General features: G+C 64.4%; 208 protein-coding genes, 13 tRNA genes, 1 other RNA gene and 1 pseudogene (2 of these 223 cut by a window edge). 83 read left to right on the forward strand and 140 right to left on the reverse strand.

Translation table 11 applies throughout. The annotated features are described in order from the left end of the window. The 5 genes in view from ACT7DK_RS16485 to pilM are tightly spaced (at most 20 nt apart) and all read right to left on the reverse strand, a layout consistent with a single transcriptional unit that may run on beyond the window. A protein-coding gene (locus ACT7DK_RS16485) for a type IV pilus secretin PilQ (protein ID WP_445401061.1) crosses the window boundary here: on the reverse strand, positions 1-421 show its 5' portion. Its footprint begins 1,598 nt before the window's first position; 421 of the gene's 2,019 nt are visible here — the first part of the coding sequence; the start codon lies at positions 419-421; its stop codon lies beyond the left edge, outside the window. A 20-nt stretch (positions 422-441) separates the two neighbouring features. Continuing rightward, positions 442-954 carry a pilus assembly protein PilP gene (locus ACT7DK_RS16490; protein WP_445401063.1) on the reverse strand — a complete coding sequence of 171 codons (513 nt, stop codon included), beginning with the start codon at positions 952-954 and terminating at the stop codon, positions 442-444. Further along, the gene (locus tag ACT7DK_RS16495) at positions 951-1,535 is read right to left on the reverse strand and encodes a type 4a pilus biogenesis protein PilO (RefSeq protein ID WP_445401065.1); all 585 of its coding nucleotides are present in this window, start codon (positions 1,533-1,535) and stop codon (positions 951-953) included. The genes ACT7DK_RS16490 and ACT7DK_RS16495 overlap by 4 nt, the downstream gene beginning before the upstream one ends. Next, positions 1,532-2,092: a PilN domain-containing protein gene (locus ACT7DK_RS16500; RefSeq protein WP_445401067.1), complete on the reverse strand. Its 561-nt coding sequence runs from the start codon at positions 2,090-2,092 to the stop codon at positions 1,532-1,534. The genes ACT7DK_RS16495 and ACT7DK_RS16500 overlap by 4 nt, the downstream gene beginning before the upstream one ends. Beyond that, positions 2,080-3,138, reverse strand: coding sequence for a type IV pilus assembly protein PilM (pilM, locus tag ACT7DK_RS16505; protein ID WP_445401069.1), 1,059 nt, complete (start codon positions 3,136-3,138; stop codon positions 2,080-2,082). Before pilM ends, ACT7DK_RS16500 begins: the two co-directional genes overlap by 13 nt. 164 nt (positions 3,139-3,302) lie before the next feature. Here pilM and ACT7DK_RS16510 point away from each other — a divergent pair, with 164 nt between their 5' ends. After that, complete coding sequence (locus ACT7DK_RS16510; RefSeq protein ID WP_445401071.1) at positions 3,303-5,681, forward strand: penicillin-binding protein 1A; 2,379 nt, start codon at positions 3,303-3,305, stop codon at positions 5,679-5,681. 61 nt (positions 5,682-5,742) lie between these two features. Here the strand turns inward: ACT7DK_RS16510 and oxyR are convergent, their stop codons facing one another. The 7 genes from oxyR to ACT7DK_RS16545 all read right to left on the reverse strand — a co-directional run bounded on the left by oxyR (position 5,743) and on the right by ACT7DK_RS16545 (position 13,031). After that, entirely contained in the window at positions 5,743-6,636 is an 894-nt protein-coding gene (oxyR, locus tag ACT7DK_RS16515) for a DNA-binding transcriptional regulator OxyR (RefSeq protein ID WP_445401073.1), read from the reverse strand. 70 nt (positions 6,637-6,706) lie between these two features. After that, positions 6,707-8,155, reverse strand: coding sequence for a dihydrolipoyl dehydrogenase (locus ACT7DK_RS16520; protein ID WP_445401075.1), 1,449 nt, complete (start codon positions 8,153-8,155; stop codon positions 6,707-6,709). Positions 8,156-8,209: 54 nt separating this feature from the next. Beyond that, positions 8,210-8,938, reverse strand: coding sequence for a glutathione peroxidase (locus tag ACT7DK_RS16525; protein WP_445401077.1), 729 nt, complete (start codon positions 8,936-8,938; stop codon positions 8,210-8,212). A 150-nt stretch (positions 8,939-9,088) separates the two neighbouring features. Continuing rightward, positions 9,089-9,328, reverse strand: a complete 240-nt coding sequence (locus tag ACT7DK_RS16530; RefSeq protein ID WP_094040112.1) for a YdcH family protein — start codon at positions 9,326-9,328, stop codon at positions 9,089-9,091. Positions 9,329-9,359: 31 nt separating this feature from the next. Then, entirely contained in the window at positions 9,360-10,373 is a 1,014-nt protein-coding gene (gene dusA, locus ACT7DK_RS16535) for a tRNA dihydrouridine(20/20a) synthase DusA (RefSeq protein ID WP_445401079.1), read from the reverse strand. Between the two features lie 68 nt (positions 10,374-10,441). After that, entirely contained in the window at positions 10,442-11,935 is a 1,494-nt protein-coding gene (locus ACT7DK_RS16540) for a GTPase family protein (protein WP_445401081.1), read from the reverse strand. Then, the gene (locus ACT7DK_RS16545) at positions 11,916-13,031 is read right to left on the reverse strand and encodes a YcjF family protein (protein ID WP_445401083.1); all 1,116 of its coding nucleotides are present in this window, start codon (positions 13,029-13,031) and stop codon (positions 11,916-11,918) included. Before ACT7DK_RS16545 ends, ACT7DK_RS16540 begins: the two co-directional genes overlap by 20 nt. Before the next feature lie 92 nt (positions 13,032-13,123). On the opposite strand from ACT7DK_RS16545, the gene zur reads away from it, so the two are divergent. Beyond that, positions 13,124-13,573, forward strand: a complete 450-nt coding sequence (gene zur / locus ACT7DK_RS16550; protein WP_445401085.1) for a zinc uptake transcriptional repressor Zur — start codon at positions 13,124-13,126, stop codon at positions 13,571-13,573. Positions 13,574-13,841: 268 nt separating this feature from the next. Then, positions 13,842-14,720, forward strand: coding sequence for a bile acid:sodium symporter family protein (locus tag ACT7DK_RS16555; RefSeq protein ID WP_445401087.1), 879 nt, complete (start codon positions 13,842-13,844; stop codon positions 14,718-14,720). 89 nt (positions 14,721-14,809) lie between these two features. Here ACT7DK_RS16555 and alr read toward each other — a convergent pair whose 3' ends face one another. Both alr and dnaB read right to left on the reverse strand, forming a co-directional pair. Next, complete coding sequence (gene alr, locus ACT7DK_RS16560; RefSeq protein WP_445401089.1) at positions 14,810-15,898, reverse strand: alanine racemase; 1,089 nt, start codon at positions 15,896-15,898, stop codon at positions 14,810-14,812. 9 nt (positions 15,899-15,907) lie between these two features. Next, a complete protein-coding gene (dnaB, locus tag ACT7DK_RS16565; protein WP_445401091.1) occupies positions 15,908-17,302 on the reverse strand; it encodes a replicative DNA helicase in 1,395 nt (464 codons plus the stop codon). Positions 17,303-17,591: 289 nt separating this feature from the next. Here dnaB and ACT7DK_RS16570 point away from each other — a divergent pair, with 289 nt between their 5' ends. Both ACT7DK_RS16570 and ACT7DK_RS16575 read left to right on the forward strand, forming a co-directional pair. Next, complete coding sequence (locus ACT7DK_RS16570; protein WP_445401093.1) at positions 17,592-18,440, forward strand: Tim44 domain-containing protein; 849 nt, start codon at positions 17,592-17,594, stop codon at positions 18,438-18,440. Positions 18,441-18,595: 155 nt separating this feature from the next. After that, positions 18,596-21,553 (forward strand): EAL domain-containing protein, encoded by a 2,958-nt coding sequence (locus ACT7DK_RS16575; RefSeq protein ID WP_445401095.1) that lies wholly within the window; start codon positions 18,596-18,598, stop codon positions 21,551-21,553. A 49-nt stretch (positions 21,554-21,602) separates the two neighbouring features. On the opposite strand, the gene ACT7DK_RS16580 is transcribed toward ACT7DK_RS16575, so the two are convergent. The 12 genes from ACT7DK_RS16580 to ACT7DK_RS16635 form a co-directional block, all read right to left on the reverse strand. Then, positions 21,603-22,733: a sodium ion-translocating decarboxylase subunit beta gene (locus ACT7DK_RS16580; protein WP_445401097.1), complete on the reverse strand. Its 1,131-nt coding sequence runs from the start codon at positions 22,731-22,733 to the stop codon at positions 21,603-21,605. 9 nt (positions 22,734-22,742) lie between these two features. After that, positions 22,743-24,530, reverse strand: a complete 1,788-nt coding sequence (oadA, locus tag ACT7DK_RS16585) for a sodium-extruding oxaloacetate decarboxylase subunit alpha (protein ID WP_445401099.1) — start codon at positions 24,528-24,530, stop codon at positions 22,743-22,745. A 53-nt stretch (positions 24,531-24,583) separates the two neighbouring features. Beyond that, positions 24,584-24,832 carry an OadG family transporter subunit gene (locus ACT7DK_RS16590; RefSeq protein ID WP_094040500.1) on the reverse strand — a complete coding sequence of 83 codons (249 nt, stop codon included), beginning with the start codon at positions 24,830-24,832 and terminating at the stop codon, positions 24,584-24,586. A gap of 279 nt (positions 24,833-25,111) precedes the next feature. Continuing rightward, positions 25,112-25,188 (reverse strand) — tRNA-Arg (locus ACT7DK_RS16595). A gap of 20 nt (positions 25,189-25,208) precedes the next feature. After that, a tRNA-Arg gene (locus ACT7DK_RS16600) sits at positions 25,209-25,285 on the reverse strand. 29 nt (positions 25,286-25,314) lie between these two features. After that, a tRNA-Arg gene (locus ACT7DK_RS16605) sits at positions 25,315-25,391 on the reverse strand. Positions 25,392-25,396: 5 nt separating this feature from the next. After that, a tRNA-Ser gene (locus ACT7DK_RS16610) sits at positions 25,397-25,489 on the reverse strand. A gap of 134 nt (positions 25,490-25,623) precedes the next feature. After that, a complete protein-coding gene (csrA, locus tag ACT7DK_RS16615) occupies positions 25,624-25,815 on the reverse strand; it encodes a carbon storage regulator CsrA (RefSeq protein ID WP_445401102.1) in 192 nt (63 codons plus the stop codon). A gap of 178 nt (positions 25,816-25,993) precedes the next feature. Next, positions 25,994-28,618: an alanine--tRNA ligase gene (alaS, locus tag ACT7DK_RS16620; RefSeq protein ID WP_445401104.1), complete on the reverse strand. Its 2,625-nt coding sequence runs from the start codon at positions 28,616-28,618 to the stop codon at positions 25,994-25,996. 104 nt (positions 28,619-28,722) lie between these two features. Then, the gene (locus ACT7DK_RS16625) at positions 28,723-29,181 is read right to left on the reverse strand and encodes a regulatory protein RecX (RefSeq protein WP_445401106.1); all 459 of its coding nucleotides are present in this window, start codon (positions 29,179-29,181) and stop codon (positions 28,723-28,725) included. 45 nt (positions 29,182-29,226) lie between these two features. After that, on the reverse strand, positions 29,227-30,300 hold the full coding sequence (gene recA / locus ACT7DK_RS16630) for a recombinase RecA (protein WP_445401108.1): 1,074 nt from the start codon (positions 30,298-30,300) through the stop codon (positions 29,227-29,229). Positions 30,301-30,387: 87 nt separating this feature from the next. Further along, positions 30,388-30,861 (reverse strand): CinA family protein, encoded by a 474-nt coding sequence (locus tag ACT7DK_RS16635; RefSeq protein WP_445402384.1) that lies wholly within the window; start codon positions 30,859-30,861, stop codon positions 30,388-30,390. Positions 30,862-31,004: 143 nt separating this feature from the next. Here ACT7DK_RS16635 and mutS point away from each other — a divergent pair, with 143 nt between their 5' ends. Next, positions 31,005-33,590 (forward strand): DNA mismatch repair protein MutS, encoded by a 2,586-nt coding sequence (gene mutS / locus ACT7DK_RS16640; RefSeq protein WP_445401110.1) that lies wholly within the window; start codon positions 31,005-31,007, stop codon positions 33,588-33,590. A gap of 63 nt (positions 33,591-33,653) precedes the next feature. On the opposite strand, the gene rpoS is transcribed toward mutS, so the two are convergent. From rpoS to ACT7DK_RS16705, 13 genes are all read right to left on the reverse strand, one after another. Beyond that, positions 33,654-34,628 carry an RNA polymerase sigma factor RpoS gene (gene rpoS, locus ACT7DK_RS16645; protein ID WP_445401112.1) on the reverse strand — a complete coding sequence of 325 codons (975 nt, stop codon included), beginning with the start codon at positions 34,626-34,628 and terminating at the stop codon, positions 33,654-33,656. 42 nt (positions 34,629-34,670) lie between these two features. Then, positions 34,671-35,630, reverse strand: a complete 960-nt coding sequence (locus ACT7DK_RS16650) for a LysM peptidoglycan-binding domain-containing protein (RefSeq protein WP_445401114.1) — start codon at positions 35,628-35,630, stop codon at positions 34,671-34,673. A 38-nt stretch (positions 35,631-35,668) separates the two neighbouring features. Beyond that, the gene (locus ACT7DK_RS16655) at positions 35,669-36,250 is read right to left on the reverse strand and encodes a YqaA family protein (protein ID WP_445401116.1); all 582 of its coding nucleotides are present in this window, start codon (positions 36,248-36,250) and stop codon (positions 35,669-35,671) included. Further along, the gene (locus ACT7DK_RS16660) at positions 36,247-36,867 is read right to left on the reverse strand and encodes a protein-L-isoaspartate(D-aspartate) O-methyltransferase (protein ID WP_445402386.1); all 621 of its coding nucleotides are present in this window, start codon (positions 36,865-36,867) and stop codon (positions 36,247-36,249) included. The genes ACT7DK_RS16655 and ACT7DK_RS16660 overlap by 4 nt, the downstream gene beginning before the upstream one ends. 13 nt (positions 36,868-36,880) lie before the next feature. After that, positions 36,881-37,627: a 5'/3'-nucleotidase SurE gene (surE, locus tag ACT7DK_RS16665; protein WP_445401118.1), complete on the reverse strand. Its 747-nt coding sequence runs from the start codon at positions 37,625-37,627 to the stop codon at positions 36,881-36,883. Further along, positions 37,608-38,651, reverse strand: coding sequence for a tRNA pseudouridine(13) synthase TruD (gene truD / locus ACT7DK_RS16670; RefSeq protein ID WP_445401120.1), 1,044 nt, complete (start codon positions 38,649-38,651; stop codon positions 37,608-37,610). The genes surE and truD overlap by 20 nt, the downstream gene beginning before the upstream one ends. After that, a complete protein-coding gene (ispF, locus tag ACT7DK_RS16675; protein ID WP_445401122.1) occupies positions 38,648-39,124 on the reverse strand; it encodes a 2-C-methyl-D-erythritol 2,4-cyclodiphosphate synthase in 477 nt (158 codons plus the stop codon). The genes truD and ispF overlap by 4 nt, the downstream gene beginning before the upstream one ends. Then, a complete protein-coding gene (gene ispD / locus ACT7DK_RS16680) occupies positions 39,121-39,810 on the reverse strand; it encodes a 2-C-methyl-D-erythritol 4-phosphate cytidylyltransferase (RefSeq protein ID WP_445402388.1) in 690 nt (229 codons plus the stop codon). The genes ispF and ispD overlap by 4 nt, the downstream gene beginning before the upstream one ends. A gap of 2 nt (positions 39,811-39,812) precedes the next feature. Further along, on the reverse strand, positions 39,813-40,103 hold the full coding sequence (gene ftsB / locus ACT7DK_RS16685) for a cell division protein FtsB (protein ID WP_445401124.1): 291 nt from the start codon (positions 40,101-40,103) through the stop codon (positions 39,813-39,815). Between the two features lie 104 nt (positions 40,104-40,207). After that, entirely contained in the window at positions 40,208-41,509 is a 1,302-nt protein-coding gene (gene eno, locus ACT7DK_RS16690; RefSeq protein ID WP_094040399.1) for a phosphopyruvate hydratase, read from the reverse strand. 76 nt (positions 41,510-41,585) lie between these two features. Continuing rightward, positions 41,586-43,223 carry a glutamine hydrolyzing CTP synthase gene (gene pyrG, locus ACT7DK_RS16695; protein ID WP_445401127.1) on the reverse strand — a complete coding sequence of 546 codons (1,638 nt, stop codon included), beginning with the start codon at positions 43,221-43,223 and terminating at the stop codon, positions 41,586-41,588. A 232-nt stretch (positions 43,224-43,455) separates the two neighbouring features. After that, a complete protein-coding gene (locus ACT7DK_RS16700; RefSeq protein WP_445401129.1) occupies positions 43,456-44,388 on the reverse strand; it encodes an electron transfer flavoprotein subunit alpha/FixB family protein in 933 nt (310 codons plus the stop codon). Next, the gene (locus ACT7DK_RS16705; protein ID WP_445401131.1) at positions 44,388-45,137 is read right to left on the reverse strand and encodes an electron transfer flavoprotein subunit beta/FixA family protein; all 750 of its coding nucleotides are present in this window, start codon (positions 45,135-45,137) and stop codon (positions 44,388-44,390) included. The genes ACT7DK_RS16700 and ACT7DK_RS16705 overlap by 1 nt, the downstream gene beginning before the upstream one ends. A gap of 279 nt (positions 45,138-45,416) precedes the next feature. Here ACT7DK_RS16705 and ACT7DK_RS16710 point away from each other — a divergent pair, with 279 nt between their 5' ends. Then, positions 45,417-47,066, forward strand: coding sequence for an electron transfer flavoprotein-ubiquinone oxidoreductase (locus ACT7DK_RS16710; RefSeq protein ID WP_445401133.1), 1,650 nt, complete (start codon positions 45,417-45,419; stop codon positions 47,064-47,066). Between the two features lie 184 nt (positions 47,067-47,250). Here the strand turns inward: ACT7DK_RS16710 and ACT7DK_RS16715 are convergent, their stop codons facing one another. From ACT7DK_RS16715 to ACT7DK_RS16745, 7 genes are all read right to left on the reverse strand, one after another. Continuing rightward, entirely contained in the window at positions 47,251-48,012 is a 762-nt protein-coding gene (locus tag ACT7DK_RS16715; RefSeq protein ID WP_445402390.1) for an SDR family NAD(P)-dependent oxidoreductase, read from the reverse strand. Positions 48,013-48,014: 2 nt separating this feature from the next. Further along, entirely contained in the window at positions 48,015-48,917 is a 903-nt protein-coding gene (gene mmsB, locus ACT7DK_RS16720; RefSeq protein WP_445401135.1) for a 3-hydroxyisobutyrate dehydrogenase, read from the reverse strand. Between the two features lie 14 nt (positions 48,918-48,931). Beyond that, complete coding sequence (locus ACT7DK_RS16725) at positions 48,932-50,065, reverse strand: enoyl-CoA hydratase/isomerase family protein (protein ID WP_445401137.1); 1,134 nt, start codon at positions 50,063-50,065, stop codon at positions 48,932-48,934. Positions 50,066-50,074: 9 nt separating this feature from the next. After that, complete coding sequence (locus ACT7DK_RS16730) at positions 50,075-50,851, reverse strand: enoyl-CoA hydratase (RefSeq protein WP_445401139.1); 777 nt, start codon at positions 50,849-50,851, stop codon at positions 50,075-50,077. A 266-nt stretch (positions 50,852-51,117) separates the two neighbouring features. Then, entirely contained in the window at positions 51,118-52,272 is a 1,155-nt protein-coding gene (locus tag ACT7DK_RS16735; protein WP_445401141.1) for an acyl-CoA dehydrogenase family protein, read from the reverse strand. A 162-nt stretch (positions 52,273-52,434) separates the two neighbouring features. Beyond that, a complete protein-coding gene (locus ACT7DK_RS16740; protein ID WP_445401143.1) occupies positions 52,435-53,928 on the reverse strand; it encodes a CoA-acylating methylmalonate-semialdehyde dehydrogenase in 1,494 nt (497 codons plus the stop codon). A 12-nt stretch (positions 53,929-53,940) separates the two neighbouring features. Further along, complete coding sequence (locus tag ACT7DK_RS16745; protein WP_445401145.1) at positions 53,941-55,122, reverse strand: acetyl-CoA C-acyltransferase; 1,182 nt, start codon at positions 55,120-55,122, stop codon at positions 53,941-53,943. A 503-nt stretch (positions 55,123-55,625) separates the two neighbouring features. On the opposite strand from ACT7DK_RS16745, the gene ACT7DK_RS16750 reads away from it, so the two are divergent. From ACT7DK_RS16750 to ACT7DK_RS16775, 6 genes are all read left to right on the forward strand, one after another. Next, positions 55,626-56,789 carry an isovaleryl-CoA dehydrogenase gene (locus ACT7DK_RS16750; RefSeq protein ID WP_445401147.1) on the forward strand — a complete coding sequence of 388 codons (1,164 nt, stop codon included), beginning with the start codon at positions 55,626-55,628 and terminating at the stop codon, positions 56,787-56,789. Positions 56,790-57,045: 256 nt separating this feature from the next. Continuing rightward, positions 57,046-58,650, forward strand: coding sequence for a carboxyl transferase domain-containing protein (locus ACT7DK_RS16755; RefSeq protein ID WP_445401149.1), 1,605 nt, complete (start codon positions 57,046-57,048; stop codon positions 58,648-58,650). Between the two features lie 9 nt (positions 58,651-58,659). Next, on the forward strand, positions 58,660-59,460 hold the full coding sequence (locus ACT7DK_RS16760; protein ID WP_445401151.1) for an enoyl-CoA hydratase-related protein: 801 nt from the start codon (positions 58,660-58,662) through the stop codon (positions 59,458-59,460). Continuing rightward, positions 59,450-61,417, forward strand: coding sequence for an ATP-binding protein (locus ACT7DK_RS16765; RefSeq protein ID WP_445401153.1), 1,968 nt, complete (start codon positions 59,450-59,452; stop codon positions 61,415-61,417). Before ACT7DK_RS16760 ends, ACT7DK_RS16765 begins: the two co-directional genes overlap by 11 nt. After that, positions 61,410-62,303 carry a hydroxymethylglutaryl-CoA lyase gene (locus tag ACT7DK_RS16770; protein ID WP_445401155.1) on the forward strand — a complete coding sequence of 298 codons (894 nt, stop codon included), beginning with the start codon at positions 61,410-61,412 and terminating at the stop codon, positions 62,301-62,303. The genes ACT7DK_RS16765 and ACT7DK_RS16770 overlap by 8 nt, the downstream gene beginning before the upstream one ends. A 69-nt stretch (positions 62,304-62,372) precedes the next feature. Next, entirely contained in the window at positions 62,373-63,107 is a 735-nt protein-coding gene (locus ACT7DK_RS16775; protein WP_445401157.1) for an EAL domain-containing protein, read from the forward strand. Positions 63,108-63,159: 52 nt separating this feature from the next. On the opposite strand, the gene ACT7DK_RS16780 is transcribed toward ACT7DK_RS16775, so the two are convergent. The 3 genes from ACT7DK_RS16780 to ACT7DK_RS16790 are packed head-to-tail and all read right to left on the reverse strand — an operon-like array spanning position 63,160 to position 66,003. Beyond that, positions 63,160-64,161, reverse strand: a complete 1,002-nt coding sequence (locus tag ACT7DK_RS16780; RefSeq protein WP_445401159.1) for a TRAP transporter substrate-binding protein — start codon at positions 64,159-64,161, stop codon at positions 63,160-63,162. 34 nt (positions 64,162-64,195) lie between these two features. Next, positions 64,196-65,473 carry a TRAP transporter large permease gene (locus ACT7DK_RS16785; protein WP_445401161.1) on the reverse strand — a complete coding sequence of 426 codons (1,278 nt, stop codon included), beginning with the start codon at positions 65,471-65,473 and terminating at the stop codon, positions 64,196-64,198. Positions 65,474-65,484: 11 nt separating this feature from the next. Then, positions 65,485-66,003: a TRAP transporter small permease gene (locus ACT7DK_RS16790; protein WP_445401163.1), complete on the reverse strand. Its 519-nt coding sequence runs from the start codon at positions 66,001-66,003 to the stop codon at positions 65,485-65,487. 355 nt (positions 66,004-66,358) lie between these two features. Between ACT7DK_RS16790 and ACT7DK_RS16795 the strand changes: the two genes are divergently transcribed. Genes ACT7DK_RS16795 through ACT7DK_RS16805 form a run of 3 tightly spaced genes read left to right on the forward strand, consistent with a single transcriptional unit; the run spans position 66,359 to position 69,323 of the window. Further along, positions 66,359-66,880: a gluconokinase gene (locus tag ACT7DK_RS16795; protein WP_445401165.1), complete on the forward strand. Its 522-nt coding sequence runs from the start codon at positions 66,359-66,361 to the stop codon at positions 66,878-66,880. After that, positions 66,870-68,681, forward strand: a complete 1,812-nt coding sequence (gene edd / locus ACT7DK_RS16800; protein WP_445401167.1) for a phosphogluconate dehydratase — start codon at positions 66,870-66,872, stop codon at positions 68,679-68,681. The genes ACT7DK_RS16795 and edd overlap by 11 nt, the downstream gene beginning before the upstream one ends. A gap of 3 nt (positions 68,682-68,684) precedes the next feature. Continuing rightward, entirely contained in the window at positions 68,685-69,323 is a 639-nt protein-coding gene (locus ACT7DK_RS16805; protein ID WP_445401169.1) for a bifunctional 4-hydroxy-2-oxoglutarate aldolase/2-dehydro-3-deoxy-phosphogluconate aldolase, read from the forward strand. A 96-nt stretch (positions 69,324-69,419) separates the two neighbouring features. Here ACT7DK_RS16805 and glnE read toward each other — a convergent pair whose 3' ends face one another. Beyond that, on the reverse strand, positions 69,420-72,287 hold the full coding sequence (gene glnE / locus ACT7DK_RS16810; protein WP_445401171.1) for a bifunctional [glutamate--ammonia ligase]-adenylyl-L-tyrosine phosphorylase/[glutamate--ammonia-ligase] adenylyltransferase: 2,868 nt from the start codon (positions 72,285-72,287) through the stop codon (positions 69,420-69,422). 167 nt (positions 72,288-72,454) lie between these two features. Between glnE and ACT7DK_RS16815 the strand changes: the two genes are divergently transcribed. The 3 genes from ACT7DK_RS16815 to ACT7DK_RS16825 are packed head-to-tail and all read left to right on the forward strand — an operon-like array spanning position 72,455 to position 73,840. Continuing rightward, positions 72,455-72,868 carry a YjfI family protein gene (locus tag ACT7DK_RS16815; RefSeq protein ID WP_445401173.1) on the forward strand — a complete coding sequence of 138 codons (414 nt, stop codon included), beginning with the start codon at positions 72,455-72,457 and terminating at the stop codon, positions 72,866-72,868. A 10-nt stretch (positions 72,869-72,878) separates the two neighbouring features. Continuing rightward, positions 72,879-73,508 (forward strand): hypothetical protein, encoded by a 630-nt coding sequence (locus ACT7DK_RS16820; RefSeq protein ID WP_445401175.1) that lies wholly within the window; start codon positions 72,879-72,881, stop codon positions 73,506-73,508. After that, positions 73,505-73,840: a hypothetical protein gene (locus ACT7DK_RS16825; RefSeq protein ID WP_094038897.1), complete on the forward strand. Its 336-nt coding sequence runs from the start codon at positions 73,505-73,507 to the stop codon at positions 73,838-73,840. The genes ACT7DK_RS16820 and ACT7DK_RS16825 overlap by 4 nt, the downstream gene beginning before the upstream one ends. A gap of 3 nt (positions 73,841-73,843) precedes the next feature. Here ACT7DK_RS16825 and ACT7DK_RS16830 read toward each other — a convergent pair whose 3' ends face one another. After that, positions 73,844-75,355 (reverse strand): CYTH and CHAD domain-containing protein, encoded by a 1,512-nt coding sequence (locus tag ACT7DK_RS16830; protein ID WP_445401177.1) that lies wholly within the window; start codon positions 75,353-75,355, stop codon positions 73,844-73,846. 167 nt (positions 75,356-75,522) lie between these two features. Between ACT7DK_RS16830 and ACT7DK_RS16835 the strand changes: the two genes are divergently transcribed. The 4 genes from ACT7DK_RS16835 to putA all read left to right on the forward strand — a co-directional run bounded on the left by ACT7DK_RS16835 (position 75,523) and on the right by putA (position 81,551). Further along, the gene (locus tag ACT7DK_RS16835) at positions 75,523-76,203 is read left to right on the forward strand and encodes a TIGR00153 family protein (RefSeq protein WP_445401179.1); all 681 of its coding nucleotides are present in this window, start codon (positions 75,523-75,525) and stop codon (positions 76,201-76,203) included. A gap of 21 nt (positions 76,204-76,224) precedes the next feature. Continuing rightward, entirely contained in the window at positions 76,225-77,490 is a 1,266-nt protein-coding gene (locus ACT7DK_RS16840; RefSeq protein ID WP_445401181.1) for an inorganic phosphate transporter, read from the forward strand. Positions 77,491-77,578: 88 nt separating this feature from the next. Then, complete coding sequence (locus tag ACT7DK_RS16845; RefSeq protein ID WP_445401183.1) at positions 77,579-78,196, forward strand: TIGR04211 family SH3 domain-containing protein; 618 nt, start codon at positions 77,579-77,581, stop codon at positions 78,194-78,196. Between the two features lie 184 nt (positions 78,197-78,380). Then, positions 78,381-81,551: a bifunctional proline dehydrogenase/L-glutamate gamma-semialdehyde dehydrogenase PutA gene (gene putA, locus ACT7DK_RS16850; RefSeq protein ID WP_445401185.1), complete on the forward strand. Its 3,171-nt coding sequence runs from the start codon at positions 78,381-78,383 to the stop codon at positions 81,549-81,551. A 304-nt stretch (positions 81,552-81,855) separates the two neighbouring features. Here putA and ACT7DK_RS16855 read toward each other — a convergent pair whose 3' ends face one another. The 3 genes from ACT7DK_RS16855 to ACT7DK_RS16865 form a co-directional block, all read right to left on the reverse strand. Continuing rightward, the gene (locus ACT7DK_RS16855) at positions 81,856-83,433 is read right to left on the reverse strand and encodes a copper resistance CopC/CopD family protein (protein ID WP_445401187.1); all 1,578 of its coding nucleotides are present in this window, start codon (positions 83,431-83,433) and stop codon (positions 81,856-81,858) included. Between the two features lie 75 nt (positions 83,434-83,508). After that, positions 83,509-84,030, reverse strand: a complete 522-nt coding sequence (locus tag ACT7DK_RS16860; RefSeq protein ID WP_445401189.1) for a YcnI family copper-binding membrane protein — start codon at positions 84,028-84,030, stop codon at positions 83,509-83,511. A gap of 59 nt (positions 84,031-84,089) precedes the next feature. Then, positions 84,090-84,482, reverse strand: coding sequence for a DUF2946 family protein (locus ACT7DK_RS16865; protein WP_445401191.1), 393 nt, complete (start codon positions 84,480-84,482; stop codon positions 84,090-84,092). Positions 84,483-84,582: 100 nt separating this feature from the next. Between ACT7DK_RS16865 and ACT7DK_RS16870 the strand changes: the two genes are divergently transcribed. After that, complete coding sequence (locus ACT7DK_RS16870; protein WP_445401193.1) at positions 84,583-85,815, forward strand: multifunctional CCA addition/repair protein; 1,233 nt, start codon at positions 84,583-84,585, stop codon at positions 85,813-85,815. Here the strand turns inward: ACT7DK_RS16870 and ACT7DK_RS16875 are convergent. Together ACT7DK_RS16875 and folB are read right to left on the reverse strand one after the other, a co-directional pair. Then, on the reverse strand, positions 85,806-86,609 hold the full coding sequence (locus tag ACT7DK_RS16875; RefSeq protein WP_445401195.1) for an undecaprenyl-diphosphate phosphatase: 804 nt from the start codon (positions 86,607-86,609) through the stop codon (positions 85,806-85,808). The genes ACT7DK_RS16870 and ACT7DK_RS16875 overlap by 10 nt on opposite strands. 65 nt (positions 86,610-86,674) lie before the next feature. Beyond that, positions 86,675-87,043, reverse strand: a complete 369-nt coding sequence (gene folB, locus ACT7DK_RS16880) for a dihydroneopterin aldolase (RefSeq protein ID WP_445401197.1) — start codon at positions 87,041-87,043, stop codon at positions 86,675-86,677. A gap of 109 nt (positions 87,044-87,152) precedes the next feature. On the opposite strand from folB, the gene plsY reads away from it, so the two are divergent. Beyond that, positions 87,153-87,761, forward strand: a complete 609-nt coding sequence (gene plsY, locus ACT7DK_RS16885; RefSeq protein WP_445401199.1) for a glycerol-3-phosphate 1-O-acyltransferase PlsY — start codon at positions 87,153-87,155, stop codon at positions 87,759-87,761. Positions 87,762-87,819: 58 nt separating this feature from the next. Here plsY and tsaD read toward each other — a convergent pair whose 3' ends face one another. Further along, a complete protein-coding gene (tsaD, locus tag ACT7DK_RS16890; RefSeq protein WP_445401201.1) occupies positions 87,820-88,836 on the reverse strand; it encodes a tRNA (adenosine(37)-N6)-threonylcarbamoyltransferase complex transferase subunit TsaD in 1,017 nt (338 codons plus the stop codon). 172 nt (positions 88,837-89,008) lie between these two features. Here tsaD and rpsU point away from each other — a divergent pair, with 172 nt between their 5' ends. The 5 genes and pseudogenes from rpsU to ACT7DK_RS16915 all read left to right on the forward strand — a co-directional run bounded on the left by rpsU (position 89,009) and on the right by ACT7DK_RS16915 (position 93,831). Beyond that, positions 89,009-89,224 (forward strand): 30S ribosomal protein S21, encoded by a 216-nt coding sequence (rpsU, locus tag ACT7DK_RS16895; RefSeq protein WP_014293599.1) that lies wholly within the window; start codon positions 89,009-89,011, stop codon positions 89,222-89,224. Between the two features lie 15 nt (positions 89,225-89,239). After that, positions 89,240-89,683 carry a GatB/YqeY domain-containing protein gene (locus ACT7DK_RS16900; RefSeq protein ID WP_445401204.1) on the forward strand — a complete coding sequence of 148 codons (444 nt, stop codon included), beginning with the start codon at positions 89,240-89,242 and terminating at the stop codon, positions 89,681-89,683. A gap of 74 nt (positions 89,684-89,757) precedes the next feature. Beyond that, positions 89,758-91,545, forward strand: a complete 1,788-nt coding sequence (gene dnaG, locus ACT7DK_RS16905; RefSeq protein WP_445401206.1) for a DNA primase — start codon at positions 89,758-89,760, stop codon at positions 91,543-91,545. A gap of 218 nt (positions 91,546-91,763) precedes the next feature. Then, positions 91,764-93,611, forward strand: a pseudogene (rpoD, locus tag ACT7DK_RS16910) (RNA polymerase sigma factor RpoD); the annotation flags it as partial. 143 nt (positions 93,612-93,754) lie between these two features. Beyond that, positions 93,755-93,831, forward strand: a tRNA-Ile gene (locus ACT7DK_RS16915). Between the two features lie 73 nt (positions 93,832-93,904). Here the strand turns inward: ACT7DK_RS16915 and ACT7DK_RS16920 are convergent. Continuing rightward, positions 93,905-94,777: a LysR family transcriptional regulator gene (locus ACT7DK_RS16920; protein ID WP_445401208.1), complete on the reverse strand. Its 873-nt coding sequence runs from the start codon at positions 94,775-94,777 to the stop codon at positions 93,905-93,907. 120 nt (positions 94,778-94,897) lie between these two features. On the opposite strand from ACT7DK_RS16920, the gene ACT7DK_RS16925 reads away from it, so the two are divergent. Next, positions 94,898-96,091, forward strand: coding sequence for an MFS transporter (locus ACT7DK_RS16925; protein ID WP_445401210.1), 1,194 nt, complete (start codon positions 94,898-94,900; stop codon positions 96,089-96,091). Between the two features lie 22 nt (positions 96,092-96,113). Here the strand turns inward: ACT7DK_RS16925 and ACT7DK_RS16930 are convergent, their stop codons facing one another. Continuing rightward, on the reverse strand, positions 96,114-96,932 hold the full coding sequence (locus ACT7DK_RS16930) for a DUF2797 domain-containing protein (RefSeq protein ID WP_445401212.1): 819 nt from the start codon (positions 96,930-96,932) through the stop codon (positions 96,114-96,116). A 142-nt stretch (positions 96,933-97,074) separates the two neighbouring features. On the opposite strand from ACT7DK_RS16930, the gene ACT7DK_RS16935 reads away from it, so the two are divergent. After that, the gene (locus tag ACT7DK_RS16935) at positions 97,075-97,491 is read left to right on the forward strand and encodes a VOC family protein (protein ID WP_094038916.1); all 417 of its coding nucleotides are present in this window, start codon (positions 97,075-97,077) and stop codon (positions 97,489-97,491) included. Positions 97,492-97,526: 35 nt separating this feature from the next. Here the strand turns inward: ACT7DK_RS16935 and ACT7DK_RS16940 are convergent, their stop codons facing one another. Beyond that, the gene (locus ACT7DK_RS16940) at positions 97,527-99,449 is read right to left on the reverse strand and encodes an alkaline phosphatase D family protein (protein WP_445401215.1); all 1,923 of its coding nucleotides are present in this window, start codon (positions 99,447-99,449) and stop codon (positions 97,527-97,529) included. 195 nt (positions 99,450-99,644) lie between these two features. Between ACT7DK_RS16940 and ACT7DK_RS16945 the strand changes: the two genes are divergently transcribed. Beyond that, a complete protein-coding gene (locus tag ACT7DK_RS16945; protein WP_445401217.1) occupies positions 99,645-101,315 on the forward strand; it encodes a methyl-accepting chemotaxis protein in 1,671 nt (556 codons plus the stop codon). Here ACT7DK_RS16945 and ACT7DK_RS16950 read toward each other — a convergent pair. Next, on the reverse strand, positions 101,300-102,307 hold the full coding sequence (locus ACT7DK_RS16950; RefSeq protein WP_445401219.1) for a hypothetical protein: 1,008 nt from the start codon (positions 102,305-102,307) through the stop codon (positions 101,300-101,302). The genes ACT7DK_RS16945 and ACT7DK_RS16950 overlap by 16 nt on opposite strands. Positions 102,308-102,456: 149 nt before the next feature. Here ACT7DK_RS16950 and ACT7DK_RS16955 point away from each other — a divergent pair, with 149 nt between their 5' ends. Next, a complete protein-coding gene (locus ACT7DK_RS16955; RefSeq protein WP_445401221.1) occupies positions 102,457-103,506 on the forward strand; it encodes an AI-2E family transporter in 1,050 nt (349 codons plus the stop codon). A gap of 6 nt (positions 103,507-103,512) precedes the next feature. Here ACT7DK_RS16955 and ACT7DK_RS16960 read toward each other — a convergent pair whose 3' ends face one another. Together ACT7DK_RS16960 and ACT7DK_RS16965 are read right to left on the reverse strand one after the other, a co-directional pair. Further along, positions 103,513-103,815 (reverse strand): metal-sulfur cluster assembly factor, encoded by a 303-nt coding sequence (locus ACT7DK_RS16960; RefSeq protein ID WP_445401223.1) that lies wholly within the window; start codon positions 103,813-103,815, stop codon positions 103,513-103,515. 65 nt (positions 103,816-103,880) lie between these two features. Next, positions 103,881-105,113 (reverse strand): methyl-accepting chemotaxis protein, encoded by a 1,233-nt coding sequence (locus ACT7DK_RS16965; protein WP_445401225.1) that lies wholly within the window; start codon positions 105,111-105,113, stop codon positions 103,881-103,883. A 141-nt stretch (positions 105,114-105,254) separates the two neighbouring features. Between ACT7DK_RS16965 and ACT7DK_RS16970 the strand changes: the two genes are divergently transcribed. Beyond that, the gene (locus ACT7DK_RS16970; protein WP_445401227.1) at positions 105,255-105,998 is read left to right on the forward strand and encodes a phosphatase; all 744 of its coding nucleotides are present in this window, start codon (positions 105,255-105,257) and stop codon (positions 105,996-105,998) included. A gap of 57 nt (positions 105,999-106,055) precedes the next feature. Here ACT7DK_RS16970 and ACT7DK_RS16975 read toward each other — a convergent pair whose 3' ends face one another. The 3 genes from ACT7DK_RS16975 to puuE are packed head-to-tail and all read right to left on the reverse strand — an operon-like array spanning position 106,056 to position 108,058. Beyond that, complete coding sequence (locus ACT7DK_RS16975; protein ID WP_445401229.1) at positions 106,056-106,565, reverse strand: ureidoglycolate lyase; 510 nt, start codon at positions 106,563-106,565, stop codon at positions 106,056-106,058. Positions 106,566-106,619: 54 nt separating this feature from the next. Then, positions 106,620-107,135: a 2-oxo-4-hydroxy-4-carboxy-5-ureidoimidazoline decarboxylase gene (uraD, locus tag ACT7DK_RS16980; protein WP_445401231.1), complete on the reverse strand. Its 516-nt coding sequence runs from the start codon at positions 107,133-107,135 to the stop codon at positions 106,620-106,622. Next, entirely contained in the window at positions 107,135-108,058 is a 924-nt protein-coding gene (gene puuE, locus ACT7DK_RS16985; RefSeq protein WP_445401233.1) for an allantoinase PuuE, read from the reverse strand. The genes uraD and puuE overlap by 1 nt, the downstream gene beginning before the upstream one ends. A 360-nt stretch (positions 108,059-108,418) precedes the next feature. Here puuE and uraH point away from each other — a divergent pair, with 360 nt between their 5' ends. Further along, the gene (uraH, locus tag ACT7DK_RS16990; RefSeq protein WP_445401235.1) at positions 108,419-108,772 is read left to right on the forward strand and encodes a hydroxyisourate hydrolase; all 354 of its coding nucleotides are present in this window, start codon (positions 108,419-108,421) and stop codon (positions 108,770-108,772) included. A gap of 93 nt (positions 108,773-108,865) precedes the next feature. Beyond that, the gene (locus tag ACT7DK_RS16995; protein WP_445401237.1) at positions 108,866-110,209 is read left to right on the forward strand and encodes an NCS2 family permease; all 1,344 of its coding nucleotides are present in this window, start codon (positions 108,866-108,868) and stop codon (positions 110,207-110,209) included. Between the two features lie 72 nt (positions 110,210-110,281). On the opposite strand, the gene ACT7DK_RS17000 is transcribed toward ACT7DK_RS16995, so the two are convergent. Then, a complete protein-coding gene (locus ACT7DK_RS17000; protein ID WP_445401239.1) occupies positions 110,282-110,623 on the reverse strand; it encodes a DUF3461 family protein in 342 nt (113 codons plus the stop codon). A 230-nt stretch (positions 110,624-110,853) separates the two neighbouring features. Here ACT7DK_RS17000 and ACT7DK_RS17005 point away from each other — a divergent pair, with 230 nt between their 5' ends. Further along, positions 110,854-111,153 carry a hypothetical protein gene (locus ACT7DK_RS17005; protein WP_445401241.1) on the forward strand — a complete coding sequence of 100 codons (300 nt, stop codon included), beginning with the start codon at positions 110,854-110,856 and terminating at the stop codon, positions 111,151-111,153. 118 nt (positions 111,154-111,271) lie between these two features. On the opposite strand, the gene trmB is transcribed toward ACT7DK_RS17005, so the two are convergent. Further along, a complete protein-coding gene (gene trmB, locus ACT7DK_RS17010) occupies positions 111,272-111,988 on the reverse strand; it encodes a tRNA (guanosine(46)-N7)-methyltransferase TrmB (RefSeq protein WP_445401243.1) in 717 nt (238 codons plus the stop codon). Positions 111,989-112,141: 153 nt separating this feature from the next. Continuing rightward, complete coding sequence (locus tag ACT7DK_RS17015; protein ID WP_445401245.1) at positions 112,142-113,320, reverse strand: aminotransferase-like domain-containing protein; 1,179 nt, start codon at positions 113,318-113,320, stop codon at positions 112,142-112,144. Between the two features lie 164 nt (positions 113,321-113,484). Between ACT7DK_RS17015 and mutY the strand changes: the two genes are divergently transcribed. From mutY to ACT7DK_RS17060, 9 genes are all read left to right on the forward strand, one after another. Further along, positions 113,485-114,543, forward strand: a complete 1,059-nt coding sequence (mutY, locus tag ACT7DK_RS17020) for an A/G-specific adenine glycosylase (RefSeq protein WP_445401247.1) — start codon at positions 113,485-113,487, stop codon at positions 114,541-114,543. Beyond that, positions 114,540-114,815: an oxidative damage protection protein gene (locus ACT7DK_RS17025; protein WP_094040171.1), complete on the forward strand. Its 276-nt coding sequence runs from the start codon at positions 114,540-114,542 to the stop codon at positions 114,813-114,815. Before mutY ends, ACT7DK_RS17025 begins: the two co-directional genes overlap by 4 nt. A gap of 94 nt (positions 114,816-114,909) precedes the next feature. Further along, positions 114,910-114,985, forward strand: a tRNA-Phe gene (locus tag ACT7DK_RS17030). Between the two features lie 31 nt (positions 114,986-115,016). Continuing rightward, positions 115,017-115,092, forward strand: a tRNA-Phe gene (locus tag ACT7DK_RS17035). A 31-nt stretch (positions 115,093-115,123) separates the two neighbouring features. Next, positions 115,124-115,199: transfer RNA gene (locus ACT7DK_RS17040), tRNA-Phe, on the forward strand. A gap of 8 nt (positions 115,200-115,207) precedes the next feature. Beyond that, positions 115,208-115,283, forward strand: a tRNA-Thr gene (locus tag ACT7DK_RS17045). 136 nt (positions 115,284-115,419) lie between these two features. Continuing rightward, complete coding sequence (locus ACT7DK_RS17050; RefSeq protein ID WP_445401250.1) at positions 115,420-117,060, forward strand: diguanylate cyclase domain-containing protein; 1,641 nt, start codon at positions 115,420-115,422, stop codon at positions 117,058-117,060. A 424-nt stretch (positions 117,061-117,484) separates the two neighbouring features. Next, the gene (locus tag ACT7DK_RS17055) at positions 117,485-117,694 is read left to right on the forward strand and encodes a cold-shock protein (RefSeq protein ID WP_094040169.1); all 210 of its coding nucleotides are present in this window, start codon (positions 117,485-117,487) and stop codon (positions 117,692-117,694) included. A gap of 123 nt (positions 117,695-117,817) precedes the next feature. Then, positions 117,818-119,014, forward strand: a complete 1,197-nt coding sequence (locus ACT7DK_RS17060) for a multidrug effflux MFS transporter (RefSeq protein ID WP_445401252.1) — start codon at positions 117,818-117,820, stop codon at positions 119,012-119,014. Here ACT7DK_RS17060 and ACT7DK_RS17065 read toward each other — a convergent pair. Next, entirely contained in the window at positions 119,011-120,183 is a 1,173-nt protein-coding gene (locus ACT7DK_RS17065) for an MFS transporter (protein ID WP_445401254.1), read from the reverse strand. The genes ACT7DK_RS17060 and ACT7DK_RS17065 overlap by 4 nt on opposite strands. Before the next feature lie 101 nt (positions 120,184-120,284). Between ACT7DK_RS17065 and hfq the strand changes: the two genes are divergently transcribed. After that, a complete protein-coding gene (gene hfq, locus ACT7DK_RS17070) occupies positions 120,285-120,659 on the forward strand; it encodes an RNA chaperone Hfq (protein WP_445401256.1) in 375 nt (124 codons plus the stop codon). A gap of 18 nt (positions 120,660-120,677) precedes the next feature. On the opposite strand, the gene ACT7DK_RS17075 is transcribed toward hfq, so the two are convergent. After that, entirely contained in the window at positions 120,678-121,259 is a 582-nt protein-coding gene (locus tag ACT7DK_RS17075; RefSeq protein WP_445401258.1) for an HAD family hydrolase, read from the reverse strand. Between the two features lie 48 nt (positions 121,260-121,307). Next, positions 121,308-122,180 (reverse strand): 4-hydroxy-tetrahydrodipicolinate synthase, encoded by an 873-nt coding sequence (gene dapA, locus ACT7DK_RS17080; RefSeq protein ID WP_445401260.1) that lies wholly within the window; start codon positions 122,178-122,180, stop codon positions 121,308-121,310. A 293-nt stretch (positions 122,181-122,473) separates the two neighbouring features. Between dapA and rsmC the strand changes: the two genes are divergently transcribed. The 7 genes from rsmC (at position 122,474) to ACT7DK_RS17115 (ending at position 126,123) form a co-directional block, all read left to right on the forward strand. After that, complete coding sequence (gene rsmC / locus ACT7DK_RS17085) at positions 122,474-123,493, forward strand: 16S rRNA (guanine(1207)-N(2))-methyltransferase RsmC (RefSeq protein WP_445401262.1); 1,020 nt, start codon at positions 122,474-122,476, stop codon at positions 123,491-123,493. Positions 123,494-123,617: 124 nt separating this feature from the next. After that, positions 123,618-123,703, forward strand: a tRNA-Leu gene (locus ACT7DK_RS17090). Positions 123,704-123,758: 55 nt separating this feature from the next. Continuing rightward, positions 123,759-123,844: transfer RNA gene (locus tag ACT7DK_RS17095), tRNA-Leu, on the forward strand. A gap of 74 nt (positions 123,845-123,918) precedes the next feature. Beyond that, positions 123,919-124,004, forward strand: a tRNA-Leu gene (locus ACT7DK_RS17100). Positions 124,005-124,160: 156 nt separating this feature from the next. After that, the gene (locus ACT7DK_RS17105; protein ID WP_445401264.1) at positions 124,161-124,496 is read left to right on the forward strand and encodes a hypothetical protein; all 336 of its coding nucleotides are present in this window, start codon (positions 124,161-124,163) and stop codon (positions 124,494-124,496) included. Between the two features lie 59 nt (positions 124,497-124,555). Further along, on the forward strand, positions 124,556-125,116 hold the full coding sequence (locus tag ACT7DK_RS17110) for a CBS domain-containing protein (RefSeq protein WP_445401266.1): 561 nt from the start codon (positions 124,556-124,558) through the stop codon (positions 125,114-125,116). A gap of 173 nt (positions 125,117-125,289) precedes the next feature. After that, positions 125,290-126,123 (forward strand): ion transporter, encoded by an 834-nt coding sequence (locus tag ACT7DK_RS17115; protein WP_445401268.1) that lies wholly within the window; start codon positions 125,290-125,292, stop codon positions 126,121-126,123. A gap of 32 nt (positions 126,124-126,155) precedes the next feature. Here the strand turns inward: ACT7DK_RS17115 and ACT7DK_RS17120 are convergent, their stop codons facing one another. From ACT7DK_RS17120 to ACT7DK_RS17130, 3 genes are all read right to left on the reverse strand, one after another. Then, on the reverse strand, positions 126,156-126,356 hold the full coding sequence (locus ACT7DK_RS17120; protein ID WP_445401270.1) for a hypothetical protein: 201 nt from the start codon (positions 126,354-126,356) through the stop codon (positions 126,156-126,158). A 61-nt stretch (positions 126,357-126,417) separates the two neighbouring features. After that, positions 126,418-127,755 (reverse strand): 23S rRNA (uracil(1939)-C(5))-methyltransferase RlmD, encoded by a 1,338-nt coding sequence (rlmD, locus tag ACT7DK_RS17125; protein WP_445401272.1) that lies wholly within the window; start codon positions 127,753-127,755, stop codon positions 126,418-126,420. Between the two features lie 76 nt (positions 127,756-127,831). Next, positions 127,832-127,916: transfer RNA gene (locus ACT7DK_RS17130), tRNA-Leu, on the reverse strand. Between the two features lie 216 nt (positions 127,917-128,132). Between ACT7DK_RS17130 and ACT7DK_RS17135 the strand changes: the two genes are divergently transcribed. Then, entirely contained in the window at positions 128,133-128,588 is a 456-nt protein-coding gene (locus ACT7DK_RS17135; RefSeq protein WP_445401274.1) for an RDD family protein, read from the forward strand. 48 nt (positions 128,589-128,636) lie between these two features. Here the strand turns inward: ACT7DK_RS17135 and lptG are convergent, their stop codons facing one another. Both lptG and lptF read right to left on the reverse strand, forming a co-directional pair. Next, positions 128,637-129,707: an LPS export ABC transporter permease LptG gene (lptG, locus tag ACT7DK_RS17140; protein ID WP_445401276.1), complete on the reverse strand. Its 1,071-nt coding sequence runs from the start codon at positions 129,705-129,707 to the stop codon at positions 128,637-128,639. After that, positions 129,707-130,816 carry an LPS export ABC transporter permease LptF gene (gene lptF, locus ACT7DK_RS17145; protein WP_445401278.1) on the reverse strand — a complete coding sequence of 370 codons (1,110 nt, stop codon included), beginning with the start codon at positions 130,814-130,816 and terminating at the stop codon, positions 129,707-129,709. Before lptF ends, lptG begins: the two co-directional genes overlap by 1 nt. A gap of 160 nt (positions 130,817-130,976) precedes the next feature. Between lptF and pepA the strand changes: the two genes are divergently transcribed. The 4 genes from pepA (at position 130,977) to ACT7DK_RS17165 (ending at position 136,671) form a co-directional block, all read left to right on the forward strand. Further along, positions 130,977-132,488 (forward strand): leucyl aminopeptidase, encoded by a 1,512-nt coding sequence (pepA, locus tag ACT7DK_RS17150; RefSeq protein WP_445401280.1) that lies wholly within the window; start codon positions 130,977-130,979, stop codon positions 132,486-132,488. A gap of 2 nt (positions 132,489-132,490) precedes the next feature. Beyond that, a complete protein-coding gene (locus ACT7DK_RS17155) occupies positions 132,491-132,937 on the forward strand; it encodes a DNA polymerase III subunit chi (protein ID WP_445401282.1) in 447 nt (148 codons plus the stop codon). Between the two features lie 4 nt (positions 132,938-132,941). Next, positions 132,942-135,794 carry a valine--tRNA ligase gene (locus ACT7DK_RS17160; RefSeq protein WP_445401286.1) on the forward strand — a complete coding sequence of 951 codons (2,853 nt, stop codon included), beginning with the start codon at positions 132,942-132,944 and terminating at the stop codon, positions 135,792-135,794. A 316-nt stretch (positions 135,795-136,110) separates the two neighbouring features. After that, positions 136,111-136,671 (forward strand): CAP domain-containing protein, encoded by a 561-nt coding sequence (locus tag ACT7DK_RS17165; RefSeq protein ID WP_445401288.1) that lies wholly within the window; start codon positions 136,111-136,113, stop codon positions 136,669-136,671. Positions 136,672-136,675: 4 nt separating this feature from the next. Here ACT7DK_RS17165 and ada read toward each other — a convergent pair whose 3' ends face one another. From ada to ACT7DK_RS17185, 4 genes are all read right to left on the reverse strand, one after another. Next, on the reverse strand, positions 136,676-137,758 hold the full coding sequence (gene ada, locus ACT7DK_RS17170) for a bifunctional DNA-binding transcriptional regulator/O6-methylguanine-DNA methyltransferase Ada (protein WP_445401290.1): 1,083 nt from the start codon (positions 137,756-137,758) through the stop codon (positions 136,676-136,678). A 145-nt stretch (positions 137,759-137,903) separates the two neighbouring features. Then, positions 137,904-138,119 carry a glycine zipper 2TM domain-containing protein gene (locus ACT7DK_RS17175; RefSeq protein ID WP_445401292.1) on the reverse strand — a complete coding sequence of 72 codons (216 nt, stop codon included), beginning with the start codon at positions 138,117-138,119 and terminating at the stop codon, positions 137,904-137,906. Between the two features lie 126 nt (positions 138,120-138,245). Continuing rightward, entirely contained in the window at positions 138,246-139,256 is a 1,011-nt protein-coding gene (locus tag ACT7DK_RS17180; RefSeq protein WP_445401294.1) for an asparaginase domain-containing protein, read from the reverse strand. Between the two features lies 1 nt (position 139,257). Next, a complete protein-coding gene (locus tag ACT7DK_RS17185) occupies positions 139,258-140,655 on the reverse strand; it encodes an aspartate ammonia-lyase (protein WP_445401296.1) in 1,398 nt (465 codons plus the stop codon). Positions 140,656-141,001: 346 nt separating this feature from the next. Between ACT7DK_RS17185 and ACT7DK_RS17190 the strand changes: the two genes are divergently transcribed. Further along, the gene (locus ACT7DK_RS17190; RefSeq protein ID WP_445401298.1) at positions 141,002-141,814 is read left to right on the forward strand and encodes a helix-turn-helix domain-containing protein; all 813 of its coding nucleotides are present in this window, start codon (positions 141,002-141,004) and stop codon (positions 141,812-141,814) included. A gap of 1 nt (position 141,815) precedes the next feature. Here ACT7DK_RS17190 and ACT7DK_RS17195 read toward each other — a convergent pair whose 3' ends face one another. From ACT7DK_RS17195 to rsmI, 25 genes are all read right to left on the reverse strand, one after another. Further along, a complete protein-coding gene (locus ACT7DK_RS17195) occupies positions 141,816-142,223 on the reverse strand; it encodes a hypothetical protein (protein ID WP_445401300.1) in 408 nt (135 codons plus the stop codon). 32 nt (positions 142,224-142,255) lie between these two features. Further along, positions 142,256-144,523, reverse strand: coding sequence for a DUF6351 family protein (locus ACT7DK_RS17200; RefSeq protein WP_445401302.1), 2,268 nt, complete (start codon positions 144,521-144,523; stop codon positions 142,256-142,258). A 240-nt stretch (positions 144,524-144,763) separates the two neighbouring features. Then, positions 144,764-145,108, reverse strand: a complete 345-nt coding sequence (rraB, locus tag ACT7DK_RS17205) for a ribonuclease E inhibitor RraB (RefSeq protein WP_445401304.1) — start codon at positions 145,106-145,108, stop codon at positions 144,764-144,766. A gap of 36 nt (positions 145,109-145,144) precedes the next feature. Next, positions 145,145-145,864: a 1-acylglycerol-3-phosphate O-acyltransferase gene (locus tag ACT7DK_RS17210; RefSeq protein ID WP_445401306.1), complete on the reverse strand. Its 720-nt coding sequence runs from the start codon at positions 145,862-145,864 to the stop codon at positions 145,145-145,147. Between the two features lie 116 nt (positions 145,865-145,980). Then, positions 145,981-147,648 (reverse strand): methyl-accepting chemotaxis protein, encoded by a 1,668-nt coding sequence (locus tag ACT7DK_RS17215; RefSeq protein WP_445401308.1) that lies wholly within the window; start codon positions 147,646-147,648, stop codon positions 145,981-145,983. Between the two features lie 164 nt (positions 147,649-147,812). Then, positions 147,813-150,554 (reverse strand): preprotein translocase subunit SecA, encoded by a 2,742-nt coding sequence (gene secA, locus ACT7DK_RS17220; protein WP_445401310.1) that lies wholly within the window; start codon positions 150,552-150,554, stop codon positions 147,813-147,815. Between the two features lie 54 nt (positions 150,555-150,608). Then, the gene (locus ACT7DK_RS17225; protein ID WP_445401312.1) at positions 150,609-151,457 is read right to left on the reverse strand and encodes a M23 family metallopeptidase; all 849 of its coding nucleotides are present in this window, start codon (positions 151,455-151,457) and stop codon (positions 150,609-150,611) included. Positions 151,458-151,520: 63 nt separating this feature from the next. Next, positions 151,521-152,444, reverse strand: a complete 924-nt coding sequence (lpxC, locus tag ACT7DK_RS17230; protein ID WP_445401314.1) for a UDP-3-O-acyl-N-acetylglucosamine deacetylase — start codon at positions 152,442-152,444, stop codon at positions 151,521-151,523. Between the two features lie 97 nt (positions 152,445-152,541). Further along, a complete protein-coding gene (gene ftsZ / locus ACT7DK_RS17235) occupies positions 152,542-153,681 on the reverse strand; it encodes a cell division protein FtsZ (RefSeq protein ID WP_445401316.1) in 1,140 nt (379 codons plus the stop codon). Between the two features lie 41 nt (positions 153,682-153,722). Continuing rightward, positions 153,723-154,979, reverse strand: a complete 1,257-nt coding sequence (gene ftsA / locus ACT7DK_RS17240; RefSeq protein ID WP_445401318.1) for a cell division protein FtsA — start codon at positions 154,977-154,979, stop codon at positions 153,723-153,725. Beyond that, positions 154,939-155,706, reverse strand: a complete 768-nt coding sequence (locus ACT7DK_RS17245) for a cell division protein FtsQ/DivIB (RefSeq protein ID WP_445401320.1) — start codon at positions 155,704-155,706, stop codon at positions 154,939-154,941. Before ACT7DK_RS17245 ends, ftsA begins: the two co-directional genes overlap by 41 nt. 1 nt (position 155,707) lies before the next feature. Then, entirely contained in the window at positions 155,708-156,625 is a 918-nt protein-coding gene (locus tag ACT7DK_RS17250; RefSeq protein WP_445401322.1) for a D-alanine--D-alanine ligase, read from the reverse strand. Next, entirely contained in the window at positions 156,622-158,085 is a 1,464-nt protein-coding gene (gene murC / locus ACT7DK_RS17255) for a UDP-N-acetylmuramate--L-alanine ligase (protein WP_445401324.1), read from the reverse strand. Before murC ends, ACT7DK_RS17250 begins: the two co-directional genes overlap by 4 nt. A 13-nt stretch (positions 158,086-158,098) precedes the next feature. Beyond that, complete coding sequence (gene murG / locus ACT7DK_RS17260; protein ID WP_445401326.1) at positions 158,099-159,172, reverse strand: undecaprenyldiphospho-muramoylpentapeptide beta-N-acetylglucosaminyltransferase; 1,074 nt, start codon at positions 159,170-159,172, stop codon at positions 158,099-158,101. Beyond that, positions 159,169-160,344 carry a cell division protein FtsW gene (gene ftsW / locus ACT7DK_RS17265; protein WP_445401328.1) on the reverse strand — a complete coding sequence of 392 codons (1,176 nt, stop codon included), beginning with the start codon at positions 160,342-160,344 and terminating at the stop codon, positions 159,169-159,171. Before ftsW ends, murG begins: the two co-directional genes overlap by 4 nt. Continuing rightward, entirely contained in the window at positions 160,341-161,639 is a 1,299-nt protein-coding gene (gene murD / locus ACT7DK_RS17270) for a UDP-N-acetylmuramoyl-L-alanine--D-glutamate ligase (protein ID WP_445402392.1), read from the reverse strand. The genes ftsW and murD overlap by 4 nt, the downstream gene beginning before the upstream one ends. Before the next feature lie 3 nt (positions 161,640-161,642). After that, positions 161,643-162,725 carry a phospho-N-acetylmuramoyl-pentapeptide-transferase gene (gene mraY / locus ACT7DK_RS17275; RefSeq protein WP_445401330.1) on the reverse strand — a complete coding sequence of 361 codons (1,083 nt, stop codon included), beginning with the start codon at positions 162,723-162,725 and terminating at the stop codon, positions 161,643-161,645. Next, positions 162,719-164,059 carry a UDP-N-acetylmuramoyl-tripeptide--D-alanyl-D-alanine ligase gene (locus ACT7DK_RS17280; protein ID WP_445401332.1) on the reverse strand — a complete coding sequence of 447 codons (1,341 nt, stop codon included), beginning with the start codon at positions 164,057-164,059 and terminating at the stop codon, positions 162,719-162,721. Before ACT7DK_RS17280 ends, mraY begins: the two co-directional genes overlap by 7 nt. Then, the gene (gene murE / locus ACT7DK_RS17285) at positions 164,056-165,528 is read right to left on the reverse strand and encodes a UDP-N-acetylmuramoyl-L-alanyl-D-glutamate--2,6-diaminopimelate ligase (RefSeq protein ID WP_445401334.1); all 1,473 of its coding nucleotides are present in this window, start codon (positions 165,526-165,528) and stop codon (positions 164,056-164,058) included. Before murE ends, ACT7DK_RS17280 begins: the two co-directional genes overlap by 4 nt. After that, positions 165,512-167,257, reverse strand: a complete 1,746-nt coding sequence (locus ACT7DK_RS17290) for a penicillin-binding transpeptidase domain-containing protein (protein ID WP_445401336.1) — start codon at positions 167,255-167,257, stop codon at positions 165,512-165,514. Before ACT7DK_RS17290 ends, murE begins: the two co-directional genes overlap by 17 nt. Beyond that, positions 167,254-167,568, reverse strand: coding sequence for a cell division protein FtsL (gene ftsL, locus ACT7DK_RS17295; RefSeq protein ID WP_445401338.1), 315 nt, complete (start codon positions 167,566-167,568; stop codon positions 167,254-167,256). Before ftsL ends, ACT7DK_RS17290 begins: the two co-directional genes overlap by 4 nt. Next, the gene (rsmH, locus tag ACT7DK_RS17300) at positions 167,565-168,509 is read right to left on the reverse strand and encodes a 16S rRNA (cytosine(1402)-N(4))-methyltransferase RsmH (RefSeq protein WP_445401340.1); all 945 of its coding nucleotides are present in this window, start codon (positions 168,507-168,509) and stop codon (positions 167,565-167,567) included. The genes ftsL and rsmH overlap by 4 nt, the downstream gene beginning before the upstream one ends. Position 168,510: 1 nt before the next feature. Then, positions 168,511-168,969, reverse strand: coding sequence for a division/cell wall cluster transcriptional repressor MraZ (mraZ, locus tag ACT7DK_RS17305; protein ID WP_445401342.1), 459 nt, complete (start codon positions 168,967-168,969; stop codon positions 168,511-168,513). Between the two features lie 358 nt (positions 168,970-169,327). Further along, an RNA gene (rnpB, locus tag ACT7DK_RS17310) (RNase P RNA component class A) lies at positions 169,328-169,713 on the reverse strand. 42 nt (positions 169,714-169,755) lie between these two features. Beyond that, positions 169,756-170,595, reverse strand: a complete 840-nt coding sequence (gene rsmI / locus ACT7DK_RS17315; RefSeq protein WP_445401344.1) for a 16S rRNA (cytidine(1402)-2'-O)-methyltransferase — start codon at positions 170,593-170,595, stop codon at positions 169,756-169,758. A 78-nt stretch (positions 170,596-170,673) separates the two neighbouring features. On the opposite strand from rsmI, the gene ACT7DK_RS17320 reads away from it, so the two are divergent. Genes ACT7DK_RS17320 through dolP form a run of 4 tightly spaced genes read left to right on the forward strand, consistent with a single transcriptional unit; the run spans position 170,674 to position 174,005 of the window. Next, on the forward strand, positions 170,674-172,488 hold the full coding sequence (locus tag ACT7DK_RS17320) for a penicillin-binding protein activator (RefSeq protein WP_445401346.1): 1,815 nt from the start codon (positions 170,674-170,676) through the stop codon (positions 172,486-172,488). Beyond that, positions 172,460-172,825: a YraN family protein gene (locus ACT7DK_RS17325; protein ID WP_445401348.1), complete on the forward strand. Its 366-nt coding sequence runs from the start codon at positions 172,460-172,462 to the stop codon at positions 172,823-172,825. Before ACT7DK_RS17320 ends, ACT7DK_RS17325 begins: the two co-directional genes overlap by 29 nt. 8 nt (positions 172,826-172,833) lie before the next feature. Beyond that, positions 172,834-173,424, forward strand: a complete 591-nt coding sequence (locus ACT7DK_RS17330; protein WP_445401350.1) for a D-sedoheptulose-7-phosphate isomerase — start codon at positions 172,834-172,836, stop codon at positions 173,422-173,424. Positions 173,425-173,426: 2 nt separating this feature from the next. Further along, positions 173,427-174,005 carry a division/outer membrane stress-associated lipid-binding lipoprotein gene (gene dolP / locus ACT7DK_RS17335; RefSeq protein WP_445401352.1) on the forward strand — a complete coding sequence of 193 codons (579 nt, stop codon included), beginning with the start codon at positions 173,427-173,429 and terminating at the stop codon, positions 174,003-174,005. A 41-nt stretch (positions 174,006-174,046) separates the two neighbouring features. Here dolP and ACT7DK_RS17340 read toward each other — a convergent pair whose 3' ends face one another. From ACT7DK_RS17340 to zapE, 8 genes are all read right to left on the reverse strand, one after another. Then, positions 174,047-174,487 (reverse strand): ClpXP protease specificity-enhancing factor, encoded by a 441-nt coding sequence (locus tag ACT7DK_RS17340; RefSeq protein WP_445402394.1) that lies wholly within the window; start codon positions 174,485-174,487, stop codon positions 174,047-174,049. A gap of 11 nt (positions 174,488-174,498) precedes the next feature. Then, positions 174,499-175,128 carry a stringent starvation protein SspA gene (sspA, locus tag ACT7DK_RS17345; RefSeq protein WP_445401354.1) on the reverse strand — a complete coding sequence of 210 codons (630 nt, stop codon included), beginning with the start codon at positions 175,126-175,128 and terminating at the stop codon, positions 174,499-174,501. An 88-nt stretch (positions 175,129-175,216) separates the two neighbouring features. Beyond that, positions 175,217-175,951, reverse strand: coding sequence for a cytochrome c1 (locus ACT7DK_RS17350; protein ID WP_445401356.1), 735 nt, complete (start codon positions 175,949-175,951; stop codon positions 175,217-175,219). Continuing rightward, positions 175,948-177,165 carry a cytochrome b gene (locus ACT7DK_RS17355; protein ID WP_445401358.1) on the reverse strand — a complete coding sequence of 406 codons (1,218 nt, stop codon included), beginning with the start codon at positions 177,163-177,165 and terminating at the stop codon, positions 175,948-175,950. Before ACT7DK_RS17355 ends, ACT7DK_RS17350 begins: the two co-directional genes overlap by 4 nt. Before the next feature lie 2 nt (positions 177,166-177,167). Further along, positions 177,168-177,758, reverse strand: coding sequence for a ubiquinol-cytochrome c reductase iron-sulfur subunit (gene petA / locus ACT7DK_RS17360; protein WP_445402396.1), 591 nt, complete (start codon positions 177,756-177,758; stop codon positions 177,168-177,170). Between the two features lie 286 nt (positions 177,759-178,044). Next, complete coding sequence (gene rpsI / locus ACT7DK_RS17365; RefSeq protein WP_445401360.1) at positions 178,045-178,437, reverse strand: 30S ribosomal protein S9; 393 nt, start codon at positions 178,435-178,437, stop codon at positions 178,045-178,047. Positions 178,438-178,452: 15 nt separating this feature from the next. Next, positions 178,453-178,881, reverse strand: a complete 429-nt coding sequence (gene rplM / locus ACT7DK_RS17370; RefSeq protein WP_094039193.1) for a 50S ribosomal protein L13 — start codon at positions 178,879-178,881, stop codon at positions 178,453-178,455. A 254-nt stretch (positions 178,882-179,135) separates the two neighbouring features. Beyond that, positions 179,136-180,230, reverse strand: coding sequence for a cell division protein ZapE (gene zapE / locus ACT7DK_RS17375; RefSeq protein WP_445401363.1), 1,095 nt, complete (start codon positions 180,228-180,230; stop codon positions 179,136-179,138). Between the two features lie 213 nt (positions 180,231-180,443). Here zapE and ACT7DK_RS17380 point away from each other — a divergent pair, with 213 nt between their 5' ends. Together ACT7DK_RS17380 and degS are read left to right on the forward strand one after the other, a co-directional pair. Continuing rightward, positions 180,444-181,802: a Do family serine endopeptidase gene (locus ACT7DK_RS17380; protein WP_445401365.1), complete on the forward strand. Its 1,359-nt coding sequence runs from the start codon at positions 180,444-180,446 to the stop codon at positions 181,800-181,802. Between the two features lie 96 nt (positions 181,803-181,898). After that, positions 181,899-182,996 carry an outer membrane-stress sensor serine endopeptidase DegS gene (gene degS / locus ACT7DK_RS17385; RefSeq protein WP_445401367.1) on the forward strand — a complete coding sequence of 366 codons (1,098 nt, stop codon included), beginning with the start codon at positions 181,899-181,901 and terminating at the stop codon, positions 182,994-182,996. A gap of 136 nt (positions 182,997-183,132) precedes the next feature. On the opposite strand, the gene murA is transcribed toward degS, so the two are convergent. Genes murA through mlaF form a run of 7 tightly spaced genes read right to left on the reverse strand, consistent with a single transcriptional unit; the run spans position 183,133 to position 187,650 of the window. Further along, positions 183,133-184,392, reverse strand: coding sequence for a UDP-N-acetylglucosamine 1-carboxyvinyltransferase (murA, locus tag ACT7DK_RS17390; RefSeq protein WP_445401369.1), 1,260 nt, complete (start codon positions 184,390-184,392; stop codon positions 183,133-183,135). Between the two features lie 13 nt (positions 184,393-184,405). After that, on the reverse strand, positions 184,406-184,666 hold the full coding sequence (locus ACT7DK_RS17395; protein ID WP_445401371.1) for a BolA family protein: 261 nt from the start codon (positions 184,664-184,666) through the stop codon (positions 184,406-184,408). Then, positions 184,653-184,937 carry an STAS domain-containing protein gene (locus ACT7DK_RS17400; protein WP_445401373.1) on the reverse strand — a complete coding sequence of 95 codons (285 nt, stop codon included), beginning with the start codon at positions 184,935-184,937 and terminating at the stop codon, positions 184,653-184,655. Before ACT7DK_RS17400 ends, ACT7DK_RS17395 begins: the two co-directional genes overlap by 14 nt. Next, positions 184,934-185,575, reverse strand: coding sequence for a phospholipid-binding protein MlaC (gene mlaC / locus ACT7DK_RS17405; RefSeq protein ID WP_445401375.1), 642 nt, complete (start codon positions 185,573-185,575; stop codon positions 184,934-184,936). The genes ACT7DK_RS17400 and mlaC overlap by 4 nt, the downstream gene beginning before the upstream one ends. A gap of 24 nt (positions 185,576-185,599) precedes the next feature. Continuing rightward, a complete protein-coding gene (mlaD, locus tag ACT7DK_RS17410) occupies positions 185,600-186,073 on the reverse strand; it encodes an outer membrane lipid asymmetry maintenance protein MlaD (protein WP_445401377.1) in 474 nt (157 codons plus the stop codon). A gap of 6 nt (positions 186,074-186,079) precedes the next feature. Beyond that, positions 186,080-186,859 (reverse strand): lipid asymmetry maintenance ABC transporter permease subunit MlaE, encoded by a 780-nt coding sequence (mlaE, locus tag ACT7DK_RS17415; protein ID WP_445401379.1) that lies wholly within the window; start codon positions 186,857-186,859, stop codon positions 186,080-186,082. Continuing rightward, entirely contained in the window at positions 186,853-187,650 is a 798-nt protein-coding gene (gene mlaF, locus ACT7DK_RS17420) for a phospholipid ABC transporter ATP-binding protein MlaF (RefSeq protein WP_445401381.1), read from the reverse strand. The genes mlaE and mlaF overlap by 7 nt, the downstream gene beginning before the upstream one ends. Positions 187,651-187,850: 200 nt before the next feature. On the opposite strand from mlaF, the gene ACT7DK_RS17425 reads away from it, so the two are divergent. Genes ACT7DK_RS17425 through mgtE form a run of 11 tightly spaced genes read left to right on the forward strand, consistent with a single transcriptional unit; the run spans position 187,851 to position 195,932 of the window. Continuing rightward, positions 187,851-188,825: a KpsF/GutQ family sugar-phosphate isomerase gene (locus ACT7DK_RS17425; protein ID WP_445401383.1), complete on the forward strand. Its 975-nt coding sequence runs from the start codon at positions 187,851-187,853 to the stop codon at positions 188,823-188,825. After that, complete coding sequence (gene kdsC, locus ACT7DK_RS17430) at positions 188,822-189,376, forward strand: 3-deoxy-manno-octulosonate-8-phosphatase KdsC (RefSeq protein ID WP_445402398.1); 555 nt, start codon at positions 188,822-188,824, stop codon at positions 189,374-189,376. Before ACT7DK_RS17425 ends, kdsC begins: the two co-directional genes overlap by 4 nt. Continuing rightward, a complete protein-coding gene (gene lptC / locus ACT7DK_RS17435; protein ID WP_445401385.1) occupies positions 189,373-189,921 on the forward strand; it encodes an LPS export ABC transporter periplasmic protein LptC in 549 nt (182 codons plus the stop codon). Before kdsC ends, lptC begins: the two co-directional genes overlap by 4 nt. Further along, positions 189,890-190,423, forward strand: a complete 534-nt coding sequence (lptA, locus tag ACT7DK_RS17440; RefSeq protein WP_445401387.1) for a lipopolysaccharide transport periplasmic protein LptA — start codon at positions 189,890-189,892, stop codon at positions 190,421-190,423. The genes lptC and lptA overlap by 32 nt, the downstream gene beginning before the upstream one ends. 2 nt (positions 190,424-190,425) lie before the next feature. Further along, on the forward strand, positions 190,426-191,151 hold the full coding sequence (lptB, locus tag ACT7DK_RS17445; protein ID WP_445401389.1) for an LPS export ABC transporter ATP-binding protein: 726 nt from the start codon (positions 190,426-190,428) through the stop codon (positions 191,149-191,151). 52 nt (positions 191,152-191,203) lie between these two features. Next, positions 191,204-192,637, forward strand: a complete 1,434-nt coding sequence (locus ACT7DK_RS17450; protein WP_445401391.1) for an RNA polymerase factor sigma-54 — start codon at positions 191,204-191,206, stop codon at positions 192,635-192,637. 24 nt (positions 192,638-192,661) lie between these two features. After that, positions 192,662-192,949, forward strand: coding sequence for a ribosome hibernation promoting factor (hpf, locus tag ACT7DK_RS17455; protein WP_094039210.1), 288 nt, complete (start codon positions 192,662-192,664; stop codon positions 192,947-192,949). Between the two features lie 2 nt (positions 192,950-192,951). Beyond that, a complete protein-coding gene (gene ptsN, locus ACT7DK_RS17460) occupies positions 192,952-193,398 on the forward strand; it encodes a PTS IIA-like nitrogen regulatory protein PtsN (RefSeq protein ID WP_094039211.1) in 447 nt (148 codons plus the stop codon). 10 nt (positions 193,399-193,408) lie between these two features. Further along, entirely contained in the window at positions 193,409-194,275 is an 867-nt protein-coding gene (gene rapZ, locus ACT7DK_RS17465) for an RNase adapter RapZ (RefSeq protein ID WP_445401393.1), read from the forward strand. Then, positions 194,262-194,537 carry an HPr family phosphocarrier protein gene (locus tag ACT7DK_RS17470; protein ID WP_445401395.1) on the forward strand — a complete coding sequence of 92 codons (276 nt, stop codon included), beginning with the start codon at positions 194,262-194,264 and terminating at the stop codon, positions 194,535-194,537. Before rapZ ends, ACT7DK_RS17470 begins: the two co-directional genes overlap by 14 nt. 33 nt (positions 194,538-194,570) lie before the next feature. Continuing rightward, positions 194,571-195,932: a magnesium transporter gene (gene mgtE, locus ACT7DK_RS17475; RefSeq protein WP_445401397.1), complete on the forward strand. Its 1,362-nt coding sequence runs from the start codon at positions 194,571-194,573 to the stop codon at positions 195,930-195,932. A gap of 119 nt (positions 195,933-196,051) precedes the next feature. On the opposite strand, the gene pmbA is transcribed toward mgtE, so the two are convergent. Beyond that, on the reverse strand, positions 196,052-197,392 hold the full coding sequence (gene pmbA, locus ACT7DK_RS17480; RefSeq protein ID WP_445401399.1) for a metalloprotease PmbA: 1,341 nt from the start codon (positions 197,390-197,392) through the stop codon (positions 196,052-196,054). 102 nt (positions 197,393-197,494) lie between these two features. Here pmbA and yjgA point away from each other — a divergent pair, with 102 nt between their 5' ends. Then, the gene (gene yjgA / locus ACT7DK_RS17485; RefSeq protein WP_445401401.1) at positions 197,495-198,016 is read left to right on the forward strand and encodes a ribosome biogenesis factor YjgA; all 522 of its coding nucleotides are present in this window, start codon (positions 197,495-197,497) and stop codon (positions 198,014-198,016) included. A gap of 58 nt (positions 198,017-198,074) precedes the next feature. Here yjgA and ACT7DK_RS17490 read toward each other — a convergent pair whose 3' ends face one another. The 9 genes from ACT7DK_RS17490 to ACT7DK_RS17530 form a co-directional block, all read right to left on the reverse strand. After that, the gene (locus ACT7DK_RS17490; protein WP_445401403.1) at positions 198,075-198,263 is read right to left on the reverse strand and encodes a hypothetical protein; all 189 of its coding nucleotides are present in this window, start codon (positions 198,261-198,263) and stop codon (positions 198,075-198,077) included. A 114-nt stretch (positions 198,264-198,377) separates the two neighbouring features. Continuing rightward, a complete protein-coding gene (gene tldD / locus ACT7DK_RS17495) occupies positions 198,378-199,823 on the reverse strand; it encodes a metalloprotease TldD (protein WP_445401405.1) in 1,446 nt (481 codons plus the stop codon). Next, positions 199,820-200,647, reverse strand: a complete 828-nt coding sequence (locus ACT7DK_RS17500; protein ID WP_445401407.1) for a carbon-nitrogen hydrolase family protein — start codon at positions 200,645-200,647, stop codon at positions 199,820-199,822. The genes tldD and ACT7DK_RS17500 overlap by 4 nt, the downstream gene beginning before the upstream one ends. Positions 200,648-200,657: 10 nt before the next feature. Next, on the reverse strand, positions 200,658-204,416 hold the full coding sequence (locus ACT7DK_RS17505; protein ID WP_445401409.1) for a YhdP family protein: 3,759 nt from the start codon (positions 204,414-204,416) through the stop codon (positions 200,658-200,660). After that, positions 204,416-205,885, reverse strand: coding sequence for a ribonuclease G (rng, locus tag ACT7DK_RS17510; RefSeq protein WP_445401411.1), 1,470 nt, complete (start codon positions 205,883-205,885; stop codon positions 204,416-204,418). Before rng ends, ACT7DK_RS17505 begins: the two co-directional genes overlap by 1 nt. A 69-nt stretch (positions 205,886-205,954) precedes the next feature. After that, positions 205,955-206,530, reverse strand: coding sequence for a Maf family protein (locus ACT7DK_RS17515; protein ID WP_445401413.1), 576 nt, complete (start codon positions 206,528-206,530; stop codon positions 205,955-205,957). Between the two features lie 8 nt (positions 206,531-206,538). Then, positions 206,539-207,027 (reverse strand): rod shape-determining protein MreD, encoded by a 489-nt coding sequence (gene mreD / locus ACT7DK_RS17520; RefSeq protein WP_445401415.1) that lies wholly within the window; start codon positions 207,025-207,027, stop codon positions 206,539-206,541. Further along, positions 207,024-207,896 carry a rod shape-determining protein MreC gene (gene mreC / locus ACT7DK_RS17525; RefSeq protein WP_445401417.1) on the reverse strand — a complete coding sequence of 291 codons (873 nt, stop codon included), beginning with the start codon at positions 207,894-207,896 and terminating at the stop codon, positions 207,024-207,026. The genes mreD and mreC overlap by 4 nt, the downstream gene beginning before the upstream one ends. Before the next feature lie 36 nt (positions 207,897-207,932). Continuing rightward, positions 207,933-208,976 (reverse strand): rod shape-determining protein, encoded by a 1,044-nt coding sequence (locus tag ACT7DK_RS17530; protein WP_094040630.1) that lies wholly within the window; start codon positions 208,974-208,976, stop codon positions 207,933-207,935. Between the two features lie 173 nt (positions 208,977-209,149). Here ACT7DK_RS17530 and ACT7DK_RS17535 point away from each other — a divergent pair, with 173 nt between their 5' ends. Then, the gene (locus ACT7DK_RS17535) at positions 209,150-210,061 is read left to right on the forward strand and encodes a 1-aminocyclopropane-1-carboxylate deaminase/D-cysteine desulfhydrase (protein WP_445401419.1); all 912 of its coding nucleotides are present in this window, start codon (positions 209,150-209,152) and stop codon (positions 210,059-210,061) included. Here the strand turns inward: ACT7DK_RS17535 and ACT7DK_RS17540 are convergent. From ACT7DK_RS17540 to ACT7DK_RS17550, 3 genes are all read right to left on the reverse strand, one after another. Beyond that, entirely contained in the window at positions 210,056-211,969 is a 1,914-nt protein-coding gene (locus ACT7DK_RS17540) for an EAL domain-containing protein (protein ID WP_445401422.1), read from the reverse strand. The genes ACT7DK_RS17535 and ACT7DK_RS17540 overlap by 6 nt on opposite strands. Before the next feature lie 223 nt (positions 211,970-212,192). Beyond that, entirely contained in the window at positions 212,193-212,777 is a 585-nt protein-coding gene (gene ssb / locus ACT7DK_RS17545; protein ID WP_445401424.1) for a single-stranded DNA-binding protein, read from the reverse strand. 14 nt (positions 212,778-212,791) lie between these two features. Next, positions 212,792-214,165 carry an MFS transporter gene (locus ACT7DK_RS17550; protein WP_445401426.1) on the reverse strand — a complete coding sequence of 458 codons (1,374 nt, stop codon included), beginning with the start codon at positions 214,163-214,165 and terminating at the stop codon, positions 212,792-212,794. A 144-nt stretch (positions 214,166-214,309) separates the two neighbouring features. Between ACT7DK_RS17550 and uvrA the strand changes: the two genes are divergently transcribed. Beyond that, positions 214,310-217,138, forward strand: coding sequence for an excinuclease ABC subunit UvrA (gene uvrA / locus ACT7DK_RS17555; protein WP_445401428.1), 2,829 nt, complete (start codon positions 214,310-214,312; stop codon positions 217,136-217,138). A 39-nt stretch (positions 217,139-217,177) separates the two neighbouring features. Here uvrA and ACT7DK_RS17560 read toward each other — a convergent pair whose 3' ends face one another. Genes ACT7DK_RS17560 through ACT7DK_RS17570 form a run of 3 tightly spaced genes read right to left on the reverse strand, consistent with a single transcriptional unit; the run spans position 217,178 to position 219,460 of the window. After that, complete coding sequence (locus tag ACT7DK_RS17560) at positions 217,178-217,993, reverse strand: glutaminyl-peptide cyclotransferase (RefSeq protein WP_445401430.1); 816 nt, start codon at positions 217,991-217,993, stop codon at positions 217,178-217,180. Positions 217,994-218,001: 8 nt separating this feature from the next. Continuing rightward, on the reverse strand, positions 218,002-218,805 hold the full coding sequence (locus ACT7DK_RS17565; protein ID WP_445401432.1) for an ABC transporter permease: 804 nt from the start codon (positions 218,803-218,805) through the stop codon (positions 218,002-218,004). Further along, complete coding sequence (locus tag ACT7DK_RS17570) at positions 218,792-219,460, reverse strand: ABC transporter ATP-binding protein (protein WP_445401434.1); 669 nt, start codon at positions 219,458-219,460, stop codon at positions 218,792-218,794. The genes ACT7DK_RS17565 and ACT7DK_RS17570 overlap by 14 nt, the downstream gene beginning before the upstream one ends. A gap of 295 nt (positions 219,461-219,755) precedes the next feature. On the opposite strand from ACT7DK_RS17570, the gene ACT7DK_RS17575 reads away from it, so the two are divergent. Both ACT7DK_RS17575 and ACT7DK_RS17580 read left to right on the forward strand, forming a co-directional pair. After that, entirely contained in the window at positions 219,756-220,151 is a 396-nt protein-coding gene (locus tag ACT7DK_RS17575) for a PA2779 family protein (protein WP_445401436.1), read from the forward strand. Continuing rightward, positions 220,151-221,089, forward strand: coding sequence for a PA2778 family cysteine peptidase (locus ACT7DK_RS17580; RefSeq protein WP_445401438.1), 939 nt, complete (start codon positions 220,151-220,153; stop codon positions 221,087-221,089). The genes ACT7DK_RS17575 and ACT7DK_RS17580 overlap by 1 nt, the downstream gene beginning before the upstream one ends. 7 nt (positions 221,090-221,096) lie before the next feature. Here ACT7DK_RS17580 and ACT7DK_RS17585 read toward each other — a convergent pair whose 3' ends face one another. The 3 genes in view from ACT7DK_RS17585 to ACT7DK_RS17595 are tightly spaced (at most 2 nt apart) and all read right to left on the reverse strand, a layout consistent with a single transcriptional unit that may run on beyond the window. Next, positions 221,097-221,699 (reverse strand): ABC-type transport auxiliary lipoprotein family protein, encoded by a 603-nt coding sequence (locus ACT7DK_RS17585; protein WP_445401440.1) that lies wholly within the window; start codon positions 221,697-221,699, stop codon positions 221,097-221,099. Next, entirely contained in the window at positions 221,696-222,610 is a 915-nt protein-coding gene (locus ACT7DK_RS17590) for an MlaD family protein (RefSeq protein ID WP_445401442.1), read from the reverse strand. The genes ACT7DK_RS17585 and ACT7DK_RS17590 overlap by 4 nt, the downstream gene beginning before the upstream one ends. A 2-nt stretch (positions 222,611-222,612) precedes the next feature. Beyond that, positions 222,613-223,171: the 3' portion of an ABC transporter ATP-binding protein gene (locus ACT7DK_RS17595; protein ID WP_445401444.1), read on the reverse strand. The gene runs 218 nt beyond the window's last position; the window shows 559 of its 777 coding nt (coding positions 219-777); the start codon falls outside the window, past its right edge; the stop codon is at positions 222,613-222,615.

The following is a 223,171-nucleotide window of genomic DNA, read 5'->3' on the forward strand; positions in this document are numbered from 1 at the left end:
TGGTGGCACCCGGTGGCAACAGAGCGGCGTCGCTTTCCGCGCCAAACAGCAGCCGCAGACGCCTGCCCTCGGTTTGCAGCCGGTAGGGCTGGGGCCGGTCAAATCCGAAGGCCACTTCCAGGTTGGTGCCGACTCGGCGCACATCCACCACATTGATCCCCTGCCGTTCGATGGGAATCAGATTTTCCCGTAATGCCGAATCCGCACCGGGGATCTGGAGCACCAGCCGCTCCGGCTGATGGCGCATCATGTCGACGACAGCGGGCGGGGGCGCATCGAACTCCAGCTCCACGGCCAGCCCGTCATCCGCCAGCGGACGGACCCTGAGGTGCTCCAGGCCGACGCCAGCCCAGCTCCGTCCACACAAGGCCAGGCCGAATACCAGCCAGGCCAGCAGCTTCCCTGCCCTCTGCCTTGTCATAGCCCATACTCCCGCCGTTCTTATTGTTCTGCCCGATCCAGCATCAACCTGGCTTCCCGACTGATCCAACAGCCAGCACCGTCGGAGACCTGTTCTTTTAAGATGATGTCATGGTCGGTGATACCGATAATCTCGCCATGGTTCAGCCCCAGTTTCTGCCCTACCCCGATCCTGTGGGTGATACCGTCCCGGGTGTGGAGCAATGCCCACAGCTGCTGTCCGTCGCCCAGTGTTCCGCGGAATGAGAGATTATCGAGCGAATGCCGCTCCAGCTCGCTGCCGTCCGGCTCCGGTTGAGTGCAGGCACTGGCTGCCGGTGCGGGGACCTGGACGCTCTCCGGTTGCGGGGAGACAAAAGGGCTGCGTTCCGAGCCGGGCCGGTAGGCTTGCGGCTCATATTTATCCACGATGGGCAGGGGGGCCGGCGGTGTTGCCGGGCGCGCCTTCACCTCCGCCACATAATGACCCAGGTCGTCGTCGTCGCTGCAGGCGCTCAGGGCCAGCAGCACAGACGGCCAGAAGAGACCTCTCATGGCGCCTCCGTACCGTGATACTGGTAGGTTTTGGCCACCATGCTCAGGCTCAGGGGGGCCGCTTCGGTACGGGACAGGCTGAAACTGTCGATGATGACGATGCGGGGCAAGGCCGCCATGTCGGCGACGAAGTGACCCAGCCGGTGGTAATCACCACGGACAATGATGCGCATCGGCAACTCGGTGGCGAACTCGCCCGGCCTTTCCGCCTCCCAGTGGATACGCTCCAGACGCAGTCCATTATCGGTGGCGATGAAACTGATATCGTCGAGCAGGCCAGCTATTTCCAAACTGGTTGGCAAGCTGCGCAACTGGGCTGCCAGCTGGGCTTGCAGCGCCACCAATTGCGCCCGGTGAGCGCCCAGCCCCGCCGCCAGACGGGCTTTTTCCTCGAAGGCAGTACTCAGCTGCAGTTCCTCAGCCCGGCTCTGCTCCAGCCGGGACAGGCTGCCCCCGATGACGGCATAACCGAGCCCCCCGGCCAACAGGGCGCACACCAATGCGAGCATGGCGATCTTAGCGACACCGGGCCATTGGCCGATGTTGTCCAGATCCAGGTCATTGAGTCGTTGCCAGTTCATCGCGTCGCGTCCGGTGTCGCCTCGATGATCCGGAACAACATGGAAAATTGGCTCAGGGCGACGGGCTGGGTATCGCTGGCAAAAATGGCGCTGATCCTGGGCTCCGTCAGCCAGCCGCTGCCTTCGATCTGGCGAATCATGCGGGCCACCCGGCCATAGGCTTCGGTCTTGCCGACCAGCTCTATCTGGTGACGGGTCATGTCGACCGAGCTCAGGTAGACACCGGGCGGCACCAGCTCGGGCAACTGGTTGAATACCCTGACCGAAAGGTTGCGCCTTTGCTGCACGCTGTCGAACAGCTGCACTCGTTCCAGCAGTTGGGCCTTTTGCTCCTTAAGCCGAGCGATCTCACCCAGTTCCCTGTCCAGCCGGGATATTTCGACCTGCAGCAGCCGGTTGCGCTCCTGCTGTCGCGCGACTTGCCGGTGCACCCAGATGTTGATCGCCAGTATCACCACCACCGTCAGCACAGACGCCAGCACCAGCAGAAACAGGAAGTGCTTTTTCTGTCTGTCCCGAGCCATGTCCCGCCAGGGCAGCAGGTTTATGTTGGACATGAAGTCAGGCTCCTCAACGCCAATCCCAGTGCCGTCATGTAGATGGCGGCATCGGGGCAAGACGGTAACCGGCCTTCGCACAACCGGCCGAAATCTGGTTGCAACACCGGCATGTTCAGCTCCAGCTCCAAGATTCCGGCCAGATCCGGCAACCGGCTACCGCCACCGCTAAGAAACAGGGCCGCCGGCGACTTGTCGCCGGAACTGCTGCAGAACAACTGGACATTACGACGGATATGCTGCAACAGGGCGGTGACATGTTGCTGCTCGATATCATGGCGCAGCGCCTCGGGCAAAAGGCCATCTATCTTGGCCTGCTCGGCACTGTCTTCCGCCATGTCGGCACACTTGCATAACTCCCGGGTGAAATGGGCGCCGCCGAAGTTTTGCAGCCGGCTGTGGATCACCTCCCCGTCTTCCATGATCGCAAAGGTCAGATTTTCGGCTCCGATGTCCACCAGCGCCAGTGTCTTGGTGTGGGCCTTGATCGCGGCCAGACAGGCGTTGACCGACCGGGCCAGGGCATGCACCCCGATATCCACCACCCTGGTATGCCAGCCCACTTGCTGCAGGGCGCTCACCCGGGTGCTGATGGTCTCGGTGCGGGCGGCGCTGAGCAGAATGTTTTCCCGTTCGGGATGCTGGGCGTTCGGCCCCAGGCTCTCGTAGTCCAGGCTGATTTCATCCAGCGGGAAGGGGAAGTGCTGCTCGGCATCGAGCAACACCTGATTTTCCAGCTCTTCCGGCGAGAGGTTGCGCGGCACCGCTATCAGCCTGGTGGTCACACCACCACCGGCAACGGCGGTAGCCACCTGGTTGCAACGGCAGTTGAGCTGGCGCCGCAACTGACGCAGTGCCATCGCCACCCTGGCCACATCCAGTAGCTGGTGGTCGACAATACTGTTCCGGGGGGTGGGAATACTGGCCACGGCCTCGAGCGAATAGTGGTCCGGGGTTCCTCTTAAGGCCACGGCCTTAATACTGCTGGCTCCGAAATCTATTCCTACCAACCATCGAAAACGCCTGCCCCTGCTAAAGCTCAGCATAGGTATCCGTGCTCTTGTTTTTATTGGTTTTGGTAAGGATAGACGGACTCCGTCGGGGCGATGAAATTATTGCGGTACAAAAATAAAGCGCTCGAACAACACCGCCGACACAGGATATACTTGAGCGCTGTTGGTTAAAAAATGATTTATCGGATCCTCACTCAATGCTCAAGTGGCTCTCTCGCCTGTTTTTGTTCGGCCTCTTTCTGATGATCGGTGGCCTGGTTGCCATCTTCGTGCTGTATCAGCAGATCAGAACGGAACTACCGGATGTTTCCACCCTCAAGGATGTACGCCTGGAAACGCCCATGCGTGTCTTCAGCCAGGACGGCGAACTGATTTCCCAGTACGGGGAACAGCGACGCACCCCCATTGCCGTGGCCGAGATGCCACCGCTGTTGATCGACGCCTTCATCGCCACCGAGGACGCCCGCTTTTACGAACATCCGGGTATAGACCCCATCGGTATCAGCCGGGCGGCGGTGGTCTGGCTGAGCACCGGCGAAAAGCGCCAGGGCGCCAGTACCATCACCCAGCAGGTGGCCAGAAATTTCTTCCTCAGCCGGGAAAAAACGGTGATCCGCAAGGTGAAGGAAATCTTTCTCGCCCTGCATATCGAGACCCTGCTGACCAAGGACGAGATCCTCGAGCTCTACCTCAACAAAATCCCCCTGGGCCACCGCTCCCACGGGGTGGCCGCCGCCGCCCAGGTATACTACGGCAAGAGCGTGCATGACCTGACCCTGGCGGAGATGGCCATGATCGCCGGTTTGCCTCAGGCACCCTCTGTGCTCAACCCGATCAGCAACCCTCGCCGGGCCGGCGAACGCCGGGCCGTGGTGCTGGGACGAATGCTGGATACCGGCAAGATCAGCCGCCCCCAGTATGAAGAAGCCATGGCCGCGCCGGTGGCAGCCCGCTATCACGGCGCCGAAATCACCCTCAGCGCGCCCTATCTGGCGGAGATGGCGCATCAGTTCGCGCTCTCGATGTTCGGCGAGGATGCCTACACCCAGGGGTTGAACGTCTACACCACCGTGCTATCCGGCGAGCAGCGTGCCGCCAATGAAGCGCTGATCAAGGGACTCCTGGCCTACGACCTGCGCCACGGCTACCGCGGCCCCGAAACCAGCCTGTGGCAGGGCAGTTCCTGGAATGCCGACCAGATCCGGCAGCACCTCGATGAGCAACCCTCCTACTGGCCGCTGGAGCCCGCCGTGGTCACCGCCGTGGCCGAACGCAGTGCCACCGTCACCATCAAGGGCAAGGGGGAGATCCGGCTCGACTGGGATGGCATCAAATGGGCCCGACGCTATATTTCGGACAGCCGCCAGGGCAACGCCCCGCGTCAGGCCGGGGAGGTCCTCAAGGCCGGCGAACAGATATGGGTCCGTCCCCAGGGCGAGGGCTGGATGCTGGCCCAGTTGCCGCAGATCAACGGCGCCCTGGTGGCGCTGGAGCCCGCCAGCGGTGCCGTTACCGCCCTGGTCGGCGGCTTCAACTTTAGCCTCAACAAGTTCAATCGCTCCGAGCAGGCGGCACGGCAGATGGGCTCCAACATCAAGCCCTTCATCTACTCCGCCGCTCTGGACAACGGCTTCACCCTGGCCAGCATGGTCAACGATGCTCCCATCAATCATTGGGACGCCGGCAGCGGCAGCTCCTGGCGGCCGCGCAACTCTCCCAACGTCTATGACGGCCCAATACGGGTACGAGAAGCCCTGGCCCGGTCCAAGAACGTGGTTTCCATCCGCCTGCTGCGCGATACCGGTATTCCGGTGGCCATGCAGCGATTGAATGACTTCGGCTTCGACACCGCCAGTATTCCGGCCACCGAGAGCCTGGCACTGGGTTCGCCTTCCGCCACCCCGCTGGAGATGGTGACCGGTTACGCCACCTTCGCCAACGGCGGCCTCAAGGTCACCCCTTTCGTGGTGCAGCGTATCGAGGACGCCCAGGGCCAGGTGCTGTACCAGGCCCAGCCCGACAGCCAACGGGTGATCAGCGAAGAGAACGCCTTCCTGATCACCGAGGCCCTGAGCTCCGCCATCTGGGGCGGCAACAGTGCCGGGCGCCGCTGGAACGGCACCGGCTGGCGCGCCGGCCGGGCACTGGAGCGCAAGGATATCGCCGGCAAGACCGGCACCACCAACGATTCCCGTGATGCCTGGTTTTCCGGATATGCCCCCGCCCGGGTGGCCACCGCCTGGGTCGGCTTCGACGACTTCGGCCGTCCCCTGGGCCGCACCGCCCACCACCCCAACCTGGGCGCGGATCAGGTGACCGGGGGCGAGTTCGGCGGCAGCGCCGCCCTGCCCATCTGGATAGACTATATGAAAGTCGCGCTCCAGGAACATCCGGAACAACAGCGGCGGGTACCGGAAAACCTGGTGACCGTGACCATAGACAGCGGCAGCGGCCTGCGTACCGATGGCCAGGGCCTGGCGGAATACTTCGTGCCGGGCACAGAGCCCAGGCGCTACGGCCGGGCCGGCAACAGCCAGCAATTCGGCGGCACCAGCATTACCGACGAGCTGTTCTGAGCAGCGCGGGCCAGAAAGCAAAGGGGCCGGAGTATGACTCCGGCCCCTTTTTGATGCCCGCCTACAGCAGCTCCTTGACCAGCTTGCCGATGACCTTGGCCATCTCGTTGAAGCAGGGCCGGCGCACCGAATGGATGCGGTACAGCAGGGCGATGGTACGGCTGGGCTCGGGATCCGTCACCGGCAGGTAGCTGATGCCCAGGCTGCCGTTATGGGAGCCGATGGCGAGCCGGGGGATCAGGGTCAGTCCCGAGCCCGCCGCCACCATGTTGCGCAGGGTTTCCAGGCTGGTGGCCTGGAAGTGGGTATCCTCGCCGATGCCGGCCGCGAAGCAGAAGCCCAGGGCCTGATCCCGCAGGCAGTGGCCGTCTTCCAGCATCAGCAGTTTTTCACCTTTCAGCTCCCCCAGGCTGATCCGCGCCCGCCCGGCCCAGGGATGCTCCGCCGGCAGGGCCAGCCTCATCGGCTCCTCGTACAGCGGCAGGGCACCGAAGCTGTCCATGTTGTCGAGTTGGGCCAGGATCAGGCAGTCCAGCTCACCGTCCGCCAGCTGTTTCAGCAGCGTCTGGGTCTGGGCCTCGTACAGGTAGATATGCAGCTCGGGAAAGTGCCGCTTGAGGGCGGGAATGATATGGGGCAGCAGATAGGGGCCCACCGTCGGGATCAGCCCGATATGCAGCTCCCCCGACATGGGTTCGGTGAAGGTGCGGGCGATATCCCTGAGCTCCTTGGTGGCCGCCAGCACCCGCCGGGCCTGGGCGGTAATGGCCTCCCCCGCCGGGGTGAACAACACCTTGCGGGAGGTTCGCTCCATCAGCAGCACCCCCAGTTCGTCCTCCAGCTTGCGCAACTGGCCGCTCAGGGTGGGCTGGCTGACGAAGCATTTTTCCGCCGCCTTGCGGAAATGGCGCTCCTCGGCCAGGGCCACCAGGTATTCGAGATCCCTTAAATTCACGCTTTCACCGTTATTCGTCACTTTTGGGGAGCAATAGTCACCCATCCGGCGGCAAATAGGAAGGTCCGGCTCAGTCCCCTACCCCGCACTCCATGCAGCGATCGCCGAGGGCTGGCCCCAGATGCAAGCGGGCATGGAGATCGCGCAGGGCGGTTCTCAGCCCTTCCTCCACCACCGGATGATAGAAGGGCATGGCGAGCATCTGGGCCACCGTCATCCGGCTCTGGTGCGCCCAGGCCAGCAGATGTGCCAGGTGCTCGGCCTCCGGGGCCATCATCTCGGCGCCGAGGAAGAGGCCGCTGCCCTGTTCGCCATAGACGCGCAACAGCCCCTGGTGACGCAGCATGACCCGGCTGCGGCCCTGATCCTCGAAGGAGGCCCGGCCGATGGCGAAGCAGTCACAGCCGCCGTAACGCCGTTCCAGCTCGCGGTAGTCGGCGCCCACCATGGCCAGCTGGGGATCGGTAAACACCACCGACAACCGGCTGTGCCGCAGGCCGGCCCGCACCTCGGGAAAGCGGCCGGCATTGTCACCGGCGATGCGCCCCTGATCGTTGGCCTCATGCAGCAGCGGCAACTGGTTGCTGGCATCGCCGGCCACGAAGATGTGGGGTAGGCTGGTCTGCAGGGTATAGGGATCGGCTACCGGCACGCCCCTGTCGTCCAACACCATGCCGAGCCGCTCCAGTCCCAGGCCGTCCACATTGGGCCGGCGACCGGTGGCGGCGAGCACATAATCTACCCGGATCCGCTGGTTCACTCCCTCGGTATCGAGAAAGTCGATCTCCACCCCCTGCCCCTGCCGCTCCATGCGGCCGACCCGGGCATCCGCATCCAGAAAGAACGCTTTCCGCAAACACCCGGCGGCGTAGTCCCTCACTTCGGGATCGGTCAGGGGGCCGACCTGGCCGCCCGTGCCGAACATCCAGGTTTTCACCCCCAGCCGGTGCAGGGCCTGGCCCAGCTCCAGGCCGATGACGCCCGGACCGAACACCGCCACCGAGCCGGGCAGTTGTTGCCACTCGAACAATTCGTCGCTGACCACCAGGCGGTCGCCAAGCCGGCGCCAGTCGGCGGGAAAGACCGGACGGGAGCCGGTGGCGATCACCAGGGTATCTGCCTCGATACGGGTGTGATCGTCCACCATCAGGCTGTGCTTGTCCACGAAGCGGGCCTGTCCTCTCAGCCGGAGTTCGGCGGGAATCGTTTCGATCGAGTCATTCACCAGCCCCACGAAGCGATCCCGTTCGCCCCTGACCCTGGCCATCACCTCCCGGCCGTGGATCTGGACCTGCCCCGGGTGGATGCCGAAGGCCGGGGCCCGCTCCAGCTGATGAGCACAGTCGGCGGCGGCAATCAGCAGCTTGGAGGGCATGCAGCCGACCCGGGCGCAGGTGGTGCCGTAAGCCCCCCCCTCGATCAGCACCACCTCCTGCCGGTGGGCACGGGCAGCGCGCCAGGCGGCGAGGCCGGCGGTGCCGGCGCCGATGATGGCGACCCGGGTCTTGATCACTTTCATGGCGGCTCTCCATGGGGCTGGATAAGAAAAGGGACCTGCGCCCATTATATTAGCTTATGCTAAATACTCTGCCAGTTCATCGCTGCCGCCGATATGGCGGCCGTCGATAAAGATCTGCGGCACCGTGGCCCGGCCCGACACCGCCTTCAGGCTGATGCTGGTGGCGTTCTGGCCCAGGATCACCTCTTCGTAGCGCAAGCCCTGGTCGAACAGCATCTGCTTGGCCCGGGCGCAGAAGGGGCAGCCCGGCTTGCTGAACACAGTGATGGCCGAGGGCTTGACCGCCCGGGGATTGATATGGGCCAGCATGGTGTCGGCGTCGGATACCTCGAAGGGGTCACCCGGCTTGTTCGGCTCGATGAACATCTGATCGATGATGCCGTCCTTCACCAGCATGGAATAGCGCCAGGAGCGCTTGCCGAAGCCCAGATCCTGCTTGTCCACCAGCATGCCCATGCCCTCGGTGAACTCGCCGTTGCCGTCCGGGATCACCCGGATATGCTCGGCCTCCTGCTCCTTGAGCCAGGCATTCATCACGAAGGTATCGTTGACGCTGATGCAGACGATGTCGTCCACCCCATTCTCGAACAACACCGGCGCCAGCTCGTTGTAGCGCGGCAGGTGAGTGGAGGAGCAGGTCGGGGTAAAAGCGCCGGGCAGGGAAAACACCACCACAGTCCTGCCCTTGAAGATGTCGTCCGTAGTTACATCCTGCCACTGCTCGTGCTGGCGGGTGCGAAAGGTTACCCGGGGTACGGCCTGGCCGGTCTTGTCTTGCAACATGCTGTCGTCCTCATCAGGAATTGTGTCTTGTTTGAGACCCAGTATGCCGACAGGAAATTGCTGATTGAAACTGTTTTAGAAAATGGAATTGATAGGCAGAGACGATTAAAAAGCGGAAAGGAGCCCACACCGACACCTTTCCGCTCTCGCTTACCCCTGGCCGTTGAGCAGCCGCTTGTAGATTTGATCCTTCAGCCGCAGTCGCTGCATCTTCAGCTCTTCGAAGTGTTCGTCCGCCACCGGCATGTTCCGGGACTCCAGCCCCGCTATCTGGTGGTCCAGCTTGTGATACTCGTTCGCCATCCGGGCAAACTCCGCATCCTGCTGTTTCAGCTCGTCTATCTTGTCCACGTATTCCGGAAATTCGATGGTCAAGGCGTGGTTTCCCATGGGCTTGGCTCCTTTGTTGGCTGAGGATGCCTTAACTATAGTCGACCACGGCCTCCGGTACCTTGGCCAGGGCCGCCTCCACCACCTCGGTGCCGGCGCCGGGCTTGTGGGCATTCTCGCTCAGGTGGCGGCGCCAGGCCCGGGCCCCCGGCAGCCCTTGGAAAATGCCCAGGGTATGGCGGGTGATGTTGCCGAGATAGGTGCCCCGGCCCAGTTCCCGCTCGATGTAGGGCAGCAGGTTGCGGATCACCTGGTGGCGGCTGGGTACCTCGCGGCCGTCGTTGAACAGGGCCGCATCCACCTGCGCCAGCAGGTAGGGATTCTGGTACACCTCGCGGCCGAGCATGACGCCGTCCAGGTGTTCGAGGTGCCCCCGGGCCTCGTCCAGGCTCTTGATGCCGCCGTTGATGGCGATGGTCAGGCCGGGGTAGTCCCGCTTTAGCCGGTAGACCCGCTCGTAGTCGAGGGGGGGGATCTCCCGGTTTTCCCGCGGGCTCAACCCCTTCAGCCAGGCCTTGCGCGCGTGCACTATCAGGCTGTCGGTGCCCGCCTCGATCAGCTGCTCCACCAGGGTGCAGAGAAAGGCGTAGCTGTCCTGCTCGTCGATGCCGATGCGGGTCTTTACCGTGACCGGAATGGCCACCTCGGCCTTCATCGCCGCCACGCAGTCGGCCACCAGGGCCGGCTCGGCCATCAGGCAGGCGCCGAACATGCCGTTTTGCACCCGATCCGAAGGGCAGCCCACGTTGAGGTTGAGTTCGTCGTAGCCGCGCTGCTCGGCCAACACAGCGCACCGGGCCAGGGCCGCCGGATCGCTGCCGCCCAGCTGCAGCACCAGGGGATGCTCCTCGGGGCTGAACGCCAGGTAGTCACCCTTGCCGTGCAGTATGGCGCCGGTGGTGACCATCTCGGTATAGAGCTGGGCATGCCGGCTCATCAGCCGGTGGAAATAGCGGCAGTGGCGGTCGGTCCAGTCCAGCATGGGGGCGACGGAGAAGCGGCCGCTGGCGAAGGGGAAGGTTCGGGTCGGGAAGTCTTGCGTCATGGGCACCGGTCATCAGTACAAAAATTAAGCGGCGAAGTATAGCGCAAAACCGCGCCCGTGGGGAGGCCTCAGCCGTCCCGGTACAGGCCCCACATCTGCCGGCCCAGGCGGCGCAAGCGGGCCAGCTGCTCGTTGAGGGCAGGGTTTGAAGCCCCCTGCCGGCGTCGGCCAAGCTGGGTCTGGATGGCGTCGTCGTGGGCGGCGACCAGCCGATCAAGCAGCGCTTCCAGTCCTTGCGGCGGCCGGCCCGGCGCCAGGCTCAGGGCCAGGGCCGCGTCCGCGCCCAGCAACTCGCGGTTGTAGTCCAGCGCTTCCCGAATGGCGGTGCCCTTGGCCGGATCCTCGGGCGGGGCCGGGACCGGGGGCAGCAGATCCACCTGGTTGACCAGGGCCAGCAGGGCCGGCGCCCGGCGGCCACGCTGCTCGGGTCGGGCGAGATGGGCCTCGAATGCCTGCTTCAGGGCCAGATCCGCCTGCCGGGCCGGCTGGTTGGCCTTCAGCAGCCAGAGCACCAGATCGCTGTCCGCCATCTGCCGCACCAGCCAGTCCTCGCTCGCCTCCGGGGTGGCGATGCCGGGGGTGTCGACCAGGTGCAGCAGCGGGATCCCCTCGAATTGGTAGTGGTAGACCTGCTTGCGCGCGGTGCTGGGCAGGGCGCTCACCTCCGCCACCGTGCGCCCGAGCAGGGCGTTGACCAGGGATGACTTGCCCGCGTTGGGCTGGCCCACCAGCAACACCCTGAGCGGGGCCGGGGCGTCGGCCAGATCCCGCTCGTCTTCCGCCAGGCGGGGATCCGGCGGCAGCTCCCGCTCGGCAAGCCGGAAGCGGCCGCCGTAGAGATCGATGGCCACCGCCGCCACCTCCGCCAGCAGGGCCTGCTTGAGCTGCAGTTGCAATTGCTCGCTCATGCCCTCGAACAGCTCGCCCAGTATCCGATCCCGGCCCGCCGCCACCCAGCCCTCGGGGGTCAGCAACCGCAACCAGCGGTAGGCGTCGTACCAGCGCCTGGCGGCGCGCAGCCGGCCCCGCTGCCGGTAGAGACCATGCAGCCGGTCCAGCCGCAGTTGCTCCACATAGGGCACATGATCCAGCAGGAAGCGACGATAGCGCCGGCTCACCTCCTCGGTCAGCAGCAGCAGCTCGGGCAGGGTAAAGGCCAGCTCGGCCTCTCTGCCCCCGGGGTGGTAATCGGCCGCCACCTGGCGGAACAGGGCCAGGCCGTGTTCCCGCAGCCTCGCCCATTCCGGCTCCTGGGCCAGCCGCTCCCGCCCCGTCACCAGCGCCCGCTGCCAGATTTCCCGCTCGAAGGCCGACCACTGGCCATCCGGCTCGGGCTGCCAGTCCGCCAGGGCCGGCAGCGGTTTCCGGCGTAGCAAAAGTAAAGGCAGGCAGGCCAGCAGCAGCAACAGCAAAAACCAGCCCCAGGCGCCGCGTTCGAACAGGTAGAGCGCGCCCAGCAGGCTGAGCACTACTACCGGCAGGGCGCCGCCCAGCAGCAGCCACCAGGGCAGGCCGGGCAGACGCCGGCGCAGCAGCCGGAAACTAGTGACGATGGGTTTCATGTTCGGCCGTGCTCCTGATGTCCTGCATCGCTTGATCAAAGCTGGCCCTGATGTCGCCGGCCACCACATCCTCGCCCCGGCTCAGGTGATACAGGTACTTGCAGGCGGCTCGCCCCAGGGCATAGGTGGTGGCGAAACTGATGGCGGCGGCGGTGGTGGCCCCCAGGGTCTGGCCGTAAACGGGAATGAACTTGATCAGCTGGCGCGCACCCAGGCGGGACAGGTAGTGGAGCGCGAAGCCGCCGCCCAGGGCGGCGGCGAACTCGGCGAAGCGCCGCCGGTCCCACTCCAGGCCGTAGTGGGCCGCCAGGCTGTGCAGCAGCTTGCCCTGGATGCCGGGCACCGCCACCAGGCCCACCGCCGGTAGGGCGTCGCAGGCGCCGGCGGCGCCCGCGTACCAGAGCAGTTCCCGGCGCAACAGGGCGAAGTTGTGCTGCTCCCGATCCCGGTGTTGGCGGTGCTCGAGCAGCTGCCGCGCTATCGGCAGCACGTCGGCCAGTTGCGCCAGCAAGGCCTCGAGGCCGAGCGCCTCCCCTGCCGACGCCAGATCCAGCTCGACCCGGGCCAGGGGCTGTCCCCAGGCCTGCTCCAGCAACTGCTGATGCCGGGCCACCGCCTGCCCGCGCTGGCGGGGATCGCCCACCAGCCCAAGGCCGGTGTGCACCGCCAGCAACTGGCCGATGCCCCCCTGGCGACGGATGTCCGCCAGGGCCTTGAGCAGGGCGCCCTGCTCGGGGTCGTCGGCACGCACCAGCGCCAGCAGCGCATGGCTGCGGCCCTGGCAGGCACGGATGTCCTCCGCCGGATCGTAACCCGCCTCGCCCAGGCCACGGGTGTCGAGAAAACGCAGCACAGGCCGGGCGGCGGGGAAATCGTAGCCGGCGGCGGTACGGGTACAGGGACGAAAGCCGTTGCCGACCTCGACCGCGCTGTCGCCGGTCAGGGCCCGGATCAGGGAAGACTTGCCCGCCCCCGTCTTGCCCAGCAGCCAGAGGGTGGGCAACTGCGTCTGGCGGGCCTGAAAGGCCGGGCTCAGCGCCGGATTGGGCTCCGGCGAGAGGGCGGCGTAGAGGCGTTTGAACAGATCCCCGGTCATATGGCTCCTCGCTGACTTTGCGTCCGGTCGCAGCCAAGGCGGCTGCGCCTGTGCTAAGATGCCCGCAAAGAACTTCAGGATATCCGTTTTCTATGACCGTGCAACGCCAGTTGGAGCAAGCCGAACGTTTATGCGCGCAGCGCGGGGTGCGCTTTACCCCCACCCGCCGCCATGTGTTTACCCTGATGGCCGAACACAAGGGCGCGGTCAGCGCCTATGAACTGCTGGACCGGCTCAAGGAGCTGGAGCCCAGCGCCAAGCCCCCCACCGTCTACCGGGCCCTGGACTTTCTGTTGTCCCAGGGCTTTGTGCACAAGGTGGAATCCCTCAACGCCTTCCTGTTCTGCGATCACTTCGCCGAACACCATCCCATGCAGCTGCTGATCTGCGATCGGTGCGGCCTGGTAATCGAGCTGCATGACGAGGCCATCAACCAGGCCTTCCGCCAGCAGGCCGAGCTGCATGGCTTCGCCATCACCAGCCAGTCCATCGAGGCCCACGGCCGCTGCCGTTCATGCCGGGCGGAAACCGCCGCCGGCTGATATGGTTGAGGCATCCGAAACCATAGAGGGGGTGAGCCGGCCTCAAAGCTGCGCGAGGTAAAACTGCGCTCTTCGCGGTACAAATACGAAGACAGCCAGGCTGACATCACCTTGCCCGCCTGGCAGGCCGCCTTCAGGTATTACCTGACATGGGATCCGGCCAAGGAGGAATTTATCCACCGCCGCGGCCCGGGAAGCTGATCGGGATCAGCGTGGCGGAATACCACCATGGTAGTATTCCCCCATTCTTTCTTTCCGGTACTCCACCATGGCCGAGCTGCTGACCACCCTGTTTCTGCCCCTGATGCTGGCGCTGATGACGCTGGTAATGGGCATGACCCTGGAACCCCGCCACTTCGCTCGCCTGTTGCGAATGCCGACCCCGCTGCTGCTGGGCCTGGGGATGCAATGGCTATTGCTGCCGCTGCTGGCCTGGCTGCTGATCTGGGCCCTGGCGCTGCCGCCACTGATCGCCGCCGCCGTCATCCTGGTGGCCGCCGCCCCCGGCGGGGCCACCTCCAACCTGTTCAGCTTCCTGGCCGAGGGCGACACCGCCCTGTCGGTCAGCCTGACCGCCTTCGTCGGCCTGCTGGCGCCTTTCTGGATGCCGCTGGCGGTGGCCACCCAGTTGCACTGGCTGGGCCAGGGCGGCACCGAACTGGCCCTGCCCCTGGGCAGCACCATGGCCCAGCTGGCGCTGATCTGCATACTGCCGGTGCTGGTCGGCATGGCCATTCGGGGACAATACCGGCGCTGGGTCGAGTGCCACCAGCCGAGGCTGAAGCAGGGGGTGAGCTTTTTATTTATGTTGGTGCTGCTGGCGCTGGTAGCGCGTAACCTCAAGCAACTGCCTTCCCTGTTCAGCACCGCGGCCCTGGCCATGCTGCTGCTGTGCAGCCTGGCCCTGGCCTGCGGCTACCTGGTCGCCCGCCTGGCCCAGTGTCCGGAAACGAGCTGCCGCAGCCTGGCCTTCGAGGTGGGCATCCAGAACGGCGCCACCGCCATACTGGTGGCCTACACCCAGCTCGGCTCGGACGCCCTGGCGATGCTGGCCCTGCTCTACGGCATCCTGATGAACATCCCCGCCCTGGCGCTGCTGGCCTGGTTCCGCCGCCGGGGAAGGATGGCGGTGCTGAGCGCACGATAAACGACAAGGCCGGCCCCTTCCGGGACCGGCCTTGTCTCAGCTTGATGACAACGTCGTCTGTGCCACAGGTATGGGCTGGCCGTCCATTATCAACCGATATATTCCAGCCTGGGCCGGGCGGTCATGCGGGTGACCAGTTCGTAGGCGATAGTGCCCACATGGCGGGCCACCTCTTCCGCCGCCAGGCCCTGGCCCCACAGCAGCACTTCGTCGCCTACCTTGTCGGTGGCGTCCGGCCCCAGATCGATGGTGGCCATGTCCATGGACACCCGGCCCGCCAGGGGCACCCGCCGGCCGTTCACCAGCACCGGGGTGCCGGGAGGCGCCATGCGCGGGTAGCCGTCGCCGTAGCCCACTGCTATCACCCCGATGCGGGTATCCCGCGGGCTGACCCAGGAGCCGGCATAGCCCACCGGCTCGCCGGCCTTGTGCTCGCGCACCGCGATCAGGGTGGTGGTGAAGTCCATCGCCGGACGCAGGCCGAAGTCGCTGCCCTGCCGGTCGCCGAAGGGGGTAATGCCGTACAGCATGATGCCCGGGCGGATATAGTCGGCATGGGCCTCGGGAAAGGCGATGACGCCGGCGGAGTTGCACAGGGCGGTGGCCTTCACCCGGCCCTTGGTTACCTGCTGGAAGCGGGCGATCTGGGACTCGGTCACAGCACGCTGCTCCGGCTCGTCGGCCCGGGCGAAGTGGGTCATGGCGTTGACCGGCTGCAGCACGGCGGCCACCTGCGCCAGGCGGGCGAATACCTCGTCGGCCTGCTCGGGGGCGAAGCCCACCCGGTGCATGCCCGAGTCGATCTTCACCCAGACGGTGACCGGCCTGGCCAGGGGCGTGCGCTCCAGGGTCTCGAGCTGGGCGAACTGGTGAATGCAGATATGGAAGTCGTGCCGGGCCGCGTATTCCAGCTGGGCGACGTTGAAAAAGCCCTCCAGCAACAGTATCGGCTGACGGATACCGCCGGCCCGCAGCTTTTGCGCTTCCTCGAACCGAGCCACCGCGAACAGCTCGGCCTCGTCCTTGAGGGCGGCGGCCACCGTCAGGTCGCCATGGCCGTAGGCATTGGCCTTGACCACGGCGATGGCCCTGGCACCCGGGGCCAGCTCTTTGGCTACCCGCAGATTGTGCCTGACCGCCTCCAGATTGATGCGGGCCACAGCCCCTCTTGCATCCATCTTTGCTCCTTAATAATCATCATCGAAATCCGGTCCGGCGTAGTTGTCAAAGCGGGAAAACTGCCCCTGGAACGTCAGCCGCACCTTGCCTATGGGTCCGTTACGCTGCTTGCCGATGATGATTTCCGCGATGCCCTTGTCCGGGCTGTCGTCGTGGTAGACCTCGTCCCGGTAGATAAACATGATGAGGTCGGCGTCCTGCTCGATGGAGCCCGACTCCCGCAGGTCCGAGTTCACCGGCCGCTTGTCGGCGCGCTGCTCCAGGCTGCGGTTGAGCTGGGACAGGGCCACCACCGGCACCTGCAGCTCCTTGGCCAGGGCCTTGAGCGAGCGGGAGATCTCGGCGATTTCGAGGGTTCGGTTGTCGGACAGGCTGGGGACCGTCATCAACTGCAGATAGTCCACCATGATCATGCTGATGCCACCGTGCTCGCGCGCCACGCGCCGGGCGCGGGAACGGACTTCGGTCGGCGTCAGGCCGGAGGAGTCGTCGATATAGAGCTGACCCTTTTCCAGCAGCATGCCCATGGTCGAGGACAATCTGGCCCAGTCTTCATCATCCAGCTGCCCGGTGCGTATGCGGGTCTGATCGATACGCCCCAGGGAAGCAAGCATCCGCATAATAATCTGCTCAGATGGCATTTCCAAGGAGAAGATGAGCGCAGGTTTGTCATTTGTCAGTGCAGCGTGCTCGCAAAGATTCATTGCAAAAGTGGTTTTACCCATGGAAGGTCGAGCCGCCACTATAATCAGGTCCGAAGACTGCAGTCCGGCAGTTTTTTTATCTAGATCCGTGTATCCGGTGGACACTCCGGTAATGCCCTGGTGGGGATTCTTGAACAGATCTTCTATGCGATCTATGGTCTTTTCGAGCAGCACCCTGAGCGGTTGTGGTCCCTCGTTGGCGCTGGTGCGACTCTCGGCGATCTTGAACACCTTGGTCTCGGCCAGATCCAGCAGATCGGCGGAGCTGCGCCCCTGGGGGTCGAAGCCGGCCTCGGCGATCTCGTTGGCCACGGCGATCATCTCCCGTACCACGGCCCGCTCGCGCACTATGTCCGCATAGGCGCCGATATTGGCGGCGCTGGGGGTGTTCTTGGCGATCTCCACCAGGTAGGAGAAACCGCCCACCGCGTCCAGCGCCTCGTGCCGCTCCAATTCTTCCTGCACCGTGATCAGATCGATGGGCTGGCCGGCCTGGCTCAGCCGCTGCATGGCCTGGAAGATCAGCCGGTGCGGCCGGCTGTAGAAGTCCGGCTCCGACACCTTCTCCGCCACCCTGTCCCAGGCGTTGTTGTCCAGCAGCAGGCCGCCCAGCACGGATTGTTCCGCTTCGAAGGAATGAGGCGGCATCTTGAGCTGGGCCACGGCCTGGTCGGTCTTGGCGGCGGTCTTTTCGGTCATCGGTGTTCTCTCGGTTTGCCAAAAGGCCATTATCGGGATTTTCGGTGGGCTCCGAAAGCCCCTTGGTGCCGGGCCGCGGCCACGCCGCCCGAAAGCAGCCTCGGGCGAGACCAGAATCGGGCAGGACATGTCAGGCGGCGGACAGCGCCCGATGGCCGGGCTTACCCGTGCTGCCCGGGAGTGTCAGGGCGTACCGCCCTGCAAAGCCGGGCTGCTGCCATAATCATCAGTTGACATAACATGTCCCTGCTTTAGGATGTTGCTTGTCTGTAACCCAAGGAAACCCTGTATGCGTAAACTTCTTGCCCTGTTTACCCTGATTTTCGCGGTCGGCCTCACCGCCACCGCCTTCGACGCCGAAGCCCGCAAGCTCGGCGGCGGCAGCCGTTCCGTCGGCAAGTCCTACCAGACCGCCCCCAGCCAGCCGGCCCAGCAGAATGTCAACCGTAACGCCACCAACCAGCCCCAGCAGCAACAGCCCAAGAAATCCGGCCTGATGGGCGGCCTGCTCGGCGGCCTGCTGGCCGGCGGCCTGTTCGCCTGGCTGCTCGGCTCCGGCGCCTTCGAAGGTTTCCAGTTCATGGACTTCCTGCTGTTCGCGGGCCTGGCCTTCGGCGCCATCATGCTGTTCCGTGCCCTGCGTGGCAGCAAGGCCCAGCCGCGCCAGCCGGCCTATAACGGTCCCCAGCGGTTCGAGGCGCCACAGCCGGCCCCCGTCGCCGGTGCCGCTTCCGGCTTTGCCGCCAGCGAGGTGCCCTTCAGCCTGCCTCCCGGCTTCGACATGCAGGCCTTCCTGCAGGGCGCCCGCGAGCACTACCGTACCCTGCAGCAGGCCTGGAACCAGAACGATCTGGAGAAGATCCGCGAGTACGTGTCGCCCGAACTGTTCGCCGAGCTGAGCCAGGAACGCGCCAGACTGGACGGTGAGCAACACACCGAAGTGATGTTCGTGGACGCCGAGCTGGTGCGCGCCGATCACACCTCCTATCAGGCCCAGGTCAGCATCAAGTTCAGCGGCCGCTACCGGGACAGCCACGAAGGCGTGGAGCAGGACATCCGCGAAGTCTGGCACCTGGAGCGTGACCTGACCCAGGCCAATGCCCCCTGGCTGGTCGTGGGTCTGGAAAACCAGGACTGAGTGACCAGATAACTCCCCCCACGAGGGCCGCCAAAAGCGGCCCTTTTCGATCTCCTTTCACCTTCCTTGCCGACGCCGAATAAATCACCGTTTATCTTTATGTAAAAATAAATTACTGTGTAGCCAGACTGTAAACATCATGTTGTGGTTATTCCGTGTCTGCATCCCGCTCTTCGCTCACCCCCGGCCAAACGGCCATTCATAACCTGCTGCTGGCCGGCGGCTATGCCGGCCTCGGCTTCCTCTGCCTCAGCCATCCCTTTGCCGGCACCCACATCAGTCTGATCTGGGCACCGGCGGGGCTGGCCTTCGCCGCGTTGCTGCGCTGGGGACCATGGCTCTGCCCCGGACTCTGGCTGGGCGCCTTCGCCGTCAATTTTCTGGCCGACCTGTCTGCCCCCATGGCCTTTGGCATCGCCTGCGGCAACACCTTCTTCCCCTGGCTGGGAAGCCGGCTGCTGCACCGCTGCGGGATGCACTGCCGCCTGGACCGGCGTCAGGATCTGCTGGCCTTCCTGGCGATCGCCGTGGTGGCGACCAGCTCGCTGACCGCCCTGAACGGGGCCGGCCATCTCTGGCTGGCCGGCAAGCTCCCCGCCGAGCGCTGGCTCAATGGCTGGCTGTACTGGTGGCTGGGCGATGCCATCGGCACCCTGATCGTCGCCGTGCCCCTGCTCACCTTCTCCTGGCGCCGCGACCTACCGGCCCTGAAAGGCTGGCGCCTGCTGGAAACCGGCGTCCTGCTGTCCCTACTGCTGGCCCTGGCCTTCCTGCTGTTCTTTTCCGAGCGCCGGATAGCACTGCCCCTGACCGCATCTCCCCTGCTGTTCCTCCCTTTCCTGCTGCTCAGCTGGATCGCCATTCGCGCCGGCCTGGGCCCCGCCTCCCTGGCGGCCCTCCTGGTCTCGATCATCGCCGCCATCGGCACTCTGGATGGACTGGGTGGCTTCAGCCTGGGCAGCCCCCACCAGAATCTGCTGATGTTGTGGAGCTACATGGCGACCCTGTCGGTGATCACCATGGTGATCACCGTGCTGCTCAACGAACTGACCACCAGTCGTCAACATCTGCAGCTGGCGGTCAGCGGCGCCGATCAAGGCACCTGGGAATGGGATCTGCTGCAGGATCGCCTGCAGGTTCGGCCGCCCTGGCAGGAGCGTCGCCGGGTCCTCAGCCTCGGCCAGTTGCACCACTTGGTCCATCCGGATGACAGGAGCCGGCTGACGAGTGCCCTGGAGCAGCATCTGGCCGCCGGCCACCCCGCCTTCTACTGCGAGTTCCGCCTGCGCCGGCCGCCCCGGCAATGGCGCTGGATCATGGCCAAGGGCAGCCTGTTCAGCCGTGACAACCGGCAACGACCGACCCGCATGGCCGGTATGCTGGCCGACATCACTCCTCGCAAGCAGGATGAAGAACGCCTGCGGCTCTCGGCCAGTGTCTTCGCCCACGCCCGGGAAGCCATCATGATCACCGATGCCGATTTCCGCATCCTGGATACCAACGACGCCTTCACCCGCCTGACCGGCTACCCCAAGCAGGAGGTGCTGGGGCGCAGCCCCGACAGCCTGCAGCCGGAAGCGGCGAATCTTTATACGGCTCTCTGGCCACAGCTGAAGATGAACGGCTACTGGCGAGGGGAACTCAGCAGCCTGCGCAAAGACGGCAGCCGCTACACCGAACAGCTTACCGTCTCCGCCGTGCTGTCGGCCGCCGGTACCGCGACCCATTACGTCGCCATCTCTTCCGATGTGACCCAGTTGCGGGAGCAACAGCAGGCCTTGGAGCACCTGGCCCACTACGACAGCCTGACCGGCCTGCCCAACCGTACCCTGCTGAGCAGGCTCATGAGCCAGGCGATGGCCGGCATTCATCAACGCGATCGGTGGCTGGCCATCTGCTATCTGGATCTGGACGGCTTCAAACCGATCAACGACAAATTCGGCCACGCCGCCGGCGATCGCCTGCTGGTGATGGTGGCCGACCGGCTCCGACAGCACTTGTGCGCGGCAGACACCCTGGCACGCCTCGGGGGCGACGAATTCATCCTGCTGCTCGGGCTGGGTGACAGCCGCAGCTGGCGTCCGGCCATCGAACGGCTGCTGCAACTGCTCGCGTCCCCTTTCCCGCTGGCAGAGCAATGGGTCCACCTTTCCGCCAGTGTCGGCGTCGTGCTGTATCCGGAAGACGGCGAGGACGTCGACGGCCTGATCCGCCAGGCCGATCAGGCCATGTACCGGGCCAAGCAGGCCGGTCGCAACCGCTACTGTCGCTTCGACAGCGAACTCGAACGCCAGGGCCAGGCACGCCGGCAGAGGCAAGAAGAAGTAACACAGTCCTTGGCCGAAGGTCGCTTCCTGCTCCATTACCAGCCCAAGATCGAGCTCCGCAGCGGCCACCTCGTCGGCGCCGAAGCCTTGCTGCGCTGGCGGCATCCCGACGGTCGCCTGCTCGCGCCGCCCTGCTTCCTGCCCCAGATCGAGAATTCGCCGCTCGACATTCAGATGGGCAACTGGGTCCTGGCGGAAGCCATCGGCCAGCTTCGCCGCTGGCAGCGACAGGGTGCCGACTTCAGCCTCAGCGTCAACATTTCCCCCTGCCAGTTGCAGGATCCCGATTTCGTGCCTTACCTGGAACGGCTGCTGGAGGGCGATAACGGAGCAGTGGCGGCCCGCCTGGAGCTGGAAATCCTCGAAACGGCGGCGATCAGCAACCTGGAGCAGATCACCGCCATCATCCACCGCTGTCACCGGCTGGGGCTTCGCATCGCCCTGGACGACTTCGGCACCGGCTATTCCTCCCTGACCTACCTGAAGCAGCTGCCGGCCGACGTGCTGAAGATAGACAAGAGTTTCGTCATCGACATGCTGGACAACCCCGAAGACAGGGCCATAGTGCAGGGCATCATCAGCCTGGCCCGGGCCTTCGAGCGCGAAGTGGTAGCGGAAGGCGTGGAATCGATCGAGCACGGCGACATGCTGCTCGCCCTGGGCTGTGGCCAAGGCCAGGGCTTCGGCATCGCCCGTCCCATGGCCGCCGCGGCATTCGAGCACTGGCTGCAACAATACCGCCCCCGACCCTACCGCCGGCAGCCGGCCCCGTCGCCAGGCCCATAATGCAAAAGGCGCCCGCAGGCGCCTTGTCTATTCAGGATAAGCGTTCGGCTCAGCCAACCAGTGCCAGCAGCACACCGGCCGCCACCGCCGAGCCCAGCACCCCGGCCACGTTGGGTCCCATGGCGTGCATCAGCAGGAAGTTCTGGTTGTTGGCCTCCAGGCCGAGCTTGTTGACCACCCGGGCCGCCATCGGCACCGCCGACACCCCGGCCGCGCCGATCAGCGGGTTGACCTTGCCGCCGGAGAGCTTGCACATCAGCTTGGCCATCAGCACGCCGCCGGCGGTACCGATGGAGAAGGCCACGGCACCCAGTGCCAGGATCCCCAGGGTATCCAGGGTCAGGAACTTGTCGGCGGACAGCTTGGAGCCCACCGCCAGCCCCAGGAAGATGGTGACGACGTTGATCAGCTCATTCTGAGCGGTCTTCGACAACCGGTCCACCACCCCGGATTCCTTCATCAGGTTACCCAGGCAGAACATGCCGATCAGCGGTGCCGCCGATGGCAGGAAGAGGATGGTCAGGGCCAGCACCATCAGCGGGAAGAACACTTTCTCCCGCTTGCTGACGTGGCGCAGTTGATCCATCCTGATCGCCCGCTCTTCCTTGGTGGTGAGCAGCCGCATGATCGGCGGCTGGATGATGGGCACCAGCGCCATGTAGGAGTAGGCCGCCACGGCGATGGCCCCCAGCAGATCCGGCGCCAGCTTGGACGCCAGGAAGATGGCGGTCGGGCCGTCCGCCCCCCCGATGATGGCGATGGCCGAAGCATCCGCCAGGGTGAAGTTGAATCCGGGCAGGAAGTTCAGGGCAATGGCGCCGAACAGGGTGGCGAAGATGCCGAACTGGGCCGCCGCCCCCAGCAACAGGGTCTTGGGGTTGGCGATCAGGGCACCGAAGTCGGTCATGGCGCCGACGCCCATGAAGATCAGCAACGGAAACACGCCACTGCCGATGCCGACTTCGTACACGTAGTACAGCAGGCCGCCGGGGTCGGCCATGCCCGCATTGGGGATGTTGGCCAGTACGCCACCAAAGCCGATGGGCAGCAACAGCAGGGGCTCGAAGCCCCTGGCGATGGCGAGATAGAGAAGGCCCAGGCCCACCACTATCATCACCAGCTGTTTCCAGTGGAAGTTGGCCAGGCCGGTTTCCAGCCACAGGGTCAGTAAAGAATCCATCACCGCTCCTCAGGCCAGGCTGACCAGGGGGTCGCCCACGGATACCGCGTCGCCTTCCTTGACCAGCACATCGGCGATCTGGCCGGCCCGGGCGGCACGCACCTCGGTTTCCATCTTCATGGCTTCCATGATCAGCAGCACGTCACCCGCGGCGACCTGGCTGCCTTTCTTGGCCACCACCTTGAAGATGTTGCCCGCCAGCGGTGCCGGCACGGCCTCGGCCGCGCCCGCCGGGGCGGCGGGGGCCACTGCCGCAACGGGCGCCACCGCACCGCTTTCCCGCACGGCGCTGATGCTGCCGGCGGGGCCCACTTCCACCTCGAACACCTGGCCGTCGACCTTGACCGCATAGACTTCGGGCGCGCCATTGGCGCTCCTGGCCGCGGCAGGTGCTGCCGGCTCGGGTTCGCTGCCCGGGGCCGGCTCGAAAGCGGCGGGATTGTCGCGGTTACGGATAAACTTGAGACCGATCTGCGGGAACAGGGCATAGGTCAGCACGTCGTCCACCTCGTCGGTGGCGACCCGCAGTTTTTCCTCTTTGGCCAGGCCCTGGAATTCGGCGGTCAGCTTGTCCAGCTCGTCGCTCAGCAGATCCGCCGGGCGGCAGCTGATGGGCTCGGCGCCATCCAGCACCCGTTTTTGCAGCTCGGCATTGACCGGGGCCGGGGCGGCGCCGTATTCGCCTTTGAGCACGCCGGCGGTTTCCTTGGTGATGCTCTTGTAACGCTCGCCGGTGAGCACGTTGATCACCGCCTGGGTGCCCACAATCTGGGAGGTGGGGGTGACCAGCGGGATAAAACCCAGGTCTTCCCGTACCCGCGGGATTTCCTGCAGCACTTCGTCCATCCTGTCGGCCGCCCCCTGCTCCTTGAGCTGGCTTTCCATGTTGGTGAGCATGCCGCCGGGCACCTGGGCCAGCAGGATGCGGGAGTCCACGCCCTTGAGGCTGCCTTCGAATTTGGCGTATTTCTTGCGGACTTCACGGAAATAGGCGGCAATCTCTTCCAGCTTGACCAGATCCAGGCCGGTATCCCGCTCGGTGCCTTCCACCATGGCCACCAGGGTCTCGGTGGGCGAATGGCCGTAGGTCATGCTCATGGAGGATATAGCGGCATCCAGCATGTCGATGCCGGCGTCGATGGCCTTCATATGGGTGGGCAGACTCAGGCCGGTGGTGGCGTGGCAGTGCAGCGCCAGGGGCAGCTTGACCGCCGCCTTGATGCTCTTGATCAGTTTCTCGGCTTCATAGGGCTTGAGCAGGCCGGACATGTCCTTGATACAGATGGAGTGGCAGCCCATGTCTTCCAGCTTCTTCGCCATCTCGACCCACATCTCCAGGGTGTGCACCGGTGACGTGGTGTAGGAGATGGTGCCCTGGGCGTGGCCGTCAACGGCAATGGTGGCCTTGATGGCGGTTTCCAGGTTGCGCACGTCGTTCATGGCATCGAAGATGCGGAACACGTCCATGCCGTTGGTGCGTGCTCGCTCGACGAACTTGTACACCAAGTCATCGGCATAGTGGCGGTAGCCCAGCAGGTTCTGGCCACGCAGCAGCATCTGCTGCTTGGTCTTGGGCATGGCCTTCTTCAGGGCGCGCAGGCGCTCCCAGGGATCCTCCCCCAGGTAGCGGATACAGGCGTCGAAGGTGGCGCCGCCCCAGGTTTCCAGGGACCAGTAGCCGATGTCGTCCAGCTTCTCGGCGATCGGCAGCATGTCTTCCAGGCGCAGGCGGGTGGCCAGGATGGATTGGTGGGCATCGCGCAGCACCACGTCGGTGATGGCAAGAGGTTTGGTCATATGACGAAGCTCCGTTAAGTTCCGTTTCCAGTTAGTCCATGTCTGAGCAGGGCTCAGCCTTTCTTATTGTTTTTGTATTGCTTGATGGCGGCGCTGATCGCGGCCAGTTTCTGCGGGCTCAGGCCCTGGGATGGGGTGGCCGGCATGGCGGCTGCGGCGGCCGGTCTGGGGGCCGGTTCGGCCGCCACCAGCGACAATAGCTTGACCGCGACTATGGTCAGCGAGAGGAAGGCGAATACGAACGCCATCCCCAAGCCCATCAGGCTGGCGGCATCAAGCAGTTGGGAAGAGACATTATCCATCAGCAGGCTCCTTGCTGTTTACTATCCGGCCAAGAGCATACCCAGCTTGAGGATACCTTGGCAATGTTACATCTTGAAAAATGTTGTAAAGATTACAAAAAAAACATGAGTCAAGCCACAAAACTCACATTTAAAGCCATAAATTAAGAATAAATATTCATAAATTGCCTGAGCAACGTGATTTGTATACAATAAAACAACAAGATGGCCACGTTATGGATACAAGAAAGGAAAATCGCGGGCGTAAAAAAACCGGCCTGAAGCCGGTTCTTTCCAAGGTGGCGCATCCGGGAGGATTCGAACCTCCGACCGCTCGGTTCGTAGCCGAGTACTCTATCCAGCTGAGCTACGGATGCAGATTGGTTTTAGTCTTAGATGGCGCATCCGGGAGGATTCGAACCTCCGACCGCTCGGTTCGTAGCCGAGTACTCTATCCAGCTGAGCTACGGATGCTTCTCTAAAAACTGACTTGCTTTTTAATATGGCGCATCCGGGAGGATTCGAACCTCCGACCGCTCGGTTCGTAGCCGAGTACTCTATCCAGCTGAGCTACGGATGCGTAAATGGCGGTGAAGGAGGGATTCGAACCCTCGATGCGGGTATAAGCCGCATACTCCCTTAGCAGGGGAGCGCCTTCAGCCTCTCGGCCACCTCACCGTGTTTGCGGGGCGTATATTACTGTGCGGCCAAAATAAGTCAAACACTTTTTCCAGACCTGACTTTTGTTCGAACACTCTTTAAACACAATGAGTTAAAAGCAGGCGATGCGAACAAAAAACGCCCCGATACGCTTAGTACTGGCCTTCCTGACCGGTGCCCTTCTCGGCCTGTATGCGCATGTAAATCTCTTCTCGGTGCACAGACACTTCCTTCGGTGCATTGACGCCGATACGTACCTGGTTGCCTTTCACGCCCAGCACGGTCACGGTGACTTCGTCACCAATCATCAGGGTTTCCCCTACTCTACGAGTCAAAATCAGCATCTGGCTGCTCCTGTCTAATCTATGTAATAGTCGAAAATGTTATTTATTATCCGATAAAGGTACTAAAAAACCTAGCTTTTCCCCTTCATACAGATGGGGTGGCCGGGCCACTAAATCAAGAGGCCTGTCATAGACAGGCCTCTTTTTATTTCGGTCAGGGCATCTCCGCTGAATGATATTATAGCCGCTCTGTCAACCAGGGCGTGACCGAGGCCAAGGCAGCCGGCAGCTGTGCCGGCTCGGTTCCCCCCGCCTGGGCCATGTCGGGACGCCCCCCCCCCTTGCCGCCCACCTGCTGGGCCACCAGGTTGACCAGCTCGCCGGCCTTGACCTTGCCGGTCAGATCCTTGGTCACCCCGGCGATCAGGCTGACCTTGCCGTCGGCCACGGTTGCGAGCACCACCACGCCGGACTGCAGCTTGGCTTTAAGGTCGTCCAGGGAGCCACGCAGAGACTTGGCATCCACCCCTTCCAGGTTGGCCACCAGCACCTTGGTGCCGTTCACCTCTGTGACCTGTTCCAGCAGGGAAGCGCCCGCATGGGCGGTGAGCTTGGCCTTCAGCTGTTCGATCTCCTTCTCGAGCTGCCGGCTGCGATCCAGCACCTGCCGGACCTTGGCGGACACCGAAAACAGGTCTCCCTTGACCAGGCCGGCGGCCTGGGCCAGCTCGTGGTCCAGCTGATGCAGGTAGGCCAGGGCGGCGTCGCCGGTCACCGCCTCGATGCGACGGACACCGGCGGCGATACCGCTTTCGGACAGGATCTTGAACAGGCCGATGTCACCGGTGCGCCGCACATGGGTACCGCCACACAACTCGGTGGATGCTTCACCCATGATCACCACCCGCACCTCGTCGTCGTATTTCTCGCCGAACAGCGCCATGGCGCCGGCCCCCTTGGCGGCGTCCAGGTCCATCAGTTCGGTGGACACCGCGTGGTTGGCCCGGATTTCCTTGTTGACCATGTCCTCGACTTCCCGGATTTCCTGGGCGCTCATCGCCTCCAGGTGGGAAAAGTCGAAGCGCAGCCGATCCGGGCCGACCAGGGAGCCTTTCTGGATGACGTGATCACCCAGCAGCCTGCGCAGGCAGGCGTGCAGCAGGTGGGTCACCGAGTGGTTCAGGGCCGTGGCCTGGCGACGTTGGCTGTCGACGGCGGCGGTGACTTCCTCGCCCACTTCCAGGGTGCCCAGCTCCAGATAGCCCAGATGCAGTATGCCGTTACCGGCCTTCTGGGTGTCCTTGACCACGAACAGGCCGTCGTCCATCTTGATGACGCCGATATCCCCCACCTGGCCGCCGGATTCGGCGTAGAAGGGGGTCTTGTCCAGCACCACGGCGGCTTCCTCACCGGCGATCAGGGCAGGTACCGGTTCCCCGTCCTTGAACAAGGCGGTCACCCGGGCCGGCTCGGCCAGGTGCTGGTAACCGGTGAAGTCGGTCTGGCCGTCCACCTTGATCACCCTGGAATAATCCACCCCGAAGTTGGAGGCTTCCTTGGCCCGCTCCCGCTGCTGCTGCATCAGGGTTTCGAAGCCGGCTTCGTCGATGCTGATGTCCCGATCGCGCAGCACGTCTGCGGTCAGGTCCGCCGGGAAGCCGTAGGTGTCGTACAGCTTGAATACCACCTCGCCCGGCAGTACCTTGGCGTCACCCAGGGTATCGAGAGCTTCCTCCAGCAGTTGCAGACCCCGATCCAGGGTGCGGGCGAACTGCTCTTCTTCCAGGCGCAGCACCTTCTCGATGATGGCCCGCTGGCTGTTCAGCTCCGGGTAGGCGTCGGACATCTGCTCGCACAGGGCCCCGACCAGGGTATAGAAGAAGGCTTGTTCGGCACCCAGCTTGCGGCCATGACGCACGGCGCGACGGATGATACGGCGCAGCACATAACCCCGGCCCTCGTTGGATGGCATAACACCGTCGGCGATCAGGAAGGAGCAGGAGCGAATATGGTCGGCGATCACCCGCAGGGACTTGTTGTCCAGATCCTGGGTACCCACCGCCTTGGCGGCCGCCTGGATCAAGGCCTGGAACAGGTCGATCTCGTAGTTGGAGTGCACCCCCTGCAGTATGGTGGCGATCCGCTCCAGGCCCATGCCGGTATCCACCGACGGCTTGGGCAGCGGCTCCATGGTGCCGTCCGCATGGCGGTTGAACTGCATGAACACCAGGTTCCAGATCTCGATGTAGCGGTCGCCGTCCTCTTCCGGGCTGCCGGGAGGGCCACCCCAGATCTCAGGGCCGTGATCGTAGAAGATCTCGGTGCAAGGACCGCAGGGACCGGTGTCCCCCATGGTCCAGAAGTTGTCGGAAGCATACTTGGCCCCCTTGTTGTCGCCGATGCGCACTATGCGCTCGGCGGGCACCCCTATCTCCTTGGCCCAGATATCGAAGGCTTCGTCGTCGGTGGCGTAGACGGTGACCCAGAGCTTGTCCTTGGGCAGCTTGACCACCCCGGTCAGGAATTCCCAGGCGAAGCGGATGGCGTCCCGCTTGAAATAGTCGCCAAAACTGAAATTGCCCAGCATTTCGAAAAAGGTATGGTGACGCGCGGTATAACCCACGTTCTCCAGATCGTTGTGCTTGCCGCCGGCACGCACGCAACGCTGGGAGCTGACCGCCCTGTTATAGGCCCGCTGCTCCAGCCCCAGGAACAGGTCCTTGAACTGGTTCATGCCGGCGTTGGTGAACAGCAGGGTGGGATCATTGTGGGGCACCAACGAGCTGGATGCTACCACCTGGTGGCCCTGCTGGCGGAAATACTCGAGAAACGCGCTGCGTAACTCAGATGTGGTCATCTGCATGGATAATCCTGTTTATTGCTGGGGTTCATAGGCGTTGACCCGGATAATTTAAAAGGTATCCGGGCCAATGTAAAACGCGCCTTGCGGTGGCAGCGGAGAAAGCGTTACTCCGAGTCGGCTTCCAGGGCGTGACGGATATGTTCGGGGCCGAACCCCCTCGCCTGCAGGTACCGTATGCGCCTGGCCTTTTCCTTGATATCCAGCCGGCCGGCCGGCATGAATCTGGCGCGGTAGCAGAGTTCGGCCAGTTCGAACCAGTCGGCTGCGGCTTCTGCCAGGGCTCGCTCGATATCGGACGGGCCGATGCCCTTGCGTTGCAACTCGGCGCGGATGCGCAGGGGGCCGTGCTTCTTCAGGATATGCTGGCGTACCTGCACCGTTGCGAAGCGTTGCTCTTCCAACCAGTGCTGCTGCTCCAGCCGGTTCAGCGCCTGCTCTATGAGGGCTGGCTCAAAACCGCGCTGGCGCAGCTTTTGGGCCAGCTCCCGCCGGCTATGATCCCGGCGAGACAGGAGTCGCAGGGCGCAATCCCACAGTTGTTGTGGGCCAAGACTGGGTTCCATGCTGACCTTGCCAAAACAAAGGCCGGGATTGTCCCGGCCTGAGGGTTAAAAATCGTCGCTGTTGCCGTCCGGTCCGTCCAGCTCGGCCACGGTTTCATAATCCCGCTCACCGTTGTCTTCTTTGGCGGCCGCGGGCGTCAGCAGCAGCTGGCGCAGTTGTTGCTCGATTTCACCGGCAATATTCTTGTTCTCCAGCAAAAACTTGATGGAATTGGCCTTGCCCTGGCCGATTTTGTCGCCCTTGTAGCTGTACCAGGCTCCCGCCTTCTCAACAATCTTGTGCTTGACGCCCAGTTCTATCAGCTCCCCTTCCTTGGAAATACCGGCGCCGTACATGATCTGGAACTCGGCCTGCTTGAAGGGGGGTGCCACCTTGTTCTTGACCACCTTGACCCGGGTTTCGTTGCCCACCACCTCGTCTCCTTCCTTGATCGCGCCGATACGGCGGATATCGAGGCGCACCGAGGCGTAGAACTTGAGGGCGTTACCACCGGTGGTGGTTTCCGGACTGCCGAACATGACGCCTATCTTCATGCGGATCTGGTTGATGAAGATACAGAGACAGTTGGCACTCTTGATATTCGCGGTCAGTTTGCGCAGCGCCTGGGACATCAGCCGGGCCTGCAGGCCGACATGGGAGTCTCCCATTTCGCCTTCGATTTCGGCACGGGGGGTCAGCGCCGCTACCGAGTCGACGATGATGACGTCGACGGCACCGGAACGCACCAGCATGTCGCAGATCTCCAGCGCCTGCTCCCCGGTATCCGGCTGGGACACCAGCAGATCGTCCACGTTCACCCCCAGCTTGCCGGCATAAACCGGGTCCAGCGCATGCTCGGCATCGACGAAGGCGCAGACCTTGCCCTGACGCTGGGCTTCGGCGATCACCTGCAGGGTGAGGGTAGTCTTGCCGGAGGACTCGGGACCATAGATTTCGACGATACGGCCGGTGGGCAGGCCACCGATGCCCAGGGCGATGTCCAGGGACAGGGAACCGGTGGAAATGGCTTCGACATTCAAAGCTTTGTTGTCACCCAACCGCATGATGGAGCCTTTGCCAAACTGCTTTTCAATCTGGCCCAGGGCGGCGGCCAAGGCTTTTTCTTTGTTCTGATCCATGAGGTGCTCCCCTGAATGAATGCTGATTCGTCGTCGATAATGTTAAGGATGAGTATACTGGTTATTCGTACAGTATCAAGTGCGGTTTCACGCCAGCAGCGCCAGGCAGTCTTCCAGGGCGGCGATGACGGTCTGCCGGCGCACGGCGAGGCGATCACCGCCAAGCCGCAGCAGACGGCAACCCAGGCGGTCGGCAGGCGCCAGGTAACAGGCCAACCAGACGGTACCCACCGGCTTGTCCGGGCTGCCGCCACCAGGGCCGGCCACACCGCTGACCGCCACCGCAAGGCCGGCGCCGGAATGCGCACAGGCCCCCCTGGCCATGGCCGTCACCACCTCCTGGCTCACGGCCCCGTGGCGTTCGATAAGTTCGGGGGCCACTCCCAACATCTCGCTCTTGGCGGCGTTGGAGTAGGTGACGAAGCCCCGGTCGAACCAGGACGAACTACCGGCGATGTCGGTAACGGCACTGGCGATACCGCCCCCGGTGCAGGATTCGGCGGTCGCCATCATCAGCTTGTGGTGCAACAGGGCATCGCCCAGTTGCCGTGCCAGTATCATGCTGTCCAAGGCCCTCTCCCCGGGTCATGTGCTCAAGCCAATATGCTGGTATTATGCCGACCCGGGCCGGCTGCGCCAACGCCTATCGCCCGCCCGGGGCACCAGAGCACTCCTCATAAAAAGATAAGGCATTGATTTAGGTTATGAATCAAGACAGAACCCAACACACGCCCATGATGCAGCAATATCTCGCCCTCAAGGCCCAGCATCCGGACATACTGCTGTTCTACCGCATGGGGGATTTTTATGAGCTGTTCTACGACGATGCCAAGAAGGCGTCCCGGCTGCTGGATATCTCCCTCACCAAGCGCGGTCAGTCGGCCGGCACCCCCATCCCCATGGCGGGTGTGCCCTACCACGCGGTGGAAAACTACCTGGCCCGGCTGGTCCAGCTGGGAGAATCGGTGGCCATCTGCGAACAGATAGGCGACCCGGCCACCAGCAAGGGGCCGGTGGAGCGGCAGGTGGTGCGCATCGTCACCCCCGGCACCCTGTCCGACGAGGCCTTGCTGAGTGAACGCCAGGACAACTGCCTGGCGGCCATCTACCACGACGGCCAGCAGTTCGGTTATGGCATTATCGACGTCAGTACCGGCCGCTTCGTGGTCAACCAATTCCGTGAAGAAGAGGATCTGCTCGCCGAGCTGCAGCGCACCCAGCCCGCCGAGCTGCTGTATCCGGAAGGCTTCGGCTGGTTCCATCTTATCGAACAGCGCAGGGGACTGCGCCGCCGTCCCGAATGGGAGTTCGATCTGGGCACAGCCCGCCACCTGCTGTGCCAGCAGTTCGGCACCCGGGATCTGGTCGGCTTCGGGGTAGAGCAGTCCGCCACCGCCCTCTGCGCCGCCGGCTGCCTGCTGCAATATGTCAAGGACACCCAGCGCACCGCTCTGCCCCATATCAACGGCATTCGCCTGGAACGCAGCCAGGACATGGTGATCATGGACGCGGCCACCCGCCGCAACCTGGAGCTGACCCTCAACCTGTCCGGCACCCAGGAAAATACCCTGGCGGAGGTGCTGGACTACACCGCCACCCCCATGGGCAGCCGCCTGCTGAAACGCTGGATCCACCAGCCCAGCCGTGATCTCCGGGAGCTGCACCGGCGCCAGGACATCATCGCCACCCTGATGGAGCAGGGCCGCCATGAGGAGCTGCGTCCCCTGCTGCGCCAGGTGGGCGACATGGAGCGGGTGTTGGCTCGGCTGGCGCTGCGCTCGGCCCGCCCCCGGGATCTGAGCCGGCTGCGCGCCGCCCTGCAGGCATTACCTGAGCTCCAATTGGTACTTGCCGAGGCCTCACCCTCCTGCCTGGATCCCCTGGCCGAAGGCATCGGTCTGTTTCCGGAACTGGCGGATCTGCTGGAACGGGCCATCATCGACAACCCGCCGGTGGTGATCCGCGATGGCGGCGTGATCCGCGACGGTTTCAGCCCCGAGCTGGACGAGCTGCGCGAGCTGGCCGCCGGCGCCCACCGTTACCTGGAAGAGCTGGAGGCCCGGGAAAAGGCCGCCACCGGTATCCATACCCTCAAGGTGGCCTACAACAGGGTGCACGGCTTCTATATCGAGGTGAGCCGGGCCAGCGCCCACCAGGTGCCGGTGCACTACGTGCGCCGCCAGACCCTGAAGAACAACGAACGCTACATCATCCCCGAGCTGAAAGAGTACGAAGACAAGGTACTTAACGCCCAAAGCAAGGGACTGGCGCTGGAGAAGAAGCTCTACGACAGTCTGCTCGACCGGCTGCTGAAACATTTGGGGCCCCTGCAACAGAGCGCGGCGGCGCTGGCCCGGGCCGATGTATTCGCCAACCTGGCCGAGCGGGCCGAAAGCCTGAACTATTGCCGGCCGGAGCTGATCGACGATGACATCATCGAGATCGAGGAAGGACGCCACCCGGTGGTGGAGCAGGTCATGAGCGAGCCCTTTATCGCCAACCCCCTCGGCCTGTCGGAAAATCGCAAGATGCTGGTGATCACCGGGCCAAACATGGGGGGAAAATCCACCTATATGCGGCAGACGGCGTTGATCGTGCTGATGGCCTATATCGGCTCCTTCGTGCCGGCGCAACGGGCCAGGATCGGCCGGGTGGACCGCATCTTCACCCGTATCGGCGCCTCCGACGACCTGGCCTCGGGCCGCTCCACCTTTATGGTGGAGATGACCGAAACCGCCAACATCCTCAACAACGCCAGCCGCCACAGCCTGGTGCTGATGGACGAGGTCGGCCGCGGCACCAGCACCTACGACGGCCTGGCCCTGGCCTGGGCCTGCGCCGACGCCCTGGCCAACCGGCTGCACGCCTATACCCTGTTCGCCACCCATTATTTCGAGCTGACCGAGCTGGCCGGGCTCTGGCCCGGGGTCGCCAATGTGCATCTGGATGCGGTCGAGCACCAGGACGGTATCGCCTTTATGCACGCGGTGCAGGAAGGCGCGGCCAGCCGCTCCTACGGCCTGCAGGTGGCCGCCCTGGCGGGGGTACCCAGGCCGGTGCTGGCACTGGCCAGGCAGAAGCTGGCCGAACTGGAGCAGGACCATCAGCCGCCGGCCGCCCAGCCCCGGGCACAGCGGGATATCCAGCCCTCGCTGCCCCTGTTCGATGCCGAGCCGGATCCGGCCCTGCTGCTGCTCGACGAACTCCAGCCGGACGAGCTGAGCCCGCGCCAGGCCCTGGAGCTGCTGTACCAGTTGAAGCAGGCGCGGCGTGAGGCGTCAAAAGCATAAAGAAACGGCGGCAGAAACAAGGTTTCCGCCACCGTTTCTTTGAGGTCGTGCCTTGGTGGTTTATCAGTCGCTATGGAACAGGGTATCGATGGACAACCCCTGCTGGGTCAGGATTTCCTTCAGCCGGCGCAGGGCCTCCACCTGGATCTGCCGTACCCGCTCTCGGGTCAGGCCGATTTCCCGGCCCACGTCTTCCAGGGTCGAAGCCTCATAGCCGAGCAGGCCGAAGCGCCGGGCCAACACTTCCCGTTGCTTGGGATTGAGCTCTTCCAGCCAGTGCACCAAGCTCAGGCGCATGTCGTCTTCCTGGGTCTCGGTTTCCGGATCCGTGTCGCGCTCGTCGGTGATCACATCGAGCAACGCCTTGTCGCCGTCGCCACCGATGGGGGTATCCACCGAGCTGATCTTCTCGTTCAGCTTGAGCATACGGGACACATCGTCGACCGGTTTGTCGAGGGCCTCGGCAATTTCTTCGGCAGTGGGCTCGTGATCCAGCCGGTGAGCCAGTTCACGAGCGGTGCGCAGGTAAACGTTGAGCTCTTTCACCACGTGGATGGGCAGGCGGATGGTGCGGGTCTGGTTCATGATGGCCCGCTCTATGGTCTGGCGGATCCACCAGGTGGCATAGGTGGAAAAACGGAAACCACGCTCGGGGTCGAACTTCTCCACCGCCCGGATAAGCCCGAGGTTGCCCTCTTCGATCAGATCCAGCAGGGCCAGGCCCCTGTTGTTGTAACGACGGGAAATCTTGACCACCAACCGCAGGTTGGATTCGATCATCCGTTTACGGGCGGCGAGATCGCCGCGCAGGGCACGGCGGGCATAGTGGACTTCCTCCTCTGCGGTCAGCAGCGGAGAAAACCCGATTTCACCCAGGTACAACTGGGTAACGTCCAGGGTACGTTGACTGGGGGCGCTGAGGATTTCTTCTTCCTGAATACTTTCCTGCTCGTCGCTGTCGGCCGCGATCGCCTCCAGTTCAACATCAGCATCAAAATCCACGTCATCATCGTGGACGATGTCTTTGCTATGACTCATGGCAGTTCTCCCTAAATCCGGGTACTACCTGACTCCCGGTGTCTATCGCTTTGGCAGATATCGCATCGGATCAACCGATGTCCCCTGATACCGGATCTCGAAATGCAACCGGACATCAGAAGTGTCACTGCTACCCATATCCGCTATGTGCTGACCCGCACTCACCGCTTCCTGCTCCTTGACCCGGAGCACTTCGTTGTGAGCGTAGGCGGACAAGTAATCATCATTGTGTTTGATGATGATCAGATTGCCGTAACCACGTAGCGCATTCCCTGCGTAAACTACCTTACCTGCAGAAGCTGCCTTGATGGCCTGACCCCTGCTCCCCCTGATATCAATCCCTTTATTGCCGGTTTCGGCCAACGAGAACCCGGAGATAATGGGTCCCTGGGTCGGCCATTGCCAGACGATAGCGGTATTGACAGCGGCGTTTTTTTGTACTTTGGAACCAGCGTATGCTTTTCCTTGAGCGGGTGCAAGAGGCTTCTCCACTTTTGGCGGCGTGCTCGTACCAGCCGGTTTGGCTCCCGTCGCAACCGCAGACGGCCGGGCGGCTGGCGCCCGTGAAGAAGGCGTCGCGGGTACCGGCTTGGGCGGCGCCGATGGCTCGGTGCGCAGGGTCAGCGGTTGCCCCACATAGATGCGATAAGGTGGCGTCAGGCTGTTCAGGGTGGCCAGGTCCGCCACCGAATGACCAGTCTTGCGGGAGATGGCGCTCAAGGTATCCCCCCGTTGCACCCGGTAGAAGGTACGCCTGCCGCCGGGTACATCCAGGCGCAGTACCTGTCCGACATAGATGTTGTAAGGCGGCCGGATATTGTTATGGCGGGCCAGGGTGGGTACATCGGTCCCGGCCTGCCAGGCGATGGAATAGAGGGTGTCTCCCCGCACCACGGTATGGGTACGGCCGTCGGCCTGCGCCGGGGGACGGGGGCCCACCCCCGAGACGGGGGCCGGACGGGAGGCGGAGCAGGCGGTCAACAGGGCGAGCAACGCCAGCATGACGCCTAACAGCCCGATGCTTCCGCCCCGCCTCCGCATCAGTTTCTCAGCAACAGGTAGGCCACCACGGCCGCCGCCACGCACAACCAGCCGAGCAGATCGATGTACTGGATGAGTTTGCGCTCCATGCGCACCCCTCCCCATACCATCAACCCCGCCACCAGGAAGAAGCGTAACCCTCGCCCCACAATGGAAATCATCACGAAGGGCAGAAAGGCCATCTGCAACAGGCCGGCGGTCACCGTAAACACCTTGTAGGGAATGGGAGTAAAGCTGGCGATAAAGATGACCCAGACGCCCCACTCACTGAACCACTGCTGGGCCACCTGCATCTTGTCCTGGTAACCCATGGTGTTGATGAAAGGCTCGACCAGGGGTTCCCACAGGGCATAACCCAGCAGGTAGCCGAAGGCCGCACCCAATACCGAGAACACCGTGGCCATGGCGGCATAACGCCAGGCCCGTTCCGGTTTGGCCAGGGCCATAGGGGCCAGCATCACGTCCACCGGCACCGGCCAGAAAATAGACTCGACGAAACTGGTCATGGACAAATACACAGGCGCATGGCGGTGGACCGCCCACATCATCACCTGCCGGTACAACCGCGAAAATATCTTCACTCAAGCTCACCCTTCACTAAAGGTACGAAGCGCACCGGCTCCAGCTCGGTACGCGAGAAGTTGTTGCCCTGGCGCTCGTAACGCCACAGGGACTGGCGCAGCTCCCCGACCGGGATCACCATACGGCCACCGTCCGCCAGCTGGGACAGCAATGCCTCCGGGGTTTCCCTGGCCGCTGCCGTCACCAGGATGGCGTCGAAGGGCGCCTTGCTGGCCCAGCCCTGCCAGCCATCCCCGTGCTTGGTCGACACATTGTGCAGATCGAGCCGCTGCAGCCGGCGTCGGGCCTGGTACTGCAGCGCCTTGATCCGCTCGATGGTGAATACCTGCTCCACCAGTTGCGCCAGCACCGCAGTCTGGAAGCCGGAGCCGGTGCCGATTTCCAGCACCCGCCGGGGCAGGTGGCCGGTCAGCAGCTCTTCCGTCATCCGCGCCACTATGTAGGGCTGGGAGATGGTCTGGCCAAAACCGATGGGCAGGGCGCTGTTGTCCCAGGCCTTGTGGGCCATGGCCTCGTCGACGAACTGGGCCCGGGGCAAGCAGGCCAAGGCCCGCAGTACCCGGTCATCCCTGATACCCTGCTGCTGCAGCAAGCGATAGAGTTGCTGTCCCGCTATCGTCAGCACGCCGTTACTCCACTTCTTTAATCCAACTGGTCAATGCCGCCATCTGGCCGTAGGCCGTCATGTCGATGGTCAGCGGAGTGATGGACACGAAGCCCCGCTCCACCGCATCGAAATCGGTCCCCTCGCCCGCGTCCTGCTTGGCCCCCGGCGGGCCTATCCAGTAGATGGGCCGGCCGCGGGGATCGAATTCCTTCAGCACCGCCTCGGATCTGTGTCGGTTACCCAGACGAGTCACTTTGATACCCTGAATATCGGCCAGGGGCAAGTCGGGCACATTGACGTTGAGGATCTGGTTGGACGACAGCGGCGCCCGCAGCAGCCCCTGCACCAGCAGGCTGGCGTAGTGGGCCGCGGTGTCGAAGTGACGCTCGCCACACAGGGAGACGGCCACCGCCGGCAGCCCCAGGTGGCGGCCCTCGGTGGCCGCCGCCACGGTACCGGAATAGAGCACGTCGTCGCCCAGATTAGCGCCGTGGTTGATGCCGGCCACCACCATGTCCGGATCCGGATCCAGCAGGCTGTTCACCGCCCAGTGCACACAGTCGGTAGGGGTGCCCTTGACCGAATAGAAGCCGGTATCGTCGAGCTGATCGGCCCGCAGCGGGACTTCCAGCGTCAGGGAGTGACTGGCGCCGCTGCGGTTGCGATCCGGGGCCACCGTCACCACTTCGGCAAATTCCGCCAGTACCCGGCTCAGGGTCCGGATGCCCAGGGCATTGACCCCGTCATCATTACTCACCAGTATCTTCATGGTTTTCCTTATCCTTGAATAGTTCCCGCACCAGGCTGGTGGCATAGCTGCCCGCCGGCAGCCAGAACGACAGCCGCAGGCGGTCGCCCTCCCGCTGCCAGGCCAGTTGCTCGGGCCTGAGCAGCAGGGCCCGCCGCTCCTGCTTGAGGCCGTTGGCCTCGAGCCCGGCGCACAGCGCCTCCTGTCCCGCCAGGGAGGCCTGCTCCAAGTCGGCTGCCTCATCCTGACTCGGCAGCCGTCCCCGTCCCCACAGGGGCGCGCTCAGGCGGATATCGCCGGAGGCAAAGCGTGCCCGCATGGCCTCGTCGAGGGGGTTGTCCTCACCCAGGGTGAAGAAGGACTGACTGCCGGCCAGCATCACACAGTCGCCGTCCAGCAACTGCTCGCCCAAGGCCATGGCCAGCCGGTGGCTGGCCGCCAGGTTGAACAGGTAGCTGCGCGCCGCGGACAGAAACAGAGAACGTTTGTTGCGATCCTTGATGCGCCGGCCGGCGAACATGGCTTTCGCCTGCTCCAGGTTGCCGTAATCCCGGCCGAAGCGCTGGTCACCGTAGTAGTTGGGCACGCCCCGGGCGGCGATGGCGGCCAGGCGGGCATCCAGATCGCCTTCGCCTTCCAGTTCGGTGATGGTCAGTTCGAACCAGTTGCCCCTGAGGGCACCGGTCTTCAGTTTCTTGTGATGGCGGGCGATAGCCAGGATCTGCACCTCCTCGTTTTCCAGCGGCGAGAAGTCGGGCATCTCCTTGCCCGGCAGATGTACCCCGAACCACTGCTCGGTGACCGCGTGCCTGTCCTTGAGCCCGGCCCAGGTGACGTCGCGCTGAGCCACTCCCGCCAGCCGGGCCAGTTCCCGGGCCACCCACTGGGTGTTCTGGCCGCGCTTGCGCACGTGCAGCAGTATGTGCTCGCCCTCGCCGCTGGGGGAAAAACCCAGATCCTCCCGCACCACGAAGTCTTCGGGCGCCGCTTTCAGGCGACCCTGGTATTGGGGTTGTCCGTGCAGATAATGCCAGTCGTTGCTCATTGTTTTACCAATAACACCACGGCTTCCGCCGCTATGCCCTCTTTGCGGCCGACAAAGCCGAGTTGTTCGGTGGTGGTGGCCTTGACGTTGACCCGGCCGACCTCCGTTTCCAGATCGGCGGCGATATTGGCCACCATGGCCTCGATATGGGGCGCCAGCTTGGGTGCCTGGGCCAGCACGGTGACATCGGCGTTGCCGAGCACAAAGCCGGCCTGCTTGACCCGGTTGAACACGTCGCGCAGCAGGATACGGCTGTCGATGCCGGCGAAGGCGGCGTCGGTATCCGGAAAGTGCCGGCCGATGTCACCGGCGCCGATGGCACCGAGCAGGGCATCGCAGAGGGCGTGCAGGACCACATCGCCGTCCGAATGGGCCAGCAGACCCTGCGGATAGGGCACCGCCACCCCGGCCAGGATACAGGGTCCCTCGCCGCCGAATTTATGCACGTCGAAACCGTGCCCGATTCGCATCATTGTTCGCTCTCTATCATCTGCTGCAGAAAAAATCCCGCCAGGCTCAGGTCTTCCGGGCGGGTGATCTTGATATTGTCGGCCCGCCCTTCCACCAGGCGGGGATGAACGCCGGCCCACTCCATCGCCGACGCCTCGTCGGTGACCTCGCAACCGGCGGCCAGGGCACCGGCCAGGGCCTGCCGCAGGGCCCGGGTGGCGAAGCACTGGGGCGTGAGCGCATGCCAGAGCTCCTCCCGCGACACGCTTTCCATGATGGCGCCCCGGCCGTCGCCCCGTTTCATGCTGTCCCGCACCCGACAAGCGAGAATGGCGCCACCCTCCCCTTGTCCCGCCGCCAGCAGCGCATCCAGATCGCCCCGGTGCAGGCAGGGGCGGGCGGCGTCGTGTACCAGTACCCACTCGGTCTCGACCCGGGTCAGGGCATTGAGCACCGAATCGGCCCGCTCCCGGCCACCCACCACCCGCAGCACCCGGGGATCCCGGGCGATGGCCAGGGCCGGGAACCAGGGGTCGTGCTCCGCCGTGGCCACGATGATGCGTCCAATGGCCGGATGTCCCAGCAGCCGGTCCAGGGTGTGCTCGAGCACGGTGCGTCCGCCCAGGGACAGATACTGCTTGGGCAGGCTCGCGCCCATGCGCTTGCCGACCCCGGCCGCCGGTACGACCGCGGTAAAGAACGAAGTCATTGTCATGGTTGTGGTTTGTCTTGTGCGGGTAACAGCCGGTAGAAGGTTTCACCGGGCTTGATCATACCCAGATCGTTGCGCGCCAGTTCCTCCACCGCGGCCAGACCGTTGTTGAGATCCTCGATCTCCCGGTAAAGCAGGGCGTTGCGCTCCACCAGCAATTGGTTGTCTTGCTGCTGGCGAAGCACATTGGATCGGGCTTCGTTGTATTCGGCCAGGCCGTTCTTCCCCCACCACAGGTGGTGCTGCAGGGCGCCCAGCAGGGCGAGCAGTATCAGCGTCAGGGTGCGCATCCATCCTCCTAAGTTGCGCGCTAGTTTCCCATATTCGGGCGGCGAACAAAAGAAACCCCGCGCGAGGCGGGGCTTCGAGTTCAGGACGGAAGGGAAGGCAGGGCTCAGGCCTGGCCTTTCACCTCGGCCAGACCGCGGTAGGGAGCCTTGGCACCCAGCTCTTCCTCGATGCGGATCAGCTGGTTGTACTTGGCGATACGGTCGGAACGGCTCATGGAGCCGGTCTTGATCTGGCCGGCGCAGGTGCCCACGGCCAGGTCGGCGATGGTGGCGTCTTCGGTCTCACCGGAACGGTGGGAGATGACGGCGGTGTAGCCGGCGTCCTTGGCCATCTTGATGGCGTTCAGGGTCTCGGTCAGGGAGCCGATCTGGTTGAACTTGATCAGTATGCTGTTGGCGATGCCCTTGTCGATACCTTCTTTCAGGATCTTGGTGTTGGTCACGAACAGATCGTCACCCACCAGCTGGATCTTGTCGCCCAGCACCTTGGTCTGATAGGCGAAGCCGTCCCAGTCGGACTCGTCCAGGCCGTCTTCGATGGAGACGATCGGATACTGCTTGGTCAGCTCTTCCAGGTAGTGGGTGAATTCCTGGGAGGAGAAGACCTTGCCTTCGCCTTTCAGGTTGTAGTTGCCCTTTTCCTTGTCGAAGAACTCGGAGGCGGCACAGTCCATGGCCAGGGTCACGTCCTTGCCCAGCACGTAGCCGGCTTTCTCCACGGCTTCCTTGATGGCGGCCAGGGCGGCGGCGTTGGACTCCAGGTCGGGGGCGAAACCACCCTCGTCACCCACGGCGGTGGACAGGCCCTTGGCCTTCAGCACCTTGGCCAGGTTGTGGAACACCTCGGCGCCGATGCGCAGGGCTTCCTTGATGTTCTTGGCGCCGACCGGCTGGATCATGAACTCCTGGATGTCGACGTTGTTGTCGGCGTGCTCACCGCCGTTGATGATGTTCATCATCGGCAGCGGCATGGAGAACTGGCCGGGAGTGCCGTTCAGCTCGGCGATCCAGGCGTACAGGGGCAGGCCCTTGGCGGCGGCGGCGGCCTTGGCGGTGGCCAGGGACACGGCCAGGATGGCGTTGGCGCCCAGGCTGGCCTTGTTGTCGGTGCCGTCCAGGTCGATCATGATCTGGTCGATCTCGGCCTGCTGGGTGGCGTCCTTGCCGGCGAGGGCGGCGGCGATCTTGTCGTTGATGTTGGCCACGGCGGTCTGTACGCCCTTGCCCAGGAAGCGGGACTTGTCGCCGTCACGCAGTTCCAGCGCTTCGCGGGAGCCGGTGGAGGCACCGGACGGCGCCGCGGCGCGGCCCATGAAGCCGCCTTCCAGGTAGACGTCGGCTTCAACGGTGGGGTTGCCGCGGGAGTCGATGATTTCGCGACCGATCACTTTAACGATCTTTGCCATTCTCTCTTTCCTCTTGAGTTAAAAACAAAGCACTAAAAAATACGGCCAAGCCAGGTGGCTCAGCCGTAGGATCAGGTTATTCCAGTTCACCCTGCTGGTATTGACCGGCCGCCTTCACGAAGCCGGCGAACAGGCCGTGGCCGTCGCGGGGCGTGGAGGTGAATTCCGGGTGGAACTGGGCCGCCACGAACCAGGGATGATCCGGGTTCTCGATGATCTCCACCAGCTTCTTGTCGGCGGAGCGGCCGGTCACCTTCAGGCCCGCCGCTTCGATCTTGGGCAGCAACCGGTTGTTCACTTCGTAACGGTGGCGGTGACGCTCGTAGATGGTATCGGAGCCGTACAGGGCATGTACCCTGGAGCCCGGCTCCAGGTGGCACAGCTGGGCCCCCAGGCGCATGGTGCCGCCCAGATCCGACTGCTCGTCGCGCACTTCCACCTTGCCTTCTTCGTCCACCCATTCGGTGATCAGGCCCACCACCGGGTAGGGGCTGTTCTTGTCGAACTCGGTGGAGTGGGCGCCTTCCAGGCCGGCCACGTTGCGGGCGTATTCAATCAGCGCCACCTGCATGCCCAGACAGATGCCGAGGTAGGGCACGCGGTGTTCCCGGGCGTAGCGGGCCGCCATGATCTTGCCCTCGACCCCGCGCTCGCCGAAGCCGCCGGGCACCAGGATGGCGTCCAGGCCCTCGAGCAGGCCCAGGCCCTTGCTTTCCAGATCCTGGGAATCGATGTACTTGATGTTGACGGTGAGCCGGTTCTTCAGGCCGCCGTGCTTGAGCGCCTCGTTCACCGACTTGTAGGCGTCGGGCAGCTCGACATACTTGCCCACCATGCCGATGGTCACTTCCCCCACCGGGTTGGCCTCTTCGTAGATCACCTGTTCCCACTCGGACAGATCGGCGGGCGGGCAATCCAGGGCGAAGCGACGCACCACCAGCTCGTCCAGCCCCTGGGAGCGCAGCAGCGCCGGGATCTTGTAGATGGAGTCCACGTCTTTCAGGGAGATAACGGCCTTTTCGGACACGTTGCAGAACAGGGCAATCTTGGCGCGCTCGTTGGGCGGAATGGCCCGGTCGCTGCGGCAAATAAGGATATCGGGCTGGATACCGATGGACAGCAGCTCCTTCACCGAGTGCTGGGTCGGCTTGGTCTTCACCTCGCCGGCGGCCGCCATGTAGGGCACCAGGGTCAGGTGCATGAACAGGGTGTGCTCCCGGCCCACTTCCACCGCCAGCTGGCGCAGCGCCTCGAGGAAAGGCAGGGACTCGATGTCGCCCACTGTACCGCCGACTTCCACGATGGCCACCTGATGCCCTTCGGCACCGGCGATCACCCTGTCCTTGATGGCGTTGGTGATATGGGGGATCACCTGGATGGTCGCGCCCAGGTAGTCGCCGCGCCGTTCCTTACGCAGCACGTCCGCATAGATACGACCGGTGGTGAAGTTGTTGCGGCGAGTCATCTTGGTGCGGATGAACCGCTCGTAGTGGCCCAGGTCCAGATCGGTTTCGGCACCGTCGTCCGTCACGAAGACTTCACCGTGCTGGGTGGGGCTCATGGTGCCCGGATCCACGTTGATGTAGGGATCCAGTTTCATGATGGTCACGTTGAGGCCACGGGCTTCGAGGATAGCGGCCAGAGAGGCGGCTGCAATGCCTTTGCCCAGGGAGGAGACCACCCCGCCAGTAACAAATATATATTTAGTCGTCATGCTGAACCTGAAGAAAGCTAGGGAACGAATGAAATGTGGAATTCAAGACGGGGTCATAGTATACGCAAGATGCCCGATAACGACAATGAAACAATGTCCGGGCAAGGCCGTCCCCTATCCGCATTCGAACCTGCTGCCAGCGGCAGACTGGACGGCACTATAACGCCTTTTGTAGTTTTATTACAACAAAATGTAACAACCAAAACTTGATGCAGGTCAGACAACGGCGCTTCTATGGCGCCAGTTGTCTTTCCAGCTCGGGCAGCACATCGAACAAGTCCGCCACCAGGCCGTAATCCGCCACCTGGAAGATGGGCGCCTCCGCGTCCTTGTTGATGGCCACTATCACCCTGGAGTCCTTCATCCCCGCCAGGTGCTGGATGGCGCCGGACAGGCCCACGGCGATATAGAGCTCGGGCGCCACTATCTTGCCGGTCTGGCCCACCTGCATGTCGTTGGCGGCAAAGCCCGCGTCCACCGCCGCCCGGCTGGCGCCGACGGCGGCGCCAAGCCGATCCGCCAGCCGTTCCAGCAAGGCGAAGTTGTCCTTCGAGCCCAGGCCCCGGCCGCCGGAGATCACCACCCGCGCCGAGGTGAGTTCGGGCCGCTCATTCGGGCTCAGCTCCTCGCCCACGAACCGGCTGCCAGCCGGGCCGGCGACGGGCGCCAGCGACTCGATGGGGGCGGCCTGCCCCCCCGGCACCATCGCCTCGAAGGCGGTGGTGCGCACCGTCAGCACCTTGATCGCATCGAGGGACTGCACCGTGGCGATGGCGTTGCCTGCATAGATGGGGCGGACGAAGGTATCCGGCGCCTCGATGGCGATCACCTCGGACACCATGCCCAGGTCGAGCAGGGCCGCCAGCCGCGGCATCAGGTTCTTGCCGAAGGTGGTGGCCGGCGCCAGCAGGTGGCTGTAGCCGCCCGCCAGGGCCGCCACCTGGGCCGCGCCCGCTTCCGCCAGCTGGTGCTCATGGCCGGCGTGATCCGCCAGCAGCACCTTGTGCACCCCGAGCCGGGCGGCTGCCTCGGCTACCGCCCGGCAGCCCTGGCCCATCACCAGCAGCTCGATGTCCGCCCCCAGCCGGGCGGCGGCCCCCAGCACATGCAGGGTGGCCGGTTTCAGGGATTCATTGTCGTGTTCCGCTATCACCAGGGTCGTCATCAGATCACCTTCGCCTCGTGCTTGAGCTTGTCCACCAACTCGGCCACGTCGGCCACCTTGATGCCGGCCTTGCGCACCGGCGGCGGCGTCACCCTGAGCACCCGGGAATGGGTCCTGGGCGTGACGCCGAGTTCATCCGGAGTCAGGGTCTCCAGGGGTTTCTGTTTGGCTTTCATGATATTGGGCAGGGAGGCATAGCGCGGCTCGTTGAGCCGGAGATCCGTGGTCACCACCGCCGGCAGGGCCAGCGCCAGGGTCTGCAGGCCGCCGTCCACCTCCCGGGTGACCAGGAGTTCATCGCCTTCGAGCTCGATGCGCGAGGCGAAGGTCCCTTGGGGCCAGCCCTTGAGCGCCGCCAGCATCTGCCCCACCTGGTTGTTGTCGGTGTCGATGGACTGCTTGCCGAGCAGCACCAGCCCGGGCTGCTCCCGCTCACACAAGGCGGCCAGCAGCCTGGCCACGGTGAGCGGCTCGGCGACCGCGGCGCTTTGCACCAGCACCGCCCGGTCCGCCCCCAGCGCCAGCGCCGCCCGCAGTTGCTCCTGGGCCGCGGCGGGGCCGACGGAAACGGCGACGATTTCCGACACCCAGCCCTTCTCCTTCATGCGCACCGCTTCTTCCACCGCGATATCGCAGAAGGGGTTGGCCGCCATCTTGACGTTGGCCAGATCCACGTCGCTCTGATCCGCCTTGACCCTGACCTTGACGTGGTAGTCAATCACCCGCTTTATCGTGACCAGTACCTTCATGCCTGCCCCCGGCTCTGTGGGATATGAATTGGATAACCAGTGGTTGTTCCGGGCTGCGACCGGGTATAGGTAAGCAGACCCTCCGCGCCAGGGATGGCGCGGCGGAGCCCCCAGGGATGGGTTTACGGCGTGTCTGCGTCCGGTACCCGGTCGATGCTGCGCTATTGGGAACAATGACTTAATACTAATCCATCCCCGCCGATCCTGCCGCCCGGGGGTTTGTTAAATACCGCAACCAATACAATACTTTAGCCATGTGCCCAGGTTCGGAGCCGGAACATGGAAAGGGAGTCGATGGAATTTGACGTGGTCATAGTGGGCGCCGGCCCGGCTGGCCTGAGCGCCGCCTGCCGGCTGATGCAGGAGGCCGCAGCCCGGGATCTCGCCCTGAACGTCTGCCTGGTGGAGAAGGGCGCCGAGGTGGGCGCCCATATCCTCTCCGGCGCCCTGCTGGAGACCCGCGCCCTGGACGAACTCTTTCCCGACTGGCGGGAGCGGGGCGCCCCGGTGCACACCCGGGTCACCGACGACCGGCTCTACATGCTGAGCAGCGAGCGGGGCGGCATCGAGCTGCCCCCCGCCCTGGTGCCCGCCCCCCTGCACAACGAGGGCAACTTTATCGTGAGCCTCGGCAACCTGTGCCGCTGGCTGGCGACCCAGGCCGAACAGCTGGGCGTGGCCGTCTTTCCCGGTTTCGCCGCCCAGGCGCCGCTCTACGACGAGCAGGGCCGGGTGACGGGGGTGCTCACCGGCGACATGGGGTTGGCGGCGGACGGCAGCCCCAAGGCCAGTCACGTGCCGGGCATGGCGCTGCGCGCCAGGTATACCCTGTTCGCCGAGGGTTGCCGCGGCCATATCGGCAAGGAGCTGATCGCCCGTTTCGGCCTGGATCAGGGTCGGGATCCCCAGCACTACGCCATCGGCATCAAGGAGTTGTGGCAGCTAGCCCCCGAGCGCTACCGGCCGGGCCTGGTGGTGCACGGCAGCGGCTGGCCGCTTGAGGAAGACAGCGGCGGCGGCTTCTTCCTCTACCACGGAGACGACGGCCAGGCGGCGGTGGGGCTTATCGTGGATCTCAACTACCGCAATCCCCACCTCAGCCCTTTCGACGAGTTCCAGCGGCTCAAACACCACCCGCTGCTGGCCCGCCATCTGTACGATGGCAAGCGGCTGGCCTACGGCGCCCGGGCCATCACCAAGGGCGGCCTCAACTCGCTGCCGCGCCTGGTGATGCCCGGCGCCCTGCTGCTGGGCTGCGACGCCGGCACTCTGAACGGGGCCAAGATCAAGGGTATCCACACCGCCATGAAGTCCGGCATGCTGGCCGCCGAGGCGGTGGTGCGGGCCCTGGCGGCAGGGGATCCGGGGGGCCAGATGCTCACCGCCTTCGACTCCGCCTTCAGGGACTCCTGGCTATATCGGGAACTGGAGCAGGGCCGCAATTTCATTCCCGCCCTGCACCGGCTGGGGCCCTGGCTGGGCGGCGCTTTCAACTACCTCAACCACAACTGGCTGGGGGGCAGGCTGCCCCTCACCCTACACGACAAGACGCCGGATCACGCCACCCTGCGCCCGGCGGCGAAGAGCCGCAAACCGGATTATCCGAAGCCGGACGGCCAGCTCTCCTTCGACAAGCTGTCGTCGGTCTATCTGGCCAACACCGGCCACGACGAGGATCAGCCCTGCCACCTGCAGCTGCTGGATCCGGAGGTCCCCCTGCGGGACAACCTGCCCCGCTACGATGAACCGGCCCAGCGCTATTGCCCGGCGGGGGTCTACGAGGTGGTGGAGCAGGAAGAGACGCCCCGCTTTCAGATCAACGCCGCCAATTGTGTGCACTGCAAAACCTGCGACATCAAGGATCCGGCCCAGAATATCCGCTGGGTGCCGCCGGAAGGGGGCTGTGGCCCCAACTATCCCAATATGTAGCCCCCCAAAAAAAAACCCTGAAGGCAGTGATTCCATGACCGAAGAGAATCAATGCCTGCAGGGATATAGCTGTGGTTGATATCGTTTTGTTGTTTGCTCTGTCAACGCAGACAGCACGTCCGTTACTGTGCGTTGCAAAAAACCTTACTACCACCGGGTCATTCAGACAAGCTAGACTTTAGTCCTACAACCGCAGGCCGCCGTCCATTTCCAGCACGCGGCCATGGAAGTAGTCGTTCTCGATGATGTACTGCAGGCTGTGCACCAGCTCCTCCACGGTGGCCAGGCGCCCCAGGGGAATGTTGCGGGTGATGCGTGACATCGCCTCTGGCTTCATCTGGGCAGTCATGGCGGTGGCGATCACCCCGGGGGCGATGCCCGCCACCCGGATGCCGTAGCGGCTGAGTTCGCCGGCCCAGCATACCACCAGGGCCGCCACCCCGGCCTTGGTGGCCGAGTAGTTGCTCTGGCCCCGGTTGCCGGCCCGGGCCACCGAGGAAATGTTGACGATAAGGCCGCCCTGGCCCCGCTCGGCCATGATGGCCGCCGCCTCCCGGCCGCACAGGAAGGTACCGGTGAGGTTGACGTCCACCACCTGCTGCCACTGCTGCAGGCTCATCCTGCCGGCAGGCTTGCCCTCCTCCAGCTTGATCAGCAGGGCGTCGCGCATCAGGCCGGCGTTGTTGACCAGCACGTCCAGCCCGCCCAGCTCCCGTACTATGTGGCCGAAGCTGTCCGCCACCTGCCGCTCGTCGGCGATATCACACAGGTGCACCGCCACCCTGGCCCCGGTGGCGGCCACCATTTCGCCGCTTTTGGCCAGATCCTGCTCGTTGTTGTCGATCAGCGCCAGACTGGCGCCCTGACGCGCCAGCTGCCGGGCCATGGCCTGTCCCAGACCCCGGCCGGCACCGGTGATCACCACCACCTTGCCCCTGATATCCATGTTCATTCACCTCCTTCCTGGTGTTGGAACAGCCGGAGCAAGCTGGAAAAGTCGAGCTCACCCTGGCCCGCCACCTGATGCAGGTTGAACAGGGCCTTGGCGGCGGCACCCATGGGTACCGGCGAGCCGCTGTCCCGGCTGAGTTCCATGGCGATGTTCAGATCCTTGCACATCAGGTTGACCTGAAAGCCGCCCTGATAGCCACGGGCCGCCGGCACGTTTTCCATCACCCCCGGCACCGGGTTGTAGAGCTGCAACACCCAGTTGCTGCCCGAGCTCTGCTTGATGATCTCCGACAGCACCTTGGGATCGAGGCCGCTGTTGATACCCATATTGAGCGCCTCACAGGTGCCGGCCATCAGCACCGCCAGCAGCATGTTGTTGCAGGCCTTGGCCATCTGGCCGGCGCCGTGGGGACCGGCGTGGAACACGTTCTTGCCCATCTGGCACAGCACCGGCTTTGCCCGGGCGAACTGATCCTCGCTACCGCCGACGATAAAGGTGAGGGTGCCGGCCTGGGCCCCGGCCACGCCACCGGACACGGGGGCATCGATAAAGTCCAGGCCATGGGCCGTGGCCCGCTGGGCCGTGGCCCTGGCGGTGGCCGCGTCGATGGTGGAGCAGTCGATCACCAGGGTGCCCGGCGCCATCCGCTCGAACAGGGGATCCGGCCCCGTCACATAGAGTCCGTTCACCTGACGGCCACTTTGCAACATGGAAATCACCAGCTGCGCGTGTTTCACCACCTCGGTGGCGCTGGTTTCCGGGATGCAGCCGGTACCGGCGGCCCGGCTGACGGCTTCGGGTTGCAGATCGAATACCTGCACCCGGTGCCCGGCCTTGACCAGGTTGGCGGCCATGGGACCGCCCATATTGCCCAATCCGATAAATGCGATGGTTGCCATGGTGCTTGCCTCCGTTACAGATCCTGCAGTGGACTCCGGGGCCAGGGCGAAGTGAACAGGACAGCCAGCAGCGCCTCGTCCACCTCGCCCAGGGTCCCGAAACTCCAGTCGGGGTGATTGTCCTTGTCGATAAGCCGGGCCCGTACCCCCTCGGCGAACTCCCGATACCGACAGAGCTGCACCGACAGCGCCAGTTCCCGGCGGAACACCTCGGCCAGGGAGCTGTGCCGGCAACGGTGCAGTTGTTCCGCTATCACCCGGATGGCCAGCGGACTGCCCGCCGCCAGGCCCTGCCGTGCCCGCTCGAACCAGGGGAAATCGATGTCCGCATCCAGAATGGCCGCCACCTGGTCCGCCAGGCGATCCCGGTCCATCAGCCGGCGGATGGCATCCTGATGCTCCCGCAGGGGCGAGGGCTGGTCGGCAAAGACCTCGAGCGAGGCCGCCTCCAATTGCCGCAGCACCAGCCCCACCGCCACGGCGGGATCCCGCCAGTCGGCCACTTCCTGCAGGCGGGGCAGCAACTCGGCCCGCAGGCTTGCGGCGATGGCCCTGTTGGCCAGCCCCAGCCAGTGGCTGTCGTTGGCATTGAGCTGGCAACCGGTGAGGGCGATGAACTCCCCCAGTCCCGGCGGCAGGCGGTTGAGGAACCAGCTGCCGCCCACGTCCGGGTAGAGGGCGATGGTCACCTCCGGCATCGCCAGCCGGCTGCTTTCGGTGACGATGCGCTGCCGGCTGGCGCCGAACAGCCCCAGGCCGCCGCCCATGACGATGCCGCCGCCCCAGCAGATCACCGGCTTGGGGTAGCTGTGCAGCAGATAATCCAGCCGGTATTCCCGCTCGAAAAAGCGCGCCGCCGGCTCGGGGATAGGCCCCAGGCCCAGTTCGTCGAGGGGGCCTGCCCTATGGGCCGAGGTGATGGCCCGGTACAGCCCCACCACATCGCCGCCGGCGCAGAAGGCCCGGTCACCGGTGCCTTCGAGCAGCACCGCCACCAGCCCCTCATCCTGCCGCCAGGCGGCCAGCTGGGGCAGCATCCGCTCTATCATCTCCAGGCTCAGGGCATTGAGGCTGCGCTCATTGTCGAGCACCAGCCGGCCGATACGCCGGCCGCCGCCCGTGGCATGCTCTTCGACTATCAGGCTCATGAGGACTCCTTAGCGGTTGCGCCATTGGGGCGGACGTTTTTCCAGGAAGGCGTTGACCCCTTCCCGCTGATCCTCGGTGTCGAACAAATCCACGAACTCCTCCCGCTCCCGGATATAGCCCTGCTCCAGAGGCCGGCGGCGGGCAGACTGGATCAGCCGCTTACAGGCGGCCAGCGACGAGGGGCTCTGCTGCTCCGCCTGGCGGGCCAGCGCCAGGGCCCGCTCGAGGGCCTGCCCCTGCGGCACCACCTCCTCCACCAGGCCGATGGCCAGGGCCCGCTCGGCATTCAGCCGCTCGCCGCAGAGGATAAGCCGCTTGGCCCAGCCCTCGCCCACCAGCCAGGTCAGGTTCTGGGTACCGCCGGCGCAGGGCAGCAGCCCCACCTTGGCCTCGGGCAGGGCCATCACCGCCTGCCGGCCGGCCACGCGCAGATCGCAGGCCAGGGCCGCTTCCAGGCCGCCGCCCATGGCGTAGCCGTCGATGGCGGCGATGGACAGGCCGCGAAACCGGCTCAGGGCCTCGAAGGCCTCGCCGAAGCGCCGCGCCATCTCCCGCGCCACCGCCCGGTCGCCGTCGGCGAACAGTTTGAGATCGGCCCCGGCGGAAAAGAACCTGTCCCCCGCCCCGGTCAGCACCAGGCTCCAGATCTCCCGGTCGGCGTTCAGTTGCGCGACTCGCTCGGTCAGGGCCGAGAGGCTCTGTGCCGTCCAGGTATTGGCGGGCGGGTTGTCCATGGTCAGGATGGCGGTATGGCCTTGTTGTTCAAAACGGATGGTGGTGGTCATGGGTGCACCTCTCTATGACTATGGCCAGTGGCGATAGAACGCCGGGAACAGCTATGACGCAGACGCCGCTCATGCTCAAAAGGAGACCAAAGGGGGCCGAGGAGCCGACCGTGACATGCCAGGGATGGCATGTCCGAGCCCACATGGACGTGCTTGTAGCGTGTCGGCGAGCGGCCCCCTTTGGTCTCCTCCGCCCATCTCACGGACGGCATCACCGAACTGGCACACAGGTACTGACCTCAACTCAAGAGCCCTCTGCGAACCCATCACAGCTCCCCGCTGCTTTCCGCCAGTACCCGGCGGGCGATCAGCAGCCGCATGATCTCGTTGGTGCCCTCCAGGATGCGGTGCACCCGGGTATCCCTCAGGTAACGCTCGAGCGGGTATTCGCGGATATAGCCGTAGCCGCCGTACAGCTGCAGCGCCTGATCGCACACCTGGAAGCCGGCATCGGTGGCGAAACGCTTGGCCATGGCGCAGTAGGTGGTGGCGTCCGGGTGGCCCGCATCGAGTCGGCTTGCCGCCAGCCGCACCAGCTGACGCGCCGCCACCAGCTCGGTGGCCATGTCGGCAATGCTGAACTGCAGCGCCTGGAACTCGGCCAATTTGCGGCCGAACTGGCTGCGCTCCTGCAGGTACTGCCGCGCCTTGTTGAGGGCCTGCTGGGCGGTGCCCACCGAGCAGCTGGCGATGTTGATGCGGCCCCCGTCCAGCCCCTTCATCGCCAGCTTGAAGCCCTCGCCTTCCCGGCCCAGCAGCTGATTGGCGGGCACCCGCACCCGCTCGAAGGTGACGGCGCGGGTGGGCTGGCTGTTCCAGCCCATCTTGTCCTCGGGGCGGCCGTAGACGATGCCGGGGCTGTCGGCGTCCAGGGCGAAGGCGGAGATGCCGCCCGCGCCCTCGCCGCCGGTGCGGGCCATCACCACCAGCACCTGGGTGCTGCCGGCGCCGGAGATGAACATCTTGCTGCCGTTGAGCTCATACTGATCGCCGTCGCGGCGGGCGCTGGTCCTGAGGGCGGCGGCGTCCGAGCCGGCATTGGGCTCGGTCAGGCAATAGGAGCCGAGCAGCCGCCCACTGACCAGCCCCTCGCCCCAGCGTGCCCAGGTCTCTTCACTGCCGGCGCTCGCCACCATCCAGGTCACCATGTTGTGGATGGTGAGGAAGGCGGTGGTGGAGGTGCAGCCCATGGCCAGGCGCTCGAAGATGATGCTGGCGTCGAGCCGGCTCAGCCCCAGGCCGCCGGCGGACTCGGGGGTATAGAGGGCGCAGAGGCCCAGCCCGCCCGCCTTGTGCAGGGTCTCGACCGGGAAGTGGTGGTCCCGGTCCCAGTCGGCGGCGTGGGGCTCCAGCTCGTTGCGGGCGAAGTCGTCGGCCAGGGCCGCAAAGGCCCGCTGTTCGTCGCTCAGTTCAAAGTCCATGCAAGCTCCCTCCGGTCGCGGCTAAAAGCTGGAAGCTGGAAGCTGGAAGCTGGAAGCTGGAAGCTGGAAGCTGCCAGAGATTAACGGTTTTCGCTCACTCCCTACTTCCACCGCTTCCGAGCCAGCCCTCTCACTGCTCTGACAGCCGATAGCTGACAGCCTTCATTTCAGATGAATCGACATATTGGGTCCGGCCACCGCCTCGTCTTCGAACCAGCGGGCGGTGACGGTCTTGGTTTCGGTGTAGAACCGCACCGCCTGCTTGCCGTAGGCATGCAGATCGCCGTAGAAGGAACGACGCCAGCCGGTGAAGGAGAAAAAGGGCAGCGGCACCGGTATGGGCACGTTGATGCCCACCTGGCCCACCTTGATCTCGTGCTGGTATTTGCGTGCCGCCGCGCCCGAGGCGGTGAAGATGGAAGTGCCGTTGCCATAGGGGTTGGCGTTGACCAAGGCGATGGCCTCGTCCAGGCTGTCCGCCTCCATCAGCAACAGCACGGGGCCGAAGATCTCCTCCCGGTAGAGGGCCATCTCGGGGGTCACGCCACGGAACAGGGTGGGCCCTACCCAGTTGCCGTGGGGGTAGTCGTCCACCGTGCAGTGGCTGCCGTCGAGCAGGCACTCGGCGCCCTCGGCCCTGCCCCCGGCGATCAGCCGCAGCACCCGCTCCCGGGCCGCTTTGCTGATCAGCGGGCCGTAGCCGGCGTCGGGGTCGTCCCAGGCACCGGGCCGCACCCGGGCCATGGCGTCTTTCAGCTCCGGAATCCATTTCCTGGCCTCGCCCACCAGCACCGCCACCGATATCGCCATGCAGCGCTGGCCGGCGGCGCCCACCGAGGAGCCCACCAGGTTGTTGATCACCTGCTGCTTGTTGGCGTCGGGCAGCACCACCATGTGGTTCTTGGCGCCGGCGAAGGCCTGCACCCGTTTCAGGTGGGCGGTGCCGGTCTGGTAGATATGCTGGCCGGCGGCCACCGAGCCGACGAAGGAGATGGCGCACACCTCAGGGTGCACCAGCAACCGGTCCACCACCTCCTTGCCGCCGTGCACCACCTGCAGCAGGCCGTCGGGGGCGCCGGCCTGTTTGAACAGCTCGGCCAGCCGCATGGACGCCAGGGGATCCTGCTCCGACGGCTTGAGCACGAAGGTATTGCCACAGGCGATGGCGAGCGGAAACATCCACAGCGGGATCATGGCCGGAAAGTTGAACGGGGTGATGCCCACGCAGACCCCCAGCGGCTGGGTGAAGCTGTAGCAGTCCACGCCCCGGGCCACGTTTTCCTGGGTCTCGCCCATGCTGAGGGAGGCGATGTTGGCGGCCTGCTCCACCACCTCTATGCCCCGCCACACGTCGCCCCTGGCGTCCTCGAAGGTCTTGCCTGTGTCCTCGCTGAGCAGGCGGGCGATGTCGTCGTGGTATTCCTTCAGCAGCGCCTGGTAGCGCAGCATCAAGCGGGCCCGCTCCGGCACCGGCACTTCCCGCCATTCGACGAAGGCCCGGCTTGCCGCCGCCACCGCCGCCTCCACCTCCTCGGCCGTGGCGCAGGGCAGGCGGGCAATGATCTCCTGGGTGGCCGGGTTGTTCACCTCCAGCCACTCGTGAGTGCGGCTTTGCACCATATTGCCGCCGATCAGCAGTGGTACCTGGTATGTCATTTTCCTGTCCTCCTAGAGCAATTCCACCGCCACCGCCGTGGCCTCGCCGCCGCCGATGCACAGGGCCGCCACCCCCCGCCTGAGCCCGCGCCGGCGCAGGGCATGCAGCAGGGTAACCACGATGCGGGCGCCGCTGGCACCGATGGGGTGGCCCAGGGCGCAGGCTCCGCCGTTGACGTTGACCCGCGCCGGATCCAGCCCCAGCTCGCGGATGGCCAGCAGGGCGACCACCGCGAAGGCCTCGTTGATCTCGAACAGATCCACCTCGCTCGCCTGCCAGCCGAGCCGGTCCAGCAGCTTGTCGATGGCGCCGATGGGCGCCAGGGTAAACTCGGCGGGCAACTGGGCATGGGTGGCGTGGGCCAGCACCCGGGCCAGGGGCCTGAGACCAAGCGCCGCCGCCTGCTCGGCGGTGGTCACCACCAGGGCGGCCGCGCCGTCGGAGATGGAGCTGGAATTGGCGGCGGTGATGGTGCCGTCCTGGGCGAAGGCGGGCTTGAGGGTACGGATTTTGTCGGGCCTGGCCTTGCCCGGCTGTTCATCGGTATCCACCCGCCGGCTGCCCTGGCGCTCCGCCACCTCGACCGGCACGATTTCCTCGGCAAAGTCCCCTTCGGCGATAGCCAGTTGGGCCCGGGTCAGGGACCTGATCGCGAAGTCGTCCATCGCCTCCCGACCGATGCCGAATTCATCCGCCGTCCGCTGGGCGAAACTGCCCATCAGTCCGCCCTCGTAGGCGTCCTCCAGGCCGTCGAAAAACATGTGATCCAGCAACTGGCCGTGGCCCATGCGCAGCCCCGCCCGCGCCTTGGGCAACAGGTAGGGCGCCAGGCTCATGCTCTCCATGCCGCCCGCCACCATCAGCCGGGCAGAGCCCGCCAGCAGTTGATCGTGGGCCAGCATCAGCGCCTTCATGCCCGAGCCGCACATCTTGTTGACCGTGGTGCAACCGACGGACACCGGCAGCCCGGCCCCCAGCGCCGCCTGCCGGGCCGGCGCCTGGCCCTGGCCGGCGGGCAGTACGCAACCCATCACCACCTCATCCACCCGTTCGGTCGCCACCCCGGCCCGGCTCAGGGCGGCCCCGATGGCCGCGGCCCCCAGCCCGGGCGCCGGCACGGCGCCGAAATCGCCCAGCAGGGCCCCCATGGGGGTCCGGGCCGCACTCACTATCACTATCTCGCTCTTTGCCATGGTGGCTCCATCTGCTCCGAAAACGGAGTAAAACGCGTCTGTCTGACCTGGTTCAATCGGACAAAGGGCCGACTCACCGTGAAATCTGGTGTACTCGGCCAAAGCGCACTGCTCCGCCGACACGCCGTAAACCCATCCCTGGGGGCTCCGCCGCGCCATCTCTGGCGCGAAGGGTCGGCAAAGCAGCACCCTTTGTCCTCCCCAAAACTCAGCGCCGCCTGTTGGCGATCCCCTCAGACAACAGCGAAGCAAGAAAGAAGCAACAGAGATTGCTTTCACCGACCGTCACATGCCAGGGATGGCATGTGACGGTCGGTGAAGGTGACCCTGTTGCCTCTTTAGCTGGGCCGTAACAGACAAGCTTCGTAAAGTTCGCTCGCAGGCTCTAAAAATCCTTTATCTATTCAAGCTTAGCCAACCCTAACAGTCCCATAACAACTATAGTTAATTCAGCAATATTGGTAGCAAACGAGCCCAATCTTTTCATCAGCAAGGAGGTTTTCATGGCCCCCTATCCGCAACTGGACTTCGGCCTGGGCGAGACCCTGGATCTGCTGCGCGACCAGATCGCCGCCTTCGCCAGCCGGGAAATCGCCCCCCTGGCCGAGACCATCGACCGGGACAACCGCTTTCCCGCCGAACTCTGGCCCAAACTCGGCGCCATGGGGCTGTTCGGCATCACCGTAGCCGAACGCCACGGCGGCGTGGACATGGGCTACCTGGCCCAGGTGCTGGCGATGGAGGAAATCAGCCGGGCCTCGGCGGCGGTGGGCCTGTCCTACGGCGCCCACGCCAACCTCTGCGTCAACCAGATCCACCGCCACGGCAGTGAGGCGCAGAAAGCCCGTTACCTGCCCAAACTGCTGAGCGGTGAGCACATCGGCGCCCTGGCCATGTCCGAGCCCAATGCCGGCTCCGACGTGGTGTCCATGCGCCTGTCCGCACAAGCCGACGGCGACCACTTCGTGCTGAACGGCACCAAGATGTGGATCACCAACGGCCCCGACGCCCAGGTGTTCGTGGTGTACGCCAAGACGGTGCCCGACGCCGGCGCCCGGGGCATCACCGCCTTTATCGTCGAACGCGACACCCCCGGCTTCGGCCAGGCCCAGAAGCTCGACAAGCTCGGCATGCGCGGCTCCAACACCTGCGAGCTGGTGTTCGAGGACTGCCGGGTGCCGGCGGACAATGTACTCGGCGCCCTGAACGGCGGGGGCGGGGTGCTGATGAGCGGGCTCGACTACGAGCGGCTGGTGCTGGCCGGCGGGCCGCTCGGCATCATGCAGGCGGCCATGGATCTGGTGGTGCCCTATGTGCGGGAACGCAAACAGTTCGGCCAGGCCATCGGCGACTTCCAGCTGGTGCAGGGCAAGCTCGCCGACATGTACACCCGCATGAACGCCGCCCGCAGCTACACCTATATGGTGGCCATGGCCGCGGACCGGGGCGCGCTCGGCCGCAAGGACGCCGCCGGGGTGATACTGCTGGCGGCGGAAACCGCCACCCGGCTGGCGCTGGACGCCATCCAGCTGTTGGGCGGCAACGGCTATATCAACGAGTTCCCCGCCGGCCGGCTGCTGCGGGACGCCAAGCTGTACGAAATCGGCGCCGGCACCTCGGAGATCCGCCGCATGCTGATCGGCCGGGAACTGGTGCAGAACCGGTGAGGTGGCTTATGACACCCGGAGCCTACAAGGCGGACAAAGGGAACGGCTCCACCGACCGTCATATGCCAGGGATGGCATGTGCGAGCGTACATGGGGCGAGCGTGTTTCGCCGTAACGAGTCGTTTCAGCCTGACCGAACATCCGGTGAATGTTCGCAACAGGCTGAAACGGCGAGTGTCAACTTTTGAAGCGTGTCGGCGGAGTTGGCCCTTTGGCCGACTCGCCTCGAGCTCAACAACCACTGTTGGAGCCAGCCATGACCATACTGACCAGCCAGATCAGGCCCGAGTCGGAGGAGTTCAGGGCCAATCATAATGCCATGGCCGCCGAGGTGGCGGCGCTGCGCGAGCTGGTGGCCAGCATCGGAGCAGGTGGCGACGAGACCAGCCGCCAGCGCCACCAACAGCGGGGCAAGCTGCTGGCGCGGGAACGCATCCGCCGCTTGCTGGATCCGGGCGCGCCCTTCCTCGAGCTGTCCCAGCTCGCCGCCCACCGGGTCTACGACGAAGCAGTGCCGGCGGCGGGGCTGGTGGCCGGCATCGGCCGGGTGTGCGGGGTGGAGTGCATGCTGGTGGCCAACGACGCCACCGTCAAGGGCGGCACCTACTACCCGCTCACGGTCAAGAAGCACCTGCGCGCCCAGACTATCGCCGAACGCTGCCGGCTGCCCTGCCTCTACCTGGTGGACTCCGGCGGCGCCCACCTGCCCAGCCAGGACGAGGTGTTCCCGGACCGGGACCACTTCGGTCGTATCTTCTTCAACCAGGCGCGGATGTCCGCCGCCGGCATCCCCCAGCTGGCGGTGGTGATGGGGCTGTGCACCGCCGGCGGCGCCTATGTGCCGGCCATGGCGGACGAGTCCATCATAGTGCGCAGCCAGGGCACTATCTTCCTCGGCGGTCCGCCCCTGGTGCGAGCCGCCACCGGCGAGGTGGTCAGCGCCGAGGAGCTGGGCGGCGCCGAGGTGCACACCCGCGTCTCGGGGGTGGCGGATCATGTCGCCGAGGACGACGCCCACGCCCTGCACCTGGCCCGCCGGCTGGTGGCCAACCTCAACCGGCCGTCGCTGCCGGCCCCGCCCCACCCGCCGCGGCCGCCCCGCTACCCGGCCGAGCAGCTGTACGGCATCGTCGGCACCGATCTGCGCAAGTCCTTCGAGGTGCGCGAGGTGATCGCCCGGCTGGTGGACGACTCGGCCTTCGACGAGTTCAAGCGCGACTTCGGCTCCACCCTGGTCACCGGCTTCGCCCGGCTGCACGGCTACCCGGTGGGCATACTGGCCAACAACGGCGTGCTGTTCAGCGAATCGGCCCAGAAGGGCGCCCACTTTATCGAGCTGTGCTGCCAGCGCCGCATTCCCCTGCTGTTCCTGCAGAACATCACCGGTTTTATGGTGGGTCGGAAATACGAGGCCGAGGGCATCGCCAAGCACGGCGCCAAGCTGGTGATGGCGGTGGCCTGCGCCAACGTACCCAAGGTGACCCTGATCATCGGCGGCAGTTTCGGCGCCGGCAACTACGGCATGTGCGGCCGGGCCTATGATCCGGACTTTCTGTGGATCTGGCCCAACGCCCGCATCTCGGTGATGGGGGGCGAGCAGGCCGCCGGCGTGCTCGCCACGGTGCGGCGGGACGCCAGGGAAAAGGCCGGCGAATCCTGGAGCGCCGAGGACGAGGCCGCCTTCCGGGCACCCATCGTCGAGCGCTACGAGCGTCAGGGCCATCCCTGGTACGCCAGCGCCCGGCTGTGGGATGACGGCGTGATCGATCCCAGGGACAGCCGCGCCGTGCTGGCCATGAGCCTTGCCCTTTCCCTGAACCGGCCCATGGACGAGCCCCGTTTCGGGGTGTTCCGCATGTAAGGAGAAGCCATGAACGAGCCCCTGTTGCTGCAACCTTCGCTTCCCGGTGTCTGGGAGCTGGTGCTGAACCGGCCCGGCCGCCACAACGCCTTCGACGATGCGCTGATTGCCGCCATGCTCCAACAGCTCGATAACGCCGCCCATCTGCTCGACCTGCGCTTGCTGGTGCTGCGCAGCACGGGCAGGCACTTCAGCGCCGGCGCGGATCTGGCCTGGATGCAGCGCGCTGCCGGCTACAGCCGGCAGCAGAACCTGGCCGACGCCGAGCAGCTGGCCCTGCTGCTGCGGCGGTTGGATCAGTTCCCCGGCCCGACCCTGGCGCTGGTGCAGGGGGCGGCCTACGGTGGCGCCCTGGGCCTGGCGGCCTGCTGCGACCTGGTGGTCGCCGCCGCCGATGCCCGTTTCTGCCTGAGCGAGGTACGACTGGGGCTCATTCCCGCCATCATCAGTCCTTATGTATTGCGCGCCATGGGGCCGCGCCAGGCCCGGCGCTATATGCTGACCGCCGAGGTCATTCCCGCCCGGGAAGCCGAACGGCTGGGCCTGGTACACCTGCTGGCCGAGCCCGGCCAGAGCCTGGACGAAGCGGCGGCCCCCCTGATCCGGGCGCTGCTGCGCAATGGTCCGGTGGCGCTGGCCGCCGCCAAGCAATTGATCCGGGAGTTCGCCTACCGCCCCATCAACGGGCCGCTGATCGAAGAGAGCGCGCGCCGCATCGCCGAGTTGCGGGCCGGCGCCGAGGCGCAAGAGGGCATCGGCGCCTTCCTGCAAAAACGGCCGCCGGCCTGGGAGGACGAAGATGTTCACTAAGCTCTTGGTCGCCAACCGGGGCGAGATCGCCTGCCGCATCATCCGCACCGCCCACCGGCTCGGCATCGCCTGCGTGGCGGTCTACTCCGACGCCGACCGGAACGCCCGCCATCTGGCCCTGGCCGACGAGGCCTGGCACCTGGGCCCGGCGCAGGCCACCCAGAGCTACCTGAATCAGCACAAGCTGCTGGCCATCGCCCGGGCCGCTGGCGCCCAGGCGGTGCACCCGGGCTACGGTTTCCTGTCGGAAAACGCCGGCTTCGCCCGCGCCTGTGCCGCCGCCGGCCTGGTCTTCGTCGGCCCGCCCGCCGAGGCCATCGCCGCCATGGGCTCCAAGTCCGCCGCCAAGGCGCTGATGGAAACGGCCGGGGTGCCGGTGGTGCCCGGCTACCACGGCCCCGAACAGTCCCCGGAGCGGCTGCGGCAGGAGGCCGGGCGCTGCGGCTTTCCGCTGCTGCTGAAGGCGGTGGCCGGCGGCGGCGGCAAGGGCATGCGGGTAGTCAGCCATCTCGACGAATTCGACGAGGCTCTGGCCGCCGCCCGGCGCGAGGCCAGGGCCGCCTTCGGCGACGACGCCATGCTGCTGGAACGCTACCTGCCCCAAGCCCGCCACGTGGAGGTGCAGGTGTTCTGCGACCGATTCGGCCAGGGACTTTATCTGGCCGAGCGGGATTGCTCGGTACAACGCCGCCACCAGAAGGTGCTGGAGGAGGCTCCCGCCCCCAACCTTGCCCCCGACACCCGGGTGGCCATGGGCGAGGCGGCGGTGCGCGCCGCCCGGGCCATCGACTATGAAGGGGCCGGTACCATCGAGTTTCTCTATCAGGAGGACGGCCGCTTCTATTTTATGGAGATGAACACCCGGCTGCAGGTGGAGCACCCGGTGACCGAGCTGGTCACCGGCCTGGACCTGGTGGAATGGCAGTTGCGGGTGGCGGCGGGTGAGCCGCTGCCGCTGACCCAGGCGCAGGTGACCGTCCGCGGCCACGCCGTCGAAGCGCGGGTCTATGCCGAAGACGCCGACCAGGGTTTCCTGCCCGCCGCCGGCCCCCTGCACTACCTGCGCGAGCCGGCCACCGGCCCCCGGGTGCGGCTGGATACCGGGGTGCGCGAAGGCGACGAGGTGGGTATCCACTACGATCCCCTGATCGCCAAGCTGATCGTCTGGGATCCCAGTCGCGAGCAGGCCCTGCACCGGCTGGCCCGGGCCCTGGCCCAGTATCGCATCGGCGGGGTCAGGACCAACCTGCGCTTTCTGCACGCCCTGGCGGGCTCGGCGCCGCTGCAGGCCGCCGAGCTCCACACCGGCTTTATCGAGCAGCACCGGGCGCTGCTCTTTGCCCCACCCGCCCTGTCTCCCTCCCGGGTGCTGGCCCTGGCCGCCGCCTGCTGGCTGGCGCTGGAGCCGAACGACGAGATCGCCCCCTTCTCCGGCCACTCGGGGTGGTGGCTCAACCTGCCGGCACGGCGTCGGATAGAGCTGGAATACGGCGGGGAGCGGCATGAAGTCGATATGACCGCCGAAGACCTCGGCTGGCAGGTGGAGAGTGGCGGGCACCGTCACCAGGTCCATGCGCTGCTCGACGGCGACCGGCTGCAGGCGGAGCTGGACGGCGAGCCCCTGCCCTGCCACTGCGCCCGTCACGCCGACCAGTTGTGGCTGTTCCACCGGGGCGAGCGCTACGACCTGCGCCTGGCCCCGCTCGAGGTCGCCCGGCACCAGGGCGGGCATCAGGCCGGCCTCAGGGCGCCCATGCCCGGGCTCATCGGCCAGCTGCGGGTGGCGGTGGGCGACACCGTCGCCGCCGGCCAGACTTTGCTGGTGCTGGAGGCGATGAAGATGGAACACCCCCTGCGCGCCCCCGCCGCCGGCCGGGTGGCGGAGATCCGCTGCCGGGAAGGCGACCAGGTGAACGAAGGGGATGAACTGCTGCGGCTGGAGGAAGCGGATGGATAGGGTCAAGCTGGTGGAGGTGGGCCCGCGGGACGGGCTGCAGAACGAGGCCGTCCTGGTCCCCACGGCGGTCAAGATTGAACTGATCGAGCGGCTCGCCGCCTGCGGCCTGACACATATAGAGGCGGCCAGCTTCGTCTCGCCCAAGTGGGTGCCGCAAATGGCCGACGGCGCCGCCGTGCTGGCGGGCATCCGCCGCAAGATCGGGGTGGTCTACGCGGCCCTCACCCCCAACCTCAAGGGGCTGACGGCGGCCCTGGCCGCCGGCGCCGACGAGGTGGCGGTGTTCACCGCCGCCTCCGAGTCGTTCTGCCAGCAGAACATCCACTGCTCCATCGATCAGAGCCTGGCGCGTTTCACACCCGTGCTGGCCGAGGCCCGGGCCCGCCGGATCCGGGTGCGGGGCTACGTGTCCACCGTGCTCGGCTGTCCCTACGAAGGCGAGATCAGCCCCGATGCCGTGGCCCGGGTGGCGGGGGCCCTGCACCGGATGGGTTGCTATGAGGTTTCCCTCGGTGACACCATCGGCACCGGCACCCCGGGCAAGGCCAGGGCCATGCTGGCTGCGGTGCGCCGGGAGGTGCCGATAACGCGACTCGCCGCCCACTTCCACGATACCTACGGCCAGGCCCTGGCCAATCTCTATGCGGTGCTGGAAGAAGGGGTGCGCATCGTCGACTGCTCAGTGGCGGGCCTGGGCGGCTGCCCCTATGCCAAAGGCGCCTCCGGCAACCTGGCCAGCGAAGAGGTGGTCTACCTGCTGCACGGCCTCGGCTTCCAGACCGGGGTGGACCTGGCCAGGCTGGTGGAGACGGGGCACTGGATCAGCCGGCAGTTGGGCCGGGAAAACGGCTCCAAAGTGGGCAGGGCGCTATCGGGACCAAGGTAAAGATTCAATTGACAACAAAAAAGCCATTAATGACAATAAGTATTATTATCATCTTAATGTTAGATCACCATGCTGAAACGAGCCCTGAGCAGCGTCGACAACTTTACCCTCTATGACTTATTGCAGAATCGCCGTTTCGGCGTGGAGTACCAGCCCATCGTCGAGCTGCAAAGCGGCGACATCATGGGCTGGGAAGGATTGGCTCGTTTCTACACCCCGGAAGGGGAGTCCCTGCGGCCGGATCTGGTGTTCGATGCCCTGCATGTGGATGACCTCAGCCTGTTCAACATCGAGTACCAGATGAAATGGCTGCAGCTGGCCTATGCCCCCAAAGGCCAGGATCTCTTCCTCAATATCGATCCCCATGCTTTCGCCCTGTTCGGGCGGGACGAGCGCAATCCGCTGCTGGAACTGCTCAAGGGCAAGCCGCACCTGGTGGTGGAAATCATCGAAAACAGCGATGCCAACGACGCCCTCTACAGCAGCAGCATGAGCAGCGCCTACAAGGAATCGGGACTGCGTATTGCCCTGGACGACATCGGCGCCCCCAACAGCATGTTGTCCTTCGAAATCCTGCTCAATATGGATTATCTCAAGCTGGATCGCTCCTGGATCAAAAACCAGAGCAAGGAAAACTACGATCATCTGCTCCAGGCCCTGTGTCACTTTGCCCGGCAGAGCGGAAAGCAGCTGATCCTGGAAGGGGTGGAAAACGAAGAAGACCTGCACTTCGCCCGCCAGCTCGGCGTGGACTATGTGCAGGGCTTTCTGTACCGTCCCCTGTTCCGCGCCGAGCGGGCCTGAATAGGACAAAAGGCGCCCGCGGGCGCCTTCAAGGTACAGGATCAGAGCGGGATCAACCGCGGATCTTCTGCAGCTCGGCCTGTACATCGTCCCACAGCTGCTGACCCACGTCCTGGGCGATGCCCTGGTTGACCTCGTCCAGGCGGGCGCGCATGCGATCCACTTCGGCCGCATCCAGCTCGTTCACTTCCATGCCCTTTTCCTTCAGCTCGGCCAGGGCCCAGGCGGCCTCTTCCCGGGTGTCACGACGCTCGAAGTCGCGGGAGGCCTCGGCGGCCTGTTTGAGTACCTGGCGCTCGTCGTCGGACAGCTTGTCCCAGAACTTCTTGCTCACCAGCACTATCCAGGGGCTGTAGACGTGGTTGGTCACGGTCAGGTATTTCTGCACCTCGTAAAACTTGCTGGAGAGGATGGTGTTATAGGGGTTTTCCTGACCGTCCACGGTGCGGGTTTCGAGCGCGGTGAACAGTTCGGAAAACGCCATGGGCACGGCATTGGCGCCCAGCGCCTTGAAGCTGTCGAGGAAGACGTTGTTCTGCATCACCCGCAGGCGGATACCGTCCATGTCTTCCAGGCTGGTGACCGGGCCACGGCTGTTGGTCAGGTTGCGGAAGCCGTTTTCCCAGTACACCAGGCCGATCAGGCCCTTCTCTTCCAGTTTCGCCATCACCTGCTCGCCCACCGGGCCGTCGAGCACGGCATCCGCTTCCTCGACGTTGTTGAACAGGAAGGGGGTATCCCAAACAGCCATTTCCGGCACTATGCCCACCAGGGTGGCGGTGGAGCCCACCATCATCTCCTGGGCACCACCCAGCAGCGCCTGCTGCATCTGCAGATCCGAGCCCAGGGTGGCGGCGCCGAAGGCGCGTACCTTCATCTTGTCGCCGGACAGCTTGCCCACTTCGGCGGCGAACTTCTGGGTGGCCCGGCCCTGGTTGGAGTCTTCATTCAGGCCGTAGCCGAAGCGGATCATCCGAGACTGGATGTCGGCCGCCATGGCGTTGGCGGACATCAGGCCGATCATGCCGGACAGTACGAGGGTTTTCAGTTTCATGGAAATATCCTTATCAAGTTAACAAGACCCGGGGTCAGGACAGCCAGCTCAGTGGCCAGAGTACCAGCTGCGGGAACAGCACCAGCAGTGCCAGCAGCGTGAAATAGGCGACGATAAAGGGCATCACACCCCGCACCACCGCCTCCATTTTCATGTTGCCCACGCCGGAGACCACGTTGAGCACGGTGCCCACCGGCGGGGTGATCAGCCCGATACAGCCGGACATGATAAAGATGAGGCCGAAATACACCGGGTTCACCCCGGCGGCGGCGGCCATCGGCGCCAGCACCGGCGCCAGGATCAGGATGGCGGGGGTGAGATCCATCACCATGCCAATCACCAGCAGGAACAGCACCACCAGCGCCATGAACAGCATGGGGCTGCCCAGCACCGGCTCGAACAGGTCGATCAGCTGGCGCGGCAGATCCGCCAGGGTGATCATGTAGGAGGACGCCATGGCGGCACCGGCCAGGAACATCACCACAGAAGTGGTCTTGGAGGCATCCACCAGCACCTTGTACAGGCCTTTCAGATCCAGCTCCCGGTACACCAGGGTGGTGATGATCAGGGCGTAGACCGCCGCCACCACCGCCGCCTCGGTGGGGGTGAAGATGCCGCCGCGCAGGCCGCCGACGATGATCACCGGCAACAGCAGGGCCCAGATGCTGCGGCGCATCACCCGGCCGCGTTCCTTCCAGCTGGCTTTCTCCTCCACCGGCAGTTCCTTGCCGCGCACTATCCAGCCCCAGGCGACGGCGATGGCCAGCGCCATCATGATGCCGGGGGCGATACCCGCCAGGAACAGCTGGCTGATGGAGGTGTTGGTGGTCACCCCGTAGATGATGAAGGGCATGGAAGGCGGAATGATGGGGCCGATGATGCCGCCGGAGGCGATCAGGCCGCCGCTGCTGCCGAGCGGGTAGCCCTGGCGGCGCATCATCGGCAGTAGCAAGGTGGCCAGGGCGGCGGTGTCGGCGATGGCCGAGCCGCTCATGGAGGCCAGCAGCACAGAGGCGCCGATGGCCACATAGCCCAGGCCGCCACGCACATGGCCGCAATAGACCCGGGCCAGGTCCACGATGCGCCGCGACAGGCCGCCGGCGGTCATCAGTTCACCGGCCAGCACGAAGAAGGGCACCGCCAGCAGGGGGAAGTTGTCGAAGCCCGCTTGCACGTTCTGCGCCAGCAGCTGGGCATCGAAGAAGTCGAGCTGGATCATCAGCGCCAGGGCGGTCAGCATCAGGGCGAAGGCGATGGGCACGCCGATGCTCATGGAGCTGAACAGTACCGCCAGAAAAATTGCGATCGACATGGTAGCTATCCTTACTTAACGCTATGAGTGGTAACGGCGGCGCCGGCTTCTCCGCGACGGCAGCGCAGCTCCTGCCAGGTCTCGCGCAGCAGCAGCGCCGCCATGCAGGCGCCCATGGTAAACACCGCCGCCGCCGCCAGTGCCAGGGGATAACCCAGTACCGGACTGCGGCTGTCGATGCCCACCAGTATCTGGGCCCAGGCGCCCACCAGCAGGTGGTAGAGGGCCCAGCCGATAAGGATCCGGCTCAGCCAGCGGCACAGCCGCTGTGCCGGCGCCGGCAGCCGGTCCACCACCAGGTCGAAGCGCAGGTGCTGATTGTCGACCGTGGCCAGCACGGCGCCGATGCACACCAGCCAGACAAACAGCAGACGGGACAGCTCCTCGTAGCCGGCCAGGCCGGTGTTGAACAGGTAGCGCATCAGCACGTTCAGGAACACGGCGCACACCATGCCGAACATGCTGATGGCCAACATGGCCTCCGCTGCACGGCGCAGCACAGACACGGGTTTGGGGGACATCTCCGCCATGGCCTTTACTCCATTCCATTGCTCAGTGAAGTTACCAGTAACATGTTACGCGTAACCACGGTGAGGCACCAAGCCCCAAGTGACGATAAAGTTAAAAAATGGGACTGGGCTCAAAAAAACCGTACATCATAAAATCTTTTCCGCCGGCCGGAAATAAGACATAAAACACTGATTAAAAACAGATTAAATTAAAAACTCCGCTTATTGCATCGCCATCTCCGGCCATATCGCCTGTTGTTGTCATTGTGTATCAGCTCACATTTCCAAAAGTTACTGGTAACATGTTACCCGTAACCTGATAAAGTAAAAGCCATTCACCCCAGGGCAAGATTACCAGTAGGGACAGAGGTCAAGCATGACTGGAGAAAGCATCATAGTGATGGGCGTTACCGCCTGCGGCAAATCGAGCGTGGGCGCCGCCCTGGCTCGGGCGTTGGGCGCCAAGTTTATCGACGGCGACGACCTGCACCCCAGGGCCAATATCCTCAAGATGGCCGAGGGCACCCCCCTGGGCGACGAGGACAGGGCGCCCTGGCTGGAGCGGATCCGCGACGCCGTATTCAGCATCCGCCACAAGAGCGAGACCGGGATCATCGTCTGCTCCGCACTCAAGCGCCATTATCGCGACAGCATCCGCGCCGGCAACGATCGGGTGCGCTTTATCTTTCTCGACGGCGACTTCGAGCTGATCCTGGCCCGGCTGCGCCGGCGCAGCGGCCACTTCATGCCCGAGTCCCTGCTGCAGAACCAGTTCGAGGTGCTGGAACGCCCCGGCGCCGACGAGCCCGACGTTACCTTCATCAGCATCGACGGCGACTTCGAGGAGGTGGTCAACCGCGCCCTCGCCGCCATCAAGGGAGAAGCCCATGTCAACTGAACTCCACCCGGTGATCGGCCGGGTTACCCGCCGTATCCTCGAGCGCAGCCGGGCGATACGCGAAGACTACCTGGCCCGGATGCAGGCCCAGGCCGAGCAGGGCAAGCACAGATCCAGCCTGAGCTGTGGCAACCTGGCCCACGCGGTGGCCGCCTGCGGCCCGGATCAGAAACAGCGCATCCTCGACCTGACCAGCGCCAATGTCGCCATCGTCAGCGCCTACAACGACATGCTGTCGGCGCACCAGCCCTATGCCGGTTACCCGGAGCAGCTCAAGCGGGTGCTGGCGGAGCAGGGCCACAGCGCCCAGGTGGCCGGCGGCGTGCCGGCCATGTGCGACGGCGTCACCCAGGGCCAGCCGGGGATGGACATGTCGCTGTTTTCCCGCGACGTCATCGCCCAGGCCACCGCCCTGTCGCTCAGCCACAACACCTTCGACGCCACCCTGCTGCTCGGCATCTGCGACAAGATAGCCCCGGGCCAGCTGATCGGCGCCCTCAGCTTCGGCCACCTGCCCACCGCCTTCGTGCCCGCCGGCCCCATGGCCACCGGCATCAGCAACGACGAGAAGGTCAAAGTACGCCAGCAATACGCCGCCGGTGAGGTGGGTAAGGAAGCGTTGCTGGAGATGGAGTGCAATGCCTACCACTCCCCCGGCACCTGCACCTTCTACGGTACCGCCAACACCAACCAGCTGGTGTTCGAGGCCATGGGCCTGATGCTGCCCGGCTCCGCCTTCGTGCACCCGCACTCGGCCCTGCGCCGGGCGCTGACCGAACACGCCGCCCTGCGCCTCGCCGGCCAGATCCAGGGCAGCGGCCACTACCGTCCGCTGGCCGAGGTGGTGGATGAAAAAGGCCTGGTCAACGGCCTTATCGCCCTGCTCGCCTCCGGCGGCAGCACCAACCACACCCTGCACATGGTGGCGGTGGCCCGGGCCGCGGGCCTGGTGCTGAGCTGGGACGATTTCAGCGATCTCTCCGAGGTGGTCCCCCTGCTGGCCCGGGTCTACCCCAACGGCCCGGCGGACATCAACGCCTTCCATCAGGCGGGCGGCGTGCCCCTGCTGCTGCACAAGCTGGCCGAGCGTGGCCTGCTGCACAGGGACGCCACCCCCGTGTTTGGCCGGCTCGAGGACTATTTCCGTCAGCCGGTGCTGGAAGGTGAGCAACTGGCCTGGCAACCGGTGCCGGAAACCCGGGATCCGGCGGTGATCCCGCCCCAGGACACGGTGTTCAGCGTCAGCGGCGGCCTGCGGGTGCTGGACGGCAACCTGGGCCGGGGGGTGATCAAGGTCAGCGCCGTGGCGCCCGAACACCGGCTCATCACCGCCCCCGCCGCCCTGTTCAGCAGCCAGCATGCGGTTGAGCGCGCCTACCAGAACGGCGAGCTCAACCGGAATGTCATCGTGGTGGTGCACCACAACGGGCCGGGCGCCAACGGCATGCCCGAACTGCACAAGCTGATGCCGATCCTCGGCAATATCCAGAAGGCCGGCTTCAAGGTGGCGCTGGTCACCGACGGCCGTCTGTCCGGCGCCTCGGGCAAGATCCCGGCGGCCATCCATATCACCCCGGAAGCCGCCAAGGGCGGCCCCCTGGGCCGGCTGCGCGACGGTGATATCATCACCCTGGACGCCGCCAGCGGCCGGCTGTTCACCGAGGCTGCGCTCGAGCAGCGCAGCCCGCTGCAACCGGACTTGACCGGCGAGCAGAGCGGCCTGGGCCGCGAGCTGTTCGCCCTGTTCCGCCGCCAGGTTTCCAGTGCGGAAACCGGCGCCTCTATCTTTTATCAGGAGTAACCCATGAGCTGGACCCTTTCCCCCGCCGACGTCTTTTCCGCCTCCCCCGTGGTCCCGGTGATGGTAGTGGAAGACGCCGCCGACGCCGTGCCCCTGGCCAAGGCCCTGGCCGCCGGCGGCATCACCGTGTTTGAAGTGACCCTGCGCTCGGCCGCGGCGCTGGACGCCATCAGTGCCATCGCCCGCGAGCTGCCCGACGCCCTGGTGGGCGCCGGCACCGTGCTCAACGTGGCGCAGTACGACGCCGCCGTGGCCGCCGGCGCCAAATTCGTGATCACTCCCGGCTTCACCCCGGCCCTGCTCAAGCACGCCAAGGCCGGCCCGGTGCCACTGATGCCCGGCATCGCCACCCCCTCCGAGGCCATGCAGGCGCTGGAGCTGGGCTACACCCACCTCAAGTTCTTCCCGGCGGAGATCAACGGCGGCGCCAAGGCGCTGAAGGCCCTGGCCGGCCCCCTGCCCCAGCTGCGCTTCTGCCCCACCGGCGGTGTCAGCGCCGCCAACGCCAGGGACTACCTGGCGGTGAAATCGGTGATGACGGTGGGCGGCTCCTGGATGCTGCCGGCGGAGCTGGTCGCCGCCAAGGACTGGGACGGCATCACCCGCCTGGCCGCGGACGCGGTGGCGGCGGTAAAAGGCTGAAAGCCGGAAGCTGGATGGTGTTAAAGGCCGCTTGGGTTGGCAGCGGCCTTTTCATTCGGCACACCATCGCCAGCGCGCTCGCGCTTCGGCACTGCGTTATCCCTCGACAGACAGCCATTTGTTCCAGCTTGCCACCACCCAGTCGCGCTCCCGGGTGAGTTCGGTGTCCGGCACCCGGCCGGGCAGGTCGGACAGGCTCAGCCGGTGGCCCCGGTCGCGGATGGCGCAATAGGCGGCTTTCAACCGCCCGGCCTCCTCCTCTTCCAGCAGCCCCACCTCCACCGCCGCTTCCAGGATGCGGATATTGTCGGACCAGCGGGTCAGGGCCGGATGCTCTTGGGCATGGGCCAGCACCAGGTATTGGGTGAGGAACTCGATATCGGCCAGACCGCCCACCGACTGCTTGAGGTGGAACTCGCCGGGGCCGGCCTTAATGAGATGAGCACGCATCTTCTCGCGCATCTGCACCACCTCCAGCGCCAACTCTCGGTGCTCCCGCTCCTTGCCCAGTACCTCCCGGCGGATGTCGTTGAAGGCGTCGAACAGGGGCGGATCGCCCACTATCATACGGCTGCGCACCAGGGCCTGGTGCTCCCAGGTCCAGGCCTCGTTGTGCAGGTAGGTACGGTAGGCGTCGAGCGGACTCACCATCAGGCCGGAGGCGCCGCTCGGGCGCAGCCGCATGTCTACCTCGTAGAGCACGCCGCTGGGGGTGCGGGTGCTGAACAGGTGGATGATGCGCTGGGCCAGGCGCAGGTAGAACTGGCGGCAGTCGAGGGGCTTTTCGCCGTTGGTCTGGCCCTTGAGCCCGGCTTCCTGTACGAACACCAGATCCAGATCCGAACTGTAGGCCAGCTCGATTCCGCCCAGCTTGCCGTAGGCCACCACCCCGAAGCCCTTGCGGCCGCTGTCCGCCAGTTGCTCGGGCACGCCGTGACGAGCACTCATCTGGGTCCACGCCTGGTTGACCACCTCTTCCACTATGGCCTCCGCCAGCCAGGTGAGATGATCGCTCACCTTCATCAGCGGCAGGGCGCCGGCGATGTCGGCGGCGGCAATGCGCAGCAGATGGATCTGCTTGAACTGGCGCAGGGCCTCCATCTGCTGCTCTACGTCCTCCTCCGGCACCCGCAGCAGGAACTGGCGCAGCTCGCCCTGATAGGCGTCGAGGGGGATGGGATTGTACAGCAGTTGGGGCACCAGCAGCTCGTCCAGCAGAATGGGATAGCGTGCCAGCTGCTCGGCCACCAGGGAGCTGGCCTCGCACAGGCGGATCAGCTGGGTCAGGGCGCCGGCGTTTTCCACCAGCAGTTGCAGGTAGGCGGTGCGGGTGGCGATTTGCAGCAGCAATTTTTGCAGCCGGGCGAACAGGATGCCGGGGGTGTCGGACTGGCTGACCTTGTCGAGCAGCACCGGCATCAGCTTCTCCAGCGCCTGGCGTCCCTGGGGGCCCATGGCCCGGCGCGGGCATTCCTCCTTGAAGGTGTTGAGGGCCAGGGCCAGGCGGCCGGCCTTGTCCTGCTCCATGCCCTGCTCCTGCAGCAGCCGGACCAGTTCTTCCTCTTCCCAGTCGGTCTGCCAGAGGTCGAACCAGATCTGGGCCGCCCCCTCCTCCTCCGCCTCGGCGCTGTCGCCGATCAGCAGTTCAAACTGGCGATGGACCAGGGCCATGGCCTCGTGCAGCGCCCGGTAGAAGGCATCCCAATCGGGGTAGCCCGTCAACCAGGCCAGGCGGGTGCAGTTGAGTTCGTCCTGGGGCAGGGTCTGGGTCTGCTGATCGGCGAAGGCCTGCAAAAAGTTCTCGACCCTGCGCAGGAAACGATAGCTTTGGTGCAGATCCCCGGCCACCTCGGGGCTGAGCGCCCCCGCTTCCCGCGCCGCCGCCAGGGCGTGGGGCAGATGGCGCACCTGCAGCGCCGGCTCCCGGCCGCCGCGGATCAGCTGGAACACCTGGGCGATGAACTCCACCTCGCGGATACCGCCAGCACCCAGCTTGATGTTGTCCTTGAGCCCCTTGCGCCGCACCTCGGCGGCGATCATCGCCTTCATCTGGCGCAGGGAGTCGATCACCCCGAAGTCGATGTAACGGCGGAACACGAAGGGCTTGAGCATGGCCTTGAGCTCGGCACTGTATTCGCCCTCATCGTTGAGGATGCGGGCCTTGACCATGGCGTAGCGCTCCCAGGTGCGGCCGTGGTGCTGGTAGTAGTCTTCCATGGCGGCAAAACTCACCGCCAGGGGACCGGACTCGCCGAAGGGCCGCAGCCGCATGTCCACCCGGTAGACCTGGCCGTCCACCGTGGTCTGGTGCAGGGCGTTGACCAGCTTCTGTCCCAGGCGGATGAAGAACTGCTGATTGGCCAGTTCGCGCCGCCCGCCCTTGGTCACTCCGTTGTGGGGAAAGGTGAAGATAAGGTCGATGTCGGAGGAGAAATTGAGCTCCCGCCCGCCCAGCTTGCCCATGCCCAGGATCAGCATGGGCACCGGCTTGCCCTCGGCATCCGAGGGGGTACCCAGCTCGGCGCACTGGCGCCGGTAGAGCCAGTGGTAGGCTTCCACGATCAGGGCATCGGCCAGGGCCGAGATATGCTCGAAGCTTTCCTCCACCTCGGCCCCCAGCAGCATCTCCCGCCAGGCGATCAGCAGCAGCTCGCGCCGGCGAAAGCGGCGCAAGCTGCGCAGCAGGCCGGGCTCGTCATTCACGGCCGCCAGCTGGGCGGCCAGCGCCGGTCGGTAACGGCCGGCCCGGTCGCCGTTGTGCAAATCCCGTTCATCGTCCAGTTCCAGGGCCAGTTCCGGCTGCTGGCACAGGCTGTCGGCGGCGAAGTCGCTGCAGGCGAACAGCGCCCTGAGCCGTCCGCAGCGCGGCGCACTCAGGCCGGCGCGGATGTCGCCGGCGCGTTCTTCGAAGCGGGCCCAGTGTCTGTCGGCCTGGGCCCCGAGCAGGGCGGGCATCTCTCCCATCTAGGTTTCCTTGTTGGCGGATTCTGGCATCAGACTACCATTGTTGCCGCCCATGAACAGAGAGCCGGCGCAGATTGTCGTGCCGGCCGGCGGAGCGCAAGTGCGGGCTTGCACTGAAGACGGTGGCTGATTAGTCTGTAGCGGACTTATTATGTCAGGACCTGTTGATGGAACTCTCAGTTATCGGCCGGCATCTCGAAGGGCTCGGCGACCAGTCGAGCACGGGTTTCGGCTTTCAGTGCTTTCCCATCCCCGGCGAGGTGGAGGTGCTCAAGGTGACGGTGGAGGGGCGCGAAGAGCTGCCCCTGTTCATCTCCGTTTCCGACGATCAGATTTTGTGCATCAGCTACCTGTGGGATGAAAGCCAGGTCGATCCGACCCGGCGCCAGGCCATGCTGGAGGCCATGCTCGACATGAACATCCCCATGCCCCTGTCGGCCTTCGCCCGGCTCGACGACTGGTACGTGGTGTTCGGCGCCCTGTCGCTCAACGCCGCTCTGGCCGACATCGAGCACGAGCTGGCGGTGCTGAGCGACAACTGCCTCGAGGTCATCGAGGACATGGCGGAATTTCTATTATGAGGGCGGGGCTATGAGCGTATTGGGCCAGGTTCTGCGCAGCCTGCAGGACCCGCAAGACGGCAGCCTGGATCCGGACAGGGTTTGTGTCCAGCTGGTGCGCGCCTGCCGCCATGCCGAGCAGCACATGCAGGGGCTGGCGCGCCAGTGCCGGCAACTGAAGGCCGATATCGACCGGCTCGAGGGCCGGGGGGCATCGCTGGCGCTGCGGCTGGCCGGGCTGGAGCGGGCCACCCTGGCGGCCCTCTCCCGTGGGGAGGAGCAGGCAGCCCGGCGGCTCGCCGCCGAGGTGGCCGCCGCCGAAGACGAGCAGGACGACTGCCGGCAACAGCTCGAACGGCTGCACCGGCGGCGGCGCTACTACCATGACCGCTGGCTCGGTGCCGAGCGCCATTACCACGATCTGTGTCGCCAGCTGGCCATGGCCAAGACCACCGCCTGCGTGCGCAAGACCATGGCCGCCATCCGCCATCACCCGGCGGTGACCCTGGTCAACGCCAAGCAGGCCCTGGCCGATATCCGCGCCCGGGAGCAACGCCAGCATCAGGACGCGGAGCCCGACGAGGCGCCAAGGGCCCTTTGCCCCCACAGTGCCGAGCAGGTACTGGCCCGGCTGCAACAGCAACTGGGAGGCCGCCCTTGAGCCAGCGCAAGATACCGGAAAAATGGCAGAGCTCGGTGCGCGCCGCCAAGGCGGTGCAGGTGGCCTTCGACATGGACGAGAAGCTGCAGTACCAGATCCGGCGCGAGGCGCTGGACAACGGCCTGAGCCCCTCGGATCAGATCCGCCATATCCTGACCCTGCCCACCGCCGCCAAGCCCAAGCGTCCCCGGCTGACGGTGTCGCTCAGCCCCGAGGATTACGCCTACCTGGCCGAGCGCTATGGCCTGCGCCCCGAGCAGCAGCTGGAAATCAAGCACAGGGTGATGGACGAGCTGCTGGCCTACAGCCGCCAGCAGCTCGATGAAGGCTAAGCCTCAGCGCCAGTAGGGCTCCAGCAACAGGGCCTGGGCCCGGGACTGCTCCAGCGCTTCCAGCAGGAAATGCCGCTTGCGTGCCAGCCAGTCGTCCAGCTCCTCTCGATCCTCCGCCGTCAGCCGCTCGCGCACGTCCTCCAGCGGCGACAGCCTGTCCAGATCCTCGATGCCGCGCAGTATGTCGAGCCAGGGCATCCGAAAGGCCAGCCGTTCCTCCTCCGGGTAGAGGCTGCTGAAGCAGAGCCCCACCATCAGGTTGCGCCTGAGCTTGCCCTTCTGCTGGATGTACCGCTCGCCGTCGAGTGCCGGCTCGCCCAGGGCGCTATGGCGCAGGGTGTGCCAGCTGTCCTCCAACCGTTCCCGGGCCAGACCGGCGACGGGGGCGGCCAGTTGGGCGCTCTGGCGCGGCTCCAGCCCGGCCCGCCAGTCCTGGCGATAGAGCCAGTGGGTGAGCCTGAGCAGCAGCCGGCCATAGCGGGCCCCGTAGAACAGCTCCCGCAGCTGCTCCTCGTCGGGCAGCCGTGCCTGCAGCTGCGCCAGTTCCGCCAGCAATGCCTTCTGGCAGTCCAGCCGACGCAGGTAATGGCCCCTGTCGGCGGTGAGATGGGCCAGCATCTGGGCCCTGTCCAGCCAGGACAGCTGTTGCTGCAGCCACAGCAGATCGTCGATCCAACCGCTGTTGATGCGGTGCGACACCAGCTCGCCGAACATCAGCAGGATCTGGTGCACCAGGGCGGCGCCCTCGCGCAGTTGCACCAGCCAGTCGATGCCGGGCGTGGTCATCCAGCCATCTTCATGGTACTGCCAGTGACGCAGCCCCTGGTGGAGCAAGGTCACCATGGCCTGCTCGCAGGCGTCTTCCGCCCTCAAGTCGGCCGGCGCCAGGGCCCGCAGCCGAGGCATGGGGCTTAGGCCGGCCAGGCGGTAGCCCCGTTGGGCCTTGGACACGGCCCCCAGACGCAGGCCACCATGTCTGACCAGGGTTTCCGCCAGTTCGAACAGGAGGGAGGCATCCCCCCGCACCAGCTCGAGTTCCAGCTCGCGGATGGGCTCGCGTCGCTCGCCCGCCCGAACCTCGCCCTCGTCCAGGGCCAGTTCGATCTCGGTTCCGTCACCGGCCAGCAGCCAGCGCCGGCGCACGAAATCGGTACAGAACAGGGGCTGCAGGGCCTGCTGCAAGGCGGCGGGGTCGACCCCCTCGGGCCAGATATGGACGGGGAACCGGGCCAGATCCGGCTGACCCAACGACAGGGCGACATTGTATTCCGGTCGTTGATGCAGGCCGCCGACCTGACTGCCTGCCAGCTTGATGGTCTGCTCCAGGGCGCCGTCTTGGCTGCGGATGCGCAGGCCGGCGTCCATCCGGCGCAGGGCCAGATCGGGGGTGTCGTAGTAGGTGTTGGCCAGGTGCCGCCGGTCGTGCTTGAGGATTTGGTAAGATTGCAACAGCTCGGGCAGGGCGTCGGTGATATCGCGTGAGACAAGAAACTTGATCTCTATTTCTGTATCCATAAGGGTGTCCGGAAAACCAACCTTCTGATTTAAAAGTAAAAGCAGAAACCGCTAGCAGAGAGACATGACGGTTTTATGAAAAATGCTGTTTTCTTGCCTTTGTAGTTAAGTTACCATGCGCGCCACATTGATGTATCGAGTGTTTTTTCACCGACACAGGGTTGGCTATGCCAGTAAATACTATTTTGGGACTCTTTGCCAAGTCCCCGATCAAGCCCCTGCAGAAGCATGTGATGAAAGTCCATGAGGCTGCGCAGCAATTGGTTCCCTTCTTCGACGCCATGTGGGAGCAGGACTGGGAGAAGGCCGAACAGATCCAGGGCCGCATCTCCCAGCTGGAACGGGAAGCCGATGCCCTGAAGCGGGAAATCCGCCTCAAACTCCCCCGCGGCCTGTTCATGCCGGTCGCCCGCACCGACATGCTGGAGCTGTTGACCCAGCAGGACAAGATCGCCAACAAGGCGAAAGACATCTCCGGCCGCATCGTGGGCCGCCAGATGGAAATCCCGCTGCAGCTCAAGACCGCCTTCATGGCCTATCTCGGCCGCTGCATCGACGCCACCGCCCAGGCCGCCAAGGCCATCGACGAGCTCGACGAACTGCTGGAAACCGGCTTCAAGGGCAGGGAGATGGACCTGGTCACCGACATGATCCACCAGCTGGACCTGATCGAGGACGATACCGACGTCATGCAGGCCAAGCTGCGCAAGCAGCTGCAGGCCATCGAAGACGGCTACAACCCCATCGACATCATCTTCCTGTACAAGATCCTTGAATGGGTCGGAGATCTGGCGGACCAGGCCGAGCGGGTAGGTTCCCGTTTAGAGCTGATGCTGTCCCGTTCCTGAGCGAAACAACAAGGTATATAAATGGATATCATCGCTAACTACGGCACCACGCTGATCCTGGTGGCGGCCGTCTTCGGCTTTTTCATGGCCTGGGGCATAGGTGCCAACGATGTGGCCAACGCCATGGGCACCTCCGTCGGTACCCGCTCGCTGACCATCAAGCAGGCGATCATCATTGCCATGATCTTCGAGTTTGCCGGCGCCTACCTGGCCGGCGGCGAAGTGACCTCCACCATCCGCAGCGGCATCATCGACTCCGACGCCTTCACCGATGCCCCCGACCAGCTGGTGTTTGGCATGATCGCCTCGCTGCTGGCCGCCGGTACCTGGCTGCTGCTGGCCTCCTACTTCGGCTGGCCGGTGTCCACCACCCACTCCATCATCGGCGCCATCGTCGGCTTCGCCCTGGTGTCGCTCGGTTCCGAGGCGGTGCACTGGGGTAAACTCGGTGGCGTGGTCGGCTCCTGGATAGTGACCCCGGCCCTGTCCGGCCTGCTCGCCTACTTCACCTTCATCAGCGTACAGCGCCTGATCTTCAACGCCGACAGCCCGCTGGCGGCGGCCAAGAAGTATGTGCCCGTCTATATTTTCCTCACCGTCATGGTGATCTGCCTGGTGACCCTGAAGAAGGGCCTGAGCCACGTGGGCCTGGACATGACCAATGCCCAGAGCTGGGGCCTGTCGGTGCTGGTATCCCTGGTCAGCGCCATCATCTGCGCCTTCTATATCAAGCGCCAGCAGTACAATCCCCAGGACGACAAGGACATGCACTTCTCCAACGTGGAGAAGGTGTTCGGCATCCTGATGGTGGTCACCGCCTGCGCCATGGCTTTCGCCCACGGCTCCAACGACGTGGCCAATGCCATCGGCCCGCTGTCGGCGGTGGTCAGCACGGTGGAGAGCGCCGGTCAGATCGCCAGCAAGTCGGCCATCGCCTGGTGGATACTGCCACTCGGCGGCATCGGCATCGTCATCGGCCTGGCATCGCTGGGCCACAAGGTGATGGCCACCGTGGGCACCGGCATCACCCACCTGACCCCGAGCCGCGGCTTTGCCGCCCAGTTGGCCACGGCTGCGACAGTGGTGATCGCATCCGGTACCGGCCTGCCCATCTCCACCACCCAGACCCTGGTAGGGGCGGTGATGGGGGTCGGCCTGGCCCGGGGTATTGCCGCCCTAAACCTTAACGTATTGCGCAATATAGTGGTGTCCTGGATAGTCACCCTGCCCGCCGGCGCCATTCTGGCCATCGTCTTCTTCTACATCATCCAGTGGATGTTCGTCTGATCGAGGGGGCCTGCAGGCCCCCTTGTTCTTGTTCTCCGATGCCACGCCTATTACCATGGCGTCATCGATGAGAGTGAAGGAACCCCAGGTGAAAGCGAAATTCCTGTTGGTGCTGCTGTGCAGCCTGCCCTGGCTCGGCCATGCCGACGCCGCCACCCGTTATATTTCCGACAACGTCTACGCCTTTCTGCATACCGGCCCCGGCAACCAGTATCGCATCCTAGGCTCCATCAATGCCGGCGAGCCGGTGGAGTACCTGAGCCGCAATGCCGACAGCAAGTATGTGCAGATCCGGGACAAGGACGGCCGCACCGGCTGGGTGGACGGCCAGTTCGTGCAGACCGAGGAGAGCTTCCGCTCCCGGCTGCCGGCCCTCGAGCAGCAGCTGGCGGACACCAGACAGCAACTGGCCACCGCCGACGAACGCCACCGCCAGGATGTGCAGGACAAGACCGAACGGCTGCAGCAGCAGGAGCAGGAGCTGAGCGAGCTGCATCGCCAGCTTGCCGAACTGCGCCAGACCAGCGACCAACTGGCGGCGGACAATCGCCGCCTGAGCAGCCTGATGGACGACAGAGAGCACCAGATGCGGATGGACTGGCTGCTGCGCGGCGGCCTGGTGGCCGGCGCCGGGGCCCTGGTCGGTTTCCTGTTGCCGCTGATCCCCCTGCGCCGCAAGCGCAAGCAGGGCCGCTGGATGAACTGATGCCATCAGCCCCGTCCCCGAAAGCGCCCTGGTGGCGCTTTTTTGTTGCTCCTTGTTCCCTGCCGCCCCTGCTCGGCTATCTTTAACAGGCAAACAGGGCGGACGATCGTAGCTATTGCGCCCCTCGACGCGCCCACTGTTACTGGCCCGCCGCCACGGCTCCCCAACCTCAGGAAGTGTCGCTATGTTCAATGCCGCCACCGTCTTCGCTCCCGGTTACGCCCCCCGCGACCTGCCGGCCCTGCGCCGGGACATTACCCAAAACTACGTGGTCGATGAAAACGGCTACCTGGCCGACCTGCTGGAGCAGGTGCCGGCCGACGCCCAGACCCTGGCCCGCATCACCGACCAGGCCCGGCGCCTGGTGACCAAGGTACGGGCGGAAAGCGACGGCGGCGATGGCATCGACGCCTTCCTGCAGCAATACAGCCTGGACACCCAGGAGGGCATTATCCTGATGTGCCTGGCCGAAGCCCTGCTGCGCATCCCCGACAGCCATACCGCCGACGAACTGATCAAGGACAAGCTGTCCGGCGCCGACTGGGCCAGGCACTTCCGCCAGAGCGACTCCACCCTGGTCAACGCCTCCACCTGGGGCCTGATGCTGACCGGCAAGATAGTGCGCATGGACAAAAAACTGGACGGCAACCCGGCCAATGTACTGGGCCGCATGATCAACCGCCTGGGCGAGCCGGTGGTACGCTCCGCCATGTACGCGGCCATGAAGATCATGGGCAAGCAGTTCGTGTTGGGGCGGGACATTAAGGAGGCACTCAAGGCCAGCCGCAAGTCCCGCGAACTCGGCTACACCCATTCCTACGACATGCTGGGCGAAGCGGCCATGACCGCCGCCGACGCCGAGAAATACCGCGCCGACTACGCCAAGGCCATCGCCACCGTGGGCGCCGAGCAGCTCAACAACCCGGCGGTGCCGCGTCCCTCCGTCTCCATCAAGCTGTCCGCCCTGCATCCCCGCTACGAGGAAGCCAGCCGGACGCGGGTGCTGAGCGAGCTGCATGCCACCGTGCTGGGACTGCTGGAAGAGGCACGCAAACTGGACGTGTTCATCACCATCGACGCGGAGGAGATGGATCGGCTGGAGCTGTCGCTCGATCTGTTCGAGGCCCTGTACCGTTCCGAGGTCAACCGGGGCTGGGGCGGGCTCGGCCTGGTGGTGCAGGCCTATTCCAAGCGCGCCCTGCCGGTGCTGTGCTGGCTGACCGCCCTGGCCCGGGAGCAGGGCGACGAGATCCCGGTACGGCTGGTGAAGGGCGCCTACTGGGACAGCGAGATCAAGCACTGCCAGCAGGCCGGCATCGACGGCTACCCGGTCTATACCCGCAAGGCCGGCACCGACGTGTCTTATCTCGCCTGTGCCCGCTACCTGCTGAGCGAGGCGACCCGGGCCGCCATCTATCCCCAGTTCGCCACCCATAACGCCCACACCGTGGTGTCGGTAATGGCCATGGCGGGGGAACGCCGCTTCGAGTTCCAGCGCCTGCACGGCATGGGCGAGGAGCTGTACAACACCGTGTTGAAGGAAAACCCCGGCCTGGTGTGCCGCATCTATGCCCCGGTGGGGGCCCACAAGGATCTGCTGCCCTACCTGGTGCGCCGGCTGCTGGAAAACGGGGCCAACACCTCCTTTGTGCACAAGCTGGTGGACCCCAATACCCCCATCGATACCCTGATCACCCATCCGCTGGTCAGCCTCGGCGAGTGCCCCAGGCTGGCCAACGACAAGATACCGCTGCCCCTGGCCATCTTCCCGGACCGCATCAACTCCCGGGGCCTGAACATGAATGTCGAAGATCTGCGCACCCCCTTCTTCAACGAGTTGACCAAACTGCCCGACAAGCAGTGGCAGGCTGGCCCCATCGTCGGCGGCAAGACCCTGACCAACGGCACCGCCAGCGCCGTACTGAGCCCCCAGGATCAGGGCCGGCAGGTAGGCCAGGTGTGGTTTGCCGACCAGGCAACGGTGGAGCAGGCGGTGGGCCGGGCCCGGGCCGCCTTCAAGGGCTGGCGCGACACCCCGGTGGAGCAACGCGCCCGGGCGCTGGAAAAGCTGGCCGAGCTGCTGGAGGCCCATAGCACCGAGTTTGTTTCCCTCTGTACCCGGGAAGCGGGCAAGCTGCTGCAGGACGGCATCGACGAGGTGCGCGAGGCGGTGGACTTCTGCCGCTACTATGCCGTTGAAGCCCGCCGCCTGATGGCCGAGCCCACCCGGTTGCCCGGCTACACCGGCGAACTGAACCTGCTCCATGCCCAGGGTAGGGGGCCCTTCGTCTGTATCAGCCCCTGGAACTTCCCGCTGGCCATCTTCCTCGGGCAGGTGGGGGCCGCCCTGGTCACCGGCAACACCGTGCTGGCCAAGCCGGCGGAGCAGACCTCGCTCATCGCCCACCTGGCGGTGACCCTGGCACACCAGGCCGGCATTCCCGCCGAGGTGCTGCAGTTGCTGCCCGGCGACGGCGCCACCGTGGGCGCGGCCCTCACCCAGGATCCGCGCATCGCCGGGGTCTGCTTCACCGGCTCCACCGACACCGCCCAGACGATCAACCTGACCCTGGCCAAACGCCAGGGCGCCATAGTGCCGCTGATCGCCGAAACCGGCGGCCAGAACACCATGATAGTGGACTCCACCGCCCTGCCCGAGCAGGTGGTGCGCGACGTGCTGCGCGCCGCCTTCCAGAGTGCCGGCCAGCGCTGCTCCGCCCTGCGGGTGCTCTATCTGCAGGAAGACATCGCCGAGCGGGTGCTGGAGATCCTTAAGGGCGCCATGATGGAGCTGAGCGTGGACGATCCCGCGCTCTGGTCCACCGACGTGGGCCCGGTGATTGACCAGGGCGCCAGGGCCGGGCTGGAGGCGCACCTGGCGCGGATGAAGGCCGAAGGCAAGCGGATCATCGCCGAGGCCCCCATGGGCGACTGTTGCAACAAGGGCTTCTACGTCCGGCCCACGGCGCTGGAAATCGGCAGCATCAATGAGCTGGAAAAGGAGCAGTTCGGCCCCATACTCCATGTGGTGCGGTTCAAGGCGAAGGACATCGACAAGGTGATCGATGACATCAACGGCACCGGCTACGGCCTGACCCTGGGCATCCACAGCCGCAACGAGTCCTTTGCCGAGCAGGTGGCCAGATCCGTGGATGCGGGCAACGTCTACATCAACCGGGATCAGATCGGCGCCATGGTGGGTGTGCAGCCCTTCGGCGGCCAGGGCCTGTCCGGCACCGGCCCCAAGGCCGGCGGCCCCCACTACCTGAGCCGCTTTATCACCGAGAAGACCGTTACCAACAACACCACCGCCATCGGCGGCAACGCCACCCTGCTGTCCCTGGGGGAAGGCTGAGCCCAGGCCGGAAGCCGGAAGCCGGAAGCCGGAAGCCGGAAGCCGGAAGCCGGAAGCCGGAGATAATAACAAAAGCAAACTGCTGGCAAACCTTCGGATGTACCTATACGGGCAGCACCCATGCCAAACAGGCGGACAAAGGGAACGGCTCCGCCGACCATGAAATGCCATGGATGGCATTTCGAGCCCACGTGGATGTGTTTACGGCGTGTCGGCGGAGCTGGCCCTTTGGCCGACTTATGTGGTCATGACAACGGCTTTGACTCCAGGCCGAAAGGCGCCTCGGCGCCTTTGGTGTATGGTCTCAGGGCGCCAGCCGCAGGCTGCCGGTCAGGCGGATTCGTTCGAAGTCGCTGACCAGCACTTCCACCGTCACCGACCAGTCGCCGGGCACCGGCAACGGCAGCTCCTCCAACAACCAGTGCCCCGGCGCCAGGGGCAGTGCCCGACGGCGGAACGGCGCTATGCCCTCCTGGGCATGGGACAGCAGCAGGCCGAGCTCGCGGGCCTCCACCTCCCGCCCCTGGTCATCCCGCAGCAGGATGTCGGCCCGTACCGGACCGGCCTTGTCCGGAAACAGGGTCAGCTCCGCCCGCAGCCCGGCGGCGACCACAACCACCTGCACCTGCCCCGGCGACAGCAGCGCCCTGGGCGGCGGGGTAAAACGCCAGGCCGCCACCAGCCCCAGCACCATCACCAGCAGCGCCAGTTCAAGCCGGATCAGCCGTCGCAGGGCCAGCCGAGCGGCAGCCTCTCCCCGCTGCACCCGGGCGGTCAGGCGCCAGCGATTCCACGCGGCCAGCACCAGCACCAGAGCTACCAGTGTCAGCTTCAGCAGCAGGATACGGCTGTAGCCGGGCAGTGCCAGGGCGCGCCAGTGTCCCAGTTGTATCACCGCCAGGACGCCGCCGGACAACACCAACGCCGCCAGCATCCAGGGAGCCCAGCGGGAAAAGCGCTCCAGCACCCGCCGGGCGTCCGCTCCCGGCTTGGCCAAGGCCACAAAGAGCGGCGGCAGGGCGCCCAGCCACAGCATTGCCATCAGCACATGCAGCCCCAGCGCCGGGCGGCTCAGCCAGCGGGGCTCGGCCGAGGCGGCATGGCCGCTGACCGTAAACGCCAGCCCGAGCAAAAGCACGACCACCGCCGACAGCAGCCAGGCAATGGCTGTTGAATGACGTCGCAGCCACAGGGTGCCGCCGGCACCGGCCAGGGCCAGCAGGGCCAGTCCGACGCTGTGACCATAGCTGGTGGCCATGGCGGCCTGCCAGCCGGGCGAGGCCAGCAGGCCGCTCAGGGGCAGGCCCAGGGCATCCACCCCCTGCAGGCCGAACGACAGCGGCAAGGCCCCCGCTCCCAGCCAGAGCGCGGCAACGACCGGGCGCAATGGCCCGGTGCCGAGCCAGAGGGAGGCGCAGGCACCGCCGACCCCCAGCATCAACCCCAGATAGACCGCCACCCGGGCGCTCCAGATGGCGAGATAATGGCTGTCGGCCGTCGTCGGCATCAACTCCGCTTCGGTTCGCATACCGACGGCAAACGCCAGCGCCCCCGCTATGGGGTGGCCGTCGGCGGACACCACCCGCCAACTGAGCAGCCAGTTGCCCGGGGCCAGGGCGGCCGGCAACGTGATCCGCAGTTGCTGCGCAGGCGCCACACCCTCCAACCGCTGCGGCTCGCCATCCGGCCCAATCAGGGTCAGCACCAGGGGGCTGACCCTTTCACTAAAGTGCAGTGCCAGCCAGGCTGGCGATTCGCCAACTACACTGCCCTCTGCCGGTATGCTGTGCAACAGCACGGCGTGGGCGCGGGCGCCACCACTGCCCAGCAGGAGCAGCAGCAGTCCCAGCCAGGGCAGCAGGGCGCTCGATTTCATCGACATGAGCATCTCAGCCAGCGGATAACAGCGGGGGCGGCCACGCCGCCCCCGGGAGTTCAGGCCAGAGCCCGGCTCCGGTTAATGATGGTGACCCGCTTTCAGGGTCAGGCCGGGTGCCGGCTCGTCGCTCCCCTCGTCGCCCGAGGTATCGATCCAGCGGGCCACCCCGTTGGCGCATTCCTGCACGGTAGGAAAGTAGAAGCGACTGTCGGCCGGCAGGCTGTCGGCGAAGCGCCCGCGGAATACGAATTCGTCGTAGAAGTTATCGGGCAGCTTGCCGCCGGACCAGATAAGCTCTGTCACCCCCCGGGACACCGGCGTGCCGTGATTGTCATAGGCCCGGGCGTAGTCCCCTTCGATCGTCGTCAGTGTCCAGCCCGCCTTGGGCATGGGCTTGACGTCGTAAAACCCCTCCGGGATCCTGACCCTCAGGGTATGGGTGGCTTCCCCCTCGCAACCGTGGGGTATCCGCAGCACCGCCTTGTAGCTGGCTCCGGGCTGGGCCGTCGGCTGCTCCAGGGTCACATGGGCTGACGCGGCCGGCAGCCACAGGCAGGACAGGGCCGCCGCCAGGGCGGTGTTTCTGGTGATAATGGTCATGCGCTTTCCTCGATATCAATATGAATGGTAGACGGGCACGCGCGGTGGGCGCGGCAACATCAGACGGAGGCGAGGAAGGCGGGAGGGGCGCGGGCAGCGAGACCGGGCCAGCGCGGCGGCGCCCGGAGGGGCGGAACATAACCGCCGGGCAGCCCGCCAAAGAAGGCCAGCCTGGCGGGCAAGAGCAGGCCAGGTTCGGGAGCGCCCGCATCGAGGATTTGGGTCCAGCAGGGGCATTGATCGCAGTGCTCCGCCATGGGGTGCGATGGGTCTTCGCCCGTGGCCGGCTCACCCTGCCACTCGGCCAGGGACACCCACTTCAGGGTACCGCCGCTGCAGATGGGTACCCGGTCGTCGGCGCCCGTCCCGCCCCAGGCGGTACCACCGAAGGCCGGCAGCAGCGAGCCTGTCAGCAGACTCAGCAACAAAAGCGGCAAGATAGGAAGTGACATCCTTTTCATCACTGGGGACAATACCCTCGACACATCCTGTAAAAGTTCTTTTGAATCCCTTTGGGGACAGGCTGGCTCATATTAAGGCAAGGGGGCAAAAGTGCAAACATATCTGGTGGGGGGCGCGGTCAGGGATGCCCTGCTGGGCCTGGAGGTCGGCGAGCGGGACTATATGGTGGTGGGGGCCACCCCGGAGCAGTTGCTCGCGCTCGGCTATACCCAGGTGGGCAAGGACTTCCCGGTGTTCCTCCACCCCGACACCAAGGAGGAATATGCCCTGGCCCGCACCGAGCGCAAGTCCGGCCGCGGCTACACCGGCTTTATCTGCGACTTCGGCCCCGAGGTGACCCTGGAAGAGGATCTGCGCCGCCGGGATCTGACCATCAACGCCATCGCCCAGGATCAACAGGGCCGGTTGTACGACCCGTACGGCGGCCGGGAGGATCTCGATAACCGGGTGTTGCGCCATGTATCCGAGGCCTTCGCCGAGGATCCATTGCGCGTGTTGCGGGTGGCCCGCTTCGCCGCCCGTTTCCACGATCTCGGCTTTATCCTGGCCGACGAGACGCAGGCCTTGATGCGGAAGATGGCCGCCGCCGGCGAGCTCAAAACCCTGACGCCGGAGCGGGTATGGAAGGAAACGGAGAAGGCCCTGGCCACCGCCAATCCCCAGGTCTACTTCGAGGTGCTGCGCCGGGTCGACGCCCTGGGCCAGCTTTTTCCCGAGCTGAGCGCCCTGTTCGGGGTGCCGGGCCCGGCGCAATGGCATCCGGAGATCGATACCGGCATCCACACCCTGATGGTGCTCAAACGGGCGGCGGAGCTGGGGGGGAGCCTGCCCTGCCGTTTTGCCGCCCTCTGCCATGACTTCGGCAAGGCGCTGACGCCCCGGGAGAAGTGGCCCAGCCACCATCGTCACGGCGAGCTGGGCATAGCCCCGATAGAGGCCTTGTGCGCCCGCTTCAGGGTGCCGGGCGAACACCGGGAACTGGCCATACTGATGAGCCGCTGGCACATTCTGTTCCACCGGCTGGCTACCCCCGCGCCCGGACAGGCGGAGGCGATACTGGAACTGTTCAACCATACCGACGCCTGGCGCAAGCCGGCGCGTTTCGCCCAGCTACTGATCTGCGCCCAGGCGGATCTGCAGGGCCGCGAGGGATTCGAGCACAGGCCCTACCCCCAGCGGGAACGGCTGTGGCAATGGCTGGACGAGCTCAGGCAGATCACCGCCGGACCTTTCGTCGCCCAGGGGCTGAAGGGGCCGGCCATCGGCGAGGCCATCGCCGCCGCCCGCCGCCAAAAGCTGGAAGCCTGGCTGACTCAGGCTTGAGCCGACATCATCCACAGCAGCACGGCGCCCAGCCCCAGCCGGTAGAGCACGAAGGGCAGCACCCCGATACGGTTGAGCAGGGTCAGAAACAGGTGGATGCAGGCCAGGGCGCTGGCGAAGGACACCAATACCCCCACGCCTACCGCCGACCAGGACATCACCGCCTGGCTGCCGATCAGATCGGTGGCCTGGTGGCTGCCGGCCAGAAAAATGATGGGAATGGACATCAGGAAGGAAAAACGGGCTGCCGCCTGCCGGGTGAGGCCGAGCATCAGGCCGGCGGTGAGGGTGATGCCGCTGCGGGAGGTCCCCGGGATCAGCGCCAGGGCCTGGGCACAGCCCAACCAGAGGGCACCGCGCCAACCCGCCTGGTATTCGGTTTTCTGCAGCCGGGCCATGCGATCGGCCCACCACAGCAAGAGCCCGAAGACGATGGTGGCCACCGCGATCACCCAGCCGGAGCGCAGGTGATCCCCGATCCAGTCGCCGAACAACAGGCCCACTACGCAGGCGGGGATGGTGGCCAGAATGATGCCCCAGGCCAGGCATGACTCGGCGCTGTGGCCGTCCCCCCGGAGGGAGCGCCACCAGGCAGAGGCCATGATGACGACCTCACGCCGGAAATACCAGAGCACCGCCAACAGGCTGCCCAGGTGCACGGCCACGTCGAAGGCCATGCCCTGATCCCGCCAGCCCAGCAACACCGATGGCAGGATAAGATGGGCGGAGCTGGAGATGGGAAGAAACTCGGTAAACCCCTGGATCAGGGCGAGCAGTACGGCCTGCACTTCCATGATGTACTTCCTGTTGGTGGATGGGTCGGCAGGCTATCAGGCGTCGATGACGCTTTAATGAAGGCTCAGCTTACCCCATAATCCCTGGCAAAACGTTCGATTTCCACGCCCACACCGGCGGCGTTGGGTACCGCGCCCGGTTTGGTCAGCCGCACCCGTACCGACTTGACCGGAAACTCGGTCAAGATCAACTGGGCGATGTGTTCGGCCATGGTTTCGACCAGTTCCACATGGTTTTGTTCGGCGTAGGTGCTGACTTTTTTCGACAGGCTGGCATAGTCCAGCGCCTGGTCGATGTCGTCGCCCCGGGCCGCGGCCCTGGTATCGCAGCCCATTTCCAGATCGAAGCGGATCTTCTGCCGAATACCCTTTTCCCACTCATAAACGCCTATGGTGGTCAGCACTTCGAGGCCTTGTACAAACACTTTATCCATCGTCTCTGTCTTCTGTTAAGCTGTGGCTATCTTCGGCGACCGGGTCGCTTCGGTCCGGTTTCTGGCGCGCGAATGATAACGGATTGAACCCGGGGTATAAACCGCGATTATGACGGCGCTCACCTTATTTATGATCATCCTGGCCTACCTGGGCGGCTCGGTGTCCAGCGCCGTGCTGATCTCCAGGCTCTACCGGCTGCCGGATCCCCGCGCCCACGGCTCGGGCAACCCCGGCGCCACCAATGTGCTGCGCACCGGCCACCGCAGTGCGGCGGTGTGGGTGCTGCTGCTCGACATCCTCAAGGGCACCCTGCCCGTGTATCTGGGCTGGTTCCTGGGGATAGGTCCGCTTTACCTGGCCCTGATCGGCATGGCCGCCTGCCTGGGGCACATGTTCCCCCTGTTCTTCCACTTCCGCGGCGGCAAGGGCGTGGCCACGGCGCTCGGCACCCTGCTGCCGCTCGGCATGGACATGGCCGGGCTGCTGCTGCTGACCTGGCTGGTGAGCCTGGGACTGTTCGGCTATTCCTCGCTGGCGTCCCTCATCACCGCCCTGCTCGCCCCGCTCTACGTTTATTTCATCAAGCCGGAATACACCCTGGCGGTGGCCCTGCTGTCCTGCCTCATCATACTGCGCCACCACCGCAATATCAGCCGGCTCTACCACCATCAGGAAGAGCCTATCATCGACAGATTCAAGCGAGGCCGTGAGGAATAAGGGAAGAGGAGTAAGGAGTGAGGCAATCTCCACACACTTTACGCTTCACTCCTTGCCCTTACTCGACCGGCGCCAGCTCATCCAGCGGCCAGCGCGGCCGTGCCCTGACCGACAGGGGTTCGAACTCCCCCGCCTTGAGCCGCTGCAGCCCGGCGAAAGCGATCATGGCACCGTTGTCGGTGCAATATTCGTTGCGCGGGTAGAATACTTCCCCCTTGAGACCCGCCATCAGCTCCGCCAGTTGGGCGCGCAGCGACAGGTTGGCACTGACCCCGCCGGCCACCACCAGCCGGTTGAGCCCGGTCTGTTGCAGGGCCCGCCTGCACTTGATGGCCAAGGTGTCGACCACCGCCTGCTGGAAGGCGTGGGCGATGTCCGCCCGGGTTTGTTCGTCGTTGCCTTGCGCCGCTATGGTGTTGGCGGCAAAGGTCTTGAGCCCGGAAAAGCTGAAGTCCAGGCCGGGCCTGTCGGTCATCGGCCGGGGGAAATGGAAGCGGCCGGCAACCCCCTGCTCGGCCAGCCTGGCCAGGCGCGGGCCGCCGGGATACTCCAGCCCCATCAGCTTGGCGGTCTTGTCAAAAGCCTCACCGGCCGCATCGTCGATGGACTCGCCGAGGATCTGGTAGCGGCCGATGCCGTCCACCCGCACCAGCAGGGTATGGCCGCCCGACACCAGCAGGGCCACGAAGGGAAAGGCCGGTATCCGCTCCTCCAGCATGGGTGCCAGCAGGTGGCCTTCCATGTGGTGCACCGCCACCGCCGGTTTGCCCCAGGCGAAGGCCAGGCTGCGGCCTATGGTGGCGCCCACCAGCAGCGCCCCCATCAGGCCCGGCCCGGCGGTGTAGGCCACGCCGTCGATCTCGTCCTTGCCGCAACCGGCCTGGACCAGGGCAGCCTCGATCAGCGGTATGGTCTTGCGGATATGATCCCGACTGGCCAGCTCCGGCACCACGCCGCCATAGTCCGCATGCAGCTTGACCTGGCTATACAGCTGGTGAGCCAGAATGCCGAGCTTGTCGTCATAGATGGCGATGCCGGTTTCATCGCAGGAAGTCTCGATACCTAGTACGCGCATGGAATGAATAACACTGTCGAAAAGATGGCGGCTATGTTACCCTGCCCGCGATTTTTTAACCAGTGAAGGGCGACCGGTCTTTACAGGCGGGGCCGCTTCAGAGTAGAATTTCGCACCATTTTTTATAGTCATGCTGGTCGGTGACAGGCCAGTTAACCGAGGTGAGAGGCACATGCCAGTAATTAAAGTACGTGAAAACGAGCCCTTCGACGTAGCCCTGCGTCGCTTCAAGCGTTCCTGCGAAAAGGCCGGTATCCTGTCCGAAGTGCGTCGTCGCGAGCACTACGAAAAGCCGACTACCGAGCGCAAGCGCGCCAAGGCCGCCGCTGTCAAGCGTCATGCCAAGAAGCTGGCTCGCGAAAACGCACGTCGCACTCGTCTGTACTAAGCCGTTATTGATCTCATGTCTTTGAAAGACCGGTTGTCGGAACAGCAGAAGAACGCCATGCGCGCCAAAGACAAGGCTCGCCTGGGTACTCTGCGTATGCTGATGGCCGAGATCAAGCAAAAAGAGATAGACAGCCGCGAAACCCTGGATGACGACGGCATCGTGGCGGTGATCACCAAGATGGTGAAACAGCGCAAAGACGCCGCCGGCCAGTTCGAGCAGGCTGGTCGCCAGGATCTGGCCGACACCGAGCGCCAGGAAATAGCGGTGCTGCAGGAATTCCTGCCGCAACCCCTGACCGAAGCCGAACTGGATGCCTTGCTGACGCAAGCCATCGCCGATACCGGCGCTGCCGGCATGCAGGACATGGGCAAGGTGATGGCAGTGCTCAAGCCGCAGATCCAGGGACGTGCAGATATGGGCAAGGTCAGCGCCATTATCAAAGCCAAACTGGCTTAATCCGGCTGCTCACCTGCCAACGGGCCGTGCTTCATCCGATGCACGGCTTTGTTTTTTCCCATACCCGGTGAACCATGGCAGGCAGAATCCCCCAATCCTTCATCGACGACCTGTTGGCCCGCACCGACATTGTCGACCTGATCGATCAGCGGGTAAAACTCAAGAAGGCCGGTAAGAACTACCAGGCCTGCTGCCCCTTTCACAACGAAAAAAGCCCCTCCTTCACCGTCAGCCCCGACAAACAGTTCTATCACTGCTTCGGCTGCGGCGCCCACGGCACCGCGCTCGGCTTTTTGATGGAATACGACGGCCTCGAGTTTCTCGACGCCATCGATGAACTGGCAGCCATGCACGGGGTGACGGTGCCCCGGGAGCAGAGCGGCTCTCCCGAACGGCAGGTGGCGGCCAAGGCGGTGCGTCAGGATCTCTATGGCCAGCTGAATGAGATCTGTCGCTTCTACCAGGTCCAGCTCAAGCAGTCCCAGGCCGCCATCGCCTACCTGAAAGGGCGGGGCCTGAGCGGCGAAGTGGTCAAGCAGTTCGCCATCGGCTATGTGCCGGATCAGTGGGACAGCGTCAAGCGCCAGTTCGCCCGCGGCCGGGAGGCGGAGCAGCAGCTGATCGAAGGCGGCATGCTGCTGCAGAACGACAAGGGCCGGGTCTACGACCGCTTCCGTGATCGCATCATGTTCCCGATCCGCGATCGCCGGGGCCGCACCATCGGCTTCGGCGGCCGGGTACTGGGACAAGGCACCCCCAAGTACCTGAACTCGCCGGAAACCCCGGTGTTCCACAAGGGACGGGAGCTGTACGGCCTGTTCGAGGTCCGCCAGGCCCATCGCAATCCGGTCCGCATCCTGGTGGTGGAAGGCTACATGGACGTGGTGGCCCTGGCCCAGTTCGGCATCGACTACGCGGTGGCGAGCCTCGGCACCTCCACCACCACCGATCAGCTGCAACTGCTGTTTCGCACCACCCGCGAGGTGATCTGCTGCTACGACGGGGACAGGGCCGGGCGCGAGGCCGCCTGGCGGGCGCTGGAAAACGCCCTGCCGCTGATGCAGGACGGCCGCAGCCTGAAGTTCGTGTTCCTGCCCGATGGCGAAGACCCGGACACCCTGGTGCGCAAGCAAGGTGCCGCCGCCTTCGAGCAGATGCTGGACCAGGCCCAGGACTTCGGCGACTTCCTGTACGAACGACTCGGTCAGGACACCATGGCCGGTGACGCCGGCCAGCACGAACTCGCCCACAAGGCCGCCGAGGCCATCATGCGGGTGCCGGAAGGCTTCACCCGCGAGGGCTTGATCACCCGTCTCTCCCGCCAGCTCAACTGGGGCGAGAACGAACGGCGGGTGCGGGAGTTGTTCGTGCGGCTGAACCGGGGCGATACCCCGCCGCCCGAGCCGGCGCCGAAACGGGGGGCGAAAAAGATAAAGTTGACCCCCCTTCGCCGGGCCATCGCCCTTGTGCTACAATATCCGGCTGCCGCGGCCAGGCTGCCGGCCATGCCCGAACTGGGGGAACTGCCGCTGCCGGGCATGGAGTTGTTGTTGGAGCTACTGGCCCAGGTGCAATACCAACCCGACATGACCACGGCCCAACTGCTGGAACACTGGCGCGGACACCCCTCCGAGCCCGCCCTGGCGCGGCTGGCCATGGCGGAAGAGTTGTTCGCCGGCGAGCATATCGAGCAGGAGCTGCAGGACATCTTCGTGGTGCTGATCAACGAGTTTCTGACCAGGCGCATCGAAACCCTGCAGAAAAAGGCCAGCACTCCAAATGGAAGGCTGACCCGCGCTGAGATGGAAGAATTGCAGCTATTGATAGCCGAAAGTAAGAACAGCCCAGACGGGGCTAATTGAAAAACGGGCACACCGCCCCAAGATCGACAAACAGGCCCGGAACACGGGTAATGATGAAACCATTGCGCGTTGCAGCACTCTCACCGTTAAGAAGGCGAGGCGTGTTGGCAAGCACAGACCAGCATAGCGACCCTGGTCAAATTTTGTTATAATCGGCTACTTGCGCGCCATAAAAGAGTGCCTAATGCCTACACCCTCTTGCAACATCTAACCGGACGAGTTCTATGGAGCAAACCCCGCAGTCACAGCTTAAGCTTCTCGTTGCCAAAGGTAAAGAACAGGGTTACCTGACTTACGCCGAGGTGAACGATCATCTACCCCAGGATATTGTCGACTCCGACCAGATCGAAGACATCATCCAGATGATCAACGACATGGGCATCCAGGTGGTGGAAAGCGCCCCCGATGCCGATGATCTCATGATGTCGGAGACCACCGCCGACGAGGATGCCGCCGAGGCCGCCGCCCAGGCGCTGGCTTCCGTCGAATCGGAAATCGGCCGCACCACGGATCCGGTGCGCATGTACATGCGTGAAATGGGCACGGTAGAGCTGCTGACCCGCGAAGGCGAGATCGACATCGCCAAGCGTATCGAAGACGGCATCAACCAGGTACAGAGCTCGGTGGCCGAATACCCCGAAGCCATCACCTCCCTGCTCGACCAGTTCGACCGCTTCGAGGCCGGCGACATCAAGCTGAGCGACATTATCTCCGGCTTTGTCGATCTGGACGAGGCCGATGAACTCGCTCCCACCGCCACCCACATCGGCTCCGAGCTGAGCGAAGAAGAGCTGGATGACGAAGACGACGACGAAGACGAGGATGAAGACGAGGACGATTCCGACGGCGACTCCGGTCCCGATCCGGAAGTAGCCCGCGAGAAATTCGGCGAGCTGCGTACCCAGTACGAAAAGACCCGCACCACCATCCAGGCCCATGGCCGTACCTCCGACGCCGCCGCCGAGCAGATCGCCATCCTGGCCGATGTATTCCGCCAGTTCCGCCTGGTGCCCAAGCAGTTCGATCGCCTGGTCAACAGCATGCGCGACATGATGGAGCGGGTACGGGTGCAGGAACGCATCATCATGAAGCTGTGCGTGGAACAGTGCAAGATGCCGAAGAAAACCTTCGTGCAGGCCTTTGCCCACCACGAAAGCGAGCAGGCGTGGTTCAACCAGCAACTGAGCGCCGGCAAGGCCTGGTCGCCCAAGCTGGCAGAAGCAACGGAAGACGTGCTGCGCGCCATCGGCAAGCTCAAACAGGTGGAAGAAGAGACCGGCCTGACCATCTCCCAGATCAAGGACATCAACCGCCGCATGAGCATCGGCGAGGCCAAGGCCCGCCGCGCCAAAAAGGAGATGGTGGAAGCCAACCTGCGTCTGGTGATCTCCATCGCCAAAAAGTACACCAACCGCGGCCTGCAGTTCCTGGACCTGATCCAGGAGGGCAACATCGGCCTGATGAAGGCGGTGGACAAGTTCGAATACCGTCGCGGCTACAAGTTCTCGACCTACGCCACCTGGTGGATCCGCCAGGCCATCACCCGCTCCATCGCGGATCAGGCCAGGACCATCCGCATCCCGGTGCACATGATCGAGACCATCAACAAGCTCAACCGGATTTCCCGCCAGATGCTGCAGGAAATGGGCCGCGAGCCCACCCCGGAAGAGCTGGCCCACCGCATGGCCATGCCGGAGGACAAGATCCGCAAGGTGCTGAAGATCGCCAAGGAGCCCATCTCGATGGAAACCCCCATCGGCGATGACGAAGATTCGCACCTGGGCGACTTTATCGAGGACACCACCCTGTCCCTGCCGGCGGACTCCGCCACCAGCGAAAGCCTGCGCGCCGCCACCCGCGACGTGCTGGCCGGGCTGACCGCGCGGGAGGCCAAGGTGCTGCGCATGCGCTTCGGTATCGACATGAATACCGACCACACTCTGGAAGAGGTGGGCAAGCAGTTCGACGTGACCCGCGAGCGTATCCGCCAGATCGAAGCCAAGGCCTTGCGCAAACTGCGCCATCCCAGCCGCTCCGAGGTGCTGCGCAGCTTCCTCGACGAGTAAGCCACAGCAGCCACGAAAAGGGCGCTGCGGCGCCCTTTTCCATGGCCGCCGACCGGCGCGCCAACCGCTTAAAAATCAAGCTGATATAAACCCGCCGCGACTGGACAGCCTAAGCCGCTTTCCCTATAATCAGCACCACTTTTGGCCCCTTAGCTCAGTTGGTTAGAGCGCTCGACTCATAATCGATCGGTCGCTGGTTCAAGTCCAGCAGGGGCCACCAAATACCAAGGGTTAGCAGGTTAACAGCCGCTAACCCTTTTTTGTGGTTTCTTATCCATTAAACCTATTGAGTATCAACCAGCCGGCTCGCCCCGATAACGCTGGAACTGCGGGCTCTCCTCGATGGTCTTGGCCAGGCGGGCCGTGGCCTCGTTTGCCCGTTCGGCCACGAACAGGGTGGTGTCCGCCCTGGGCAGGGGCGGCAGCCCTTCTTCCACCACCACCAGGCCCGGCTCCAGGGTCTGGCGCGGTATCACCCCGACGCCGATCCCGGCCCGCACCGCCGCCAGTACGCCCGCCCGGCTCTGGCTGGTAAAGGCGATACGGTAGGCGGTGTCGGTGTGCTCCAGCGCCTGGCAGGCCGACTCCCGGTGATAGCAGCCCTCGACGAACACCGCCAGCGGCAAGGGTTCCCGCCGGTGGGTCGCATGGGCCTCAGAGCATACCCAGACCAGTTCGTCCCGGCACAGCCGCAGGCCCCCGTCGGACAGGGCCGGCATCTCCACCAGGGCGATGTCCAGCTTGCCCTCCTGGACCAGGGCCGCCAGGTAATGGGGCCGGTGATCGCAGAGCACTTCCAGCCGGGCCTCCGGATAATTGAGCACAAAGGCTTCCAGCAGGGGAGTCAGGCTGCGGGTGGCGTATTGATCATGGGTACCGAAGCGGACCTTGCCCACCACCTCCGCATTCTGGAAAGACCCCAGGATCCGGTCGTGCAGGTTCAGCAGCTGATGGGCGTGCGTCCTGAGCTGCTCCCCCGCCGGGGTCAGCCTGACCCCATACTGCCCGCGCTCCAGCAACTCGGCCGCCACCAGCCCTTCCAGCCGGCTCAACTGCATGCTGATGGTGGACGGCGCCCGGTGCAGCCGCCCTGCCGCCGCGGTCAGGTTGAGGGTTTCCGCCACCACCGCGAAGGTGCGCAGCAGGGTAATGGGTAAATCGCGCATCGGCAGACTTCATCCTTATTGAAGACAGACCTCAATATTTATCGATTTACCGAATACTGGCAAGAAGAGAAGATGGCTCGCGGCCAATAAGCGCCGTTACCGGATCAGGGAGATCACCAGATGCGCATGGCCGCTATTTTCGGAATGAACCAGGTTGTCAGCCACGGTTTCGGCATGTTTCTGTTTGCCGCCCTCGTGCCCATGATGCGGGACAGCATTGCGCTGAGCCACTGGCATCTCGCCACCATCGGGGCCTTGACCCAACTGGCCTACCTCGGGGGCGCCCTGTTGCTGGGCCTGGTTGGCCACCGCCTGGGCACCGCCCGTCTGGCGCTGGCCACCGGCGGCATCACCAGCCTGTTGCTGTTTACCCTGTCGCAGTTGCAGGAGCCGCGGCTGATCATCCTGGCCCTCACCTGCCTGGCGGCCAGTGCCGCCATCAGCTGGGGCAGCATAGTGGAGATCGTCAGCCGCCATGCCGGGTCCGAACAGCGCTCGGGCTGCCTGTCGACCATCTCCAGCGGCACCGCCTGGGGATACGGCCTCAACGGCCTGCTGATCCTGCTGGTGGTCCCGGCCCTGGGCTGGCAACGGGGCTGGCAGCTGGCCGGATTGATGGGCCTGCTGGTCATGGGGCTCACCTGGCATATGCTGCGGACCTTAAAGCGCCAGCCGGCGACGCCAGGCGGGGGGCCGGTTGCCGCCATACCGGTGACCCGGCTGCTGGCGACCATCTGTGGTGAACGCACCGCCCTGTGCGCCTGCCTGATCTGCTTTCTGGTCGGCTTTACCACCATGCCGTTTTCCAACTGGCTCAATACCTACCTGGATCAGCTGGGCCTGCCCGCCACCCTCGGTGGCTATACCTGGACCACGGTCGGGCTGACCGGCATGGTCGCCGGCCTGCTCACCGGCAAGCTGGCCGACCGCAAGGGGCCGGAGCTGGCACTGCTGGTGATCTTCGGCGGCTTTGCCCTGGGCTTGCTGGCCTTCGTCCAGGATCCCGCGCGCTTCGCGCTGGTGGCCGGCTTCGGCTACGGCCTGATGTATTTTCCCATGTGGGGGATACTGGCCGGCTGGGTCGGCCAGCGCTATTCGTCGACCGCCACCATGCAGATCAGCGGCATCTGCATGGTCACGTTCGGCCTGGGCGGCACCCTGGGCAACCTGCTGGCCGGCTATCTGCGCGAGGCCACCGGCGCGCTGGACAGCGTCTATCTGGTGCTCGCCTCGGCCTCGGTGGTACTGGCCTTGCTGGGGCTCTGGCTGTATCGGGCCGCTCCCCGTCCCGACCCGGCCTGCCCAACCGCCTGACCGCTCCGCCGGCCGGCGTCCCTCAGCCCAGGCTCACTTCATAGCCGGTGAACTTGCGCAGGTTGATCACCCCGCTGTCGAAGATCAGGTACTGGCCCTTGATGCCGAGCAGGGTGCCGGACACCACCGGGTTCTTGTCGAAGTTGTGGCTGGCGATCTTCTTCGGGTACTCCAGCACCGGGTAGCTGAGCCCGACCACCGGCTCGTCGAGCGGGGTGATGGCCTCTTCGCCATAGCGCAGCACCAGTTCGGCCAGTTTTTCCTTAATTTCCGGCAGCAGACGGGCGGCCTCGGCCTTGAGGTCGAGCGGGGTTTCGTCACCCTTGAGCATGGCCCGCCAGTTGGTCTTGTCGGCCACCATCTCGGCCAGGGCCACTTCCACCAGGCCGGAGATCTGGCGGGTGGCCACCCGGAGGATGGGCAGCGCCTGGGTCGCACCCTGATCGATCCAGCGGGTGGGCACCTGGCTGGCCCGGGTGATGCCCACCTTGAGGCCGGAGGTATTCGCCAGGTAGACGATATGGGGCACCATGCAGTGGCGCTCGCCCCACTCGGGCTCGCGGCAGGTGCCTTCGAAATAGTGGCAGGTCTCCGGCTTCATCACGCACATGTCGCAGCGGGCCAGTTTCTTCATGCAGGGAAAGCAGTGCCCCTGGGCGAAGCTCTTGCTGGTCTTGCGGCCGCAGGCGTCGCAGTAGATGTTGCCGGTGTAGCCGAGGATGAGCGGCTGGCCGAGCAGGGCGTTCAGTTCCACCCTGTGCTCGCCCAGGGCCAGCTGGTAGGCCACGGGCTCGGCCAGGCTGGCCGGCATCTTGACCAGGGTTCCGGTGATCTTGCTCATGCTTTTTTTCGTTATCGGTTGTGGGTTACCCGGCTACTTTAACAGCCGCCGCCGGCGAGCGCACCCGCCCCCGGCCCTTTGGCGGGAGCGCGAACCGGCGGCCATACTCAGCAGGGTAGGCACCCGGCAGGAGGAACCCGAGATGAACGTCGCCCCCCATTATCCCCGTCTGACCCATATCGCCCTGCATGTGCGGGATATCGAGGCCTGCATCCGCTTTTATTGCGGCTTCTGCGGCATGGTGGAAACCCACAGGCGCGAGAGCGGCCACCAGACCATCGTCTGGCTGGCCGAGCCGGAGCGGGAGCAGGACTTCATCTTCGTGCTGATGAACGGCGGCGAAGATCTGCAGCTGTCGCCCCACGACTATCGCCACTTCGGCTTCGCCCTGCCCAGCCGCGAGGCGGTGGACGCCCTCGCCGCCCGGGCCAGGGCCGCGGGCTGCCTGGTCTGGCCGCCCCGGGACGAGCCCTACCCGGTGGGCTACTACTGCGGCGTCAGGGATCCCAACGGCAACTACGTGGAGTTCAGCCACGGCCAGCCCCTGGGGCCGGGCTGACCATCCCCTACGCCGGGCAGGCTTACTGGCTCGGCTCAGCGCTGCACGGACCGCTCGGGCAGGGAGCCGCCCGCCGGCGCAGCCATGGCTTCATTCAGGAAATCCACCACCCCCTCGGCGGTGATCTGCTGTACCAGCACCGGCTCGCCCTGCTCGTTGAAGCGTACATGGCCGATGCCGGCCCGGTTCAGCAGCCGCTCGCCACGGGCCGCGCCGACCGGCGGGTGAGGGCTTATTTCCAGCCGCCGCCGGCGGGTGAACCAGTTGAGCGGTGAGCGGGGCGAATACAGCCAGCGGTTGAGCCGGTCCAGCACGTCCAGCAACCGGGGCGGAAACTCGTTCTTGATGCCGCTGCTGGTGATCTGCCAGATATGGGGATCGCCACGCCGGTGGCGCAGCCGGATGTCGTACATGAAGGAGTAGTGCACGTCGCCGGACAGGATCACGTAGTTGGCCGGGGTGCGGACATGGCGGAAGATATTGAGGATGACGTTGGCGGTGCCCTGGTGCGCCATCCAGTTTTCCGCGTCCACCAGCAGCGGTTTTCCGAACCAGGTGAAGACCTTCTGGATCACCTCGATCAGCTTAACCCCGAACACCGGCGTGGGCGAGACGATCACCACGGCGTCCTGGTGCAGCAGCTCCCCCTGCAGCTCGGTCAGTGCCTCCCAGTCCATCAGCCCCGACGGGCTGCCGAAGTTGGACTCGGCCCGCCAACGGCGGGTGCGGGTGTCCAGCACCAACAGCCTGGGGCTGGTGTCCAGGCGGTAGTGCCAGCGCTCGAAGCGCAGCAGATGATCGATAAGGGCGTCCTGCCGCCCGGCCTCCGGCCGTTCGCACCAGGCTTTGAGCAGGGCCATGGGCTCGCCCCGGAAGGCATCCGGATCGTTGCCCCAGCCCTGGCAGATAAAGTACCCCACCAGGGCGTTGCCGATGATGCGCCGGGAAAAGGGATGGCCATAGGCGCTCTCCTCCCAGGCAGCGGTCAGGTTCCAGTCGTCGGTGACGTCGTGATCGTCGAAGATCATCAGGGTCGGCAGGTGCGCCAGCAGCCGGCGCACCGCCGGCAGGCCCTCGACAAAGGCCACCAGCCGCTCCCGCTCCCCCTGGTAGCGCTGCGCCAGCTCCCCTGCCAGTTCGGGCCGGGTCTCGGGCAGCAGGCGCCAGGGCTCCGGCGACCAGACCAGCAGGTACATGGCCAGCACCTCGGCCAGGGTGATCAGGTGGTTGTCGGCGCTGCTGGTGGTGAAGATCGGCTTGCGCACGCCCTCGAAGAAGCGCTCGCGCAACGGCACGTTGGCCCTGCTGTCGGGCAGCAGCTCGTGCCGCCGGTAGTAGTTCTGCGGGCTGGCAAACAAGCCGGCGCTGTCGGCCACTAGGGCCCCCTCCAGGGTTTCCGGGTAAAGCCCTAGTTCCTCTATCAACTGGTGGATGGCGGTGAGCATGGGGCCGGCCACGTCGTCCGCATACACCTGATCCCCGCTCAGCATCAGCACCGCCGGTCGTTCCAGCGGCCGCTCCCGGCATTGGTGCAGCCAGGCGTCGGCGGCCACCAGACCATCGGGGGCCGCATGGTGCGGCTTGCGACAGGAACCGTGCAGCAGGCCGTCCAGCCGGCCGCGCACCACCAGGCTGGGCAGCTCGCCCTCGCCGTAGCCGAGATCCGGCGCCCAGTCGGCCAGGCCGTGCCAGTCGCTTTCGCCTTCCCGCCGCCACTGCAAATCATAGGGGATCAGGGTATCCGGCGGCAGCGGCTGTTCCAGGGGCAGGTCCAGCAACTGGATAAAGCAGCGTTCCCCCACCCGCAACTGTTGTTGCTGCTCGCCGTCCAAGGAAAGAGGGGCACGCCCGTCCAGCAACAGCCGGAACCGCACCGGCTCACGGCTGGCCAGCCAGAATACCAGCCGCTCGGTGCTCGCCCGGCGCAATATGGGCCCGGCAAGGATGGTCGAAGCCATATCATGCTCTGTTGATAACGTCATGGCCGCATCATAGCGGTACCGGCAAGCCGTTGAAAAGCCGGCATGGGCCGGCGGCCACCGGGAAGGACGGTTCGGGTATTTTTATTGGACATTTATGTATCAACTCAAATGACAACCAAAACACAAGATGATAAAAATATGTAAACAAATAATAATACAGCGAGATCAAGGATGAACCGACTTTCCATCAGGAAAAAAATACTATTGCTGGCCCTGCTGCCCCTGGCCCTGCTGGCCGCCGTCAGCACCTGGGTCAATGTGGAGCAATCTCTGCGTCTTAAAAACCTGAGCGGCGACAGCCTGCACCGCTCCTTGTTCGAAGCGCGCAAGGATCAGTTGGCCAACTATATCGAGCTGGCCATCAGCGGTATGACGCCCCTGCTGCAACGGGGCGAGGTCGAGACCGCCAAGGATCAACTGCGCCGGCTGCGCTTCGATCAGGGCAGCGGCTACTTCTTCGTGTACGACCGCCAGGGCGTCCAGGTGGTCAGCGCCGACAACCCGGCCCGGGAAGGCAACAACTACCTCAATGCCTCCAGCCCCGACGGTCGCCACCTGGTGCAGGAATACGTAGCCCTGGGGCGTCAGGGCGGCGGCTATGTGGAATACAGCTGGCCCAGGCCCGACAGTCAGCAGGGCGCGCCCAAGCTGGCCTATATCGCCCCGGTGCCGGGCACTGACTGGCTGCTGGGCACCGGTTTCTATGTCGATGACCTGCAGGCCACCGTCGCCGGGCTGGAGCAGGAACTGTCCCATTCGGTGCGCCAGGGCCTGATCAACTCCGCCCTGTCCGCCACCCTGCTGCTGGCGCTTATCGCCGCCACCGGCCTGGTACTGGCCCGCAGCATCCACGCCCCCATCCGCCAGGCGGTGTCCACCATGCAGGACATCGCCCAGGGGGAAGGCGACCTGACCCGCCGGCTCGATGCCGACCATGGCCACGAGCTGGGCACCCTGGCCCGTTCCTTCAACCAGTTCGCCGGCCAGATCAGCGAACTGGTGCAGAGCACCCGCCAGTCGGCGGATACCCTGCAGCAGGCCAGCGCCGAGCTGCAACGCTTTATGGACGAGACCGAAACCGGCATCGGCCGCCAGCACCACGAAAGCGACCAGCTCGCCACCGCCATGAACCAGATGTCGGCCACCGCCCAGGAAGTGGCGGCCAGCGCCGCCCGCGCCGCCGACGCGGCCCAGCAGGCGGAAACCCAGGTCACGGACGCCCAGCGGCTGCTGCAGGGGGCGATCACGGTGATCGACGGCCTGGAGCACCAGGTGGCCGGCGGGGTGGACATCATCCAGCGGCTGGGGCAGGAATCGGAGCAGATAGGCTCTGTGCTGGACGTGATCCGCGGCATCGCCGAGCAGACCAACCTGCTGGCGCTCAACGCCGCCATCGAGGCGGCCCGGGCCGGCGAGCAGGGCCGGGGCTTCGCGGTGGTGGCGGACGAGGTGCGCACCCTGGCCGGCCGCACCCAGAGCAGCACCGAGGAGATCCACAACATGATCACCCGGCTGCAGCAGGGCGCCAGGGAGGCGGTGCAGGCCATAGAGAGTATCCGCGACCGCAGCAGCCACACGGTGACCGAGGCCAGGCGCATCGACGAGGCGCTGCTCGATATCGGCACGGCGGTGAACACCATCAACACCATGAATGCCCAGATCGCCAGCGCCGCCGAGGAGCAGACCCAGGTGTCGGAGAGCATCAACAGCAACGTGCACCAGATAGTGGCCATCGCCGAGCAGACCAATGCCGGCTCAAAGGCGGCCAGTCAGACCAGCCGGGAAGTGGGCGAGCTGGCCGCCCGGCTGCAGCAGCTGGTGGGGCGCTACCGCACCGCCTGACGGCGCCGCAGATAACCGGCCAGCTGCACCCCGACGAAGGTCAGCACAAAGCCCAGTATGGCCAGGCTGGTCAGCTGGGCGCTGATCCCGGGCCAGTCGTGGCGGGCCAGCAGCCCCAGCTGCAGCAACGCCAGGGGCAGGTACAGCAGCCAGTGGTAATGGCACTGTATCTTCAGCAGCGCCGGCGCTATCACCGGCGCATGACCGAACACCATGGCCATCACAAAGCCCAGCATGATCCCGTGCAGCGCCATGTCTCCCCCTCCCCCCAGCCACAGCAGGCCGCTCAGCCCCAGCCAGCCGTAGCCCGCCAGCAGGCAGGCGGCCACATAGCGCGGCAGGCCGCGGCTCTTGATGGTCTTGCGGGCGATGTCGAAGCGCAGCAGCCAGAGCGCCAGCCCCACCAGGGCCGCCCCCAGCCAGAGGTGGCCGAGCGGCAGCCAGGGCGCGGCCAGCAGGCCCGATGCCAGCCCCATAAAGATCCGTTTGGCCCACAGCGGCTTGGGCAGCAGCCGGGACAGCTCCAGCCGCTCGGCGGCGATGGTGAGCACCAGGAACACCAGCCAGGTCCGTTCGGTGGCCGCACCGACGACACCCAGCCGCCACCAGTACAGGTTGGCCAGCAGCAGGGCGCCGCAGGCCAGTACCAGCAGCAGGGTGAAATCCTGGGGCTGGCGCCGCCACAGCCGCCAGGACAATATCGTCATCCCCGCCGCCAGCAGGCCGTACAGGGCCGGGGCCAGCTCCGGCCGCCACCACAGGCTGGCGCTGGCCAGGATGCCGCTGGCGGGTACCAGCCAGGCCCAACCCCGGCCATGGGCCACGCAGCGCTCACAGCTTATCAGGGTGGCGAAGAAGCCGTTGACCATGAGAGCACCATGGTACACCAGCCCGGTGTGGGTCAGCGGCAGCCAGTCCGCCCCCAGGCGCCAGGCACCGCCGGCCACTCCCAGCAGCAGCAGCGCCATCATCGGCAGCAACAAGATCGGCATGCGTTTTCCTCCTCGGTGAGCGGCCATGATGCCAGCACGCAACCGGGCCCGCCTTGCGCCGGCGCAATAAATCCGCCACCGGGAAGCGCTGGCGCCGCCGCCCGGGCTTCTTTACTATGATGGCACTGCCTCATCAGGAACCCCTCGCCATGCGCGAAAAACTGGAACAACGCTCCTTTCTGTTTATGCTGCTGCTGGTCAGCCTGCTGTTCGGGCTGGTGCTCAAGCCCTTCTGGGGCGCCATCTTCTGGGCCTGCGCCATCGGTGTCATCTTCTATCCGCTGCAGCAGCTTATACTGGCCCGGATCGGTCCCAAACCCAACCGGGCCGCCCTGCTCACCCTGCTGATCTGCGTCGTCATAGTGGTGCTGCCGGTGCTGCTGATCGCCACCTCCTTCGTGCAGGAAGGGCTGAACCTCTACCAGCGCATCGACCGGGGCGAGATCAGTCCGGCCCGGGTGCTGGAGCAGATCCGCAATGCTTTTCCGCTGCTGCCCGAACTGCTGGAGCGAGTCGGCATCGACATGGACAACCTGCGCCAGCGGCTGTCGGAAGCGGCGGTGGCCGGCAGCCGGCTGCTGGCGGAGAAGGCCCTGGTGGCGGGCCAGAACACCTTCGTCTTTATCGTCAACGTGGCGCTGATGCTCTACCTCGCCTTCTTCCTGCTGCGCGACGGCCACCAGTTGACCGAGCTGCTGATCAAGGCCCTGCCCCTGGGGGACGAGCGCGAGCGCAAGCTGTTCGCCAAGTTCTCCGAGGTGACCCGGGCCACGGTGAAGGGCAACATCCTGGTGGCCATGGTGCAGGGCGCCCTGGGCGGCTTTATCTTCTGGGCACTGGGCATTTCCGGCCCCTTGCTGTGGGGAGTGGTGATGGCTTTCCTGTCGCTGATCCCGGCGGTGGGCGCCGGCCTGGTGTGGCTGCCGGTGGCTCTCTACCTCTACGCCACCGGCGCCTGGATTGCCGGCACCGTGCTGGTGGCCTTTGGCGCCCTGGTGATCGGCCTGGCGGACAACGTGTTGCGCCCGCTGCTGGTGGGCCGGGACACCAAGCTGCCCGACTATGTGGTGCTGTTCTCCACCCTGGGTGGCATCAGCCTGATGGGCATCAACGGTTTCGTGATAGGGCCCCTGGTGGCGGCCCTGTTCCTGGTGTTCTGGGACATCTTCATGCGAGAGTTCAACGGCCAGCCGCTCTGAGCCCGCTCACTCCCATCCCAGCCGGGCGCGCAGGGCCGGACTCATCCGCTCCGGCCCCCAGGCCGGCTGCCAGACCAGTTCGACCTCGGCCCGCTGCCCGTCCCGGCACAGGGTTTTGATCTCTGTTTCCACCTGCTGGCGGATCCAGTCCCCCATGGGGCAGGAGGGTGAGGTCATGGTCATGGTCACCGCCAGCCGCTGTGCGCTGATCTCGATACCATACACCAGCCCCAGCTCGATGATGTTCTCGCCCACCTCAGGATCCAGTACCCGGCAGAGGGCGTCTCTTACCTGCTGTTCGGTCACCATGTGCCGCCTCAAAATATGCTTTTAAAAAGCCGATTATGGCGTTCCGCCCAGGCGGACGCAAGGGCTCAGGCCCGCACCTGGGCCATGTTGGCCGCCAGCTGTTCGGCGATCTCGTGCACATGGCCCCGGTCCCGACTCAGGGTGTCCAGCCGGCGGCGCGAGCGCTCAGCCTGGCCCAGCAGTTGTTCCAGGCTCAGATCCAGCTCGGCCATGGCCTCTTCCTGCTCCGACACGGCACCGGCGATGTCCCGGTTCATCCTGCTGAGTTCGGCCACCTGCGCCAATATGTTCTCCAGGCTCTGCATGCCGGCCCGCACCCCGGTGGCGGCATCGGCGCTGGCCTCGGCGTTGCGCGACATCATCTCTATGCTGCGGCTGACCCGCTCGTTGAGGGTTTCGATCATCTGCTGGATGTCCCGGGTGGCGTGCTGGGTGCGCCCCGCCAGGGTACGTACCTCGTCCGCCACCACCGCGAAACCCCGGCCCTGCTCGCCGGCCCGGGCCGCCTCGATGGCGGCGTTGAGCGCCAGCAGGTTGGTCTGCTCGGAGATGGCCTTGATGGTTTCCACTACCGTGCCCACCCGCGCCAGGGTATCGCCCAACACGCGGGAGTCGGATCTGGCCTCCTCGGTGTCGGCCACCAGCCGCTCCATGCCCTGCATGGCATCGCCCATATGGCTGCCCGCCGCCTGGGCGGCACCCTGGGTACGGGCGGTGAGTTCATCCGCCTGGCGGGAGTGGGCGGCCACCTGTTGCACCGCCTGGTTGAGTTCGGCCACCGTCTGCCGGCACTGGGCCACCTGCCGGTGCTGGGTACCCACCTCCTGCCCGGCCTGGCTCACCGCCTCGCCGATATTGCCCACCGCGCCGTGGAGCACCCCGGCGGAGCGCTCCACCAGCTCGAAGGTGGCCGACAGGTGCTGCAGGGTGGCATCGATGGCCGAGCCTATCTTGCCGAATTCGTCCTCGCCGGAAAATCCGACCCGCTGCTCGAGCCGGCCCGTCGCCACCCGGGCCATAACGCCCTCGATATGGCCGAGCAGCGGCAGCAGGTTGTCGCTCACCGCCCGGGCCAGCAGCCAGAGCAGGACGACCAGCCCCGCCACCGCGGCCAGCACCCCGCCCAGGCCGCCGGCCGAAGCCCCGTCCTGGGCCGCCAGCTCGCGCCACAGCTGCCAGTAGCCGTAGAGCAATCCCAACAGACCGAGGGTAGCCAGGTAACAGGTAAGCATCAGTTTCTGTCTGAGGGAAATGTTCATCAGCAGGCGATCGCGCCAGCCTATCTTGAGTGCGTCCATGCAGTCACCTTTACGTTAAATATTTTCATATAGAAATAACATGGAGTGCCGGCTGGAACAAGGCTCCTGTGATGACCACATCGTCGCGGCAACCGGCCGGTTTTTGCTATGCTGGTCCCAGTCCGCTCAGGGAGAAACCCCATGACCTATCTCGTCGATACCCACAGCCATACGGTGGCCAGCACCCATGCCTACAGCACGGTGCACGACTACCTGCCCATCGCCCGTGCCCGCGGCATCAAGCTGTTCGCCCTCACCGATCACGGCCCGAACATGGCCGACGCCCCCCACTACTGGCACTTCGTCAACATGAGGGTGCTGCCCCGGGTGGTGGACGGGGTGGGCATACTGCGCGGCATCGAGGCCAACATCAGGAACGAGGCGGGGGAGATCGACTTCCCCGAGCGCTACTTAGGCTGCCTGGACCTGGTGGTGGCCGGCTTCCACGAGCCGGTGTTCCCGCCGGCGGACCGGGCCCGTCATACCACCGCCATGATCAATGCCATCAAGAGCGGCAAGGTGGACATCATCAGCCATCCGGGCAACCCGGCCTACCCCATCGACATAGCGGCGGTGGCGGCGGCGGCGGCCGAACACCGGGTGGCGCTGGAGATCAACAACTCCTCCTTCAACCACTCGCGCCAGGGCAGCGAGGCCAACTGTCGGGCCATAGTGGCGGCGGCGCGGGACAGCGGCGCCTGGCTCGCCTTCGGCTCCGACTCCCACGTGGCCTTCACCCTGGGCCAGTTCGAGCACTGCCACCGGCTGGTGACCGAGCTGGACTTTCCCCGGGAGCGGATACTGGCGACGGATCCGGACAAGTTGCTGAGCTTTCTGGAGCGGCGGGGACATCCGCGCATCGCGGAATTTGATGAGTTGCGTTGAAGACGTCAGGGGCGGCCCGGAGCCGCCTCTTCTTTACACGGCAGGCAAAAGGGAAACTCAGCCCAGTTCCAGGCTCAGCTGGACGGACTCGTCGAAGAAGAATTCGTCGCAGTTGTTGCCGGGGCCGCTGCGATCCACCACCAGGAACTCATCGTCGTCGCGCAGCGCCAGTATCGGGTGGTGCCACACGCCCCTGTGGTAGTTCACGCCCTGACGGCCGCTGGCACGGAAGGCGCGCACGGTGGACGGGTCTATGTTCATGCCGCCGTCGCCAACCGGCGCCACCACCAGCAAAAAATCGTGACCGAACAAGGGAATGAAGGACTGGGAGCCGAAGGGATGGCGCTCCAGCATCTTTATCGACAGCGGGTAGTCCAGGGTCTTGGCCCGGAAGATGCTGATGATGCCCTGGCCCTGTTCGTCCAGCTGCACCTCGCCCAGCTTGTGGTAGCGGCGGGTAGAGCCGTTGTTGATCATGAAGTAATCGCGGCCTTCGGACTCGATCACGTCGCCGAAGGGTGCGAAGGCTTCCCTGGTCAGCGGCTCTATCTTGAGGGTTTTGATCATTTCTGCCTCCGAAAACGGATAAAAAAACGGGGCGCCGAAGCACCCCTGGCCCGGTTACATTTCGTTCAAGCGAAATAGGGCTATCTTGTTGATTTCCTTGACGGCACGATCGAACTCGGCGTCATAGTCGTTATGGATGCGCTCTTCGAAGGCGGCCAGGATCTGATGCCGGTTCGAGCCCTTCACCGCCATGATAAAGGGGAAAGCGAACTTTTCTTTATAGGCGTTGTTCAGCTCGGTGAAACGGGCGAACTCCTCGGGGGTGCACTGGTTGATGCCGGCACCGGCCTGCTCGTTGGTGGAGGCCTCGGTCAGCTCGCCACGCTGGGCAGCCTTGCCGGCCAGATCCGGGTGGGCATTGATCAGCGCCAGCTGGGCGTCCTTGTCGGCGGCCAGCAGCACAGCCGCCATGCGGGCATGCAGGCGTTCGATCTCGTCGTCCTCGGCGCTCAGGCCCTGGTCGAAGGCGGTTTCCGCCACCCAGGCGGAATGCTCGTAGATGTCGGCGAAGGCCGCCACGAAGTCGGCGCGGCCCATGGTGCTGGGGGTACAGGTCTTAAACCGGCTCATTAGTTGTTTCCTTTAAAAGGGTGATGCTCGTGCCAGTGCTTGGCGATGTCGATGCGGCGGGTGAACCAGACCCGGTCGTGGCTGCGGGCATACTTGATGAAGCGCTCCAGCGCAGCCATGCGGGCGGGCCGGCCCAGCAGGCGGCAGTGCATGCCGATGGACAGCATCTTGGGCGCCTCTGCCCCTTCTGCGTACAGCACGTCGAAGGCATCCTTCAGATACTGGTAGAACTGCTCGCCGCTGTTGAATCCCTGCTGGGTGGCGAAGCGCATGTCATTGGTGTCCAGGGTATAGGGGATAACCAGGTGACCCTTGCCGTTGTTGTCGACCCAGTAGGGCAGATCGTCGGCATAGGAGTCCGAGTCGTACATAAAGCCGCCCTCCTCCATCACCAGCTTGCGGGTGTTGGGGCTGTCGCGGCCGGTATACCAGCCGAGGGGGCGCTGGCCACAGATGCGTTCGATGATCTCGATGGCCTTGTACAGCTGCTCGCGTTCTTCCTGCTCGTCCATCCACTGGTAGGTGATCCACTTGTAGGCGTGGGAGCAGATCTCGTGCCCCTCCTCCACGAACACCTTGGCCAGTTCCGGATAACGCTCGAGGGCGGTGGCCACGGCGAAGACTGTGAGCGGAATGTCGTACTGCTTGAACAGGCGCAGCAGACGCCAGACGCCGGCCCGGCTGCCATACTCATAGACCGACTCCATGCTCATGTGGCGTACGCCTTCCCAAGGCTGCGCACCGGGCAGCTCGGACAAAAAGGCTTCGGACTCGCCATCCCCGTGCAGTACGTTGCGCTCGCCGCCTTCTTCATAGTTCAGCACGAAGGAAATGGCGACACGCGCATCACCGGGCCATTTGGGGTGAGGAGGATTGGCTCCATACCCGATGAGGTCACGGGGATAGTCTTTATTTTGGCTCATCGGAAAACTCCTTGAAAACGCAAGTTTAAAAACCGGCCGAGACAAGCGTGAAGGGGGCTTGCCGGTCATGGTGATGACTTCATTGTATACAATAAAATCAATATATGTAAATAACAGGTTTAGTTTTTGTATCGGATATTGTCTGGAATTCTTGCTTTGCAGTGCCAAAGCAAAGACAATCTTACCCGATCAAGGTAGATAGGCGCCTGATGGCACAGCAGCCCGAGCTCATTGTACACATTTTTGTTAATTAAATGTAGACGAGAGAATTTATCTTGATGTAAAATTAATTCTGTCGACGCACTGCGAAGACAGTACCTTGGACTAACAGAGACGCGTAACACGCGCAAGGTAACTAAAATGGGAAAACTAACTACACACGTATTGGATACCGCCAAGGGCCTGCCGGGCTCCGAGATCAAAGTTGAACTGTACCGGGTTGAAGGCGAGCAAACCACGCTGATCAACACCGTCTACACCAACCACGACGGCCGTACCGATGCGCCCATCCTGGCAGGTGACGACTATGTATCCGGCAAATACCAGCTGGTGTTCCACACCTCCAGTTACTTTAAGAAACAAGGTATTGAGCTGCTCGAGCCGGCCTTCCTGGACGACGTTGTCATCCGCTTCGGGATCGCCGCCGGCGAAGAGCATTACCACGTACCCCTGCTGATCGCGCCCTACAGCTACTCTACCTACAGAGGCAGCTGACGGGTCGCAGACGGCTCCTGCCAATGCCGTGGACGAAGGAAAATCGTGCGGCATTGGCAGTCTGCAACTCAACCTACTCGAGGACTTCTGGTCATGGAACACATCAAGAATGAGCCAACACCTCAAACCCTCCCGGCTTCCGGGGGCCTGCTGGACAGGTGGTTCAAGTTAAGCGCCCACGGCACTTCGGTCAAAACCGAGCTGGTGGCGGGGCTGACCACCTTCATCACCATGGCATACATTATTTTTGTTAACCCAAACATCATGTCCGCCTCGGGTATGGATGCGGGCGCCGTGTTCGTGGCCACCTGCATCGGTGCCGCCATCGCCACCCTGTTCATGGGACTGTACGCCAACTGGCCGGTCGGTCTGGCGCCGGGCATGGGCCTGAACGCCTTCTTCGCCTTCACCGTGGTCGGGGAGATGGGCTACAGCTGGGAAGTGGCGCTGGGCGCCGTGTTCTGGTCCGGCGTGATCTTCACCGCCATGAGCTTCTGGAAAATCCGTGAGTGGGTGCTCGATTCCATTCCCGAATCCCTGCGCTACGCCATGACCGCGGGCGTGGGCCTGTTCCTCGGCCTGATCGGCCTGAAAACCGCCGGCATAGTGGTGGAAAGCCCGGCCACCCTGGTGACCCTGGGCGACTTCACCAAGCCCAGCGCCCTGCTGGCCGCCGTCTGCTTCCTGATCATCTCCATCCTGGTCCATCGCCAGGTGTTCGGCGCCGTGCTGATCGGGGTGCTGAGCGTAACCCTGATCGGCCTGTTCATGGGCATCGTCGAATACAACGGCATCTTCGCCATGCCGCCCAGCATCGAGCCCACCTTTATGAAGCTGGACATCATGGGCGCGCTGGACATCGGCATGATCACCGTGATCCTGGCCTTCCTGTTCGTCAACATGTTCGACACCGCCGGCACCCTGATGGGCGTGGCCGAGCGCGCCAACCTGCGCCGCCCCGACGGCAGCATCGAAGGGCTGAAGAAATCCCTGAAGGCCGACAGCGCCTCCTCGGTGATCGGCACCTTCGTCGGCTGTCCGCCGGTAACCAGCTACGTGGAAAGCGCCGCCGGCGTGGCCGCCGGGGGCCGTACCGGCCTGACCGCCGTGACCATCGCCGCGCTGTTCCTGCTGTCCATGTTCCTGGCTCCCCTGGCCGGCATGATACCTCCCTACGCCACCGCCGGCGCCCTGATCTTCGTGGCCTTCGCCATGATGAGCAGCCTGGCCAAGATCGAGTGGGACGACTTCACCGAAATGGCCCCGGCCGCGGTAACCGCGCTGATGATGCCGCTGACCTTCTCCATCGCCAACGGCATCGCCATGGGCTTCGTCACCTACACGGTGTTGAAGATGGCCACCGGCCACCCGCGCGACGTGTCCATCAGCGTCTACATCCTGAGCGCCATCTTTATCGCCAAGTTCGTGTTTATGTAAGGCGCTGTCCCCCGCAGAACAAAAAAACCACCGGCTCACACCGGTGGTTTTTTATGATCTTTGCCACCCGGCTCAGGCCGGCCGTTGCGCCAGCCGTCTCTTGATCTCCGTCATCTTGTCCTCCATTACCCGTTCGAACTGCTCCAGGCTGCGCAGTATGGCCGCCCGGGGATCGGTGTTGCGTCGCTCCAGAAGCTGCCCGAGCTCCTCCACCGCCTGCTGCAGGGCGATACGCACCTCGGGGTTTTGGCTGCGGGGAAAGCGAAACTTGAGGCTGGCCGGCCGGCAGGATCCGGAAGAACGTTCGAAGCAGACCTTGAGTTCATCGTGATCGCTTCGCGGCCTGACCTGGAAGCGGCTGATCTGGTCGAGATCCTCGATGCCCATGGCGGTCAGGGTGGAAAAGGTTGCCATAATACTTGTCTCCATTGGCCGGCCCGGCGAACGCCGGCGCCACGGCGTGGTTTACATCTCGTTAACACGAGAGTAATCCCCGGCCTCCCGTCCCATTAGAGCCAGTCGGGCACCCCGGCTGAGTCCAGCTGGTCCCATCCCCGTCCCCGTGCTGGCGCTAACCACCGGCGACCGGGGGGCCTAGATTGGTGAGCTGAACCATCACTATTCCACTCCTAGAGGGAAGCGTTATGTCGACACCACAGGAAGTCACCATCAAGCTGGATGAGCCGACCAGCGCGCTCTTTGCCGAATACCAGGCCTATACCCGGGTCAGCCCCGAGCACTATCTGCAACAGTTGCTGGAAAAGACCCTGCCTACCCTGGCAGCCATGGTCGACGCCCTGCGCGAGGCGGGAGGAGACGAGCAGGCGGTGATGGAGCTGTTCGGCAAGAAGATGGCGGAGTCACTGCTCAGGCAGCAGGCAGCCAGGGGCGGAGTGGAAGGGATGTCGCCCCCGGTCACGCCGTTGTCGCCACAGGGGGATTAGGGAATGAATAGGGCCCGTTCAGGCGGGCCCAGAAGGACAGTGCGGCTTCGGCCAACCATGCCGGCCGTCCGGATGCTTTTCTTCGCGGGCATGATGGCAGGACAGGTGATCCTTTAGTTCAGGCGGTGCGGCTAAAAATCAGATCCCAGACCCCGTGGCCCAGGCGATGGCCGCGCTGCTCGAACTTGGTGAGCGGACGGTAATCGGGCCGGGGCATGTAGTCTCCCTCGGGGGCGACGTTGGCGTAGCCGGGGGCGGCCTGCATCACCTCCAGCATATGTTCGGCGTAGTTTTCCCAGTCGGTAGCCATATGGAATTCGCCGCCGATCCTGAGCTTGCTGCGCACCATTTCCACGAAGGCTGGCTGTACGATGCGCCGCTTGTGGTGGCGTTTCTTGTGCCAGGGGTCGGGGAAGAACAGCTGCACCCGATCCAGGCTCTGCTCGGGCAGCATCTGTTCGAACACTTCCACCGCGTCGTGGCACATCACCCGCAGGTTGGTCAGCCCGGCCTCGGCGGCCGCCATCAGACAGGCGCCCACCCCCGGGGTATGTACTTCTATGCCGATAAAATCCTGCTCCGGCGCCGCCTTGGCCATCTCCACCAGGGACGCGCCCATGCCGAAGCCGATTTCCAGCACCCGGGGTGCGCTGCGGCCGAACACCGCGTCCAGGTCCAGCAACCGGCCACTGAACTCCAGCCCCATCACCGGCCACTGCTCGGCCAGGGCCTTTTCCTGGCCCTTGGTCAGGCGGCCTTCCCGACGCACGAAGCTGCGGATCTTGCGCTTGCGCAGTTCGTCCTCGGTTTGAACGGGCGGGTGTTGATCTGTCATCTGCTTTCTCCGGCTGGCTTGGGAAGGCGAATTATCCAAAGTTAGCCCAAAGGTGCAAGGGCAAAAAACGTCAGGCTGCAAGCGAGAAGCGTTCACCAGATATAAAAAAGCCGCCGGTATAAACCGGCGGCTGTTTGCGGCCGATAGCCGCGCTCAAAGCACCTGCTGGATAACCCGGCCCAGCCGGCTGATGCCTTCCTCTATGGTGGCAGCATCGGCGCCGGAATAGCTGAAGCGGGCGGTGTTGAGGATATCCGGACGCACATAGAAGGGCCGGCCCGGCACGAAGGCCACGTTTTCCTTGATCGCCAGGTCGAACAAGTCCATGGCGCTCAGGTGCTGTGGCAGTTTCAGCCACAGGAACATGCCACCCTCGGGCCGGGTAAAGTCGAGGCCGGGGCAGTGACGCAGCAGCGCCTGCTCCATGGCGTTTTTCTGCTGGCCGTAGACGGTGCGGATACGATCGATATGGGCGTCCAGGCTGTTGTCCTGCAGGTAGCTGTACAGCACCTGCTGCACGAAGCCGTTGGTGTGCAGGTCGGATGCCTGCTTGGCGATGGTGATCTTCTGACGCAGCCAGTCCGGCACCACCATCCAGCCCAGGCGGAAGGAGGGCACCACCACCTTGGAGAAGGAGCCGAGCAGCACCACGTTTTCGGGAGCCAGCTTGGCGATGGGCGGCAGGTGCTCGCCTTCGAAGCGCAGCTCGCCGTAGGGGTTGTCTTCCACCATCAGCACATTGTGCCTGATCAGCCGCTCGGCCACCGCCCGGCGTTTTTCCAGGCTATAGCTCAGGCCCGACGGGTTCTGGAAGTTGGTCACCCCGTACATCAGCCGGGCATGGTTGGGCTCGGCCAGCAGGGCGTCCAGCTCGGCCAGATCCGGGCCGTCGTCGTTGAGGGAAACACCGCGGAAGTTGGGCTGGTAGACCGACAGCGCCTGGATAGCCCCCAGGTAGCCCGGCTCCTCGATGATCAGATCCGAGCCCTCGTCCACCAGCACCTTGCCGATCAGATCCAGCGCCTGCTGGGAGCCGTTGGTGATCAGTATGTTATCCGGCGATACCTGCAGGCCGTGCTGGAGGTGGTAGCGCTCGGCGATGTACTCGCGCAACGGGCCGAAGCCCTCGGTGGCGGCATATTGCAGCGCGCCGTTGCCCTTGTTCTGCAGCACCTTGGCCGTGGCCACTTCCAGCTCCTCGCTCGGGAAGAAGTCGGGGTTGGGCAGACCACCGGCGAAGGAGATCACTGCCGGATTGACGGCGACTTTGAGGATTTCACGGATGAAGGAAGGCTCTACCTTGGCAAAGCGCTGGGCAAAAAAGGGCTGCATAGAGGTCTCTCTGATTACGGGCATGGCGGGCGCCAACAAAACCCTTCTTTTGTATCAGAAAACATTGGAATAACAAACCACAAACAACAGCTGTGTTTCGCGGGTTTGCACTGGCCCCGACGCTGTGCTCTGATCTCCCCATTCGAATCGACTTTCCGACCACAGTGAGCACAACCTCCTTCGCCGAACGCATACTGGCCTGGTATCAGCAACATGGCCGCAAGACCCTGCCCTGGCAGCAGCACAAGATCCCCTACCGGGTGTGGGTGTCCGAGATCATGCTACAGCAGACCCAGGTCGCCACCGTCATCCCCTACTATGAGCGCTTTATGGTGCGCTTTCCCGACGTGGTCAGCCTGGCCGACGCCGAGCCGGACGAGGTGCTACACCACTGGACCGGACTCGGCTACTACGCCCGGGCCCGCAACCTGCACAAGGCGGCCCAGGTGATCCGCGATCACTACCAGGGGCGCTTTCCCGAACGCTTCGAAGAGGTACTGGGCCTGCCGGGCATAGGCCGCTCCACCGCCGGGGCCGTGTTATCCCTGTCCCTGGGCCAGCATCACGGCATCCTAGACGGCAACGTCAAGCGGGTGCTGAGCCGCTGGCTGGCCCAGGAAGGCTGGCCCGGTAAGAAAGAGGTGGAAAACGCCCTCTGGCAGCAGGTGGAACGACTCACGCCCAAAAAGGGGGTGAGCCAGTATAACCAGGCGATGATGGATATCGGCGCCACCATCTGCACCCGCAGCAAGCCCAAATGCGAGCAGTGCCCGGTGCGGGACGACTGTCGGGGGCTAGCACTGGGCACGCCCGCCGCCTTTCCCCACGGCAAACCGAAGAAGAGGGTGCAGCCGGAAAAACGGGCCAGCTTTCTGCTGCTCAAATGCCAACAGCAGATCCTGCTGGTGCAACGCCCGCCCCAGGGACTCTGGGGCGGACTCTACTGCTTTCCCGAGTTCAGAGACCAGGACGAGCTCAAGTCCTGGCTCAAACGGTACCCGCAAGCCGGCGAGCCCCGTCCCCTGCCCGGCTTTCGCCATACTTTCAGCCATTTCCACCTGGATATCGAGCCCTGGCTGGTGGAATTGTCCCGCTTGCCGGCCGAGGTCATGGCGGGGGATGAGCGTCTTTGGTATAACTTGCAGCAACCCGCATCGGTAGGCCTGGCTGCCGCCACCAAGAAACTGCTGGCCTACCCGCAACTGCAAGAGAGGAACCGATGAGCCGCACTATTTTTTGCCAGCGTTTACAGAAAGAGGCCGAAGGCCTGGATTTCCAGCTTTATCCGGGCGAGCTCGGCAAGCGCATCTACGATCACATCTCCAAGGAAGCCTGGGCCGACTGGCAGAAAAAGCAGACCATGCTGATCAACGAGAAGAAACTCAACATGATGAACGCCGAGCACCGCCAGTTGCTGGAGCAGGAGATGGTGGCCTACCTGTTCGAGGGCGCCGACGTGAAAATCGAGGGCTACACCCCCCCTTCCGCAGAGTAAATCGCCGCGTTGTTCAAGGCTTGAGCGAACGCGCTCAGGCCTTCCAAAAAGCGGTTGACTTGCCCTGACCAATCCTATTTAATGGCGCCCCGTTGCCCAGATAGCTCAGTCGGTAGAGCAGGGGATTGAAAATCCCCGTGTCGGTGGTTCGATTCCGCCTCTGGGCACCATTTTCAGGTGCTCTTTTAATTAAGACTCCCAGCCCAGATAGCTCAGTCGGTAGAGCAGGGGATTGAAAATCCCCGTGTCGGTGGTTCGATTCCGCCTCTGGGCACCACTTTCAGGTGCTCTTTTAATTAAGACTCCCAGCCCAGATAGCTCAGTCGGTAGAGCAGGGGATTGAAAATCCCCGTGTCGGTGGTTCGATTCCGCCTCTGGGCACCATATCCTTAGCCGGCATAGCTCAGTTGGTAGAGCAACTGACTTGTAATCAGTAGGTCGAGGGTTCGACTCCTTCTGCCGGCACCATCCCAACCAGCCAGAACGCTGGTTTTTTTGTTTCCGCCAAACGCCCTGCCATGTGATGCCTTTCATCCCCGGTCGGCATGATGGAACATCCTTGCGCCCAGGCAAAAATATTGCTAGTGATTAAAGCCATTGCAGGATGCAACACACCGGGCGAGTCACCTTGAACAGTCTCCTCATTCGCAAGCACTCTCAGGGCATCATACTGGTTGTGATCGCCATGCTGGGCATTTACCTGTCCTTTGACGCTTACTCCAGGAGCATGGCCTTTCATGCCCAGCTTCGGCACAAGGAGTTTGAACGCCTGGCCCAGGTTCAGGCGCTGCGAGCCCAGCAATTCATCGATAACGCCCGGGAATTACTGAACGCCTTCAAGGGCCTCTTCACGGCTTCGGAAGAATTGACACGTGAGGAATACCATCGCTTCGTCACCTCGGTGATCGGCTCTTACCCGGAAGTCATAGCGGTGCACTGGGCTCCCCGGGTCTCCCATGACCAACGCCCCCGGGTAGAAGCTGAACTGGCGACCCGGGGCCTTGCGCCTCTCGGTATCTTTGATACCACGGAAACGGCGGATTCGGTGGTACGCGCGCCTGCACGCGAAGAATATTTCCCCATCCTCTTTGCCGAGCCACAAGAGTTCAACCATGCCGTAGCCGGCCTCGATACCTTGCAACGCCCCCACAACGCTCCCGCCGTCAGGCAGGTTATCCGGCTGGGACATCAGCTCAGCAGTGCCCCCTTTCACATCGTTCAGGATCCGGACGGTCCTCTCACCGTCGCCATCTACCAGCCCATTTACGCCTTGCCCGGTGTTCCCGTATCGAAAGAGGTCATGGGGCTGGTTATTCTGATGCTGCAACCTGAGGTATTACTGCGGGACCTGATCAAGGATGAAGAATTCAACAGTCGGCTGCGCCTGCTGGATGTGACCGAAGAGCCCGCGCAACCCATCTATCCCGACGTCCTCTTGCCGGCGGCCCCCGATGAACTCAGCTTTCAACTCGAGCTGCCGGGCCGCAGGTGGCAGTTGTCCTTGTCTCCTTCCGAGCAATTCCTGGCCACCCATAGCAGTTGGCAGCCCCTGTGGCTGTTGACCTCCTCCCTCTTGCTCACCGTCGTCCTGATGGCCTTTATCACCAAATCCCTACACGATGCCAGGGCCCTGTCGCATACCAACGCGCAACTGTTACTCCGCCAGAAAGAACTGGATACATTGGCCTACTATGACCATCTAACCGGACTGCCCAACCGATCTCTGCTGGCCGACCGGGTAAAGCAGGCCTTCCACTCCGATCAACGCCAGGGCGGCTTCTCCGCCCTCGGCATCCTCGACCTGGACGGGTTCAAAGAGGTCAATGACAGCCTGGGTCATCAGGCGGGTGATGAGTTGCTGGCCCGCTTGTCCAGGCGCATGCTCAGGGTATTGCGGGCCACCGATACCATAGCCAGGATCGGTGGCGATGAGTTCGTGATCCTGCTGCAGGGGCTGCGCAGCAGGGAAATGGCCGAGCAGAGCCTGCAACGCCTGTTGGACGAAATAGCCAGGCCGGTCACCCTGGAGAGAGGGCATATCATCCTGTCCGCCAGCATCGGCATGGTGCTGCCCTGCAATGCAGAGCTGGGGCTGGAAAGCTGGCTCGCTCAGGCGGACAGCGCCATGTATCGGGCCAAGCACGCCGGTAAGGGACACTATGTGATCGTCGCCCCGGCAATAGCCGGCACGGCTTCGAATGAAAGCACGCCCCCAACCGGGATCACGCCGGCAAATACAAGCTGACGTCAACCTGGGCAAACAGCCGAGGCAGGCTGCCCGCACAATCCAAGATATTTCCCCCGGACACTGGGGGTCTGCTTGGCCGTATTCGCCCACGGCCTCGATCGTTTTACTTACCTCGGCGCAGCCATTCAACAAATCCCAAAGCGCCTCAACGCAAATGCCCCCAACCGCGAATAAGCTCTTTCGGTGCGCGCAAAACCCGCAGCCACCCGCTTCTGTTAAAGTTCGATGAAAGCACTCCTGCTCACAAAAATACCTGTTGACCCCCATCTGGTAACGGGTTAGAGTGACCCCAGCTCGAAGAATACGGCTATATTTATGTTCTTGTTACGAAGTTCCTAGTAGTACCTCGTCCTGTATTTCATAAGTTAAACCGGTATTTTTCTAAGCTATTTACAATGCAAGTTTGTTACAGGATTTAGGTATGTCTAATATCGTTAAAGGTAAAGTAAAGTTCTTCAATGAATCCAAAGGATTCGGTTTCATCGAGCAAGAACAAGGTCCTGACGTGTTCGTACACTTCAGCGCCATCCAGACCCAGGGTTTCAAAACTCTGTCTGAAGGCCAAGCAGTACAGTTCACTGTAGCTCAAGGCCAGAAAGGTCCTCAGGCTGAGAACGTAGTTCCTCTGTAAGAGACTACCTCACCAAGAATTCCTAAGCCGTGCCTCCGGGCGCGGCTTTTTTATTTCCCTCCCCTGATTTTTGTTGACCCAGAGGTTATAATCGCTCCTTTTTTCCGCAAAGGAACAGATTACATGGCAAAAAGCCCCGTCATCAGCCTGGTTCTGCTGCTGCTTCCCCTGATCCTGTTCGGCCCCATGGGCATCGACATCTACCTGCCGGCCATGCCACAGATGGCGCAATCGCTCTCGGTGAGTTCGGCCAGCATCCAGCTCAGCCTGTCGGTGTTCATGCTGGCGGTGGGCCTGGGGCAGCTGGTGTTCGGTCCCCTGGTAGATAACAAGGGGCGGCGCGTCGTCGCCCTCTGTGCCATCGGCCTGTTTTTTACCGGCTCCCTGATCGCCGCCCTGGCACAGGAACTGCCAATGCTGTTGCTGGGTCGCCTTATCCAGGGGCTGGGCGCCTGTGGCACCTCGGTGGTGGCCTTTGCGGTGGTACGGGACAAACTCGATGCCGCCGACAGCGCCCGGGCCTACTCCTATCTCAATGGCGCCCTCTGCCTGGCCCCGGCATTGGCGCCGGTTCTGGGCGCCTGGCTGAGCCTGCGCTTCGGCTGGCAGGCCAACTTCGTGTTCCTGGCTCTGTTCGCCGCCCTGGCCCTGGTGCTGGTGATGGCTCGCCTGCGGGAAAGCCGCCCGGCCCATACCCGCCATCAGCCGCTGCTCTCCCCCCGCGCCTATCAGGCGGTGTGGCGGCACCGGGCCTTTCGGGTCTATGTATTGACCTGCGTCGCCGCCATGGGCAGCATCCTCACCTATGTGACCTTCGCGCCTCTGATCCTGATGGAGCAATTGGGGCTGAGCGAGGCCCAGTTTGCCCTGGCCTTCGGCGCCAACGCCCTGGTGGTGATGGCGGCCAGCTTTTCCGCTCCCCGGCTGAGCCGGCGCCTGGGCCGCCACCGGGTGGTCAAGCGGGGTTCCCTCTGCCTGCTCGGCGGCGGCCTCGCCATGCTGCTCTGGCTGCCTTCGGCCCCCTCCGTCTGGTCCTTTATGCTGCCGGTGGCACTTTGCTCGCTAGGCTTTTCGCTGGTGCTGGGCGCGGCGGCGGCTTCTGCCATGGCGCCCTTCGCGGACCGGGCCGGCCGGGCCGCCGCCCTGCTCGGCTGCCTGCAGATGGCCGGCGCCGCCACCGCCTCTTACCTGGCGTCGCACTTGCCGTTGTCACCGGCGGAGGCCTGCGCCGCCACCATCATGCTGCTGGCCACCCTGGCGCTGCTGGCCTTGAGTAGACTGCCCCTGGAGCAACGGCGGCTGGCCGATGCGGATGCCTAGACAAGCCCCACGGCGTACCAGGACAACCCCTTCAGCACCACGGCTCCCAGCACTATGCACAGGCCCAGGCTGAAAGCGGTATCCACCCCCACATAGACCAGCCCGGCGCTCAGCAAGCCGGCACTCAGCATCTGCAGGGCGCCGGACAGGGCCGCCGCCGCCCCGGCCAGCTCCCGATAGGGCTCCAGCAGCCGGCTCATGGCATTGGGAAAGGCCATGCCGTTGCCCAGGGCCTGAACAAAGATGCCCACTATCATCCAGGCCGGCTGCAGGGGAGCCAGCAGCACCCAGAGGCCGGCGGCGAACTGGATAAAGGGGCTCAGGCGCAAGACCTGCTCGGCCCGGACCCGGTGTTGGATGCGGTTGTTGATGATGCCACCCAGCAGCAGCCCCATGGCCGGCAACAGCGCCCAGTGCCCGTATTCCGCCGCGCTCATGCCGATCTGCTGCTGCATCACATAGGGCATGACCGATACCGAGACCATCATCAGTGAAAACTGTCCCCACAACATGCCGCCATGGCCCAGAAAATGCCGCTCACCCAACAGGCGCCGATAGTTGGCGACCACCCCCGCCAGGCTGAGGCGGTGCCGCTCGCCGTTGTGAGTCTCCCGAAAGCCGGCCAGCAGCAGCAACCAGAGGATGAGCAGGTAGAGCAGCATGGCGACGAAGACACTGTACCAGCCCAGATGGTGACCGATCAGGCCGCCCAGGGCAGGAGCCAGTATGGGAGTAAAGGCTGCCGCCATGGCCACATAGGAAAGGGCATTGCGCAGCCCAGGTCCATCGAAGCTGTCGCGCAGCATGGCCCGCGACACCACGGCGCCACAGCCGGCGCCCAGCCCCTGCAACAGACGGCCCAGCAACAGCCACTCGAACGAAAGCCCCGGCACCAGGCAGAGCGCCACGCCCAGCAACGCCACCGCCAAGCCGGCCAGCAGCACGGGGCGGCGGCCACGGGCGTCGCTCAGGGGACCATACAGCAGTTGTATCGGACCGAAGGCCAGCAGGTAGGCGGAAATCAGCCACTGCACCCGATCCGGCTGCTCGGCCAGGGCCTGGCTGATGGCCGGCAGCACCGGAAACAACAGGCCGATGCTCAGTTGCCCCATGCTGACGATGAGACAGGCCAGCACTATGGTGCCGGAGGTACTGACGGGCTGGGCCAAGGTTGCTCCTCTGTTATTGGATTAATGTGAGCTTTACTTTGACAAGGCGGGCATTCATTAAGCACAATCAAGATTGCAAAATAACAAACAGGACTGCCTACATGACTGCCCAATCATCTAATCCCCAATCGCTGCAGCAAGCTTTCTCATTGGGTAACGGACAGGATGCGGCACTGAACTGGTTGCGCAAGAATCAGACTCATTGCGCCATCTTCCTCACCAATGGCATCAAGCTGGAAGGGATGATCAGTGCCTTTGACCAATACAGTATTTTGTTGTCCGACCCCCGCGGTCAGCAACAACTGATCTACAAAGCCAAGATATCCACCATTTCCCCGGCGACCCGCCGGCCGCCACGAACCGGCGTTATCATCAACAAGCCTCGCCGTCCCCGCTACGACAATCATCACGACCACTCCACCCATCGTGACGACCAGCACGATCACCAGGACAACGATCAGGGCGAACAGCGCTAACCCACATGGTGTTCAGGGTCAGCCCAGCTCGGGCCGGCCCGCCACCACCATCACGCAAGCCATTCCCGCCGCCTCCGCCGCCTGCCGGCCGATGGGCGTATCCTCGAACACCAGGCAATGGCCGGGACTCAGTCCCAGCTCTCGGGCGGCCAGCAAGTAAGTGTCCGGATTCGGCTTGTGCAGATCCACGTCGTCGGCGGTGATCACCACCGGAAAATAGTCCCGCAGCCCGGTATTGAGCAACACCCGCTCGGCATTGACCCGCGAAGAGCCGGTGCCGATGGCCATGGGCTTGTCCGCATATTGCTCCAGCAGGGCCAGCATGGCGGGAAAAGGCCGGGCTTCGGGCAACAGCTGCTGATAATGGCCGTTTTTCACCGCCACCACCCGGTCGCCGTCGAGGCGGAGCCCCTGCTCGCCGTTGATGAGGTCGACTATCTTGCGGCTGGGTACGCCGCCCAGATCGTACAGCCAGCCGGCGTCGTAGCCGAAACCGAATTCCCGCGCCGCCAGCTCCCAGGACGCCAGGTGCAGGGGCATGGTGTCGACCAAGGTGCCATCGAGGTCAAAAATCAAGCCATCAAAGTGTTGCGGATGCATCTGTGCCACCAAAAAACAAGATGGCCGCTCACGCGGCCATATTAAGGGTTAAATCAGTTCCAGCTCTTCCATTACCCGGCGGATACGTGCCTTGGTGCTGTCCTGCAGCGGCACCACCGGGATCCGGCAGGCTTCGCTGGCCAGCCCCAGCAGCGACAGGCCGTATTTGGGACAGGCCGGGTTGGGCTCGGCGAACATCGCCTGGTGCAGCGGCAACAGCCGATCCTGCAGGGCGCGGGCCTCCTCCCACTTGCCGGCCAGGGTCAGCTCCTGCAACTGGGCGCAGAGGCGGGGGGCGACGTTGGCGGTGACCGAGATGCAGCCCTGGCCGCCGGCCACGTTATAGGACACGGCGGTGCCGTCCTCGCCGGACAGCCAGGCGAAGGGCTTCTTGATCAGTTGCCGCTCGGCCCAGGGGCGGGACAGATCGCCGGTGGCGTCCTTCACCCCGGCGATGCGCGGCAGCTCGGCGATGCGCGCCATGGTCTGGGGGCTGATGTCCACCACCGCCCGCGGCGGAATGTTGTACACGATGATCGGCAGTTCGGTGGCATCGTGCAGCATCCGGAAATGGGCGTAGAGCCCTTCCTGGTTGGGCCTGTTGTAATAGCCGGCCACGTGCAGAGTGGCATCGGCCCCCACCTGCTGGGCGTAGTTGCTGTACTCAATCGCCTCCACCGGGTTGTTGGAGCCCGCGCCGGCGATCACCGGCACCCGGCCCGCCGCCTGCTCCACCACTAGCTCGATCACGCGGCAGTGCTCGTCATGGCTCAGGGTCGGACTTTCCCCGGTGGTGCCCACCGGCACAATGCCGTGAGTACCCTCCTCGATGTGCCAGTCGACCAGGCGGCGCAGGGCGGCCTCGTCGAGACGGTCACCGTCAAAGGGGGTCAGCAGGGCAACTAAAGAACCGCGAAACATGGAAACTCCTTCTCCTGGCTAGAGGATTGAAAAATTTGGATTAAAAAACCCCGGTCGCTGCTGCGTAACCGGGGTTTGAGAACTGCTCGTCTTGATGAGGATCTGGCGTCGGTCACGCAATAGGGGTCGCCGCTTTTCGCTTGAGCGGTTTGGCCGGTTTGCGTTTAACGATAAAAACCATGACTTGCACCTAAAAAGACCTTGAACTGCATCTTTTGCTAATGCCCGGCAAATGTCAAGGGGGGTGCCGCCATGTATAATGCCCAATTCCCTTATTTGTTGCGGAGCCCGAGATGTTTGAGGCCTTGACCCCGGTCGGCGAGATGCTGACCCGTAATCTGGACACCCTGAGCCGCCAGCCGCTGCTGATCTGCGGCCTGCTGGAAGACAACCTGCCTGGGCTGCTGGCCGAGGCCGGCCCCTCCCCGCGGGTGTTCACCACGGATTTCCGCTATTTCCTGTGGCTTGAAGGCAAAAATGACGTCAAGGTCGAATTCGGCAGCCAGCCCGGGCCCGGGCCCGCCGCCGGCCTGCTGCTGCTGATGCCCAAGGCCAAGGCCGAGGCCGACTACCTGCTGGCGGCCTGCCTGCCGCTGCTCGCGCCCGGCGCGCCCGTCTTTATCGCCGGAGACAACAAGGGCGGGGTCAAGGCTGCGCCCAGACTGCTGGCCCCCTACTGCGACCAGGTGAACAAGCTCGACAGCGCCCGCCGCGCCAGCCTCTACCAGGCCCAGGTGGTCCGCCCGGCCGCCCCCTTTCGGCTGGCCGACTGGGTGCGCCGCTATTCCCTGCCGGAAGAGCAGCTGACCGTCTGCACCCTGCCCGGGGTGTTCAGCGCCGAACATCTCGACAACGGTTCCCGGTTGTTGCTGGACAGCGTCGGCGAACTGCACGGCCGGGTGCTCGACTTCGGCTGCGGCGCCGGCGTCATCGGCGCCAGCCTGTTGCGGCGCCATCCGGGGCTTGAGCTTGAGATGATCGACATCAACGCCCTGGCGCTGGAAGCCAGCCGGCTGACCCTGGCGGAAAACGGGCTGGCAGCCGAGGTGTACGCTTCCGACGGCCTGGCCCAGGTCGACGGCCGCTTCGACCATATCATCACCAACCCGCCCTTCCATGCGGGCCTCAAGACCTTTTACCACACCACCGAGACCCTGCTGGCCCGGGCGGTCGACTACCTAAAACCGGGAGGCGAACTCATCCTGGTGGCCAACGCCTTCCTGCCTTATCCGGAGCTTATCGAGCAAAGCTTCGGCCATTGCGACATCCTGGCCGCCACCGGCAAGTTCAGGATCTACCGGGCGAGGCGCTGAGTTTCTGTTCAAAGCCGGGATTTTTTGAGCAACCGGCGTCCAGTGCCGGTTTTTTTTAATTTTCTCGGAATCCGCGTATTGACGGCCGATAAAAAATCTATAGAATTCGCAGTCCTCAGCACGGGCGAGGGTGGCGGAATTGGTAGACGCGCTAGCTTCAGGTGTTAGTGTCCTTCGGACGTGGGGGTTCAAGTCCCCCCCTTCGCACCACGACTGAGCGAACAGGATGACGGCCTCATCTAAAACAGCCGGACAATTCGGGTATGCGAGGGTGGCGGAATTGGTAGACGCGCTAGCTTCAGGTGTTAGTGTCCTTCGGACGTGGGGGTTCAAGTCCCCCCCTTCGCACCAAGCCTTTCAGGTTTGGCAACCCTGCCCGAAATTCAGGATGGTGGCCCATCTAAAACAGCCGGACAATCAGGTATGCGAGGGTGGCGGAATTGGTAGACGCGCTAGCTTCAGGTGTTAGTGTCCTTCGGACGTGGGGGTTCAAGTCCCCCCCTTCGCACCACGATTGTTGTTACAGCAGATAATCACACCGTTTTTTTGACCACTACACCGACGCCGTTTGGTGTTTTTTCGTTTCAGGCTCTCTCCCCTTGTCTTTGTCACCGATTCGTCGGATGATGCTTGCATGTTGTTAACATATCGTTAATGGAGCGCCGTCTTGCCCTGGCTCAGTGCCCTCGCCCTGCTGCTGTATCTCAGCCTGCTTTGCTCACCGCCGGCCCCGGTCGTGGCCGCGCCCTCGCTGCTGACGGCGGAACAGCATGCCCAGGAGGTCAATGCGCCGGCGGGGATCACCCTGTTCCAGCAGGAGCAGGAAGGGAGCGATGATCCGGAGCAAGGGCTGCCCATCGGCAACGGCGGGCAACCCTGGCCCTGGCTCGTACAGCGGCAGCGGTTCACGACACCGCTGACCCGGCCCCACTTTCTTACCGAACGCCAGGCGCGCGGCCCTCCCACCTTCTCCCCTGCCAGACACCGGGATCAGCTGGTCTGATCCGCCTTTAATCTCTGATTGTCTGTGGCCCTTTCCCTGAAAGGGTCGGGAGGAACGACATGAAAACACTGCACCTGTACGCCGTTGAACACCGTGACCACCTGGTCCAGCCCGGGGATACCCCCGATCTGCAGCTGGACTCTCCTGCCCTCGGCCTGCTGAACGATTTCAAGCAGAACCCGCCCACCATGATAGACGCAGATACCCGGGCGGCCGAGGTGCTGGAAATGATGCATCACGATCACACCAAACTGAAGCTGGTGGTGGACTCGCAGGAAGAGTTGCTTGGCCTGATCCAGCTCGATCAGTTGAGCGGCCAGGCCTTCGTGCAGCGCGTCGCCAACGGCGACAGCCGCGACGAGATACTGGTCACCGACCTGATGTGCCCGAGGGACAAGCTCAGGGCGCTGGATTATCAGCAGTTGCAGCAGAGCACCATCGCCGATGTGATCCATGCCCTGCAATCCAATGGCGAGCGCCACTGCCTGGTCATCGACCGGGAGTCGCACCAGATCCGGGGCCTGATTTCGGCGCGGGATATCGCGCAGCGACTGGGAATGCGGCTCGACATCCGCAGGGCACCCACCTTCCTCAATATCTTCGATTCGCTCTCATCCTGAGCGCGGCGGCGGCCCCGGGCCGCCGCTCCCTTCTGCCGGCACCGTAGGTAGCATGCGCCCGGCTACCAGGTGACATCGGGCCGGTCGCTGTATTACCATGCAGCCTCACCCTGCCGTGCCCGAGTGCATGGCCCCGTCAAGATCACCCTTTTGGTTTCGAGATATAAAAGCAAATGAGTAACGGATTCGCCCAGCTGCAGGCCCAGTTTTTGCGTTTGCGCAGCAACAAGCTGTTCGAAGGCTTCGTGATCAGCGTCATCGTGTTGTCCGCCCTGGTGGTGGGCGCCAAGACCTACGACAACGTCAATCGTTTCGAACACGTACTGGCGGTGCTGGATGCCGCCGTCACCCTGTTCTTCCTGGTGGAGATCACCATCCGCATGGCCGCCGAGCCCAGGCTCAGGGACTTTTTCAAATCCGGCTGGAACCTCTTCGACCTGGTGATAGTACTGGCCAGCATGGTGCCCCTCGACAGCACCGACACCGTCCTCATCGCCCGCCTGCTGCGGGTATTCCGTGCCCTACGGCTGGTGTCCATGATCCCCGAGCTGCGGGTGCTGCTCAACGCCCTGGTGGTCGCCATACCGCGCATGGGCTATGTGGCGCTGCTGATGTTCATCATCTTCTACATCTACGCCGCCATCGGCAGCTTTGTCTTCGAAGGCGTCGACGATTTCCTGTGGGGCAATATCAGCCTGGCGATGCTGACCCTGTTCCGCATCGCCACCTTCGAAGACTGGACCGACGTGATGTACGACACCATGGAGCTGTATCCCTACAGCTGGATCTACTACGTCAGCTTCATCTTCCTCACCGCCTTTATTTTCCTCAACATGATGATCGGCATAGTGCTGGAGGTGATGCAGAGCGAAAGCGAGAAGTTCAAGGCGGAAAACGGTGAGGATCCGGCCCAGGAGCAGCAGGCGCTGCAACAGGAGCTGGTCCGGATGCGGGAGCAACTGAACCGGGTAGAAGCACTGCTGCAGGAGCAGAGCAGAAAAGCCTGAGCCGGTGCGGGAAGAGGCTTTCTTCCCGCTCCTCAGCCCCCCAGCAGCAATCCCAGGGTCAGCCCCAGGCCGGCCAGGCCGCCCACCGGCAGCCAGTACCAGTACCGGCTGACCGAAGGCATGGCTAGTACCAGGGCGAAGAGGGCGAAACCCGCGCTCAGCCAGAGGGTAAGGCCCGATGCGGGCACCCACCACACCACCGTCAACCATGCCAGTACCAATAACACGACCATGTCAGCCTCCTTTGTCGAGTTATTGATAATAGTTATCATTCATTAATTTGCAAGGTTTTCTTCAGCGCCGGGTCAGCAGGGCCACGGTTTCCACGTGCATGGTGTGGGGGAACATGTCCACCGGCGTGGCCTGTTCCAGCTCGAAGCCGTGGGTGCAGAGCCAGGCCAGATCCCGGGCCAGGCTCTTGGGATTGCAGGACACATACACCAGCCGCTCGGGTCGCATCTCGGCCAGGGTCTCGAGCAGCGCCTGATCGCACCCCTTGCGCGGCGGATCCACCACCACCACATCCGCCCTGAGCCCCTGCAGGTAGAGCCCGGGCACCACCGTCTCCGCCGCCCCCAGGTGAAACTCCACGTTGGCCAGGCCATTGCGCTCGGCGTTGGCGCGGGCGTCGGCAATCGCCTCCGGTACCAGCTCCACACCGATCACCCGATGTGCTTGCCGGGCCATAAACAGGGCTATGGTGCCGATGCCGCAATAGAGGTCGAACACCGTCTCGTGGCCCTTGAGATCGGCCTGGCGCAGGGCCTCCCGGTAGAGTACCTCGGTCTGGCGCGGGTTGACCTGATAGAAGGACAGGGGGGAGATAGCGAATTCCAGCCCGCCCAGGCTGTCGGCAATGGCCTCCTTGCCCCACAACAGGCGGTTGTCCGGGCCCAGCACTCTGTTGCCGCCGTCGCCGTTGATATTGAGCACCAGGCTGGCCAGGCCCGGCAACGCCTCCAGCCCGGCCACCAGCCGTGCCAGGGCATCTTCGGCCGGCGCTGTCGCCACCACCAGCACCACCATCAGCTCGCCGCTGTTCACCCCGTTGCGTACCATGATATGGCGTACCACTCCCTCCCCCGTCGCCTCGTTATAGGCGGGTTGGGCCGTGCCGCGCATCCAGTCCCGCACCCGCCGTACCACTTCGGCGGTTTCCGGTGCCTGCACCCGGCATTGCTCCACCTCCACCAGTTGGTGGCTGTGCTTGGCGTAAAAGCCGATAAAGGGGCCGGGCTGCACCGCGTATTGTGCCTTGTTGCGATAGTGGTAGGGCTCCTCCATGCCCAGGGTCTGGGCTACCGGGCAGTCCAACCCCCGGGCCTTGAGCGCATCCAGCAGCAGTTGGCGCTTGAGCTCGAGCTGAGGCCGGTAGTCCATCACCCGTACCTGGCAGCCGCCGCAATGGGTATGAGGGCAGAAATCCTCGCGGCGGGCGGCGGAGGCCTGTACCAGCTGCACCAGCCGGCCATGGCAAAAATGCGGTTTGACCAGAGTCAGCCGTACCTCGGCCTGCTCCCCCGGCAGCACGCCTTCAACGTAGAGCGGCCGTCCGTCCAGGGTGGCGACGCCATCCCCCTTGTCGGTAAGGCTGTGGACAGAAACGATAACCTGCTGGCCGGGCTTTAACATGGAACTGCACTCTGAAGATTGACGCTGGATGTCAGCTTAGCAAAAACAAAAAAACCCAGCCTATGCTGGGTTTTAGTGGTAGCAGTGGCCGGACTCGAACCGGCACGCCCGAAGGCAAGTGATTTTGAATCACTCATGTCTACCAATTCCATCACACTGCCACCTTGGTAGGCTCACCAGGGTGAGCGGCTTGCATTATACGTATCCGCCCAGGGCCCGCAAGCAGATTCTGAATATGGCCGGATGATTGCCCATTAATTACCCGCCCGCCGCAGGTTACCCCCCGTCACCGCTTTTGCTAGAATGCGGCCACTTTTTGCCAACGGGGGTGCTTTGCCTTGGTTTCTTCTTATGTAGGCCTGCCCAGGGCGGGTGTGATGCGTCGCCTCGGGGCCTGGCTGTACGACGTACTGGTGGTGGCGGCGCTGTTGATGGTGGCCGGCTTTGTCGGTTTCGGCCTGGTCCAACTGGCCCTGACCCTCGGCTGGATCGAGCTGGGCCGGCACCAGGACACCGCCGCCCTGCTCGGCGCCAGCCGGCTGTACAGCCTCTACCTGCTCAGCGTGGTGCTGGGTTTCTATTGCTGGTTCTGGCATACCAGCGGCCAGACCATCGGCATGCGCGCCTGGCGGCTGAGGGTGCAGAACACCGACGGTTGCCGTTTGACCCTGACCCAGGCCCTGGTGCGGGCCGCCAGCGCCCTGCTGGGGCTGGGCAATGTCTGGGTCTGGCTCAATCCGGGCACCAGGCTGGCACTGCAGGACAAGATCGCCGGTTGTGAGGTGGTGGTGCTGACCAAGGAGCAGAACCGGCAGTTGTTGAGCCGGGATTGATACGTACGTGAGGGGTGAGGAGATCCCCTCACACCTATCCCCTCACGCCTAGGCCCGGCGATTCAGCAGAAACAGCGCCACCCCGATAAACGACAGGCTGGGCCCCAGGGCCCCGATCACCGGCGGCACCTCATAGACCAGGCTGATGGGACCGAACACCTCGTTGGCCACGTAGAAGCCGAAACCGAACAGTATGCCCAGCAGCAGGCGGGCGCCCATGGTCACGCTGCGAAGGGCCCCGAACACGAAGGAGGAGGCCAGCAGCATCATGGCCATCACCATCACCGGTTGCAGCGCCTTGCGCCAGAATTCCAGGGCATAGCGGCTGCCGTCCTGGCCGCTTTCCTTCAGATAGGCCTGGTACTCCCACAGGCCGCGCATCGACAGCTCATCGGGGTCTATCGCCACCACCCCCAGCTTTTCCGGGGTCAGGCTGGAGTGCCAGCCCCGGGCCGCCTGCTGCTCGGTGGTCACCGCCACCCCGTGATTGAACAGGGTATCGGTCACATTGAGCAGCTGCCACTGATTGTCCCTGTACTCGGCTTGCGCCGCCTGGGTAATGCGATCGAGCTGCATGTCATCATCAAAATAATAGAGGGTGATGTTGCTCAGGGTGCCGTCGCGCCGGGCCTGGCCGATATTGATATAGGCCTCGCCGTCCTTGGCCCAGACTCCATGCACCGACAGCACCACCTGGCCGTCGGAACGGGACTGGGTGCGCAGGTCGTCCGCCGCCAACTTGGTGACCGGCGCCACGAATTCCCCCACCAGCATGATCACCAGCATCAGGGGCAGCGCCGTTTTCAGGGCACTGGTGACGATGTTGAAGCGGGAACTGCCGGAAGCCTGCATCACCACCAGTTCACTCGAGCTGGCCAGCTGCCCCAGGCCAATCAGGCCCCCCAGCAGGGCGGCGATGGGGAAGAACAGCACGATTTCCTTGGGCATGGACAGCAGCACATAGTAAAAGGCGGTCAGCAGGGTATAGCTGCCCTCGCCCACGCTGCGCAGTTGCTCCACATAGCGGATGATGGCGGACAGACCCACCAGGGTCAGCTCGCACAGCAGGATGGACATCAGCACGGTGCGGCCGATGTAGCGATCGAGGATACTGAACATCAGGCCGCCTTGCTCCGTTGGAATTGTTCACGGGTCCGGTTCCACCAGGCGGTTTCCACCAGGTTGAGGGGAACCGCCACCAGCAGCAGGAAGCCGAGCGGAACCAGATAAAGGCCGGGAACAGTGGGCAGGCTGCTCCCCGTCACCGCCGAACGGGCAGCGCTCTGCAGAAGAAAGTAAGCCAGGTACAGCAAAATCGCCGGCAACAGCTTGGCGTAGCGTCCCTGACGCGGATTGACCACCGCCAGCGGCACCACCACCAGGGTCAGTACCAGCATGGACAACGGCAGTACCAGCCGCCACTGCAGCTCGACCCGGTGAGCCAGCTCATCGGAGCGCCACAGTGCCAGGCTGTCGAGTGCCTCGCTCCGGCTTTGCACCTCCCCCACTTCCGACGGCCGGATATAGGCGCTGTATTCGTCGAACTCGGCCACGTCAAACTGGCGGCTACCCGGTGTGCCGCTGTAGCGCCGCCCTTCTTCCAGGGTCAGCCACTGGCCGCCGGCGCGCTCATGGATGCGGCCACCGTCGGCCACCACTATGGCGGGCGCCTGCTGAGCCTGCCCCCGCTGAACCACGAACAACCGGTTCAGACGGTTGCCCTCATCGTCTTCGTCCAGCGTTTCCACGTAGGCCACGATACGCCCGCCGTCCAGGCTCATGAAACGGGCCTGGCGCAGCACGGCGAAACCGGGGTCGGCCTTGACTTCTTCCAGTATCCGGTACACCTGTCCCTTGGCCCAGGGGTTGAGCCAGAGCGAATTGAACAGAGCCACCACTGTCCACAGCAGTGCCAGCACCAGGGTCGCCTTCATGATCTTGCTCGGCCCCATGCCCACCGCCTTCATCACCGTCATTTCGCTTTCGGCATAGAGCCGGCCATGGGCGAACAGGATGCCGATGAACAGGCTGACAGGCAGCATCAGGGTCGCCATTTCCGGCAGGTTGAGCAGCAGCAGCTTGCCCACCAGGGCGCCCGGAATGTCGCCACTGGCAGCATCACCCAGCACCTCGATGAAATTCTGGCTGACGAAGATGAGCAGCAGGACGAACAACACGGCCAGCTGCGTCTTCAGGGTTTCCCGAAACAAATAGCGGAATGCAATCACCGTTAATCCCAGTGTAAACTTGTCTTTTTTAATGGAAACGCTTAACAATAAGCGTAAAATCACGATTTTCGCATATTAAGTACGCGAAGATCGGCGCCTTGGCGATGGCCCTCATTATCGTTCATCTGGCGCCCATTGTCTTCAGGCTGTAGGAGAATCCATGGAGTTCAGTGTCAAAAGCGGTAGCCCCGAAAAACAGCGCAGCGCCTGCATCGTGGTCGGCGTCTTCGAACCCCGCCGGTTGTCGCCGGTGGCCGAACAGCTGGACAAGATCAGCGACGGTTACATCAGCTCCCTGCTCCGGCGGGGCGATCTGGAAGGCAAAGCCGGCCAGATGCTGTTGCTGCACCAGGTGCCCGGCGTACTGGGCGAGCGGGTGCTGCTGGTGGGCTGCGGCAAGGAGCGCGAGCTCGACGAACGCCAGTACAAGCAGATCATCAGGAAGACCATCAGCACCCTGAACGAAACCGGCTCCATGGAGGCGGTGTGTTTCCTCACCGAGCTTCATGTCAAGGGACGCGACACCTACTGGAAGGTGCGCCAGGCGGTGGAAACCACCCAGGCCAGCCTGTACAGCTTCGATCAGTTCAAGACCAACAAGGCCGAACCACGCCGCCCGTTGCGTAAGCTGGTGTTCAACGTGCCCACGCGACGGGAGCTGACCATCGGCGAGCGCGCCATCCAGCACGGCCTGGCCGTGGCCAAGGGCGTACGCATCTGCCGGGACGTGGCCAACATGCCCCCCAATGTGTGCAACCCCGCCTACCTGGCTTCCCAGGCGCGCCAGCTGGCCGATGCCTACGACAACATCAGTACCCGGGTGATCGGCGAGGAAGAAATGGCCGAACTCGGCATGAACGCCTACCTGGCGGTGGCCCGCGGCTCCCACAATGAGGCCATGATGTCGGTGATCGAATACAAGGGCCATCCGGACCCCAGTGCCCGCCCCATCGCCCTGGTGGGCAAGGGCCTGACCTTCGACGCCGGCGGCATCTCGCTCAAGCCCGCCGAGGGCATGGATGAAATGAAGTATGACATGGGCGGTGCCGCCTCGGTGCTGGGCACCCTGCATGCCCTGGCCGAGCTGCAACTGCCGATCAACGTGGTGGCGGTGCTGGCCGGCTGCGAGAACATGCCCGACGGCAACGCCTATCGCCCCGGTGACATTCTCACCACCATGTCCGGCCAGACGGTGGAAGTGCTCAACACCGATGCCGAAGGCCGCCTGGTGCTGTGCGATGCCCTGACCTTCATCGAACGCTTCGAGCCGGAAGCGGTGGTGGACGTGGCCACCCTCACCGGCGCCTGCATCATCGCTCTGGGCCACCACACCTCGGGGCTGCTGGCCAATCACAACCCCCTGGCCCACGAGCTGCTCAACGCCTCCGAGCAGGCCGGTGACCGGGCCTGGCGCCTGCCCATGAACGACGAATACCAGGAGCAGTTGGAAAGTCCCTTCGCCGACATGGCCAACATCGGCGGCCGCCCTGCGGGCACCATCACCGCCGCCTGCTTCCTCAGCCGCTTCACCAAGAAGTACAACTGGGCGCACCTGGATGTGGCCGGCACCGCCTGGAAGAGCGGCAAGGACAAGGGCGCCACCGGCCGCCCGGTGCCCCTGCTGACCCAGTTCCTGCTGAACCGGGCCGGCATTAACAACACCGAAGAATGAGCATGAGCCAGGGCTGTTTCTATCTGTTGCCGGACCATACCGGCCCCGATGCGCCGGAGCAGCTGGCATGCCGGCTGGCGACCGACGCCTATCGCCAGGGGCTGGGCGTGTTCATCCATACTCGCGACCAGGCCCAGGCCGAAGCGCTGGATGAGCTGCTCTGGCAACAGTCGCCCGACAGCTTCGTGGCCCACAATCTGCAGGGCGAGGGCCCCCGTCAGGGCGCCCCCGTGGTGATCGGCTGGCAGGCACCGCATCAGGGCCGGGCGCTGCTGATCAACCTTAACCCACAAGCGCCGGCCTTTGCCCGGCGTTTCAACCAGTTGGCCGACTTCGTGCCGTCCGACGAGGCCGGCAAGCAACTGGCCCGCGCACGCTTCAAAGCCTATCGGCAGGCCGGTTTCGACCTGACCACCGCGCCTGCACCATCCCAAACTGAAGACGCATAACACCATGGACAAGACGTTTAATCCCAACGCCATCGAGCAGGCCCTGTACCAGCAATGGGAAAGCAAGGGCTACTTCAAGGCCCACGGCGACACCCGCAAAGATGCCTACAGCATCATGATACCGCCGCCCAACGTGACCGGCAGCCTGCACATGGGCCACGCCTTCCAGGACTCCATCATGGACACCCTGATCCGCTACCAGCGCATGCAGGGCAAGAACACCCTGTGGCAGGTGGGCACCGACCACGCCGGCATCGCCACCCAGATGGTGGTGGAACGCAAGATCGCCGCCGAAGAGGGCAAGAGCCGCCACGACTACGGCCGCGACGCCTTTATCGACAAGATCTGGGAGTGGAAGCAGGAATCCGGCGGCACCATCACCCGCCAGCTGCGCCGTCTGGGCGCCTCGGTGGACTGGGAGCGCGAGCGCTTCACCATGGACGAGGGCCTGTCCAACGCGGTGAAGGAAGTGTTCGTGCGCCTGTACGAGGACGACCTCATCTACCGCGGCAAACGGCTGGTGAACTGGGATCCCAAGCTGCACACCGCCATCTCCGATCTGGAGGTGGAAAACCGCGAGCTGAAGGGCCACATGTGGCACTTCCGCTACCCCCTGGCCGACGGTGTCAAGACCGCCGACGGCAAGGATTACCTGGTGGTGGCCACCACCCGTCCCGAGACCATGCTGGGCGACACCGCGGTGGCGGTGAACCCGGAAGATCCGCGCTATAAGGACCTGATCGGCAAGGACATCATCCTGCCCATCGTCAACCGCCGCATTCCCATCGTGGGCGACGAGCACGCCGACATGGAAAAGGGCACCGGCTGCGTCAAGATCACCCCTGCCCACGACTTCAACGACTACGAGGTGGGCAAGCGCCATGGCCTGCCGATGATCAACGTGCTCACCCTCAACGCCGAGATCCGCGACCAGGCCGAGGTGTTCACCACCAAGGGCGAGCCGTCCGACGCCTACGGCGCCGAGCTGCCCGTCCAGTTCCGGGGCCTCGACCGTTACCAAGCCCGCACCGCCGTGGTGACCGAGCTGGAGCAGTTGGGTCTGCTCGACGGGGTCAAGGATCACGAGCTGACCGTGCCCTACGGCGACCGGGGCGGCGTGGTGATCGAGCCCATGCTCACCGACCAGTGGTACGTGCGCGCCGCCCCCCTGGCCGCCGTGGCCACCCAGGCGGTGGAGGACGGCGACATCCAGTTCGTGCCCAAGCAGTACGAGAACATGTATTTCTCCTGGATGCGCGACATTCAGGACTGGTGCATCTCCCGCCAGCTGTGGTGGGGCCACCGTATCCCCGCCTGGTACGACGACAACGGCCAGGTCTATGTGGGCCGGGATGAGGCCGAGGTGCGCGCCGCCCACCGGCTGGGCGATGACGTGGCCCTGCGCCAGGACGAAGACGTGCTCGACACCTGGTTCAGCTCGGCGCTGTGGACCTTCTCCACCCTGGGCTGGCCGGAGCAGACCCCGGAGCTCGAGACCTTCCACCCCTCCAGCGTGCTGGTCACCGGCTTCGACATCATCTTCTTCTGGGTGGCACGCATGATCATGATGACCATGCACTTCCTCAAGGATGAGCACGGCAAGCCCCAGGTGCCCTTCAAGACCGTCTACGTCACCGGCCTGATCCGCGACGAGAACGGCGACAAGATGTCCAAGTCCAAGGGCAACGTGCTGGATCCGCTCGACATGATCGACGGCATCGATCTGGAATCGCTGGTGGCCAAGCGCACCGGCAACATGATGCAGCCCCAGCTGGCCGCCAAGATCGAGAAGAACACCCGCAGGGAGTTCCCGGACGGCATCGAGCCCCACGGCACCGACGCCCTGCGCTTCACCCTCTGCGCCATGGCCTCCACCGGCCGGGACATCAACTGGGACATGAAGCGCCTGGACGGCTACCGCAATTTCTGCAACAAACTGTGGAACGCCTCCCGTTATGTGCTGATGAACACCGAGCAGCAGGACTGCGGCCAGGACGGCGGCGAACTGCAGTATTCGCTGGCGGATCGCTGGATCCAGGCCCAGTTGCAGGTCACCATCAGGGACGTACGCAGTGCGCTCGACAGCTACCGCTTCGACCGGGCCGCCAACGCCCTCTACGAGTTCATCTGGAACCAGTTCTGCGACTGGTACCTGGAGCTGACCAAGCCGGTGCTGTGGCACGGCTCCGAGGCCGAGCAGCGCGCCACCCGCAAGACCCTGATCGAGGTGCTGGAGACCCTGCTGCGCCTGGCCCACCCCATCATGCCCTTCATCACCGAGGAAATCTGGCAGCGGGTGGCCCCGCTGGCCGGCCGCGCCGGCGACACCATCATGCTGGCCGCCTACCCCGAACTGGATGCGGCGCTGGAAGACCAGCAGGCGATGGCGGATCTGGAGTGGGTGAAGCGCTTTATCGTGTCCATCCGCAACCTGCGTGCCGAGATGAACATCCCCCCCGCCCAGGCACTGAGCGTGCTGCTGCGCCCGGCCGGCGACGACGCCCGCCGCGCCACCGACAACGACGCCTTCCTCAAGGCCATGGCGAAGCTCGACAGCATCACCCTGCTGGCCGCCGATGAAGAAGCACCGGTGTCCACCAAGCAGTTGATCGGCGACACCGAGCTGCTGCTGCCCATGGCCGGCCTGATCGACAAGGACGCCGAGCTGGCGCGCCTGCAGAAGGAGCTGGACAAGGTCGGCGGTGAAATCAAGCGGCTGGAAGGCAAGCTGAACAACCAGGGCTTTGTCGCCAAGGCCCCCGCCGAGGTGGTGGCCAAGGAGCAGGAGAAGCTGGCCGATTACCAGGCCACCCTGGCCAAGCTGCAGGCTCAGCGCGAGCAGATCGCAAGCCTCTGATCACCTCCCCCTGAACCACAAAGCGCCCGCCGATGGGCGCTTTGTTCCGGCTGTTCACTAGACCGCTTGTCATGACCGATGCAATCGGCCAAAGAGCCCACTCCGCCGACACGCTGTAAATACATCCCTGTACGCTCGCACATGCCATCCCTGGCATGTGACGGTCGGCGGAGTGGACCCTTTTTCCTCCTTTCTGGGCATGGGTATTTCCTGCCAATCCGGAGGACCATCATCCTTCTGAAAGCGCCCGCCGATGGGCGCTTTTTATTCGCGCCCGATACACTTAGGGTCTGGATCCCTGCTGCGGAGCCGCCTTATGCGCCTCGTCCATCTCAGCCTGCTGACCCTGCTGCTGACCGCCTGTGGCGGCCCGGCGAGTATGCTCCCCCTTAGGTCCGGCACCGCCATGGCCCCCGCCTACCCGCCGGCTACCGGGCTGCCGGGCCCCGCTCCCCTCACCCAGGACCAGCGCCGGGCACTGCTGGCGGCCCACAACGCCGCCCGCGCCGAGGTGGGGGCGGCGCCCCTGGGATGGTCGGCGCGCGCCACCGAACAGGCCGCACGCTGGGCCGAGACGCTGGCCCGGCGCTGCACCCTGGAGCACAGCCAGGGCTCGGGCTTTGGTGAAAACCTCTTTATGGGTACCCAAGGCGTTTACGACGAGCTGGACGGGGTCCGCGCCTGGGAAGAAGAAAAAAGAGACTATGCGGGCCAGCCGCTGACCCGGGCGTTGGCACCGGTGGTGGGCCATTACACCCAGATGATCTGGCCCTCCACCCGGGAGCTGGGCTGCGCCAGCTCGGTCTGCGACGGCAAGCTGATCCTGGTATGCCACTACCACCCGCCCGGCAACTCCCTGGGGGAAAAAGCCTACTGAAGGCTCAGTCGTCTTCTGCTGACTCGGCCTCCCGCGCCAGCAGTTGCCGCTTGCGGGCTATGCCCCAGCGGTAGCCGGACAGGCCGCCATCGCTGCGCACCACCCGGTGGCAGGGAATGGCCACCGCCAGGGCATTGGCGGCGCAGGCCCCGGCCACGGCCCGCACCGCCCGCGGCTGGCCGATGCGCCGGGCCAGCTCGGTGTAGCTGATGGTCTCCCCCGCCGGTATCTGCCTCAGGGCCTGCCAGACCTTCTGCTGAAAGACGGTGCCGCGGATATCGAGCGGCAGATCCAGCTCCTGGCCGGGACTCTCCACAAAGCCCACCACCAGTGCCACCTTTTGTTCGAAATCCCCGTCGCCACCGATCAGCCGGGCGGCGGAAAAGCGATCCTGCAACTCCCGCAGCAAGGCCTCGGCATCGTCCCCCAGCAGGATGGCGCAGATGCCCTTGTCGCTCATCGCCACCAGTATGGCCCCCAGGCTGCACTGGCCGATGGCGAAGCGGATCTCGGCCCCGGCCCCGCCGGCGCGGTAGCGCCCGGGGGGCATGCCCAGCAGTTGGTCGGCTTCTTCGTAGAAACGGCTGCCGGCGCCGTAGCCGGCCTCGAAGATGGCTTCGGTCACGCTCGACTCCTGCGTCAACGCCCGCCGCACCCGCTCCGCCCGGCAGGCCTGGGCATAGGCCCTGGGGCTGAGCCCGGTACCGGCCTTGAACAGCCGCTGCAGATACCAGGGGCTGAGTCTGGCGTAGGCCGCCAGCTCGGCCAGGGTGGGGATACGGTCCGCCTGCTCGATATAGCGGCACAGGGCCGTGACCTGCGCCTGTACGCCGGCCGGGGCCGCCTGCTCCGGCCGGCAGCGCCGGCAGGGCCGGAACCCCGCCGCCTCGGCCGCCGCGGCCGAGTCATAGAAACGGACGTGTTCGGGCCTGGCCCGGCGCGACGGGCAGGTGGGACGGCAATAGACGCCGGTGGTGATCACTCCGTAGCAGAAACGGCCGTCGGCGGCCGGATCCCGGGCCTGCATCGCGGCCCAGCGGGGATCCTGGGTGATGTCTTCGGCGCTCTCGGCATGGCAACGGGTCATGGGCTGGGTCCTTTGTGTGGGATGACACCCTCACTGTAGCCCCGCCGGCACCGACCGGCACTCCGATTCTTGCGCCGAAATTCGCCCGGTGGGCGTGGCGGAAGGAGGCGACGGGGCTCGGGCCCCGCCGTGCCCGGTATGAGTATTACTTCTTGTCCTTGGTCTCGATCTGGTTGCCGATCACCCCGCCCACCACGGCACCGCCCAGGGTACCGGTGGTGCTGCCGCCGGTGAGCACGGAGCCGGCCACGCCGCCGACACCGGCGCCGATGGCGGTGTTGCGTTCACGTTCGGACATGTTGGCACAGGCCGACAGGCCCAGCAACAGGACGGCGGCCAGTACCCCACTCATCATTTTCATCTTGATAACCATGGTCATTACCTCGGCTGTGTCTGTTCGCCTCGCCGGCACCTGATCCTGATTGTATCCACCAGGCGCCCCGTCGCCCAGCCACCGCCATCGCCCTGTGCAGGTTACTGTCGCGTCTCAGCCGCTCATCTCGCCGCGCAGGGGCCGGAGCATCAGCTCGCGCACCCGCACGGGATCGGTTTCCATCGCCAGCAGGTAGTGCAGCTTGGCGAAGGCCGCCTCCAGGGTCAGGTCGCCGCCCGGGATCACACCTATGCGGTTTAGACTGTTGCCGGTGGCATAGGTGCCCTGATCCACCTTGCCGTAGAGGCAATGGGTGCGGTTGACGATGACCTGGCCCCGCTCCACCGCCGCCGCCAGCACCTGCATCAGTTCGGTGTTGGCATCGGGCGGATTGCCCACCCCGAAACTCAGCATGACGGCACCGCGCACCCGCTCGTCGTCGAGCAGGGCCCGGGCGGCCCGGGCGCTGATGCCCGGGTAGAGGCTGAGCACCGTCACCGCCTCGGGGTCGAACTCGGGGATGCGGAAGCACAGTGGCGTCGGCGGCAGCAGCAGGCCGGGCTCCGGCTCCAGGCGGATGCCGGCCACCCCCAGGGGGGGATGGTTGGGCGAGGCGAAGGCATCCAGTTCGGTGGCCTTGAGCTTGGTGGTGCGGTTGCCCCGCAGCAGCCGGCCGTTGAAGTAGATGCACACCTCGGCCAGCCCCGGCCGTTGGCACAGGTGCAGGCCGTTGATGACATTGTCCAGGCCGTCGCTGCGTCGCTCCGACAGGGGGATCTGGGAGCCGGTGAAGATCACCGGCTTATCCTGCCCCGGCAGCATGAAAGACAACGCCGCCGCGCTGTAGGCCATGGTGTCGGTGCCGTGCAGCACCAGGAAGCCGTCGTAGTCCTGCCAGTGGATCACCAGCAGGCCGGCGATTTGGGACCAGTGGGCCGGGGTCAGGTTGGCGCTGTCGATGAGCTGGTGCAGCTCGATCACGTCGAACTCGGGCAGCTCGGGCTCGCCGCTGTCCGCCAGCCGCCGGCGCAGCAGCCGGGCGAACTCCGGATCCGGCTTGTGTCCGTCAGGGGTGGCCCGGCAGCCGATGGTGCCGCCGGTATGCAGTATCAGTACCCGTCCCATCTCAGGCCTCCACCGGCGCGACCATGGCCGCCGGGCTCAGGATGGCGGCCAGTTGCGCCTCGCTCAAGAGCCCTTCCTTCCGCACCAGCTCGGCCACGCCGGCCCCGCTCAGCAGCGCCTGGCCGGCGATACGGCTGGCATTGTCGTAGCCGATATGGGGTACCAGGGCGGTGACGATGCCGATGCTGTTCGCAACATGGCTGGCACACTGAGCTTCGTTGGCCTGAATGCCGCGCACGCAGCGCTCGTCCAGCATGCGGATGGCCTCGCCCAGCATGCGGCAGCTGTTGAGCAGGTTGTAGATGATCAGCGGCTCCATGGCGTTGAGCTGCAGCTGGCCTGCCTCGGCGGCCAGGGTCACCGCCAGGTCGGCGCCGATGACCTGGAAGGCGGTCTGGTTCATGGCCTCGGGGATCACCGGGTTGACCTTGCCGGGCATGATGGAGGAGCCGGGCTGCATGGCCGGCAGGCTGATCTCGCCCAGGCCGGTGCGCGGGCCGCTGGACAGCAGGCGCAGGTCGTTGCTGAGTTTGGACAGCTTGACCGCCAGCCGCTTGAGCACGCTGGAAAAGGTGACGAAGGCGCCCATGTCGGAGGTCGCTTCCACCAGGTTGCCGGCCAGGCTCACCGGCAGCTCGGTGATGTCGGCCAGCTCGTTCACCGCCAGCCGGGCGTAACGCGGATGGGCGTTGATGCCGGTGCCGATGGCGGTACCGCCCAGGTTGACCTCGCACAGCAGGCGGCATGCATCGTCGATGCGCGCCTCTTCCTCGCCCAGGTTGACGGCGAAAGCCTCAAACTCCTGGCCCAGGGTCATGGGCACGGCGTCCTGCAGCTGGGTGCGGCCCATCTTGAGGATATGGGCGAATTCCCGGCCCTTGTCGGCCAGGCTGTGCTGCAGGCCGGCAATGGCCTCTTTCAGTGGCTGGGCGGCGAACACGATGGCCAGGCGGGCGGCGGTGGGATAGGCGTCGTTGGTGGATTGGGAGCAGTTGACGTCGTTGTTGGGGTGCAGTTCCTTGTACCGGCCGCGCTCGTGCCCCAGTTTGCTCAGGGCCAGGTTGGCGATAACCTCGTTGGCGTTCATGTTGGTGGAGGTGCCGGCACCGCCCTGGATCAGATCCACGATGAACTGGTCGTGCAGCTCGCCGCGGATGATGTCGGCGCAGGCGGCCTCGATGGCCCCGGCCTTGTGCTCGGGCAGCAGGCCGAGCTGGTGGTTGGCGCGGGCGGCGGCGGCCTTGACCATGGCCAGGGCCCGGATCAGTTCGGGGAAGTGGCTGATGGGCACGCCGGTGATGTTGAAGTTCTGTTTGGCGCGCTGGGTCTGGATACCGTACCAGGCCTCAGCCGGCACCTGTTGTTCACCCAGAAGATCATATTCGGTACGTGTTTGCATTTGGAAGTATCCCCACAAAGTCGTCTGTCTGTCCGGTAATGGTACTGGCAGGCACAGCACGCCGACACGCCACAAGTACATCCCTGTAGGCTCGGACATGCCATCCCTGGCATGTCACGGTCGGCTTAGCTGTATCCTGCCATTACCGGTTCGGAACCCGGCTGCCTGCTGTCCGCATCTGGATTCAGTGCGGTTATTACAGCAACAACGGGGGCCGGCAGGGAATTTGGCGCCTTGTAGCAAAGTGGCGCTGTCTGACGCACTGGCTGCATCAATCAGATACAGGCGCACTCTGTTGCAGGAAGCCGACTTTGGGTACACTGGGCGCAGTTTTCCCGGAGTCCCCATGCATCACGATTTCGCCAAGAACCTGCGCCTGCTGTGCAGCTACTACAAGTCGGTGGCCGAGGTGTGCCGCAAGCTCAAGGTCAACCGGCCCCAGTTCAACCGCTACCTGAGCGGGCGCTACAAGCCCTCGGCCCACAGCCTGCGCCGGTTGTGCGACTTCTTCGGGGTGGAGGAGCACGAGATCCTGATGCCCCACAGCCAGTTCGAGCTGCTGATCCAGGTGCGGCCCCGGCCGCGGGAAGAGGCGGAGGAGCATCCGGAATACCGCCACCTGGATCTGCTGCAGGCCAACTCCCAGGGGCTGGACAAGTACCTGGGCTATTACTTCGAATACCACTATTCGATGGCCTTCCCGGGCAAGATACTGCGCAACCTGGTGTGCCTGGAGAAACGGAACGGCCGCGTCTACTACCAGCGCACCGAACGGCTGCAGCAGAGCCCCGGCGAACGGGTCTACCACAGCAAATATTTGGGCATGGCCCACCTGCTGACGGATCGCATCTTCCTGGTGGACTACGAGTCGCTGACCTGCAACCAGTTGACCCAGACCATCCTTATCCCCACCTTCAAGAGCCGGGTAGGCAGGCTCAGTGGCCTGCGCCTGGGCGCCTCGGCCAGCGGCGAGCGCATTCCCAGCTGCACCCGAGTGGTGTTCGAGTACCTGGGCCACAGGGTGGATATCCGCCGCACCCTCAAACTGTGTAGTACTTTCGAGGCGGACGGCGGCCAGATCTCGCCGGCGGTACTTGCCGCCATCCGCAATGAGATGGCCGCGGGGGAACATCATTTCCGCGCCCGCCACTGCTTCTGATTCAGGCCACCTGCCCCAGCCACAACAGCCGCACCACGGCCACGTTGGCCAGGCTGACCAGGAACAGGAAACCGACATAAGTCATCACCAGGTAACGGAAATAGTGATGCGGCCCGTGGCGGATCAGGCCGATCTCCTCCTGGTGCCGGCGGTGGGCGGCGGCAATCCTGGCGAACAGGCCCAGCTCGAAGTGCATCAGGAACAGGGTGATCAGCGCCAGCACGGTACCGAGCAACGGCGCGATCAGGATCCAGCCCTTGAGCACCCGGGTGATCTCGGGTTTTAGGTAGGGCACGGCCCCCAGCAGCACGACGGCAATGGTGATCTGGAACAGCTTCTTCCAGATATGATCATGGCGGTATTTGTATTCGTCCCACAACAGGGCGTGCGCCTCTTCGCTTTGCTCCACTCGCGTGTTCTCCGGCTTCTCGCATGACGCCACTATAGCACGGACGCCAGCCCCAGCTCAGCGTCCGACGGGCGCGCCACATCGCCCCGGCTGTAGTCGCATACCCCTTCGGGGAACACCTTTTCCAGCATGGCCAAGTGGGGGCGCATGTCGAGATCGCCGTAGAAGCCCCGGACGATCGCCTCTTCCACCGGGATCAGGGCGCACTTGAACAGCTCGCCGGTGAGCGGCGCGCCGGCCACGTTGCGGGGCGACCGGTAGGGAGGATAATGGGCCAGGCAGGCACCGGTGTTCGGATCACCCCGCCAAGCGCCGTTCCACACCTCCTCGCCCTCGGCGATCAGCTCGCCGGTGTCGGTCCAGCAAGCATCCCGGGCCGAGGCCGGCCTTTGCCCCGTGGTCAGCCATTCGTCCAACACCTCGAAGGCTTTGTCGCTGGGGTTGTAGGGTTTACCGCTCTGCCAGATCACCATGTTGTCGGTGTTGCCCCGGGCCGCCCTGATCCGCAGCCAGGATGACAGGGTGGCGTAGGAATGGTGCATGTCGAGCTCGTTGTCCAGATAGTGGCGCAGATCGATCACCGGAATATCGATATCCCCGAGGAACACATGGCCGGAACGGTAGGCGGCGGCCATGGCGGCCATGTCCCCCCGGCTGCGGGGCGCGGTCTTGACCAGCCCCACCTGGTTCCGCTCGAATACCCTGAGCGGAACCGGGCTGCCCGGGGTCTTCTGCATGTTGTGATCGCTCCAAATGGAAACCCCCGCCAGGCTGTCGTCGCCGGTCAGCACCCAGAGCCTTTCCTGCACCATGTCCTTGGGTGCCTTCCAACTGCCGATATTGGCATTGAGGTGAAAGAATTCCGCCGGACTTATCTGTCCCTGTCGCAGCGCATCCAGGCCATACTGGACCCCGGTGTTATCGTGGGTGCGGTAGGCATAGCCGTTTTCGTCCACCCCGTAGACATGGGCCAAATCGTGCCAATGGCTGAAACGCTCTCCCTTGGCCACCGCCGGAGCGTAATGATGGGCCCGGTGGGAATAGTGGGGGTTGTTGGTCAGGGGAGCCAGCCCGCGCCAGCTCTTGGAGCACTCGGTCGCTCCCGGCGGCAGGCTGGGCAGGCGCAGGCCAAAACCGGCCATCCGCGCCCAGCGGTAGTATTTCTTGAATTCGTGCTCCACCTCGCTGCTGGCCGCCACTCCCATCACCAGGCCGCGGTTTTCCTGCGCCTGCCAGCGCTGGTTATCCCGGGCGGTGACGTCGAAGTAGTATTCAAACAACTCGCAGTCGAGCGCCCAGATGCTCTGGGTGATCATGTCCGGGTAGCTGTACTGGGGAATGAGGGCATCGAGCAGGCCGGGCTTGTTCTGGGCAAACAGGTACTGTTGCACGGCACCGCCGGAGCCGCCGATACCGACGGTGTAGTCGGGCTGGCCGTAACGGGCCACAAACTGGGCCTTGACCATCTCGGCGGTGTTGGCCGCCAGCCACATGTTGTAGTGGTTGCTGGTGACGTTGCCGCTGGAGCCGGCCAGGGCGTAGCCCTGGGCCAGCTGGGTGATCAGCCGGCTGCCCACCCTGCCCAGGCTCATCTTGCCCTGGCGCTTGCCGATGCCCACTCCGCCCTTGAAGTGATAGATGAGCTTTTTATTCCAGTAGGGACTGTGCGTGTCGGACACCGGCGCCCGCGGATCGGCCAGCATGGCGAGCACGTAGATGAAGCGATTGATGGTCCCCCGCTCCACCCTGAGCACGAAGGGAATGCGGCTGCCCTGCCAGTCCAGCCAGGCCATATCCTCCGGCATCTCCTCATCGGGCCAGGGCTTGAAGTCGTCACGCCCTTCCACCTTGTAGAAGTAGTCCACCCGGGTCGGCAGCAGGCAGTCCTTGCTGTGCCCGAGCAGGCTTTGCTTGTCCTTGACCCCGTCCCGCTCCTCGAATACCGGCATGCCGATGCCCTCCCGGTTGTCCACCAGGGGCTGGCCCAGATCCGAATCCTCGGTGTTGCAGGCGAAGGGATATTGCAGGGGGCCGAGCGAGGTATCCACCGGTCCCACCTGCCCCGGTAATATGGGAAAATCGAAGCCGGACAGATCCAGGGGCACCAGGGAGGCGTGGGGACCCTCATAAGGCGCGCGAGGGGCGGCGGGATCATAGCCAGGGGGCAAGGCCTCCACCACCAGCTCCGGGGGCTCCGGCAGCAGATGCCGGCCCAGCCGGGCCTGGAACTCGCTGCAGCCGTTCAGCCCGAACAGGCTGGCCAACAAGAAATACAGAGGTAGGGTGCGGGCCCGGTCCATGGCGCTCTCCTTTTTCCATACTGTCTTGGATAAGGGTAGACAATGGAGAGGCCGCCCACCGGGAGCGGAACGATAAAAATCCCCTTGCACTGCGCCACAAAGCGGCTACGGTGGCGCCATGCCGCGGACAGGAGTCAGCGCTGGACACTGCCGTTGCGCTTCGTTACCCCTATCGCCTCCACCGGACTGGGCCTGCGGCTCAGGCTCCTGGTGCGGGAAACCGATGCCGCCCAGGGCTGATCACTCCTCGAAGTAGGTGCCCCAGCCGTCGTATTCGATGCCGTACCTGGCGGCGATGGGCAGCAGTTGTTCCACCTGGGCCATGATGGCTTCCTCGGTCAGGGGGCCGTCCTTCACCGCGTCGAAGCAGAGCAGCACCTGGCCCCGCTCCAGGGTCAGCTCCTCGGCGTCGGTCACCTCGAAGCCGGCCTTGAAACAGTCCACCGCCGCCTTCTCCAGGCGGTTGAAGTCCTGGCCGGAGAAATGATGCTCTATGGTGTATTCCGCATCCGGGTTGCTGCCGTCCTCCAGCAGGGAGGCGATAATCTCGCGGGTTTCTTCCCGCCAGTCTTGCTGTTCAGTCATATGGGGCTCCTGGGCCGGCTACGGGGTGGAAAAAACTTAGGGACGGCGCGCTTCGCTGTCCAGTGCCTGAATGCGATCAGCAATCAGCTGGCGGCTGTGCTTGAGCAGCTCGCGCAGCTGGGCCGGCTCGTACGGCTCGACATCGATGGGCGGCATGATCTCGATCAGCACCTCGCCGTTGTCCCAGCGGTTCAGATCCACCTGGCCGAAATAGCTGGAGCAGGCGATGGGGACGATGGGCACCCGGGCCTGCAGGGCGATGTGAAAGGCGCCGGTCTTGAACGGCAAGAGGCCCTTGCCCTGACTGCGGGTCCCCTCGGGGAACATCCAGATCGACATGCGCTTGTGGCGAATCTTGTCCACCACCGTGCCTATGGTGCCGGCGGCCTTGGCCTTGTTCTCCCGGTTGATCAGCAGGTTGCCGCTCAACCAGAACAACTGGCCGAACAACGGGAGCCAGAACAGTGCCTTCTTACCGATGGCTACGGTGCGCGGCATCACCACCCCCGGGTGGACGATGATGTCCCAGTTACTCTGGTGGTTGGCGATATAAACCGCCGACTCGAGCCCCGCGACATGTTCCAGCCCACGGATCCTGACCTTGAGTCCCACCAGGGGACAGGCCTTGTGGAACAGCCTGCCGAGCAGGTAGACGTTGTTGGGATGACGGGGACGCAGCAGACACAACAGGGTGCCCAGTACAAAGACCACTATCATGGCCAGGGCCAGCACTAGCAGCCGCAGCAACTTCAACATGAAGGAACCTCGCGTTAAGAGAGGCAGCAGTATACTGAGGGGACCCGGAGGGAACAAGGCCGGTCGCCCTGGTCGGGGCAGGCCGAGGCGGGCGTACCCGCCTCGGCCTGTGCCGATCAGGACAGCCCGGGCTCGCCCCGCTCCAGGCGGAAGCCCTGCACCGCCAGCTGCAGTTGTTCGGCCAGCTGGGCCAGTTCGCGGCTGGCGCTGGCGGTCTGCTCGGCGCCGGCCGCGGTCTCCCCGCCCATGGCGTGGATATTGGAGATATTGCGGCTGATGTCCTCGGTGACAGCCGCCTGCTGGTCCACGGCGCTGGCGATTTGGGTGTTCATGTCGTGGATGGTCTGCACCGCCCGGCTGATATGCTCCAGGGCCTGCTCCGCCTCCCGCGCCTGGACCACCGTCTGCTCAGCCTGGCCGCGGCCGTTGACCATGGCGGACATGGCCTGCTCCGCGTCCGTCTGCAGCCGGGTGATGGTGGCCACTATCTCCTGGGACGACTGCTGGGTCTGGGCCGCCAGGTTGCGCACCTCCTCGGCCACCACCGCGAACCCCCGCCCCTGCTCGCCGGCCCGGGCCGCCTCGATGGCGGCGTTCAGCGCCAGCAGGTTGGTTCTGTCGGCAATCTCCTGGATCACCTGCACCACCGAGCTTATCCGGGTGCTGCTGTCGGACAGGGACTGCACCACCTGGCCGGTGGAGGCCACGTCCTCCGCCAGCCGGGTAATGGAGGCGACCGTCTGCTGGACCACCCGTTTGCCCTGTTCGGCCGCCTCATGAGCGAAACGGGCGGATTCGGCCGCCTGGCCGGTGTTATGGGACACTTCCTGCACGGTGGCGGACATCTGGTTGATGGCGGTGGCCACCTGCTCGGTATCCTGCTGCTGGCGCCCCAGGTTGCTGCTGGTTTGCAGCGACACCGCCGAAGTCTCCTCCGCCGCCGAGGCCAGGCTGGCGCTGGACTGGTTGATCTGGCCAATCAACTCGCGCAGCTTGTCGGTCATATGGTGCAGCCGGGCATAGACGCCCTCGGTGCCGGGGGCGAAACGCAGGCTGAGATCGCCGGCGGCGATGCTGGTCGCCACCCGCGCCATCTCGCCGGGCTCGGCCCCCAGGGGTTGCAGTACGGCGCGCTGCAGGGCCCAGCCCAGGGCCAGGCTGAGCAGCACCAACAGCAGGGACATGGCCACCATGACCGCGATCATCAGCCGGTTCCGCTCCTGGGCGGCGGCGATGTCCCGATCCAGCCGCTGCAGCAGCGAGGTGATGAACTGGTTCACCGACTCCAGCATCAGATCGCGCTGCTGATCATAGGAGGTGTTGAAGACTTTCTGCCGGGCTTCCTGGGCATGGCCGGCGACCATCAGCCGGATCGCCTCGTCTTCCAGCCGGGCCATGGTGAGGGTAGCCTGCCGCCCCTTTTCCAGCAGCGTCTGCTCCTCTGGCTTCAGATCCATGTCCCGCAGCATCTGCTCATTGGAGAGGGTCCTGCCATCGACTCGGGGACGCTTCCCCTCGGTCATGGCCAGCACATTGTGATAGGCGGCCAGCTCTCGATCCGAACTGGTTGACACATAGTTCCGGATCCGTGAGGACAATTCCGAGGACATGATCCGCAGCAGGTTGGCGGAATTGAAATAATCGAAGCGTTTCTGCTGGGCCTGCTGGACACCCTGCTGGGACTGCAGCAGCAGATAGAGGACGCCGCTCAACACCAGCGCAAAGGTCAGCACCACCCCGAAAATCAGCCGGATAATGGCCTTGAGGGTCAAATTGCCCGTCATTCTGTTCTCCCACCCCTGATATAAAAGTAAACATAATTGGATACATAATTCCACCAATTATGCGCCAATTGTAATCAAAGTGAAACATACAGATGACGCCGTCGCCGCCGGAGCCGGGAACGAAGAAGCCGCCCGGAGGCGGCTTCTTCGATGGCGGAAAGGGCTCAGCTCAGCTTGCCGTGGCACTGCTTGTATTTCTTGCCCGAACCACAGGGACAGGGATCGTTGCGACCGATCTTCTCCCCTTCCCGCACGAACGGCGCCGCCTCGGCACCCGCCTGCGGGCTTGCCGCCCTGACCGGCTGGCCTTCTGCCAGGGGGTTTTCCGCCTCGGCGTGGCTGTAGCTCTGGGGCAGGCGCTCGGCCGCCTCGCGCCGCTTGGCTTCCGCCGCCTCCACTTCTTCCTGGGTCTGCACCCGTACCCGGCTGAGGATACTGACCACCTCCCGCTTGAGGTTGTCCAGCAACTGGGTGAACAGCTCGTAGGACTCGCGCTTGTATTCCTGTTTGGGGTTCTTCTGGGCATAGCCGCGCAGGTGGATGCCCTGGCGCAGGTGATCCATGGCCGCCAGGTGCTCCTTCCACAGGGTGTCCAGCGTCTGCAGCATCACCGACGTCTCGAACTGGCGCAGCACCGGCGCCCCCACTACGGCCTCCTTGTCGACATAGGCCTGGGCCGCCGCCGCCAGGATACGCTCGCGCAGTTGCTCGTCGTGCAGCCGCTCATCCTGCTTGAGCCAGTCACCGATGGGCAGCTCCAGGGCGAAATCTCCCTTCAGCCGCTGCTCCAAGCCGGGCACATCCCACATTTCCTCCAGCGACTGGGGTGGGATATATTCGTCGATAACGGTGTTGAACACGTCGTCGCGGATGACGTCTATGGTCTCCTTGATGTCACCGGAATCCAGCAGCTCGTTACGCTGCTCGTACACCACCTTGCGCTGGTCGTTGGCCACGTCGTCGAATTCCAGCAGGTTCTTGCGGATATCGAAGTTGCGGGTTTCCACCTTGCGCTGGGCGTTTTCGATGGCCCGGGTCACCCAGGGGTGTTCGATGGCCTCGCCCTCTTCCATGCCCAGCTTCTTCATCATGGTGGTGACCCGCTCGGAGGCGAAAATCCGCATCAGGGCGTCCTCCATCGACAGGTAGAAACGGCTGGAACCCGGATCGCCCTGACGGCCCGCCCGTCCCCGCAACTGGTTGTCGATACGGCGCGACTCGTGCCGCTCGGTGCCGATGATGTGCAAACCACCGGCCGTGATCACCGCCTGGTGGCGCTGCTGCCAGTCGGCCTTGATGGCGGCGCTCTGCTCCGGCGTGGGGTTGTCCAAGGCCTCTATCTCCGCCAACCAGTTGCCCCCCAGCACGATGTCGGTGCCCCGGCCCGCCATGTTGGTGGCGATGGTCACGGTGCCGGCCCGGCCGGCCTGGGCGATGATCTCCGCCTCCTTGGCGTGGAACTTGGCGTTGAGCACCTGGTGCTTGATGCCTTCCTGCTTGAGGATGTGGGACAGCAGCTCGGAGTTCTCAATGGAAACCGTGCCTACCAGCACCGGCTGGCCCCGCTCGACACAGTCCTTGATGTCGGCGACGATGGCCTTGTACTTCTCGGCGGCGGTGAGGTACACCAGATCCCCCATGTCCTTGCGGACCATGGGCCTGTTGGTGGGGATCACCACCGTCTCCAGGCCGTAGATATGCTGGAACTCGAAGGCTTCGGTATCGGCGGTCCCCGTCATGCCCGCCAGCTTCTCGTACAGGCGGAAATAGTTCTGGAAGGTGATCGAGGCCAGGGTCTGGTTCTCGTTCTGGATCTTGACCCCCTCCTTGGCCTCCACCGCCTGGTGCAGACCCTCGGACCAGCGCCGGCCCGGCATGGTGCGTCCGGTGTGTTCATCGACGATGATCACCTCGTTGTCCTGCACTATGTAGTCCACGTTGCGCTCGAACAGGGTGTGGGCGCGCAGGCCGGCGTTGACGTGGGCCAACAGGGTGATGTTGCCGGCGGAAAACAGGGAGTCCTCCTCCGCCAGCAGGCCCATGCGCTTGAGTTCTTCCTCCACGAAGATCTGGCCGTTCTCGGTGAGCAGGGCCTGCTTGTTCTTCTCGTCCACCGTATAGTGGCCGTCACCGGTGTATTCCTCGGTGTCTTCCTTGTCCTGCTTGACCAGCCTGGGGATCAGGGTGTTGACACGCATATAGAGTTCGGAACTGTCTTCCGCCGGGCCGGAGATGATGAGCGGGGTACGGGCCTCGTCGATCAGCACCGAGTCCACCTCGTCCACCAGGGCGTAATAGAGGGGACGCTGCACCCGTTGCTGGGGGGTGAAGGCCATGTTGTCGCGCAGGTAATCGAAGCCGAATTCGTTGTTGGTGCCATAGGTGATGTCGCAGGCATAGGCATCCCGCTTCTCCTGGTGGCTCATGCCCGGCAGGTTGCAGCCCACGGTCAGGCCGAGGAACTCGAACAGCGGCCGGTTGCCTTCGGCGTCCCGGCGCGCCAGGTAGTCGTTCACCGTCACCACGTGTACGCCGCGGCCGGTCAGGGCGTTGAGGTAGACCGGCAGGGTCCCGGTCAGGGTCTTGCCTTCCCCGGTCTTCATTTCCGCGATCTGGTTGTGGTGCAGCACCATGCCGCCGATCATCTGTACGTCGAAGTGACGCATCTCGAAGATCCGCTTGGAGGCCTCGCGTACCGTGGCGAACGCTTCCGGCAGCAATTGCTCGAGGCTTTCCCCCTGCTCCAGCCGGGCACGGAACTCGGCGGTCTTGGCCTGCAGCTCGGCATCGGACAGGGCCTCGAACTTGGGCTCCATGGCATTGATTTCGTTGACAACTTTTCGCAGCCGCTTGAGGGTTCTGTCGTTACGGCTGCCTATTATCTTGGTGAAGAGTTTGGTAATCATGCTTGGCCAATAGTGATGTTGGAAGACAAGGCTCCACCCCGGTGGAGCCGAAAACTAGTTGGGCAAGAAGCGCGCCGGATCCAGCTGCTTGTTCCCTTTCAGTACTTCATAATGCAAATGGACCCCGGTCGCCCGACCGGTCCGCCCCATCAGGGCGATATGCTGGCCCTGTTCCACATACTGGCCCACCTCGACCAGCTTGGTATCCACATGAGCATAACGGGTTACCCAGCCCTGGCCATGATTGATCTCAACCAGGCCGCCGAAAGCGGGATGATGATCGACTGTGCTGACCACGCCGGCGGCGGTGGCGGCGATCGGCTGTCCCAGTTTACCGGAAAAATCCACGCCCTTGTGCCAGCGGGTCCGGCCGGTGAAGGGATCCCGCCGCTGGCCGAAGCCGGAGCTGAGACGGCCGCGGCCATCGGGCACCGGATGCCCCTGGATCTGGGTAATCTCGTTTATATGGAGATTAAGCAACAGAGATTCAAGGGCAGCCAGGGTCATGCCGTATTCCCGGCTCTGTTCCGCCAACTGGGCCAGTCCCTGATGCAGCTCGGCAAAACCGTTGAAAGGTCGCTTGAGCAGGTTGGGATCCAGCCGTTGCAGGCTGATCTCGTCGCCCAGATCGTAATCGTTCACCAGCCGCTGGCCTACCGCCGTCAACTGGCCCAGATCCGCCTGCAACTGGCCCAGGCGCTGGCCGATGCGCTTGAGCTGCTGCTGCTGGCTGCGCTGCTGCTGTTCAAGCTGGCGGGCGAGCTGAAGGTTTTGTTGCTGGGTGTTTTGCCACTGACTGTACAGGTAGAGGGCCAGCGGCAGCTGCAGCAGCGCCAGCACCACAAACAGCCGGTAGAACAGGGGGCGCGAGGGCGCAGAAGCAAGAGCGGGATTGGTCATCATTTACACTACGGAGGAAAAAACGAGACACGCCGGCGCGGAGAGATGCCGGCGTGTCGGGGCAGGTCAGGCGGGGCTGAAGGCGCTGTCGTAGTAACGGATCGGCGATTCGGCTCCCTGCTCGCCAAAGGTCACGATTTCCCAGGCCTCGGCGTTGGCCAGCAAGGCCCGCAGCAGACTGTTGTTCAGGGCATGGCCGGTCTTGTAGGCGCGGAACTCGCCCAGAATGCTGTGGTTGCACATGTAGAGGTCGCCGATGGCGTCCAGCATCTTGTGCTTGACGAACTCGTTGGGGTAACGCAGGCCATCTTCGTTCAGCACCTTATAGTCGTCCAGCACCACGGCGTTCTCCAGGCTGCCGCCCAGGGCCAGGTTCTGGGAATGCAGGTACTCGATGTCGCGCATGAAACCGAAGGTCCGGGCCCGGCTCAGCTCCTTGACGAAGGCCGCGCCGGAAAAATCCAGCACCAGGTGCTGGCTCTGGCCTTCGAACACCGGGTGCTTGAAGTCGATGGTCAGATCCATCTTGAAGCCACGGTGCCAGGGCCGGAATTCCGCCCACTTGTCGCCATCTTCCACCCGAACCGGCTTCTTGATGCGGATGAAACGCTTGAGCGCGTTCAGCTCGCGAATGCCGCCGGACTGCAGCAGATAGATGAAGGGGTGGGAGCTGCCATCCATCACCGGCACCTCGGGGGCATCTACCTCGATATAGAGGTTATCGATGCCCAGCCCCGCCAGCGCCGCCGACAGGTGCTCTATGGTCGACACCCGAACGCCTTGCTCGTTGACCAGGGCGGTGCAGAGCATGGTGTCCTTGACCAGGGCGGCGTCGGCCCGGATCTCCACCTGGGGATCCAGATCGGTACGACGAAACACTATACCTGTGTTGGCCGGCGCAGGTACGAAGGTCATCTGCACCTTGTGCCCGGAATGCAGGCCGATTCCGGTGGCCCGCACGGTATTTTTCAGGGTTCGTTGTCTAATCATAAGGGTACCCGCAAGTCAAAAAGGCCCGGTCCGAACCAAATTCAAATGGTCAGACATGCTAGCACAATAATCCGCCTACGCCAATTGAGAGCTGTTCTCAGTCGGCCTGCTTGCGCAGGAAGGCCGGGATATCCAGGTAGTCCAGATCGGTCTTGGCCTGGGTGTTGTCGGCGTTGACCGCCAGCTTGCCGGCCTGCTCTTCCCGCACGCTGTCCATGCGGCGCATGCCGTTGTCGTCCCGGCTGCTACCGGACTTCACCAGGGTGATGTCCGGCTTGCGCTCGGCGCCGATACCGGTAGCCACCACGGTCACCCGCAGTTCGTCGGTGATCTCCGGATCCAGGACGGTGCCCACCACCACGGTGGCGTTTTCGGAGGCGAAGGCCTTGACCGCGTTGCCCACGGTTTCGAACTCCTCGATGGTCATGTCGAGGCCGGCGGTGATGTTCACCAGTATGCCCCGGGCGCCGGCCAGATCCACGTCTTCCAGCAAGGGGCTGGAGATGGCCTTCTCGGCGGCTTCTTCGGCGCGGTCTTCACCGGTGGCGCTGCCGGTACCCATCATGGCGGTGCCCATCTCCCGCATCACGGTGCGCACGTCGGCGAAGTCGACGTTGATGAGCCCCGGACGGGTGATCAGCTCGGCGATGCCCTGCACCGCGCCCAGCAGCACATTATTGGCGGCCTTGAAGGCGTCCAGCAGGGAGATGCCGCGGCCCAGTACCTTGAGCAGCTTGTCGTTGGGGATGGTGATCAGCGAATCGACGTGCTTGGCCAGCTCGTTGATACCCTGCTGGGCGTAATTCATCCGCTTCTTGCCCTCGAAGGCGAAAGGCTTGGTCACCACCGCCACCGTGAGGATGCCCAGCTCCTTGGCCACTTCCGCCACCACGGGCGCGGCGCCGGTACCGGTACCGCCGCCCATGCCGGCGGCGATGAACACCATGTCGGCACCATCCAGCAGATCGCGGATGGCATCCTTGTCTTCCAGCGCCGCATCCCGCCCCACTTCCGGATTGGCGCCGGCGCCCAGGCCCTTGGTAATGGCACTGCCGACCTGCAATGTGGTATCGGCGCTGGAGTTGCGCAGCGCCTGGGCATCGGTGTTGATGGCCAGGAACTCCACCCCTTCCAGGTTCTCGCGCACCATGTGCTCGACGGCGTTGCCGCCGCCGCCACCGACGCCCACCACCTTAATGACGGCTTCCTGCTCGTGATCATTCATCAGTTCAAACATAAGACTCTCTCCGCTTTGCTCTTGGATGATTCCTGCCAAGATTAAAATTCGCCACGCAGCCAGTTGCCGACCCGTTTCAGCAGCCCGGTCACGCTGGCCTTATTGTTGTAGTCCTGTTGAGGCATGGACTGGTGTTCCCGGCCGTAGTGCAACAGCCCCACGGCGGTGGAGTACACCGGTGTCTCAACGTAATCCGACAATCCCTTGACCCCGGCGGGCTGGCCGATGCGCACCTGGCACTGGAAAATCTGCTCGGCGCACTCCACCAGTCCCTCGATTTGGGCCGCCCCGCCGGTGAGCACCAGACCGGCGGCCAGTTGGTGCTTGACCCCGGCCTTTTTCAGCTCACTCTGTACCTTGCTCAGCTCCTGGTTGATCATGCCGAGCAGCTCGCTGTAGCGAGGCTCTATCACCTCGGCCAGGGTCTGGCGCTGCAGGCTGCGGGCCGGACGGCCACCCACGCTGGGCACCTCTATGGTGTCTTCCTTGCTCACCAGGCGGCTGAAGGCGCAGCCGTGCCGTACCTTGATCGCTTCCGCATCGAGCGGCGGCGTGCCGAAGGCATAGGCGATATCGCTGGTGACGGTGCTGCCCGCATAGGGGATCACCTTGGTATGACGCAGGGCGCCGCCGGTGAACACCGCCAAATCCATGGTGCCACCGCCGATATCGACTACGCATACACCCAGCTCTTTCTCGTCGTCGGTCAGCACCGCATAACTGGATGCCAAGGCGCTGAAAATAAGCTGGTCTACTCGCAGGCCCAACCGCTCCACACATTTTTCGATATTGCGCGCCATATCGTTGTGGCAGGTGATCAGGTGCACCTTGGCGTGCATGCGCACTCCCGACAGGCCGATGGGATTCTTGATCCCCTCCTGAAAGTCGATGGAGAACTCCTGGGGCAGCACGTGCAGCACCCGGTGCTCATCGGACAGCCGTACCGACTTGGCGGTGTGGATGACGTTGTCCACGTCTTCCTGGGTTACCTCCTCATCGGAAATCGGTACCATGCCGGTTTCGTTGCGGCACTCGATGTGCTTGCCCGACAGGCCCAGGTAGACGGAGGTGATCTGGCAGTCGGCCATCATCTCCGCCTCGTCCACCGCCCGCTTCAGCGACTTGACCACCGACTCCAGGTCGTTGACGCCGCCCTTGTCCATGCCCTTGGAAGAGTGGCTGCCGAGGCCGATGATGTTCAGGTCGCCGTCCGGCAGCACTTCGCCCACCAGGGCCGTTACCTTGGCCGTGCCGATATCAAGCCCGACGATCAGATTTCGTTCCGCGCTCTTGGTCATTCTCAGTCTCTTCGTCCTGCTTCCATCCCACTGCCAGCCCGGTATCGTAGCGCAGGTCTAGGTAGGCCACCCGCTCCCGCCCGACGATGCCCGGGTAGACATCAATAAATCGTTGCAACCGGGTCTCGATATCGTCCCGCCCCAGGATCAGCCGCACCCCGTTGGACAGGGTCAGCTCCCAGGAGCGCCGGGGGGTGAGATGGACCCGGTGGATCTCGTATCCCCTCGGCTGCAGAAATCGCTGCAGGAGCCGGTATTCTTTCAGTACCCGACCGGCCTCTTCATCCGGCCCGGACAGGGACACCAGATCGAGCGTGCCGTGCTCGGCCCTGAATATCTCGCCATGGGTGTTGACCATGGCATCCTGGTTCCACAGGGCCGCCACCGGCTGCTCCACGATGTAGACCCTCAGGGTATCGGGCCACTGCTTGCGCACCGACACCTGGTAGATCCAGGGCAGTGCCAGCAGTTGCTGCTGCACCCGGTCCACCTCGAGGGCGAAGAAGTTGCCCACTTCCGGCAACTCCAACACCGATTCCCGCACGGATTCCCGACTCAGATAGCGGTGCTCCCCCTGGATCAGCAGGTGGTTGACCGGCAGTTGGTTGGCCGCCGTCATCCACATCAGCAGTTGCCAGCCCGCCCACAACAGGGCCGCCAGCACCGTCAGGAAGAAGGTCAGGCCGCCGATGAACTCCAGCCGGGTGCGGGTCGCGACCGTGGCCATCTCAGTACGCCATCTCCAGCACTTCGACCACCAACTGGTCGAAGGACAGGCCGGCCACCCTGGCCGCCTTGGGCACCAGGCTGGTTTCGGTCATGCCCGGCACCGTATTCACTTCCAGCAGCCACCAGTGGCCGGCGTGATCCCGCATCAGGTCGACCCGTCCCCAACCGCTGGCGGCCACCGCCGCAAACGCCGCCAGGGAAAGCTCGCCCAGCTCCCGCTCATCCGCCTCACTCAGGCCGCAGGGACAGAGGTATTCGGTATCGCCGGACTGGTACTTGGCCGAATAATCGTAGAAATCGTGGGGGGTGCGCAGCCGGATCGCCGGCAGCGCACGCTCGCCCAGGATGCTGACGGTGTATTCGTCGCCCTCGATAAAGCTCTCGATCAGCACCTCGTCGTCAAACTTGAAGGCCTCCTCGACGGCGGTCGCCAGGGTGGCGGCGTCGGTGGCCTTGGTCATGCCGATGCTGGAGCCCTCGTGGGACGGTTTGACGAACACCGGGCCGCGGAACTGGGCCAGCAGCACCGCCGCGTCGCCGGGGTTGAAGTCGCGCTTGTGCACCACCCGGAATTCGGCGGTGGGCAATCCCATGGCCTGCCACACCTGCTTGGTGCGGATCTTGTCCATCCCCAAGGCAGCGCCCAGCACCCGGGAGCCGGTGTAGGCGATGCCCAGATGTTCCAGCGCCCCCTGCAGGGTGCCGTCTTCCCCGCCCCGTCCGTGCACCACGATAAAGGCACGTTCGAAGCCCTCGTCCTTCAGCCGGGCCAGCGGGTAGTCGCGGGTATCGATGCCGTGGGCATCCACCCCTGCCCGTACCAGACCGGCCAGCACGGCGGCGCCGGAACGCAGGGAGACTTCCCGTTCGGCGGAGCGTCCGCCGTACAACACCGCCACTTTGCCGAACTGACTCATACCTGTTCTCCCTGTTGTTTCATCGCCGCTATGGATAACTGCAGCTGGCCGAGCCGGCGCGCCAGGCCGCCCACATTGCCGGCGCCCTGGGTCAGCACCAGGTCGCCGTCTTGCAGAATGTCCGCCAGCACGGCCGGCACCTCGTCGGGACTGGCCACGTAGATGGGCTCCAGTTGGCCACGGCTGCGGATCGTGCGGCACAGGGCTCGGCTGTCGGCCCCGGGAATAGGCGCCTCGCCGGCACTGTACACCTCCAGCAGGATCAGCACATCGCTTTTCGACAGCACTTCGACAAAATCTTCATAGAGATCCCGGGTGCGGCTGTAGCGGTGGGGTTGGTAAATGGTCACCAGCCGTCGTTCGGGCCAGCCGGCGCGCACCGCGTTCTGGGTGGCGCGCACTTCACTCGGGTGATGGCCGTAGTCGTCCACCAGCTTGACCATGCCGCGGCCGCAGTCGAATTCGCCGTACTGCTGGAAGCGCCGCCCCACCCCCTCGAACTGCTTCAGGGCCGCCAGTATGGCGTCATCGCCGATGCCGTCCTCGCAGGCCACGGCGATGGCCGCCGCCGCGTTCTGGGCGTTGTGGCGGCCCGGCAGGTTGAGCTGCACGTCCAGGCAGCTGCCGTCGGGACGGCACACCCTGAAGGAGCTGTGATCCTGCTGCTGGCTGAAGCCTTCCACCCGGTAGTCGGCGTCCTCGGCGAAGCCGTAGGTCACGAACTGGCGGGCCACCCGCGGCAACATGTCGCGGATGACGCTGTCGTCGATGCAGAGCACCGCCAGGCCGTAGAAGGGCAGGTTGTGCAGGAAGTCGATGAAGGTGCCTTCCAGCTTGCTGAAGTCGCCGCCGTAGGTGTCCATGTGGTCGGCTTCGATATTGGTGACGATGGACACCATGGGTTGCAGGTGCAGGAAGGAGGCGTCGCTTTCGTCCGCCTCGGCGATCAGGTAGCGGCTGGTACCCAGGCGGGCGTTGCAGCCGGCGCTGTTGAGCAGGCCGCCGATGACGAAGGTGGGGTCCATGCCCGCCTCGCCGTAGATGCTGGCCACCAGGCTGGTGGTGGTGGTCTTGCCGTGGGTGCCGGCCACCGCCACCCCGTGGCGGAAACGCATCAGTTCGGCCAGCATCTCGGCCCGCCGTACCACCGGGATGCGCAGCTCCCGTGCCGCCAGTAGTTCGGGATTGTCGGCCTTGATGGCGGTGGACACCACCACCACGCTGGCGTCTTCCACCTGCTCGGCGGTGTGCCCCAGGTAGATGGTGGCGCCCATCGCCGCCAGCCGGTCGGTCACGGCGTTGTAGGCGATGTCGGAGCCGGAAATGACATAGCCCTCATTGGCCAATACCTCGGCAATACCGCCCATACCGGCACCGCCGATGCCGATAAAGTGGATCCGCCGCACCCGCCTCATCTCGGGCACTATGCTTCTGAGTTTTGCCAGTTCAACCTTGGTCATGCCACTCTCTCGTTTATTTCGCCAGCGCGCGCAGGCAGTCCGCCACCCGCTCCGCCGCATCGGTAATCGCCAGGGCCCGGGCCCGGCTGGCCATGGCCAGCAGCTGTGCCCGGTTGCCGGCCAGTTGGGTCAATTCCGCCGCCAGCCCCTCGGCGCTGAGTTCGGACTGGGGCAGCAGCAAGGCCGCGCCCTGGTCCGCCAGGGAGCGGGCGTTCTTGGTCTGGTGGTCATCCACCGCATGGGGCAGGGGCACGAAGATGGCGCCCAGGCCGGCGGCGGCGATTTCCGACACCGTCAGCGCCCCTGCCCGGCACACCACCAGATCGGCCGCGCCGTAGGCGGCGGCCATGTCGTCGATAAAGTCGCTCACCTCGGCCTCGATGCCGCGTGCCTGATAGGCGGCGCGCACCGCCTCGGCGTTGCCGCGGCCGGTCTGGTGCCGCACCCGAACGTTGCCGACCAGGGCCACCGCCTCGGGCAGGGTATCGTTCAACACCTTGGCGCCCAGGCTGCCTCCCACCACCAGCAGCCGCAGCGGCTGGGGCGAGGTGTCGATGCGCTCGGCCGGCGCCGGCAGGGCCACCACCTCCGGCCGTACCGGATTGCCGACCACGGCGGTGTCGTCCCCTTCCGCAAAGGCGCCGGGAAAAGCCATCAGTACTCGCCGGGAAATCTTTGCCAGCAGGCGGTTGGTCAGGCCGGCGGCCGCATTCTGCTCGTGCAGCACCAGCGGAATACCAGCCAGCCTGGCGGCCACGCCGCCGGGGCCGGCGGCGAACCCGCCCATGCCCAGTACCACCGCCGGCCGGACCTGGCGCAGCACCCGTCGCGCCTGCCAGACCGCCTTCAGGATCTGGAAGGGCGCCAGCAGCAGTCGCTTGAGACCGTTGCCGCGCACCCCGGCGATGTCGATGGTATGCAGCGGATAACCGTGCCTGGGCACCAGTTGGGCCTCCATCCGCTCGGCGGTACCGAGCCAGTGGATGTTCCAGCCCTCGGCCCTGAGCCGATCGGCCACCGCCAGCCCCGGGAATACATGGCCACCGGTGCCGCCCGCCATCACCAGCAGTGTCTTGGCCTCGCTCATGCCACCTCCCGCTGTCTGGCCTGCATATTGTCCCGCCGCCACTCGAAGTCGATGCGCACCAGTATGGCCACCGCCGTGCCGATCACCAGCAGGCTGGAGCCACCGTAGCTCACCAGGGGCAGGGTCAGGCCCTTGGTGGGAAGCAGGCCCGAGGCTGCGCCCACGTTGACCACCGTCTGGAAGCTGAACCAGATGCCGAGGCCCATGGCCAGATAGCCTTCGTACTGGCGGCCGCCCATCAAGACCTTCTGGCCGATGTGCAGCGCCTTGAACGCCAGCCAGGCCTGCAGCAGCAGCACCAGCAGTACCCCGGTGAAACCCAGCTCCTCGCCGAGGATGGCGAACACGAAGTCGGTGTGGGCTTCGGGCAGGTATTCGAGCTTCTGGATGGAATTGCCGAGCCCCTCGCCGAACCAGCCGCCGCGACCAAAGGCCATCAGCGACTGGGTCAGCTGGTAGCCGCTGCCGAAGGGATCTTCCCAGGGGTTGAGGAAGGACGTCACCCGCCGCATCCGGTAGGGAGAAGTGATGATCAGGAAGCCGACCAGACCGACCCCCAGCACGATCAGGCTGATAAACTGGCTGAGCCGGGCGCCGGCGAGGAACAGCATGCCGATGGTGGTCACGAACAGTACCACCACCGAGCCCAGATCCGGCTGCATCAGCAACAACACCGACATCGCGCCCATCACCGCCAGCGGCTTGAGGAAGCCACGCCACTGACCACGCACTTCCGCCTGCTTGCGCACCAGGTAGCCGGCCAGAAAGGTGAACAGGGCCAGCTTGGCGATCTCCGCCGGCTGCACGTTGATCGGGCCCAGGGCCAGCCAGCGGGTACTGCCGTTGACGTTGCGTCCCACCAGCAATACCGCCACCAGCAGCAGCAGCGCCAGGATCAGGAAGCTGCCGTTGAACTGCTGCCAGCGCATCATGGGCACCTGCAGCACCAGGCTGGCGAGCATCAGGCAGATCAGCAGGAAGGCGCCGTGGCGCTTGACGAAATAGAAGGGATCATCGCCGACGTTAATGCCCTCGGCGATGGAGGCGGAGGACACCATCACCAGGCCGATGGCCATCAGCGACAGCGCCAGCACCACCAGCTGGCGATCGTAGATGAGTCCCTGGGAGGGCCGCAGCAGCCAGTCGGTGCCGAAGGAAGGCAGCAGCTTCATAGCGCCTCCACCAGGGCCACGAAGTGATCGCCCCGGGCCAGGTAATTGGGGTACATGTCCAGACTGGCGCAGGCCGGGGCGAACAGCACCCAGTCGCCGGGGACGGCCTGCTCGGCACACCAGGCCACCGCCTGCTCCAGGTTCGCCACTTCATGGGTGTTGGCGGCCAGCCGCAGCAGCGCGGCCCTGTCCTGGCCGAAACAGGCCATGCCGGCGAGGCGTTGCTCGAGCAGGGGCTTGAGCGGGCCGAAATCCTGGCCCTTGCCCTGGCCGCCGGCGATCAGCCACAGCCGGCCGGGCACCGCTTCGGCCACGCCGGCGAGGGCCGCCAGGGTGGCGCCGACATTGGTGGCCTTGGAATCGTTGAGCCAGCGCACCCCCCGCTTCTCTGCCACGAACTGGCAGCGATGGGGCAGGCCGCCGAAGCGGTGCAGTACCGCGACCTGGGCCTCGTTCGGGATGCCGGCCCGGTCCGCCAGGGCCATGGCCGCCAGGGCGTTGAGCTGGTTATGGGCCCCGAGGATGCGCAGCGCCGACACCGGCAGCACCGGTTCGCCGTGACGGCTCAGCCAGAGTTCACCCCGGTGCTCGAGCCGGCCGTACTCCTGCTCATCCAGTCCGAAACTGACCGCCGGGCGGCCGGCCGGCGGCCGGGTCTGGTCATCCTCCCGGTTGTAGACGCACAGGCCGGCGCCCCGGTAGATACCGAGCTTGGTATCCCGGTAATGGGCCAGGGAGTCGTAGCGATCCAGGTGATCCTCGCTGATATTGAGCACGGTGGCGGCCAGCGCCCCGAGTCCGGGAGTGGTTTCCAGCTGGAAGCTGGACAGCTCCAGCACCGCCAGCTCCAGCGGCTGTGCCAGCAGATCCAGCGCCGGGGTGCCGATATTGCCGCCCACCCCCACCGCCAGCCCGGCCTCGACGGCCATCTCGCCCACCAGAGTGGTGACGGTGCTCTTGCCGTTGGAGCCGGTGATGGCGACGACGGGGGCCCGGCATTCCCGCAGGAACAGCTCCACGTCACCCACTATCTCCACTCCCGCAGCCTGGGCCTGGCGTACTGCGGGCGTGGCCAGAGGCACGCCCGGGCTGATGATGATCAAGTCCGCCGCCAGCAGGCTGTCGCTGTCGAGCCCACCGAAATGGCAGTCGATGCCCGGGGGCAGTTGCTCCTCCCCCGGCGGCCGGGCGCGGGTGTCCATCACCAGGGGACGACGCCCCCGATCCAGGCAATAGCGCACACAGGAAAGTCCCGTCTGCCCCAACCCGATGATCACTATGCGTTCCGGCAGCATCATTTATCTCACCTTGAGGGTGGCCAGGCCGATCAGCACCAGCATCAGGGTGATGATCCAGAAGCGGACTATTACCCTGGGCTCGGGCCAGCCTTTCAGCTCGTAATGGTGGTGAATGGGTGCCATGCGGAAAATCCGCTGGCCGCGCAGCTTGTAGGACCCGACCTGCAGGATCACCGACAGGGTCTCGATCACGAAGATGCCGCCCATGACCACCAGCAGAAACTCCTGGCGCACCAGCACGGCAATGGCACCCAGGGCCGCACCCAGGGCCAGGGAGCCCACGTCGCCCATGAACACCTGGGCCGGAAAGGTGTTGAACCAGAGAAAACCGAGTCCCGCCCCCACCATGGCGGTACAGACCACCGTCAGTTCGCCGGCGTGGGCCACATAGGGGATGTGCAGGTAGGCGGCGAAGTTGACGTTGCCGGTGGCCCAGGCCACCAGGGCGAAGCCGGCCGCCACCATGACGGTAGGCATGATGGCCAGGCCGTCCAGGCCGTCGGTCAGGTTGACCGCGTTGCTGGAGCCGACGATAACAAAGTAGCTGAGCACGATGAACAGCAGGCCGAGCTGAGGCATGACGTCCTTGAAGAAAGGCACCACCAGCTGGGTCTGGGCCGGATCCCGGGCGATCCAGTAGACGAAGACGGCCGCCGCCAACGCCGCCGCCGACTGCCAGAAATACTTCCAGCGGGCGATCAGGCCGTCGGTGTTCTTGCGCACCACCTTGCGGTAGTCGTCGACGAAGCCGATGGCGCCGAAGGCGCCCAGCACGAACAGCACCACCCACACATAGGGATTGGACAGACGCGCCCACAGCAACACCGACACGAAGATGGCGATAAGGATCATCAGCCCGCCCATGGTGGGAGTGCCGGCCTTGCTGAAGTGGGACTCGGGGCCATCGTTGCGCACCACCTGGCCTATCTGCAGCATCTGCAACCGGCGGATCAGGCGCGGTCCTATCCACAGGGATACGAACAGGCCGGTCAGGATGGAGATCACCGCCCTGAAGGTGAGATAGGAGAAGACGTTGAAAAAGCTGAAATGGGGGGTCAGCCATTCCGCCAGCCAGACTAGCATGCCTTCCCCTCCTGAATGGCCCGGACCACCTCTTCCATCCGGGCGCTGCGCGCACCTTTGACCAAAACCACCACCTTGTTGTGTTGTGCCAGCGCCGCGGCCAGTTCCGGCCACAGCTGCTGCTTGTTCTCGAAATGCCGGCCATGGGCCGCCGCCGCCGTATCCTTGCTGTCCCGGCCCACGGTCAGCACCAGATCGATGCCAAGCTTGCGGGCATGCTCGCCCACCCTGATGTGCATCTCCTTGCTGTAGTCCCCCAGTTCCGCCATGTCGCCGAATACGAAAATCCGGTAGCCGGGCAGGCTGGCCAGGGTGTCCAGCCCCGCCAGCACGGAGGCGACACTGGCGTTGTAGGTATCGTCGAGCAGGGTGAGACCACCCCGGGTCCACAGCTGCAGCCGGCCCTTGGCCGCGCCAAACCGGCCCAGGCCGGCGGCGATCTCCTCCAGGGTCGCGCCCAATGCCTCGGTGGCAGCGGCCGCCGCCAGGGCGTTGGCCACGTTGTGCCGGCCGGGCACCGGCAACTGCACCGCCACCTCTCCCTTGGGGGTCAGCAGGCGAAAGTGGGCGCAGCCCGCCTTGTCCAGGCCGATCTGGCGCGCTTCGTACTCCCGGTGTTCGCCGAAATACACCAGGGGGTGCTTTTCCTTCCACAGGGCACAGAAGGGGCTGTCGCCGTTGGCGATGGCCACGCCGCCAGGCTCCAGGCCGTCGTAGATCTCGCCCTTGGCCCGGGCGATGCCCTCGAGGGAGCCGAACCCTTCCAGGTGGGAGGCTTCCACATTGTTGATCAGCGCCACATGGGGGCGGGTCAGGGAGCTGGTCCAGGCGATCTCGCCGATATGGTTGGCGCCCAGCTCCACCACCGCGTATTCGGTATCCAGCATCAGTTCGCACAGGGTCAGGGGCACCCCGATCTCATTGTTGAGGTTGCCCCGGGTAGCCAGCACCTTGCCTTTCTGGCGCAGTATGGCGGCCGCCATCTCCTTGACCGTGGTCTTGCCGCAGCTGCCGGTGATGGCCAGCACGCGGGCCTGGCTCTGATCGCGAACCAGGCCGCCCAGCACGCCCAGTGCCAGCCGGGCATCGGCCACCTTGATCTGGGGCAGGTCCAGCTCCAGCCAGCGCTCCACCAACAGGGCAGCCGCCCCCTGCTCCGCCGCCTGGGCGGCGAAGTCGTGGCCGTCGAAACGCTCACCGGCCAGGGCCACGAACAGGCAACCGGCCGCCATGGGCTGCCGACTGTCGGTGGTGACCGCCAGTATGGTGCCGTCGGCGCCGCGCAGCTCGCCGCCGGACGCCAGGGCCAACTGACCGAGGCTGAGCGGGATCACGCGACCGCCTCCAACAGGGCGGCCACGGTTTCCCGATCGCTGTAATGCATCTTGTGAGTACCCACTATCTGATAATCCTCATGGCCCTTGCCTGCTACCAAAACAATATCGTCCACGCCCGCCTGTTCAATGGCATGGCGGATGGCCTCGGCCCGCTGGTGGATAACCAGGGCCGCCTCCGGCTCCAGCAATCCCCGCCGCATCTCCCCGACGATGGCCTCGGGCGCCTCGGTGCGGGGATTGTCGTCGGTCAGGATGAGCACATCGGCGCCGGCTTCCGCCGCGGCCGCCATCAGCGGCCGCTTGCCCTTGTCCCGGTCGCCACCGCACCCTACCAGGCACCAGAGCCGGCCCCGGCAATGCTGGCGCAGCGCCTGCAGCACCTGCTCCAGGGCATCGGGCGTATGGGCGTAATCCACCACCACCAGCGGCTTGCCGGGGGCGGAAAAGGGCTCCATCCGTCCGGCCACCCCGGACAATCGGGGGGCCGTGGCCAGCAGATCTTCAAGGGATTCACCCAGAGCCAACAGACTCGCCATGGCCGCCAGCAGGTTGGCCACGTTGAAACGTCCCATCAGGGGGGCGGATAATACACCATTCCCCCAGTCGGAGTTAATGGTCACTTTCAGGCCGCCACCACAAAAATGCACCGTCTCCGCCACCAGCTGGCGTCCGTTGAAATCCGCCAGCCGGCCGTGCAGGCTGTAGGCGATGGCGTCCGGGTACAAACGCAACCAGCGCCGCCCCACCACATCGTCGGCGTTGATCACCCGGGCCTTGCGACAGAGCTCGAACAGCTGGCGCTTGGCCTCGCCGTATTCGGCCATGGTGCCGTGATAATCCAGGTGATCCCGGCTCAGGTTGGTGAACACCGCCACGTCAAAATCCAGCGCAGCCACCCGGTGCTGGTGCAAACCGTGGGAAGACACTTCCATTGCCACCCGTTTGGCGCCGGCCGCCAGTTGCTCGGCCAACTGGGACTGGACCTCCAGCGCCGAGCCGGTGGTATTGACCGCCTGCTGCAACTGGCCATAGAGACCGTTGCCCAGGGTCCCCATGACCCCGGACTGGGTGCCCAACAGGCAACTCCAGTTGGCGATGAGCTGAGTGACGGTGCTCTTGCCGTTGGTACCGGTCACCCCCACCAGTTGCAGCGCGTGGGAGGGCTCCCCGTAGAACACCCCCGCCAGCAGCGACAGCTGGCGGGGCAGTTGGTAGACGCCGAGCAGACGATGATCCTGGTGATTGAGGCCGGCCTGCTCAGGGTGGTCCACTTCGAACAGCACCGCCGCCGCCCCCTGCTCCAAGGCCTGGGCGATGAAACGACGGCCGTCCAGCCGGTGCCCCTTGACCGCGATAAAGAGGCAGCCGGGCGTCACCGCCCGACTGTCCAGGGTAATGGCGCCGATGGGGATGGCCGGGGCCGACAGCCCCAGGGGTACCGCCAGATCTCTAAGTGTGAGGGCCACGCTTCGCCTCCTGTCCTGCCAGCTGGAACTGTTCTTCGGTCGCCGCGTCCGGGCGGATATTCAACAACTGCAGGGCGCCACTCATCACCTCCGCAAACACCGGCGCGGCCACCTGGCCACCGTAATACTGATCGCCCTGGGGCTCGTTGATCACCACCACCATCGCCAGGCGGGGATTGCTGACCGGCGCCATGCCGGCGAAGACCCCCACATAGTCGCTGCCGTAGCCGCCGGCGATGGCCTTGCGCGAGGTGCCGGTCTTGCCCGCAACCCGGTAGCCGGGGATGGCGGCCTGGCGGGCGGTTCCGCCCGGGCCTATGACGCTTTCCATCATCTTCAGCACATCGTCCGCATGCTGGCGCGGTATCACCTGCTCGCCCACCGGCGGCTGGCTGCGCTTGACGATGGTCAAGGGATAGCGCACCCCGCCATTGGCCAGCACCGCATAGGCCTGTGCCAGCTGCAGCGGCGTGACGGTCACGCCGTAACCGAACGACAGGGTCGCCTTCTCGATATCGGACCAGCGCCGGCGCTGGGGTACCATGCCGGTGCTCTCGCCCACCAGCCCCATGCCGGAGTCGATGCCCAGACCGAAACGGTAGAGGGTGTCGAGCAACTGTTCGGGCGTTTCCTGCAATGCCATGCGCACCATGCCCATGTTGGAGGAGCGTTGCAGCACGGTTTCCACGCTGATGGCGCCCAGGTTGCGGGTGTCAGACACCCGCTTGCCGCCCAGCCGCACCCAGCCCGGGTTGGTGTCGATGATGGAGTCCGCCCGGATGATACCGTTTTCCAGGGCGCTCACCACGATCAGCGGCTTCAAGGTGGAACCCGGTTCGTAGGTGTCGGTCACCGCGCGGTTGCGGGCACGGAAGCTCTGGTACTGGCCCCGGTTGTTGGGGTTGAAGGAAGGCGTGTTGACCATGGCCAGCACTTCGCCGGTTTTGACGTCCAGCATCACCAGGGACGCAGAGGTCGCCCGGTGGAATTCCGAGGCGCGTTTGAGTGAACGGTAGGCCAGGGCCTGGACGCGCTGGTCGATGGTCAACTGGATATGGTTGGCTTCGCGGCCTTCCGAGACCACACCCAGATCTTCCACCACCCGGCCGGTCCTGTCCTTGCGCACCCGGCGTTCGCCGGGCTGGGCGGTGAGCCATTCGTTGAAAGCCCGCTCGATGCCCTCGATGCCGCTGCCGTCGATGTTGGTCATGCCCACCAGATGGGCGTTGATCTCGCCGGTGGGGTAGAAGCGGCGCTCTTCCGGCCGCAGGTGTACCCCCGGCAGACGGAGACGGCGTATGTATTCGGCCACTGCCGGTGTCACCTGGCGCTGCAGGTAGACGAAGCGCCGCTTGGGATCCTGCACCCGGGCCCGCAGGGTTTCGCGGGGAACCCCCAGCACCTCGGCCAGGGCCTGCCAGGCCTGCTCCTTGCGCAGGCTCTGCTCTTCATGGATCTGCTTGGGGTCGGCCCACACCGCCTGCACCGGCACCGACACCGCCAGTTCCTCGCCATTGCGATCCATGATCATGCCACGGGTCGTGCTGCTGACCGCGGTGCGCAGCGAACGCAGATCGCCTTCCATCCGCAGCCGATCAGGAGAAACCACCTGGATCCAGGCGGCCCGGGCGAACAGTGCCACGAAGGCAAACAGGATGACGCCACAGACGGTCAGGAAGCGCCAACCGAGCAGCATGGGTTCTTTCTTGGTCGCGTTGCGCCTTTTCATCGTTGCGTCACCAGTTTTTCCTGGGCCGGTGCCGGCCGGTGCATCTGCAGCTTGTCCCGGGCCAGGACCTCGACCCGACTGTGTTCCATCAGGGTATTCTGTTCCAGCAGCAGGTGCCGCCACTCGATGTCCAGCCGATCCTGCTCCGCCATCAGTTCGTTGTACTCACCGGTCAGTTGGCGAGTGCCGTGGGTAATCACTATCACCGCCAGTGCCGATACCAGGGTGAGCACCGCCAGCAGCAGTTGCCACTTGTGCCGCAACAGATCCTGACCGATTTCCCTCGCCAGGTTGATGCGTCCCTCGATCACGCCGGTGTCTCCAGCCGCTCCGCTACCCGCAGCACAGAACTGCGCGCCCGCGGGTTGGCCTCCACTTCCTTCGCCGAGGGCTTCAGCGCCTTGCCGATGCTCTTCAGCAGCCGGCCTCCGGCCAGCTGCGCCTCGGTCAGGGGCAGCCCGGGCGGCACCTCGGGTCCCTTCTCCTGCTTACGGATAAAATGTTTGACCAGGCGATCTTCCAGGGAGTGGAAGCTGATCACCGACAGCCGGCCCCCGGGCGCCAGCACCCTCAGGGCGCCGTTGAGGGCCTGCTCGATCTCTTCCAGCTCGCTGTTGATATAGATGCGGATCGCCTGGAAGCTGCGGGTGGCCGCGTGTTTGTTCTTCTCCCGGCTGGGGCTGACCCGGGCGATCATCTCCGCCAGCTGGCGGGTACGGGTGAAGGGGGTCTGCTGCCGGTCATGGACGATGGCGCGGGCTATCTTGCGGGCGAATTTCTCCTCGCCAAAGGTTTTCAGCACCCAGGCGATATCCGCTTCATCCGCATGGGCCAGCCAGTCGGCGGCGCTTTGACCGCAGGTAGGATCCATGCGCATGTCGAGCGGGCCGTCCTTCTGGAAGCTGAAGCCACGCTCGGCCTGGTCGAGCTGGGGGGAGGACACACCCAGATCGAGCAGGACGCCATCGATGCGTCCCGTCAGTCCTTCCGCTTCCACCATCTGGGCCAGGCGGGAAAAGGGCCCATGCAATATCGTGAAACGGGGGTCCGCTATGTTCCGGGCCTCGGCAATGGCCTGGGGATCCCGGTCGATGGCCAGCAGGCGGCCATTGGGGCCGAGTTGGGCCAGTATGTGACGGGAATGCCCCCCCCGGCCGAAGGTACCGTCGACATAGATGCCGTCCGGCTTGATATTCAAGCCGGCCACGGCCTCGTCCAGCAATACGGTGATATGTGCCTGTTGTTGACTCATGTTATAACGCGAAGTCCCGCAGTCGTTCCGATGATTCCCAGCCTTCTCCCGGAAGGGCCTGCAGATCATCGCTAATTTGTTGTTGCCAGCGGGTTTCGTCCCAGATTTCGAAGCGGTTGAGCTGCCCCACCAGCATGATTTTTTTTTCTAGTCCTGCGTGCTGCCGAAGCGGGCCCGGTACCAGGAAACGTCCCTGGCCATCCAGTTCGCATTCGGCGGCATGGCCCAGCAGCAAGCGCTGCAAGCGCCGCTCCTGCAAGTTGGTGCTCGACAGGACACGCAGTTTTTTTTCTATCTGTTCCCATTCGACCAGGGGATAAAGCAGCAGGCAGGGATTGCTGATATCGATGGTGCATACCAGCAGCCCCTCGCACTCATCGCGCAACGAGTCCCGGAATCGTGTCGGTATAGCCAACCGGCCCTTGGTATCCAGGCTGATGGCGTGAGCACCACGCAGCATTGTGAGTCCTTACGATCTACTTTGTTCCACAAAAATCCACTTTTTCCCACCACGCTCAAGTGTAAGGAGGGGACTCAAGCTTTTCAAGCGAGGAAATGGCGGTCGGAGACAAAGGAGGACAAAGATGTTCGTTCGTGGGATTAGCCGACTGCTTTACAAGGAAATTTGCAAAAAAGTGGAGCAAATAAAATTCTCTGCTAGAAGCCGAACCCACATGCAGCCATAGCGACGGGCCGACCTGGCGGCCCCCGCCGAGCCACCATTCGATACCGCGGTCCGGCTGCCGCTGCGTCAAATTAAGAATGACGCAGCCTCGGGGCCAACAAAAAACGCAGCCAAGGCTGCGTTTTTTCAAAAATAATGGAGTCGGCCTGTAAGCCGGGTTCTGTACCGAGCGAACTCGGTCGGTAATCATTCCTCTAGGCCAGTGATCGCTCACTGGCTCAAGCAACCTACCCGCCTCCAGCGCGGGCCGCGCCTGTAGGAGGCCTATTTGGTCTTGCTCCGGGTGGAGTTTACCGTGCCACGAACTGTTGCCAGTCGCGCGGTGCGCTCTTACCGCACCCTTTCACCCTTACCTGATCCCTTGCGGGCCATCGGCGGTCTGCTCTCTGTTGCACTGGTCGTAGGCTCACGCCCCCCAGGCGTTACCTGGCACCCTGCCCTATGGAGCCCGGACTTTCCTCCCCTCCGCCCGTTTGCCCGGAGGCACAACGACGAAGCAGCGATCACCCGGCCAACTCCGGGGCGGAGTGTACAACAGTCCCCGCATCGATGCCAGCGGCCTTATTCCCGGTGTTCCAGCCCGTATTTGTAGAGGGCGTTCTTCTTGACGCCGTGGATCTCGGCGGTGAGCGCCGCCGCCTTCTTCAGGGGCAGCTCTGTTCGCAACAGTGCCAGGGTGCGCAGAGCCTCGGTCGGCAAGGCGTCACCATCTGGCCTGTGGCCCGCCACCATCAGCACGATCTCCCCCCGGCTGCGGTTGTCATCCTCCTTTAGCCACTCGAGCATTTCGGCCGCCGGCAAACTGTGAACCGTCTCGAACGTCTTGGTCAGCTCGCGGGCCACCACCAACCGCCGTGCGCTCCCCATCACCGAGATGATGGCCGTCACGCTGTCGAGCAGACGGCGGGGGGATTCGTAGAATACCAGGGTACGAGTCTCGCCCTTCAGGCTTTCCAGCTTGTCGAGACGGGCCTTGTCCTTGGCCGGCAGAAATCCTTCGAAGGCGAACCGGTCGGTAGGCAGGCCGGCGGCCGACAGGGCGGTGATGGCCGCGCAGGGCCCGGGCAGGGCGATGACCTGGACACCAGCTTCACGACAGTGGTTGACCAGGTGATAACCCGGGTCGCTGATAAGCGGCGTGCCCGCATCGGACACCAGGGCGATGCTCTGGCCATTCAACAGGCGGCCGACCAGTTGCTCCGCCTTGTACTGTTCATTGTGATCATGCAACGCCCAGGTCGGCGTACTAATCTGGTAATGGGACAGCAGCTTGGCGGTATGGCGGGTATCTTCACAGGCGATCAAATCGACCCGTTGCAATGTTTCCAGGGCACGCTGGCTGATATCATTCAGGTTGCCGATGGGGGTGGGCACAATATAAAGTGCGGCCGCTTGGCTCATGGGGACTCCTGTGCAAGCAATTGTTTCACCGTCCTGGCCCTATTACACTTAGGACCAGAATGACACAGCTTGGGATAAATGGGATTGGCGACACAATATCAACGCGACAGTGTAACACGACTGCTGTGCACCCTGGTGCTTTCCTCCGTCCTGATGGCCTGCGGCACCGGTATCCTGCAGCCCCAGGAACCACCACCGCCGGCGCCGGACATGTTCAGCCTCATCGAGCAGCCGGCCGAACAGTATCAGGCCCTGGCCGAGCGGGCCCCCGAGCCCGATGCCTTCAGCTGGCGGGTGCTGGCGATACGCGCGGCCCTGCAGCAGGGGGACACCGCCACCGCGAGCCAGCAGCTGGACGTGCTGCGCCACCAGGCATCTCCCCAGCAGCAATCCATCCTGCTGGTGCTGGAGGGCGCACTGACGCTGGCCCAGAAGAACCCGGCGGAGGCCTTGCGGCTGTTGGGCAACCTCGACAGGGCCCGGTTGTCCCGCGCCGCCATCCTCTACTCACTGCAGCTGCAGGCCAGCGCCCTGGAACAGCGGCAACAACCCCTGGAAGCCGCCAAGGCGCTGATCGAGCGGCAGGAGCTGCTCAGTGGCGGCGATCGGGAAGCCAATCGCGAGCATATCCACCGCCTGCTGCAATCCCTTTCTCCCCAGAGCCTGCGCCAGGCCCAGGGCCCGGCCAACAGCGCCCCGGCCAACGGCTGGTTCCGCCTGATGGCCATCCTCAACAGCGACAGCCTGCCGGCGGGGCAGCGGCAATGGCAACTGCAATCCTGGCTGGCCGCCTATCCGGATCATCCTGGCCAGGTCTATGCGGCCGACACGCCGGCGGAGCAGGTCGTTACCACCGCCTACCAGCCCGCCCATATCGCCGTGTTGCTGCCACTGTCGGGCCGCCTGGCGGAACAGGCCGATGCCATCCGCAACGGTATACTGAGTGCTCACCAGGGCCAGGGCTCGCGTCTCAGTTTCTTCGACACCAACGGCCGGGACATGAACGGCCTCTACCAGCAGGTGCAGCAGGCCGGTGCCGACTTCATCCTGGGCCCGCTGCTCAAGGAAGAGGTCGAGGCCCTCACCGAACTGGCCCCCGCCATGCCGGTGCTGGCCCTCAATGTCCCAGGCCAGCAGCAGGAGCTGCCCCATTTCTACTATTTCGCCCTGTCCCCGGAGGCAGAGGCCGCCGAGGCCTCCCGCCATATGTGGGAGCAGGGACACCGCCAGCCTCTGGTGTTTGCCCCCGACAACGAGCTGGGCCGCCGGATAGCCACCGAGTTCAGCCAAAACTGGCAGCAGCAGAGTGGCCGAGCGGCCATCCTGGCCTACTTCAGCGGCCAGAGCTCGATAGAGTCGGACGTGCGCCGCGCCCTGGCCAGCAGCCCGCCGCCGGCCGTGGCCGGCGTTATTCAACCCCTCGACGACAACGGCTGGACCGGCGCCCCCGAGCCCATCGATTCGGTGTTCATGGTGACCAACGCGACCGAGACCCGGGTGATACTGCCCTATTTCGACTTCGTGCGGGACAGCCGGGCCGCCCGCCTGCCCACCTATGTCACCTCGCGCAGCTATGTGCCGGACGACGAGGCTCCCATGAGCGAACTCAACGGCCTGCAACTGGCCGACATGCCCTGGATCTTCGATGGCGCACCGCAGCTCAAGGAGGAAATAGAAAACCTGTGGCCCAACGCCGGTATTAGCTGGCAGCGGCTGTTCGCCTTCGGCTACGATGCCCTGGCCCTGATCCCGCAGCTGACCCAGCTGCGCCAGGGAGCCCCCTCGGTGCCGGCCCTGACCGGGGAGCTGTCGGTTTCGCCCCAGGGGGTGTTACAGCGCCGCCTGCAATGGATGGAATACCGCAATGGCGCCTGGTTACCCGGCGGGAACTAGCCGGGCCCGGGGCGAGCAGTTCGAACGCCGGGCCGAGCAATACCTGCTCGAACAGGGCCTGAGCCTGGTAGTACGCAACTACCAGTGCCGGCTCGGTGAAATCGATCTGATCATGCGTGCCGGCACCACCCTGGTCTTCGTGGAAGTGCGCTATCGCAAGAGCGCTCACTTCGGCGGTGCCCTCGCCTCGGTCACCGCCGCCAAGCAGCAACGGTTACGCCGGACCGCCCTCAGCTACTTACAATCCCAAGGATTGAACGAATCCCGCCAGTCCTGTCGTTTCGATCTCGTCGCCTGTGACGGAAACGCTATCGACTGGATCCCCAACGCCTTTTAAGGAACCCCATGCAGGAAGAAATCAAAGCCAGCTTCACCGAAAGCATCCAGACCAAAATCGCCGCCGCCGAGGCACTGCCCGATGGCATACTGGCCGCCGCCCAGATGATGGTGATGTGCCTGCTCAACGGCAACAAGCTGCTGGTATGCGGCAACGGTGGCTCCAACGCCCTCGCCCAGCTGTTCGTCAGCGAGTTGATCAACCGCTACGAAACCGAGCGCCCGGCCCTGCCCGCCCTCTGTCTGACCCTGGATACCAGCAGCATCAGCGCCATTTCGGTGGATCAGCATTTCGACGAGGCCTATGCCCGCCAGATCCGGGCCCTGGGCCAGGCCGGCGACGTGCTGGTGGTGATCTCCACCAGCGGCCACAGCCGCAACCTGATCAAGGCGGCAGAAGCGGCCCTGAGCCGGGACATGACCATAGTGGCGCTGAGCGGCGGCGACGGCGGCGAGCTCGCCGGCCTGCTCGGCCCCAACGACGTGGAGATCCGGGTGCCGGCCCTGCGCGCGCCCCGCATCCACGAGGTCAACCTGCTGACCCTGCATTGCCTGTGCGATCTGATCGATCGCACCCTCTTTCCCAAACAGGAGGATTGACCATGAAAATCCGATTCTTGCTGTTCTTCGGCGCCGTCATGCTGCTGCAAGGCTGTGCCGGTGTCATGGTGGCCGGCGCCGGTACCGGTGTCGGCGCCGTTACCGATCGCCGGACCGTGTCGACTCAGCTGAGCGACCAGGCCATCGACATGCGCGCCCTGCACCGGCTGGGCGAAACCAAGCCGTTGTGGGACGCCAGCCGGCTGGCGGTCGTCACCACCAATGCCAAGACCCTGCTGATCGGCCAAACGCCCACCGAGGAATACCGACGCCAGGCAGAAGAGATAGTCAGGGGGGTACCCGGCGTGGCCGAGGTTTACAACGAGGTCCGCCTGGGACAGCCCCTCTCGCTTGCGGCGCGGAGCCAGGACACCTGGCTGACCTCCAAGGTCAAAAGCACCCTGCTGGCCGAGAAAAACATCGACGGCACCAAGATCAAGGTGGTTACCGAAAATTCGGAGGTCTTCCTGATCGGCCTGGTCACCCAGAAGGAAGCGGACATAGCGGTACAACTGACCCGTAGTATCAGCGGCGTAGCCCGGGTCATTACCGTCTTCGAGTTTGTCCAGGCCGCACCCTGAGCCTGGACACCATTAAAAACGCAGCCTGGCGGCTGCGTTTTTTATTTGATCACCCGCAGGTTGGGCTTGCCCTTCTTGCCGGTCGAAGGCTGGGCCTCGTCCATTTCCGGCGGGGCGGCGGCCTCGTCTTCCGCCGCCGGCGCGCTGGCCGCGGCCAGCCACGCCTCGTAGGCCGGCTCCGGCGGGAAGAAGGTGCCGGCACCGTTTTCCCTAGCCTGGATGGCAATGATGGCCGCCATCGGAATATACACCTGGAAGGGAGAACCGCCGAAACGGGCATTGAAGCTGACCGCTTCATTGTCCATCTGCAGTCCCACCACTGCCCGGGGGGCGATATTCAGCACTATCTGGCCATCCTTGACGAACTGCTGGGGCACTGCGGTATGAGGCACACCGGCATCGACCAGCAGGTGCGGTGTCAACTCGTTGTCCAGCAGCCAGTCATAAAAGGCGCGCAGCAAATAGGGCCGGCTGGGCGTCATCTCATCCATGGTTATACCTTGCCGCCGATGTCGCGTTCGGCTTCGGTCAGGGACGCCTGGAAAGACTCCCGCTCGAACAGCCGGATCATATAGGCCTTGACTTCCTTGGCACCACGGCCGGACAGTTCTATCCCCAGGGAAGGCAGACGCCACAGCAAGGGCGCCATGTAGCAATCCACCAGACTGAACTCCTCACTCATGAAGTAAGGATACTCGGCAAACACCGGGGCTATGGCCAGCAGCGCCTCACGCAGCTCCTTGCGGGCCTCTTCCGCCTTGTCACCCTGCTGGATGCGCTTGACCAGGGAATACCAATCCTGCTCAATACGGTGCATCATCAACCGGCTGTTGCCCCGGGCTACCGGGTAAACCGGCATCAGGGGCGGATGGGGAAAGCGCTCATCCAGATATTCCATGATGATGCGCGACTCGTAAAGGACCAGTTCCCGGTCAACCAGGGTCGGCACGGTGCCGTAGGGGTTCAGTTCCAGCATGTCCTCGGGCAGGCTGTCAGGCTCGACCTGGCTGATTTCCACGCTCACCCCTTTCTCCGCCAGCACGATACGTGCCTGATGGCTGTAAATATCATCAGCACCCGAAAACAACGTCATGATAGAACGCTTGTTGGCCGCAACTGCCATTGAATCCTCCGCAAATCATAAATAGGAACGGCAATGGAAGCATTTTAGCCCCATTGCCGCTCCCCTGTTCAGCTTAGACGATGTCTAATCAGTGTACGTCACGCCAGTATTCTTTCTTCAGCAGATAAGCAAAGACGAAGAAAATGGCCAGGAAGCCCAGGGTCCAGTAACCCAGACGGTGGCGTTCCAGCTTCACCGGGTCACCTGAGTAGACCAGGAAGTTGACGATATCCAGCACCGCGTTGTCATATTCTTCCGTGGTCAGCTCGCCATTGCCGTCGGACTCGATACCGACCGGTGTTTCCACTTCATGGCCGTCCACGGTACGCACTATGGTTTCCAGGCGGGCAGAGCCCTGCAGGGGTTCCAGCACATGGGGCATACCCACGGACGGGAACACCAGGTTGTTCACGCCGAAGGGACGGCTGTCATCCTTATAGAAGGAGCGCAGGTAAGTATAGATCCAGTCGGCACCACGCACCCGGGCCACCAGGGTCAGGTCAGGGGGCGGCGCACCAAACCAGTTGGCCGCATCCTGTTCGGGGATGGCACTGTGCATCAGCTCACCGATAGGCGCACCGGTGAAAATCAGGTTGGCCTGCATGATGTCTTCCGGAATGCCCAGATCCTCGGCCACGCGGTTGTAGCGCTGGTACTGGGTGTTGTGGCAGCCGGCGCAGTAGTTCATGAACAGCTTGGCCCCATTCTGCAGCGAGGCCTTGTCGCTCAGATCATAGTTGGCCTCGTCCAGGGCCACGCTGGGGCCGGCTGCCATCACCAGCGAGGGCAGCAGGGTAAAGACGGCGATGATTAACTTCTTCATTTGAACGTAACCCTCTCTGGCAGCGGCTTGGTTTTCTCGTTTTTGCTGTAGAAGAACAACAGGACGAAGAAGGCAAAATAGCCAAACGAACACACCTGAGCCAGCAGCGTCAGCACCGGCGTGGACGGCAACGCGCCCAGGACACCCAGAATAATAAAGCACACCACGAACTGGGCGATGTTGAGCAGGTGCAGCTTGCTGCGGTAGCGGAAGGAGCGCACCTTGCAGCGATCCAGCCAGGGCAGCACGAACAGCACGGCGATGGACAGCCCCATCAGGATGACGCCCATCAGCTTGTCGGGCACCGCCCGCAGGATGGCGTAGAAGGGGGTGAAGTACCAGACCGGCGCGATGTGTTCAGGCGTTTTCAGCGGGTTGGCTGCCTCGAAGTTGGGCGCCTCCAGGAGGTAGCCGCCACCTTCCGGCATAAAGAAGATCACAAAGGCGAACAGGAACAGGAAGCCGGCCACACCCACTATGTCCTTGACGGTGTAGTAGGGGTGGAAGGGGATGGCATCTTTCGGCCAGCCGTTCTCGTCCTTGTTCTTCTTGATGTCAATACCGTCGGGGTTGTTGGAGCCCACTTCGTGCAGCGCGACGATATGCAGGAACACCAGCAGCACCAGCACCAGCGGCAGGGCGATGACGTGCAGCGCGAAGAAGCGGTTCAGGGTGGCACCGGAGATGACATAGTCACCGCGGATCCACAGGGTAAGATCGTCGCCGATCACCGGAATGGCACCGAACAGGGAGATGATTACCTGGGCGCCCCAGTAGGACATCTGGCCCCAGGGCAGCAGGTAGCCCATGAAGGCTTCCGCCATCAGCACCAGGAAGATCAGCATGCCGAAGATCCACAGCAGTTCGCGCGGCTTCTGGTAGGAACCATAGATCAGACCGCGGAACATGTGCAGATAGACTACGACGAAGAAGGCGGAGGCACCGGTGGAGTGCATGTAACGCAACAGCCAGCCGTATTCCACGTCGCGCATGATGTACTCGATGGAGGCGAAGGCACCCTCACCGGACGGGTTATAGCTCATGGTTAGCCAGATGCCGGTGAGGATCTGGTTGACCAGAACCAGCATGGCCAGGGAGCCAAAGAAGTACCAGAAATTGAAGTTTTTCGGCGCGGGATACTGACCTACGTGCTTGTTGTAGGTCGCCGTCATCGGAATGCGCTCGTCGATCCAGCTTACGAGTTTACCCAGCATGGTTAGACTCCTTCCTTGTCTTCACCGACCAGGATGGTGGTATCGTTGACATAGTAATAGGGGGGAATGACCAGGTTGAGCGGTGCGGGAACCCCCTGGAACACACGACCGGCCATGTCGAACTTGGAGCCATGGCAAGGGCAGAAGAAACCGGCGCTTACCCCCTGCACCTGTTCACCGAAGGTGTTGGGCAAATAGGTCGGCGAACAGCCCAGGTGAGTGCAAAGCCCCACGGCCACAAACAGCTCCGGCTTGATGGAACGGTAAGCGTTTTGAGCATATTCCGGCTGTTGTGGCTCGTCGGAATTGGGATCCCGCAACTGGTTGTCATGCTTGGGCAGGGCATCCAGAATATCCTGGGTCCGGCGCACGACCCACACCGGGTTGCCACGCCACTCCACCCGGATCAACTGGCCGGGTTCCATCTTGCTGACGTCTACTTCTACCGGAGCCCCGGCCGCTTTTGCCTTGGCGCTGGGGTTCCACGATGCGATAAAGGGCACTGCGGCAAAAGCAGCTCCGACCCCACCCACGGCTGTGGTTGACCAGGTCAGAAATCTGCGGCGGCCGGTATCAACTGGCGCATTGCTCATCCAAAAACTCTCCCATTTGGTCTCCGCGCGTTTATTGTTCGTTCCATGCATTGAGACTGCCTTGTGACAACCGCGGCGGATATCATGGTTTCAATTGCCACAAAAAAACCCCGGAATTCTAAAGAAAAGCGCCGTATTTTACAAGGACGGGAAAAGGGCCGAAAAACTGTTATTTAGCAAGATAATTTGTTGTAAAACAACAAATTATCAGCGGATTCGTCCCGCGACTCCCCATACAGAAAGCCCGGGTAAACCCGGGCTTTGATATATAGAACTGCAATCCCAATTAACGCTTGGAGAACTGGGGACGCTTACGCGCTTTGTGCAGACCGACTTTCTTACGCTCGACGCGACGGGCGTCGCGGGTGACGAAGCCGGCTTTACGCAGGGCGCCACGCAGGGTTTCGTCGTATTGCATCAGGGCACGGGTAATGCCGTGACGGATAGCGCCGGCCTGACCGGAGATGCCACCACCGGCAACGGTGATGTACAGATCCAGCTTCTCGGTCAGTTCCACCAGTTCCAGCGGCTGACGTACCACCATGCGGGCGGTTTCACGACCGAAGTATTGATCCAGTGAGCGCTTGTTGATAACGATGTTACCGCTGCCCGGCTTTACGAATACGCGCGCAGTGGAGCTCTTGCGACGACCGGTACCGTAGTATTGAGTTTCTGCCATTTGCCTAATCCCGTCTTAGATGTCCAGTACTTGAGGTTGTTGCGCAGCGTGGTTGTGCTGGCTGCCCGCGAAGACTTTCATCTTGCGGAACATAGCACGACCCAGCGGGCCACGGGGCAGCATGCCGCGAACGGCAGACTCAATCACCATCTCGGGCTTGCGGTCGATCAGCTTCTCGAAGCTGATGGACTTGATGCCACCGGGGAAACCGGAGTGAGAGTAGTAGATTTTGTCTTCGGCTTTATTACCGGTCACCTGAACTTTCTCGGCATTGATCACGATGATGTAGTCACCGCAGTCAACATGGGGAGTAAATTCCGGCTTGTGCTTACCACGCAGGCGACGAGCGATCTCGGTGGCCAGACGACCCAGAGTTTTGCCCTCTGCATCAACAACATACCAGTCACGCTTTACGGTTTCTGGCTTAGCAACAAAAGTTTTCATGGATGAACCCAAATTACTGAATAATGAATCCTACACTTGCGCAGATGCGCAAAACACGACCAGACCTGCACCCCTTCGAGCACCAGTCTGCTTACTGTGATGCCACCTGATCGGTGGCTGTGTAACGTGGGCCGGGCGATTATAGGTAAAGTTGCCTTAAAAATCACCTGATAATTTCAATGCCCATTGAAATTAGTCGGCCCGCCCGCCCCTTCCCCGTGATCATGCCCTGATCCCGGGGGCGCATATTGTGACTAAGGAAGGTGCTCCCTGGCAAGATATTCATGGGATTGCATTTCGGTCAGCCGGGAAAGGCAGCGTTTGAACTCGAAATTGAGCCGGCCTTGGCCGTAGAGCTGCGCCATCGGCACCGCCGCCGAGATGATCAGCTTGACATGGCGTTCGTAGAATTCGTCGACCATGGCGATAAAACGGCGGGCGGCATCGTCGCTGTCCAGCCCCATCGGCATGACGTTGGCCAGCAGCACCGAGTGATAGCAGCGCGCCAGCTCGATATAGTCGAATTGGGAGCGGGCCGTGCAGCACAGCTCCTGGAAGTCGATATAGAGCACCCCGTCCCCTTCCGCAATGGTCTTGAGGCGGCGATGATTGATCTCGATACTCCCTCCCCAGCTACCCGGCTCGTTGGTCAGCCGGGCGAAATACTGCTCCAGGTTGGTCTTGGCCTGGGCGTCCAGAGGCGAGTGATAGATTTCCGCCTGCTCCAGGGTACGCAGCCGGTAATCCACGCCCGAGTCGACGTTAACCACCTCGCAGTTTTCCTTGATCAGCGCTATCGCCGGAAGGAAACGGGCACGCTGCAGACCATTGCGATAGAGTTCGTCCGGCGGAATATTGGAGGTGGCCACCAGTATGACCCCATGCCCGAACAGATACTGGAACAGGGTCCCCAGTATCATGGCGTCGGTGATGTCGGACACAAAGAACTCATCGAAGCAGATCACCCGCGCCTCCCGCGCCAGCCGCTCGGCCACCACCTTGAGCGGATCGGCCTGGCCCTTGAGGGTTTTCAGCTCGTCATGCACCCGTCCCATAAAGCGGTGGAAGTGCACCCTGAGCTTGTTGTCGAACGGCAGGCAATCGTAGAAGGTATCCACCAGGTAGGTCTTGCCCCGACCGACGCCGCCCCAGAAATAGAGTCCCTTGACCGCCTGCCGCAGCACCGGCTTGCCGGTCAGTTTCTGCCACAGGCTGAGCCTGGGCTCTTCCCGGGGCACCCTCAGTTCATCGAACAGCCGCTGCAGGTGGGACACGGCCATGGCCTGGGCGGCATCGCGGACAAAATCGGGGCGGCCGAGATCCGCCTGGTATTTTTCGTTCGGGGTCATTAGGGTATATGGCAACGATTGGGGGCCCCAGTGTAAATGCCCTGTCCCTCGATGAGCAAGTCCCTACCAGGACAGGGGCTTGATCTTCCATGCGAAAGCCACAATTAATGATGATGAAGTAATTGCGGCCATGTCGGAACTCTTGCCGCTCGGTTCCGGTCAGATGGAACAATTTCCCTGAATATCATATCCAGTCCAGTTAGGAGCATGTGCATGAAAGGTCGTCTCCCCCTCGTATCCGCCCTGGCCCTGAGCCTGGGACTGGCGGTACTGCCTGCCGCCCAGGCCGCCCTGCCGTTTGGGGCCGGTTCTGAAATCAACAGCCTGGCTCCGGTGGTGGAAAAGGTCAGCCCCGGCGTGGTCAACATCTCGGTCTCCGGCAGCAAGGTCAGCCGCCAGGTATTGCCCGAACCTTTCCGCTTCTTCTTCGGGCCCGATATGCCGGGCGAACAGGTCCAGGAGAGGCCCTTCCAGGCCCTGGGCTCCGGTGTCATCATCGACGCCCGGCAGGGTTATGTGATCACCAACAACCACGTGATCGAAGATGCCGACAAGATACTGATCACCCTGATCGACGGGCAGGAATACGAGGCGGAGCTGATCGGCGCCGACAAGCAGTCTGATATTGCCCTGCTCAAGGTGGAAGCCAAGGATCTGGTGGAGATCGCCTTCGCCGATTCCGACCGCCTCAGAGTCGGTGATTTCGCCATCGCCATCGGCAATCCCTTCGGTCTGGGCCAGACCGTCACCACCGGCGTGATCAGCGCCCTGGGCCGCTCCGGCCTCAACGTGGAAAACCTGGAAAACTTCATCCAGACCGATGCCGCCATCAATTCCGGCAACTCGGGCGGCGCCCTGCTCGACCTGGAAGGCAAGCTGGTCGGCATCAACACCGCCATCCTGGGGCCGGGCGGCGGCAACATCGGTATCGGTTTCGCCATTCCCGCCAACATGGTCAAGAACCTGGTCGACCAGATCCTCGAATACGGCGAGGTGCGTCGCGGCGTACTGGGGGTCATGGGGGGGGAGCTGACCTCGGAGCTGGCCCGTACCTTCGGCTATCGCAGCCAGCACGGCGCCTTCGTCAGCCAGGTGCTGGAAAACTCCGCCGCCGCCAAGGCCGGGCTGAAGGCCGGTGACATCATCGTCAGCCTGGACGGCCAGCCGATCCGCTCCTTCAGCGAGCTGAGAGCCAAGGTCGCGACCATGGGCGCGGACAAGACGGTGACCCTGGGACTGTTCCGGGATGGCAAGGAGCAGCGATTGGACGTGACCCTGACCCGGGCCGATGAAGCCAATATCCAGGCCAATACCCTGCACGAGTCCCTGGAAGGAGCGGCACTGGCCAACACCGGCAGCGGCGATCCGGTGCAGGGCGTCAAGATCACCGAGGTGACCTCCCGTTCCCCGGCGGCCCTGTCCGGCCTGGAGAAGGACGACATCATCATCGGTGTCAACCGCCAGCGGGTACGCGACCTCAACGACCTGCGCCAGATCATCCAGGGCAAGCCCGCGGTGATCGCACTCAACATCCAGCGTGGCAACTCCTCCATCTATCTGGTGCTCAGATAACCGCTTGATGTCGAAGGGAGTCTGCCAAGTGGCAGACTCCCAAGCCCACCACTTTGATGTTATGCTGGAGTCATTCAACGGCAATCACTACACTCCATGCGGCTATCTTCAGTGCTCAAGTTCCTGCTTCAGTCGATCCTTGCCGGGGTGCTGATGGCAGCATTGCTGCTGTTGCTGTTCCCCCAGCTGCGCACCCAACCCCTGGAGCACTGGTGGCGCAACCAGCAGGTGGGCATATCCAGTTTCTCCCAGGCGGCCAGCCGCGCCGGGCCCGCCGTGGTCAACATCTACACCCGCAGCTTCCAGCGCGGTACCGAGGTCCCCGAGCTCAGCGCCTCCGGGCTGGGATCGGGTGTCATCATGTCGGAGCAGGGCTATATTCTCACCAATTACCACGTGATCGCCGATGCAGACCAAGTCATCGTTGCGCTGCAGGACGGCCGCATCATCGCCGGGGAAGTCACCGGCTTCGATGTGCCCACAGACCTGGCGGTGCTGAAGGTCGAGGCCAACCAATTGCCGGTGATCCCCCAGGATCCCAACCTCAATCCCAAGGTCGGTGACATCGTCCTGGCCATCGGCAACCCCTACAACGTCGGCCAGACCATCACCCAGGGCATCATCAGCGCTACCGGCCGCACCGGCCTGTCGAGCATGGGACCGGACAGCAACGGCCGCCAGGATCTGCTGCAGACCGATGCCGCTATCAATGCCGGCAATTCCGGCGGCGCCCTGGTCAATGTGTACGGGGAAATGGTGGGCATCAATACCGCCTCCTTTCAGAGCCTGGCCCACCAGGAAAGCTACGGCATCAACTTCGCCATCCCCTACGCCCTGGCCCACCGCATCATGCAGGAGCTGATCGCTCATGGCCGGGTGATCCGCGGCTACCTGGGTATCGGTGGCGCCGACATTCCGCCGGTGACGGCCCAACTGCTCAATCTGGGGGAACGCTCAGGTATCTATGTTGAATCGGTGAGTAGCGGCGGACCGGCGGATCAGGCGGGAATACAGGGGGGAGACGTGCTGCTGGAAATCGATGGCAAGCCGCTTGTCAATGCACGTCATGCCATGGACCTGGTTGCCGAGACCCGTCCCGGTACCGAGATCGACATCACCCTGTTACGGGCCGGTCAGATCCGGAGTGTCAAGGTACACATCGAAGAAGACAGCCGCTTTCAGCGGCTGCGCTGACGCGAGCGCTGGAAGCTGGAAGCCCATTATTGCAGACTGAAAATACAAAAGGGGAAGACCAACATTGTCTTCCCCTTTTCACAGGTTCAGCAAACCACTCGGGCAGCTGATCGCTTCTAGCTTACGGCTTCCGGCTTTAGTTGCCTTTGACCCGCTCTATCTTGCCGCCCAGGCCGGACAGCTTGGCCTCAATGTCCTCGTAGCCCCGATCGATATGGTAGATGCGATCCACCGTGGTGGTGCCCTGGGCAACGAAGCCGGCCAGCACCAGGCTGGCGGAAGCGCGCAGATCCGTGGCCATGACGGTGGCGCCGGTCAGCTGCTCGGTGTCGCCGCAGATGGCCAGGTTACCGTTGAGTTCGATATTGGCGCCCATGCGGTTGAGCTCGGGCACATGCATGAAGCGGTTCTCGAAGATGGTTTCGGTCACCCGCCCCACCCCCTTGGCCACGGCGTTGAGCACGGTGAACTGGGCCTGCATGTCGGTGGGAAAGGCCGGATAGGGCGCGGTCTTGATATCCACCGGCTTGAGCACCCGGTTGCTCATGTCGAGGCGGATCCAGTCTTCACCGGTTTCCACCAGGGCCCCCGCGTCCTTCAGCTTGACCAGCACCGCTTCCAGCAACCGCGGATCCGTGTTGCGGCAGGTGATGTCGCCGCCGGTAATGGCCGCTCCCACCAGGAAGGTTCCGGTTTCAATCCGGTCCGGCTGGACCCGGTAGTCGCCACCGTGCAGGGCCTCGACTCCGTCGATGATCAGGGTGTCCTGGCCGATGCCCTGGATCCTGGCGCCCAGGGTGTTGAGGAAGTGGGCCAGATCCACCACTTCCGGCTCCCGGGCCGCGTTCTCGATAATGGTGCGTCCCTCCGCCAGTACCGCCGCCATCATCAGGTTCTCGGTGCCGGTGACGCTGACCATGTCCATCAGGATATGGGCGCCCTTGAGCCGGCCGTCGACCCGGGCCTTGATGTAGCCGTCCTCTACCCGGATGCGCGCGCCCATCTGCTCCAGGCCGTGGATATGCAGGTTGACCGGACGGGCACCGATGGCACAGCCACCGGGCAGGGACACATCCGCCTTGCCGAAACGGGCCACCAGGGGGCCCAGAGCCAGAATGGAGGCACGCATGGTGCGAACCAGCTCGTAGGGCGCCACATGACTGTTGACGGCCCCGGCCAGCACGGTGACGTCACCGTTGACACTGACGGTCACGCCCATGGAGGCCAGCAGCTGCAGGGTGGTATCCACGTCTTTCAGCCGAGGCACATTGGTCAGGTGCACCGCCTCGTCGCACAGCAGGGTACCGAAGAGTATCGGCAGGGCGGCATTCTTGGCGCCGGAAATGGTGACCTCGCCCGCCAGGCGGCAAGGTCCCTGAATCTTGAATTTGTCCATCTCGGCTCCTACATCAGGACGGCATGATAAATTTTCGCTCTCGGGCCCACTGCTCGGGAGTAAAGGTTTTGATGCTCAGCGCGTGGATGGCGTTTTGGGCGATCAGCTCCATCAAGGGACCGTTGATCGCCTGCTGGCGCTTGAGCCGGCTCATGTCGGCAAAGGCGGCGGAGACCGCAATCACCTCGAAATGGCTGCCTTCGCTTTTGACATAGAGCTCGTCCAGGGACAGGGCCTCCCGCAATAAGCGCTCGACTTCGTTATTCAGATCCATTTTTGCTCCCGGAAGGGTTGTCGGTCAGTTCAAACAGGGAACCGACCCCATATAAATCGGCAAGGGGGTAGAAACTGGCCGGCGGCGACAACAGGGTCAGGGTCTTGCCCTCCGTGGCCAGCGCCTGGCTCCACTGCACCAGGAACGCCAAACCCACCGAATCCAATTGCTCCACGCCGTCCAGCGCCACCCGGTCAAGGGTAAAGAGAGACTGCCGCTCGGCCCAGTAAGCCGGCAGTTCGTCCCTGGTTAGAGCGCGTTCGAGTCTCATTCAGACCGTTCCAACGGGGTCACCGGCCGCTTGGTGTGATCCTGCAGCTGGCGGGTCACCGCATCGATGCCGTTCTGGCGGATAAGGCCGCTCAGCTCGGTCTGCTTGGCGGACAGCAGGCTGATGCCCTCGGCCACCATGTCAAACACCCGCCATTCCCCGGTACGGGTATTCTGGCGCAGTTTGAATTCCACCATGATGTCCGGCTTATTCGGCTCCTTCACGGTCACCGGCACCGTCACCAGGCGCTCGCCCTCGGCCACGCTGCCGCTGCCGATATCCAGGGTCTGATTGTTATAGGCCGCCAGGGCATCCGCATAGGTCACCACCAGATAGTCGCTGAAGGCGCCCACGAAACGCTCGCGCTGCTCCGGGGTGGTGCTGTTGAGCTGGTTGCCGATCACCCGGAAGGCGGAAAAGCGTACGTCCACCGCCGGCAGCATCTCCTCCCGTACTATGATGCGCAGGTGCTCGGGATCGGCCTTGATCTGGGCCTGCTCCCGGTTGAGACGATCGAAGGTTTTCTGGGCCACGTCGCTCATCAGGGTGTAGGGATCGGAAAAAGTGGCCGAGGCGGTCAGGGGCGCCCACAGGCTTCCCAGGGCCAGCAGCCAGGAAATCAGTAGTTTTTTCATCATCACTCCTCAGGGTTTCCCAATGGATCAGTTGTTGCCGATGGAATAGATAAACTTGCCGATCAGCTCTTCCAGCACCAGGGCCGACTGGGTGTGGGCGATGGTATCACCGTCCGCGAGCAGGCCTATCCCCATCTCTTCGTCGGCGAAACCGGGATTAAGGCCCAGGTACTGCTCCCCGAGCAGGCCGGAGGTAAGGATGGAGGCGGTACTGCTCTCGGCAAAGTCACCGGCCTCCTTGTTGAGCACTAGGGTCACCACCGGCACCTGATCCCGGGGATCCAGGCCGATCTGGCTGACCCGGCCCACCACCACACCGCCGACCTTGACCGGGGAGCGGACCTTGAGGCCGCCGATATTATCGAACTTGGCATAGAGGGTATAGGTTTCCCCCTGATTGTTGAGGCTCACCCCCGCCACCTTGAACGCCAGCAGCAGCAGGGCACCTATCCCGGCCAGCATGAAGCAGCCGACGCTGAATTCCAGTTTGCTGTATTTCATTATTGTCTACCCGAACATGACGGCGGTCAGCACGAAATCGAGCCCCAGCACCGCCAAAGATGAATGCACCACTGTCTTGGTGGTCGCCTGACTGATGCCCGCGGCCGTCGGCCGGGCATCGAAACCGTTGAACAGGGCGATCCAGGTCACCACCAGGGCGAACACCAGACTCTTGACGAAACCTTGCATGATGTCTTCCTGCCAGTCTACCGCGGCCTGCATGGCCGACCAGAACCCGCCTTCGTCCACCCCCAGCCAGTCGACCCCCACCAGCTTGGCCCCCCAGATGCCGACGATGCTGAATATGAAAGCCAGCAGCGGCATGCTGATGAAGCCGGCCCAGAAACGCGGCGCCACCACCCGTCGCAGGGGATCTATGCCCATCATCTCCAGGCTGGAGAGCTGCTCGGTGGCCTTCATCAACCCCAGCTCCGCGGTCAGGGCCGAACCGGCCCGGCCGGCAAACAGCAGGGCGGTCACCACGGGGCCCAGCTCCCGCAGCAACGACAGGGAGACCAGGGGCCCCAGGCTGCCTTCGGCGCCGAAGTCCACCAGCACGTTGTAGCCCTGCAGGGCCAGCACCATGCCGATGAAAAGGCCGGACACCAGTATGATGGCCACCGACTGCACGCCCACCACCTGCAACTGCTGCACCAGCAACGGAAAATGCTTCTTCGGCTGGGGGCGTCCCACCAGGGCGTGCAGCAGCATGACACCGGCGCGGCCGACCGCGGTCACTCCGCTGACGCCTTGGCGCCCCAGCCGCCCTATCAGTTCGATCAACATAGTTTCAACGACTCCCTGAATGCCGGGGCCGGATAGTGAAAAGGAACGGGCCCGTCGGCCTGGCCTTGCAGGAACTGGATCACCCGGGGATCCTGGTGTTGCTGCAACTCGGCCGGCGTCCCCGCCGCGACCACCTGTCTATTGGCGATGATGTAGGCGTAATCGGCGATGCTCATCACCTCGTCCACATCGTGAGTCACGATGATGGAGGTCAGCCCCTGGGCCCGGTTCAGCTCAGAAATCAGCTTTACCAGTACGCCCATGCTGATCGGATCCTGGCCGGCGAAGGGCTCGTCATACATGATCAAGTCCGGATCCAGGGCGATGGCCCTGGCCAGGGCGGCCCGCCGGGCCATGCCGCCGGACAGTTCGGCCGGATACAGTGCCGCCGCGCCCCGCAGCCCCACCGCCTCCAGCTTCATCAGCACCAGGGTGCGGATGATGGCTTCGGGCAGGCCGCTGTGCTCGCGCAGCGGAAAGGCCACGTTGTCGAATACCGACAGGCCGGTGAACAGGGCGCCGCTCTGAAACAGCATGCCCATACGCCGACGCACCCGATACAGTCGGGCGCGGCTCAGGGCAGGGACCGAGGCCCCGTCGAACAAGACGTCGCCGCTGTCGGGCTTGAGCTGACCGCCGATCAGGCGCAGCAAGGTGGTCTTCCCTATGCCACTCGGCCCCATGATGGCGGTGATCCTGCCCTTGGGGATCTGCAGGCTGATCCTGTCGTACAGGGTACGTTCCCCGTGGCTGAAACAAAGATCCCGTATCTCGACAAGGCTCTGGTTCAAACTGATCCCCCGCAAAAAAGAAAGAATTGTATGGGTTCCCCGGCGGATGGGCAACCGAGCCGGTGCTTTTTCCTGGGCCGCTGCGCCACCCCCTGTCCCGGCTGGGGACCGTATCCCAGGGTGCCAGATACCTCGCCGCGCCAGTCGCTTATCGGCACAAGCTTTTCTATAATGGCGCCGCCTAAGGTGTGGAGAGAGCTATGTCAGCCGAATTTGATTACCGTAAAACCGCCCAGCGTGTGCTGGATATTGAAAAGGCGGCCATCGACGGCCTTTATCAATATCTTGACCAAGACTTCGACGAAGCCTGCCGGCTGATGTTTTTATGCCGGGGTAAGATCATCGTCACCGGCATGGGCAAGTCGGGACACATCGCCAACAAGATTGCCGCCACCCTGGCCAGTACCGGTACCCCGGCGTTTTTTGTCCACCCCGGCGAGGCCAGCCACGGCGACCTGGGCATGATAGGCCAGGCCGACGTGGTGCTGGCCCTGTCCAACTCCGGCGAGAGTGAAGAGATCCTCGCCCTGCTGCCGGTGCTCAAGCGCCGTGGGCTCAAGCTGATCTGCCTGACCGGCAACCCCGGCTCCACCATGGCCAGGGAAGCCGATGTGCACCTGTGCACCCGAGTCGAGCAGGAAGCCTGCCCCCTCGGCCTGGCGCCCACCGCCAGCACTACCGCCACCCTGGTGATGGGAGACGCCCTGGCCGTGGCGTTGCTGGAAGCCCGGGGCTTCACCGCCGACGACTTCGCCCTGAGCCATCCCGGGGGAGCACTGGGCAAGCGCTTGCTATTACGGATCGGCGATCTGATGCACAAGGGCGACCGGGTGCCCAGGGTCGGCCCTCACACCCTGATCATCGAGGCCTTGCTGGAAATCGGCCGTACCGGACTCGGCTTTACCGCCGTGGTCGACGAGCGGGAGCGGCTGATCGGCATCTATACCGACGGTGACCTGCGCCGCACCCTGGATCACAAGATTGATGTCCACCACACCACCATAGAGCAGGTCATGACCCGCCACTGTACCACCGTCAAGCCCCAACTGCTGGCGGCCGAGGCGGTCAAACTGATGGAGGAGAAGAAAATCAGCGGCCTGCTGGTGGTGGACGAAGAAAACCGGCCGGTGGGTGCCTTCAACATGCATGACCTGTTACGGGCGGGAGTGATCTGATGGAACAACAGACTCTTTATGGCCCCGTTTCCACTACCCTGTGGCAGCGGTTGGCCGATATCCGCCTGCTGATCTGCGACGTGGACGGGGTGCTGTCGGACGGCATGATCTACCTGGGCAACCAGGGCGAGGAATACAAGAGCTTCTGCACCAAGGACGGCTTCGGCATCAAGGCGCTGCTCAACGCCGGTATCCAGGTGGCAGTGATCACCGGGCGGGACTCGCGTATCGTCAGCGAGCGCATGGCCTCCCTGGGGGTCCGTCACGTCTATCAGGGGCAGGGAGACAAGAGCCACAGCTACAAGGCTTTGCTGGACACGCTCAAGCTCAAGCCCGTGCAGGTGGCCTATGTCGGTGATGATGTGGTCGACTTGGCCGTCATGCGCGACTGTGGCCTGGGGGTCGCGGTGCTGGACGCCCATCCCCTGGTGCTGCAACAAGCCGACTATGTCACCCGTATTCGCGGTGGTCATGGCGCCGTGCGTGAAGTCTGCGACCTGATCCTGGCGTCGAGGGGCGAGCTGGCCAATGCCAAGGGCATGAGCCTATGAGTCGCCAGACCTGGCTGTTCGGCGGCCTCTTCCTCGCTGCGCTCGTCGCCTGGCAATGGTTCAGGCCCGCCGGCCCGGACCCGCTCAGTGAGCAGGACTACCAGCCGGACTTCATTGCCCGCGGCTTGGCCAGCATCCAGTACAACCAGCTCGGCCTGCCCTATCGGGGACTGGAGGCGGAGTATGCGGAATACTACGATCCGCTGTCCATGACCCTGATGGAAAAACCTGTTATCTTGCTCTATTCGCCCGATGGCCAGCCCCAGTGGCGATTGCGGGGAGACGAAGGCATCATCAATACCGGCGACAACGCGGTGATGGTCGGCAATGTGGTCGGCCGGGGCCTGCTTCCGGACGCCCTGGTGGAAACCCTGACCACCGAATACCTGGAACTGGATTTTATCAACAACCAGCTGCGCTCCAACCGGGACGTGCAGTTGAGCAGCCCGCACTACCAGGCCCAGGGCCAGGGCCTGCTGGGCACCCTTGATCAACAGACGGTGGAACTACTGCATGAAACCCGGGCAACTTACTTCAATCCTTAGCGTGGGCGGCCTGCTGGCCCTGGGCCTGGGCCTGGCCGAGGCCAGGGAATCGGACTTCCGCCAGCCGGTCACCATCGACGCCGGACGCCAGCTGGTGGAACTGGCCGACAACAAGGTGACCTTCAGCGATCAGGTGGTGGTCAAGCAGGGCACCATAGACGTACGTGCCGACCGGCTGGTGGTGATCCGCACCGAGCAGGGTCTGCAGTCCATGACCGCCCACGGTTCCCCGGCCACCTATAACCAGATCCTGGACAACGGCCGGCCGGTTCAGGCCGAAGCGCGGGAGATCCACTACGACATGCGCGCCCGCACCATTACCCTGCTGCAGGATGCCAAACTGCAGCAGAACGACAACATCGTCACCGGCTATCGCATCCGCTACCACATCGATAGGGAGCAGATGGAGGCGGAAAGCCAGGGCGGCCAGGACCGGGTCACCACCATCTTCCTGCCCGAGCAACTGCAGAACCTCGACAACCAGGAACAGGACCAGGATTGAGCATGGCGACACTCAAAGCACGCGGCCTGCAGAAAAGCTACAAGGGACGCCAGGTAGTGGCCGACGTCAGCCTGACCGTCAACACCGGCCAGATCGTCGGCCTGCTCGGCCCCAATGGCGCCGGCAAGACCACCTCCTTCTACATGATAGTGGGCCTGGTGCAGCGAGATGCGGGCAGTATCACCATCGATGACCAGGACATCAGCCTCAATCCCATGCACCTGCGGGCGCGGGCCGGTATCGGCTATCTGCCCCAGGAAGCCTCCATCTTCCGCCGTCTGAGCGTGGCCGACAACCTGATGGCGGTGCTGGAAACCCGCAAGGATCTGGACGCCATTGGCCGCGACGAGAAAATGGAGCTATTACTGGAAGAGTTTAATATTACTCATATCCGCGACAGCCTGGGGATGAGCCTGTCCGGTGGTGAACGGCGTCGAGTGGAAATCGCGCGGGCCCTGGCGGCCGATCCTCGCTTCATCCTGCTGGATGAGCCCTTCGCCGGGGTGGACCCGATTTCGGTCATCGACATCAAGAAGATTATTCTGCACCTGCGCGATCGCGGCCTCGGCGTGTTGATTACCGATCACAATGTGCGGGAAACCCTGGATGTGTGTGAACGGGCTTATATCGTCAGCCATGGTCATCGCATCGCCGCCGGCACCCCGGCCGAGATCCTCGCCGACGAGCAGGTCAAGAAAGTCTATCTTGGTGAACAATTCAGCCTCTGAGCAGGCTCCGTATCATGACAGTGCGGTCGATATAGAAGGACTTTTTTAAAAGATGAAGCCAACTCTTCAGTTACGTTTGGGCCAGCAGCTGACCATGACACCCCAGTTGCAACAGGCGATCCGTCTGCTGCAACTCTCCAGCCTGGAGCTGCAGCAGGAGATCCAGCAAGCCCTGGAGAGCAACCCGTTACTGGAGCAGGAAGAGCCGGAAACCATCGACGTGGCCGAGCCCCGCCACGAAGAGCAGATGGCCGCCGATACCGCCATGGAGCAGAGCCAGCTGTCCGACGAGCTGCCCATGGACACCAACTGGGAAGAGCTCTATACCGCTTCTTCCGGCGCCGGCGGCGGCCTGCCCGAAGGCGCCGAGGACACCGTCTACCAGGGTGAGACCACCGAAACCCTGCAGGATTACCTGCTGTGGCAGATGCGTCTCACCCCCTTCAGCGACACCGATCAGGCCATCGCCCTGGCCATCATCGATGCCATCGACGAGGCCGGCTACCTCACCATAGACGTGCCCGACATCCTCGAAGCGGTGACCGGCGACGAACTGGACATCGAGGCGGACGAGGTGGAGGCGGTGCTCAAGCGCATCCAGCACTTCGACCCCATAGGGGTGGCGGCCCGCAGTGTACAGGAATGCCTGCGCATCCAGCTTGAGCAGTTCCCCCCCGATACTCCCTGGCTGCAGCAAGCCCGGGAGGTGATCAACCAGCACATGGATCTGCTCGGCAACCGTGACTACCGCACCCTACAGCGCAAGGCCAAGCTGAAGGAGGAAGAGCTCAAGGAAGTGCTGGCGCTGATCCAGCAGCTCGAACCCAGACCCGGTCATACCGTCATCCAGAGCAGCTCCGAATACGTGATCCCCGACGTGGTAGTGACCAAACGCAACGGCGCCTGGGTGGCGGAGCTGAACCCGGAGGCCATGCCGAAAGTGAAGCTGAACCAGACCTATGCCGCCATGGCCCGGCAACCGCGCAACAACGAGGATGGCCAGTTTATCCGCAACCATCTGCAGGATGCCAAATGGTTCCTCAAGAGCCTGGAAAGCCGAAATGAGACCCTGCTCAAGGTTGCCAATTGTATTGTCGAGCAACAACAGGCATTCTTTGAGTATGGCGAGGAAGCGATGAAGCCCATGGTGCTGAACCATGTGGCCGAGGCGGTGGAAATGCACGAGTCCACCATCTCGCGGGTAACCACCCAGAAGTTCCTGCACACCCCTCGGGGGGTGTTCGAGTTGAAGTACTTCTTCTCCAGCCATGTGGGAACCGACGACGGTGGCGAATGCTCCTCGACGGCGATTCGCGCCCTGATCAAGAAACTGGTCGGGGCGGAAAACCCGGCCAAGCCGCTGAGCGACAGCAAGATCGCCCAGTTGCTGGCCGAACAGGGGATACAGGTGGCCAGGCGAACCATCGCCAAGTACCGGGAGTCACTGGCCATCCCCCCTTCCAATCAGCGTAAACGCCTGGTTTAAAGGCAGACCAAGAAGGAAGACGTTATGCAAATAAACCTGACTGGACACCATGTGGAAATCACGGACTCACTGCGTGACTATGTGAACAGCAAATTTTCCAAGCTGGAGCGTCACTTCGACCACATTACCAATGCGCACGTCATCCTCAACGTGGAAAAACTGCAACAGATCGCCGAAGCCAAGCTGAACGTCAGTGGCGGCGAAGTCTTCGCCAACTCCCAGCACGAAGACATGTACGCGGCCATCGACGGCTTGATCGACAAGCTGGATCGCCAGATCATCAAACACAAAGAGAAACTCAAGCAAAAATAACCATGGAAGTCGCCGACATACTGAGCAGGGACTGCACTCGCAGTGCGGTTCCCTGCACAAGCAAGAAACGAGCTCTGGAAATCATCAGTGAGCTGGCCGCCCAACACCTGAACATCAGCAGCCAGCAGCTGTTCGATTGCCTGCTGGCCCGGGAAAAAATGGGCAGCACCGGCATCGGCAATGGTATCGCCATTCCCCATGGCCGTATCAGCGATGACAACAAGGCGACCGCCGTACTACTCACCTTTGCCGAGCCGGTGGAGTTCGATGCCATCGACAACCAGCCGGTCGGCCTGGTTTTTGCCCTGCTTGTTCCCGAGCAGGAGTGCAAACAGCACCTCAAGACGCTGTCATTGATTGCCGAAAAGCTCAGCAACAAGCAGGTGTGCAAACAGCTGCGCCAGGCCGGCAGCGATGACGAACTCTATCAGATCATGATCTCCGCCTGAGGATAGCGCCATGCAGCTGGTGATCGTCAGTGGTCGTTCCGGTTCGGGTAAAACCGTGGCCCTGCGAGTACTCGAGGATTTGGGCTATTACTGCGTCGATAACCTCCCCGTCGAGCTATTGCCGGAGCTGGTACAGATGCGCCGGCACAAGCCGGGCGAAGTGGCGGTCAGCATCGACGTGCGCAACCTGCCCGACAGCCCCGACAAGCTGGAAGCCTGCCTGGCCGAAGTCAGCGCCATGGAAGGAGTCAGCCTGTCCAGCATCTTTATCGATGCCGACAACGCCGCCCTGATCCGTCGCTTTGGCGATACCCGCCGGCTGCATCCCCTGTCCCGCCACAGCCTGACCCTGGACGAGGCGATCCGGGAAGAGACTCACCTGCTGGCCCCCCTGTCTTCCGCGGCGGATCTGCGCATCGATACCTCCAGCCTCAGCATCCATGATCTGAGCGAGATCATCCGCGAACGCATCCTCGGCAAGAAGGAGCGGGAACTGAACTGGGTGTTCGAGTCGTTCGGCTACAAGTATGGGGTGTCCAAGGACGCCGACTTCGTGTTCGATGCCCGCTTCCTGCCCAATCCCCACTGGATTGCGGAGCTGCGCCCCTTCACCGGGCTCGACGAGCCGGTGGCCAACTATCTGGCCGGGCAGCCCGAGGTGATGAAATACCTGTGGCAGATAGAAAACTTGCTGACCACCTGGATGCCGCATCTGGAGCGCAACAATCGCAGCTATGTCACCGTGGCCATCGGCTGTACCGGCGGCCAGCACAGATCGGTATTTATCGCCGAGCAACTCGCCCGGGTATTCAGGCAGATGGGGAAGAATGTGCAACTTCGTCACAGAACACTGGAAAAACGCAATGCCGAGAATTGAACGGGATCTGGAAATCGTTAACAAACTGGGACTGCATGCCCGGGCCGCCATCCAGCTGGTCCAATTAACGCAACAATTCGATGCTATCGTCACCGTCTGTAACCAGGACAAGCAGGCCCCGGCCAGCAGCGTGATGGGACTCCTGATGCTGGAAACCGCCCAGGGCCACGCCATCCGGGTGGTGGCCGAAGGACCGGACGCGGAGGCGGCGATGGAGGCCGTGGCCCGGCTGGTGGCCGACCGTTTCAACGAATCAGAATAAGACACTCTCTCCGTCCCTCGACCCGGAGCCCGGATGACCGAGCCACTAGACCAACCCAGGACGCCAGATCAGCTGGATAGCATCACTCAGGCCCTGAACAGCGGCATGTTCGTGCATGTGAGGCGCATGTTGCAGCAGATGCGCCCGGGTGATGTGGCCTGGCTACTCGAATCCTCCCCCTCGCCCAGCCGCAAGGTGTTGTGGCAGCTGGTCGATCCCGACGACTACGGCGAGATCCTGGAGGAGCTGTCGGAAGAGGTACGTGAAGGCATCATCCGGCTGATGGATCCGGACAAGCTGGCCATCGCCCTGGAGGACATGGAGTCGGACGATCTGGCCTATGTGCTGCGGGATCTGCCCGAACAGCTGTTCAACCAGGTACTGGACCGGATGGACGAGCAGGACAGGCAGCGGGCCGAACAGGCCCTGTCCTATCCGGAAGACACCGCCGGCTCCCTGATGAACACCGAGTTCATCACCCTGCGGCCTGACGTGACCATAGACGTGGTGCTGCGCTACCTGCGCCGCCACAGCGAGCTGCCCGAAGGCACCGATACCCTCTATGTGGTAGATCAGCACAACCGCCTGCTGGGGGACATGTCCCTGGCCAGCCTGGTGGTGCAGGCGCCCACCGCCACGGTGGCGGAAGTAATGGATACCTCGGTGGAAGCCATTCCGCTGACCATGTCCGACACCGAGGTGGCCAACCTGTTCGAACGCCATGACTGGCTGTCGGCGCCGGTGGTGGACGAGGAACGCCGCCTGTTGGGCCGGATCACCATCGACGACGTGGTGGACATCATCCGGGAGGAAGGGGAACACTCCATGATGGGCATGGCCAAGATGGCCGACGACGAAGATACCTTCGCGCCGGTGCTGACCAGCGCCCGCCGCCGCTCCGTCTGGCTCACCGTCAACCTCTGCACGGCCCTGGCCGCCGCCAGCGTGTCCAATATGTTCGAAGAGACCCTGGCCCAGTTGGCCACCCTGGCGATACTGATGACCATAGTGCCGTCGATGGGCGGCATCGCCGGCAACCAGACCCTGGCGCTGGTGATCCGCGGCATGGCGGTGGGCCATATCGGCGACAGCAATGCCCGCTGGCTGCTGGCCAAGGAGGCCATGGTGGGCCTGATCAACGGTATGCTGTGGGCGCTGATGATCGCCCTGGTGGTCAGCCTGTGGAAAGGCAGCTGGCAGATCGGCCTGGTGATAGCGGCGGCCATGTTCATCAACCTGTCGGTGGCGGGCATGGCCGGCGCCATGATCCCGCTGGCGATGCGCAAGCTCAACATAGATCCGGCTCTGGCCGGCTCCATGGCCCTGACCACCATCACCGATATCGTCGGCCTGCTGTCCTTTCTGGGACTGTCGACACTGATCCTGCTGAACTGAAGCCGGAAGCCGGAAGCCGGAAGCCGGAAGCCTTAAGACTGCCACCTCGGCCATGGACGACAAAGGGCCGCATAGGCGGCCCTTTCTTATCGCTTCCAGCTTCACGCTTCCGGCTTTCTTTATTGCCCTGCGATCTTCATCTGCTCGATCAGTACGGAGCCGGTCTGCAGGCTGGAGCGGGTTTCCACGTCGGTGCCGATGGCCTGGATGCCGGCGAACATCTCCTTCAGGTTACCGGCGATGGTGATCTCCTCCACCGGGTAGGCGATTTCGCCGTTTTCCACCCAGAAGCCGGCGGCGCCACGGGAATAGTCGCCGGTGACGATGTTGACCCCCTGGCCCATCATCTCGGTCACCAGCAGGCCGGAGCCCATCAGCTTCAGCAGTTGCTCCAGACTCTGGCCGCTGCTCGACACCCGCCAGTTGTGGATACCACCGGCGTGGCCGGTGAGCGGCAATCCCAGCTTGCGTGCCGAGTAGCTGGTCAGCAGGTAGCTCCTGAGCTCGCCCCCTTCGATGATATGACGGTCGTGAGTACGCACCCCTTCGTTGTCGAAGGGGGCGCTGGCCAGGCCTTTGTCCAGATGCGGCTGCTCATGAATGTCGAGCCAGTCCGGGAAAATGCGGTTGCCGAGGGCATCGAGCAGAAAGGAAGACTTGCGGTAGAGGTTGCCGCCGCTGATCCCCATTACCAGATGTCCGAACAGGCCCGAAGCCACATCCGGATGGAATAGCACCGGCGCCCGGGTGGTGCCGATCTTGCGCCCGCCCAGGCGTCCCAGGGTGCGGCTGATCGCCTCGTCCGCCACCCGCTCCGGGGTCCAGAGATCCTCGAAGCTGCGTGCCGAGGTGTAACCGTACTCCCGCTGCATGTCACCGTCCTGCTCGCCGATCAGCACACAGCTCAGGCCGAAGCGGCTGCCGGTATAGCCCTTGATGAAACCGTGGCTGTTGCCATACACCTTGATGCCCAGGTTGCTGGAAAAGCTGGCCCCATCGGACTGCTTGATGCGGCTGTCCCGTCCCAGGGCATGTCGCTCGCAGCGCAGCGCCAGCTCGATGCCATCCGCCGGCTCCAGGGACTGGGGAAAGCACAGCGCCAGCTCCGGTGCGTCCCAGGCCAGTTCTGCGGCCTCGGCGATGCCGGCGAAGGGATCCACTGTGGTGTAGCGGGAAATGTCCAGTGCCGCCGCCACGGTGCGGGCGATGGCGTCGGGGCGCAGATCGGAGGTGGAGGCCGACCCCTTGCGTCCCTCCCGATAGACAGCTATCCCCAAGGCGCCGTCCTTGTTGAACTCGATGTTTTCCAGTTCGCCGTTGCGGGTATTGACCGACAGGCCGGTCTGCTTGCTGATGGACACTTCCGCCGCCTCGGCCCCCAGTCGCTTGGCCGCTTCCAGGGCTTGCTCTACCGCCAGTTCGAGCTGGCGCTGTTCGGTTTGAATCTCTTCCGGGGTCATAATCAAATCGCTGGCTCTGTTTGGAGTTAGCATAACAGACCCCTGCGCCCCTTGGGAGAAGCTGGTACTATATATGTAAATCTTTGTTGAGACGGAAACGCCATGCGCCACCACGACGAGCAGCCCGACCACGATGACGACATCGAGTGGGTCAGTAAGAGCGAAATGAAGCGGGAAAGCCACGCCCTGCAACAACTGGGGGAGTCCCTGGTCAAACTCAAGCCCAGCGAGCTGGCCAAGGTGCCGCTGGACGAAGAGCTGCAGGACGCCATCGCCCTGGCGCACCGCCTCGGCAACAAGCGGGAGGCCCTGCGCCGGCACCTGCAGTTTATCGGCAAGCTGATGCGCAGCCGGGACGTGTCCGCCATCCAGGAAGCCCTGGCCGCCTTCGATCACAAGAGCGCCCTGGCCAACGCCCATTTCCACAAGCTGGAGCTATGGCGGGATCGGCTGATCAGGGAAGGAGACAAGGGGGTGGACGCCCTGCTGGCGGAATACCGGGAGCTGGATCGACAGAAGCTGCGGCAGCTGGCCCGCCAGGGTCGCAAGGAGCTGGCCGCCAACCTGCCTCCCAAGGCGTTCCGTGAGCTGTTCCAATACCTGAAGCAGCACATAGTGCAGTGAACAACATAACGGGAGCCGTGGCTCCCGTTATGACTTATGAGGTAAAGCATTCAACGGCTCAGAAGCACATGTCCGCCGGTTTTTTACCCATTTTTTTCTGAATGGCGCATTCGCGGTTATCCACGCCGTCGCCTTGCGCCATTTCCTGCACCACGGGTTGCCGCATGTCCAGCACGGTACCGGCCTGCACCGGCATCAACATCAACCCAAGAACAGAGGCGAAGGCTATCGATAGCAAGGTTTTCATCTTTATTGCCTCCAGATATTACCGCATCAGCGGCAACAATGATTAGACCCAGGTCCCTGCCCCATTCACACAAAAAAAGCCTTTCCACTAATGGTTGATAATTGACCACCCCAATTATTGGGTGCCCCCGACGGTCATGCGATCCAGCTTGAGGGTCGGTTGCCCCACCCCCACCGGCACGCTCTGGCCATCCTTGCCGCACACCCCAACCCCGGTATCCAGGGCCAGATCGTTACCCACCATGGACACCTGGCTCATGGCCTCGGGACCGTTGCCGATCAGGGTCGCACCCTTGATCGGCGCGGTCAGCTTGCCATCCTCGATCAGATAGGCCTCGGAGGCCGAGAACACGAAACGGCCGGAGGTGATGTCCACCTGGCCACCGCCGAAATTGGGCGCATAGATGCCTTTCTTCACGCTGCGGATGATCTCTTCCGGCGGCGTCTGCCCCGGCAGCATGTAGGTGTTGGTCATGCGCGGCATCGGCAGGTGGGCATAGGACTCGCGCCGGCCGTTACCGGTCGGCGCCATCTGCATCAGCCGGGCATTGAGCTTGTCCTGCATGTAGCCCTTGAGGATACCGTTCTCGATCAGCACGTTGTAGCCACTGGCTGTGCCCTCGTCGTCGATGGAGAGCGATCCCCGCCGGTTGGCCAGGGTGCCGTCGTCCACTATGGTGCACAGGGGCGAGGCCACCCGCTCACCGATGCGGCCGGAATAGGCGGAGGAGCCCTTGCGGTTGAAATCGCCTTCCAGGCCGTGGCCCACCGCCTCGTGCAGCAGCACCCCTGGCCAGCCGGCGCCCAGCACTACCGGCATGGTGCCGGCGGGGGCGTCCACCGCCTCCAGGTTGACCAGGGCCTGGCGCACCGCCTCCTTCACATAGCCCAGGGCCCGGGGCTGACCGTCCACTTCCTCCAGGAAATAGTCGTAGCCGACCCGGCCGCCGCCGCCGCTGCCGCCCCGTTCCCGCCGGCCGTTGCGCTCCGCCAGCACCGAGCAGTTGAGCCGCACCAGGGGACGCAGGTCCGTAGCCAGGGTACCGTCGGTGGCCAGCACCAGGATTTCCTCGTACACCCCGGAGATCGAGGCGATCACCTGGGTCACCGCCGGATCCAGGCTGCGGGCGAAGGCGTCCATCTGCTGCAGCAGGGCGATCTTCTGCTCCCGCCCCAGGCTGTCGAGGGGATTGAGTCCCAGGTAGCGGGCGGTCACCGGCTGCTCCCGGCCAATCTGGAAGCGGCCGTCGCCGCCATGCTCGGCGATGCCGCGGGCGGCGCTCACCGCCTGATCCAGGGCGGCGGCGGTGAGTTCATCGGAGTAGGCGAAGCCGGTCTTTTCGCCGCTGACGGCCCTGACCCCCACGCCCTGCTCGATGTTGTAACTGCCGTCCTTGACGATGCCGTCTTCCAGCACCCAGGACTCGTGCACGCTGTTCTGGAAGTAGAGATCGGCGAAATCGATCTGGTGCCGGCACAGGCGAGCCAGTTGGGCATCCAGCAGGGCCATGTCCAGGTCGTTGGGGGCCAGCAGGCTGCGGTTGATCTGTTCAATACTCATGCTTTGTCTCTCCAAACCGCGCTCAGGCGGGCGTGTTGGGCCACCGGCATCTGCCGACGGATGCTGGCCAGTCGTTCCGGATCCAGGGGAGCAACGATCAGTCCCTCCCCCTTCGGCAGGCAGGCCTGGATGTCCCCCCAGGGATCCAGGATCAGGGAATGCCCCCAGGTCTGCCGACCACCGCCATGCTCCCCGTATTGGGCCGCGGCCAGCACATAGCACTGGTTCTCGATGGCCCTGGCCTGCAGCAGAGGCAGCCAGTGGGCCTGGCCGGTGATCCGGGTAAAGGCGGCGGGCACCATCAGGATCTCGGCACCCCGTTCCCGCATTGCCCGGTACAACTCGGGAAAGCGCACATCATAACAGATGGAAAGCCCCAGGCGGCCGAAGGGGCTGTCGATCACGCACAACTCGTCGCCGGGGGCATAGGTGGCCGACTCCTGGTAACGGCCATGGCCATCGGCCACCTCCACGTCGAACAGGTGTACCTTGTGGTAGTGGGCCACCCGCTCTCCTTTATCGTTATAGACCAGGCTGGTGGAATGGAGCTTGTCGCTGCCCTCGATCAGGGTCGGCATGGAGCCCACCAGCAGCCAGATCCCCAGTTCCCTGGCCCAGCGGGCGAAGGTCGCCTGTACCGGCCCCTGACCCAAGGGCTCGGCCAACCGCTGGGCCGCTTCCCTGCCGCCAAACACAGCGGCGTTTTCCGGCAGTTGCACCAGCAGAGGCCGGGCCGGCGGCAACTGCTGCAACAGCTGCTCCAGCCTGGCCCGGTTGGCCGCCCATTCGGGCCCGGCATTCAGTTGTATCGCCACCAGTTCCATGGCTTGCTCCTTATTCTTCATTGCGGGACAGCCTCATCCGTTCCTGCTCCCGCCCCAGTTCGGTGATCTGCGGCTGGGTCAGGGAGCCGCTAACCCGATAACGGATACGAGTGAATACATCTACCACAGGGCCCAGCACCTTGGACAGGGCCAGCACATAGAGGCCGGTGACCGGGGTGACCGCGAAAGCCGCCAGCACCGGCAAATTGCCGGTCAGGTGCGGGGTAAAGTCGAACCGGTAGTCCAGCTCTTCCGCCACCAGGCTGACCCGCCCCTGGCCCCGCAGGTCTCCGGCCGCCCCGTTCAGCACGAAATCGTCGTTGTACAGCACCCCGTCCCGCAGCTCGGCGCTGGCATTGATGCGATCGAAATAGAACCCCTGTTCGAAGACGTCACGAAAATCCAGGCGCAGCCGGCGCAGTACCGACTCCATACTCAGCACCGACAGCAATCCGGCCCCCCTGTCGCTCAGTTCGGTGAGCACCCCGGCCCCGGTCTCGGCCTGAAGGCTGCCGTTCAGGCTGTCCCGCTCCGGGCGCCAGGGCTGCGCCAGCCAGCGCAGCTGCCCGCTCAGGCTGGCCCGGGTTTCGCTGAAGGGCGAGTCCGGGCCCAGGCTCTGCCACAACCGTTGCAGGGAGGGGGTGCTGCCTTGCCATTCCAGCCGGCTCAAGTTGCCGCCCCGGTGCTGCAGCCACTGTCCCTGGGCGGAACCCTGCAGCAGGGGGCCATCCAGGTTCAGGTCGAGCAACCGCACCCCGTTCTGCTCGGGCTGGGGCTCGAGCCGGAAGCTCAGCCGGCCCAGGGCCAGCTCCTTCCAGCGGCAATCCTGACAGTCGACTTCGAGCGCCGGCACCTGCCCCGGACTGATACCGTCGGCCTGCTGTTCCAGTCGCCCCGCACCCGGCTCCGGGTTCAGCCACAGCCGTTTCAGCTCGGCCCGGGCCGGGTCGTCGCCGCCCCACCAGAGCTCGCCTTCGGCCTGCTCGGCCTGGACGGCCAGGTGCTGGCGCCCCTGCCCGGCGGGCTCGAGCAGCAACCTGAGCTGGTTAAAGGGCTGGCGCCAGAGCCGGGCCTCGGTGGCCTGCACCGCCACCCGGTAGCGCTCCGGCCAGTGCAGCCCGACGGGGCCACCCTCCGCCGCCAGCCGCCAGTCCGCCGCCAGCAAGGCCAGCCAGTCGTCCAGGGGCAAGGCGGGCAGACGCAGGGCGATGTCGAGGGGCGCCCGGGGGGCTGCGGCCTCGACGGCACCGGCCGACAGCCACAGCCGGCTGATCCGGGTTCCCTCGGGCTCGAACCTCAGTTGTCCCTGGGCGTGGATATCGCCGCCCAGTTGCAACTCGAGCTCCGCCTGCCCGGCATCGCCAGTCACCGCCAGTCGGGCCGGCCGGGGCTCGGCGGCCGCCTTGGCCAGGGGCGCGGGCAGGCGGCTCGCCAGCCCTTGCAGAGGACTGTCCGCCTCGAAACGATAGAAAAACGCACCGTCCTCGGGCAAGGTCAGGGCCAGCTGGCCCTGCCAGTCGGTTTCACCGCCCAGTGCCTGCAATGGTGGGTAGCGCCGGGCCAGCTCCCGGGCCAGGGCCCGGCCACGCAGCGATAACCCGACCTCGTACCCCCGCTCTCCGATCTCGCCCAGATAATCCAGCTCCAGCGGCTGGCCGGCCCACTCCGCCTTGACGCCCTCGAAGCGGGTCTGGCGGGCATCGAAGCTGAGCTGGCCGCTGACCCGGCGCAGGGGCAGCGACAACGGCGTGATGTCGACGCTGTTGCGGGCGAAGTCGACCCGGCCTTCCACTCCGACCTGGCCACCGTTCAGGGGAATATCAAGGGCCAGGTGCCCGGCCAGCGAACCCGATACCCGCACCTGCTGCAGGGTCTTGCCCACGGAGCCGGCCAGGGGCGATTGCTGCAGGTAGCGGGTCACCGCCTGTCCTTCACCCCGGATGCCGGCGCTGAGTCGCAGGCTGGCAGCCTTGCTCAGGGGGGCGATACGGGCGTCGATATCGACGGCATCCACCTCCCCCAGTTTGCCCACCGGTCCTGTCATGTAGAGGCTGTCGTTCTCGAACAGCAGGTCCAGGCTGAGCTCGGTCAGGGGACGCCAGCCGGGATCGAAGCGGAACTCCGCCTCCCGCAGGGGAACCCGGGCCTGGAACAGGCCACTGCCGTCCTCATAGGGAAAGCCGTCCAGCCGACCGTACCAGAGCACTTCGGCCTGCTCTGCCCGGCCCGCCCGGATGGCGCCCTGCAGGTAGTCCACCAGCCGGGTCCCCATCAGGGGTTCGGGAAAATAGGTGAAGGCCTGCTCCGCCCGGGCCAGATCCACCTCCGCCGAGGCACTGAGCAGCGGCGAGCCCTGCTCCGGCCACTGCAGGCTGAACCAGCCCTGCAACGCCACGTCTCGGGTCTCCAGTTGTACCCTGTCGCTCCACCACAGCCACCCCTGGGGCTGGCGTCGCCAGTATAATTCGGTATCCAGCCGTTGCATGGGCCAGGGCGCCCGGAACGCCGACTGGTACACCCAGTCGGCGGCCTCCAGCTGGCGCAGGCTCAGCCGACCCTGCTCCGGCGTCACCAGGAAGTCGCCCTGCAACCCCCGGGTACCGGGCACCCACTGGAAGGCATGGGTACTGACATCGTTCAGTTCACCGCGCACCTGCCAGTCACTGCCGTCCGGCCGGGCGGAGAAGTAAAGGCCGGACAGCTCGCCCTCGGGCGAGATCCCCGCCAACTGGCGGGCAGCGCCGGGCCAGAAGCTTTCTCCCCACTGGGCCAGCAACGCTAGATCGGTGAAGCTCAGCCGATCCAGGTAGCCGTGCATCCTGTCGTCTTGCCGATCCAGCTGTATTCGCCAACTGGGCCAGAGTTCACCGTCCACGCTGATGTCGATGCCCTCGCTGGCCAGCTGCCAGCCGCCCTCGGTCGGTTGCCACTGCACCCGGCCTCCGTCGATGGCCACCTGATGATCCTCGCCCCAGCGCAACCGGCTCTGCCCCAGGCGGAGCAGGCCGGCATCGAGCGCCCCCTGGCGCCAGTCCAGCCACAATTCGAAGGAGAGATCGGCGCCGATGTGGTCGTCGTCGGGTCGGATACGGGCGATGGTGGCCGCCGCATCCACCTCGTCCGCCAGCAGATAGAAGCCGCCGTCCAGTCGATCGGAGTCACCTTCGAAACGCCCCTTGAGGCTGAACTGCTGGTGCGGTTCGGGGCCGAAACCGAGCCGGCCACGGCCCTGGTGCAGGCCCGGCTGGTTGTGCCAGCGCAACTCGGGAATGTGCAGTTCGAGCAGATCCTGCTCGGGGGTGCCGAACACCAGCAGGGCATCCTGCAGGGAAAAGCGCTCCACCCCTTCCAGCGCCAGGCGGCGCAGGAAGGCCAGATCGGTGTCGCCATCGGTGGCAGCGCCGGCAGCCGGATCCAGCGGCAGGCGCAGTCCCTCCAGGGTCAGCTCGTTCAGCACCGGTCGCCACTGACGCAGGCTCTGCCACAGGTGCAGATCCACCAGCGCGCGGCGCAGGGTGATGGCCGGCCCCTCGGTCCGGTGCAGGCTGACTTCGTCGACCACCAACAGCGGGCCGTAGTCCTGCCAGGACAGTCCCAGGCGCCCCACCTCCAGGGTCAGCTGCTGCTCGCTCAGCAGCCGGTTCAGCCACTGCTGCTGCCAGGCCGCCAGCCAGGGGGAGCCGAAGCGCAGCAGGGTCACCAGCAGGGCCAGCACCACAGCACACGCCGCCAGGCCCAGCCAGGCCCAGCTTAGACTCCGCCTGATCACTACATCATCACCACGTCAAACTGTTCCTGGTTGTAAAGGGGTTCGCTGCTCACCTTGACCTGCTTGCCGATAAACACCTCCAGCTCCGCCAGCATGTGGGTTTCGTCCTCCTGCAGGGCGCTGGCCACGGCACTGGAGGCGTAGACCACGAACTTGTCGGCGTCGTAGGCCTTGTTGACCCGGGTGATCTCGCGCAGTATCTCGTAGCTCACCGTCTCCACCGTCTTCACCCGCCCGCGGCCGTGGCACTCGGGACACTCGCCGCACAGCACGTGCTCCAGGCTTTCCCGGGTGCGCTTGCGGGTCATCTCCACCAGGCCGAGCTGGGAGAAGCCGTTGACGTTGGTCTTGGCCCTGTCCTTGCTTAGTGCCAGCTCCAGGCTGTGCAGCACCCGGCGCTTGTGATCCTCGTCGTACATGTCGATGAAGTCGATGATGATGATGCCGCCCAGGTTGCGCAGCCGCAGCTGGCGGGCGATGGCCTGGGTGGCCTCGATATTGGTGTTGAAGATGGTCTCTTCCAGGTTGCGGTGGCCGACGAAGGCGCCGGTGTTGATGTCCACCGTGGTCATGGCCTCGGTCTGGTCGATGATCAGGTAGCCGCCGGACTTGAGTTCCACCTTGCGGTCCAGGGCGCGCTGGATCTCGTTCTCCACGTCGTAGAGATCGAAGATGGGCGCCTCGCCCTGGTAATACTCTATCTTGCCGGACAACTCGGGCACGAACTCGTCGACGAAGGCCCTGAGCGACTCGCAGGTACTGCGGGAGTCGACGCGGATCCGGTCCAGCTCGGCGCCGACGAAGTCACGCACGATGCGAAACGTCAGCCCCAGATCCTCGTACAGCATGGAGCAGGACGGGTACTTGCCGCGCCGCTCCAGGATCTTGCGCCACAGCCGCTTGAGGAAGGCCGCATCCTGGGCCAGTTCACTCTCGCCGATGCCCTCGGCGGCGGTGCGGATGATGAAACCGCCCAGTTCATCCACGTAGCTGGCCGCCAGCGCCTTGAGCCGCTCCCGCTCCTGCTCCGAGTCGATGCGCTGGGACACCCCGACATAGGCGCTGCCGGGCATGAACACCAGATAGCGGGACGGCAGGGTGATGTCGGTGGTCAGGCGGGCGCCCTTGGTACCGAGCGGATCCTTGACCACCTGAACCATGATGTCCTGGCCCTGGCGCACCAGCTCGGCGATGTTGCCGGCCTGGAAGTGGGCCTGCTCCTTGGTGTCCACGCACTCGGTGTGAGGCACGATGTCGGAGGCGTGCAGGAAGGCGGCCCGCTCTCCGCCGATGTCGACGAAGGCGGCCTGCATGCCGGGCAGTACCCGGCTGACCTTGCCCTTGTAGATGTTGCCGACGATGCCGCGCCGGGCCTGGCGCTCCACGTGCACTTCCTGCAGGATACCGTTTTCCACCAGCGCCACCCGGGTTTCCGCGGGAGTCATATTGATAATCAGTTCTGCAGACATGAAAACTCCGCCAATGGAGAAAGTGGGAATAGCCTTAAGCTACCACAGAATAGGCGGCCGCAGTGGGGCTCAGGCCGACAAAACGCCACAAGAGCGCAGCAGGGCCTCGGTTTCCACCAGCGGCAAGCCCACCACGGCGCTGTAACTGCCGTCGATCCGCGCCACGAAGCGGCCGCCCAGGCCCTGGATGCCATAGCCGCCGGCCTTGTCCGCCGGCTCGCCGCTGTCCCAGTAGCGCGCCATTTCCGCCTCCGTCATCGGCCGGAAAGTCACCTCGGTGGTGACCAGCACCCCCTCACAGCGCCCGTTCCAGGCCAGGGCCATGGCGGTCATCACCTGGTGGCTGCGGCCGGACAGGCGGCGCAGCATGGCCAGGCCGTGCGCCCTGCCCTCCGGCTTTTCCAACACGTCACCGTCCACCACCACTATGGTGTCGCCGGCCAGCACCGGCAGCGGCCGGGGCGCCAGGGCCCGTCCGGCCAGGGCCTTGTCCCGGGCCAGGCGCTGGACATAGTCGGCGGCGGCCTCATGGGACCGGCGCCGCTCCTCCACCTCGGGCAGCACCAGTGCGAAGGGCTGCTCCAGCAGGGCCAGCAGTTCCCGGCGGCGGGGCGAGGCGGAGGCGAGATAGAGCACGGGAGACATGGGCGACCTCAGTTCAGGGCGAACTGCCGCCGGCACTTGCGCAGCAGCAGGAAGATCCAGGGCCAGAACACCATGCTGCTGACGATGGACCAGAAATAATGGTAGTCGAGCTGGATCTCCCGGTTCATGTAGGCGGCCCAGAAGATCAGCAGCTTGTTGAGCAGAGCCAGGGCGCCGACCACGAAGGCCTGCTGCCACACCGAATAGTTACGCATGCGCTGGAACTGGGAGACGGCCAGGTAGACGGGAATCACCAGCGCCAGGGCATGCACCCCGAGCACGGAGCCGAGCAGCAGATCCAGCAGCAGGCCGGCGACGAAGGCGGTGCCGACATTGGCCCGATGCGGCAGGGCGATGCTCCAATAGAGCAGGGTGACCAACAGCCAGTCGGGCCGAAACGGCGCTATCAGCTCCGGCAACGGCAGTATGGACAGTATCAGCGCCAGCAGCAGGCTGGTGACGATCACCAGCCGTCCCTTCAGGGTAAAGGCGGTCATGAGCGGGAGGCCTCCGTCGGCGGCACGGTGGCGTCCACGTCGTTTACCCTGGGTTCAGGCCACAACAGCAACAAATACCGTACCCTGTCCAGGGCGGCGAAAGGCTGCACCCGGATATCGGCGAAGGGCTGGCCTTCTTCGTAGCCCACCCGGCTGACCCGTCCCACCGGATAACCTTCCGGGAAGCGGCCAGCCAGCCCGGAGCTGAGCAGCACATCCCCTTCCCGGATATCGGTGTTGCGGGTGATGTTGTGCAGCAACAGGCTGTCGAGCTGGCCGCTGCCGCTGGCGATGGCCCTGATGTCGTTGCGTGCCACCCGCACCGGTATGCCGTGACTGATGTCGGTGATCAGCAGCACCCGGCTGGTGGTCTTGCCCACGGAAATCACCTGGCCCACCACCCCCTGCTCGTTGAGCACCGGCTGACCTTCGAACACGCCTTGCAGGCTGCCCTTGTCGATCACCACCTGGTGGGAAAAGGGATCCGTGTCCACCGCCATGATCTCCGCCACCATGCGGCGGGTATCGTAGCGCACCGGAGAGCCGAGCAGATCCCTCAGCCGCTGATTTTCCTGCTCCAGGTGGCGCAGGCGCAGCAGATCGTCCCGCAGCAGGAACAGCTCCTGCTCCATCCGCTGTGACTGGCTCAGCAACGACTTGCGCGACATCAGCTGGGTGGAGGCGGAATCGAGCAGGATACGAGGACCGTTCGCCATATATTGCAGGGGACTGACCAGGGAATTGAGGTAGACCTTGACCTCGTTGAAGCTGGCATAGCGGCTGTCGGCGACGATCAGCGCCAATGACGCCGCCACCGCCAGTGCCAGGCGGATGGGCAAGGAAGGACCACGGCCGAAAATCGGTTTCATAGGCGAATAGGCAGGCCGGGGCGACCGGCCTCGTCATCAATCGTAATGGAACAGATCCCCGCCGTGCATGTCGATCATTTCCAGTGCCTTGCCGCCGCCCCGGGCCACACAGGTCATGGGATCATCGGCCACGACGACGGGAATGCCGGTTTCTTCCATCAGTAACCGATCCAGATCCCGCAACAGGGCACCACCGCCGGTGAGCACCATGCCCCGCTCGGAGATGTCGGACGCCAGTTCGGGCGGAGACTGCTCCAGCGCCACCATGACGGCACTGACGATACCGGTCAGCGGCTCCTGCAGGGCTTCCAGGATCTCGTTGGAATTGAGGGTGAAGCTGCGCGGCACGCCCTCGGCCAGGTTGCGGCCGCGGACTTCGATCTCCAGCACCTCGTCCCCCGGATAGGCGGAGCCGACCTCGTGCTTGATCCGTTCGGCGGTGGCCTCCCCGATCAGGGAGCCGTAGTTGCGGCGTACATAGTTGATGATGGACTCGTCGAAGCGGTCACCGCCGATACGTACCGACTGGGAGTAGACCACACCATTGAGGGAGATGATGGCCACCTCTGTGGTGCCGCCGCCGATATCGACCACCATGGAGCCGGTGGCTTCGGACACCGGCAGACCGGCACCGATGGCGGCGGCCATGGGCTCGTCGATCAGGTAGACTTCACGGGCACCGGCCCCCAGGGCGGATTCCTTGATCGCCCGCCGCTCCACTTGGGTGGAGCCACAGGGCACGCACACCAGTACCCGGGGGCTGGGCCGGAAGAAGTTGTTGTCGTGCACCTGCTTGATAAAGTGCTGCAGCATCTTCTCGGTGACATAAAAATCGGCGATAACGCCGTCTTTCATCGGACGGATGGCGGCGATGTTGCCGGGGGTCCGCCCCAGCATCTGCTTGGCGGCATGGCCGACGGCGGCAACACTCTGTGCCGAGCCGGATCTTTCCTGGCGAATGGCCACCACCGAAGGCTCGTTCAGGACAATGCCCTGATCTTTGACGTAGATAAGGGTGTTGGCCGTTCCCAGATCGATCGACAGATCGTTGGAGAACATGCCTCTGAGCTTTTTAAACATATGCTGAAGGGGATCCTGGATTGAGAAACCGGAAAATTCGGCTAACTTTACCAACGCCGCCTGCTCGTAGCAAGGCACAGCCATGGTTAAAGCCGACCACCGGCGGATAGGAGTTTTAATAAAGTGATAAGTTCCTTACACTTGCTCCCAAGGCCCTCTTTTTATTTTTTGTCGTGTCGCCACTCGACTCCTGGCAACGGCTGTACCGGCAGACGGCGGGATCGCCGCTGCAACCGGTCCGTCATCCCTTACTGAAACACCACGGCGTTAGCCTGCAGATCAAGCGGGATGACCTGCTGCACCCGCAGTTATCGGGAAACAAATGGCGCAAGCTCAAGCATGTGCTGCGCCAGGCGCTGGCGGAGCAGGCAAGGGGCCTGCTCAGCTTCGGCGGCGCCTATTCCAACCATCTGCACGCCCTGGCCGCCGCAGGCCGGGCGCTCGGCCTGCCCACGGTGGGGATAGTTCGCGGCGAGCCGACCAGTGCCACCAACCCGACCCTGAGTGATGCGGCCTCCTGGGGCATGGCGCTGCGCTTCGTCAGCCGGCAGGATTATCGCCGCCGCCAGGACGCGGACTGGCTGGCGGCCCTGGCCGCCAACTACCCCGGCCATTATCTGATCCCCGAAGGCGGCAGCACCGAACTGGCGCTGCCGGGGGTGGCGGAGCTGTGGCAGGAACTGCCACCGGCGGACGAACTGATACTGCCGGTGGCCAGCGGCGGCACCCTGGCCGGCCTGCTCTCGGCCCGTCCGCGGGACGTTCGCCTCACCGGCTACGCGGTGCTCAAGGCCCATGGCTGGCTGGCGGACACGGTACAGCAGCTGCACCCGGCGGCGGCGGCGGATCCGGGCTGGCGGCTGCGGCTGGAGCACCATGGCGGCGGTTACGCCAAGAGTCCGGCCGAAGATCGGCGGCGGATCGCCGAGCTGGCCACCGAACTGGCGGTGCCCCTGGAGCCGATATACAGCGGCAAGGCCATGCTGGGGTTGTTCCGGGATCTCGACGCCGGCCTCTATCCGGCCGGCAGCCACCTGCTCTTCCTGCATACCGGAGGGCTGCAAGGCACCCGCGGCGGCCTATAGCAGTTCGAACCGCTCCGGGCGGGCAAAGTAGTAGCCCTGACCGGCATAGACGCCCAGCTGGTGCAGGCACTCCCATTCGGCGGCGGTTTCCACCCCCACCGCAATCACCCGGGTGCGTCCGCCGACACAGTTGCCGACCAGGCTCCTGACCGCCATCTGGTTGACCGGCTTGTGGTCGATGTCGCGCACCAGGCTGGGGTGCAGCTTGAGGTAGTCCAGCTCGTAATCCTTGATGTACTGGGTACTCACCACGTCCTGGCCCGCATGATCCACCGCCAACCGGCAGCCCAGCGCCTTGAGTGCCCGCAACGGCTTGATCAGCGCCTGGAAATGGCGGCTGACCTGGGCTTCCGACAGCTCGATCACCAGCTCGGCCAGTTGGGATTTGGGCAGCTGGATCAGCTCGAAGATCATCCAGCGGTGGAAGCCCCGGTTGAGCAGGCTGGCCGCGGAGATGTTCACCGCCAGGGTGGAGCGTCGATCCCCCTCCTGCAACAGGGTCAGGCAGCGCAACAGTATGGCCCTGTCCACCTCCTGCAGCAGCCCGCATTTTTCCGCCATGGGAATGAAGTGCCCGGCCGACAGCTCCCGCCCCTGTTCGTCCCGGATCCGGGCCAGCAATTCGTGGATCACCGGCTCCTGACGCTCCCCGGTGTAGATAGCCTGCCGATCGAGCCGGATCAGATCCTGCTCCAGATGGCGGCCGAGCAGGGTGCGCCAGCGCACCGTGCCCTTGCCGCTGTTTTCTTCGGTGACGCCCTTGTAATACATGAAGTAACCGTCGCCGCCCTGCAGGGCGGCACTGCGCAGGGCCAGTTCCGCCTCTTCTTCCACCTGGGTCATCGGCTCGCCGTAACGAAAGCAGACACCGCCGATAAAGAGCGCCGGCTCGCGGATATCGTCGGGCCAGTGCAGCCGCTGCAGCAGTTTTATGACCTGGCGCGCCGCTTCCAGCGCCTCGCTCTCGACCAGGTTGGGGAACAGCAGGGCGAAGGTGTTCCCGGTATAGCGGGCCTGCAGGGCCCCGGGATAGCGGCGGATCAGGTGCCCCAGGTAGACCGAGGCGGAAGACAGCAACTCGTCCCCCCGCTCATAGCCCAGGTTGTAGTTGATGTACTCCAGATCCTGCAGTTCCACCAACAGCAGGGCGCCGGAATGGCTGGCCGGATCATTGAGCGCCGCATCCAGGCGGTTGTCGAAGAACACCCGGTTGCCGATCCGGATCTTCTTGTCCACGAACACATTGGCCCGGATAAAGGTATCGAACCGGCTGCGCTCCTTGCCCGCATCCTTCAGCTCCCTCAGCAGTTTGTCCAGGGCCTGGCTGGCATGATGCGGCCACTCCTCCTGCGGGTTGTGCTGCAACAGGTTGAGCCTGCCGTCCAGGATCAACTGGCCACGCAGATCGAGCAACTCGGCGCCGCGCAGCTGCTGGCGGAACCAGCGCAGGCTGAACAGCAAGCCGATGAAGACCAATAAGATGGCGGCCGTCAAGCCCGAAACCGCCGCCAGGGAGTGGTCTATCTCATAGAAGGGGGGCCGCAGCACCAGCTGTACGCTGAGTTCCGGATGCGCCGTCAGGCTGCGCCGGTATTCCAAAGACAGCTCGCTGGCCGACAGCCGGTTGTCCGCCTGGTAGCGATAGAGGATGCCCTCATCGTCCCGTACCGAGAAATCGATGATATCGTTGACGTTGAGCAGGGCCGGCAGCCAGCGATCGATGCTCTCCTGCTGCTCGGTACCGGCATGCCAGCCTTCGTTGACCAGCCGGACCACGGCGTCCACCTGCCGTTGCTGGTAGGCGGTCCCCATTTGATAAAAGCTGATCCCGGCTCCCACCAACACCATCAGCACGGCCGCCAGCACGCACAGAGTGATAGTGGCAATAAACTGATTGGTAAATCTCATGCCCGATCCCTGATAAACCCCGGTGATGCCCGGTTCTTTCCCTGATTATGTCGTTGTTATCGCAGACCCGGCGGCACTGATACAACAAGAGTTTTTCATTGAGGATAGCGCCAGTCGGAAACCAATGCCTGTCGTGTCCGGAGCGGATCCGGGACGGCGATAAAAAACCCTGCATAAACAGGGTTTTAAATAAACTATTTACACTTTATGTCCCAGCCGAACGTCAGAACGGGATATCGTCATCGAAATCCATCGGCGGCTCGTTGTACACCGGTGGCTGGCTCTGGGGCTTGCTGGCCGGCTGCGGGCTCTGTTGGCCGTATTGCGGCTGCCCCTGAGGCTGGCCGCCCTGCTGGCCCCAGTTGCCCTGGCCCCCCTGCTGGCCCGCGCCATACTGGCCACTGGCGGGCTGACCGCCCTGGTTCCAGCCCCCCTGGCCGCCCTGACTGCCGCCTTGAGGACGGCCGCCCAGCATCTGCATCACGCCGCCCATGTCCACCACCACTTCGGTGGTGTAGCGGTCCTGGCCGCTCTGATCCTGCCACTTGCGGGTCTGCAGACGGCCTTCCACATACACCTGTGAGCCCTTGCGCAGGTATTCGCCGGCGATCTCCGCCAGCTTGCCGAAGAACACCACCCGGTGCCACTCGGTGCGCTCTTTTTGCTCACCGCTCTGCTTGTCGCGCCAGGTTTCACTGGTCGCCAGGGTGATGTTGGCCACCGCATTGCCGTTAGGCATATAGCGCACTTCGGGATCCTGGCCCAGGTGGCCGATCAGGATGACTTTATTGATGCCTCTATTGGCCATAACTCGCTCCGTACTCACAGATTGATCAGGCGCCGGGCCTGATCCAGTTCAAAAATTTTCCCGTCCACCTTCAGATAGGCGGCCCCTTCCTCGGGGATGATCAGGGCTTCATGCACACCGGGTAACGCCATCAGCCGCTGCAGCAACAGCTCCCGCCGGTCCTTGCTCTCTATATTAACACCGATGGGCAGGATATGAGACCGCACCTGGCTGACATTCGCCATGCCCGCCGCCAGCCAGAACCAGAATGCCATGCTGAAGGCCACCAGCAGGAAGACACCGGCGCCACCCAGTTGCTGGAACAGGACGCCGCCCAGCACGCCGCCGAGAAAGGCACCGAAGAACTGGCTGGTGGAATAGATGCCCATGGCGGTGCCCTTGGCCCCCGCCGGCGCCAGCATCGACAGAAACGCCGGCAGCGAGGCTTCCATGAAATTGAAGGCGGTGAAATAGAGCAGCATGGCCAGGGCCAGCAGCCACAGCTGGCCCTGGCCCACCGCCATCAGCACCAGGGCCACCATCATCACCAGGATGGAGGCCTGGAACAGCTGCTTGTTCAGGTTACGCCGGGCACCCAGGATCAGGAAGGGGATGATCAGCAGGAAGGACAGCAGCAGGGTCGGCAAATACAGCCACCAGTGCCGCTCCGCCGCCAGACCGGCGTCGAGCAGGGTCAGCGGAAAAGCCACGAACACGGCGGTGAGCGTCAGGTGCAGCAGCAGTATGCCGAAGTCGAGCCGCAGCAGCTGTCTGTCTCTCAGCAGCCGGCCGAACAATTCGGGAGCGGCGGTCACGTCGCGGATCTGACCCTTGCTGGCCGAAGCCGGCAGCAGGAAACGCACCATCCCCATACCGGCCAGCGACAACAGCGCCGTGGTCCAGAACACCCCGGACAGGCCGAACCAGGCCGCCAGCAGGGGACCGGCCACCATGGCCACCGCGAAGGAAATGCCGATGCATACACCGATGATGGCCATGGCCTTGGTGCGATGCTCCTCCCGGGTGATGTCGGCGGCCAGCGCCAGTATGGCACCGGCGATGGCGCCGCTGCCCTGCAGCACCCGGCCGACCACCACGCCGTACACCGAGTCGGCCAGCGCCGCCACCACCGAGCCCAGGGCGAACAGCGCCAGGCCGGCGTAGATCACCGGCCTGCGGCCGATGCGATCCGACAGCCAGCCGGCGGGGATCTGCAGCAACGCCTGGGTCAGGCCGTAGGCGCCGATGACGAGACCGACCCACAGCGGCGAGAAGCCGATCAGATCCTGACCGTAGAGTGCAAATACCGGCATGATCATGAAAAGCCCCAGCATCCGCATGCCGAAAATGCCCGCCAGGGTAAACGAGGCCCGCCGCTCCTCGGGGCTGAAGCCTTGCTGCTCGCTCATGGATATCCTTCCGCCGTCACACCATCAAAAGGCGGCTAGTTTAGCACGGAGGCACTGTCAAGATTAATCCCTATTGTCCCCTTGGCTGTCTATTCATCCAGTGCCATACTAGCCGGTCGAATTTACACCAAGGTCAAGCTGCAGATGGATAAAATCGAAGTCCGCGGAGCCCGCACCCACAACCTGAAGAACATCAGCCTGGAGCTGCCCCGGGACAAGCTCATCGTGATCACCGGCCTGTCCGGCTCGGGCAAGTCCTCCCTCGCCTTCGATACCCTCTACGCCGAGGGCCAGCGCCGCTATGTGGAATCCCTCTCCGCCTACGCCCGCCAGTTCCTCTCGCTGATGGAAAAGCCGGACGTGGACCATATCGAGGGGCTGTCGCCGGCCATCTCCATCGAGCAGAAATCCACCTCCCACAACCCCCGCTCCACCGTGGGCACCATCACCGAAATCTACGACTACCTGCGGCTGCTGTTCGCCCGGGTGGGTGAGCCGCGCTGCCCCAGCCACGCCCTGCCGCTCACCGCCCAGACCATCAGCCAGATGGTGGACAAGGTGCTGGAACAGCCCGAGGGCAAGCGGCTGATGTTGCTGGCGCCGGTGGTGCGCAACCGCAAGGGCGAGCACAGCAAGCTGCTCGACAACCTGGCGGCCCAGGGGTTTATCCGCGCCCGCATCGACGGCGAGGTGTGCGATCTGTCGGATCCGCCCGCCCTGGAGCTGCAGAAGAAACACAGCATCGAAGTGGTGGTGGACCGTTTCAAGGTGCGCGAGGATCTGCAGCTGCGGCTGGCGGAATCCTTCGAAACGGCGCTGGAGCTGTCCGGCGGCATCGCCTCTGTGGTGGCGATGGACGAGCCGGACGAGCCGCCGCTGGTGTTCTCCGCCAACTTCGCCTGCCCCGAGTGCGGCTATTCCATCGCCGAGCTGGAGCCGCGCATCTTCTCCTTCAACAACCCGGCGGGCGCCTGCGAAAGCTGCGACGGCCTGGGCGTGCAGCAGATCTTCGACCCGGACAAGGTGATCAGCAACCCGGAACTGAGCCTGTCCGGCGGCGCCATCCGCGGCTGGGACAAGCGCAGCTATTACTATTACCAGATGCTCAAGTCCCTGGCCGACCACTACGGCTTCGACCTGGAGCTGCCCTTCGAGCAATTGCCCAGGGACATCCAGAAGGCGGTGCTGTACGGCTCGGGCCGCACCAGCATCGAGTTCAAGTACATGAACGACAGGGGCGACGTGCTGGTGCGCAAGCATCCCTTCGAGGGCATACTGCACAACATGGAGCGACGCTACCGGGAAACCGAGTCCAACTCGGTGCGTGAGGAGCTGGCCAAGTACCAGACCAACCGCGCCTGCCCCAGCTGCCAGGGCACCCGGCTGAAGGAGGGAGCGCGGCACGTGTTCGTGGCCGATCACAACCTGCCCCAGGTCACCGACATGGCCATCGGCGAGGCCCACGCCTTCTTCACCCGCATGGAACTGACCGGCCAGAAGGCCCAGATCGCCGACAAGATCTTCAAGGAAATTGTGGAGCGGCTCGGCTTTCTGGTCAACGTGGGGCTCAACTACCTCAGCCTGTCGCGCAGCGCCGAGACCCTGTCCGGCGGCGAGGCCCAGCGCATCCGCCTGGCCAGCCAGATCGGCGCCGGCCTGGTGGGGGTGATGTATGTGCTCGACGAGCCCAGCATCGGCCTGCACCAGCGCGACAACGAGCGTCTGCTGTCCACCCTCACCCACCTGCGCGATCTGGGCAACACCGTGATCGTGGTGGAGCACGACGAGGACGCCATCCGCGCCGCCGACCATGTACTGGACATCGGCCCCGGCGCCGGGGTGCACGGCGGCCAAATCGTGGCCCAGGGCACCCCCGCCGAGGTGATGGCCAACCCGGACTCCCTCACCGGCGCCTACCTCTCGGGGCGGGAGCGCATCGCCGTGCCCGAGCGGCGCACCCCGCCGGGGGAGCACTGGCTGGAGCTCAAGGGCGCCCGCGGCAACAACCTGAAAGACGTCGACCTCAAACTGCCGCTGGGGCTGATGACCTGCGTCACCGGGGTGTCCGGCTCGGGCAAGTCGACCCTGATCAACGACACCCTGTTCCCGCTCGCCCACCGGGAGCTGAACAAGGCCACCGTCAGCCAGCCGGCCCCCTACCGGGTGATCCACGGCCTCGACCGGCTGGACAAGGTGGTGGACATCGACCAGAGCCCCATCGGCCGCACGCCGCGCTCCAACCCGGCCACTTACACCGGCATCTTCACCCCCATCCGCGAGCTGTTTTCCGGCACCCAGGAGGCCCGCTCCCGGGGCTACAAGCCGGGGCGTTTCTCGTTCAACGTCAAGGGCGGCCGCTGCGAGGCCTGCCAGGGCGACGGGGTGATCAAGGTGGAGATGCACTTCCTGCCCGACGTCTACGTGCCCTGCGACGTCTGCAAGGGCAAGCGCTACAACCGGGAGACCCTGGAGATCCGCTACAAGGGCAGGAGCATCCACGAGGTGCTGGAGATGACGGTGGAGGAAGCCTGCGACTTCTTCGCGCCGGTACCGGCCATCGCCCGCAAGCTGCAGACCCTGATGGACGTGGGCCTGTCCTATATCCGCCTGGGCCAGTCGGCCACCACCCTGTCCGGCGGCGAGGCCCAGCGGGTCAAGCTGTCCCGGGAACTGTCCAAGCGCGACACCGGCCAGACCCTCTATATCCTGGACGAACCCACCACCGGCCTGCACTTCCACGACATCCAGCTGCTGCTGCAGGTGCTGCACCGGCTGCGCGATCACGGCAATACGGTGGTGATCATCGAGCACAACCTGGACGTGATCAAGACCGCCGACTGGATAGTGGATCTGGGCCCCGAGGGCGGCAGCGGCGGCGGCCAGATACTGGTCGCCGGCACGCCGGAGCAGGTGGCGGAGCATGAGGCATCCCACACGGCCCGGTTTTTACGGGCCATGCTGCGGGGGTCCTAAAGAAAGGGCGGTAGCCGTTACCGCCCAGGACGCGATGGTTCAGTCGCCTGTGCCCATATCGACGGGAACCATGCACTGCAACGATGCGCACTCCGGGCGCGGCACGAATCGCACCCGGAACATCGTCGGCCAGAACTTACCGGTGAGATAGAACTCGTCCCGCTCCGGATCATGGGCGATGCCGTTCAGCACCGCCTCCCTGCCGCCGGGTCGCTCGCTGAGCGGGTTCAGGGCGGAAGCGTCGATCTCGGCATCAATCCGCCCGGTGCTGGTGTCGATCCGTACTATCCGATCCCGGCGCCAGACGTTGGCATAGACATGACCACCGACGCAGGCCAGTTCGTTGAGTTTCATCATCGGCCGGCCGTGCAGGCTCACCTCGACGGCCGCCAGCAGCGAAAAATCATGCGCATCCCGACGGTACAGGGTGGCCGAGCCATCACTCATCCACAGCGCCTCACCATCGAAGCACAACCCCCAGCCTTCACCAGCGTATTGGTGTGCCCCCACCAGCCTGAAGTCATCCAGTCGCCAGATCAGTGCCAATCCCTCACGCCAGGTCAACTGGATCAACCTGTCCTCGACCAGGGCCAGCCCTTCCCCGAAGAAAGCCGGATCCAGCGGTAACTGACGCAGCACTTCCCCGCTGGCCGGATCCACCTCCCGCAGGCTGGAGTCCCCATAGAGGCCGGTACTCTCGTACAGGTATCCCTGATGGTGCAGCAGTCCCTGGGTAAAGGCACCGGGATCGTGGGGCAGCACCGCCAGCACCTCGACCTCCAGCCGCTCGACCGCCGGCATGGCCCGGGCCGCTCCCCAGCAGAGCAGGCAAAGCGATAAGATCACGCGCATCATGGCATTATTCACTTTTTCGGCGCGGCCAGGCGGTCCAGGCGCAGTCGCTCCCGCTCGTCGAACAGCCGGCGACTGGCCAGGATGACCGCCAGCAGGGTGCCGAAACCGGTGGCGGTGGTGATGGCGAACATCACCAGTATCTGGTATTTCACCGCCACCGCCGGCGGGCTGCCCGCCAGGATCTGGCCGGTCATCATGCCCGGCAGGCTGACCACGCCGGCCGCCGCCATGCCGTTGATGGTGGGGATAAGGCCGCCGCGCATGGCGTCCCGCCGCAGCTCCCCCACCGCCTCCTGCCAGCGCTGGCCCAGCATCAGCCGGCCCTCGACCAGTGCCCGTTGGCGCCAGACTCCCTCGGTCAATCGATCCAGGCTGAGCGCCACCCCGGTCATGGTGTTGCCGAGCATCATGCCCAGCAGCGGAATGGCATACTGGGGGGTATACCAGGGCTCGGGCCCGATGATCAGGGCCAGGGACAGCACCGTCACCGTGAACGCCGACAGCAGCATGGACAAAGTGCCGATGCCGAAACTCCAGGCGCCGGCCAGCCGCCGTTTCTGCCGGGCCATCACCTCCCGCCCGGCGATCAGCAGCATGGCGGCGGCCATCAGCACCACCCAGTGCAGCGCCGAGGTGGCGAACAGGGCCTCCAGCACCAGGCCGATCAGGGCCAGTTGCAGCACGGTGCGCAGGGCCGCCACCAGCAGGCTGCGGCCCACTTCCAGCCGGCTGGCAAGGGTACAGGCGGCCAGCGCCACTATCATCAACGCGGCCAGGGCCAGCTGCCACCAGCTCAGTTCAATCACCGCCATCGGCGTTCTCCAGCAGCTTGTTCCGGATCCGGTAGTGGCGATCCGCCACCCGGGCGATCTGGGCCGGATCATGGCTGATCCAGATCACCGGCAAGCCGGCCCGCCGAGCCCAGGCCCGGATCCAGGCCTCGGTTGTCTCGGTCAGGCGGGGATCCAGGTTGGCGGTGGGTTCATCGAGCAGCAGCGCCCGGGGTTGCCGTGACCAGGCCCGCAACAACGCCAGCCGCTGTCGCTCGCCGGATGACAGCCGGCTGACCTGCCAGCCTGCCACCGGCTCCTCGAATCCCAGGGCCGCGCACTGATCACCCAGATCCCGTGCCAGGTGATCACCCACCCGCTCGCCCCACCACTGGCTGTCGGCCGGTACCAGCATCACCCAGCCGCGCCAGCAATGGCCCTTCACCCCGGACTGGCGCTGCGTCCCCAGCCAGACCTCACCGCCATGGGCGTCCAGATCGGCGATGGCCCTGAGCAGCCGGCTCTTGCCCGAGCCCGAGGGCCCGGACAGGCAGAGGATCTCGCCGGGAGCCACCCTCAAGGAGACGGGCTCCAGCTCTCCGACGGACAGCGCCTCCAGTCGCAACGCCCCCCTTTCCCGTTTATTTTCCCCACCCGTTCTCCCCACCACCACGGCCACCCCCATGTGACACAACATCAGATACACCACCAAGTCAGGGCTGCCATGTCCATTGTTGTCGCAATGACATTTGCCTTGCAGCCATGACGACCGGCGGTCAAACCGCCGTGAAACCCTGTATCCAGGCCCCTGGCCGACGCCGGAGACACTGTTCACAACACTGCCCGCCCCTTGCTTTCCACATCGTCTTCATCAGAATCCGGAGCACCCGCAAGACTATACTACCGAACGAGAGATGGCATGGAACGCAGCACCGAGAATGCGGCACTTGCGCCCCGCCAGCCTCACACCGCCAACCTCAGGGAGAACAAGAATGATGCAACCTATCTGCCGGATCATGAACCCCGTACTTATCCTTTCGCTGCTGACGGGCGGCATGCCGCTGGCGGTCCAGGCCCAGCCGGTCGCCCTGGTCTCCACCCAGCAGCTGCTGGCCACGGAACAGGTGAATGCCGACCGCGAGCGGATCCGCGAGCTGCTGGCCCGCACCGAGGTGCACGACCAGCTGGTCGGGCTGGGCGTCGAGCCGGCCGAAGTGGAAGCCCGGGTCGCCGCCCTGTCGGACAGTGAAATCCGGCAGATGGCGGAGCAGCTGGACAGCCTGCCGGCCGGGGCCAATGCCGTGGTCGGGGCCCTGCTCACCGTCTTTATCATACTGCTGGTCACCGACCTGCTGGGGTTGACCAAGGTCTTCCCCTTCACTCGCTGATGACGGCTCCCCTGCGCCGTTGGCACGACCGCCTGGCGGGCGTCCTGCTCCTGCTGCTGACCGGTTGCGCCGGCACCCCGGCGCTGTCTCCCGGGGCGGCCCAGGTCCTGCCGGCCAGCGCCCACGTCGGCAGCGTACCCTTCCACGGCCAGCGCGACTACCAGTGCGGCCCCGCCTCCCTCGCCATGGTGCTGAACGCCAGCGGCGTGCCGGTCGGGGTTGACGAGCTGATCCCCCAGCTGTTCCTGCCCGGACGCCAGGGCAGCGTGCAACCGGAAATGCTGGCCGCGGCGCGGCGGCATGGCCGTATCGGCTACCCCCTGCCGGGCGGCTTCGACGGCCTGCTCGGCGAACTGGCCGCCGGTCACCCGGTGGTGGTACTGCAGAACCTGTCCCTGCCCGCCTGGCCCCTGTGGCATTACGCCGTGGTCACCGGCTACGACCGGGAACGGCAGCTGCTGATCCACCACAGCGGCGAGCAGGCCCGGCAAGCCATCGCCATGGGCCGGTTCGACGCCACCTGGGCCCGCAGCGGCCGTTGGGCCATGGTCGTTCTGCCGCCCGGCATCTTGCCGGCGACCCTGGGGCCGGCCCAGGCGGCGGAGAGCATCGCCGCCTTTGAACAGGTGGCCGGCGCCGAGGCCGCCCTGCCGGCCTGGCAGGCGCTGACGGCCCGCTGGCCCGACCATGCCCAAGGCTGGTTCGCCCTGGGCAACGCCCACCACGGCGGCGGGGACAACGATGCCGCCATCACGGCCTTCCGCCAGGCGACCCGGCAGGATCCGCAACTGGCCGCGGCCTGGCTCAACCTGGGATTACTCCAGGCCGCCCTCGGCCAGCCGCGGGACGCCGCCGCGGCCCTGACCCGGGCCGTCGCGCTGGAAGGCCCCTTCCAGGCCCGGGCCCGGCAGGCCCTGGCGGCGCTGCCGTCCGAGTAAGGGTCCATCAAGGGGCTGCTGCCAGGCTCCAGTCGATCAGCTCCCTCGCCAGGCGATCCGCCGCCCGGCCCAGGGCGGCCACCGCCTCCGCCTCGGCGGGGCCGGCCATCGGCGCCTGGGCCTCGAACCGCCGGCTGGCCAGGATCCGCCGGCTGCCGGTGTCGACCAGCCGGGCGTCGTAGCGGATCACCGCCACCGGACCTCCCTCCCGCATCTCCACGTTCAGGGCGCGCAGCACCCCGCCCAGCTCCAGCCCGGCCTGCAGGCCGTCGCCGTCGCTGCTGAGCCGGGCCACCCGGCCGTCGCGCCAGAAGGCATCCAGCAGCCAGTCCCGCCACAGCAGCGGCATGGGCGCGGCCCAGCGGGCCCGGGGATAGGCCTGGTAGCGGTGGTCCGCGGTCAGCACCAGCAGGCGGTTGCCGCCCAGGGCATCGGTGGCGGCGGGCCGGGCCAGGCGCAGCGCCGCCAGCTTAGTTCCTTTCCGGACTTCGGCCGCCGGGGGCTGGCCGGACGGGGGCAGCCGGTACAGGGCCACGGGAGTGGGCTCGGGCAATACGCTGCAGGCCACCAGCAGGATGGACAAGGATAGGCAAAACAGGATCCGGATCATGGCCTGAACTCCTCGATGTCGTCGCGGCCGAGCAGGTAGCCGGCAGGATCCTGCTCCAGCCGGCGGGCGATGTCGCCCAGGGCGGCCAGGGTCCGACGCAGTTCCTGGATGGCCGGTCCCAGCTCGGCCAGGCCCTGCAGGCCCCCGTCCAGGCCCGGCCGGTTGTCGGCCAGCAGCGCGTCCAGCCGGCGGCTCGTCCGCTCCAGATTGGCCAGGGCGGCGGCGGCGCTGGCCAGCAGGGGCTCGCCGTGGCGGCCGACCTGGGCATCGAGCCGGGCCAGCAGCCGCTGCAGTTGGTCGCCGGCGGCGGCGAGGCTCTGCAGGCCGGCGGCCAGGCTGTCCTGCTGGGCCGCCAGGGTGCTGGTGGTGGCGTCCAGGTTGGCCAGCACCCGGCCCAGATGGCGGGCGTTGTCTGCCGACAGCATGCGGTTGGCGTTGTCCACCAGGGTGGTGATGGCGAGCAGCAGCTCTTCGCTGTTGAGCCGCAGCCGGGCCAGGGGCGAAGGCGCGGCGACGATCACCGGGATCTGGTCGTCCCGGGCCAGCAGCGGGCTTTCCGGCGAGCCCTGGCTCAGTTCGATGTGGGCGGCGCCGGTGATGTTGGTCAGGGCCAGGCGGGCGCGGGTGTCGGTCTTGACCGGGGCGTCGCCGGCGATACGCACCCGGGCCCAGACCTGGCGGGGGTCTTGCGGATCCAGGGTCAGGCGTTCCACCTCCCCCACCCGGATGCCGCTGTACTGCACGGCGCTGCCCACCGACAGGCCGGACACCGGCTCCCGGAACAGGATATCGTAGCGGCGGGCATCCCGCTCGCCGCCGGCCTTGGCCAGCCAGAGCGCGAACAGCAGCGCGGCCGCGGCCACCGCCAGGGTAAAAACCCCGATCAGCACATGATGGGCCCGGGTTTCCATGGTCACTCCTTCCGTTGCGCGGCCCGGGCGGCGCGTCCGCGCGGGCCGTGAAAATAGTCGCGGATCCAGTCGTCGTCGGTGGCGGCCACCGTGTCCAGCCGATCCGCCACCAGCACTTGCCGCCGGGCCAGCACCGCCACCCGGTCGCAGCTGGTATAGAGGGTGTCGAGATCGTGGGTGACCAGGAACACCGTCAGCCCGAGGGCGTCCCTCAGGGTCAGCAGCAGGCGATCGAAGGCGGCCGCCGCGATCGGGTCCAGGCCGGCCGTCGGTTCGTCCAGAAACAGGATATCCGGATCCAGCGCCAGCGCCCGGGCCAGGGCCGCCCGCTTGACCATGCCGCCGGACAGCTGGGCCGGATAGCGGTCTCCCGTCCCGGCCGGCAGGCCGGCCAGGGCAAGCTTGACCTCGGCCAGGTACTCCGCCTCGACCCGGGTCAGGCCGGCGTGTTCGATCAGTGGCAGGGTGATGTTCTCGGTTACCGTCAGGGAGGAAAACAGGGCACCGTTCTGGAACAGCACCCCCAGGCGCCGCTCCAGCCGGGCCCGCTCCCGTTCCGGC

This window comes from Zobellella sp. An-6 (assembly GCF_052487945.1).

What these genes read in the sequence shown, in the direction of transcription:
- ACT7DK_RS16490 (WP_445401063.1), bottom strand. Translation starts at nt 954, where the DNA reads ATGAGAGGTCTCTTCTGGCCGTCTGTGCTGCTGGCCCTGAGCGCCTGC.
- ACT7DK_RS16495 (WP_445401065.1), bottom strand. Translation starts at nt 1,535, where the DNA reads ATGAACTGGCAACGACTCAATGACCTGGATCTGGACAACATCGGCCAA.
- ACT7DK_RS16500 (WP_445401067.1), bottom strand. Translation starts at nt 2,092, where the DNA reads ATGTCCAACATAAACCTGCTGCCCTGGCGGGACATGGCTCGGGACAGA.
- pilM (WP_445401069.1), bottom strand. Translation starts at nt 3,138, where the DNA reads ATGCTGAGCTTTAGCAGGGGCAGGCGTTTTCGATGGTTGGTAGGAATA.
- ACT7DK_RS16510 (WP_445401071.1), top strand. Translation starts at nt 3,303, where the DNA reads ATGCTCAAGTGGCTCTCTCGCCTGTTTTTGTTCGGCCTCTTTCTGATG.
- ACT7DK_RS16520 (WP_445401075.1), bottom strand. Translation starts at nt 8,155, where the DNA reads ATGAAAGTGATCAAGACCCGGGTCGCCATCATCGGCGCCGGCACCGCC.
- ACT7DK_RS16525 (WP_445401077.1), bottom strand. Translation starts at nt 8,938, where the DNA reads ATGTTGCAAGACAAGACCGGCCAGGCCGTACCCCGGGTAACCTTTCGC.
- ACT7DK_RS16530 (WP_094040112.1), bottom strand. Translation starts at nt 9,328, where the DNA reads ATGGGAAACCACGCCTTGACCATCGAATTTCCGGAATACGTGGACAAG.
- dusA (WP_445401079.1), bottom strand. Translation starts at nt 10,373, where the DNA reads ATGACGCAAGACTTCCCGACCCGAACCTTCCCCTTCGCCAGCGGCCGC.
- ACT7DK_RS16540 (WP_445401081.1), bottom strand. Translation starts at nt 11,935, where the DNA reads ATGAAACCCATCGTCACTAGTTTCCGGCTGCTGCGCCGGCGTCTGCCC.
- ACT7DK_RS16545 (WP_445401083.1), bottom strand. Translation starts at nt 13,031, where the DNA reads ATGACCGGGGATCTGTTCAAACGCCTCTACGCCGCCCTCTCGCCGGAG.
- zur (WP_445401085.1), top strand. Translation starts at nt 13,124, where the DNA reads ATGACCGTGCAACGCCAGTTGGAGCAAGCCGAACGTTTATGCGCGCAG.
- ACT7DK_RS16555 (WP_445401087.1), top strand. Translation starts at nt 13,842, where the DNA reads ATGGCCGAGCTGCTGACCACCCTGTTTCTGCCCCTGATGCTGGCGCTG.
- alr (WP_445401089.1), bottom strand. Translation starts at nt 15,898, where the DNA reads ATGGATGCAAGAGGGGCTGTGGCCCGCATCAATCTGGAGGCGGTCAGG.
- dnaB (WP_445401091.1), bottom strand. Translation starts at nt 17,302, where the DNA reads ATGACCGAAAAGACCGCCGCCAAGACCGACCAGGCCGTGGCCCAGCTC.
- ACT7DK_RS16570 (WP_445401093.1), top strand. Translation starts at nt 17,592, where the DNA reads ATGCGTAAACTTCTTGCCCTGTTTACCCTGATTTTCGCGGTCGGCCTC.
- ACT7DK_RS16580 (WP_445401097.1), bottom strand. Translation starts at nt 22,733, where the DNA reads ATGGATTCTTTACTGACCCTGTGGCTGGAAACCGGCCTGGCCAACTTC.
- oadA (WP_445401099.1), bottom strand. Translation starts at nt 24,530, where the DNA reads ATGACCAAACCTCTTGCCATCACCGACGTGGTGCTGCGCGATGCCCAC.
- ACT7DK_RS16590 (WP_094040500.1), bottom strand. Translation starts at nt 24,832, where the DNA reads ATGGATAATGTCTCTTCCCAACTGCTTGATGCCGCCAGCCTGATGGGC.
- csrA (WP_445401102.1), bottom strand. Translation starts at nt 25,815, where the DNA reads ATGCTGATTTTGACTCGTAGAGTAGGGGAAACCCTGATGATTGGTGAC.
- alaS (WP_445401104.1), bottom strand. Translation starts at nt 28,618, where the DNA reads ATGCAGATGACCACATCTGAGTTACGCAGCGCGTTTCTCGAGTATTTC.
- ACT7DK_RS16625 (WP_445401106.1), bottom strand. Translation starts at nt 29,181, where the DNA reads ATGGAACCCAGTCTTGGCCCACAACAACTGTGGGATTGCGCCCTGCGA.
- recA (WP_445401108.1), bottom strand. Translation starts at nt 30,300, where the DNA reads ATGGATCAGAACAAAGAAAAAGCCTTGGCCGCCGCCCTGGGCCAGATT.
- ACT7DK_RS16635 (WP_445402384.1), bottom strand. Translation starts at nt 30,861, where the DNA reads ATGATACTGGCACGGCAACTGGGCGATGCCCTGTTGCACCACAAGCTG.
- mutS (WP_445401110.1), top strand. Translation starts at nt 31,005, where the DNA reads ATGAATCAAGACAGAACCCAACACACGCCCATGATGCAGCAATATCTC.
- rpoS (WP_445401112.1), bottom strand. Translation starts at nt 34,628, where the DNA reads ATGAGTCATAGCAAAGACATCGTCCACGATGATGACGTGGATTTTGAT.
- ACT7DK_RS16650 (WP_445401114.1), bottom strand. Translation starts at nt 35,630, where the DNA reads ATGCTGGCGTTGCTCGCCCTGTTGACCGCCTGCTCCGCCTCCCGTCCG.
- surE (WP_445401118.1), bottom strand. Translation starts at nt 37,627, where the DNA reads ATGAAGATACTGGTGAGTAATGATGACGGGGTCAATGCCCTGGGCATC.
- truD (WP_445401120.1), bottom strand. Translation starts at nt 38,651, where the DNA reads ATGAGCAACGACTGGCATTATCTGCACGGACAACCCCAATACCAGGGT.
- ispF (WP_445401122.1), bottom strand. Translation starts at nt 39,124, where the DNA reads ATGATGCGAATCGGGCACGGTTTCGACGTGCATAAATTCGGCGGCGAG.
- ispD (WP_445402388.1), bottom strand. Translation starts at nt 39,810, where the DNA reads ATGACTTCGTTCTTTACCGCGGTCGTACCGGCGGCCGGGGTCGGCAAG.
- ftsB (WP_445401124.1), bottom strand. Translation starts at nt 40,103, where the DNA reads ATGCGCACCCTGACGCTGATACTGCTCGCCCTGCTGGGCGCCCTGCAG.
- eno (WP_094040399.1), bottom strand. Translation starts at nt 41,509, where the DNA reads ATGGCAAAGATCGTTAAAGTGATCGGTCGCGAAATCATCGACTCCCGC.
- pyrG (WP_445401127.1), bottom strand. Translation starts at nt 43,223, where the DNA reads ATGACGACTAAATATATATTTGTTACTGGCGGGGTGGTCTCCTCCCTG.
- ACT7DK_RS16700 (WP_445401129.1), bottom strand. Translation starts at nt 44,388, where the DNA reads ATGACGACCCTGGTGATAGCGGAACACGACAATGAATCCCTGAAACCG.
- ACT7DK_RS16705 (WP_445401131.1), bottom strand. Translation starts at nt 45,137, where the DNA reads ATGAAGGTACTGGTCACGATAAAGCGGGTGATTGACTACCACGTCAAG.
- ACT7DK_RS16710 (WP_445401133.1), top strand. Translation starts at nt 45,417, where the DNA reads ATGGAAAGGGAGTCGATGGAATTTGACGTGGTCATAGTGGGCGCCGGC.
- ACT7DK_RS16715 (WP_445402390.1), bottom strand. Translation starts at nt 48,012, where the DNA reads ATGGATATCAGGGGCAAGGTGGTGGTGATCACCGGTGCCGGCCGGGGT.
- mmsB (WP_445401135.1), bottom strand. Translation starts at nt 48,917, where the DNA reads ATGGCAACCATCGCATTTATCGGATTGGGCAATATGGGCGGTCCCATG.
- ACT7DK_RS16725 (WP_445401137.1), bottom strand. Translation starts at nt 50,065, where the DNA reads ATGAGCCTGATAGTCGAAGAGCATGCCACGGGCGGCGGCCGGCGTATC.
- ACT7DK_RS16730 (WP_445401139.1), bottom strand. Translation starts at nt 50,851, where the DNA reads ATGACCACCACCATCCGTTTTGAACAACAAGGCCATACCGCCATCCTG.
- ACT7DK_RS16735 (WP_445401141.1), bottom strand. Translation starts at nt 52,272, where the DNA reads ATGGACTTTGAACTGAGCGACGAACAGCGGGCCTTTGCGGCCCTGGCC.
- ACT7DK_RS16740 (WP_445401143.1), bottom strand. Translation starts at nt 53,928, where the DNA reads ATGACATACCAGGTACCACTGCTGATCGGCGGCAATATGGTGCAAAGC.
- ACT7DK_RS16745 (WP_445401145.1), bottom strand. Translation starts at nt 55,122, where the DNA reads ATGGCAAAGAGCGAGATAGTGATAGTGAGTGCGGCCCGGACCCCCATG.
- ACT7DK_RS16750 (WP_445401147.1), top strand. Translation starts at nt 55,626, where the DNA reads ATGGCCCCCTATCCGCAACTGGACTTCGGCCTGGGCGAGACCCTGGAT.
- ACT7DK_RS16755 (WP_445401149.1), top strand. Translation starts at nt 57,046, where the DNA reads ATGACCATACTGACCAGCCAGATCAGGCCCGAGTCGGAGGAGTTCAGG.
- ACT7DK_RS16760 (WP_445401151.1), top strand. Translation starts at nt 58,660, where the DNA reads ATGAACGAGCCCCTGTTGCTGCAACCTTCGCTTCCCGGTGTCTGGGAG.
- ACT7DK_RS16765 (WP_445401153.1), top strand. Translation starts at nt 59,450, where the DNA reads ATGTTCACTAAGCTCTTGGTCGCCAACCGGGGCGAGATCGCCTGCCGC.
- ACT7DK_RS16770 (WP_445401155.1), top strand. Translation starts at nt 61,410, where the DNA reads ATGGATAGGGTCAAGCTGGTGGAGGTGGGCCCGCGGGACGGGCTGCAG.
- ACT7DK_RS16775 (WP_445401157.1), top strand. Translation starts at nt 62,373, where the DNA reads ATGCTGAAACGAGCCCTGAGCAGCGTCGACAACTTTACCCTCTATGAC.
- ACT7DK_RS16780 (WP_445401159.1), bottom strand. Translation starts at nt 64,161, where the DNA reads ATGAAACTGAAAACCCTCGTACTGTCCGGCATGATCGGCCTGATGTCC.
- ACT7DK_RS16785 (WP_445401161.1), bottom strand. Translation starts at nt 65,473, where the DNA reads ATGTCGATCGCAATTTTTCTGGCGGTACTGTTCAGCTCCATGAGCATC.
- ACT7DK_RS16790 (WP_445401163.1), bottom strand. Translation starts at nt 66,003, where the DNA reads ATGGCGGAGATGTCCCCCAAACCCGTGTCTGTGCTGCGCCGTGCAGCG.
- ACT7DK_RS16795 (WP_445401165.1), top strand. Translation starts at nt 66,359, where the DNA reads ATGACTGGAGAAAGCATCATAGTGATGGGCGTTACCGCCTGCGGCAAA.
- edd (WP_445401167.1), top strand. Translation starts at nt 66,870, where the DNA reads ATGTCAACTGAACTCCACCCGGTGATCGGCCGGGTTACCCGCCGTATC.
- ACT7DK_RS16805 (WP_445401169.1), top strand. Translation starts at nt 68,685, where the DNA reads ATGAGCTGGACCCTTTCCCCCGCCGACGTCTTTTCCGCCTCCCCCGTG.
- glnE (WP_445401171.1), bottom strand. Translation starts at nt 72,287, where the DNA reads ATGGGAGAGATGCCCGCCCTGCTCGGGGCCCAGGCCGACAGACACTGG.
- ACT7DK_RS16815 (WP_445401173.1), top strand. Translation starts at nt 72,455, where the DNA reads ATGGAACTCTCAGTTATCGGCCGGCATCTCGAAGGGCTCGGCGACCAG.
- ACT7DK_RS16820 (WP_445401175.1), top strand. Translation starts at nt 72,879, where the DNA reads ATGAGCGTATTGGGCCAGGTTCTGCGCAGCCTGCAGGACCCGCAAGAC.
- ACT7DK_RS16830 (WP_445401177.1), bottom strand. Translation starts at nt 75,355, where the DNA reads ATGGATACAGAAATAGAGATCAAGTTTCTTGTCTCACGCGATATCACC.
- ACT7DK_RS16835 (WP_445401179.1), top strand. Translation starts at nt 75,523, where the DNA reads ATGCCAGTAAATACTATTTTGGGACTCTTTGCCAAGTCCCCGATCAAG.
- ACT7DK_RS16840 (WP_445401181.1), top strand. Translation starts at nt 76,225, where the DNA reads ATGGATATCATCGCTAACTACGGCACCACGCTGATCCTGGTGGCGGCC.
- putA (WP_445401185.1), top strand. Translation starts at nt 78,381, where the DNA reads ATGTTCAATGCCGCCACCGTCTTCGCTCCCGGTTACGCCCCCCGCGAC.
- ACT7DK_RS16855 (WP_445401187.1), bottom strand. Translation starts at nt 83,433, where the DNA reads ATGTCGATGAAATCGAGCGCCCTGCTGCCCTGGCTGGGACTGCTGCTG.
- ACT7DK_RS16860 (WP_445401189.1), bottom strand. Translation starts at nt 84,030, where the DNA reads ATGACCATTATCACCAGAAACACCGCCCTGGCGGCGGCCCTGTCCTGC.
- ACT7DK_RS16865 (WP_445401191.1), bottom strand. Translation starts at nt 84,482, where the DNA reads ATGTCACTTCCTATCTTGCCGCTTTTGTTGCTGAGTCTGCTGACAGGC.
- ACT7DK_RS16875 (WP_445401195.1), bottom strand. Translation starts at nt 86,609, where the DNA reads ATGGAAGTGCAGGCCGTACTGCTCGCCCTGATCCAGGGGTTTACCGAG.
- folB (WP_445401197.1), bottom strand. Translation starts at nt 87,043, where the DNA reads ATGGATAAAGTGTTTGTACAAGGCCTCGAAGTGCTGACCACCATAGGC.
- plsY (WP_445401199.1), top strand. Translation starts at nt 87,153, where the DNA reads ATGACGGCGCTCACCTTATTTATGATCATCCTGGCCTACCTGGGCGGC.
- tsaD (WP_445401201.1), bottom strand. Translation starts at nt 88,836, where the DNA reads ATGCGCGTACTAGGTATCGAGACTTCCTGCGATGAAACCGGCATCGCC.
- rpsU (WP_014293599.1), top strand. Translation starts at nt 89,009, where the DNA reads ATGCCAGTAATTAAAGTACGTGAAAACGAGCCCTTCGACGTAGCCCTG.
- ACT7DK_RS16900 (WP_445401204.1), top strand. Translation starts at nt 89,240, where the DNA reads ATGTCTTTGAAAGACCGGTTGTCGGAACAGCAGAAGAACGCCATGCGC.
- dnaG (WP_445401206.1), top strand. Translation starts at nt 89,758, where the DNA reads ATGGCAGGCAGAATCCCCCAATCCTTCATCGACGACCTGTTGGCCCGC.
- ACT7DK_RS16920 (WP_445401208.1), bottom strand. Translation starts at nt 94,777, where the DNA reads ATGCGCGATTTACCCATTACCCTGCTGCGCACCTTCGCGGTGGTGGCG.
- ACT7DK_RS16925 (WP_445401210.1), top strand. Translation starts at nt 94,898, where the DNA reads ATGCGCATGGCCGCTATTTTCGGAATGAACCAGGTTGTCAGCCACGGT.
- ACT7DK_RS16930 (WP_445401212.1), bottom strand. Translation starts at nt 96,932, where the DNA reads ATGAGCAAGATCACCGGAACCCTGGTCAAGATGCCGGCCAGCCTGGCC.
- ACT7DK_RS16935 (WP_094038916.1), top strand. Translation starts at nt 97,075, where the DNA reads ATGAACGTCGCCCCCCATTATCCCCGTCTGACCCATATCGCCCTGCAT.
- ACT7DK_RS16940 (WP_445401215.1), bottom strand. Translation starts at nt 99,449, where the DNA reads ATGGCTTCGACCATCCTTGCCGGGCCCATATTGCGCCGGGCGAGCACC.
- ACT7DK_RS16945 (WP_445401217.1), top strand. Translation starts at nt 99,645, where the DNA reads ATGAACCGACTTTCCATCAGGAAAAAAATACTATTGCTGGCCCTGCTG.
- ACT7DK_RS16950 (WP_445401219.1), bottom strand. Translation starts at nt 102,307, where the DNA reads ATGCCGATCTTGTTGCTGCCGATGATGGCGCTGCTGCTGCTGGGAGTG.
- ACT7DK_RS16955 (WP_445401221.1), top strand. Translation starts at nt 102,457, where the DNA reads ATGCGCGAAAAACTGGAACAACGCTCCTTTCTGTTTATGCTGCTGCTG.
- ACT7DK_RS16960 (WP_445401223.1), bottom strand. Translation starts at nt 103,815, where the DNA reads ATGGTGACCGAACAGCAGGTAAGAGACGCCCTCTGCCGGGTACTGGAT.
- ACT7DK_RS16965 (WP_445401225.1), bottom strand. Translation starts at nt 105,113, where the DNA reads ATGGACGCACTCAAGATAGGCTGGCGCGATCGCCTGCTGATGAACATT.
- ACT7DK_RS16970 (WP_445401227.1), top strand. Translation starts at nt 105,255, where the DNA reads ATGACCTATCTCGTCGATACCCACAGCCATACGGTGGCCAGCACCCAT.
- ACT7DK_RS16975 (WP_445401229.1), bottom strand. Translation starts at nt 106,565, where the DNA reads ATGATCAAAACCCTCAAGATAGAGCCGCTGACCAGGGAAGCCTTCGCA.
- uraD (WP_445401231.1), bottom strand. Translation starts at nt 107,135, where the DNA reads ATGAGCCGGTTTAAGACCTGTACCCCCAGCACCATGGGCCGCGCCGAC.
- puuE (WP_445401233.1), bottom strand. Translation starts at nt 108,058, where the DNA reads ATGAGCCAAAATAAAGACTATCCCCGTGACCTCATCGGGTATGGAGCC.
- uraH (WP_445401235.1), top strand. Translation starts at nt 108,419, where the DNA reads ATGGGAAAACTAACTACACACGTATTGGATACCGCCAAGGGCCTGCCG.
- ACT7DK_RS16995 (WP_445401237.1), top strand. Translation starts at nt 108,866, where the DNA reads ATGGAACACATCAAGAATGAGCCAACACCTCAAACCCTCCCGGCTTCC.
- ACT7DK_RS17000 (WP_445401239.1), bottom strand. Translation starts at nt 110,623, where the DNA reads ATGGCAACCTTTTCCACCCTGACCGCCATGGGCATCGAGGATCTCGAC.
- ACT7DK_RS17005 (WP_445401241.1), top strand. Translation starts at nt 110,854, where the DNA reads ATGTCGACACCACAGGAAGTCACCATCAAGCTGGATGAGCCGACCAGC.
- trmB (WP_445401243.1), bottom strand. Translation starts at nt 111,988, where the DNA reads ATGACAGATCAACACCCGCCCGTTCAAACCGAGGACGAACTGCGCAAG.
- ACT7DK_RS17015 (WP_445401245.1), bottom strand. Translation starts at nt 113,320, where the DNA reads ATGCAGCCCTTTTTTGCCCAGCGCTTTGCCAAGGTAGAGCCTTCCTTC.
- ACT7DK_RS17025 (WP_094040171.1), top strand. Translation starts at nt 114,540, where the DNA reads ATGAGCCGCACTATTTTTTGCCAGCGTTTACAGAAAGAGGCCGAAGGC.
- ACT7DK_RS17050 (WP_445401250.1), top strand. Translation starts at nt 115,420, where the DNA reads ATGCAACACACCGGGCGAGTCACCTTGAACAGTCTCCTCATTCGCAAG.
- ACT7DK_RS17055 (WP_094040169.1), top strand. Translation starts at nt 117,485, where the DNA reads ATGTCTAATATCGTTAAAGGTAAAGTAAAGTTCTTCAATGAATCCAAA.
- ACT7DK_RS17060 (WP_445401252.1), top strand. Translation starts at nt 117,818, where the DNA reads ATGGCAAAAAGCCCCGTCATCAGCCTGGTTCTGCTGCTGCTTCCCCTG.
- hfq (WP_445401256.1), top strand. Translation starts at nt 120,285, where the DNA reads ATGACTGCCCAATCATCTAATCCCCAATCGCTGCAGCAAGCTTTCTCA.
- ACT7DK_RS17075 (WP_445401258.1), bottom strand. Translation starts at nt 121,259, where the DNA reads ATGCATCCGCAACACTTTGATGGCTTGATTTTTGACCTCGATGGCACC.
- dapA (WP_445401260.1), bottom strand. Translation starts at nt 122,180, where the DNA reads ATGTTTCGCGGTTCTTTAGTTGCCCTGCTGACCCCCTTTGACGGTGAC.
- rsmC (WP_445401262.1), top strand. Translation starts at nt 122,474, where the DNA reads ATGTTTGAGGCCTTGACCCCGGTCGGCGAGATGCTGACCCGTAATCTG.
- ACT7DK_RS17110 (WP_445401266.1), top strand. Translation starts at nt 124,556, where the DNA reads ATGAAAACACTGCACCTGTACGCCGTTGAACACCGTGACCACCTGGTC.
- ACT7DK_RS17115 (WP_445401268.1), top strand. Translation starts at nt 125,290, where the DNA reads ATGAGTAACGGATTCGCCCAGCTGCAGGCCCAGTTTTTGCGTTTGCGC.
- ACT7DK_RS17120 (WP_445401270.1), bottom strand. Translation starts at nt 126,356, where the DNA reads ATGGTCGTGTTATTGGTACTGGCATGGTTGACGGTGGTGTGGTGGGTG.
- rlmD (WP_445401272.1), bottom strand. Translation starts at nt 127,755, where the DNA reads ATGTTAAAGCCCGGCCAGCAGGTTATCGTTTCTGTCCACAGCCTTACC.
- ACT7DK_RS17135 (WP_445401274.1), top strand. Translation starts at nt 128,133, where the DNA reads ATGCGTCGCCTCGGGGCCTGGCTGTACGACGTACTGGTGGTGGCGGCG.
- lptG (WP_445401276.1), bottom strand. Translation starts at nt 129,707, where the DNA reads ATGTTCAGTATCCTCGATCGCTACATCGGCCGCACCGTGCTGATGTCC.
- pepA (WP_445401280.1), top strand. Translation starts at nt 130,977, where the DNA reads ATGGAGTTCAGTGTCAAAAGCGGTAGCCCCGAAAAACAGCGCAGCGCC.
- ACT7DK_RS17155 (WP_445401282.1), top strand. Translation starts at nt 132,491, where the DNA reads ATGAGCCAGGGCTGTTTCTATCTGTTGCCGGACCATACCGGCCCCGAT.
- ACT7DK_RS17160 (WP_445401286.1), top strand. Translation starts at nt 132,942, where the DNA reads ATGGACAAGACGTTTAATCCCAACGCCATCGAGCAGGCCCTGTACCAG.
- ACT7DK_RS17165 (WP_445401288.1), top strand. Translation starts at nt 136,111, where the DNA reads ATGCGCCTCGTCCATCTCAGCCTGCTGACCCTGCTGCTGACCGCCTGT.
- ada (WP_445401290.1), bottom strand. Translation starts at nt 137,758, where the DNA reads ATGACCCGTTGCCATGCCGAGAGCGCCGAAGACATCACCCAGGATCCC.
- ACT7DK_RS17175 (WP_445401292.1), bottom strand. Translation starts at nt 138,119, where the DNA reads ATGAAAATGATGAGTGGGGTACTGGCCGCCGTCCTGTTGCTGGGCCTG.
- ACT7DK_RS17180 (WP_445401294.1), bottom strand. Translation starts at nt 139,256, where the DNA reads ATGGGACGGGTACTGATACTGCATACCGGCGGCACCATCGGCTGCCGG.
- ACT7DK_RS17185 (WP_445401296.1), bottom strand. Translation starts at nt 140,655, where the DNA reads ATGCAAACACGTACCGAATATGATCTTCTGGGTGAACAACAGGTGCCG.
- ACT7DK_RS17190 (WP_445401298.1), top strand. Translation starts at nt 141,002, where the DNA reads ATGCATCACGATTTCGCCAAGAACCTGCGCCTGCTGTGCAGCTACTAC.
- ACT7DK_RS17200 (WP_445401302.1), bottom strand. Translation starts at nt 144,523, where the DNA reads ATGGACCGGGCCCGCACCCTACCTCTGTATTTCTTGTTGGCCAGCCTG.
- rraB (WP_445401304.1), bottom strand. Translation starts at nt 145,108, where the DNA reads ATGACTGAACAGCAAGACTGGCGGGAAGAAACCCGCGAGATTATCGCC.
- ACT7DK_RS17210 (WP_445401306.1), bottom strand. Translation starts at nt 145,864, where the DNA reads ATGTTGAAGTTGCTGCGGCTGCTAGTGCTGGCCCTGGCCATGATAGTG.
- ACT7DK_RS17215 (WP_445401308.1), bottom strand. Translation starts at nt 147,648, where the DNA reads ATGACGGGCAATTTGACCCTCAAGGCCATTATCCGGCTGATTTTCGGG.
- secA (WP_445401310.1), bottom strand. Translation starts at nt 150,554, where the DNA reads ATGATTACCAAACTCTTCACCAAGATAATAGGCAGCCGTAACGACAGA.
- ACT7DK_RS17225 (WP_445401312.1), bottom strand. Translation starts at nt 151,457, where the DNA reads ATGATGACCAATCCCGCTCTTGCTTCTGCGCCCTCGCGCCCCCTGTTC.
- lpxC (WP_445401314.1), bottom strand. Translation starts at nt 152,444, where the DNA reads ATGATTAGACAACGAACCCTGAAAAATACCGTGCGGGCCACCGGAATC.
- ftsZ (WP_445401316.1), bottom strand. Translation starts at nt 153,681, where the DNA reads ATGTTTGAACTGATGAATGATCACGAGCAGGAAGCCGTCATTAAGGTG.
- ftsA (WP_445401318.1), bottom strand. Translation starts at nt 154,979, where the DNA reads ATGACCAAGAGCGCGGAACGAAATCTGATCGTCGGGCTTGATATCGGC.
- ACT7DK_RS17245 (WP_445401320.1), bottom strand. Translation starts at nt 155,706, where the DNA reads ATGGCCACGGTCGCGACCCGCACCCGGCTGGAGTTCATCGGCGGCCTG.
- ACT7DK_RS17250 (WP_445401322.1), bottom strand. Translation starts at nt 156,625, where the DNA reads ATGAGTCAGTTCGGCAAAGTGGCGGTGTTGTACGGCGGACGCTCCGCC.
- murC (WP_445401324.1), bottom strand. Translation starts at nt 158,085, where the DNA reads ATGACCAAGGTTGAACTGGCAAAACTCAGAAGCATAGTGCCCGAGATG.
- murG (WP_445401326.1), bottom strand. Translation starts at nt 159,172, where the DNA reads ATGAGCGAGGCCAAGACACTGCTGGTGATGGCGGGCGGCACCGGTGGC.
- ftsW (WP_445401328.1), bottom strand. Translation starts at nt 160,344, where the DNA reads ATGAAGCTGCTGCCTTCCTTCGGCACCGACTGGCTGCTGCGGCCCTCC.
- murD (WP_445402392.1), bottom strand. Translation starts at nt 161,639, where the DNA reads ATGCTGCCGGAACGCATAGTGATCATCGGGTTGGGGCAGACGGGACTT.
- mraY (WP_445401330.1), bottom strand. Translation starts at nt 162,725, where the DNA reads ATGCTAGTCTGGCTGGCGGAATGGCTGACCCCCCATTTCAGCTTTTTC.
- ACT7DK_RS17290 (WP_445401336.1), bottom strand. Translation starts at nt 167,257, where the DNA reads ATGAAAAGGCGCAACGCGACCAAGAAAGAACCCATGCTGCTCGGTTGG.
- rsmH (WP_445401340.1), bottom strand. Translation starts at nt 168,509, where the DNA reads ATGAGTCAACAACAGGCACATATCACCGTATTGCTGGACGAGGCCGTG.
- mraZ (WP_445401342.1), bottom strand. Translation starts at nt 168,969, where the DNA reads ATGCTGCGTGGTGCTCACGCCATCAGCCTGGATACCAAGGGCCGGTTG.
- rsmI (WP_445401344.1), bottom strand. Translation starts at nt 170,595, where the DNA reads ATGAGCCAAGCGGCCGCACTTTATATTGTGCCCACCCCCATCGGCAAC.
- ACT7DK_RS17320 (WP_445401346.1), top strand. Translation starts at nt 170,674, where the DNA reads ATGGGATTGGCGACACAATATCAACGCGACAGTGTAACACGACTGCTG.
- ACT7DK_RS17325 (WP_445401348.1), top strand. Translation starts at nt 172,460, where the DNA reads ATGGCGCCTGGTTACCCGGCGGGAACTAGCCGGGCCCGGGGCGAGCAG.
- ACT7DK_RS17330 (WP_445401350.1), top strand. Translation starts at nt 172,834, where the DNA reads ATGCAGGAAGAAATCAAAGCCAGCTTCACCGAAAGCATCCAGACCAAA.
- dolP (WP_445401352.1), top strand. Translation starts at nt 173,427, where the DNA reads ATGAAAATCCGATTCTTGCTGTTCTTCGGCGCCGTCATGCTGCTGCAA.
- ACT7DK_RS17340 (WP_445402394.1), bottom strand. Translation starts at nt 174,487, where the DNA reads ATGACGCCCAGCCGGCCCTATTTGCTGCGCGCCTTTTATGACTGGCTG.
- sspA (WP_445401354.1), bottom strand. Translation starts at nt 175,128, where the DNA reads ATGGCAGTTGCGGCCAACAAGCGTTCTATCATGACGTTGTTTTCGGGT.
- ACT7DK_RS17350 (WP_445401356.1), bottom strand. Translation starts at nt 175,951, where the DNA reads ATGAAGAAGTTAATCATCGCCGTCTTTACCCTGCTGCCCTCGCTGGTG.
- ACT7DK_RS17355 (WP_445401358.1), bottom strand. Translation starts at nt 177,165, where the DNA reads ATGCTGGGTAAACTCGTAAGCTGGATCGACGAGCGCATTCCGATGACG.
- petA (WP_445402396.1), bottom strand. Translation starts at nt 177,758, where the DNA reads ATGAGCAATGCGCCAGTTGATACCGGCCGCCGCAGATTTCTGACCTGG.
- rpsI (WP_445401360.1), bottom strand. Translation starts at nt 178,437, where the DNA reads ATGGCAGAAACTCAATACTACGGTACCGGTCGTCGCAAGAGCTCCACT.
- rplM (WP_094039193.1), bottom strand. Translation starts at nt 178,881, where the DNA reads ATGAAAACTTTTGTTGCTAAGCCAGAAACCGTAAAGCGTGACTGGTAT.
- zapE (WP_445401363.1), bottom strand. Translation starts at nt 180,230, where the DNA reads ATGACCCCGAACGAAAAATACCAGGCGGATCTCGGCCGCCCCGATTTT.
- ACT7DK_RS17380 (WP_445401365.1), top strand. Translation starts at nt 180,444, where the DNA reads ATGAAAGGTCGTCTCCCCCTCGTATCCGCCCTGGCCCTGAGCCTGGGA.
- degS (WP_445401367.1), top strand. Translation starts at nt 181,899, where the DNA reads ATGCGGCTATCTTCAGTGCTCAAGTTCCTGCTTCAGTCGATCCTTGCC.
- murA (WP_445401369.1), bottom strand. Translation starts at nt 184,392, where the DNA reads ATGGACAAATTCAAGATTCAGGGACCTTGCCGCCTGGCGGGCGAGGTC.
- ACT7DK_RS17395 (WP_445401371.1), bottom strand. Translation starts at nt 184,666, where the DNA reads ATGGATCTGAATAACGAAGTCGAGCGCTTATTGCGGGAGGCCCTGTCC.
- ACT7DK_RS17400 (WP_445401373.1), bottom strand. Translation starts at nt 184,937, where the DNA reads ATGAGACTCGAACGCGCTCTAACCAGGGACGAACTGCCGGCTTACTGG.
- mlaC (WP_445401375.1), bottom strand. Translation starts at nt 185,575, where the DNA reads ATGATGAAAAAACTACTGATTTCCTGGCTGCTGGCCCTGGGAAGCCTG.
- mlaD (WP_445401377.1), bottom strand. Translation starts at nt 186,073, where the DNA reads ATGAAATACAGCAAACTGGAATTCAGCGTCGGCTGCTTCATGCTGGCC.
- mlaE (WP_445401379.1), bottom strand. Translation starts at nt 186,859, where the DNA reads ATGTTGATCGAACTGATAGGGCGGCTGGGGCGCCAAGGCGTCAGCGGA.
- ACT7DK_RS17425 (WP_445401383.1), top strand. Translation starts at nt 187,851, where the DNA reads ATGTCAGCCGAATTTGATTACCGTAAAACCGCCCAGCGTGTGCTGGAT.
- lptC (WP_445401385.1), top strand. Translation starts at nt 189,373, where the DNA reads ATGAGTCGCCAGACCTGGCTGTTCGGCGGCCTCTTCCTCGCTGCGCTC.
- lptA (WP_445401387.1), top strand. Translation starts at nt 189,890, where the DNA reads ATGAAACCCGGGCAACTTACTTCAATCCTTAGCGTGGGCGGCCTGCTG.
- lptB (WP_445401389.1), top strand. Translation starts at nt 190,426, where the DNA reads ATGGCGACACTCAAAGCACGCGGCCTGCAGAAAAGCTACAAGGGACGC.
- ACT7DK_RS17450 (WP_445401391.1), top strand. Translation starts at nt 191,204, where the DNA reads ATGAAGCCAACTCTTCAGTTACGTTTGGGCCAGCAGCTGACCATGACA.
- hpf (WP_094039210.1), top strand. Translation starts at nt 192,662, where the DNA reads ATGCAAATAAACCTGACTGGACACCATGTGGAAATCACGGACTCACTG.
- ptsN (WP_094039211.1), top strand. Translation starts at nt 192,952, where the DNA reads ATGGAAGTCGCCGACATACTGAGCAGGGACTGCACTCGCAGTGCGGTT.
- rapZ (WP_445401393.1), top strand. Translation starts at nt 193,409, where the DNA reads ATGCAGCTGGTGATCGTCAGTGGTCGTTCCGGTTCGGGTAAAACCGTG.
- ACT7DK_RS17470 (WP_445401395.1), top strand. Translation starts at nt 194,262, where the DNA reads ATGCCGAGAATTGAACGGGATCTGGAAATCGTTAACAAACTGGGACTG.
- mgtE (WP_445401397.1), top strand. Translation starts at nt 194,571, where the DNA reads ATGACCGAGCCACTAGACCAACCCAGGACGCCAGATCAGCTGGATAGC.
- pmbA (WP_445401399.1), bottom strand. Translation starts at nt 197,392, where the DNA reads ATGACCCCGGAAGAGATTCAAACCGAACAGCGCCAGCTCGAACTGGCG.
- yjgA (WP_445401401.1), top strand. Translation starts at nt 197,495, where the DNA reads ATGCGCCACCACGACGAGCAGCCCGACCACGATGACGACATCGAGTGG.
- ACT7DK_RS17490 (WP_445401403.1), bottom strand. Translation starts at nt 198,263, where the DNA reads ATGAAAACCTTGCTATCGATAGCCTTCGCCTCTGTTCTTGGGTTGATG.
- tldD (WP_445401405.1), bottom strand. Translation starts at nt 199,823, where the DNA reads ATGAGTATTGAACAGATCAACCGCAGCCTGCTGGCCCCCAACGACCTG.
- ACT7DK_RS17500 (WP_445401407.1), bottom strand. Translation starts at nt 200,647, where the DNA reads ATGGAACTGGTGGCGATACAACTGAATGCCGGGCCCGAATGGGCGGCC.
- rng (WP_445401411.1), bottom strand. Translation starts at nt 205,885, where the DNA reads ATGTCTGCAGAACTGATTATCAATATGACTCCCGCGGAAACCCGGGTG.
- ACT7DK_RS17515 (WP_445401413.1), bottom strand. Translation starts at nt 206,530, where the DNA reads ATGTCTCCCGTGCTCTATCTCGCCTCCGCCTCGCCCCGCCGCCGGGAA.
- mreD (WP_445401415.1), bottom strand. Translation starts at nt 207,027, where the DNA reads ATGACCGCCTTTACCCTGAAGGGACGGCTGGTGATCGTCACCAGCCTG.
- mreC (WP_445401417.1), bottom strand. Translation starts at nt 207,896, where the DNA reads ATGAAACCGATTTTCGGCCGTGGTCCTTCCTTGCCCATCCGCCTGGCA.
- ACT7DK_RS17530 (WP_094040630.1), bottom strand. Translation starts at nt 208,976, where the DNA reads ATGTTTAAAAAGCTCAGAGGCATGTTCTCCAACGATCTGTCGATCGAT.
- ACT7DK_RS17540 (WP_445401422.1), bottom strand. Translation starts at nt 211,969, where the DNA reads ATGAGATTTACCAATCAGTTTATTGCCACTATCACTCTGTGCGTGCTG.
- ssb (WP_445401424.1), bottom strand. Translation starts at nt 212,777, where the DNA reads ATGGCCAATAGAGGCATCAATAAAGTCATCCTGATCGGCCACCTGGGC.
- ACT7DK_RS17550 (WP_445401426.1), bottom strand. Translation starts at nt 214,165, where the DNA reads ATGAGCGAGCAGCAAGGCTTCAGCCCCGAGGAGCGGCGGGCCTCGTTT.
- uvrA (WP_445401428.1), top strand. Translation starts at nt 214,310, where the DNA reads ATGGATAAAATCGAAGTCCGCGGAGCCCGCACCCACAACCTGAAGAAC.
- ACT7DK_RS17560 (WP_445401430.1), bottom strand. Translation starts at nt 217,993, where the DNA reads ATGATGCGCGTGATCTTATCGCTTTGCCTGCTCTGCTGGGGAGCGGCC.
- ACT7DK_RS17565 (WP_445401432.1), bottom strand. Translation starts at nt 218,805, where the DNA reads ATGGCGGTGATTGAACTGAGCTGGTGGCAGCTGGCCCTGGCCGCGTTG.
- ACT7DK_RS17570 (WP_445401434.1), bottom strand. Translation starts at nt 219,460, where the DNA reads ATGTTGTGTCACATGGGGGTGGCCGTGGTGGTGGGGAGAACGGGTGGG.
- ACT7DK_RS17575 (WP_445401436.1), top strand. Translation starts at nt 219,756, where the DNA reads ATGATGCAACCTATCTGCCGGATCATGAACCCCGTACTTATCCTTTCG.
- ACT7DK_RS17580 (WP_445401438.1), top strand. Translation starts at nt 220,151, where the DNA reads ATGACGGCTCCCCTGCGCCGTTGGCACGACCGCCTGGCGGGCGTCCTG.
- ACT7DK_RS17585 (WP_445401440.1), bottom strand. Translation starts at nt 221,699, where the DNA reads ATGATCCGGATCCTGTTTTGCCTATCCTTGTCCATCCTGCTGGTGGCC.
- ACT7DK_RS17590 (WP_445401442.1), bottom strand. Translation starts at nt 222,610, where the DNA reads ATGGAAACCCGGGCCCATCATGTGCTGATCGGGGTTTTTACCCTGGCG.